The organism is Niallia sp. FSL W8-1348 (genome assembly GCF_038006745.1).
GTDB lineage: Bacteria > Bacillota > Bacilli > Bacillales > Cytobacillaceae > Niallia > Niallia alba.
In genome coordinates, this window is record NZ_JBBOVV010000001.1 from 1441786 (window position 1) to 1672471 (window position 230686).

A 230686-nucleotide genomic window follows, 5' to 3' on the forward strand; every position below is an offset into this window, starting at 1 on the left:
ATTCCTGCTTGAATGGCATCACTCGTGTGTTTAAGCTTTTGCGTCTGCCCATCCAGCAACATTTCCCCTTGAATTTTATACGATTTAGCATTACCAAAAATACTTAATGCGAGTTCTGTTCGTCCTGATCCCATTAGGCCTGCAATTCCAACAATTTCACCTTTCTTTACATGAAGGTTAATATTCTTTACTACTTCCCGCCCTATTTGAGGATCATAAGCACTCCAATTTTTCAACTCTAAAACAGATTCTCCTTTTACCTTCTTATCTCGTTTCGGATAAATATCTTCTATTTCTCTACCAACCATATTTTTTATAATAATATTTTCTGTAATTTCTCCTTGTGCAGCATCTAATGTACAAATTGTTTTCCCATCACGAAGAACAGTTGCTTTGTCTGCTATCGAGATAACTTCCTTTAACTTATGGGAAATCATAATACAGGTAATCCCTTGCTTCTTTAGTTCCTTTAATAATTGGAGTAAGTTGTCACTGTCATCTTCGTTTAATGCTGCTGTCGGTTCATCCAAAATTAGAAGTTTTACATCTTTACTTAATGCTTTTGCAATTTCAATTAGCTGTCTTTTTCCTACACTTAAATCTTTAACAAGCGTGTCTGGAGCGACATCTAATTTCACCTTTTCTAATAATTTCTTTGATTGTACAATTGTTTGATTCCAGTTAATAACTCCACCCTGTTTGACTTCATTGCCGGCAAAAATATTTTCATATACCGTTAAATCTGGAAATAATGCAAGCTCTTGATAAATAATAACAATACCTGTTTTTACACTGTCACTAATTCGATGAAACTGCTGAATTTCATCTTCGAACACAATGTCTCCATCATATGTTCCATAGGGATGTACTCCACTTAAAACTTTCATTAAAGTCGATTTGCCCGCACCATTTTCCCCGATTAAACAATGTATTTCTCCTTTTTCAACTTTGAAATTCACATCACTTAATGCCTTAACTCCTGTAAATTCCTTTGTAATCCCATTCATTTCGAGAATATATTCACTCATTTTCTTCCTCCTTTGCATCTTAATGGGAATGGGTTAAAGGGTCGATCCCCACTTAATCTATCCACTTTATAATTTCCATGGATTACATCAAGTGAGGTCGACTTTTTGGTTAATCCCTTTTAAAAATTACTTTAATCCTGTAAATTCGCTTGCTTCGTAATAATCAGAGTCAATTAATTCTTTTTGGACATTATCTTTATCCACGACGATAACGTCTGTTTGTTTTGCTTTTACATCGATCTCTCCATTATCATAAGAACCTGTAGTTTCTGGTGTTTTTCCATCTAAGATATCAATGGCAATTCCCATTGCATCGGTTACTAATGTGCGAACATCTTTAAATACAGTCATGGATTGCTTTCCATCAATCACATATTGAATAGATGCTTTTTCTGCATCTTGACCTGTTACAAAATAGCTTGAAATATCACCATCTGAAGCAAATACATCTGCGATTGCACGTGCTGTACCATCGTTTGGTGCTAATACAGCGACATCACCCTTCATCTCGGTATCAACTGCAGTTAAATGTGTTTGGGCTTTATTTTTCGCTTCATTTGGATCCCAGTTTGTCGTAACCTGTCCAAGGATTTTACTCATTTCATCGCGGCTAAGCTCCTGCTTATCTTTTACCTTTTCTGCCTCACTTGAGTTAGCGATTTTGAATGTACCATCGGCAATTTTCGGTTGAAGTACACTCCATGCTCCTTCAAAGAATAAGAAGGCATTGTTATCTGATGCCGCTCCCGCATAAAGATACAACGGTACTTCTTTTCCTTCTGAGTGATCAATTAAATACTGCCCTTGAGCTGCACCAACAGCTACACTATCGAAAGTGACATAATAATCAACTGCATCTGTGTCTGTAATCAGACGATCATAGGAGATAACTTTAATATCATCTTTTTTTGCAGCTTCTACTGCAGCTGCTGCCGCTGCCCCGTCTTGCGGTGTAATGATAAGTACATCAATACCTTTATTGATTAATGTTTCCACATTTTCTTTTTCTTTTGCAGAGGAACCTTGGCTGAATAAAATTTCAGTTGTGTATTCAGAATCTTTTAACGCATCTTTAAAGCGCTGTTCATCTTGAACCCAACGTGGCTCATCTTTTGTTGGCAAGACAATACCTACACTGATTTTATTACTGCTACCACCTGTGCTATTGCTACAAGCTCCCATCAGAGCCGCAATTAGCATTACAACAAGTAATAAGGATATGGATTTCCATCTTTTCATTGATTTTTCCCCCTTAATTTGTTCTTCCTTTTGTCTTACAGTTAAAATTGTAGAAGAAAAACCATCTGTTTGTAAGCGTTAACAATAGTATTCTTTTAATATCTTCTGTATTTTTTTAATATCCATTTTCTTTTTCCATTTTTTTATCCATGCAAAATTTGGCGAATCACTATATAATGAATCGATGGATTTACCAATAAGGGTAAAAATACGTTTCGTTATTTAAGAAATACATCTAATAAAAGGAGCAAAGATATATGCAAATAGAACTTTATTATTTAGCAGGTTTAGCTGTTATCCTATTCCTTCTATATATGTCAGCAAAAAAACATCTTTGGTCCAAATACATTCTTTTGTTTTCCTTTATTCTGCTAAATGGAGTCTATTTAATTTGGCGAACTTTCTACACACTTCCAACCGTGGGAATAATAAGTTTTATTTTCGGACTTTTACTTTTATTTACAGAGTGGGCTGGATTCACACAGTCCATTATTTTTACTATCCTGTCATGGAAACCATTTAAAAGAAAAACCATTCCATTACATTCCTTCCGAGAATTACCAACAGTTGATGTATTTATAGCTACTTATAATGAACCAGAAGACTTATTAAAGAGAACCATTACTGGCAGTCTCTTAATGCGTTATCCCGAAGATAAGGTAAAGGTATATGTATGTGACGATGGCAAAAGACCGGAAATTAAGGCATTAACGGAATCGCTTGGAGCATACTATATTTCAAGAGAAGATAATAAACACGCAAAAGCTGGTAATTTAAATCATGCCATGAGTATTACAAATGGGGATATCATTGTCACAATGGATGCTGATATGGTTCCAAAGATCAATTTTCTGGAACGTACAGTTGGTCACTTTCTAGATAAAGACGTTTCCTTTGTACAAGCACCACAAGTTTTTTATAATGCAGACCCTTTTCAATATAATCTTTTCTATGAACAACGATTAACAAATGAACAAGATTTCTTTATGCGTAGATTAGAAGAAGGAAAAGACCGCTTCAACGCCACAATGTATGTGGGAAGCAATGCATTATTTCGAAGATCTTCATTAGAAGATATCGGTGGGTTTGCCACTGGTGTGATAACAGAAGATATGGCTACAGGGATGTTCTTACAGACTGATAATCAAAAAACGGTGTTTGTAAATGAAACGTTAGCTGTTGGATTATCTGCTGAAACATTCCCAGAATTGCTTAAACAAAGAGACAGATGGGCAAGAGGAAATATTCAAGTTGCTCGTAAATGGAATCCTTTAAAAATAAAAGGATTATCGTTTATGCAAAAATTATTATATTTAGATGGAATTCATTATTGGTTCTTCGGAATTTATAAGATGGTCTATTTACTGGCACCACTGTTATTTTTACTATTTTCTATTTACAGTATACAAACAGATTTTAAAACATTGCTTATCTTTTGGTTTCCAGCCTTCTTCTCTTCCATGCTTGCTTTTAAAAGAATGGCTGATAATAAAAGAAGTGTTATATGGAGTCATATTTACGAAGTATCACTAGCTCCATTTATGGCATATTCCGTACTGTCAGAGGTATTCCTCAAAGAGAGAGGTAAATTTAATGTGACAAGTAAAGGAATTCAAAATGACAGTCGAAACTTCCACTGGAAACTTACAATTCCCTACTTTGTTCTATTACTGATGACTGTTGTTTCGTTATGTATGATTGGTATTCATCTGTTTACACCTATTCAGATATATCAAAATACAGAAATGCTAATCATTAATATATTTTGGGTTGTTTATAACGCATTGGCTATTCTTATTGCTTTACTTATTACGGTTGAAAGACCTCGATTTAGAGGAACGGAAAGATTTACCGTCAAACGAAGTGCTACCATCGCAAATAACCACGGCTTAGAAATTCCTTGTACTGTTATGGACCTGAGTGAAACGGGTGGACGGATTAGGTTAAATAAAAAGGAATATGACAGATTACAGTTACAGAAAGAAGATATATATCTGAATGTCGGCAAGGCGAAAGACATCAAAGTAAAGAAACAATGGGTTACAAAAGAAAAAGACTCTTATTTCTTAGGTGTTTCCTTTGTGGATATCAATTCTGACCAATATAAAGGACTGATTTCCTTATTATTCGTTGAATCAAGTGATATTTATTCAAGTAGGGTCTATGCAAAGGCTTCTGTACTTGGCGCACTTATTCAATTTTTCTTTAAGACTGAACACAAACCCAAAAAATTAGTTCGCAAAACAATCAGAGAACAAACAAGTATGGATATCTGTATACATCTAGCTAAAAAAACGATTAATGGAAATATTGTTGATATTAGCAATACTGGTTGTCAAGTTAAGACTAGAAGAAGAATTGATCAAGATACGTTCCTTATCGAGACAGAGGATGGAAAGAAAACATCCGTTCAATTGCATTGGGAAAAGAAAAAAGGAAGACATTATTATTATGGAACGAGCTTCGGATCTAATCACATCAAGAATCGTATTGGAGCATAAATCATTTTTTTATCCGAAAATAAGAGACTGAGACAAAAGAAAATATCTAATGGGTAAAACGAACTATCTCTCATTTATTAGCGAAACCAATAAGTTTCCTAATTCTTTTCAAAAGAAAATATAATTAGTAGGAAAAACGGAGCAGACTGAATACACGTAGACTCCTATGGGAGCTGCGAGAAAGTCCGAGACCCCGCAGGAACGCAGTGACGAGGAGGCTTGGCGCTCGCCCCATGGAAAGCGAAGTGTATTCAGTCTGCGGGTAATAACCACAAATCTTCTTTCTTAAAATTAATAAAAAACCCAAACAATTATACGGAAGTTTTATCAATCAGCATTTACGTATAATTGTTTGGGTTTATATTTAGTTGGAATACTTTTGTTCCAGCCTCTTATAAGTCTTATAAATTATTTTAAGGAAACATCCAGTTGATTATCTCTTGCTCTTTTCTTTTTTGCCATCTTATTCTCATACATATTTTTATCCGCTTGTGTAAATAATGCTGTCATTTTCCCAAGAGAGCTTAGCGTGAATGCGAAGCCAATGGACATCTTCACCGTACTATTTGCTTCCTTTCCGTTTAATTCACTGGACATCCTATTATACAATTCTTCCATTTCTTCCTTTATCATACCTTGAATTAATAAAACAAACTCGTCCCCACCGATTCTTGAGACCGTTATGTACGGAGAAGAAAAAGCGTTTAGTAATTTTCCAGCTTCTTTGATTAGGTCGTCACCTTGTTTATGACCATATTTATCATTTACTTGCTTTAGTTCATCTAAATCACATAAAATAATGGCGATTGCTTCATCTGTTTTTGTATCAAACTCTTCCATCTTCTGTTCAAAGTAAAAACGATTATGTACTTCTGTCAATGCATCATGGATCAGTTGATACTCTAAATTCTGTCGTAGTATAACTTTCTCGTCAATATTTCGAATGATTCCATGAATAGCTATTAATTCGCCATATTCATATATAGGGGTAGCATATTCCTCAAACCATTTATAAGTTCCATCCAAGCATCTCATTCGTTGAATTAAAGGTTTGCTATAATCAATTTTTCCATGAAGTTTTTTATACATAATATCATAGTCATCTGGATGAATAATCTCTAAGGGAACATACGGATTTCGATAGATTTCTTTGACCATGCCATCTCCTAAAATAGAATTGGCAGAAGGACTAATATACGAATGTCGCATTTGCGGCTTTACTTCATATCTGTAAATGATATCTTTCGAGCTTTCCACTAAGCGAAACATAACATCTTCTTTCTCTATTTTCGATTTCCATTTATTATATTTCCGCTTATCATTTAATATCCACAAGAAAATACCACACATTATTCCGCAGCAAAAATAGAATATCCCCATCTTTCTCCTCACCTTATCATTAGTGAGACTATCATCTGCATATTACTGCTATCCTAATAATGGAAAAAGGCTAATCTTCTACCGATTAGCCTTCCGTTTATAAAGATAAATCGGTAACTGGCTGACTTAATCTCCAAGATCTTAGTCCCTATAGCTTTGCGTCTTCACCTTTCGATGAATTTGCCTTTATCATATTATTCTATTTAAATAATGAAATATATGTATTTCCTTTTTCTTCTATTACAAATTTTATAGGAAAATAGTTAGAGAAACAAGAGAGAGAAAGGACTTTTTTCACATTTTTTTTACATAACTAACCTATCCTCTTCTTCAGTTGAATCGAAAAATTCACAAAATCTCCATTTTTCATCCATAATTTCTCGATTTATTTTTGTTATCTTTATAAAAAGCAGTCAAACTTGAAAGGGAGAATGCGATTAAAATGAAGAAAAAGAAACTTATCATTCCGATATTTATTACAATAATATTTGCTGTAACCGTCCTGTTGATCATCAATCAAAATAATCGATATGAAAAAACGGACGGCAAAGAGCTAAAGCAACTGGTCCAAGATTATAGTGCTGGTAAGAAGTCAGCAACCACTGCTTCCATTAGTTCTGATACATTAACAGTAAATACGCTTGAAAACGATGAGCTTATCTATCGCTTACCAAAAGATGAATTTTTCGTTTCATTTGCTCCTTACTTAACTGAAACGCATCCATGTGCAATCCATAATCTAGCAGGTTGCCGCGGGGAATTAGCTAATAAGGAATTTGCTGTATATATTGAAGATCAAGAGGGAAATGTTTATGTAGATGAACTTCTAACGTCTCAACAAAACGGTTTTATTGATGTTTGGCTTCCTCGCAATAAGGATTTTCAAATTACCATCTCCTATGATGGTAAAACAACTAAGACTGAATTTACTACTTTTAAAGATGATAATACTTGTATTACCACTCTTCCTTTAACATAAGAAACTTCTATCGGTGGGGTTTTATTGCCCGATAAGAGTTATATAAATATAGTGTAGGTATCCCAATTTCTTAGGATACCTACATATTAAATTCGTAATAATCTTGAGAATGGTAGCTTTTAAATCCACAAGACTCATAAAGCTTAAGCGCACGAGCATTTTTGGCTTCTACTTCTAAAAAAATCGGCAAACCCTTTGCTTCTTCCATTTTTACCACTTTAGTTAAAGCCCTTCTGCCAATTCCTTGCCCGCGAAGCTCTGGAAATATCACAAAACCATAAATCCAAGCTTCTCCATCTAATTCAGAAACTCTGATTTTTCCGACTGCTTTTCCATCTATCTCAATAATCATTCGCTGATTATCATTTTGTTCTTTTAGTATTTCCACATACTCTCGAGCATCCTCTTCCGCCATACCAAATCCTAAAACATCAAGCTGAATTTCTATTTCTTTGTCTCGAGCATAATCATATGCTCTTAGCGAAATCGTTGTATCCTCCATTAACTCTGTCTGATGCCATTTCATTTGATGTTCAGAAAAAGCATAAGTACATGGAATACTTACTAGAAAATCCTTTCCACTCTGCGATGCAGCAGGGGCATTAAATAAGATGTTCTGTGCGCCTCTCTTTCTTGCCTCTTCCAATCCTTGATTTAACAAATTCGTAAATATCCCTTTTCTTCGATAATTTGGATGGATCATTCCACAGTACTCTACTTTTCTACCAAAGTAGTAACTTCCCAAAAACCCAACTAGTTTACCGTCTTCATAATGGAAAAAATCCTCTTTATTATCCTCATTTCGGTTTTCTAGCATATCGAAGTTAAGCTTTAATTCATAGCCTTCCTTTTTCTCACAAACGTCCTTTAGCTCTTTAATTTCTGAAATTTGTTCTTTTGACAGCATGTTTATTTCCTCCTCTGCTTTGGGGGATCTATCTCTTATTCCGAAAAGAATAAATCTAAAAATAAGCTGCTCTTCGTTGAGGAAGAGTCATTTCACTAAATTGGTCCATAGGTTATCCATATTCTTGTTCCATTCCTGCGATATAATCGTATACTTACAATCACCACTGTTTAAATATTTATAAATAATATAAGCTTCGTCCATTTCTTCTTTTTCCAATGTACTGATATGTTGAATGTCCATCGAAAGGAGTGAGTTTATCTTCCGCACTACATCTTGCCTATCAACATTATTTGCTATATATATTTCCCGGTCGATAATTTCATTTCGTCTAATGAAAAACACCTTTATACGAAAATCATCTAAGTACTCTGCTGCAATTATTAGTTGATTTTTCTTCATAAAATGGATGACTGTTTCTGTTTGTAAAATTGCCTTAATTTTTGCTATCGTATCTCTAATTTCCGCTGCCTTCTCAAACTCAACATTACTGGAAGCCTCAATCATTTTTGTGGACATCTCTTCTAGTACACTATTACTCTTTTTATTCAATAAAGCGATAAGCCGATGAATAATTTGTTGGTGAGCTTCTTTGGCTATTGGGTCAAAACAAATACCCATACACTTTCCGATGGAATAATTCAAGCACGGACCTTGACTCCACTTCTCTTGGGAGCAATCCATTTTATAAAATGCTTTTATTCCATTTATCACATTTTCTACTGTTCCTTTACTAGTGAAAGGGCCAAAGTAATAATGAACGTCGTCCTTATCCATCTCATTAGCAATCTCCATATGGTAGATGCCCTTCTTCCAGCGAAAAACGATGTAATTATAAGCCTTTGTCGTTTTCATCATCCTATTGTACATAGGTTGAATTTCCTTTATTAGTTTACATTCCAGCATCAATGCCTCAAATTCCGTATCTGTTAGGATAAAGTCGAAATCCTTTATATGCTTTACAAGCTTTTCCACTTTACCCAGTCGATTTTTCGAATGCTGAAAATAAGAGGAAACTCTGTTTTTTAATTTTTTTGATTTGCCAACATAAATGATGTGACCAGAGGAGTCTTTCATTAAATACACCCCTGGAGATGTTGGCAGATTTTTTATTTTTTCTTTAAGCTCCAAGTCGATTCCTCCTCTGGATCGTTTAAAAAGTAGTTATCTTCATTCCATGTGTCATCGTATCAATCTCTACTTCTCCTCCAATTGGAAAAGTAAAGAATGGTTGAATATGGCCAAAATCAACATTATATAGAACAGGAATTTTTTTCAAACTAGGATGCTTATCTAGGATGAATAGGAGCTGCTCCTCTGACATTTTTGAAGCTTTTTGAAATCTCCCAATTACTAGCGCTTTTATGGAGCCAGCAGTCTGTAATAAAGAAGTTAAGTCTCTTGCAAACGTTTCTGGAATGGTTAATTCATCATCTTCTACAAATAGGATGCTATCTGCAAGATTCGGCATATATTCTGTTCCCTGCAGCAAATTTAAAGTACAAAGATTTCCACCAAACAATTGCCCTTTCGCTTCCCCCTCTTGATATACCTTCCATCCCCCTGGTTCGAATTGGCGATTCTCTTGATCCAAATACCATGCATCATCTGTCCATACATCAGAAGGCTCTACAATAAATTCCTTTGATTCCATCAAGCATTTCTGGAAATACTCCGTTTGGTATTCCTGTAACTTATCCATTTGAAAGCTAGAAAAGTGCGGTCCTGAATATGTAATAAAATCAGCCTTTGTTGTGATGGCTGTTGCTAAAGCAGTAATATCACTATACCCACAAAGTATCTTTGGATTGGCTTTTATTAAATCATAATCCAAATAAGGCAATAACTCATTGCAGTTAAAACCACCAATTACAGTTAAAATCCCTTTCACCTTTTTATCCCGAAAAGCATCATGAATATCTTCAACCCGATGCTCAATTGTCGCTGAAAACTGTAAATCTGATTCGAAAATATGTTTGCCAAACGTAACCATAAATCCAAGGTCTTCTAATCTTTTCTTTGCTTGCGCTATTCCCTCTTCGGATAAAATTGTCGCACTTCGACTAGGGGCTATTACTCTAATCTCATCACCTTTTTGTAGCTTATCAGGTATTCTCATGTCCATTCCTCCTCTTTATTCTAATTAAAGCATAAATAATCATATATTTCTGTAACTTTTAGGTGGAGGAAACCGTATATTTTGAAAAGAACTGCACTATTTGGAATGGGGGAAAAACATGTTTAACTTTTTTCTGATAGTTGGCATCATTGCTATATTCATTTCTGGTATTTTTATTGGGGCCTGGACAGATGGACGTCAGCATAGAAACCATCATTTTACGGAAACAAAAGAGGACCGTACTTTAAAAGTGAAACTTTCGACGATAACTGGTTTAACTGCTATTGTCTCACTGGCAATAGCAGCGATTATTTATTATTTAACAAATTAAATTCCTATGAACTGTAATTAAGATATACTCCAAAATTTCGTTTTATTGTCCTAACCTCCCCACTCACAATCCATCCTAAATCCAAAAAAAGTGGGACAAGGAGATTTCCTCCTCATCCCACCATAACTAGTCTTTACAACTCCTTTAATTGCCTTGTCAATTCAAGAAACTTTCTATCTAATTCTGCATAGTCTTTATCCTTCGGAGTCATAAAGCTTAATTTTCCTAAAACTTCTTGTCTTTCTGTCTCTAGTTTCAAGCGAAGTTCTTCTTTATTATCTCTTTCCTGTTTTGGAGACTCCGTCCATTGTCTTTGGATTGTACCTTCCGCTATGACTAACTTAGTCGTTGTCGTTTTTTCTAGAAAATAACGGTCATGGGATACAATGATAAGCGTTCCGTTATATTGAGATAATGTTTCTTCTAATTGTTCACGGGATGGTAAATCAAGATGATTGGTTGGCTCATCGAGAATCAGCACATCTTTTTCTTCTAAAATATAAGCCATTAGCTTGCACTTTACCCGTTCCCCCATACTCATATTTTTTATCGGTTCCTTCCATTGAGATGCCATAAACCCTAAATGTTTCATTAGCGTTTGCACTTTTCCTCTTTCTGCAAACGTCTCTTTAAAAAATAGCTGTTCAGGTGTTTGCTCTAATGGGAGATCAAATACTTCCTGTGTTAAATATCCAATATTAGCAGTTGGAGAAATCCATACTTCCCCTTCAGCCTTTTCCTTTCCTAAAATAATGTTTAATAAGGTTGTCTTTCCGCTTCCATTCGGTCCAATAATGGCAACCTTCTCACCATGTTTAATCATGACATTCCCTTTTTCAAACAACACACGTGAGCCAAATGTTTTGGATAAATCCTTTATTTCCAAAAAGCGTTTGCCAACCTTTTTATTTGCTTCAATCGAAAAGATTACCTTATAGTCCTCTTCTATCCGCTCTACTTTGTTTTTTTCCAATTCTTTTTCTAAACGCTTTTGTTTTGATTTTACTTGGGCATCCATTCGTTTTGCCTTTGACCGATAATATTCTTTTGGAAACTCTTGTTTCGTTGATTGTGCATGTGCTTTATGGGACCAAGAAGTAAGCTCCTTCATTTGCCCTTCCACTTGCTTGATTTTCTTCTGCTGTTTGTCATATTCCCGCTGCATCGTTAATCTCTTTTGCTCTCGAACTTCCATATAACTCGTATAATTCCCTTTATGTTCGATAAGCTTTTTATTTTCAATCGACCAAATTTTTGACGTGACCTCATCTAAAAAATAGCGATCATGGGATACAAGAATAACCGTGCCCTTATATGTTTTTATTTGTTCCTGCAGCAGTTTCATACTTTGTTCATCCAAATGATTTGTCGGTTCGTCTAATAACAAGAGATCAGTCTCAAACGCAAACCCTTTAGCAAGACGCGCCTTTAACTTTTCCCCGCCACTCATTTTCTGAAAATCATTTATAGGCACTTGCCATTTTTCCAGTAGTTTCTTTTCCACAGGATTTTCTTCCTTGAAAGCGTAGTTTTCTGTTTCCTGTTCGACCATTTTAGCCACTGTATCGTCCTTCACCCACTTGATGTGTCCTTCAGTCGGAACCATATCTTTATTTATTAATTGCAATAAGGTCGATTTACCTGCACCATTTTTACCAATAATCCCAATAACCTCTCCCTGTTGTACACTGGCATTTATTTTTTCAAAAATAGTTGTATCCAGCACTTCATAACCTACATTTACTAACTTTAAAAGTTCTATCATCGTATCAAATCCCTTCAGAAGGGAGAAAAAAATCCTCCCAATTATCGTTGGAAGGATTAGCCATACCTAATTATTTGCTCGTTCATAATCGCAATCGCATACAAAAAAACTGTGCATATCGATCAATAATTGTGCGCATACCATTAGAGATACACACAGAAAAGCGATTTATGGAAATGGGCAGACTAATCCTATTTTTGTTTAATTTGAAATTTATTTCATTCAAATTTTTGAAAAATAAGATTAGTTCTTCATCGTTCACCCATCATCCCTTTCGTTCTAAGTACCTAAAGTATAACATACTTTCCGTTATGTAATCCACTGCCTCAAGAAAAATTGGTAAATTTTCTCTATATATTCCTATCTGTACAATCTCAAGATTGTTTAGTATTATTTTAATTATGTGTTTGTTAGATTATCTAACATATGAATACGAAGGACTTTATAAATATCAAGAAAAAAGCGAAAAGGAGTTACACGAATGAAGCAAAAGAAAAGGATGTCTAAATTAATTTTATTCTTTATAGTTGTCTTAACTATGTTGAATATTATTTCTCCTATAACAAAAGCAGAAGCTAAGGAGAAAGTTTATCAGATTGCTACAGATATTACATTTGCACCATTTGAATTTCAGGATGTAAGTGGGGATTTCGTTGGAATCGATATGGATTTAATCGCTGCAATTGCAAAAGATCAAGGTTTCAAATATGAAATGAAGCCACTTGGATTTAATGCTGCTGTACAAGCATTGGAATCGAAACAAGTGGACGCGGTTATTGCCGGAATGAGTATTACAGAAGAAAGACAGAAAAAGTTTGATTTCTCAGAACCTTACTTTGATTCTGGTATCATAATGGCAGTGGACAGTGACAATGATACGGTTGCTTCTTATGATGATTTAAAAGGACAAAAGGTTGCTGTTAAAACAGGAACAGAGGGTGCTAGCTTTGCTGCCAGCATCAAAGATGAATACGGATTTTCAATCGTAACTTTTGACGACTCTGCTAATATGTACGAAGAAGTAAGAACAGGAAATTCTGTTGCTGTATTTGATGACTATCCTGTATTAGCTTATGGAATCAAGCAAGGCAATGGCTTGAAAATTGTAACAGACAAAGAAGCGGGAGCATCATATGGTTTTGCTGTTTCTAAAGGTCAAAATACAGAGCTTCTTGAAATGTTTAATGCAGGTCTAGCTAATTTAAAAGCATCTGGTGAATATCAAGAAATATTAGATAAATACTTAGAAACAGGTTCAGAGGCGGAAGAAGGAAACGGCTTTTTCGGTCTATTAAAAGAGAGCTTTCCAAGCTTATTGTCTGGTCTAAAAATGACACTGATTTTAACAGTCGTTTCCCTTTTAATTGCAACAGTACTTGGGATTATCTTCGGCTTATTACGTATTGCAAAAAATAAAGTATTGAGCACTATTGCTGTTATTTATATCGATATCTTCCGAGGAACACCATTAATTGTTCAAGCATTCTTTATTTACTTTGGAATCCCAGCAGCCCTTGATTTCCGAATTTCAGCTGTTGCTGCCGGTCTTATTACCTTAAGCTTAAACGCTGGTGCTTACATGGCGGAGATAGTTCGTGGAGGAATTCAGTCAGTTGATAAAGGTCAAATGGAGGCTGCACGCAGTCTAGGTCTTCCTTATGGAAAAGCAATGAGAAAAGTAGTGCTTCCACAGGCTATTCAATTAATGATTCCAGCATTTATTAACCAATTTGTTATTACATTAAAAGATACGTCTATTCTTTCCATCATCGGTATTAACGAATTGACACAAAGCGGAAAAATTATTATTGCAAGAAACTTAGAATCATTCCAAATGTGGCTAATCGTCGGTATTATGTACTTTATTGTGATCATGATTCTAACAAAAGTATCAAATGTATTAGAAAGAAGGATTAAAAATGGCCAAGCTTAAAGTGACGAATCTGAAAAAATCATATGGTAATCTTGAAGTATTGAAATCAATTGATTTACAGGTAACAGAAGGCGAAGTTGTTTGCTTAATCGGTCCTTCTGGATCCGGAAAAAGTACCCTTCTCCGCTGCTTAAATATGTTAGAAGAAGTTACAAGTGGTGAAGTCGTAGTAAACGATTTTAATTTAACAGATAAGAAAAATGATATTAACAAAATTAGAGAAAATATCGGTATGGTGTTCCAGCACTTTAATCTTTTCCCACACTTAACAGTATTGGAAAATATCACACTTGCACCAGTTGATTTAAAAAAGGCTACACCACAGCAAGCAAAAGAAAAAGCGTTAGAGCTATTAGAACGTGTAGGCTTGAAAGAGAAAGCGAACGAAAATCCGGCTAAATTATCAGGTGGTCAAAAACAAAGGGTAGCAATCGCACGTGCCCTTGCGATGAACCCTGATATTATGCTATTCGATGAACCAACAAGTGCTCTTGACCCAGAAATGGTTGGAGAAGTATTAATTGTTATTAAACAGTTGGCACAAGAAGGAATGACAATGGTTATCGTAACACATGAAATGGGCTTTGCTAGAGAAGTGGCAGACCGCGTTATCTTTATGGATAACGGATATATTGTGGAAGAAGGTACACCACAAGAAATTTTCGGAAATCCACAAAATGAGCGTACAAAAGACTTCTTGAATAAAGTTTTATAAAAAGCTAATGGGGACAATAATTTGTCCCCATTTTTTAATCCTTATAATGCTTCTTCCCCCACTCCCCCATTAAATCAAGAATCGGTATAAAGCTAACTCCTTTTTCTGTTAAAGAATACTCGACCTTAGGCGGCACCTCTTTATATACTTCTCTGTGCACCATTTGATCTGCTTCTAATTCCCTCAACTGTCTTGTTAAAATTCCTTTTGAAATGCCAGGTAAAAGCCTTTGCAGTTCATTAAAACGTTTTGTTCCCTGACTTAAATGCCATAAAATAATAATTTTCCATCTTCCTGCTGTTAAATTTTGCGTATAGGTAACAGGGCAAAGTCCTTCCTCTTCCATCGCTGAAGGCTCCCCTTGCACAAAGAAACGTGCCATCTTAGCCCACTCCTTCCCATGGTACTATTTATGTGACTATGTCATAAAAAAATAACTACTTTTATTTTTGTTACTATAAATATACTATATACCTATAACTAATATACAACAAGTAACCAATCATCCTGTATCAATGAAGAAAGATTGACTTGGTTATAATGTAAATGCAAAACAATTAGGAGGGAATTTAGAATGAAACTATTAGTAACAGGTGCAACTGGCAAACTCGGTTCAAAAATAGTGAATGTTTTATTAAAATCAGTTCCTGCTGACCAGCTTGCTGTTAGTGTCCGTAATCCTGAAAAAGCAGAAAAACTACGTGCACAAGGTGTTGACGTTCGCCAAGGGGATTTCGACCGTCCAGAAACATTAGAGGCAGCCTTTAAAGGAATTGACCGCTTATTATTTATTTCAGCAGATGGCGATACGGAAACAAGAATTCGCCAACATAACAATGCTGTTGAAGCAGCTAAAAACGCTGGTGTTTCCTTTATCGCATATACAAGTATTGCGAACGCCCAAGAAAGCACAAACTTTCTTGCCGAAGTTCACAAAGCAACAGAAGAAGCCATTCTTAAATCTGGTATCGCTTATTCCTTCTTGCGTAATAACTGGTATCTCGAAAATGAACTATCCACTATTCAAGGCGTCCTTGCTGGTGCCCCTTGGGTTACCGCTGCTGGAAATGGAAAAGTTGGCTGGGCTTTACAACAAGACTATGCAGAAGCTGCAGCCGCCGTCCTTACAGGAGACGGACACGAAAATACGATTTATGAGCTTTCTGGTAAACTATTGACTCAGGAAGAAATCGCTGCTGCTGTTAGTCAGGTAATTGGAAAAGAAGTACCTGTCCAACAAGTAGATGACACAACTTATGCAGACATAATAACACAAGCTGGCGTACCAGACTTTCTTGTTCCAATGCTTGTGGCTATCCAAAAGGGTATTCGTGAAGGTTCATTAGAAATTGAAAGCAATGATTTTGAGAAGTTGCTTGGACGTTCTGAAACTCCTATTGTGGATGGGATTAAACAGCTTATTGATTAATTTATACAATAGTCTAGTGGACACAACCAATGGCTGTGTCCCTTATTTGGATGTTTACACTCATTTAATCAAATGCTTAATCTTCTCCTCTGTACCTGTTCCATCAACTGGTGTGTAAATACTACATCTTAAATCATTCGCACCATGAACCTGTAAAGAAGTTAAATTATAAATCATTTTGCCTGCCTTAGAATGACGAAATTCAATTAATACCTCAGGAGCAGAGCTTATTTCACTTTCATTCCACATCTTATTGAAAACAGGATAGTTCTTTTTCATATTTTCAATAAATTCTCCATACCATTCATCTGCCATATATTGACCTAAATACGTACGAAAGATAGAGATAAATCCTTTGACAAAGTCCTCCCAATTGACTGCCAATGCTCGTAGCTCCTTCCTCGAAAAAAGCAATTCAATCAGATTTCTTTTTTCAAGCGGGAGCTTTTCGAAATCCAAGAATACTTGTTTAGCAGCTTCATTCCATCCTACAATAAAAGACCGGCGATCGGTAATAATAGTAGGGCAATAACGAAGTTCTTTTAAAATTCGCTCTAAAGAAGGGGTAATGATGCCTTCTTCCTCTTCCTTAGGAAAAAAGGAATTTCCCTCTTCAAAAGCTAATCCATATACATATTTTCTCTCATCCAAATTTAATTGCAGGGCGTCTGCTACTGCATCGAGAACGGAAATAGACACTTTAATATCTCTTCCCTGCTCTAGCCATGTGTACCAAGTAGTGCTTACTCCCGCTAACTGTGCTACTTCTTCGCGGCGAAGTCCCGCTGTTCTCCTTCTACTCCCAACAGGAAGACCGACCATTTGTGGCTGGATTTTTGAACGCTTTGTTTTTAGAAAATCAGATAGCGCTTCTAATCTTATATCTCTATTCATATGTATTCTCCTTTTTAAGCTAGTACTTTTTATACTAGTATAAACTACAACTTGTAATAGGATAATAAAAGAATACAATAAAGAAAAAAGGAATGGGGGATAAGTGGTGAAAAGAGTTGTGATAACTGGAATGGGGATTATTTCACCGTTAGGAAACAATGTAGGTGATTATTGGCAGTGCCTCCTAAAAGGTGAATCTGGAATCCGTCCTATTGAACATTTAGATGTCTCTAATTCTAAAACTAAAATAGCTGGAATTGTAACAGACTTTCATCCAGAAGATAGATGGGGAGCAAAGGAAGCGAAGAAACTCGATCGGTTTAGCCAGTTTGCTTTAGCTGCAGCTGAAGAAGCGTTAACAGACTCGCAGTTAAATATCGAATTAGTAGATAAAGAACGTCTAGGTGTTTATGTTGGATCAGGAATCGGCGGTTTGACAACCCTTATTGATAACGTCAATACTTTAAATCAAAGAGGACCAAATCGAGTTAGCCCTAACTTAGTGCCCATGATGATTTCTAATGCTGCTGCTGCACAAATTAGCATCAAACTTGGAGCTCAAGGTCCTTCTCTCTCTCCTGTAACTGCCTGTTCAATCGGAAATACATCGATTGGGGAAGCTTTTCATACGATTCGTAATGGCGATGCTGATGTTATGTTTGCTGGCGGTGCAGAAGCTGCTGTTACAAATTTATCTTTAGCGAGTTTTGGAAATGCAAGAGCATTATCTACAAGAAACGAGGAACCTACATCAGCAAGTAGACCTTTTGATATAAATCGTGATGGTTTTGTAATGAGTGAAGGTGCAGCTATTTTAGTAATTGAAGACTTAGAACATGCCATTAAACGCAATGCTCCTATATTAGCTGAAATCATCGGATATGGAGCAAGCTCAGATGCCCATCATATGGTTGCAACCCATCCAGAAGGAAGAGGTGCTTTTCTTGCCATGAAAAATGCTTTAGCAAAAGCAAATATTACTCCTGCTGACGTAGATGTGATTAGCGCCCATGCAACAAGTACACCAGTGGGAGATTTATCGGAAACATTAGCTATTAAGCGATTATTTGAAGAACAAGCCTATAAAATCCCAGTAACCGCAAATAAGTCGATGCTTGGTCATATGCTTGGTGCTGCTGGTGGGGCTGAAGCAATTGCTCTTGTAAAGAGTTTGCGAGAAGGCATTATCCCACCAACAATTAACTTAGAAAACCCAGACCCTGCCTGTGATTTAGATTACATCCCTGAAGGAGCTAGAAAAGCGTCCTTATCCATTGGTCTATCCAATTCCTTTGGCTTTGGTGGTCATAATTCAGCCATTGTATTAAAAAAATATTAATAGAAAAGACTAGGAAAACAACGATAAGTTTTCCTAGTCTTTTCTATCTGAACTTAAGCAGTAAGCTTCTTTTTATGCTCTTTATCAAGAAATGCAAAATATGGAAGCGTTATTCCCAATAAAGAGGTGGTCACAATTACCGCCCCAATGAAAACATATAAAGGTCGAATGCCCCATAGTTCACTTAATGCCCCGCCTATTAATACGCCAAATGGCATCATTGCTCGAATAATGAAGGATCTGACCGAAATAATTTTCCCCATTAAATGATTGGGTACGATTTGCTGACAAATCGTTATATTATGGATGCTAAAAAATGCCATTCCTATACCAGCAATTATTTCTGTAATGATAGCAATAATGATAGAACTTATAATCCCGAGATTAATGTAGGTCAATCCTCCAATAAATAGAGCCCCTAGCATTAATCGCCTCCTCGATTGAAATTTTATTTTTCCAACAAACAATGTCCCTAGCATATAACCTAAAGGAAAACCTGCCATAAAATACCCATACATAGCATTATTTCCGTCTAGTACCGTTTTGATATACGGAATATTGATAACCATGGTAACCCCTACTCCAAATTGAACAAATGCTAGAAAAATACCTAGCCATACAATTGTTCTTTGTTGAAAAAAGTAGCTAATTCCCTCCATAAATTCAGTTGCCCATGCTTTTCTCTCTGCTTTATCTTCTCTTTCCTCATTAATGCCTAGTAAAAGACTTCCACTAATAATTAGCGCAATACAAATAAAAAATAAAGTACTGCCAATACCAATAGATTCAATGACAATCCCTGCTATAACTGGTGCTGTAAACGTCATTAATCTTGTCATTCCTTCAACATAAGCATTTGCAGTGCTTAATTGTTGTTTCGAAACAAGACTAGGCAATATCGCTTGGTTGGCTGGGGAGTATATGGGGGTTATTAACCCAATGATAAGTTGGACAATATAAATATGCCATGGAACTAATGAGTTAGTAATATAGCTGATGAGCGGAAATAGAAATACTAATCCTCTGCTCCAAAGAGCGAAAATCATCATCCATTTTCTACTCCAGCGATCAATGTATGGGCCAATAAAAAGTTGAAGTGTGAGGGATGGTATGAAATATAATAGCCACATACTTCCTAACGCCCAAGAAGAACCGGTGATTTCATAGATTAATAGAGAGTTGCAAAAAGTTCCAAAAGCTCCCGCCAACTCCGACATGCCATTTCCAATCCACATGAAAGTGAATGATTTATTTCGGAAAATATTCAAACGAACACCACTTTCTTTGTTTTGGCTGATATCCTCACTGGTTTGGCTGATATCCCCCTCATTTTGGCTGATTTCCTCCTTGCTTTGGCTGATTTCCTCCTTGCTTTGGCTGATTTCCCCCTCATTTTGGCTGATTTCCTCCTTGCTTTGGCTGATTTCCCCCTCATTTTGGCTGATTTCCTCCTTGTTTTAGCTAATATCTTCCTTGTTTTAGCTAATATCCTCCTTGTTTTAGCTAATATCCTCCTTGTTTTAACTTGTATATGCTAAGTCTTGATCATATCCTAAGTGATTTTACTTCAAAATCTATTATTGCTGAATGTATTGCTCCAATTCTTTTGCTATAGATGTGATAGCACTATTCTTTAACACATATTTTCCATCTTCTATTCCTACTAGCTGTGCAGATCTCAAAATTTTTAAATGATGATGAATCGTGGACTTTCCCATTTCTAATTTTTCCGTTATTTCTTGTAAGGTTCGACTTTTTTCAAACAGTAATTTTACCATTCTTAGACGAAACTCATCCCCTAAGGCTTTATGTTTCAAAACAAGAAAATTACTCGGCATATATTTATCACTTGGAGATATACTTTCATTTGAAACCGGATAATAGTAGACTTTTATTCCTTTTAAATCTGCAGCTATATTCCATGGTCTATATATGTACTGGGGAATGAGCAATACCTTATAAACGCTTGGTTCTGGCAAATAACTTATCCCTCCCGTAGCCCATTCTACAAATTCCTCTGGTTCCATTTTCTGTTTCATCTTTTCTTTTGCTTGGGCATCTGTTTGTAAGATCGATGTTAATTTATTTAATTCAGGTTGTACGACTGATTCAAACCATCCACTCATGACCGTTATTAGATGCTGCTTTAATTGCTTTTCATCCACTTTGCAAATAAAAGAAATATAGCTTGGAAAAAAAGGGTTATCTTTTGTTGCTTCTCTTAACTGCTCTATCGCAGATTCGTTTTTATCAGCAGCCTGCTCTCTAATAGGCTGATAGTTTTCACTTATGAATGGAATACATTGATAGATTAATTCTCTTTCTGTAAGTTTATCGATATATTCGGTAAATACTTCTAGGCTGGAAAAATCCTTTTGATGAAGCAATTGAAGCAGCGCTTTCCATGTATTATTCGTTTCTACGTAGTCTAAGTGTGCTTGTAAATCTTTAGAAAGGCTTAATCTAATATCTTTCCAATAGCTCTCAGGTTTTTCTAATGAATCCAGTAGACGATCATTTGTGATAGCGGCTATCCCTAGAGCACATTCCCATAAAATCGAATGCTTTATTTCAACTTGATACTTCTCTTGTTTCCGACCTGTTGTGCTAAAAACTTTCACTGGAAAACACCTCCATTTATTCACATTTTAAATTATTCGAATTATTTATTCAATAATTTTCGAACTGATAATTCAAAAAACTCGACCAATATAGTCGAGGTCGAGTTTCCGAGGATTAGTTTCGTTCTTTTTCTAAATAATTTTGACGAATAAACAAAGATTTATTTTTATAAATTATCATACTGACAAACGCAAGGAGGAGGCCTGAGAAAATAAAAACTATCCTTACTCCAAATAAATCTGTCAATATTCCCATTAATAAGGAGCCGATTCCGAAAACTCCGGTACTAATTGATCCTAAAGAAGTATATACTGTCGGTAGTTTTTCTTTGTGAACACTTGTCTGAATGACCGTTTGTTGAGGGATATTTTTTACTTGTGTAAAAATACCGACTCCAAATGATATTGCTAAAGCAAGGATGGGAATGCTATTTAAACTAAATAATATCGTGAGAAGAAAACTTAAAAAAGAGCCTACTATTAGAAATGACTCCAATTTTCTTCCTACTAAGGAAGAATACTTCATGCAATAGAGACTTCCCAAAATTAATCCTAAAAAGAATGCTCCATTTATAAATCCCCACCACTGTTGGTCTACCTTTAAAGCATCCTGAATAAATACATATAAAACAGCCGCAATCCATACTGTTCCAGCAAGGCTTTCTAAACATTCAACCAAAGCCAATTTCTGTAAAACAGGCGTATGAAATAATGTCTTCCATCCCTCTTTGATTTGTTCTATCTTCCCTGCTGTACCGATAACTTGGGCAGATACTTTTTCCAACAACCATAGTAAGGTACTTGAAATAAGAAATAATCCGCCAACAAACCAAATTAATTGCTGTGGACTTAAAAAAAGGAGAAACATACTTCCTACAAACCACATTGCTGTTTGGATCAATTGTGTTACTGTTTCTGAGATTCCATTTGCTTTCATTAATTTCTCCGGTTTAACGTAATAAGGTATTAATGTTTGTCTGATTGGATTTGCACACCCATCAAAAAACGCAATGCAAGCTATCACCATAAAGACGACATAATAATTTGATTCCGTTATCCCTGGTAAGAATAGGCCTAAGAGTAAAAGGAATACTGTTTTTCCAATTTGCGAACCTGCTAATAACCGGTTCAATGGAACTTTTCCAACGAAAAGGGGTGTTATAATACTTGATATAAACATACAGGTTGTGATTATAAAAGGAACGAAAGATGCTGCCGTTGCCGATCCCTTTATCTCGTAGATAATACTAATAACACCTACCGTATAGAGGACGTCCCCTATATTTGCAAAAGACTGCCCGATCAGTAACAATGAAAAGTTTTTATTTAGTTTCATGATTTATCCCCCATTAATTAATAAATTCTTTATTAGTTAGTGGGAGACTTTTAAATTGGACAATTCATTCTGTTACCTGCTCCTTATAAGCGGATAAGCCAGGGGGATAGAGGCATATCACAAGATTTTGTTACATTCATCTTATCATAAATGAGTTATTTTCTTGCTTTTAGTTTGAAGGAAGTTATTTTTGTGGAGATGATGTTTTTTCAGATTTCTCTGTTACCTTTTGTTCTTTTGTTTTGCTACAACGGTCACTGATGCGCCTCCTCTGTTACCTTTTCCTCCTTTCCTTTGCTGCAACGGTCACTGAGCAGTTCTCTCTGTTACCTTTTCCTCCTTTCCTTTGCTGCAACGGTCACTGAGCAGTTCTCTCTGTTACCTTTTCCTCTTTTCCCTTGCTGCAACGGTCACTGAGCTGCTCTCTCTGTTACCTTTTCCCCCTTTCTTTTGCTGCAACGGTCACTGATGCGCCTCCTCTGTTACCTTTTCCCCCTTTCCTTTGCTACAACGGTCACTGAGCTGCTCTCTCTGTTACCTTTTCCTCCCTTCTCTTGTCTACAACGGTAACAGACAAAATAACCAAACATCTCCCTCTCTTTATAAAGAACCATCCCCTTGCAACACAAAAAAGGAGCACTTTTTCAAGTGCCCAGTCTCGACTTTTAGACGCATACTTCGTTTTATCTGATAAAAAAAGCGCAATTTCTGCTTTCTCTTAAACCGTCCATTTAATCAATAATCCTGCATGGGCTAGGCCGCCGCCAAATCCATATAATAATACATGGTCACCGAATTTTAATTTCCCTTCTTTTACTCCTATATCTAATGACAATGGGATCGTTCCTGAAGAGGTATTTCCATAATGAACTAAGCTATATAATGTTTGTTCTATTGGAAAATTGCTTTTCTCACAAATTGATTCTAACATTCTTAAATTGGCACTATGGGGTACAAACCAGTCCACCTCATTTAGGTTCATCCTGCCTTTTTCCGCAACAGTTTTCATACCGTTCGTAACCGTTTTAATGGCCCATTTATAGACTTCTCTACCATTTTGGACGATACAGCCATTCCCTAATAAGTCCATGCCGTTCATTTGCGTAGCTAGACTTGTAGAATATAAATGATGCCCGCCTTCTCCTTCCGAACCTATATGAGAAGAGATAAAGCTTGGCTCTGCTTCATCATATTCTAAAAGAACGGCTCCTGCTCCATCACCAAAAAGGATACAAGTCGTACGATCGGTGAAATCCGTAATTTTTGATAATGTTTCCGCTCCTACAACAAGAACTTTTTTATTTAGTCCTGAAGTAATCAATCCATTTTCCACATATAATCCATAAGTAAATCCTGCACAGGCTGCATTTAAATCAATTGCTCCCGTATTCTTTATTCCTAATTTAGCCTGAAGGCTGGAAGCTACACTCGGTGTTTTATATTCAGGAGTCATTGTACAAACAATTATTAAATCAACATCATCAACTGATTTGTCGTATCGTTCCATTAAATTGAGGACTGCTTTATAGCTAAGATCACTGGTAAACTCTTTTTCATTCGCTATTCTTCTTTCCTTGATACCTGTTCGCTTTACAATCCATTCGTCGTTTGTCTCTACCATTTTTTCTAAATCATTATTTGTTAAAATACGTTCAGGAACGTATGAACCTATTGCCTTAATACTTGCTTTGGATGTTGTCATTCACATCACCTCTTCTTTTATTTATATTTTACCACCAATTACTATTACCTGGTACTAATTTTTACTCAAACTATTTCCTCTTTTTTAAAAGCTTTCGTTCCGCTCTCTTTAGAATATGTTTTTTTGTTGCATTTGCTTTACCTATTTTCATCACAAAAAATCCTCACCCAATTTATAAGGTAAGGATTCTTCCATTCCTATATATGACTAACATGATGTTCATTTACTTCTTACTTGATATATCAAGCCAAACGGCAACAATTAAAATCAGTCCTTTTACTATATACTGCCAGAAGGTTTGGATATTCATCATGCTCATTCCATTATCGATACTAGCCATAATTAAAGCACCAATTAGCGCTCCAACAATTTTTCCTTTTCCACCTATCAAACTAGTTCCACCGATAACACATGCTGCAATCGCATCAAGCTCATACATATTACCTGCACTTACAGTTGCTGCATTTAATCTACTTGTTAAAAGAACTCCAGCCACGCCAGCGAGACCGCCCATCGTAATAAAAACCCACAGTGTATTTCGTTTAATATTGATTCCAGACAATGCTGCAGCCTCTTGGTTTCCACCAATTGCATAAACGTACCGCCCAAATGGCGTTTTATTTGAAATAAAGATGAAAATTGCAGCTAATGCTAAAACAATTAAGATTGGAATTGGAATACCTAAATAACGATTTAACATATAGGTTGCTAACAGAATAAAAAAGGAATAGGCAGCAACCTTACCATAATCAACCTTTGCAGCGGGAATCATTAATCCCATATTTTTTCGTTTTGCACGATTTTGAATCGTCCAAAAGACCAATAAAGCAATACTAACTAATGCAAGAATATATCCAGGGATGTATGGAAAATAACTAGTTCCAATTTTTTTAAAACTATCACTCATAGGTGCAACAGTTTGCCCCTTACTTAAACCAATGAGTATACCTCGGAAAATAAGCATTCCTCCAAGTGTAACAATAAAGGCTGGAACGGCTCGGTAAGCAACCCACCATCCTTGCCATAATCCTAAGAGTGCCCCCACAACTACTGCACAAAGGACCACTAAAAGGGTATTCCAATCATACCAAACTTGCAAAATTGCAGCGATTCCTCCTGTTAATCCTACTAATGCTCCAACCGATAAATCAATATGACCTGCTACGATAATTAGCGTCATACCGATAGCAAGGACAGAAATAACGGACATTTGCGTAAATAAGTTAGAGATATTTCGGGAAGAAAGAAATTCACCTCCAGTGAAAAAACCAAATATTAATGCAATTAATACTAAAGCAATGATAAGTGTGTAAGATTGCATATCAAATTTAAAGCTCAATTCTCTTTTCTTGCTCTCTTCAACTGTTTGATGTTGAATATTCATTTTTCTTCCCTCCTGTGGCACATGTCATAATTTTTTCTTGTGTAGCTTCTTCTCGTAAAAATTCGCCGGAAATTTTCCCTTCTGCCATAACAAGCACTCTGTCTGACATCCCTAATACTTCAGGCAATTCTGATGAGATAATAACAATTCCTACCCCTTGTTGGACAAGCTCATTAATAATCTTATAAATTTCATATTTCGCTCCAACATCAATTCCTCTTGTTGGCTCATCAAGAACTAATATTTTAGGATTATTTAACAGCCACTTACTTAAAACTACTTTTTGTTGGTTTCCACCACTTAGTTGCCCAACTTTTGCTTCTAAGCTCGGAGCTTTTAACTTCATTTTTTCCGTTATATCTGTTGCACTTCTCACTTCTAATGCCTGATCAATAATATTTAGCTTAACGACTTTATTTAAAGCAGCTAACGTCGTATTTTTTGTTATGTCCATTCCTAGCACAAGACCGTAGCGCTTACGGTCCTCTGAAACATACGCTAATCCTTCTTTAATTGCATCAGCAGGTTTTTGAATATTTGTTTCTTTTCCATCGATGATGACCGTTCCTTCTTTTTTCCCCTTTAACCCTCCAAAGAGACTAATAAATAATTCTGATCGGCCCGCTCCCATTAATCCGGAAAATCCTAAGATTTCTCCTTTTTTAAGCAAAAAGGATACTTGATCAATGACTTTATTTCCTTGCTCATCATATGCAGTATAATCTTTCACTTCTAGGATAGTTTCTTTACTAATAACATGCTCCTCATATGGAAACAGTTCTGTTAATTCTCTTCCTACCATCTTTGTGACTATTTTATCCTCTGATAATTCTTCAATGGCATTAGTACTAATGGTCTGGCCATCTCTTAATATTGTTACAGAATCAGCAAGTGACATAACTTCTCCTAATTTATGAGAAATATAGATACAGGTAACTCCTTGTGAGCGCAAGTCTTGCAAAAGATTGATTAAAATTTCCACATCACTTTCTGTTAAAGCGGCAGTTGGTTCATCCAAAATGAGTATATTCGTTTTTTTTGTTAAAGCTTTCGCTATTTCCACTAGTTGCTGTTTACCAACTGTTAGATCGGCAACCTTTGTTTGTGGATCAATAGTTAATCCAATATGATCGAGCCACTTTTGAGCCTCTACATAAATTTCATTCCAATTGATTACCCTTTTTCTCATCAGCTCATGACCAAGGAAAAGATTCTCTGCCACTGACATTTCACCTACAAGAGCAAGCTCTTGATAGATAATGCCAACTCCTGCCTCCTGGGATTCTTTAATCGATTTAAATTGTTCGTTTTGTCCATTAATGATGATTTGCCCGCCGTATGTTCCATGTGGATAAACTCCACTTAAGATTTTCATTAATGTTGATTTACCCGCACCATTTTCTCCGCAAAGTGCATGAATCTCTCCCTTTTTTACGGAAAAAGTAACGTTATCTAATGCCTTAACACCTGGGAATTCTTTCACAATCCCTTTCATTTGAAGTGTATATGTATCCATTATTCATTCACCACCTAATAGTCAGGGAAAGCATAAGCTGCTCTCCCTTTGATTAAATATCTTGGAGCTTATGGACGTGCTGGTCGTTCATTTTCTGGAACATTTTTATAGATATCATCATAAGAATGGAATCCATCCTTAATTACAGTGTCAATAATGTTCTCTTTACTTACTTTAATTGGATCCAATTTTATAAATGGCACTTCCATTTTTCCATTATTAACGGTTGAATCAGATGATACTTCTTCTCCTTTTCCTAACTGAACAGCTACTTCAGCACTCTTTGTTGCAATTGCCTTAATTGGTTTATAAACGGTCATTGTTTGAATACCTTCTGCAATACGTTGCACACCTGCTAAGTCAGCATCTTGCCCAGAGATAACTACTTTTCCAGCTAAATCCTGTGCTTCTAGAGCTTGAATCGCTCCTCCAGCAGTACTATCATTAGAGGCAACTACTGCATCAATATCATTTTTATTTGCAGTTAAAGCATTTTCCATGATTTTCAACGCTTCATTTGCATCCCAATCTTTTGCCCATTGATCACCGACGATTTCAATATCACCTTTATCAACTAGTGGCTGAATAATATTCATTTGTCCTTCTCTAAACATCTTGGCATTATTATCAGTTGGGGACCCTCCCATTAAGAAGTACTTTCCGGAAGGTACTTTTTCAACCAGATACTCTGCTTGCATTTCCCCAACACGTACATTATCGAATGAAACATAAGCGTCAATATCAGTTCCATTAATTAATCGGTCATATGCTAAAACAGGAATACCTTCTGCCTTAGCTTGATCGACTACTGTTGACAGGGCATCTGAATTAATAGCGATAATGACTAGTGCATCAATACCTTGTGAAAGCATATTTTGTATTTGGGATAATTGTTTTGCTTCATCACCATTTGCGGATTGTACTAACACATCTGCTCCTAACTCTTCTGCCTTTTCAACAAAAAAATCACGATCATGTTGCCAACGCTCTAACGTTAAATCGGAGACAGAAAGACCAATTGTAATTTTTTCTTTTTCCGTTCCCCCTTCAGCCTTATTTCCTTTTTCATTTGCTGGTGTGCCATTTGCATCCTGCCCACATGCAGCCATTAGGAACATTAGTGATAGAATAAGTACGAAAGAAAGAAACCCCTTACATTTCCTCATAAAAACATCCTCCTAGTTTTAAATAGTTGATAAGATATGATTCCTTGTTTCTTTAAGTAAGACATAAGCTGATTAACCAGTCTGAAGTTGCTAATAGTTTGATAAAACGCATAGTTGAGTAGAAATAACTTCGTCTATTCCCTCCTCTAAACCGTTTGTAAAACGCTTTCATACAAAGGATATATTTTTTCCTACCTATTGGAAATGGAATATATTTTATAATCCTTTAATATTTTTCGAATTTCCTATTTTCTTATAAAGAAAACTTCCATCAGTGGGTTTTTCCTCATCCCCACTGATGGTTAGTTGCACTTATCGGACCTTTACGGGCAGTTATCCTCACCTAGCTTCTTCGTTTTCCGCAGCTTGAGATGGGGGTTTTACTGCCCGCTAAGAGTGGGATAAAGAAAACTTCCATCAGCGGGGGCTTACTGCCGTTATGAGTGGATAAAAAAAACATTCATCATAAATGAATGTTTCAGACTGTAGACAAACTCCTGAATTTTAGAAATAAAAGTTCGTATATAGTATATTTATTGATCCCTTTGAATTGAGATGTTGCTTTCCGCTCCATGGGCTCGCGCTGAGCCCACAGGAGTCTCACCCCTTCCACTCCAAGCAACGCATGAAAATTCCATTTGAATTTTTAAAAATCTTTTTGTCGACAGTCTGAACTATCATCCTAAATGAATGTTTTCTGCAAAGTGTTTGAATAGATTTTTGTTTTTTACTTTTAATCCGACCATCAAGTTTACTCATCCCGATACTGAGTAGGATTAACTCCTGTTACTTTTTTAAATACAGAGCTAAAGTAATAAGCATCTCTATATCCTATCTGTGCGGCGATTTCTTTAATGCGTAAATCTGTATTCTTTAACAACTCTTTGCCCTTCTGGATACGTATATTTGTTAAATAGTCACTGAAATGTTGGGATGTGATTTCTCGAAATAATATACTTAAATAACTAGTACTTATATTAAATTCACGAGATAGGCTAGTTAACGAAATATTTTCGGCATAGTTTTCATTTATGTACGCTTTCATTTCCACAATAAGCCTTTCTATTCGATTCCCACGTTTCGATTCGATGAAAGAACTAATGGTGGAATAAAAAGCATATAAGCGTGCCTCTATTTCCTTATAGGTAAAATTATTATCTTGGTTAAAATAGATGGGGAGGCCCATTTCTTCAAATATCTCGTTCACGTCATACCCTTGTTCATTTATTGTCTTACAGGACATGAATACGATATTGTTAATGGCTGTTGCAACTGCATCATATGGAATATTTGCATTCTTTAGTTCTGCAAGCAGTTCCGCTACATCTTTTTTTACTTCTTCAAAGTCTCCTGATTTTAAATCCTGATAAATTTTATGATCTACTATTTTTTGTAATTGCTTGCTGTAATAAGTATGATCGCTGCTAATATTATGAAAAAAATAAACAGCTCCAGAACCGTGAATCCTGCTTAATGCAGATGCAGAACAAGCTTCTTCATAGGATAAATGTAAATCTAATAATTGATTATATCTATCTCCTATGCCAATTGTTAAAGAGAATCCTTTTTCTTGATCTTCTGTAAGGATAATCTCTTCTAGTTGATGTCTAATACTCTCGATATCTTCGAATACAATCAACACAATTTGATCAATCTTATAATTTAGAATATACCCCTTTTCAATCCGAATATGTTCGAGAGACAGCCCCCATTCTTTTTCCAACAAATAAGCAAGTCGTTTATAGATGGATATATTAAATAAATACTTTTCATTTTCCTCTATTTCGCTTTTAGTTGTTTGGAGCTGTTCAATATTTAGGACAGCTACGAAAAAGGAAGTATTCTTAAGATGTTCCATTCCCATATATTTCAAGTCATTTTCTAGATTTCCTACAAAACAGTTGGTCAGTAGATTTTGGATTAGTTTTTCTCTTAAAGAATTCTTATTTTCTTTCAATTGTTTTTTCATCTTTTCTACATTTTCTTGTTCTCCTTTATCCCGAATCAAATCACTCTTTACATTTAGTACAAGTTTTAATAGCTTTTTAGATTGAAAAGGTTTTAGCATATAATCACAAACCTTTAACGTGATCGACTTTCTTGCAAAGTCAAAGTCTGCATGACCTGAAATAATGATTACTTTTATTTCTGGATAAAACTCTTTCACATGTTTCGTTAATTGGATGCCATCCATTACTGGCATTTTTATATCGGTAATCAGAATATCAATTCGGTTTTTGGCTAATATTCCAACTGCTTCCGAACCATTTTCCGCTTCAAATACTTGTTGGAAACCATGACTTAACCAATTCGTATTATTGATTATTTTGTGACGAATCATATCTTCATCTTCTACAACCAATAAATTAAACATAAGATTCCTCCTCATATTTTTACAATAGGTAAAATGATTGTTACAGATGTTCCCTCATTCGGTTTACTTTTAAAATAAATCCCGTACTCTATTCCATAGGTTAACTTTATTCGTTCATTTACATTTCGAATGCCAAAATATTCATTTTCATCCTCTGTTTTTTCTACTCCTGTTAACACATTATTAATGTGATTCACCTTTTCAGCTGACATCCCCACCCCATTATCAATAACTTCCAGAACCACCACTCCCTCCTTTTCTTTTCCTCTAATTTCAATTAACCCTTTCTTTTTCATTAACCGTACTCCGTGATAAATCGCATTCTCCACCAATGGCTGCAAAATAAGCTTGATCGTTTCATAGTTTAAAATCTCTTCGTCTACTTCTACTTTTGTATCAAATCTATTAAAAAAGCGAAATTTCTGGATGGTAAAATAATTCCGAATATGTTCCACTTCTGCATCAATAAGAATAATATCCTTTCCATGGCTTAATGATGTTCGAAAAAACATGCCAAGCGCTTCTATTAAATCTAATGCTTCTTCAATTCGTTCTTGCTCTAATAATCCAATAATCGAATCTAATGTATTATAAACAAAATGTGGTTTTATTAACTCTTGCAGTGCTTTCATCTCTATTTTGCGGATTTTCACTTGATCATCCATCGTTTTCTGAACAAGCCATTGAATTCGATTCATTAAATCATTGAAACTGCTTGCTAATTGCCCAATTTCATCATTCGTTTTTACTTGTGCTCGAATGGCTAAATTATCATCTGCAAACCTTTTAATTGTTCTGCGCAAATCACGAATTGGATTTGTTAAGATATTCGTTAAATAAACACTTATTAATACAACGACAAGCAGACTACCCACAGCAATTACAAGGGTTAACTGCCGTATTTTATTTATATCTGCATTAAGCTCATCTGCATAAGTAACCCCAATAATATTCCAACCCGTAATCTCAGATCGCTTAAAGTTAACAAGATAATGATTTCCCTCTACCTTTTCTTCAAATGATCCTTTCTCTGCATTTAGTAATCTATCATTGTTCATTAGTTCCTTTATAAATTTAGGATGACTTGTATCTACTGGAAAAAACTTTACCTCTCCTGCTCTATCTGTAAAATAGACATAACCCTTTTCTCCTAGCTTGATATCGTTTACAATTCGATTTAATAGACTAACATCAATATCAATAATTAAATAAGCTGGTTCACTTAAACTCGGAGAGAGAATTTTCTTTCCAATAGAAAAAACATTGCGATTAAACATATCTATATAAGGGGATTTCACCACAAATTCTTCTTCATCTATGTTTCGTATATTCGCAAAAAAAGGGTCATTCCTATCATTCCAATATACACCTTGAGCGCTTATTGTCTCTCCTGTATGGGAAATGATTCTTATATCCACTAAATCAGATTTCATATTCTTAATTAATTGAATCGTTTCCCATAAGCGAACAGTATATTTCTGTATCCCATCTATATCTCCTGCCTCATTTAACCTTAAATACTGAATCGTGTAATAGTCATCATAGATTTCTAGAATATTCTCGATATCCAAAATGTATGTTTCGATATTTTTATCCACGCGTTCAATTACTTCGTTTGTATAAACATTGACACTATTTTGGAGATCATTTATGTAATATTGATAAGAAAGATAACCAAGAATTAATAATGGGATAAGGCTAAGTGCTAAAAAGCAGACAATCATTTTTGTTCGGATACTATAAAGATCGATCCATTTCAGCCATTTCTTCATTTATTTTATCTCCCACGGCTTTTTTCTTTTTAGCAGCTCTTCATAGTTATGCGGACTGCCAAATTCCAATCCCGTATATATCATGGTCTCTTTTACTTCATCTCCATTAATTAATTTATACATATTTTCAACACTAAGACGTCCCATCTCATGAAAGTCTTGTCCGACCAACGCATCTGCTAATCCTTTATTGGCAGCATATACTATCGGATAAAATGTATCGACAATCACCGCTATCCCACCATTTTCTTTCCACCTTTTATACGAGATCATCCCTTCAGGCGGAGAAAATAACGGCCATGCTCCTGCACTAAAAAACAAATCAAAATGAGGATTTTCTTTTACATAATTCTCTAATAGCTCAGAAGCTCTATTAATGTCATCAAAGGATTCTACCATATCAACAATCTCTAAATCTAATTCTTCCGTTGCTTTTTTAAATCCTTCGATTCTCTCTTGCATATTGACACTTTCCTTGACCCCAGTCATAATCAATACTTTTAGGTGACGATGATGCAAGTTTTTTTCTTTTACTATTTTCACCAATGATTCTCCACTTTCTTTTCCTAGTTCATAATTATCAGTCCCGACATAAAACGCCCGATTGCTTGCCGGTGCATCTGAATCAAAAGTCGCCACTTTTATCCCTTTTGATACAGCCTTATTGATGAGTGGCGTCATTTTCTTTGTATCCAATACACTGATAACAATGCCATCTACCTTTCTTTCAATTAAACTTTCCACTATTTTTTCTTGCTCCTGACTATCCACTACCATCGGAGCTAACCATTCCATTTTCACCCCTAACTGAGAACTTACTCGTTCTGCTTCTTCCTTTGCTTCTATAAAAACTGGATTATCAAGGGACTTGGTTACAAAGGAAATAATCTTTTCCTTTTCTTGATTAGGTAATGGCTCTTTATAGATTGCTTGCTCATGAGGTTTATTTTTAGATATACGGATACTAGTTGTTTGTCTATTTTCACAAGCACTAACGAATATAAGCAGAATAATTAACAAAATACAGCCTTTGTTTTTCATACTTTCTTCCCCTAACCTACTTGTTGTTTGCCTAGCTCTTAACAAAAAAATAAAGAAAGGATATTCAATACGTTATGATAACTCCTAAGTTAATAATGATGAAACCGCTACCAAAATATAGTAAGTAAAAAACGGAAGATGCAGACTTAGTTTGATTAGGATGAATTGATTTTAAGGATTCTTTCTACTATTCGTTTCTTTCTCATAAGACGATGAAACAAGATAATTGTTAACAATATTTTCTATTTATTTTTATGCTTTTGTCAATATTAAAGTCACCATTTCTTCTTCTGAAATGGTGACTTTAGTAGAATAAGAACTCCAAACGATTAAGAGATAGAGGTCTATTATCCTATTCTTTTATACATTTCCAATTTTTAGGTTTTATTCCGATATATTTATTGTCCTTCTACCACTGTAGAAATCTGCCATGTAATTCCAAACTTATCTTTAACTTGTCCATAGGATGGACTCCAAGGAGTTTCTTGAAGAGGCATGACTACTTCGCCGCCATCTATTAGTTTCTCAAATACTTCTTTTGATTTTTCTGGATCATTTAAAAGAACTGCTACGTCCACTTGGGAACCAACTTGATAAGGTTGTCCAGGAAAATTATCGGATAACATTAGAAAAGTATTACCAATTCTTAAATTTGCATGCAAAACAAGATTTTTCATTTCCTCAGAAAGCGGGAATTCTGGGTTATCTGGCATATCACCATATGTTTGTACTCCAAGGTTTTCTGCGTCTAATGCATTTTCATAAAATTTGACAGCTTCTTTGCAATTCCCATTCATTCGTAAATATGCATGAACTCCTAAAATCATAAATACACCTCTTCTTCTTTTAAATATGCACGATACCGAACGTACGATCTTATTTTACTACATGTCTTTTTAATTTTAAACACTTTTTATTACATAATTACTATTTAGTTTTTCCAAATTTCTCTACAAAAAATACGCCTTCATTAAGGATGTCCTAAATATTAATAGCTATACCATGTATCTTCCTATTTTCATAATAAGAGCGAAGGCAGCGAATTTTTCATTTTAATAGGAAACCGTGGTTAATCTACTATACAGTGTGTATTATTAAGATAGAGTGACTTTTTAAGCAATCTATTTATCTTCCTATTTTTTTACAATAAAAATTCTTAAGAATATCAATCGAAAGTGAGTGTTTCTTCATGCTGGGATTTGAGGAGAGAGTTCGCGAGTTCGAATACAAGTTGAATGATACAGATGACCAAATTGTTGATTTCATCATAAAAAATAAGAATAAAGCTGCTAATATGGCCATCCAGCAAATTGCTGTTCAACTATTTACTGTACCTAATACTATTACACGATTATCAAAAAAGCTAGGCTATGAAGGTTTTTCACAAATGAAAATGAGCTTGAAAGAAGAACTTCGGATAGAAAAACAACTAACCGAAAACAGTCTTTCTTATAATATACAGAAGACCTTTAGCCTTATTGACCCGGATAAATTATCTATTGTTGCAAAGATGATAAAAAAAGCAAATAGGATTATGTTTCTTGCTGTTGGAGATGCAGCACCTTTATGCGAGATGATGGTCAAAAACTTAAAGGTTATTGGGAAGCATTCCGAATATTATTTGCATCGGCATGATTTACTTTATGAAGTAAAAAGCTTAGAACATACTGATATTCTTTTTGTTATTAGTTTATCCGGTGAAACACTACAGATCTTAGAGATGGCCCAATTAGCAAAGCAAAAAAAAGCAAAATTGATATCTCTTACCCATTTCCAGGAAAATACGCTACAGAAAATGGCTGATGTTAATTTATATTGCTATTCTCCTGCAAACAACCTTAATGGTTTTAACACAACGGATAAAACACCTGCTATGCTTGTTCTCCGAGCAATTGCTGAATATTATTGGGAAGTTGAGCAGGAAAAATAACTTTTGAAATAGCCTTCTACACTCATCATCACCTATTCTAACTAGCCTATTCTTTTTAGTATTTGTGTATAAATACACAACAAAAATAGTTCCTATCTTATCTTTGTAAAATAGTAAGAGAATTTCATTCTCTTACTATTTTTTTTGCTAAGATAGCCCTATAGTCATTCATTCATAAATGAAAGGGGTTCCAATGATGCTATTAAAAACTTTAACCTCACCCAATTTACTTCATATTAAAAAATCATTTAATACCAAAGAGGAAATTATAAAGTACTTAATTCATCAACTAGCAGAAGAGGGAAAAATCCACTCTGAGGCTGAATTTTTAAAAGATGTAATGGAAAGAGAAGCTCTCTCTCCTACTGGATTTGAAGGAGGATTAGCTATTCCTCATGGGAAATCCTCAACTGTTAAGGAAGCGGCTTTTGCTGTGGCTACACTAAGCAAACCAATTTCTACATGGGAAAGTGTGGATCCTGATAATGAAGTAGAGCTAGTATTCTTATTAGCTATTCCAAAAGAAGAAGGAGGTTCTACCCACCTTAGTTTATTATCCGAGTTAATCACTAGGCTGTCCAATGAAGATTACAAAAAACATTTATTGCAATCATTTACAAACGAAGAGCTATATGACCGTCTTGATGATGTATTGCTAAATAAGCAAATTTCTAATACAAGTAACATTCCAGTCCTCGATAAAACTATCCTTGCGATTACCGCTTGTCCTGCAGGTATTGCTCATACCTACATGGCTGCTGAAGCTCTTATAAAAGCAGGAATGGAAATGGGCGTGGAAGTTTTTGTTGAAAAGCAAGGTGCTAACGGAGTGGAAGACCGCCATACAAAGTCACTGATAAAAAAGGCCGATGCCATTATATACGCAGTAGATGTAGCAGTGAAAGAAGAAGAGCGTTTTAAACATTTACCAAAAGTGAAAACCTCAGTAGCTGCACCTCTTCGGAATGCTAAAGATATTTTACAACAAGCGTTACAAAAAGCAGAGGGTTCACCAAAATCAGAATATGTAGAAGCTGATGATAGTCTTGATGATGAAGTAGAAGGAAAGTCATTTAAAACTGAAGTTAAAGACTCCTTATTAACAGGAATTTCTTATATTATTCCGGTTATCGTTGCTGGAGGAATGACACTAGCTGTAGCTGTTTTCCTTTCTCAAGCTTTTGGTCTTCAGGATTTATACAATGAAGAAGGCTCCTGGTTATGGCTGTTAAGACAGCTCGGCGGAGGTCTTTTAGGTCAATTAATGGTGCCAATTTTAGCAGCATATATGGCTTACTCCATCGCAGATAAACCAGCATTAGGGCCTGGCTTTGCAGCAGGTGTTGCCGCCAATTTAATTGGAAGCGGATTCCTAGGTGGCATGCTGGGTGGATTATTGGCAGGCTTTTTCTTAAAATTTTTGAAGAAAAAAGTAAAGCCAACCGGTACATTTGCTGGTTTTGTTAGCTTTTGGTTCTATCCAGTAATAGGTACCTTAGTAGTCGGCTCGATCATGTTATTCGTCATCGGTGAACCGTTGAGATTCCTTAACGAAGGATTGATCAACTGGCTTGATGGAATGACCGGAACAAATGCCATTATTTTAGGAGCGATAATTGGCGCAATGGTATCCTTTGATCTTGGTGGTCCAATTAACAAAGCTGCTTATACATTCTGTATTGGTGCAATGGCAAGTGGAAATATTGTTCCATATGCAGCATTTGCATCAGTTAAAATGGTCTCTGCCTTTTCCGTAACAGGTGCCACAATATTTGGAAAAAAATATTTTACAAAACAAGAACAAGAAGTAGGAAAACAAACATGGTTACTTGGATTAGCTGGTATTACAGAAGGTGCGATTCCGTTCATGATTAATGACCCGCTTCGTGTCATTCCTTCCCTTATCGCGGGTTCAGCTGTTACAGGCGCTATTGTCGCATATTTTGACATCGGACTTAGTGTACCTGGAGCTGGGATTTTTTCACTTGCATTAGTACAAGGACCATCTTTATTAACCGCTGCAAGTATTTGGCTAGGAGCAGCTATTATTGGCGCTGCAATATCCATGCTTCTGTTAATAATGACCCGCAAAAATAAATTAGCGAAAAAAATATAGGCTGTTAGCACAAAAATCAGCCTCGAAATATAAAGTTAAACAAATACCATTTGAAAAACCTACATTGACCATCCTAAAAAATATCAACTTAAGACTGGAGAGAAAAGAATGAAAAATGTTCATATTGTACCACATATGCACTGGGATAGAGAGTGGTATTTTACAACGGAGGAATCGAGAATACTACTTGTTAATAATATGGAAGAAATCATGAAAATGCTAGAAACTAATCCAGACTATCCTTACTACGTGTTAGATGGTCAGACCTCTATTTTAGAAGACTATTTCGCCGTTAAACCAGAAAACGAAGAACGAGTCAAAAAATTAGTACAAGAGGGCCGACTAATCATAGGTCCTTGGTATACACAGACTGACGAGATGGTCGTCGGTGGAGAATCCATTGTACGAAATTTATTATACGGTATTAAAGATTGTGAAAAATTCGGAGATCATATGCAAATTGGCTATCTTCCAGATTCATTTGGTCAATCCGCACAAATGCCGATGATTTTAAATGGATTCGATATTAAATATTCCATTTTTTGGCGTGGTACTTCTGAACGTCATGGCACAGATAAAACCGAATTTTACTGGAAAACAAATGATGGATCAAAAGTACTTGTTCAATTATTTCCACTTGGATACGCGATCGGAAAATACTTACCAGAAGATAATGCTACACTTCAGAACCGAATGGATAAATATTTTACGGTACTCGATGCAGGAGCAAATACGAATCATATTATTCTGCCGAACGGTCATGACCAAATGCCAATCCAGAAGAATATATTTACCATTATAGAAAAACTTCATCAGTTATATCCTGACCGCGAATTTTTCTTAAGCAAATATGAAAATGTCTTTGCCGAACTGGAAAAACATAAAGACTTTCCAACCCTGCAAGGAGAATTCCTAGATGGTAAGTACTCTCGTGTTCATCGAAGTATTTATTCCACACGTATGGATATAAAAGCAGCAAACACAAGAATTGAGAATAAAATTACCAATATTCTCGAGCCACTGGCTTCTCTTGCATACAGCCTAGGCTTTGAATATCATCACGGCTTAATTGAACTCATTTGGAAAGAAATAATGAAGAATCATGCTCATGATAGTATTGGCTGCTGCTGTTCAGACAAAGTCCATCGGGAAATCAGCAACCGCTTCTTTCTAGCTGAAGAAAGAGTCGACCAGCTTATTCAATTCTATAAAAGAAAAATCGTGGATTCCATGGATACGGAAAAGCAATATGACCGCTTAACTGCCTTTAACTTACTGCCATATGAGCGAAAAGAAACAGTAACAACAAGTGTGATCACCAAATTAAAATCATTCAAACTTTTGGATATAAATGGAAAGAAATTAGATTATGAAATTATCCGAAGTGAAATTATTGATCCTGGCTTAATCGATCGTCAAATTGTTCATTATGGAAATTATGATCCCTTTTTTAAGTACATGATTCAATTTCAAGACACTCTACCTGCAATGGGATATAAAACATTTTTTGTTGTTGAAAGCCAAGAAACTGTTCAGGATACTCTGTTGTCAACATATAAAGTGGATACAGAATTCTACGAAATTATGGTAAACGAAAATGGAACCTTAAATATTTTTGATAAAAAATCAAATCAGCATTTTGATCAAGTTTTACTCTTAGAAAATGGTGGAGATGACGGGGATGAATATGATTTCTCTCCATTAAAAGATGAAACGCTCCTCTATAGTAAGGATGTAAAAGCAATAACAGAAATCAAACAGAACAAGTATGGTTCCTCCATTGACATACAGTACACAATGGCTGTTCCAGAAAACTTAGAAAATCGTAAAGTCCAAGCTCTTAATAGTACAATCGATGTTCATATTACTGCAACCATTTCTAACACTAAGCCAGTAATAGAATTAAGGTTTGAAATAAATAACCATGCAAAAGATCATCGATTACGTGCTTTGATTCCAACAAATATTGCATCAGCTTTTTCATTTGCCGATAATCAATTTGGTACGATTAACCGGGAAGTTTTTGATCCAGCGATGCATTTATGGAAAAAAGAAAATTGGGATGAGCGCCCAGATTCTATCTTTCCATTTCTAAGTTTCGTAAGCCTTAAGGATAGAGATTATAGTGTCAGTGTTCTTACTAATAGCACTAGAGAATACGAAATAATTGGAGATCAATATAACACCATTGCTATTACTCTGTTTAGAAGTATCGGATTTCTTGGGAAAGAGGAAATGTTACGCAGACCGGGGCGCCCATCTGGTATTAAACTACCGACGCCGGATTCACAAATGCTTGGTGTACTAACTTTAGATTTCGCTATTGCAACTCATTCAGTATTATCAAATGCTGCTCGTATTGCAAAAGAATATTTAACGCCAATTACAACCTATAATAAAATTCCATATGATGCTATGAAACTTAATAAGTCAGATAAAAAGGTACCATTAGAGTTCAGTCTCTTTAAAGAAGTAAAACCAAACATGGTCCTCAGTACTTTAAAAAAAGCAGAAAAAGAAAACAGCTTCATATTAAGAATGTACAATCCAACAGAAGCAGACGAAACAGCAATAGTTAACTTCAACTCAAAAGTTAGCCATGCTTATTTAACAAACCTAAACGAGAAGACCATAGAGGATCTTCCAGTAAAACAAAGTCAAGTAGAAGTAAATATCCAATCGAATCAAGTGAAGACAATTTCCTTTAGCAAAGAATGATTCAAAAATTGGATAAATAATATGCATACAGAAATTAAAGGCTCGGACATAAGTATTCCAGCCAAGGATAAGCCCAAACAATTATACGTAGATGTTGATAAAACTTCCGTTATAATTGTTTGGGTTTTTTATTAATTTCAAGAAAGAAAATTTGTGGTTATTACCCGCAGACTGAATACACTTCGCTTTCCATGGGGCGAGCGCCAATCCTCCTCGCTTCTTAAGTTCCTGCGGGGTCTTGGACTTGCTCGCAGCTCCCATAGGAGTCTACGTGTATTCAGTCTGCTCCGTTTTTCCTACTAATTTTATTTTCTTTTGAAAAGAATTAGGAAACTTATTGGTTTCGCTACTAAATGAGAGATTGTTCGTCTTTACCTACTATATATTTTGTTTTGTCCCAGCCTTGCTAACAATAAATATGTCGATACAGTTATTTATTTCACACATAGTATCCTGTCCTAAAGCAATAAATCAACAAACCTTTTGAGCTTTATACTTTATACTTTGAACCTTGTTTACAATCTCGGATATGATCCTATATCTTACTTTATTTAAAGATTTATCAAAGAGTTTCTATTAGGAATTAAAATCATAAATCTTCCCTTTAATCAAATACCCTGTGCTTTCCGCCATATTGGTTATATGGTCTGCTGTTCTTTCCAAATAACGATTGATAAATAATAATTGAACAAGTTGATTTGTTTCTTCTGGATGCTCACTTAAGTATGCTGTAAGTTTCTTATATGTTTCCAAATAATAATCATCCACTTGATCTTCTAACTTACTTATTTCTTTTGCAAGTACGATATCTTCCTCTATGAAAGATTTTATTGCTTTTTTCAACATTTCGATGGATAGTTCCTTCATTCTTTCTAGTTGTGTAATATCTAAAAGAGAAGGCGTTTTTCCGATCTTAATCGTTGCCTTTGCAATGTTTACAGCAAAATCTGCAACTCGTTCGATTTCTGAAGAGATTTTAATTACACCAATTACTACGCGTAAATCTCTTGCAACTGGTTGCTCTTTTGCCATTAACCAAATTGCAAAATGATTAATTTCCGATTCGAGATTGTCAATGTCTGTATCTTCCTCTATTACATTTAAAGCAATTTCTACATCTTGTGTTTTTAATGCATCAAAAGCCTCTTCCAAAGAAGCTATCGACATTTCACCCATTTCTGAAATTTTTCCTTTTAACTCTTCTAGTTTCTTCTCAAAGTTTTCACGAATGACCATTTGCTCCTCCTATTATCCAAAGCGACCTGTTACATAATCTTCTGTGCGCTGATCTCTTGGTGTAGAAAAAATCTTATTCGTTTCATCGTATTCAACCACTTCTCCGTTTAAGAAAAAGGCTGTCTTATCGGAGATTCTTGCTGCTTGTTGCATGTTATGTGTAACAATAACAATCGTATAATCTTTTTTCATTTTTGTAATAAGCTCTTCTACTTTCAAAGTAGAAATGGGATCTAATGCAGAAGTGGGCTCATCCATTAAAATAACATCTGGTTTCATTGCAATAGCGCGAGCAATACAAACACGTTGCTGCTGTCCACCTGATAAACCAAGTGCAGATGTTTTTAAACGGTCTTTTACTTCCTCCCAAATAGCTGCGCCACGTAAGCTTTCTTCTACAATTTTGTTTAATTCCTTTTTATTTTTGATTCCTTGCATTCTAGGTCCATAAGCAACATTATCAAAAATACTCATCGGGAATAAATTAGGCTTTTGAAAAACCATTCCTACTCTTGTGCGTAACTTTATAACATCATTTGATGCATATATATTTTCCCCATCAATGACGATATCTCCTGCAATTTTTACGCCATCAATTAAATCATTCATACGGTTTAGCGTTCTTAGAAAGGTTGATTTACCGCAACCAGACGGTCCAATTAAAGCCGTTACTTTTTTTTCTTCAATATCAAGTGATACTCCAAACAACGCTTGTTTTTCTCCGTAAAATAAATTTAAATCAGTAACACTAATTTTTGATGTTCCAGGTGTACCTTCTTGACCTACCTGTAAAAATGCTTTCCCTGTTTTCTTTTGACTTTTTTGCTTTACTGTTGTAGTCATAAACATACCCCTTATAAATTAGTAGTCTGCCTTGTTTAATTTTTTTGAAATATATGTTGCAATAAGGTTTATAGCAAGAATTATTACAATCAAGACAATACCGACTGCAGCAGCTAGTTCAATATCTCCAGACTCTTGCGTTACTAAAAAGGAATGAACAGTTAATGTTCGAGCAGATGACAGCAAGCCCTCTGGCATTGCAGCAACTGTACCTGCAGTTAAGAAAATCGCAGCAGACTCTCCAACAATTCTTCCGATTGAAAGGATAATTCCTGATAATATCCCAGGCATCGCACTAGGTAAAATAACTTTATATAATGTTTGTAGTCTCGTTGTACCGAGGGCTAAAGATCCCTCTCGATAGGTTGGAGGAACTGTTTTTAAAGATTCCTCTGTTGTTCGAATAATAACAGGTAGTACGATAATCGTTAACGTTAAAGAAGCTGCCAAAATAGACATGCCCAATTTTAATGTTGTTACAAAGAATACTGCCCCAAATAAACCGTAAATAATCGAGGGAATACCTGTTAAGCTTTCTGTTGCAAATCGTATCACTCTAACTAGTCGGCCTTGTTTCGCATACTCTTGTAAATAAACAGCCGCTAATATTCCAATTGGAGTTGCAATGATTAAGGAAATTACAATTGTATAGATAGTTGTAACAATCATTGGCCAAATTCCGCCGCCACCCGTTGGGGAATAATCTCCAAAAATAAAATCAAAGTTAATTAAGCGAAATCCTTTATAAAAAATATAACCAACAATCATAACAAGGACGGCAACTGATAAGAAAGCAGAAAACCAAAGAAGTCCACGTAACAAGTTATCTTTCCATTGTCTCATCTTATTTGCCACCCTTCGAACTAATTTTCGCTAAAACAAAATTCAATATTAAAATGAATGAGAATAAGACAATACCCGTTGCAAATAGCATTTCTTGATGTGTTCCGGCAGCGTAACCCATTTCTAAGGCAATGTTTGTCGTTAGCGGACGAACACTATCTGTTAAGCTTGTAGGCACGATTAAACTGTTACCTGCAACTAAAATAACTGCCATTGTTTCTCCGATTGCCCGCCCTAATCCTAATACAATTGCTGTCATAATACCTGATTTTGCTGCAGGGACAACAACTTTAAAAATAGTTCCGATTTCCGATACTCCTAGGGCAAGTGATCCTTCTCTATACGTTCTTGGTACAGCGCGAATCGCTGTCTCTGCTACTGTTACAATTGTTGGTAACATCATAATTGCTAACACTAGAATAACTGCGAATAAACTTTGACCTTTTACTAAACCAAATGTATTTTGCAAAAATGGAACGATAATTGCTAGACCAAACACACCATATAAAACAGATGGAATCCCTGCTAAAAGCTGAATCGCTGGTGAAACAATTTTTGCGATTCTTTTTGATGCTATTTCTGCCAAAAAGATTGCGGTAAATAGTCCAATTGGAACGCCAATAACTAGTGCTCCAATGGTTGCATAAAGGGATGCGACAATCATCGGCCAAATCCCAAATTCCCCTTCGCTCGGTACCCAGTCTACTCCAAAGATAAAATCAAAAAAACTATACCCCTCAGCCACAAAAGGATGTGTCCCTTTATAAAATACGAATCCAATAATTAATACTAAGCTTATTACGGAAAGAAGGGCACATAGCATGAAAACTCTTGCTGAGACCTTCTCAAACATATACTTCCTCTTATTTGCCTTGCCCATTTCTGAGGCTTGCTTTTCGGTTGTTTGAATAGACACTCTATTTTCCTCCAAGATTACTTCTAAAGATTTTGGTTTTACTTAATAGGAATTGCTCCTGCTTCTGCGGCAATCTTTTGCCCCTCATCACTTAGAATAAAATCGATGAATTTCTGGCCATTCGCCGTTAAATTCCCATCTTTATATACAAACAGAAACGGTCTTGATAACTTATATTTTTGCTCTAATACATTTTCAGCAGTAGCCTCAACACCATCAATATTGATTGTCGAGATAGCATCATCGATGTATTCAAAGGAAATGAATCCTACTGCATGTTTATTATTTGCAACTGTCGTTTTAATATTTCCGTTCCCACTTGCTATAATTGCATTTCTAATTAATTCTCCGGATCCGTAGCCTACAATCTCTTGGAAAGCATCACGTGATCCAGATCCATCCTCACGAGAGACAACAACAATTTCCATGTCATCTCCTCCAAGTTGTTTCCAATTCGTTATTTCACCAGTGAATATTTGTTTGACCTGCTCTAAGGTTAACTCTTTCACTTTATTGCTTGGATGTGTCACTACTACAATTCCATCATAAGCAATGACTACTTCCTTTAAATTCCCTTGTTCTTCTTCTTTTAAGTCACGTGAAGACATCCCGAGTTCGGAAACTCCACTCATCGCATTTGCAATACCTGCGGAAGAACCAATTTGATTTATTTCAATTTTTATATTATCGTGTTCATGATATTTTGCTGCTAATTTCTCAGCAAGTGGTCCGACAGAAGTAGATCCTGAAATTGATATCGGTGATTTACTGTCATTTATTTGTTCCGATTCTGAATTACTTGCACATGCTGATAATAGTGCGAGTATAGACAGAAACATGAGTACCATTTTTATTTTTTTTATTATGACCATGTTTTACCTCCAAAAAAAATAGCAACTTGTCTATGTCGTATCTTGTCTAATTAGTATGATAAATCCCAAGTGTAAATATTCTATTGTCTCTTTGTAAAGGTTTTGTAAATATCATTAAAATCAATATCTTTCGTGTTATTTTTTGTAAAAATAAATTACTAGAAGCGGAAAATGAAGAAAAATACATTCCAAAAAAAGATAGCAGGGGGATATTCCCCTGCTATCTTTTTTTCACTAAATTATTTTATTTAAACTGGTATAACTTACTATTTTTTACTTTTTTGTATTTAGCTTTTTCTCTTTGCTAAAAGATTGGTGTTTTTCAATAAGGTAATAATTTTAAAAAAATACTGAGTAGCCTGAATACAAGTAGACACCATCGAGGATAAGTGAGAAAGATAAGACCTGTCCGGAGGCTGTGTCCCCCCTCCTACTCAATTTGTCCAATTGCACTTATTTACTATAGAGTACCTTTTAAATTTATTTTCCTGGTTACCAACTTCATGCAGCATCGTTTTCCAGAAAAAGGTTTCAACAACATATATATTATTTAACACTTCTTGTATTCTAATTATATATGTCTTTTCCTTTTTTATAGATTCTAGATAAAATAACCTTGCCAACTTTTTATACAATGAAATTAATTCTACACATTTTTCAATTAATGTATCTAATTACTTTTGTTGTGTTTGATAAGTCTAAGAAAAATTTTTATTACGAAACAGATCCTTCTTATATAAAGTTATAACAGTATTGCTGTAACTCGCTATCTGTTGAGTAACATCAACTAAATTGATTTCATGAGGTGGAGATTTTACTGTCCATTAAGAGTGAGATAAAAAATAACAAAGATTATATGTAAATACCCCTTTTGGGATTATAATAAGCAGAGATACATACATTAGGAGGCCAAATAATGGACAAGCAAGGACAAGAAAAATTTTTATCTTTCATTTTGCAAAGAGTGCAAGAGGGAAAAGAAGAAGAAGCGAAAGAGATACTCATGGAAAACTTCCGAAAACAAAATGAAGGTACTTTTTCTCAAAGTGATATTGAACAATTTCTTCCTAAAATGATTAGTCTAATAAAACCAGAAAAATTAGAGGAAATTCAAGCGGTTGTGAAGCAGTTTTCTGGCAGTTTCGGCAGTAAATAAGGATTTCTCAAATAACTTGGAAAATTTCCAAGTTATTTTTTATTTTTGTTTATAAATAAGCCACTATATTCCCCTTCTACCCTTCTTTTTTTGTCCCGAATAAAATAATTTTGAATAGGATATATCGTGCAAAATGATGGGTGGTTGATGAAAAGTGAGTGGACATTTTAAAGAAATTTTCGGAACAGCTATTAGCACGATCGGTACTATCCTATCGGAAATACTCCTTCCTTCCATTTATCGAATGAAACGAATTATCAACTTCGTTTAGTTGGTAATGTATTACAAGGAACAGGCAGCGCCTTATCTGCTGACGGACAAGGAACAATCTCATTAGAAAAACTAGGAGATGAGATTCAAGCTATCGGAAATTCAACTGTTGTAACCGGATTAGTGCTTTATAAAACAAGTAATACCCCAGCCGAGCAAAAATTAATTATTACAGGTAGCTGGCTGCAAGCTCTAGGAAGTTTTGTTGGACTTACAGATGAATTTTTCGATAGCACAGCAGATGGAAGAATCGAAAATATAATTGGCGGTTTATTACAAGGGATTGGGAATTCTTTGCAGGCGATTGGTGGAACGGAACAATTAAAAGGAATAAATAACGATGGCCAACAGAATATTGGTACATTAGGCAGTTGGATTCAAGCGACAGGAGCTGTCATTTCGCTTATTGGTCAAGTAAAAGAAGAATTAGAGGAAATTGCAATGAATATTAATGAATAATGAAGTTTAGTGGGCAAAGATTAATAAGCGAGGGAAAGAAAAATCTTCCCCTCGTTTATTGAATGAGAAATGTTATATTTTGATATCCTAGACCTCCATATTTAACTTTGAACATCAAAGGACTTAAAACTATGCTTTTCTCTTTTTGGGCCAAATAAAATTCGTTATCGCAATAATCAAGTCGATCCCTAATACTAGCGTCCATAGTTTTAATATACCATCTAGTGCTTCTGTACGAGCTGAATCATTTATGGAAAATATTAAAATGAATAATATCCCTGCTCCAATTGCATAAGCTAACACATGTTTTCCCCAGCTTTTCAGATATTGTCTTGCATAGTCCATCCCAAACAATTGAATCGGCTTTGATCCTTGCTTTGCGATGTAATAACGAAATCTTACATCCGCCCATTTAATCATATCTCTTCCAAAGGCAATCGAAATGCCGATATATACAGCAGCAATAGCATGTGCAGTAGTTGCTGTTGCTCCTCGATACATATCGATACTTGTAGTAACCAACAATAATAAATCAATTACAGGTGTTAATGCTAGAAAGAAGAAACCTAGTTTTTCCTTCTTAAAAATATATCTAGTTATTAATCCTAAAATAATCACAATCCAAAAACCTATTTCACTTGCAACTATCATCCATGCAACAAAGTTCAAAAGATCCCTCCTCTCCCGCATTAACAGGGATGAAAAACTTCCACCGCTTCATGTATTACTTATTTCGAATAACAAAACGATTTTCCCACATGTTTTTTTACGATTAATAGTTAGAAAAAGTTTCATAGTGGAATACTTTATTTTTAAATGGTTATTGTATATTTAGTTCATAAGGTAGCAACCAATTTTTAAGGAACTAGGCTTTCGCTAATTTCAATGCCTGTTTGGCCATTTGCATAGATTCGTCCACACCGGACAAAAGGGCAAATTCGGCTATACCAGCTGGATATGCTGCCTCTAATTCGATGATATGACTTTCATTTTAGGCTTGTCCAAGAGTGAAATGAAAATAGCGCCAGATAGTCGACATACGACTACTAGACGCTACTTTTTTAATATATGGGGTCCAAATTTAATACTCGAGCTTAAGAATATTTTATAACTGCCAACTCTCCTATACAGTCATTTTCCAGCTCGACAAAGCTAACCACTTCTCTTTCTCTTTGTAATCAGGCATTAGCTTTCCAACAAGACGCCAAAAGGAGCGGTCATGATTAAGATGAACCATATGACACATTTCATGAACAACAACATAATCAATTACCTCGAGAGGAGCCATTGCTAACCTCCAGTTAAAGGTTAATTGGAAATTTGAATCACAGGTTCCCCATGTAGTTTTACTGTCAGTAATTCGAATCGAGCGAGGTTTTGTTTTGAAATTATTTTGATAGTGAAAGACTCGTTCTTCTACTAAAGCCTTACACCTCTGATAATAATACCTTTTCAATAATTGCTTTATTTTGTTCTTATCAAGATGCTTTATATAAACATGCAGTATTTCTTTTTCGAACTCCACACGTTCTTGTATAACAGCTATATCTTGGACGATTTTAATAGGATAAGTATTACCTAAATACAGAAAACTTTCATTATTTTCATATACCTTTTCCTGTGGACCTTCCATTCTTTTCTTCATTTCTTTTATTTTGTTGAGAATTTGATCCCAGTTTCCCTCTAGCACATGAATTACACATTCATCAGGCGTCTTTTTTGGTGCCAAAACTACTATATTTCCATAGCCATCTATGGAAAGCCCGATGGAAGTACGATTTTTATATTTTATATCAAAACGTATTGTTTCTCCTAAATAAGTATGTAGCATATTTTCACCTGACTAGTCCTTTACTGCTTATCCTCTATATTTAAGCGCTAATCCTTTTAAGAAGTTCCTGGCGAAATTATCTAAGCACACTTTATAATTTTTATGCCCTTCTTTTCTGAAGAAGGCTCCTAGCTCTCCTTTTGATACATTTAATCCAGCTTTTTTAAATATGTCTATCATATCCTCTGTAGTTAATGCCAGTGCGATTTTAACTTTCTTTAAAAGGATATTGTTTACATTCGAATTGTTTTTTATCGACGATTCTGGTTTATTTGGTTGTCCCGGTTTAGGCTCTTGCCTTCCTCTTTTATAAATAATAAAGCCATTAAGAAATGAATCTAACATACTATTCGTTAATTTTATTTGATCGTCATTCTCTGCTTCATCATCTGACTTTTTAAGTATTTTCACCACCTCTGGTACAGATACCTCCAATCCTCCAAGCTTAAATATTTCTGCCATTTCACTATTTTTTATTTCTAACGCGTATCTTAAACGAATTAATATATCATTATTTTCCATTTTATTGACCTCCTATTTTAAAACAACTACAGTCTTAATACTTTATCATAAATAAATATTCTAAAAAAGTATAGTAACCGCCTATCCTCTTTGCATCGTCACAGCATCTAGTGAGTCTACCTATTATATAGAAGTTCCTCCTTTTAATCGTTAAGTCTGTCCACGATTCGCTCGCTAAAATCGATCGTAAAAAAAGAAGAAGATAAAATAGACTGATAGATCTTATTCCTTGCAGCTTACTTCTGTAAGTTCCTTTTGTACTTTGCCTTTGCTCGATTGCAGTATGGAAAGCGAACTAAAGTAGTTGTTCCATGATCCTTTAAGCTTTTGAATTCAATTCTACCATTGTATTTTTCGACAATATTAAAGCAAATCATCAATCCAAGACCTGTTCCTTTGCTCTTTAATGAATAAAAAGGGGTACCTAGAGACTTCACTTCTTCTTCTGACATTCCTCTTCCATGGTCGATTACTTTAATGACAACAAAACCTTTTTCCCTTTCAGCTTTTACAATTAGCCTCCAAATTGGTAGTATCCTTATCCAAAGTGATTCAAGAAGAGTGTTTGTTAATGATGAAGAAAAAATGTTTACTGCCAAGGAATTCGATTTACTAAAATTCTTAGTTGAAAATCCAAATATCGCTTTTACGAAAGAACATTTAATGGAGCGAATCTGGGGATATGATTCATTGGGAGATGTGAACACAGTTACCGTTCATATTAGAAAGATAAGAGAAAAAATCGAAAAGGACCCCTCAAATCCGCAATTTATTGAAACGATTTGGGGTGTCGGTTATCGTTTTATGAAAAAGGACAGTTTCCAATAAGATTTTATGCTACTTCCAAATAGTTAGAGAGAAATCTGACTTTTGGGACTAATATATGGAAAGGTATGCGTTTGAAAAAGAGAAATTGAGCGTACTCAATTTCTCTTCTTTTCATTATGTCGCAGTTTCTTTATTTCTTTACTACTTAATAATTTGTTTTACCATTTCTTCTCTTAACAAAGTATAAACCAACTCCAACTACTATTAACATAAATCCTGCAAGTAAAATGTTAAAGCTGTTTGTCGCTGTATTAGGAAGCTCATTAACTTGAGTTGGAACCTTAGAAGAATCTGGTTGACCTTCAAATACACCATACGTACTGAAGTGATCTGTATAAACTGACACAGCACCATTTTTGTATTCTCCACCAACTAATTCCCATTTACCTTCCTTTTCATTCCAATAATAAACTTTTACATTTTTAGGATTTTTGACTTGCTTTGAATCAACTTTGAATGTAAGTTTAACTTTTTCATTGAATTTATGGTATGTTTTCCCTTCAGCCTCAATTGTGAAGTCATATGCTACCATTGAACCTTTCACTTTCATTTTCTTCACTTTAATTTCTACATGATCAGCTAAAGGAAGAATAGAAGCAGGGATTTGAATCTCAACATTTCCGTTACTTACCACGATTGTTGCATCAGCCTCTTGTAAAGCCTGAATTTGTTCTTTCGTTAGTGTAATGGTTGCATTGATTTTGTTATCAACACTGATATAAACTACAGCATTATCTGCAAGATTGGCAAGTGCAGAATCACTAATTTTATATTTGTTTCCATCTTTAATTACTTTTAGTTTAACTTCTTTTACAGGATTTGGATTACCAGGGTTTTCTCCTGGATTATTGCCTGGATTTTCTCCTGGTTCTTGACCTGGCTCTTCTCCTGGCTCTTGACCTGGTTCTTCTCCTGGTTCTTCTCCTGGTTCTTCTCCTGGTTCTTCTCCTGGCTCTTCTCCTGGTTCTTCTCCTGGTTCTTCTCCTGGTTCTTCTCCTGGTTCTTCTCCTGGTTCTTCTCCTGGTTCTTCTCCTGGTTCTTCTCCTGGTTCTTCTCCTGGTTCTTGACTCACATCAACAATTCTTCCTTCCACTTCAGTAGGAATACCGTCACTTCCAAGACTTACTAAATGATCTCGGAAGTTTTCCCAATCAGATAAACCTAAGTCCGTTACACGACCTTCTGCATATGCTTTGGCAAACACACCGTAACCGTCGCCACCTTTAGCAGTAAACGCGTTTGTTGCAATTGTGTACATTACATCGTCTTTCACTTCTACGTATTTACCATCTTCATTTAGATAAGAAACAGATACAATGCGCTCTCCTGCTTGTTTTTTCGCATCATATACTATCTTCCCACCTGCTACATGTAAGAAGCCACCGTTTTCTGTTGGGTATTGACCTAGAGAAATTTCAAATGCTTCTTTGAGCTCAGCACCCGTTACGTCCATGGTTGCTAAAGTATTGTTAAATGGCAGAACAGTGATTATTTCTCCAACAGTGATTGGTCCTTTATCGATTGATGCTCGGATACCACCACCGTTTTGTAGTGCCATGATAACATTTTTACCAGTAAATGTTCTTGATTTCTCAAGCATTCCATCTGTAATTAAATTCCCAAGAACTGTTTCATTTTTACGAACACTTGGTTGTGTATCATCACCGTTCGTACGTGGGCTTTCTAATGCGATTGGTGTAGACACACCAATTTCTGCTTGTGCCACCTTATTCACTTGTGCTTTGAATGGTGCCAATACTTCTGTTGCTTCAGTATCAGGTGTTTGGGAGCCAATTGCAATCAAACGTCCACTATTGTCTGTTACAACCCCATTTTTATTGAAAGTTACATCCAACACACCTAAATTACTATTAGCATTACCAGTCTGCACAATGACAGTAGGTGTTTCATCCTTGTCTACAATAACTGGTTTTTCTAATGTTGTATGGCTATGACCGCCAACGATTACATCAATGCCCTCGACTTTTTCAGCAAGAATTAAATCATTATCAATCGCAGCGTTGTCGTCATATCCGATATGAGTTAATGCAATAATCTTATTAATCCCTTGTTCTTCAAAGGATGCAACAGCTTTTTCTGCTTCTTTCAGATAGTTTTCAAAAGTAATAGATCCTGGACTAGAAATATCAGCCGTCTCCTCTGTCGTTAAACCGAAGATACCAACTTTTTCTCCATTTACATCTTTAATAATGCCATTGTAAATCTCACCATTTTCAACATTCGATTCGATTGAATCGTTTTGAAGTCCAGCAAATTTAGCATCTTTTGAGAAATCAACGTTTGCACTTACAAATGGGAAGTTTGCTCCTTTAATAAAGTCAGCCAATGCCTGATGCCCTTCCGCTGAAGAACCTAAATCAAATTCATGGTTCCCAAAAGTCATTGCATCAATGCCAAGCAAGTTCAGCATCGCTAAATCTGCTTTCCCTTGGAATTCATTAAAATATAATGTACCTGTAAATTGGTCACCTGCATGAAGAAGAAGTGAATTTGGATTTTCTGCTCGCACCTCTTTTACAGCAGTAACGGTCTTCGGCATGTTATCCAAAGCAGAGTGGATATCATTAGTATGCATTACAGATAAGTTAAACTCATCTGCTACATCAACAATTCTTCCTTCCACTTCAGTAGGAATACCTTCACTTCCAAGACTTACTAAATGATCTCGGAAATTTTCCCAATCAGATAGCCCTAAATCTGTTACACGGCCTTCTGCATATGCGTTGGCAAATACTCCATAACCGTCGCCACCTTTAGCAGTGAATGCATTTGTTGCAATTGTGTACATTGTATCATCTTGAACTTCTACATATTTACCATCTTCATTTAAATATGAAACTGATACAATTCGCTCTCCAGCTGGTTTTGCTGCATCATACACAACTTTCCCACCTGCTACATGTAAGAAACCACCATTTTCTGTTGGATATTGACCTAGAGAAATTTCAAATGCTTCTTTGAGCTCAGCACCCGTTACATCCATGGTTGCTAGCGTATTGTTAAATGGTAATACAGTGATTACTTCGCCAACTGTAATTGGTCCTTCACCGATTGATGCACGGATACCACCACCATTTTGTAATGCCATAATGACATTTTTACCAGTAAATGTTCTTGATTTCTCAAGCATTCCATCGGTAATCAAGTTTCCTAAAATGGTTTCATTTTTACGGACACTTGGTTTTGTATCATCGCCATTCGTACGTGGACTTTCCAATGCAATTGGTGTAGATACACCGATTTCAGTTTGAGCCACTTTATTAACCTGTGCTTTAAATGGTGCTAAGACTTCAACAGCTTCTTTATCTTCTGTTTGAGCACCAATAGCTACTAAGTGACCATCATAAGTTTTCACTACATCATTTTCATCAAAGTTTACATTTAAAACGCCAAGATTTCCATTTGAGTTTCCGGTTTGAACAATTACTGTAGGTGTTTCATCCTTGTCTACAATAACTGGTTTTTCTAATGTTGTATGGCTATGACCGCCAACAATTACATCAATACCTTCGACTTTTTCAGCAAGAATTAGATCGTTATCAATTGCTGCGTTATCGTCATATCCAATATGTGTCAATGCAACAATTCGGTTGACACCTGCTTTTTCAAAAGCTTCGACTGCTTTTTCCGCTTCTTTTAGATAGTTTTCAAAAACAATCGATCCTGGGCTAGAAATATCTGCTGTTTCCTCTGTCGTTAAACCGAAGATACCAACTTTTTCACCGTTTACTTCTTTAACAATTCCACTGTAAATCTCACCATTTTCAAATTTTGATTCGATTGATTTGTTTTGAAGTCCAGCAAATTTAATATCTTTCGAGAAATCAACATTTGCACGTACAAACGGGAAATTTGCTCCCTTAATAAAGTCAACCAATGCTTGATGGCCTTCTGCTGAAGAACCTAAATCAAATTCGTGGTTTCCAAAGGTCATTGCATCAATACCAAGTAAGTTTAGCATCGCCAAATCTGCTTTCCCTTGGAATTCATTAAAATATAATGTACCCGTAAATTGGTCTCCTGCATGAAGGAGAAGTGCATTTGGATTGGCTGCTCGTATTTCTTTTACAGCAGTAACAGTCTTCGGCATGTTATCCAAAGCAGAGTGAATGTCATTAGTATGGATGAGCGTTAAATCAGGTACTTCTGGTAATTTAGGTAAATCAAGTTGAATCAATACTGGGTCATGATCAGATGCTTGTCCAGTTGCTTCCGTAAAGTTTGCGTTAATATGAATCATATCAGCTGTTGTTACATCAGCTAATTTATTTGTTACTAAAATATGATCTAGTACTTGGTTGTTTCCTTGGAAGAAGTAAGAAAAGCGATCTTCTGCAGGAACCTTTTCTACCATATTTGTTAAAATATCACCTTTTAAGGTTTCAAGAACTGGCGTGAATTCGAAATCATTCATGTCTCCAGCTACAACCACATTTAAGTTAGGATTTTTTGCAAGACCATCCTTAATGAAGTTATTTACTTCTTTTGCTAGTTTTAGGCGCTCTGTTTCGGAAGACAATATAGGTGGCTGATTAGCTCCCCATAAAGATTGATCTCCGCCTTTAGAATTCAAGTGATTTCCGATCACAACAACACGTTGACCCTCGAATTCAAATTCTGCAGCAAGTGGTTTTCGTGTGTTAGTAAATGCTTCTGGGTTAATAACACCTGGATTTAATGTCAGGTTACCCGTTTCCGTCCATCCATTTGCCTCCGTTGCTGCTCCCTTTGTTCCTTCAACTAATGTTACTCGTTCAGGATTGTAAAGATAGCCAACACGGATATTTCCACCAGGCGCTCCACCGTTCGCATTGTTCACAGGCGCTACATCTGTCCATTTATAGGTTGGACCACCAGCAACAGTGATCGCATCGATTAAACGTTGATAGCTTTCTGATGCATCTGTATTTCCAGAATTCGTTTCTCCATCATTATCCTGTACCTCTATTAAAGTAATGATATCAGGAGACTTCATATTTTCCACGAATGACTTGGCAATTCTTGCTACTTTGTCATCTGGAGTGTTTGATTTGTTATTTGAGAAGTTCTCAACATTATAAGAAGCAACAGTTAATTTATCTTTTGCAGGTGCAATATGAGTAACTTCTTGTGTTAAGTTTGCCTTTGTTACAGTAGGTAATTCGTTCTTATTGACTGATAATTGATAGCCATTGCTTGAATAAGTAACGACCCCTACTACATCGCCATTAAATTTATCACCTGGTTGGAAGTTACTGCCTACATTATCCAAAAAGATTTTTTCAGGGTTATAATCGTCTTTTGCGATATTTAGTCCACCCTGATTATTTAACGTATTATTTGTCGTGCTTTCCACAATAATAGGCACATCATTAGAATATGGAGGTCCAACTACAAGAGCATCTGGAAATGAAACACGCATATATTCAACAGATTCCCAAAAGTCGATACCATCTTCTTCTGGATCAAAGGATTTCATTTCATCATTGTCAATTACTTTATTTGGAGGGAAAATATCTTTCCCAATGACAAGTGGAGCAGGTAATTCAGCTGTACCATTTTTAGTAACTGCCGTTGCAGTAATTTGTGTTTTCGATAGGTTAGCTCCTCCGCCATATTCCGTAACTGTTCCAGTAACAGATACTTTATCACCAACAGAAACACCATGAGATGATTTATATACTTCAATTGCTTCGGAAGTGGTTTTGTCAGTATCCGCACCATCAACATCCTGCATAACAAAACTGCTTGTACCAAATACATAGGTCACAACACCAGTTATGTCCGTAACAGAAGAGCCATTATATTCAGAAATATGTCCTTTTCCTTGAATATCATGGATGCGGATATTTTCAGTATTTAGAATTTTAAAAGTAAAGCTAAATACATCACTTACTGTGCCATTATTAACAGCAATTGCTTTAATCGTAGTTTCACCTGTTTCTAAAGCGATTGCTTCCGAGTACTTTGTGCTAGTTTCAGTTGGCGCGGAACCGTCTGTTGTGTAGTAGATAGCCGCATTATCAATACCAGAATTTAATTCGACCTTTGTACCAGCTGGAACTACACCTTGTGTTTGGGTTGTATAAACGGCTGGCTTGTTTACTAAATCATAGCTATTAAGACCAGTAGTTTTCAGATGGAATCCAGTTTCATCAACAGATCCGATTCCTGTAAGATGAACTTTATCTCCTTCTTTATAATGCTTAATTAATTCATCGTAAGTAGAGCCGGTACGATTATCGTGAATAACTCTTACTTTTTCTCCACTTTCAAATACAGCTTGGAACGTAGCAGTGCCATAGCTATCTTTCGTCATTTCAGATATTGTCACATTTTGTAATTTAAGCAATTCACCTTGTGTAGATCCAGTTACTTCAGCAACAGACTGTGCAGCTGGTAGTTCATTGTCTGAAGAAATAATATCGAGGCTTGCTGGTTCCATTTCCAGCTCGTTTTTATATGTCTTTAATACTCCCGTTATTTTTACTTTATCTCCTGACTTAACCGATTTAGGGCTAGCATATACAAACATCCCTGCAGATGTATCTTGCATATAGAAGGTTTCGCTTCCCCATAGTCCTGAATTAGTTGTCGCAATTCCTTCTATAGTAACTGTATTCCCCGCACCAAGCTGACGAGCATCTGCGATAGAAATAGCAGGAACTGGTTCTGTAGGTTCTTCCGGAATTACTGTACCTATAGTATGGGTTCCGAGATCATCAAAGAAATTAATCCCTTTATTTGTCCATTCTACATTTCTATCAAAAATATCTTTACTATTTTTATCACCTGTTAGAACATCACTATTTCTAACTAAAGTAACGTCTTTAGCAAAATCAGCAGATGAGCCAACTTGCCCAATTGAATCAATGATAGAGTCTCCTTTTAATAGAACAAGAGGATCGTTACCATTAAAGTTAATTACCGTTGAATTTTCAAGATTCCCTTTTGCTTTAATTTTTTCATCGGCTTGACCATGATAGAGTACATAAGTTTCACCATTTTTTAATGTGCCAGATAGCGTAAGTTTTTGTGAAACTTCCTCTGCCCCATTTGTATGAATACCTAGACTATACTGACTTAAATCAAGGTCAGAGCCTGTTCCGTTGTATAATTCGATAGCCTTGTTAAAACCCGATCCCTCAATATATTCGGAGATAAGCAGATCTGTAGCTACAACCGTTTCAGCCTTTACATTTAAATTAGCTACTGGTGAGAATAAACTAAAAAGTATAGCAATTACCGTGATAATACTAAGATTCCTCTTATTTCTTCTTTTCATGTTTTCTCTCCTCTTATTTTAGATTAGCTTCATGTTTCGGACGTCTCGAAATGAGACTATCTTGTTTGATAGTGACCTACACAAGTACTGCAAGTAAACACTTATATTCCAAAACGAGATGACTACTACTAAGGAACTTTTCTGTTAGAAATTATCCTAATTGAATAGTAGTTTTTATATATGTAGCTTCCCACACATGACTTTTACACAATCCACTATAAATCTCCAAAATTAGCTATTTTCTTTGTCACATCCTTTGCAAGACAATATTGTTGTAGCCGAAAAGCAGTTATAGGCCTATTCACCTATGTTATTAATATAGGTAGACTAATTTGTATTATTACTATCAAAATATAACAAACCTACCCGAGAATAATTGTATAATGATATAAATCTCTTAACAAGCTTCATTTACAAAAATATAAAGAATTTACAAAAAAAAATAGAATTTTATTATTTTTTGTCACAATATGGATATTGTTCGGTGTAATATAAAACTCTTTTTCTACTTAAAATTAATTGATTCACGGTATAATTTTTTAACCGCAAGGACCTACTTTCAAAATATTTTATGCGTAACTTAAATTTAACAGAGGGTTTGTTTTTGAAAAAAATAATCAAAGAGGATGGGACATAACTAAATAGATACTCTGTAAAGACGAACAATTTCTAATATAGCTAGTAAATAGCGGCTGCTTTCGCATACTTTTTACAAGAGGAAATATAATTAGTTGGAAAAACAGAGCAGCCGGAATACACGAAGACTCCTATGGGATTAGCGAGACAGTCTGAGACCCTGCAGGCCACAGGCCGAAGCGGCTCAGCGCGAGCCCCATGGAAAGCGAAGTGTATTCCGGCTGCGGGGAATCGCACCAAACTTCATGGAAACATCCTTTGAAAAACAAATAAAAGCCCGAACAATTATACGGAACATTCATTAGCATCTTCGTATAATTGTTCGGAATTATCCTTGGCTGGAATACTTATGTCCCAGCCTCTTTTTGTTATAGAGGAGGTTTTTGCCCCATCATCCGTTTTTTATGTCATTAAAGACACAATTTCAAGATACTGAAACATCAGATTTCAATCACTTTATATCTCAGAACAGTCTTTAATTTTTCTGGTGACGTTTTTCTTATATCTGAAATGTAGATTTCTTTATGTGTTTTTTCTGCCCTTTTTAAGTTGTTTTGCAAACAAAATTGTTCCATTAATTCAAATGTTTTGGGTTCATCATCATAACTTCCGACATGCATTGCTTGAACACATATGCCTTCCGTTATGAATTCAAATTGAACATTATCTAACTGAATATTTGTCTTTTTTTGCTTAACGGTATTTACTGCATATTGAAATAATTGCTCTGTCACAAAATCGGGTTGTCTTATCATTAACTTGTACACTAAATGATCTTTATTTAAATAATCTAATTTCCTGCCTTCTTCATCTAAATCCCAATGGCCTTCTAAGGGGAAAACGGTATATTCAAAATATCCCTCTGGAGTTATTCCTTTTTTAGGCATCATTCTTATTGCATATGACAAAGCATAAAGAATTTCAAGATTATCTTTAAATTCTTTACCGTTTGGATTTCCACTTCCCTCTATTGTGAAAAATTTCATTTCTGGAACTTCTATTTTTACAGGTTGTTTTTTGGGCAAGTAGAGGTCCTTCCATTGGAGAAGGATTAGAGAATGTATTGCTTGATTTTGATAATGATCCTTTAGTTTCCGCAATCCTTGGTCCTGTTATGTCTTTTGATCTTACTGGAGCTATTGTTTGGCGTGGCACTTCTCAAATCGCATTAACATTAGGACTCGGTAGCCTTTTTACTTTAATTCGCCACACCCGTGTAGATGAAGAAACAGGGAGAAGTGAATTAATACGATCCTATGTTACAGGAACCTATGCTAGCTTAACTGCCGCCTTAACTCTTACCATAATCGGAAATTTGATTGCAGGGATACTTATAGCTATAACGATCATTTTCCTAGGAGGTTCTATAACGAGCTCCCTTCTTTATGCAATAACGATTGTCACTATTGGATGCTTTTTCGCAGGAATCAGTGGGGTAGCTGTCCAACTTCGAGAAAGCAGTGGAAGTGATCGAGGAATTAGTATAACCGTTTTAGGTTTAGGAATACTATTGTCTATTCTCAACAATACCGTAGGGGCGGATTCCTTCTTAAATTGGATTACCCCCATGGCATGGCAACGATTAACACAACCTTTTGCAGGTGATAATTGGATCTATCTTATATATTTTATTATTATTTGTGCATTACCAATGATTATTTCCTATGTACTTACTGCACGCAGAGATTTAGGAGAAGGAATTTTCATCCCACGTTCTGGACCAAAAGAAGCAAGTCCACGCTTTTCTAGCCCTTTAGCATTGGCTTGGCGATTACAAAAAAAGAACTTTTTTGGTTGGATTATCGCAACAGTGCTATATATTGTAGTATTTGCAGCCTTCTCTCCGAGTTTATCTTGAACGGAAGGAATGAGTGGCTGGTTATCCAACTTGGGAGGTACAAATTGGGTTGAAGACATGGAATTAGGTTATGTCTTTATCAGTATTGGGATCTATCTGATGGCATTGTTTGTTGGAATTTATGCCATCACTACTGTATTTCGTCTAAAAAAAGAAGAAAATGAAGGCAGAATAGAAATGCTGTTGGATAAGCAAGTTAGTCGGACCAAGTTGATGAGAAGCCACTTAATTGTTGCCTACTTATTTTCTGCTACTTTATTACTGGTGATGGGCATCGCTGGAGGATTAGCTTATGGTATTGCATCAGGAGATTTAGGAGGGAATTTTGGAGTCATTTTTAGCATGAGTGTTTCAAAAATTCCTCCTGTTTGGATATTTGTAGGTTTATCAGCCTTATTATACGGATTATTCCCTAGAATTTCTGAGTTTTCCTGGGTTATTTGGATTTCCTGTAGCATATTAGAGCTTACTTGGGAAGCTAAGCTTATTGATTGGTCTTTAATGAGTATATCCCCATACGCTTATGCTCATTATACTATTCAAATTACAGAGCTTCCTTATCTTTCATTATTTTTGCTGATTGTTATTTCTCTTCTATTCACTACTATTGGATTACTTGGTTTTAAGAATCGAAACATACAAACAAAAGCGTAAATTATTTGGAGGTTGCTGATAAGGGTAACCTCCTTTTAAATCGAACGAAAAATGTAAGATCCATTCTTCATTCAAGTATTTTTTACTCCGCTGCTTTCCATTCACAAATAATAATCAATTGCGCTTCATTTAAATGTCCTGTAACCTTCCCACTCATTTTTTCCATAAAACTCTTTACAATGGACAAGCCTAATCCGGTGCTTTTTCCAGAACGAGATCTGTCGGCTTTATAAAATCGGTCAAAAATAAGGCGGGCATCTTCATCAGTCAAGGAATAGGCGTCATTTCTCACACTTAGTTTAACCGTTGAACCCTGTTCCTCAAGGCTTATGATGATATTTCCATCTGAATGCACAATTGCATTGGAAAGTAAATTTTCAATAACCCGAGTTACAGCTGATTCATCCGCAATAATGAACACATCCTTTTCAGGTATATGAATGGTTGGTTCCATATTTATCTCCTGAAAACGATCATAAAAACTTATTAAGACATCTATTGTTAAATTCCTTAGATTGATTTGTTCAGATTTTAAATGATGATCTGTAGACTCGATAATACTCAACTCAAAGAAGTCTTTTAACAACGTCTCCAGCCTTTTTGCTCGTTTGTTTGCAATAGATAATAATTCTTTTCTTTCATCCGCTGTAACATCCTCTTCCTCAGCCATCTGAATATATCCTAAAATAGAAGTTAATGGCGTTCTCAAGTCATGAGACATATTGGCAATTGCTTGCTTTTGTTCATTTTCGTATCTGATTCTCTTTCTATTTTCGGCCACGTACAGATCAATAAGTTTATTAATTTCCAATCCTAGTTTTTCCATATTCTTATCAAAAAGGGCCATTTCTATTTTTTTGTTCGTTTTTCGATCGTTATATTTTTCCAATTGCTTGCTTATCTTTTTCACTTCTTTTTTTAAAGCAAATAAGCGAGTGAGCAAAAGGACCGCTATTATAAATATGAATATGGAAACATACAACACTACGCTCACCCGCTTACCTCAAATTATTTAATTTCTTTTCTATTAAAGATGAATACTCCGCATAAGGGAAAGAAAACGATTGTTACTCCTCCAATAAGCAAGGACTTTAAGATTTCGCCGTTTGTCAGTGTATATTTAAACACTTCGCTAAATTGAGAAGTAATCGTGTTCTCATAAATAGTCGCAATGAAGGATGATGAACTAGAAAATATTCTAACTAAATCCATTATGAGGGAAAATATAATAGAAAATATAATGGTCTTTCCACTGTCTTCCGTAACGATAGCAATCAACATGATGATAGCTGTATATCCTAAAAATTGCAGTGTGAATAAACTAAATCCTCTTCCCAGGTATATCAGATTAGATAGATTAAATATTTCTCCTTGCCCTAATAGAATGACTGAGATAATTGCTGTTAATAGTGGAATCACAATCGTAACAAGAATGGATCCAAATGAAAATACGAGAAACTTCGCTATAAAAATACGTGTTCTTTTATTACCACTTATTAGTTGATTTTTGATAACACCACTTTGTGAAAATTCAGTAGAAATATAAAAACCAGCTAACGTACAAACGATTAAGTTAAAAAATAATGGAACTGTAAACGTTGCTAACGCATTTAATTCACTTAAACCGATAGTGTCAAAAGGAGTACCATCCATCATCCACCAATCCGTTATGATTAGAAAATGTAACAATGTACTTAATCCTGTTATCGTTCCTATTAATACCCAAAATGTCTTATTTCGTTGTAATTTATACATTTCTGCTCTAATAAGATTAGTCATGCTCTGCTCCCCCTACTAGATTCGTGAAATAGCTTTCAAGACTGTCACCATTTTGTGAGAGATGTTCGATCACAAGTCCATTGTTTGTTAATGCACGTGAAACGGCTCGGACATTATCCAAGTAATGATAAAGTTTCATCGTGCCATCTGGCATAACTTCAAAATCAGTCGTGGATAAAGTATCTTCTAAAACGATTGCACCCTTTGATGGCTGATCAACTTTTATCCGCAAATGTTGTCGACATTTCTCATCCAGCTCTTTTGCTGTCAGTTCCTCTAACAGCTTCCCCTTGTGGATAATTCCAAAACTTGTTGCGACCTGATGAAGTTCACTTAATATATGGCTCGATATTAAGACAGTTAGTCCTTTTTCACGGTTTAACTTTTTTATCAATTCCCTCAGCTCCACAATTCCCATTGGATCCAATCCATTTGTTGGCTCATCAAGAATTAACAATTCTGGATCACTTAATAATGCGATCCCTAGTCCAAGTCTTTGCTTCATTCCAAGGGAAAAGTTTTTCGCTTTTTTCTTTCCAGTATCAGCTAGTCCAACAAGCTCTAGTGTTTTGGGGATACACTCATTACCGGGAAGGCCTTTTTGCAATCGATGGACTTCTAAATTTTCATAAGCACTCATATTCAAAAAAAGGGCAGGATTCTCAATAATAGCACCCATTCTTTTTTGTGCATCTGTTAACTCATTTAAATTAGCATTTCCAAATAGCTCTATTGACCCGCTTGAAGGGAAGGAAAGTCCTGTTACTAAACGTAGCAGCGTTGATTTACCTGCGCCATTTTGACCAATAAAACCATAAATCTCCCCTTTTTTAATGGATACATTAACATTTTTCAGGGCAAAGTCATCTTTATATTTTTTTGTTAGTTTATTTGTTCTTAGAATATATTCGCTCATCTGTTATTAGCCTCCCTCCATTACTTATATCATTAGTATGATCTGTAAATCGTAAGAAAGGCTTAAGGCAAACCTTAAGAAAACCTTAAGATTTGAGACGATAGCCCATTCCCCATATTGTTTCGATATATTCTTCACTTGGATTTGCCTTACTGAGTTTATTCCGTAAGTTACTCATATGAACATTAACCGTGTTGTCATCCCCATGAAAAGGCTCGTTCCATACACTCTCGAATACATTCGATTTGGAAAAGACCTTTTTCGGTGAAGTCATTAAAAGTTTTAAAATCTTATATTCCCGAACTGTTAACGTGATTTCTGCGCCTTCTACATAAACAGTCTTTGTATCCAAATCAAGGTGAATATCTTTATGAGTTAATAGTTGTTTAGGGGTTTCATTCGTATGTTTGTATCTACGAAGCAGAGAATCAATGCGAGCAGACACTTCATCAACATCAAAAGGCTTAGAAATAAAATCATCTGCCCCTGAGCGTAAGCTATTAATTTTGGTTTCCTTTTCACTTTTTGCTGAAATAATAATAACTGGCATAGAACCTTTTGCCGTTATTTTTTCAAGAATTTGTTCACCAGCCATACCTGGAAGCATTAAATCAAGTAAAACTAAATCCCATCTCTGCTTATCTAAATAAATCAGTGCCTCTGTACCCGAATAGGCAGGTTGTGGATAGTATTGGCTCTTTTTTATAATCCGGCATAATAATTGATTAATATCATTGTCATCTTCAACAACTAAAATGTTTATCGTCTGATTCACTTTAAATTCTTCCCTTTTCGTTTAATATATTGGCAAGAGCATGGAGAAATGTGGATCACAATTCGATGGGGATGTACGGAATAGGAACACACAATTCATTTGATTCCCCTTTATTAGGATAAGCCTTTAGCTTTCCTTCATACACTAGTTTCAATTCTGATACTTCCTGTAAATCATTTGGTGTAATAAGTGATAATGGCTTCTCAAAATCAATAATATTACATTCCTTTAGCACGGAGGCAACAAACTGAGAGCAGAATAACGCCTTTTCTCTCTTTATTGGCTTATTTACTATAAATCCGAATAAGCCTAAGAAATTATAACGATAGTATTCCTTTTGTTCTTCCATTTTCTTTATATAGCGTTTTATGTTATCTAGTTGAACTTCTGTTACTGTAAGGGAATAAACGGCACAATCTGCTTGTTTAAATAAGCCTTGCTTGACATCTTCTTTTACAAATCCCCCGATGAAGGGATTTCTAACCTTTTTTCTTCCAAAACTATATACCTCTGATAATTCAGAGTCAAAGGATATGGACGCATGGTTATAAGGCTTTTTTGTATATAGTTTTATCAACTTTGTAAAAAATGTACCAGTATCTGTTAAAAGAAGATATACCTTTTTTTCTGTCATGATTATCCTCCTCTTCTGTTATCAAAAATAATTTCTATCATCAACTTTACATCTAAAAGTATAAGAAGAAGTTAATAAATTCCTTAAGAAAATCTTAAGTTTTTGAGAATAAGCCTTTGGAGGAAGAAAAAATAGCTGGTCCACTATTTGGACCAGCCTGGATTTTTATTGTATGGGATTGAGATAACGAACTACTTAGCAGTAGTACCGATTTTTAAAATGGGATAATACTTGCTATTTTTCACCTTTCTTCTTCACAGCGAACCAAATTTCACTATAAACATTATTTCTGTCGGATAAATCTCCTGTAAATGAAATGTTTGGGGCATCTACTAATTCATAATCTGAAGCAGGAAGCCACTCTGAAGCAATTTTTGCCCAGGTTTCTTGCATAATCTTTGGAAATTCCCCTTTAGATGAAAATATTGCCCAAGTTAGGGCTGGGACTTCTACTACCTCAAATCCATCAAAATCTAACTCTTTTGTGGTTAAGAAGCCAATCATATGATCAAGACTTCCTTTTTCCTCCATACATCCTTCCTCTAAATTATAGGAAGCATTCACAACTTGATTTGGCTTCATATTTGCATAACTGTGCAGTTTTTTTCTTTGTTCTGGTGTAATGCTTTTTGCTAGCTTGATTATTTCTTGATTTTCTCCTTCAAATTGAATGGGAACTCTCTTTTTTACACCGACAATCTTATAAGCTTCTTTTTTCTCGATTCTGTAATCCATATTTATTCCTCCTTGAATCGTTAATTGGAAGGAGAGTTTAGGAAATGCTTTAAGCATGTTTTTCTTTTTGACCTCTGAAGGATTGATTCCCGACCATTCCCGAAAGGCACGTGAAAATCCATCAACAGATTCATAACCATATTTGAATGCTGTTTCAGTAACACTCATTCCTTCATGTAGCAAATCAAAAGTAGCGTTAGATAATCTCCTATTACGGACATATTCTCCTAACGTCATGCCAGAAAGGAATGAGAACATTCTTCGAAAATGATAAACAGAAGTTCCTGTGATTCGCTCCAATTCGTTATAATCAATCTCATCGTACAAATGTGATTCAATATAATCCATTGCCTCGTTCATACTTTTTAGCACGCCGCTTCCTCCTTCATGTGTTCATTATATTTTCGATCGTAAAACAAAACCCGATGAAAAAGAAACGGATATTATCGGATGAAGATTCCTATAAAGAAAAATTCCATTAGTAGGGTTTTTTCCTCATCTCCCGTGATAGATAATTGCACTTATCGTACCTTTTAATGAGCTGTACAAACACAAAGAGCTATGGAAGTATTCAATAAACCATTCATAAATTTATTTAAATAAATACTGATTTCATTTATCCTTACACACTTTTTATAACATTTCTCTTAAATTAATTTTCATTTCTTATATCTTTTAACAGTCCTTCAAACCATTGAATATTTACTAAATGATGAGAACGTGAATTTCCCAACATTTTTTTAAAATAAGTAGGGATAGTTTCGTTATGCTGTAGTGTTTGATCTAATAAAAAGATTTTCTTTTCCGTTTGTTCGATTTGTATTTTTATTAGCTTTATTAGTTCCTCCCTTTTATATTCGTTAGCAAATAACATGGCTGCATAAAAAGATAAGTTTATATAATCGGTCTTAGCCCCATACTTATACATCAATTTTTCGAATTCTTTGTCTCCTAGTTCCGTGATAATATAATTATGCTTCTCTCTAGTATTGTCTACTTGGTCAATTTTTTTAATATATTGCTTTTCTTCTAATTGTTGAAGATTATAATAGAAGGAACCTTTCGTAAAATTCACTATATATTTATAGTGACGCTCCTCCATTAATGCTAATAATTCGTAACCGTAAGAACCTGGTTTTTGTTTTAATAAACCTAAAATTAGTAGTGGGATCAAAAAAACACCTTCTTTATACTCTTCATTAAAATTATGCGAATAGGTATTCCGCGATGATAAAGTTTACCCCTTGTAGATTTGCTTAAGTTGAGATTCAAATTCACGATATGAAATTTTTCCTAACGCCAAATCTAGGCTTTTCCTATATATGTTTTCTGTTTGCGTATAATTACCATTCATACTATCGCTTTCTCCTTGATGCCATAGAATTCCTATTAATTCACTATTCTCCATAGCAAATTTCGCTTCTGTTATAGCATGTCTAAAAAGAGTCTGATCTACATGCCATTCATCAAGTGTGCTTCCTCCTTCCGCACAAGGAATTAAGCCAATCATATCTTCTTGATTTATATTGCACCATGCATCTGCAAAGGAACCAGCTAGACTGATTCCAGAAACAGGGCGATCATAATTAATGGGCTCCGTCATCATTTGCCATCTCCCATTACGTAACATTTGAATTCTTTCATTATAAATCGGGGGCACATCATCGATAAACCCTCGTCCTGCCATATTCGACTGTCCTATCATTAAAAATGATTTAATCATTTGCTTCATCCTTTCTTCTTATTTATTATTTATATAAAATCTGACCAATTCCTAAATATATTATTGGTAGACTATCCTAAAAGTAGAACACCAAATTCGTTGTTGGTCTAATTAGACTAACAGCACTTACTTATTATAGTCTAATTAGACCATATGTCAATTATATAAGAGTAAATTTACTATCTGTTCCTATAGCACTATAAGTAATTTAGCACCCTCACAATATAGCACCATCTAATCTACCAACCCTTGTTTAACACTACCTCTTACTACTACTTTTAAATAAGGTTCCCCTTTTGAGTATTCAAAGAGACCAATGTAATCTATCCCATTATAATTCAAATATACAATTTCTGTATTTCCCGTCTTTTTTATTTTTGTCCCTGATAGATGCTTTTCATGGGGACCTGACATTAGTTCTACTCTTCCATTAACTGCAACATCATTATCTATAAGAATATAAGAAAGGAGCATGAAATAGGGAATATCTAAATCTCTATCTACAAATTTTTTAATATTTAATTGCATTTCTTCTGTTTCTAAGAATGTTTTAACATACTCTACTTCATTAAATTTCTCCACAACTTCATACATCTCAGTAGATTCAGTGATGTAGCCTAACGGTATGGGAGGAGTAAAATAATGAAGCACGATGTTAGTTAGAATTCCATAAATTACTGAGAGAAGCACTATTTTTTTATCCTTCTTTACTTGGAATAGAAATATTAGTCCAAATATTATTCCTATTGGTATAGTAAAAGAATCTGTTTTAAACGAAACAAATGTCAAAATGTATATAAATGTTAGCTTCACAAAAAGAATGAAATTTCTTTCCTTATGAAAAAGCAAGACAGAAGTACATAGTAGAAAATAGATGGAGCTGGCTATAATTAAATGCATAAATCCTCCTTTCCGATTAACGATTAACGATTAACGACTTTTATTATTGCTCAATTATAACCTCTAATCAGGTGTCAGGCACCCTAAAAAGACAAAAATAAAAATTTGACTCTCAGAGATAGATAAAGAGAAAAGGAGCTAGCAATTCCCTACTTATCACTCACCAGAAGGAATGGTAATCGGTGCTGATGTACATAATGGAATTCCAAAATTAGGGGAACTATCGGCATTCCAATTGAATTTTTGTATTCGGGTACTTCGTTGCTGGCTTCCTCCTTCTGATTCGGAGATAGCATGATAAACAATCCAATCTTCTGTCCCATCAGGAGATTGTGTAAAACTATTATGGCCAGGAGCAAATACTTTATTTTCGATACTTTTCTTAAATACAGGCTCAGTAGATTTAACCCAAACTTCGGGATTCATGACGTCCTTATTCTCTGAGGTTGTTAACATCCCCAAACTATAATCATCAGACCAAGTGGTACTAGCAGAATAGACTAGAAACAACTTATTATTCCTCTTTAACATTACAGGTCTCTCATTAATCGCCATTCCACCTTGCTTTTCCCAATCATACTCAGGTTTTGACAATAATACATTCGGACCAGTAAGCGTCCACGGATTTTCCATCTCAGCTATATATAGAGCTGATCCATACTCAGGAAAGTTCCCATATCCAGCATATACAAAATAAAGTCGACCTTTATGTTCAAAAATCGTTCCATCTAAACCAGGATATTCTGTATTTACATATCCTCTTTCTACCCAATCCCCGTTAAACGGATCTTCCGCCGAATTCTCTAGCACAAAAATCTTCCTTGATTGATCATCGCCTATCCCGTCATTTGCCGTGAAATATATATACCATTTCCCATTTATCCGATGAATTTCTGGAGCCCAAATATTAGCACAATTGATTCCTTCACTCGGAGCAGTCCAAATCGTTTTACAAGTACCTTGTGCCATTCCACTTAATGTAGGTGACTTCCATAAATCGAGTCTTGTCCTTTTTGTTACCATAAAATAGTAAGTATCTTTATCTTTATACACCCAAGGATCTGCCCCAGGATCTAGAATCGGGTTATGAAAAGTTAATTTCCCCATAGTTTCCTCCTCCTACCACGTTTTTAAATTATGAAAACTACATTACAAATAATCTTTTAATAAGGCATTTGAGCTAAAGTTCTAATCATAAGTTCTTTAGTGTGTATAGGTGCATAAGAAAATGCCCCTAAATTAAGGAAAGACTTAAGTTATTCCTCGAATTCCATAACATATCCCTACTCTCCCTTTTACTTATCCAATATATTTATCCTCTGTCAACGCTCTCATTTCCTTTTAAAATTAATAGAGAGTATGGATGGTCTACACTTTTTTTAGGTCAAATAGTTTATTTCGGGAGACTCTACTTGACTATAAGTGAACGCCGAACATGTACTGAAGGTAAATCATGCTAATTCCCACTATTTTACCTGAAGGATATTCGGATAAAGTTTGGGACGCTCTCTCTTTGCGCCTTACCAATGGAATGTACTCCCTAAGATTTTAGTTTAGGACTCAACCAATTATTTCATCTTTTATTCAACAATTCCCATATAGGAAAACCTCCTATCATATTGTATAATAGACTTTTATCCTACTTGTGAGATGACCAAGTAAGTATAATTCCAAAATCGAATTTCACTTTACACAAATAATAATTTCAAGTTAGAAAATCTAATATAAATCTAGTATGATATCTACATGTGATATAAAAGAAGGGGTTAAAAAAATGAGTGTATTAAACGTAAAAGGTTTAAGTCACGGTTTCGGTGATCGTGCGATTTTTAATGATGTGTCTTTTCGACTTTTAAAAGGGGAACACGTTGGTCTAGTAGGGGCAAATGGTGAAGGTAAATCTACTTTTATGAATATTGTTACTGGGAAGCTGCAACCTGACGAAGGGAAAGTTGAGTGGTCACGAAAAGTTCGTGTTGGTTATTTAGATCAGCATGCTGTACTTCAAAAAGGCACGACGATGCGCGAGGCTTTGAGCACTGCTTTTCAATATCTTTTTGATGCTGAAGCAGAGATTAATGACCTTTATGCAAAAATGGGTGATGAGGGTGCTGATATCGATGCATTACTTGCAGAAGTTGGGGAGCTACAAGAAACATTAGATAGTAATGATTTCTATCAAATTAATTCAAAAGTGGAGGAAGTTGCTCGTGGTCTAGGATTAGACGATGTTGGACTCGATCGAGATGTAGCTGATCTTAGCGGTGGGCAACGTACAAAAGTTTTGCTAGCTAAGCTATTGCTAGAAAAGCCTGAAATCTTATTACTAGATGAGCCTACAAACTATTTGGATGAACAGCATATCGAATGGTTGAAGCGCTATTTACAGGAATATGAAAATGCATTTATCTTAATTTCACATGATATTCCATTCTTGAACAGTGTTGTTAACTTAATCTATCATATGGAAAACCAAGAGTTGAATCGCTATGCTGGTGACTATGATAACTTCGTAAAAATACACGAAATGAAGAAGCAGCAGTTAGAGTCTGCTTACAAGCGTCAACAACAAGAAATTGCTAATTTGAAAGATTTCGTCGCTCGTAACAAGGCAAGTGTTGCGACTCGTAATATGGCGATGTCTCGTCAAAAGAAGCTCGACAAAATGGACATTATCGAATTAGGGAAAGAGAAGCCAAAACCAGAGTTTAAATTCAAAGAAGCTCGTGCTGCTAGTCGTTGGATTTTCACGGCTGAAGATCTTGTTATTGGTTATAACGAACCACTTTCTCGCCCACTCAATTTGAAAATGGAACGAGGACAAAAAATCGCCTTTGTTGGTGCAAACGGTATTGGTAAGTCTACGCTCTTAAAAAGTATACTTGGATTAATCAATCCAATTTCTGGTACAGTGGAACGCGGTGATTATCAACACATTGGCTACTTCGAACAGGAAGTTAAAGAGTCCAACTACAACACTTGTATCGAAGAAATTTGGAGCGAATTCCCAAGTATGAATCAGGCAGAAGTCCGTGCTGCTCTTGCAAAATGCGGCTTAACGACGAAACATATTGAAAGTAAAATCGAAGTGCTTTCTGGTGGCGAAAAAGCCAAAGTTCGCTTATGTAAAATTTTAAACACAGAAACAAATTTATTAATTCTCGACGAGCCTACCAATCACTTGGACGTAGATGCTAAAGAAGAACTGAAACGTGCATTAAAGGAATATCGCGGAAGCATCTTAATGGTATCCCATGAACCTGATTTCTATCGCGAAATTGCGACCGATATTTGGAATTGTGAGGATTGGACTACGAAAGTGTTTTAAATAATGATTGAGGGGTACCAAAGTGATCTTTTGTACCCCTTTTTATTTGATAAAGTATATCTTTTGTGGCGTGTTTCGGTTACTAAAAAACTATCTTTATCCCAAACTTGTCAACAAAACCATCATTCCATTCGTAATACCATGAATCATTACAGATGGCCATATCGAATTCGTTCGCTCATACGCTAGCGCAAAAATGATACCGCTGAAAAAATTAACTGGCATTGCATTATAGGTAGGGATATGGATAATAGTAAAAATAGCTGAACTAATTAGAATCGCTCCAAAAATCCCCATACGAGTGCGTAACCAGCGATATAAAAATCCACGATAAAAAATTTCCTCATATATTGGTGAAATCACTGCCGCTGATACAAAGGCAATAAAAACTGTAAAGAAATCTACGTTTTGTTTTAGTGATTCTGTCTTACCATTTTCCCACGAAATTCCTATAAAACTAGTAAGTACAACAATGATTATAGCGCCAATAAGTAAAATAACAGAAAATACAACAATTATCTTCCAATCTTTCTTAAAAAACCTCTTTATTCCTACTTCACGCCAAGAAAGTGCTTTTGGACGGAGGGCAATAAAATAGACACCTGTTAGTAAAACACTCGCTATTGTTAACCCCATAAGTGTACCTGCATATAAATCATTATTAAAAAATTGTGCATACATCGATGAAACAATGAACTTTAAACAGCCAAGGACAAAAATAAACTCCAGTATCATTAATAAAATAAATTCTTTACTCCCCCATGGATCCTGTTCTTTCCAATTAGTCTGATTGTTCTCCATCCTCATCCCTCTTCCTATATATGGTATAATGCAACTATATTAGATTACGCAACGTAACCTGCAAGCTTTTTTTAGGGGGGATACCATGAAACGATGGTCTATTGGAGAAGTTAGTAGACAGAGAAATTTATCCAAACGAACACTTCGCTATTACGATCAAATCAAACTTCTTACACCTAGTTTTAAAGATGAGTACGGAAGACGATTCTATTCAGAAGAGGATTTATTTAAATTAGAGAAAATTATTATTCTAAAGTCCCTTTCACTATCATTAGAGGATATTCACCATTTATTAGATAAGCTCTCTTATAAACAAATACTCATTTCACACTTCAATTACTTACAAGAACAGCTTTCAAAACTTCAAACAAGCATAGCTAACACCACTTCATTAATCAATATGATAGATTTAAAAAAAGACCTATCTTGGGAACACATCACCGAACTTGTTCAACTTTCACAAAGCAAACCAAAAAAGTGGATTGACTATTTTCAAGATGATGAACAATTTTTTTTAGAACAAACGATTCCAAGCCTTAGTCATAATGATGAAATAACTCATCAATATATTCTGTTATTGAAACAAATTGAATATTATATAAACCAAGGTATACAGGCAGAATCAATACAAGGAATTCAAATTGCTAGAAAGTTAATAGAGCTATCGGAAGTGACGTTTCAGGGGGACGATGATTTAATCGAAAAATTTTGGGAAGTAAGAAAACTACCTGCTCAGGAAACTGGACTATTTCCGATTTCCAAAGATGTATTGGAGTTCGTGGAACGTTGTATTAGTTATACAACATCTGAACAATTGGGAAATTAAATGAAGCAAACAAAGTAACCAAACTATTAAATCAGAGAAAAGATAAACCAAAAAATGCTTTAAATTCAACTTTTTGTTGTTTTTTGTTTGGGTAAAACCGTTCCTAAAATAGGCTTTTTTACAGCCACTTATTTATTAATCAATATTCTAAGTGTTGGACGTTATGGACTGTGTAACATCTATGTGAAACAAGATTTTTCGAGGCGTCACTGTGACTGAGAAATGATCTATATCTATATTATTTAGCCTATCCTTAATCGAGGTAACAAGCTCAGGGTCAACAATATCATTTAAATAAACAATTCTTACTTTCTGCTTTACACGTTCACCTAGTTCTATTTCATCACTTACTAAATTAGGATTAGAAATATTATGCTTAATACTTTAATATTTGTGGATAATGATTCCGTAAAAGATATTTTAGGACCATAAACAAGAGATTCAGTTTCCGCTTTTCCAAGTGACCTTTCAACAGGATCACCAACACCAGCGAATAGTCCTTTTTTTTTCAAAAGGGAAATAAATAAAAGTGAAACCATCCAATATATACTTTGAAATATCATTTGTTTCAACTAGTTCTTTAACTTCGGTAATTGGTAAATGTTCAAACAAGTAATTTAGATTAATTTCTTCAGATGTAGAATTATTTAAGAAAGAAATAATATTTTTTTCTATTGATATACGGTTAACAAGAATCTTTAAAAAGTACAATTCAATTGTTGTTTTATTTCCGACTGTTACGGTTCTATTAACTAAATCAGGAGAGTTAGATAATTGTTTTTTAATACTTTCAACATCAATTTGCTTAGCCTGTTTTTTAAAAAAATTCACATAAATCCCCCTTATACTCCAAATTTAACCATTAATATTTTTCACAATATAAAATTTCTTATATACATAACTTTCCTTGTATATTTTTTAATTCTAAGAAGAAAATATATGTGATAAAAAAACAAGGAGTGATTAGTATGTCATTAATACCGTATGATCCATTTAGACAACTAGCAAATATGAGAAGAAATTTTGACCGTTTTTTCTCTGACTTCCCTCTAGATCTTGGGATGGAAAACAATAATTTTGGTAATATCAGAGTTGATGTGCATGAAACTGAAAATGAAGTAATTGCTTCATGTGATATTCCAGGTCTTGAGAAAAAGGAAGATGTAAATATTGATATTGAAAATAATATGTTAAGCATCAACGGTACCATCAATAAAACAAATGAGATTAAAGAAGAAAATATGTATAGAAAAGAACGCTATACAGGTAGCTTTCATAGGACTGTATCCTTGCCAAGCCCTGTATCTAATGAAGGAGTAAAAGCTACCTATAAAAACGGTGTTCTTGAAGTCAGAATGCCAAAGAAAACAAATGATAACAAAAAGAAAATTGATGTGGACTTTCACTAAATGAGTAAACTATTACCTGTTATGAAAGAGTTCGGCAAAGATTACTTGCAAGAAATAGCTAATGAACAACCAGATTTAGTTGATTTACTTATTTTAACTGTACATTTACCCTCTCATAAGAAAAAATTTATATTAAAGCAGTTAAACGATGATATTAAGAAATCTTTTCTCATACAATAATGTATTACATTTGAGGCTGGGACAAAACCCACCTCTGAAATGAAAAAGCCGGTGAAATTTTACGATAAGTAAAATTTCACCGGCTTTGATTATTTTAAATAAAAAATAAGGACCACTTCTGATAAAATTAAGTCACCACAACAAAATTATACAGAAAGAAGGATCCTTATGTTTAAAGATTATAACATGAATCAACTCGTTTTGCCTTTAGATTTAGAAGTAAAATTACAAAATAATGATATTGCTTTCCATATCCATCATCTAGTTGAAAGTATCCCTCATGAAGCGTTCGAACCATTTCTACGAAATGAGGGGTGTCCTGCCTATCATCCACGTATGATGCTTAAAATTATCTTATGTGCCTATACACAATCTATCTTCTCAGGACGGAAAATTGAAGCCCTATTAAAAGACAGTATCCGAATGATGTGGCTAGCCCAAGGATATGAACCAAGCTACCGTACAATCAACCGATTCCGTATTCAACCAGAAGTGAAAGATTTAATTCGTCAATGTTTCGTTCAATTCCGTTGCCAATTGATTGAAGAAAAGCTTATTGATCAAGAAGCGATTTTTATCGATGGTACAAAAATTGAAGCAAATGCGAATAAATTTACGTTTGTTTGGAAGAAAACCATTGAAAAATATCACCAAAATTTAATTGAAAAGTCAAACCAGCTATACAATGAGCTACTAGAGAGTGAAATCATACCTGAAATTCAACGTGAAAGCGATAAACAGTTATCATTGGAAGAACTCGCTCAATTAGTTCAAAAAGTGGACGATGTCGTAACTGAATATGATAAACAAATTGAAACATCATCAGATGTTCTAGAACGAAAAGCCTTAAGAAATAAACGTAAATACCCGAAACAATTACGCAAGCAGTTGATTGATTTTGTCCTACGTAAACAAAAATACGAAAGAGACTTTGAAATCTTTGGTACACGCAATAGCTATTCTAAGACAGATTCAGATGCGACGTTTATGCGAATGAAAGATGATTATATGCAAAACGGACAATTAAAAGCTGGATATAATGTACAAATCGCAACGGAAGGTCAATATACGCTTGCCTATAGTATATATACAAATCCAACAGATACACGTACGTTAATTCCATTTCTAGATGAGATTGAGCAGCATTATTTTGAGTTACCAAAACACATTGTTGCAGATGCAGGTTACGGTAGTGAACAAAACTTTCATGATATCCTTTCGAATAGAAAACGAGAAGCACTTATTACGTATAGTATGTATTTGAAAGAACAAAAGAAAAAGTATAAACAAAACATATTTAATCCCGATAACTGGACGTATGATGAAGAAACCGATACATATACATGTCCTAATCAAAAACGTCTTGAATTTCAATATTATTCTGTCCGTAATGACCACACAGGCTTCCAACGGAAGCTCAAAATTTACGAGTGTGAAGACTGTTCGGGATGCCCATTCCGTTCATCGTGTACCAAAGCTAAAGAAGGCAACAATCGAAAATTAATGGTAAATGAAAAATGGGAACAGCAAAAAGAATATGTAAGAGCGAAGCTTTCAGAAGAGAAAACAAGTGCCATTTATCGAAGACGCAAAATCGATGTGGAACCAGTTTTTGGATTCTTGAAGGCTAATTTGCGTTTCACTCGATTTTCTGTACGAGGAAAATCGAAGGTAGAAAACGAAATGGGCCTCGCGTTAATGGCTGTGAATTTAAGAAAATTCACGGCCATTAACTAAAAAAAAAGAATTTACACACCAAAATAGAGAAAGGTGAATTTGAGTTTCCTCAAATTCACCTTTCTCACTATTTGAAGCTAGTTATGTCCCAGCCTCTTTTATGTTTATAAAAGGGAGGGAAATTCACCTTCGCAGTCATAAAAGCTACTGAAGAAGACGTTAAACTATTAGCACGTTTAATTCGTGCAGAAGCTGAAGGAGAAGGAAAGTTAGGTATGTTAATGGTTGGAAATGTAGCTGTAAACCGAGTGCGCTCAAGATACTTTGACTTTGAAGATATTAACTCAATTAGAAGAATGGTTTTCAGGTACTTCCTTGGTCAAATAGTCTTTCAATTCGCTGTCTTATTCAACATGATAAATAGATTATAAGTCAGTCCCCATCTTTTTTAATAGGTGGGGACTGTTTGACGCTTACTTTCCTACAAAAAATCCATTATAAATTTTCCATTAGACGTTTTTTGATTAATTCATAATCGTCCCTAGTAATACCAGGAGCAAATTCTTCAGGTAACTCCTCTAAGTTTGGAATTGGTCCGCCTTCAGGAGTACCAATTTTCACTTCAAGCGGTTGCCCATTTTCCGGATTTGTTCCTTTCCAAATCATTCCGATATCCCTGTATTCTGTTTCGCTCCATGTGTATAGCACATTGCTTAAGCCTTTTTCTATGAACGGTCTGGCATAATCAAATTTTGAGTTATCAAGATTTGGAACTGGAAGCATTTTCGTCAAGTCTATCCCTGTAGCAATTTCGATTGCTTTCGCATAGGCGAGGATATGTGTTCCTCCACGAACAAGTAAATACCCAATCATGGTTCTAGCAACTGGGTTATCAGTCATCTCATAAACTCTCATTTTATGTGTACGTGCACCAATCTCTAGAAAAAAGTTATGTGTTAAATCTAAAACCAGATTTCCACTATTAAAAACATTATCACCAGTCCAAGGTCTTCCCATTGAATCACCTGGTATAGCCGTTTGAGCTGTAGAAATAAAATGGTAGGTGTTTCTCGCATCCTTTCCATTTTGAAGTGGAGTGATATCCGGATTCCCTGGAAAAGTATTACCTACCGATAACAAATTAATCGTATTAGAAACAAGTTCTACATGACCAAATTCTTCTGCTGTAATGCTTGCCACTAACTCATAGAATGGTTTTAGCTTTTTTTTATTTCTGAAGTTAAAAGACTGAAACATATAGTTATTTAAGGTAGACATCTCCCCAAACTTGCCACCCAAGAGTTCTTGTACTGCTGCTGCAGCATTCATATCGCCGTGTGCGGGTATAGGAAGTTCAATTGCCAATTTATTTATTCTTTTAAACATTATTTCCCCTCCACTTTCTTTTTGTTAACCAGGAAAAACCCAAATAATTTGCTGGGTACGAATAAAAAAGGGAGTTCCGTTAGATTCGACAACAATGTGATCTGGCAATACATTTTTCAATGAGCCACGAACGCTACCTCTTATGGTTTGGACAGTAACCAATTTACCAACAATGGTTTTTAATGTCTGATAAACATATGGATCATAAAAGCTTAACAGGTTGTTGTTGTTTGTCATTTATATCCTCCTATTCTAAAGTCATTCTTACTGAGTATATGTTTCTCGATATGAAAAAAGACTGAAAAACAACTGTTCAATTTGACTCTTGTTGTTAAATACTATCCTGAAAATAATAAACGGCAATAGCACATTTTTTGCAATACGAAACTAGGCCTAGCAATACCCAATTTTTTAAACTGGACCTAGGCATGACTAATCTAATCCTTTTATGTACGAATTTACACTATGGCTCGCATACGCCGATGTAATTGACAATAAAATTGAAAAGATAAAGCAAGGGCTTGTAGAGTTCCAGAATAAACTTTATGGCACAGGTAATGCCATTCAAAGTATAACGAAAACTCTTGACAAACTATTTCAACGTCAGGACGAACTGTTTCAACGTCAAGACAATATTATCAAGCTACTGGAAGTTGTGTATAACAATTTATAATTGTATGGAACACCAGTAAATCTCGTGCCTATTTCAAAAATTAGAAGTCATTAAGCCGCACTCGAAAGATGGACAAAGATATATTGAAGTTGTATTTATTTATCGCTTTGAAAAATCTGTTGAAACATGTGCCGATATGATTAATTGCGACAGGAGCACCTAATTGGTATGTAAATAAATTAGCAGCAGAGTTAAGCAACAAAGGTGATGACAAACTATTCAAAACCTTATCATTACTTATTCCAGAGGAAGAATTAAAACCAGAATTAAAGAGTATAAAGGGTTATTGATGTGGTCACTGTTTCCGAACAACTAAATCAAAAAGGGATACTGGAGGATGTGGGCGGCGTAACACCTAAAATTTCGCCCACATCTCGATTTCAGACATATAAATAACCCTCAAAAATGCCGTCAAACAAGCATTCTCGAGGGTTTCAATTATTATTTTTGTCCATTTAAAAAAAACTCACCACATCTTTACCCCACGCAAACCCGCATTCCACCGTTGGCGTTTAAAATAAAGTCACGCTATCTTCCCCTCATTTTCACACATTTCCGATCTCGTTTTGACCGTTTTTCCACCCTTTTTTCACGCTTTTTGTTCACGTTTTTTTCGATTTAAAAAGAAGTAGAGTAGAAATAAGGATGCCAGGAACCGAGTAATGACAAGGGTTTCAGGGATTTTTGATACAGAACTTTATTTTAAACATGAAATAAAAGATGTTGCGACTTTTTTATAAAGTACAGGACTTTATTTTGGGGTTACAACACCTGTACAACCATAATAATGTACTGCTAAAAAATCCCATTCAAACCCGCATTCCTACGTTACGAGTTAAAATAAAGTATTGCACGAAACCATCATTTTCTCAATTTTCTTCTCACTTTTTTCTGCCACGACTTTATTTTTTTGATAATAAAGTCGTGGTATTTCTTGCTTTTCTTCCTGTCTTTTTCTCTTGCTTTTTCTCACTCTTTTTCATGCTTTTGGGGTTCTTACGAACCCCTCACACTTTCTATCCAACCCTGAAACCGTAAGGTTTCCACCCTACTTTCTCCCGCTTTTTCATTCATGCAAAAAAGGATGGGATTCCTGTTCCCACCCTCTTTCATCCTGCTTTTTATTCACATCTTTATCCACACGTTTTCCACAGAAGTATCAGAACTTTGTTTTTATTTTGCTACAAGTTTGTTATGAATGTCAGGAGTTTATTATTGGGTTACAACACCCTTGACATCAACACCACACACTCCACATGCGCCGTATGCGGAAACATATCCACTGGCTGTAAATACTCCACTTTATAATCCTTAGACAAATAATCAATATCCTTTGCTAATGTGGAGGGATTACAAGAGACATACACAAACTTCTTCGGCTTTACCTTTTTAATCGCGTCTAATAATTTACGATCACAACCTGTTCGCGGCGGATCGACTACAACTACATCTGGACGCCAGCCTTCTTCTACCCACTGTGGCAGCCAATGTTCCGCAGTTCCTGCTACATAGGTTGCATTTTTGATACCGTGTCTATCTGCATTTTTTTGCGCATCTGTGATCGCTGCTTCGATGGTATCCATGCCTCGTACTTCGTTTGCTCCATCTGCTAGCCATAAGCCAATTGTTCCAACCCCACAGTATGCATCAGCTATTTTTTCTTTTCCTGTTAAAGCAGCTGCTTTTTTCACTTCATCATACAGCTTTACTGTTTGCACAGGATTCAATTGGAAGAACGCTCTTGCAGACAGCTCGAAGTTTAAATCTCCTAATGTTTCTTGGATAACTTCTTCCCCACTTAAGTGGATTGTTTTTTCTCCAAAAATAAGAGACGTTTTGTTGCCGTTTATGTTTTGGACTAATGATTTCACTTCTGGTAATCTTTTTTGGATTTCTGCCATCACTAGTTTTTTTCTTGGCATTTCTTTTTGGGTAGTGATAAGCACGACTTGAACTTCGCCTGAATTAAATCCTGCTCTAGTTACAATCGTACGGACGATCCCTTTTTGTTTACGTTCGTCATAGATTGGGATTTGGAATTCTTCTAAGATTTTTCGAACCTCTTCTGATACCTTGTTCGTTAACGGATGCTGCACCATACAATTTTGGATAGGAATGAGGCGGTGGGAATCAAGTCCGTATAGACCTGCAATAATTGCACCACTTTTTTGCTGTCCCACTTGAAACTGGCTTTTATTGCGATAATTCCATGGATCTTCCATACCTATAGTTGGACGAATATCCAATTTATCGACTTTCAGCTTTGTATGGCGTTCTAATGATTGGATAACAATATCTCTTTTTTCCTGTAATTGCTGATCATAGGCTAAATGCTGAAGCTGGCATCCCCCGCATTGTTCATAAATAGGGCATGGTGCTTGTACACGAAAAGGAGAGGATTTTCTTATCTTCTTTACCTTTCCTTCCGAAAACTTAGGCTGAACCTTAGTTGCTTCCACTACCACTTCTTCTCCAGGAAGAGCACCTGGTACAAAAACAACCTGTCTTTTAAAATAACCGACGCCCTCTCCATTTATCCCTAAACGCTTTATCGTCAATGGAAAGGTTTGCCCAACCTTCAACTTCGCGATCGTATTTTGCTGTTTATCTTTCATTTATATTAACTCCTATTTTCTCTCTATTAAAAATACTACTTCTATTTTTCCTCAGTCTGCCTTCTTCATATACTATAGCTTCTGCGCTAAAATATCCAGTTCTTCTCATCCGCTAACTACAGAAAATATTCCCACCTAAAAGATAACAAAAAACACCCTCCCTTTTAAGGGATGAGTGCTGCACCCAAATTCTATTTAAATCATCCTTTTACTCGAAGTTTCCTTTTTAACCTTGTCGCAAAGACTTCAAGGAGAATGGCTACTGCTAAAATAAAGAAAGTAATGGTTCCAATTTCTCTAATATCTAAATAGAAATTGCTTGCCATGAACATATCAAAGCCGATTCCGCCTGCACCGGCAGCTGCTCCCATCGCAACAGCGACTGCGAAGTTAATTTCGAAGCGTAAAAATGTCCAAGAAATCATATAGGTGAGGGAAGATGGAATAACCGCCTGAAAAATGATTTGCCAAAAGTTTGCTCCACTTGCTTGAAGTGCTTCAATCACACCATTATCTAGTTCCTCAAAAGACTCAGAGTAGGCCTTCACTAAATAACTGACAGAATGAAACGTCATCCCAATAACAGCGGCAACACTACCAAGACCTGCTGCGACAGCAAAAATCAACACCCATAAAACGGTCGGCACCGCTCTTATAAAAGCAACCATTCCTTTAATAATGACAGACACTCGTTTCGATGTTAAGTTTTCCGCTGCTAATAAACCTAAGACGACCGCAATAATTGCACCAAATATCGTGGTTAAAAAAGCAAGACCTAACGTTACTAAAACTTGGTAAAGAGCATGCGTAAATGTAAAATGCTGAAAATGTGCTTCAAAAAACATAGCTTTTAAGTTTGCAAAGGTCGCGAACATTGCTTCTCCAAAATCAATCTCTTTATAGTCAAAGCTATAAAAAGCATAAATCGTGAGAATCGCTAATGCTAAAAGAGTGATTCTGATCATAACGGTTGATTTCGTTAACGTTTTAATTTTTATGCGTTTTGATGGTTCTTGCTTATCTAGCTGTTCTTCTACAGCCACTTGCTTATTAACTACCATTATAGAATCACCCTCCTTACATAGTTAGATATAGATTCTATTAAAAGAATAGAGACAACAATTGTAATAACTACTAGTGAAGCAATATCGTAGTTTAAGCTTTTATAATAGAGATTAAATGTAAAGCCAATTCCCGATCCAGTAAGCAAACCTATTAATGTGGCACTGCGGATATTTGTTTCAATCATAAAGAGTACCCAGCTAATCATTTGGGGAAGACTAGACGGAATTACAGATTGAAAAATGATTGAAAAATAGTTAGCGCCTGTTGCTCTTAGTGCCTCGACCGATCCTTCACTTACTTCATCTATCGTCTCTACGAAAGCTCTTGTTAAAAATCCAAATGAACCGAAAAACAACGCAAAATAGCCTGTTAAGGAACTTTGTCCAAAAGAAAAAAGGAGAATCATTGCCCAGGCAGCGACATCAATATTTCGAAAAATCGTTGCAATGCCACGACTAATACTTCCAAAGAAGCCATTGATTTTCGTCGTATTGGAACCCATAATGGCAAACAATATTGCAAATACTGCTCCAATGGTCGTTGCCGCAATGGAAACTAATAAGGTTTCCACCAAGCTTTTTAATATATTGGGAAGCTTTACTAAAGACTCCTGTGTTGGATAAAAATTCCCCAAAGCCCATGTAACAGCCCGTGGGAGAGACTCAAAACCTTTGACTACATTGTATTCTGTCATGATAATGGCACATATTGTAATAGCAGCTAAAACAACAAAAAAACGAAGGGAACTTTTTCTCTTTTTTGCAAAGAAATCAGCTTGCATAGATGCCTCCTACATCAAAAATGAGATCTTCCGCTTCCGAACCGTATATACGTTGAATATCCTCTTTGGTGATATTGTTTGGAGAGCCGTTATACACGACTTGGCCACTGTTAATCCCAATGATTTTATCAGAGTATTTTAGTGCTACGTCCACTTGGTGGAGGTTGACTAATACGGTAATGCCCATTTTCGATGAAATATTCTGAAGAAGATCCATAATGACCTTAGCGGAGTTGGGATCAAGTGAGGCAATTGGCTCATCACATAGCATCATTCGCGGATTCTGAATAAGGGCGCGTGCAATACCAACACGCTGCTTTTGTCCTCCACTTAATTGATCCGCTCGCTTATACATATGTTCTTGTAGCCCTAGCACGGATAAAATCTCCACCGCTTGTTCCTTCTCTTCTTGACTATAAAGACCTAAGACTCCGGCAAGTGTTGATTTTTTGCCTAGATTTCCATGCAAGGTGTTCTCGATTACACTCAAACGATTCACTAAATTATAGTGTTGAAAGATCATCCCAATTTTGGTACGAACCATTTTTAATTGCTTCTTTTTTAAATTCAGGACGTTGCTGTTATCAAAGATAATCTCTCCGTTTGATGCATCAATCATTCGATTGATACAGCGAAGGAGAGTTGATTTCCCCGCTCCAGATGGACCGATGATGGAAACAAACTCCCCTTCGTTTACAGAGAAGCTAATATCTGATAACGCCTTTGTATCATTTCCAAATTGCTTGGACACATGATTGATTTCTAGTAAGGTTGTCATCGATTAACTCTCCTTATATCCATTTATTTTGAAAGCTCGCGAATCGGATTAAACCATTCATCTTTTACTTCAACTAAACGCTCGTCCGCCGTTTTCTTAAATAATCCTGAGAACTCAGAGTCTTCCGGAACAAAAACTTTTTCGTTGTTTGTAATCTCATCTGAGGTCATAACTTCTAGAAGCTGTGCTTGAAGATCTTCACTAATATTGTCTGTGTTTACGACAAATGGCGCATTCAATACTGGTGTAACGGAAATAAGTTGAAATTCTTTCCCTGTAACAGTATTAAAAGGCTCAGCAGCATCTGTTTTAACTTTATAAATCGCACCTGGTCTGTTCTCTTCTCCATCTTCTAATTCTACATAATTATTTACACATGTATCACAGAATGCTGCTACGTCTGCTTTCCCTGATAATAGGTTGACTGCAGAACCTTGGTGGGAACCGCCGTATAGTACTTCACTAAAGAAATTACCGTCTCCGCCTTCAAGTAAATCTTCTGCCGTTAAATCTTTGAATTCAGCTTTTTCACTGAAATAATCAACAATACCTGTGGAAGGAACTTTAAATCCTGACGTTGAACTATTGGATACAAATGAAAATTTCTTCCCTTGAATATTGTCAATTGCAAATCCATCGCCTTCTTTATATTGATCCGCATTATCCTTTTCAGCTGCTAACCAGCTGTAGTATACAGCATCATCTAAAGTCCCTGAAGCACCAGTTGGTACAACAAGTGGGAGTACTTTATCGTTTTTGTTATGTGCTTCTATGTAACCTTGTGCACCTAAGAACGCCATGTCGGCATTTCCATTTGCAACTGCTTCGATTGCAACGATATAATCCGTTGTTGTTTGATGCTTTACTTTTTTCCCGGTCTTTTCTTCAATAATTTTTCCAATTTCATCACGTGCTTCTGTAAGATCAGCCCCTGATTCATTAGGGAGCCAGGCAATTGTAAGTGTATCTTTATCACCTGATGCGCCTCCTGAACTAGAAGACGAACATCCAGCAACAAATAACATAAGTAAAGATAACAAAAATAATAAAGATCTCTTCATTAGTATGAATCTCCTCACCTTTTAAAATTATTTACCTTCGTTTACTCACTAGTGTTGCGTAAATAGTGTCATAATTTTCAGTTTAATTGTTTACTCTACTTAGAGCCAAAAAAGTAATTACCTTTCTAAAGGCGGCTCCTGTCCATTTGGAAATTTATTTACAATTAGACCTGTGCAACGACAACAATTTGTTGATTAAGGGATGGCTTTTCCTTCAATTTTGCGAAGCCAGACATGTGCTGGTTTCCACAATGCTGCCCTTAAATAACGGCTAATTTGCAAGGTTTTCCGCTTACTTTTTGTTTCGAGTTGTACCAGAACATGAAGACAAAAAACAATAAGTGCGATAAACACTTGATTTTGAATCGCCCATTCACTTTGACCGTAGAATTTCTTGATATTGAGATGTTGTTTAATCCATTTAAAAAACAGCTCAATTGCCCATCGTGATTTATACATTTCCGATATTTCTTCGGCGCTTAAGTCAAAACGATTTGTGATTAAATGAAGTTCATTACCTTTTGAATCTATTATTTTTAGAAGTCGAAAATAGTTTTCAGCTCGGTTTTGAGTTGTACCAATCAACACCATTTGATCCGACAAAACAGATGAATCCTTGGGTAGTTTAAAATCATAAACCTCCCGTACGACTGCGTTTTTTCGTAGCCTAGAAAGAAAAAAGTAGCCTTCATCGGTCATGCGATCAAAACGCTCGTAGTCTAGATAACCTCGGTCAAACACATACATGCATTCTTTATCGTCAACCATAATCTCAAGTTGACCACGATCGTGTTCGCTTGCCGTTGTCATCACGGCTTTTTCGGGATAGGATTCTCCCTTTTCCATAAATACAAGGCGTAAGTGTAACTTTACGCCTGCCTTAGTTTTGCGGAACTTCGCCCATTTATGATTGGTCAAATTTAGTGGCAAAGTACTTGAATCAATAATTTTTAACGGCATGACAAGTTTTGTGTAGTGTGTTTTGGCGTGAATTTGTCCGACTAAATCAAGGAAAAGTCTTTGAAACAAATCTGGATTTAGACCATTTAAACGGCGCGAGAGCTGAGAAATGCTTATAGAATCAAGGTCGATTTCCTTTTGAAGATGATCATCAAAAAGGCAATCACTTAACGCATGAAGACTTTCAACTTCTTCTAATTGTGCAAAAAGTAATAGTTTTAGGAATGATTCTGTCGTTAACTTTTTCGTATAGCAATCTAATTTCAATGTTTTCACCTGTTCTTCAAATAATTGAAGATTAATTGGCGAAAACCATTGTCCAAATGAAGTTTTTCGTGTAATCTTGTCCATGAGATTGGTCCTTTTTTAGTGGATTTGGACGGGTTACCACCTGACTTATCCATTATAAAGGACTTTTTCTATGCATAAAATAATAAAAGTGAACATTTCGAGTATTTTTAATAGTGAAATTAAATTAATGCAACACTAGTGTCGTTTACTATATCTATTAATTATCAATCTATTATTAACCCAATATTATGAATTATTAATATTCTTTAAGGTTTCGTTAAAAAGGTAAATTAGGAGAAGACGCCATTTTGCATGTTATATTCTCGATTACATAAATGATTCATAAACTCTAAGTCATGGAAGATTCCAACCATTGTCGTTCCTTCCTTCATGAGCTGTTCTATTAAGAGCCTTACCTTCCTTTTCGAGTCATGGTCAAGGCTTGCAGTTGGCTCATCTAGTAGGAGCAAGCGAGGTTTTTTCACCATCGCTCGTGCAATATTAAGCCTTAGCTTTTCCCCTCCAGAAAAGGTGGTTGGGTAGCTGTCCCATAATTCCTTGTCTAATTCAAAATGGGCAAGAATCATTTCTGTCTCCTGTTTTGCGAAGCTCTGATCTTTACCCATTTCAAGAATTGCCTGCTGCACTAGCTGTCTCGCCGTCGTTCTAGGCATCACATTTAAAAATTGTGATACATAGCCAATTTCATGTTTCCTTAAATAAAGCATTTGCCGTTCTGTAGCTTGTGCTAAGTTAATAGGTCCGAATTTTTTAGAATCGTACCAAATGCTTCCTTTCTGAATTCGGTATGTTCCATAGATACATTTTAAAATGGTAGACTTCCCACTTCCGCTTTTGCCAGTTATTCCAGTAAATTCACCCTCTTTTAATTCGATATTGACATGACTGACTGCACGAATATATTTACCGAGATTATGGAGATCAAACGATTTAGATAAATCTTTAATTTCTAAAAGATTTTCCATCTGTTCACCTGCTTTCTTATTTGCTTATTCGTTAAAGTCGATAGTTTGTTTTTTGAATAAGCTTCCCATCGACAAATACACCTGTAATTACTGGGAAGTCATCACTTATATTTTCAATAATGAGCATATCTGCTTTCTTTCCTTCACGAATGGAACCAATTTCATGATCCATTTTTACCGCTTTAGCAGGGTTAAGCGTAACTAGCTTCATCATATCTGCTAGATCCATATCGTATTCATTCACTAAAGTAAAGATGGCATGAAGCATGGCTGCCGGATAATAGTCGCTGCACAAAATATCAATAGCTTGATTTTGGATTGCTTCAGCAGCCCCTAAGTTCCCACTGTGAGAACCTCCTAAAAGGACATTCGGCGCCCCAGCAGTCGTAAACATCCCAAGATTTCTAGCCCTGTTAGCAACCTCTAACGTAATCGGAAATTCACTAATAGTCGTACCAAAGCTATGAACAAGCTCCAATTTTTCAAGCGTATCATCATCATGAGAGGCGATAGCAATCTGATACTCTTGGGCTAACGCAGCAATTTCCTTCATATCTTCTATAGATAATTTTTCTTTCGTTTGATGATTGCGAATCAATACATCAATCGATGCATCGCTAATATTGTTATAGCTTTTCACCGTTTTTCGATAAACTTCTAAATGACGATACTGTCCTTGCCCTGGTGTATGGTCCATAAAGGAAACTAAATGAACTTTATTTTCTCTTATATAATTTTTTAGATTATCGATTTCTTCTACATTATCAATTTCAAATCTAGCATGGAATCTGTGACGAACTAGATGCTTCCTTCTATGACTTTGTCCAATCAAATCAATAAATTTCCGGACATTCTCTGGTTCTCTTATTGGCTTATAGTCATATTCGGTTTCTTTAAAAAGAGAGAGAGAATGAAACATCGTTGTAATTCCGTGAGCAATCAGCTGTTTCTCCGTTTCTCTTAAACTCAAATCAAAATTCATTAATGAGGTTGGTCTTGGTGCTGCCATATGTTCAATATAATCAGAATGAATATCAATAAATCCCGGTGAAACATAGCCTCCTTCCGCATTAATAATCTCCATTCCTTCTTCAAACTTTATCTCGCCTTTTGGTGCCATTTTTGTGATTCTATCTTCTTCTATTAAAAGATCATAACCGTGTAAAACGGTATCTTCGGTAATCAATCTTCCATTTGTAATGACGTACAAAGTATTTCCCCCTAAAATTTATAATTTGGGTACCTTTTAAAGCAGAGAATGAACCAATTGCTGTGTATATGGATGTTGCGGATCTTCTAATATTTGATCTGTTAATCCTTCTTCAATCACTTTGCCCTCCAACATTACAAGTGTTCGATCTGCAAGCATGCGAATCACTCCTAAATCATGTGAAACGAGGACAATGCTAATGCTTAGTTCACGCTGCAGGCCCTTAATCAAATCTAGAACACTTGCTTGGACAGAAAGATCAAGCCCTGTCGTCACTTCATCTAACAGCAGAATGGGTGGATTATTGGAAAGAGCCTTTGCAATTTGTACACGTTGCTGCATGCCGCCAGAAAAATTTTTCGGCGCTTCTTTTCGGCGATGGACGGGAATATTCACTTTATTCAAAAGATCTGTCCCTCTATCCTCCATCACACCAACATGGTTACTTCCTGCTGCTATCAGCTTTTCGGCGATGTTGCCTATCGATGAGAAGTTCATTCTTAACCCTAAAAGCGGATTTTGATAAACTTTTCCCATGATGTGGTTGCGGATATAACGTTGCTGTTGAGAGGACTCTTGAAAAAGATTTTTCTCGCCATTTTCATAACTACTGACAAATGCACCGCCGCTGTCACTTCTTGGTCAAAATAAAGACATTGCATTAACGTTGACTTCCCGCTTCCACTTTCGCCAACAATCCCGAGCACTTCACCTGGAAAGACCTCAAAGGAAACATCACGGCATGCATAAACCGTTCCACACACCTGGCAATAGTTTTTCCCTAATGAATCACTTGATTTATCCTTACAATGTAAGCAGCCAGGACCATACTGTTTATTAAGATTTTTTACGGATAAAACCGGAACTTCAAATCCTGTCATTTATTTCACTCCAACCGTATTTAATTTTTCAAGACAATAGCTTGTATCATTGCATTGATATACTGTTTCATCTGTTAATTCATCGACAAGCTCATCTAGAAATACCCCAGTCGACCCGCATAAACGACATTGCTTGTCCTCAAAGGGCTCTGGCTCAAACGGAAAATCTTCAAAGTCTAGTGAGACTACCTTTGTATAGGGAGGAACTGCATATACTTTCTTTTCACGACCAGCCCCTAATAGTATCAGTGCCTCACTATCATTCATTTTTGAATTATCAAAACGTGGGATAGGGCTTGGCGCCATCACATAGCGATCATAAACGAGAACGGGATGATCAGCACCTGTTGTCATGCTGCCATATTTCATAATCTGCTCGAACAACATCAGCCACGCACCGCTATACTCTTTTTCCGCATGTAGTTTCTTCGTTTCACTTTCACTTGGCTCATAATAGCGAAGTGGTTCCGGTAAAGGCACTTGTAAAACTAGAATCTGGTCTTTTGTGAGCGGTACTTCCGGTATTCTGTGTCTTGATTGGATCAACGTTGCCTCTGCTGTGTAATCTGTAGTGATAATGCCTGTCGTGTCAGAAACAAGCTTTTTAATATTCACTGCGTTTACCGATTCATCAGAACCTTGATCGATTACCTTTAACACATCCCTTTTCCCAATGAGCGAGAGGGTTAACTGCAATCCACCTGTTCCCCATCCCCGGCCAATCGGCATTTCCCTCGATGCAAACGGTACTTGATACCCTGGAATAGCAATAGCCTTTAAGGTTGCTCTCCGAATTTCACGTTTGGATCCTTCATCAAAAAAAGCAAAATTATAAGCCGTGTTCATTAGCTTTTCACCTCTTGTCTTTTGTCCTTTTTTGTCTTTCGTACACTATCTAGTTTCGATTGGAAAGTGACATAATGAGGCATTTTTAAATGTGAAATAAAACCTGATGATTCTACAGAATCAATATGATATAGAACAAATTCCTCATTATGACTAGGAAATTCTTTATTTGGATGTTCTAAACAGTAATCTAAAATCCCCATTGCAATTGCCTTTGTTTCATTTTGACCGAAACATAATCCATAACCGATTTCAAATTCCATTTCCTTTTTGCCATATTCTTTTTCCACTAACACAGGCATAAGCATTTCCACTTCTGTTACTTTGACTTCTCCAATATAATAGGCATCATTTTCGTCTTGCCCATCAGATAGTGGATGATTTATTGTCACTGGCAATTTACCGACACGAAGTTCGCCGACAGTCGGATGCAAATCCCCATAGCCACGAATAACCGCATAAGCAAAGGAAGTGACTGCACCAGTTTGCCCCCTTGTTAAAATTTGCAGCCTTTGACTTCTTGTCGATGGGAATGCAAGACTTTGTCTAGTTACATCATCTGGTTCCTGATCATTATTCTCACAAGTGGAAATTAAGCCTTCTTTCCTTAAGTAATCAAGAACTTTTGGGAGGGTAAGCTTACTAGCTTGCTCTCCTATCTCCAAGCTTTCCTTTAAATAATCCTTCACCCACGCTTGAACACTTTGATCGGTTTCTTCCTTTAAGTAAATATCAAGGAGCCGATGTGTATAATCTGTTGTTGAGCCAAGAATTTGTCCTCCTGGAATATCTTTAAAGCTAGCTGAAATACGACGTTCTATCTGCATATCATTTGATTCTATTACTCTTCCATAATGTTTTCGCGGAACGGTTGAGCGGAAGGCTCTTAGTAAGAATACAGCTTCTTCTGGATTTCCCTCTGCTTGCTTAATCGCTAAAGCTGCTAAAGTCTCGTCATAGAGACTACTTTCCGACATGACTTGATCGATGAGTCCTCTCATTCCCCCCTGTATCTTTTCCACTTCAATGGTTCTTCCCTGTTTCACTCTTTCCAATTTCAGACACTTAATCGACTCTTCAATTGCAAGCGTTCCGCCCTTTACAGCAACGTATCCCATTAGACCATCACCCTATTTTCACTAATTTGAGTTGTGCGCGGCACTGACAATAGCTGATCCTGTTGATCAACAAACATAAGATCGACCCCAAGGGGGAATTCCTTATTTTTTGATTGCCTAGACTCTATCCAATTCTCTGCTAACTCCACTTGCACATATTCAACTGTTTTAATTCCTGGTCCTTTAAGCTCAAGGGCAGGTTCAGCCGTTATTTCCGTTACTTCGATAATAATCGTTGCAGATGAATGAGGATTTTTTAAAGTTCCAGATTTTGCTTTTTCTATTGCCTTATTAAGCGCTCCTGTTTCTGCATCTTGAAGAACTAAAATGTAATCAGCTTCCTCTATCTCTCCCTGCTTTGCATAAGTTAATTGATTAATTGTTTTCGTAATCATTCCTGCTTTTTCAGAAAGGACTTTAAAGGTCACTTCCTGATCAAATAAAGTTAAGGCTATCAATAAGATAGGCGTAGGACATTCTTCATTTCCATCTTCCCTGACTATAGCTGCTTCTTTCCTTAAATTTGCCAACTGGCCTGGTCTCGAATAAGCATGGACTAATTTTCGGTAAAATGATTGTAAGTCATGAACAATATCTAACTTCACCTTTCATACCTCCTCAAGAAACATCCATCGTTTCAAAATTGACTTTTGTTTTTAATATGGCTTTATTCTCCGTCGCTTTCTTTATTAAAATGGCTTGCTCCTCTTGTTCGAGCAACTCTATCCATCCATTTGTTTCAGGCAGTTCTGCTTGGAATGCTGCATCGATAATCGCAAGATGGTGCGCTAACGTCGGTTGATCACCTGCCACAATGCCAATTCCGATGCTTTCGTGGACCTTGACTTTACATTCTGTGACAAACACTTCTCCTGGATAAAACAGCGTCTTTTTTGATGTCTCTCGAACTTTCATCATTACTAGACCATTTTCCGGTTCTTGTATGACCACCACCTCATAATATTCATGAATCATTTTAGCCATCTTTTCCGCTAGAGCTAGTGAGCCATTTATCAAAATTTCCGTTCTGCGTCTTCTTTTCATTTAAAGACCTCCATGCTTGTCTTTTGTTTTAACCTTTTTTCTAAAAAGAGTGAAAGTGAAGTGTATGTTAGAATGCTGGCCCTTTTACGAAATAGGTTTTATTTCACCCTTCTACTGTATCTTGTTGCCAAGTGAGTGAATGTTAAAGAACGATAAAGTTTGTTTGGATTTTGTAAATCCATTTTTACAAAAAAAGCCACCAATAATGGTGACAATTTACATAAGATAAGTGAAACAATCGCTCCGGTAAATATTCCGTGAATATTCTAGAACTTTACCAGATTTTCGATCAACACAACCAGATTCTAATTGGATTAACGGAACAAGACTTGGACATTTTAATAATTCCCTTTCCTGCTTATTCGGAAAAACAACAACTAGCTGGCTTTGCATCGATTCAAAGTCTATGTATCCTTGCTCTTGATAATATTGAAAGATAGAAGTAATCTCCTGTCCTTCCCTCTCAATATTCCTAAAAGTGGATTGAGATAAATACGATGTATGAATTGCAATTGGGCAGTCCTCAACTACACGTAAACGGCTAATTTTATAAATCCTCTCATTAGGTTCTGCTTTAAGTGCATGATAAATTGAAGTATCATGGGAAATGATTTCACTCGTTATATTTATCGTTTCAAAGTTGTAATTTAACTCACTCATTTTTTCGCTAAAGCTTACATCTCCTGTTAAAATAAGTGGAATTTGCAGTTTTTGATTTTGAACATAGCTTCCTTTCCCTTGTTTAGAAAAAATATAGCCTAGCTCCTGTAGGCGTTCATATGCCTTTCGAACAATTATTCTTGGAACTTGATAGTAACAAGCAAGCTCGTTTTCTGATGGCAACTTGTCATTAGGCTTGTAATTTCCTGCGTGTATATCAGAAATCAGTCTATCCACCAACAATGCTTGTTCAGACATCTCGCCTTTTTCCCCCTTTAAACCAAATTTATCCCCCACTTAGCAGGCAGTAAGCCCCTTACTGATAAATGCAAGTATTATCTATTAAGCATTTTCTTCCGAGATTTCAGCTCATGAACAGCCTCGATACCTGGGCTTTTACTTCCTAATAAGACAAGTTTTTCTCCGTAAGCTCCATGAAAATCTGCCCCACCTGTCATAACTAAATGAAATTTATTTGCTATCATTTTTGCTTGATTTTCATGCATTTTATTATGCAAAGGATGCCAGACTTCAATCCCCTGTAATCCTGCCTTTACCAAACCTGGAACCATTTCAAAATTACCATATTGTCCTGGGTGGGCAAGAACGGGGACGCCTCCAGCTTCAAGGATAGTCTTTACTGCCGTTTTAGCATCGATATATTTCATTGGGATAAATGCAATTCCAGGCTGTTCCCCATTTTGTCCTCGATTAAAAATTTTCTTATAAAGAGAACCATAAATCGAATCAGTATAATTTGCTTCAATAAGTGCCTGCATAATATGTTGCTTGTACACTCCCGTTCCTCCGTCTGCTATGTCTAAGCAACGTTGCCAATTAATGTTGTAACCAGCAGAAATCAAACGCTCGACCATTTCCTTTGACGCTTGATGCCTTTGTTCCACAAGTGGCTGACAAACCGCTTCAATGGCATGATGTCCTGGTTCAATAAAATAGCCCAAAATATGCACTCTTCTATTTCTTTCAAAATCATAACCAGATATCTCAATTCCAGGAATGACCTCAATACCAAGTTGCTCTCCCAGTTTAATTGCTTCTTTTAGGCCCTTTGTTGTATCGTGATTGGTAACAGCAAGATGGCTCACATCTTGCGCAAATGCTAATGATAAAACTTCTTCTATTGATAACGGACAATCAGAAATATTAGTATGACAATGAAGCTCCACTTTCATGAAAAACCCCTCCTTTTTCTCTTTAGTTTCAGCATAACTTGATACCACGTTTAAAAGGTTAATGAGAAGTGAATTTCTCTTAAAGAATTGTTAAAACTATTAAGAGTGCGATTTTATATAAAACTAGATTTTTTACAGTTCATGAGTTAGAAGTAATAGATAAAATAGTAGATTTTTAGGAATAAAGACCTGAGAATGATTAACATATTTTAGTAGTAGCTTAATAGTAAATTAAAAAAGTTTCTATACACTAGGGTAGTACCAAAAATTACTTTGTTGAGGTGATTCTTTTGAATTTCAAAAAGTTAACATTAGGAATGATGACTGCTCTACTATTCACTGGAATGTTAGTTGGTTGTTCTGACCAAAATGATGACCAAACGGAAGATACTGAAACAGAAACACCTGCAGAGAATGAAACAAATGAATAAGTAATGGGATAAAGTGAAACTTCCATCCGTGGGGGGTTTTCCTCATCCTCCACGGATGGTTAGTTGAACCAATCGGACCTTTACGGGCAGCTGACCTCCCACCTACCTTCCTCGTATATTCATAAGCTTCTTACTGTCCGTTAAGAGTGGGATAAATAAAACAAGCTCAGACATTGTCTGAGCTTGTTTTACTTTTTTGAGCAAAATAGTCTTTTAGCATAACCTTATTTTCTACGATATCTGCAAGTGTATACTGGTCTAATACTTTAAAAAACTGTTCCAATGCATTATTTAAGACATGCTTTAAAGAACAAACTGGGGTAATCACACATGCATTCTTATCCTCAAAACATTCTACCAAGTAGAAGTTCTCTTCCGTTTGCCGGATAAGAACGCCAATATTGATATCTGCTGGATCCTTTGCTAAACGGAATCCTCCATTTCTCCCTCTAATCGTCTCGATATATCCCAATTTCCCCAAATTATAAATAATTTTCATAAGGTGATTTTTGGATATACTATAAACCTCGGATATTTCTTTAATATTTGTAAGTTTTTCCGTACCCTCCGTTGCCAAATAAATTAACACTCTCAAAGAGTAGTCGGAATAATTAGTTAACCGCATAACCCTATCTCCTTTTGTTATTTTTACGGTTCTTATAGTGAAAATGTGAACATTTTGTTAAACATGTTAAAAACAGTGGAAAAGATGTATTTAAAATATTGCTTTTATACAGACAGACTTTTATCATAAAAGATGTATTTAAAATATTACTTTAAAAGAAGGTTATAAAAATGCTATCACAAAAAACAATTGACATTATTAAATCAACTGTACCAGTATTACAAGTCCATGGTACACAAATAACTACTGTTTTCTACAAAAATATGTTTGCTGCACATCCTGAACTGCTTAATATTTTTAACCATGCTAATCAAGCAAAAGGACGTCAACAAACTGCTCTCGCTAATACTGTATTAGCAGCAGCACAAAATATTGATCGACTTGAGACTATTATACCAGTTGTAAAGCAAATCGCCCACAAACACCGCAGTTTAATGATAAAAGCAGAACATTATCCAATCGTTGGTGAATTTCTTTTAAAAGCGATTAAAGAAGTTCTTGGAGACGCTGCTACTGATGATATTATCCAAGCATGGGCAGATGCTTATGGGGTAATTGCTCAAGTATTTATTGACATTGAAAAAGAAATGTATGAAGAAAGTGCTGCTAAAAGTGGCGGTTGGTCCGATTATAAGGAATTTAAAATTATCAAAAAGGTTAAGGAAAGTGATGTAATTACATCCTTCTATTTAGCACCTGTTGATGGAAGTTCTCTACCAGTATATGATGCTGGCCAATATATTACGATCCGCTTATCGATTCCTGGAGAAAAGTTCTTATTTAATCGTCAATATAGCTTATCTAGTGCTAGCAATAAAGAATATTTCCGAATTTCAGTGAAAAAAGAAGCTTCAGCAGAAAACCCTGATGGAAGAGTATCTAATTATCTTCATAGCGATAAAAACGTTGGGGATACGGTAGAAGTTACTGTTCCTGCTGGCGATTTCACCCTAATTAAAGAAGCAAGCCCTATTGTTTTTATTAGTGGTGGAGTTGGTATTACACCATTTATGAGTATGGTAGAAACAATTGCTGAAGAACAGCCAAACAGAGAGGTCATTTTTATCCATTCAGCAAGAAGCGGTTCTGTCCAAGCATTTAACGAAGAGTTAAGTCGAATAAAAGAAAAAATCGCTAACCTCCAACTTTCCTATATATACGAAAATCCTTCTGAGGAAGATAAAGTAAATCCTTTCTTCCAGAAGGCTGGCTATATTGATACAGAATGGCTAAAAGAACATGCTATTGTTGCAGAAGGACATTATTATGTTTGTGGACCAGTTCCATTTTTACAGACAGTTGTAAAAGGCTTAAAAGACAATGGTATCAATGATACTCATATCCATTATGAATTCTTCGGTCCTTCCATGAAGCTATAATTTATATTCTTTAACTTGTACAGGCTGTATATTTTTTCACCATACAGCCTGTGCATTATATTATATCTCTAAACCGTGACTTCTTTTCTCTGCATCACCCTAAACATAATAGCAATTAAAAGAATACTGACAAGTAGCGAAAAAATACAGATAAAGATCGGATATATAATAGGGGTTCCGAAAACATTCACAAATTTTAAATCAACAAATAAATAGTCTGCTTTCATCATATATAACCTTTTGCAAAACAAAAGAAAACCTAGTTGCTTTGTTACTAAACAACTAGGTTTTCCTTTAATTAAATGGGATTCATTAATGAATGTCTCGTTTCTTAAAATTACCGCCTTTTACTTCGGAGACATCGTAAATGGCAATAAATGCTGTTGGATCTAATTCATGAATAATTTCTTTCATTTTTCTTTCTTCCATTCGGCTGACTACACACGTAATTTCTTTAAATTGTTCATTGGAGTATCCTCCAACTGCAAATGTATAGGTGGCACTGCGGCCTAAACGATCTCGTATCGTTTCTACCATCAATTCAGGTTCTGTTGTAATAATGTTAAAGGTTTTTGATCCACTTAAACCTTCTTCTACAATGTGGATTACTTTAGAGGCAATAAAGTAAGCGATAGCGGATAAAATGGCTCCTTGGAGTCCAAATACGGTAGATACAAAAATAAATACAAACATATTTAGAAACAAAATTAAATCACTTGTTCCAAATGGTAATTTTCTTGAAAGTAAGACCGCTAACATATCAATTCCATCTAATGCTCCTCCGTTACGTAAAGCTAAACCCATTCCAAAACCGATGATAATCCCTCCAACAACCGTTATAAGCAGTGTGTCTCCTTCAATAATTGTTGGGACATGGTGCATTAAGCTTGTACTAACAGCTAAAGATATGATGCCGATAACGGAATATACAGCAAAGCTTTTACCTATCTGTTTATATCCTAAAAATACGAAGGGAATATTTAATATTCCAATCAAAATCCCAAGGGGAAATCCTGTTAACTGAGAACCAACGATACTTAGACCAGTAACGCCTCCATCAGAGACCGCGTTTGGAATAAGCACAGCTTCTAGTCCATACCCTGTAATAAATCCTCCAATAATAACTAATAATGCTCGCGAAGCCATAAGAAGCCTCTTTTGTTTTTGTTGTGTCTTTTTCTGCATTTACTTTCCTCGTTTCAAACTATTTTCAACTTATTTATCTATATTTTACCACAGTTATTCTTTAGACAAAAAAAGATAAGGACAAAGGTCTACTCCATACTTCTCCATAAGTAAAGAGAGGCATAGCTTAAATATGGTTGCCATTCTGGCATCATTATCTCCATTTCTTCTTTTGAAGGTTTTTGTTCTAATTCCAAGAGCTTTTTAATCGCATTTTGAATTCCGATGTCTGCGATTGGAAAAAGATTATTTCTCCCTAAACCGAATAGCAATACATTCTGAATGGTCCATTGTCCTATTCCTCGCAAGCGAATAAGCTCCTCCATAATCTGTTCATCAGACTTCTCATATAAGCTGTCTATATCTAAATGGCCATTTATTATTTCTTTCGATAAATCTATAATGTACTCTGCTTTTCTCGTACTAAATTGCAGTTCCCGCAATTCTGCCACTGTTAACTTTGCTACTGTTTCTGGCAATGGATAAAACCAGACGCCACCTTTTTGAAAACCATATGTAGTCACAAAACGCTGCGTTAATGTAAAAGCAAATTTAAGATTTAACTGTTGATGAATAATGCATTTTATTAGACTATTATACGGGTGAAAATCTAACACAATCGGTGTACCATAATGTTCATCGAAAAGTGACTTTAACTTTGTTTTTTGAAAATGCTCATGAATGGCAAGCAAGGATACATCCCACCTGAAAATTCTGCTGATTTCTTTATAGATGAGGTTATGTAAAGAAGAAGAATCTATCTCATCCACCTCTAAATAAAAAGTTGGATTATCAGTTGTGCCAGTTGCTTGAACTTTTACAACTATATGTTTGTTCTTTATACGAAGTGGTACTTTTACCCAGCGCTCTTCTTTATGGAGGTTATGTAGTGGGTCTAATGCTAAGCGACTTAATACTAAATCAAAGTTATACGGTCCTTGAATGTATATTGTTTGCAAGAAATATCACCTATCACTGTTTTTCTTATTTATTATAGCACACACTTCTTATATAGAATGGCTTGCTGTTATATTAATTAGTACTGCTATAACAGGAAAAATCCTAAATAGACTCATGTTCCAATCTATTTAGGATAGTATGTTGTATTTAGTTGATAACGCCTTCACCAATTTCCCTTTTTATCGTTAAATCGTCTAAACTTTTAAAGGAGTAACCTCTTTTTTTCAAATCAATAATTGCTTGTTCTAATGCTTCTGCATTATCTTTTGAAACGGTGTGCAACAAAAGGATACAGCCAGGATGAACCTGTTGCATTATATTGTCATAGCTATATTTCCATCCTTTTTGCTGATCCGTTTTCCAATCTACGAAGGCAAGTGACCAAAATACTTGTGTATATCCTAATTCTTTCGCAACTTTTAAAGTCCGTTCACTGAAAATGCCTCGCGGCGGACGTAAATAGGTCATGCCTTTTTTACCTGTTAGAGCTTCCGTTTCTGTAACCACTGTTTCTAATTCTTGTTTCAGCTTTTCATCACTGATTTGGGTAAAATCTGGATGATGATAAGAGTGATTGCCAATAATATGGCCTTCTGCTGCCATTCTTTTCACTAGGTCAGGTGCACTCTTTAAATAGTGGCCTGTTACAAAAAAAGTCGCAGGCACTTTTTCCTTTTTTAGAACATCCAGTATTTTGCCTGTATAACCATTTTCGTAGCCATTATCAAAGGTTAGATACAATACCTTTTTATCACTCTCATCTTTATAATAAGCGCCATACTTTTCAAGCAAGTCATCCAAGTCTTTGCCTGCTTCTGCCGGCTGCTCATTCACAGCCTTTTTGAATCCCCAATGTAATGGCTGATTCGAAACATTTGCCCATACTTCATTTGTCATTATAGAAAGTAAAAATATTACGCAGAAAATAACCTTATACATTCTCTCCACTTTTTTTCCTCCTAACAGATTAACTATCTGTTAGTTTTAGTTAAACTCGAGGAATAATGCTTGGAAAAATACAGCAGATTATGTCGGTATTTCTTTTCCCTTCCATACTTCTATTAAAACACTCTATCCTTAAACATTGCCAACTTCTCTAAGGAGGATAGTTCAATATCTTGATGAAGAGAGTTACCATGCGAGTCCATTGTAACAACCGCTTTAAATCCTTCTACCTTCAAATGCCACATTGCTTCTGGGATACCGAACTGCATAAGATCTACCCCTTCTACCGACTTCATGCAATCTGCATAGTACTGGGCTGCTCCTCCAATTGCATTTAAATATACTCCGCCATGCTCTTCCAATGCCTTCAATGTTCTGGCACCCATACCACCTTTTCCGATTACTGCACGTATGCCAAATTTTTTCATAATGTCTCCCTGATAAGGCTCCTCGCGAATGCTTGTTGTTGGTCCAGCCGCTTTAACTTGCCAATTTCCATGCTCATCTTTCAGCATAACTGGTCCACAGTGATAAATGATCTGCCCATTTAAATCAATTGGTGCATCATTTGTACTTAAATACTTATGGATTGCATCCCTACCTGTATACATCATGCCGTTAATTTGCACCACATCGCCAACTTTTAATTGACGAATATCTTCTTCACTGATTGGTGCCTGTAGTATAATAACTTCCTCTGCTGTACCCGCTTCATTTTCCTTACTAGCCTCTGCTTTAAAGTCAATTTTATCTCCTTCTTGATATTGCCATTCCTTGATTTCTCCCGTATCAGGAATTATCGAAATAGCTAGTCTGCGGAATGCCCAGCAATTATACGCAACAGATACGAAGAAGCTTGCAGGGATACGGTTCATCACGCCAATCTTACAGCCTAATAGTGTTGTTTCACCACCAAATCCCATCGTGCCAATTCCTAATTTATTGGCATTTTCCATTATATAATCTTCGAGAACTGCTAATTCTGGAATGGCATTTGTATCATCTACAGAGCGGAAAAGCTGTTCTTTTGCCAAATCATAGCCCGCAGATCGATCCCCTCCAATTCCGACGCCAATAAACCCGGCACTACATCCCTGTCCCTGTGCTTGATAAACAGAGTGTAAGATGCACTTACGAATACCGTCTAAATCGCGTCCAGCTCTGCCTAGTCCTTCTAATTCACAAGGAAGACTATATTGAATATTTTTATTTTCACAGCCGCCACCTTTTAAAATTAACCGAATATCGATGTAGTCTTTTTCCCACTGTTCAAACTTAATGACAGGTGTCCCTGCCCCTAAATTATTTCCACTGTTTTCCCCTGTAAGAGAATCAACAGAGTTCGGTCTAAGCTTACCATTCTTCGTTGCAAGCTCCATACTTTCGTAAATAGCTGCTTTTATTTCTAGCTGGTTAACAGCAACAGGTGTTTTAATTTTAAAAGTCGGCAGCCCTGTATCTTGGCAAATAGGTGAGACTTCCTTATCTGCCATTCCAATGTTCTGCGTAATTGTCGCTAAACTCATCGCAGAACGCGTTCCAGCATTTTCTGACGCTGTTGCCTTCGCAATCGCACGTCTCACATCTTTTGGAAGATTGGTCGATGTTTCTACAATTAAATCGTAAATACTCTTCTTCAGATTTTCAAAATACATGCTTCTCCCCCTCATTGAAAAGCGCAAGCAAACCTTGCAATTTTTTGTTACACTCAAATAACTCCCTATAAAAAATTATACTCTTCTCTTCTACGATAGAGAAGTAATTTGCAATCGTTTACAGAAATATTCTGGAAATCCTTATATAAATAAAAAAGCTTGGATGATTTCACCCAAGCATTACACTTTTACAAATCTCTATGTTTAAACTCATTACATTTCGATTCTATTTCATCTATCATTTGAATTAAACGATCGATATCCTCTAACTCCGCTTCTTCTGGATCAATCGCATCTAGTACATCCATAAACATATTTAATCTTGTTTTTAGAAAAGTAACTTGCTCATTTTTATCTGTAATTGAACTACCCAACATACTCTCTCCTTTCAAAACTACCCTTTAATCGTAACGAATTTTCCTTCTTTCAGCAACCTTCCTTTTTATCTTTGCACATGTTTTATCTTTTTACACCTTTGAAAGAAAGGAATCTGCGTTTTCCATGGATTACACAGAGTTCTTAGTTATTTATTCAACTCTGTATAACTAGTTTTTGTTCTTTTTATAATTTTTTTAGCATGCATAGATAAAAGAAACATCTAGCCAAAATACTAGATGCTCCTTTCTTTTCTACTATTTGTTCAAGTTGTTAGTACTGTCTCATTACTTTTCATTACTTCCCTATCTCCTGTTTCAACTGGAAGCTGTGGCTTTTCTTCTAAATCGGATGATTCAATAATTTGATCTTTTGTGGTAGTAATTTTCTTTGTGATCTGTTTACATTGTCGTTTTGTTTGAAAATAGAGTTGTTTAAAATCCTCTGTAATTTCTTTTAAATCTTTAGAACGCTCTAATACGGTAGATTGAATCTGCTTGTACAATCCTTGGGTGTCATTAGCAATGTCCCTCATCGCATCAGAAGAATTATGGAATCTTTCTTTCCAATCCTGCTTAAATTCATCAGGGTTTTCTTTATAACTCTGAACGAAACGAGTGCTTGCATCTTTTATACTTTCGAATTTCTGCACCGTTCTTTTTCTTGTAGCTGGGTCAATTAGAGAAATTGTGACACCAATGACACTTCCAATTACTAAGCCTGTTACAATTTTATTCCCTTGCTTTGTTGCATTAGACATATCATTCATCTCCCTTCTTCTCGTTAAAGTTTCTTTTCCCGCCAAAGAATTATTTAAAACAAAAACGTTTGACAGATAGGATTTTTCCTTTAATAATGACAAGGGGACTTTATCCCCTCAAAGATAAAAATTGCATTCTATGCCTTATTTACACATAGATATAGTTTAACTATTCTTTTTATAAAAGGAGCTTATCATGATTACAGAAAAAAATAGGATTACCCCAAGTATAGATCCTTGGGAAGCTTATATGGATATGGAGCAGCATGGAAAATTAACCTTATCCAATATTGAATTTACGACTACTACTTTATGTAATATGCGCTGTGAGCATTGTGCTGTTGGTTATACACTTCAGCCAAAAGACCCAAACGCATTGCCCATTGATTTATTACTGAAAAAACTAGATGAAATCCCTCATCTTCGGTCTCTAAGCATTACTGGCGGAGAACCAATGATGAGTAGAAGATCTGTAGAAAATTATGTTGTTCCTCTTTTTAAATATGCACACAGTCGTGGTGTAAAAACACAATTAAATTCAAATTTAACACTAGGGATCGATCGTTATGAAGCCGTTATTCCTTATCTAGATGTGCTACATATCTCCCATAACTGGGGCACAGAAGAGGAATTTGCGGAACGTGGTTTTGCGATGATGACAAGAAAGCCGACTTACGAACAAAGAGCCAAACTATTTCAGAACATCATTACGAATAGTAGAGCACTAGTCGAAGCTGGAGTTGTAGTCTCTGCAGAAACAATGCTGAATAAACGTACACTTCCCTATTTAGAACATATCCACCGACAAATTGTCGATGAAATGAAATGTCAAAGGCATGAAATTCACCCTATGTATCCATCTGACTTTGCTTCTACTTTAGAAACTTTATCATTAGATGAAATCCGAGACAGCATTAACCATCTTTTAGATATTCGTGATAAAAATGTATGGATGTTATTTGGTACACTTCCATTCTATCCTTGTAACAGCAAAGAAGAAGACCTACAGTTACTAAGTCGCCTTTACTCTAGCAAAAATGTAACGGTTCGTAACGATCCTGATGGCCGTTCTCGTTTAAACGTAAATATTTTTACTGGTGATGTAATCGTTACTGATTTCGGCGATACACCAGCACTTGGAAATATTCAAACAGATCATTTAGAGGATATTTTCCAAAAGTGGCTTTCCACTGATTTAGCTCGTTCATTAAACTGCCATTGCCCAGCTGTCAAATGCCTTGGACCAAATGTTCTTGTAAAAAATAGTTACTATCAAGATATTGATTTTACAACAAAAAAAGCATTGATTAGTCGTTAATTGAAATGGTGTCCATTGGAAAATGGGCACTTTTTTATTTTGGGTTTGAGGTTAGCTTGCTTGATGAATGACATTTTTCTTGATGCTGCTTTTTGGGCGTTCATCTCCTTGATGAACACCACTTTTCTCTTTCCCTCCTGCAATTTCTGCGTTCATCCCCTTGATGAACGCCACTTTTTCCTTTCCCTCCTACAATTTCCGCTTTCATCCCCTTGATGAACACCACTTTTTCCTTTCCCTCCTGCAATTTCTGCGTTCATCCCCTTGATGAACACCACTTTTCTCTTTCCCTCCTGCAATTTCCGCTTTCATCCCCTTGATGAACGCCACTTTTTCCTTTCCCTCCTACAATTTCTGCGTTCATCCCCTTGATGAACACCACTTTTTCCTTTCCCTCCTGCAATTTCTGCGTTCATCCCCCAACGAACCACATTCCTTCCCCCCAAAACCGACAAAAAAGACTGACATCCAAAGTCAGTCTTTCCACATCTATTTATCTCGGTCTTTCACTTGCCATAAATCCAAAAGAAACATGATCTTGAACAGGTATCCAAGCGCCAATTCCTTGTGAAGTTACATTTTTCACGACAATTGATTTTTTGCTTCCTTTTAGCATCATATATACTTCGCCATACGTCACTTTTCCTTTTTCGTTGACAGCAGGAGCGTAGCCATATAAATACCCTAGTCTTTTAGGGGGAATATTGTACAGTTGATCTTTCTTTGTTCCTGTTCCAATCACTGTTTCAAATGCGAGAGATAACCCTGAATTTTGGGTTGCTTTTACGAGCATCATTTTTTTTACTTGCTCTGCATTTGGAACCTTTGCCGTTAAACCGCCTCTTACCGTTTTCTGTGATTCTTGAACATAATGGATTTGATATGGTAATTTCCCACCACGGTTATCATAGAAATTCGTATTTACTTTCTGATACTCCCAATTCGGTGCTGTTTCTGTTGATTCGTAGTTAAGCGGCCATTGTCCTAAATAAACAATTGCTTTGTATCCAAGTGCAAATGGGGTACTATTCACTGTGGATTCGTTCAGCATACGAATTAAATCCGGATTATCAATTTTCACCTTTGAAGAATTAATAAGCTGTTGTGTTAATTCACTAGGCTGCAGTTTAGGTACATCTTGTGTTGGATTTGGATACGTATTTTCCTTCGTTATATTCATAACGGAATTAGGTATGGTAATAATCTTGGATTTCGGTACATTTTCTTCCTTTTCTTTCTCTTTTGCTTTTTCCGCATAAGTTAACATTGGAAGCATTAAGAAAAAAGATAAAAGCACAATCGTTATTTTCTTATACATAGCAAGTTTGAACTCCCTTCAAATAATCATCCATAACTATGGTTATTTTTTTCGGAGTTCGCTTAGATTATCCATTATTAAAAGAATTTTTTTCTTTCCTCCTATTTCATTACAAATTTCCCCGTTAACTTAGAACAGTACGGATGGAAAAATTGGATAGCAGGACCAAGCCCAAAAGCGATAATTAATGTACCAAGTCCAATGGGACCATTTACTAAAAAAGCAAACAATAAAGCAAGTATTTCTCCAATTAACTTGGCAATCATAAGATTAACGCCATATCTTTCCTGAATAGTAACCATAAAATCATCAATTGGATTTAAAGGAAATTCAGATTGCAAATAGAGGGCAATGCCTAGACCAATAATGATTAATCCAGTAATTAGTAAAATTAATTGGCTCATAAACATAAAATAATGGAAACGATTTACTAAATGAGCCATCCAAAAGTCAACAAAAAATCCTAGAATAAACACTGTGGCAAGGGACAATAAGTTTGGCTTTTTGCGTAAAAGCAAAGCATTGACGAATATAAGAATGATACCTACTATAACAATCCAGCTTCCTATTGTTAATCCAACTAAATGAGATAGGCCTACATTGAGAGCATCCCAAGGGCCGGCTCCTAAATTTGCCTTAATAGTTAACGTAGCCCCAAATGCTAATATAAAAAGCCCACCAACATAGAAAAGGCATCGATAAAACAGTGACATACCTTTATATCTCCTTTCTCCATACATCCTTTTTCCACTTCTTTCATTCATATGCCTCAGGCACTTAAAACTTGTCCATTATTAACAAAAATAAATAATCAGAATATTTACATTTATCCGATATTATTGTATAATAAGGTCATCAAATAAAAGGAGGGTAGCTATTTTAGATCGCTTATATTTTGTAAAGGAGGAAAATATAAACCTTTGAATATTCATCAATCAGAGCTTTATCCAAACTATAAAAGGAAAAGAGGTTGGTGATCCGATGGAAGCGACATGATAGATTCCCTATACAACATATCTAAATCAACGAATACTTAAAAAGACTTATTTTATATAAAAGAAAGGTGAATTCACGCAAAAAAAGCCTAGCCGTTGTAAAGAAAACGGCTAGGCCTTGCTATTTCTCCATATTCTACTTTCTTAAAGCAAGTAAAATCCAATTCCCATTATTGCATAAGCAGCTAATAAGGTTGCTCCCTCAAACCAGTTTGTCTCTCCGTCATTTGAAATACTTACCATTAACAACACGGCTGTTACCATACTAATAAGTTCTGGCAGTGTGAAGACTAATGACATTCCACTCGGGAAAAGCAAAGACACTAAAACTAGTAATGGTGCGACAAACATGGCAATTTGCAAGGTTGATCCGATAGCAATTTCAACCGCAATATCCATCTTGTTCTTATATGCCATTACAACAGCTGAAGCATGCTCTGCTGCATTTCCAACGATAGCCACAATGATAATCCCAATAAACAGCTCAGACCATCCAAAAGATTCTGCTACTACTTCAAATGTATGTACTAAGTTTTCAGATACATAAGCAACAGCCAGTGTTGCAATCGCCAAAATAGTGATACTTTTTTTCACTGACCATTCTGGAGTTTCCTCATGAGCATGACCATGCTCTCCGTTTTTTTCTACTTGATAAACACCACGATGAGTCACTAGTTTGAAAAACAATGCTGCTAAATACAATACAATCAAAATAATAGCGATTCCGATACTTAAAGAAAGTGTTTTTTCTGCATTCATATTCATCGTAAATACTTCAGGAATCACAAATGCAACAATGACTGCAAATATTAATAATCCTGAATTATGACGAGCATCATAAACATTAAATTGCTGTCTCTTATACTTTAATCCACCAATAAAAAAGGACAAGCCTGCCACAAGCAATAAGTTCCCTAACACAGAACCAGTTAAGGATGCCAATACTACCTCTGTTAACCCTTCTCGTAAAGCAAATATAGCAATGATCAATTCTACCGCATTACCAAAAGTAGCATTTAATAACCCACCAATTCTGGGACCAGCAACAATCGCTAAGCTCTCTGTCGCTCTGCCCATAAAACTAGATAACGAAATGATGGTAAGACAGTAAATAACGAACATAAGAATACTTGACCAATGTAATAAGGAACCTATTATCGATAAGGGAACCCCAATAAATGCTGCAATCGTAAATATTTTATTAACCATTTTTTCTCGCTTCCTTTCTCCTATCACCCTCATATAATTTCCCATCCAACTGCAGGCTAAACTTATTATACTGCTACTCCGCCCAAATATAACCAATTTCTTAAAAATGTTTTTCTCTTTTGATAGGAAAATTAGTAGTTTTATTTCAAAAAAAATCTATTGCAATACTGTTCATTCCCCTTTAACATCATTTAGGGAGACTAAATATAGACAACAGTGTAAGAAACAAGGGAGTATAATTATGAACAGTAAAAAATTCGCCGTACTAATAAGCATCGTCAGTATTTCTGGATTTAGTCAAGGAATGCTGCTGCCATTAATAGCAGTCATTTTTGAAAATGATGGCCTATCTTCTAGTTTAAATGGATTAAACGCAGTAGGACTCTATATGGGGATTCTTCTTATTTCTCCTTTTATGGAATATCCTTTGCGTAAATATGGATATAAACCCGTTATCGTATTTGGCGGTCTTGTTGTTATTCTGTCACTAGCACTTTTTCCACTTTGGAAGTCTTTTTGGTTTTGGTTTCTTCTTCGTTTGTTTATTGGAATAGGCGATCATTCACTCCATTTTGCTACACAAACTTGGATAACCACTGCATCACCTATAGAAAAACGGGGAAGAAACATTTCTCTATACGGTGTATTCTTTGGGATTGGGTTCGCAGTTGGACCATTATTAACTCCTTTAGTAAAAGTAAATGAATCACTGCCTTTTATTCTTTCATCTATTATGTGCTTTATCGCTTGGATTTTTATACTATGGATTAAAAATGACTTTCCAGAACAAACAGTAGAAACAAATTCCTTTTTGGATACAATGAAGCGTTTCTCTAGTGCCATGAAATATGCGTGGATTGCTTTTCTTCCCCCGCTCGCCTATGGTTTCTTAGAATCAAGCTTAAACTCAAGTTTTCCTGTGTACGGATTAAGAATCGATTTAAGTGTTGTCCAGATTTCTCTTTTACTTACTGCCTTTTCGATAGGAGCCATTGTGTTTCAGCTTCCATTAGGGATGATCAGCGATAAATTTGGCAGAAGACGGACACTTGTAACGATTCTGATTATTGGTACTACCTGCTTTTCTTTCGCCAGTATACTTGAGGCTTATTTAATCGGCTTAATTATCTGTCTTTTCCTTGCTGGAATGGCAGTTGGTTCTACCTTTTCTTTAGGGATTAGCTATATGACTGATTTAGTGCCAACCAATCTTCTTCCTACCGGAAACCTTCTATGTGGAATGGCCTTTAGTGTTGGCAGTTTAATTGGTCCTTATCTGGGAGGAGTATTTATTCAATATTTCCAGCATATTAGCTATTTTATAGTAATTGCGGCAATTTTATTTGTTGTTTGTTCCATCATTTTTATCTTTGGGAAAAAAGAATCGAGAAATCATTACTTAACAGAGGCAAAATGATATTCAGCACATACAATATGTGGTAAGCTTATCTTATAAAATTAAATAAAAAACTATTTCTATTCGTTATTTTGTGCTGTCACCTTCTTAGGTGGCAGCTTTCGTGTTTTTTAAGGGTAGTGAACTTGATTCTCTCTCTCAATAAGAACAGATAATCATTTAAAAGGAGGAAAAAACAAATGTCCACAGAAACGGAATTCAAAACCTATGTACAACCAAAGGTAGAAATGAAGCCATCTTTATTTGCAAAGCTATCTCCTCATCTCGAACTAATTGCTGCTGGAATAAGCGGAATTTTAATTGTGATTGGATGGATTTTACACCATTTCGATTATTCATCTATTTCTATCGCTGCCTACTTGCTTGCTTTTGTGATTGGTGGATATGCAAAGGCAAAAGAGGGAATCACCGAAACCATTGATAATAAAGAATTAAATGTCGAAATGCTAATGATTTTTGCTGCAATTGGTTCTGCTATTATCGGATATTGGGCTGAAGGTGCGATATTAATATTTATCTTTGCTGTAAGCGGCGCGTTAGAGACATATACAATGAATAAGAGTAATAAGGAAATATCTGCCCTTATGAAGTTACAACCAGAAGAAGCAATTAAAATACTTCCAGATGGTCGTGAACAAGCAGTTCCAGTATCTTCTCTTACTATCTCTGACATCATCTTAATTAAGCCCGGGGAAAGAGTCCCCGTAGATGGAAAAATTATCAAAGGGACAACGGCGATTGATGAAGCCGCTATTACAGGTGAATCCATTCCATTAACCAAAGAAATAAATGATGAAGTATTTGCTGGAACAGTAAATATAAGTGGCTCAATTACTGTTACCCTTACAAAGCATGCAGACGAAACACTTTTTCAAAAGATTATTACCTTGATTCAATCGGCACAAAGTGAGAAATCACCTTCTCAAGCTTTTATCGAAAAATTTGAAGGATCCTATGTCAAAATAGTCTTATCTATCGTTGGCCTATTACTGATCCTTCCGCATTTTCTGTTGGGTTGGTCTTGGAATGAAACATTCTATCGAGCAATGATTTTTTTAGTAGTCGCATCTCCTTGTGCATTGGTAGCTAGTATAATGCCAGCTACCTTATCAGCAATCTCAAATGGAGCAAGGGCTGGCATCCTTTTTAAAGGTGGCGTCCATCTAGAAAATCTCGCCCATGTAAGCGCAATTGCTTTTGACAAAACAGGAACGTTAACGAAAGGAAAGCCTGTGGTAACAGATGTATTTATCGATAATAAATTTACGGAGAAAGAAATTGTTCAATTAACGGCTAGCATTGAAAGTCATTCAAACCATCCCCTCGCAAAAGCAATCGTTCGATATGCTGAGCAGAAATACAATGAACCGTTAACACAACCAGAAAGCATTCAAGATAATTCAGGTTGGGGCGTTACAGCAAAAATTAATAATACGGAATGGCGAATCGGGAAAGCCGCTTTTGTGGGAGAAAAAGAAGCAATTGCTTTCCAAAACAAAATATATGAACAAATATCAAATGAAGGAAAAACAGCTGTATTTGTCAAAAAGGACACAGAAATAATCGCCCTGATTGCTCTAAAGGATGTTGTACGAGAAGAATCAAAAGAAGCAATTGATCGTTTAAAGCAGAACGGCATTTATACGGTTATGATTACAGGAGATAGTGAAAAAACAGCTAATGCTATTTCCAAAGAAAGCCATGTTGATGAATATATTGCTGAATGCTTACCGGAGAAGAAAGTAGCTTCCGTTAAAGAGCTAAAAGAGAAATATGGAATCGTCGCAATGGTTGGAGATGGAATTAATGACGCACCTGCTCTTGCTACTGCAAATGTAGGTATTGCAATGGGAGAAGGGACCGATGTTGCGTTAGAGACAGCAGATGTCGTATTAATGAAAAACGATTTGCCACGTATAGCAGAGGCCATTCAACTATCTAAGCGGATGAATCGTATTATTAAACAAAATATTATCTTTTCCATTTCTGTTATTATGTTGCTTATCATTTCGAACTTCTTACAAGCAGTTGCCCTCCCTTTTGGTGTAATTGGGCATGAAGGCAGTACAATCTTGGTGATTTTGAATAGCTTGCGGTTATTAAAAAGTTAAAAGACCATATTGTTTGGCGGGTTGATTGATGATGACATTCGCTTTGGCTATTTTGACTGATACGCCTGCTTTGGCTGATATCCAGCTTTTTTGGCTGATATTCCGGCTGCTTTGGCTGATATCCAGCTGCTTTGGCTGATATTCCGGCTGCTTTGACTGATATCCAGCTTTTTTGGCTGATATCCGGCTGCTTTGGCTGATATCCAGCTTTTTTGGCTGATATCACGACTGCTTTGGCTGATATCCAGCTTTTTTGGCTGATATTCCGGCTGCTTTGGCTGATATCCAGCTTTTTTGGCTGATATTAAGGCTGCTTTGGCTGATATTCCGGCTGCTTTGGCTGATTTCCAGCTATTTTGGCTGATATCTCGACTGCTTTGGCTGATTTCCAGCTTTTTTGGCTGATATTCCGGCTGCTTTGGCTGATTTCCAGCTGCTTTGGCTGATATTCCGGCTGCTTTGGCTGATTTCCAGCTGCTTTGGCTGATATCTCGACCACTTTAGCTGATTTCTCATCCGATTTGGCTGATTTCCCCGCCATAACATATTTAAAAAGCCTCCAAAGACTAAATCTTTGAAGGCTTTCTATTAATAAGGTTATACACTTCTATTAGTGGTAGCCGTTTTGTCCGTTAGCAGAACTAGATGTTTTATGTTTTGGCTTACTTTTCCCTTTTTGTTTTGTGCCGCCATCTTTTTTTGTATGTTTTGTCATTCTAAATCCCCCCTATTAATTGTTTTCCCCACTATTAGTTTGTTCTATTAGTGTTCTTTTATAGAGGTAAATTACGGATACTGGTTAACAAGGTTCTTTTCTCTTTTCCGTAAAGTAAGCATTGATCTCTCCACCCAAGATGATAATTATGCCAGTAATATAGAACCAAATCATTAAAACGATAATGGTCCCAATACTTCCATAAGTTGCGGAATAGTTACTGAAATTCCCAACATAATAGGAGAAAGCCAAGGAGGCAAGAACCCAGCCAATCGCAGCGAAAATTGCTCCGGGAATGGCAGAAATACATTTCAGTTTTTTATTTGGAGCAACCCAATAAAGGGCAAGAAACACAATAAATAAAATAATTGGCGATGCAAGAAATCTTAACGTATTCCATATAGATAAAAACTCATCTGTTAAGTCAAATTGTGAAAATAAAAACATCCCTATTTGCTCTCCAAATACTGGTAATAACAGCGCCACTACTACTACCGCAATCATGCCAAGTGTCAGCAAAATAGACATCCCTCTTGCAACAATAAATGATCTGGTTTCTTCCACATTATAGGCTTTATTTAAAGCCTTTATGATAGCATTTAAGCCATTTGAAGCAGACCATATTGTCGCGATGATCCCGAATGATAAAAGACTCACGTTTCTGTTTAGCACCTGATCGATATTTGATTCAATCGTATTCATAATATCTCCAGGAGCAAATCCCTCCACTATGCCTAGCAAGTCTTCTTTTGTAATAGGAAGATATGGAAGGAGTGTCATTACGAAAATGAGTAGTGGGAAAATAGACAATAAAAAATAGTAGGCTAACTGTGCTGCCAAATCAAATACATCATCTTGTTGAATATTTTTGATGAGAACCTTAAAAAAATGAATGACCTTTCCCATACAAAATCACCGCCCTAACAGTTCATTTATGTATGTACCTTTGCCCGTTATCGTGTAAATAAAAACATGTCCCTAATAAGAGCTTGTATTATGTACTATAAAAAGATGTAGCCTGAATGATACCTCCATCTCTAAATATACATATACCCAAGCAAAGCTGGGCTGATTTTTTTATAGATATTGGTATCATTTAAGCTACTAGACATTCTAAAAAGCATTCATACAGCTATTCCGTCTTAGGTAAATATTGTATGCTAGAGACTAGCTTTCTTTCCTGATTGATCGTGTTCCCTTTCGAAAATGCTTCTTTAGTATCTCGAATAATGCCTGCAACTACTGGCGTTATTCCTTTTAATTCCTCAAGTTGCTTCTTAACAAAAGCTGCATCATCGGAAATTTTCGTAGCTGAGTTCTTTATTTTTTCTGAAGTTAGATTCAAACTTGACGTCATTTGGTCTAAATCTGTTACAGTATCTTTCGCATGCTGTATAGTCGTTACAGCCTGTTGTCTTGTATGCCTGTCCAACAGGCTTATCGCCGTTCCAATAAGACTGCCTATAAAAAAACCTTTTGTTATACTCATTTTCATAGTCCCTGCCACCTCTCCAAAATTGTTGTTTGGTTCATTGTTAAGCCACATTTATATACAACTATTTCTTGAAGGATGACAACAGGCTACCTTATAAGGAATACACTTGTTTTATCTCCCTTAGCAAACCTTCACAGCCATCCTTCACTAATGCAAAAACTTCTTCAAAATTACCGGTATAATATGGGTCTGGTACTTCTATTCCCGCAGCATCGTCTGTATAATCCATTAAAAGGCGGACTTTTGTGCCATCTAACATGTCATTCAGATTTTTAATATTCGCTATATTACTGTTATCCATTGCAATCAGATAATCAAATTCTTCTAAATCCTTATTCGCCAATTGACGGGCAAAAATACCTGCATCCTTAATATTATTCACTTTAAGAATATCTCTTGTTCCCTGATGAGGAGGATTTCCACTATGCCATCCACCTGTTCCTGCTGAATCGCAAACAATCTTATCTTGCAATCCTTCTTTATTAACTAAATCACGGAATATCGCCTCCGCCATTGGTGAACGACAAATATTCCCTAAGCAAATAAATAAAACACGTACTTTCATTTTTATATCCATTCCTTTCGCTTCGCTCAAGGCACAAAACGTAATGAAACAAGTTTGCACTGAGCGTTATTTTGGCAAATCTATAGCCATAGGGATACCAATCAACTACAAATCACGCGGAGGTGAGTGGGCTGCTCCAGTTGTGGAGTGACCGCATTTTTATATGTGTAGATTGCCTTTCCAAGCACAAATAAGTGTGACTTCGAGCACGCAGACTTATCTTTGTATAAACATTACTCGTTTATTGCTGGGCAATCAGTCAATGTTGTCTATCCCTATAAATCTTATAAAGGAGTTTTCCCTATGGCTTTAAAAATTGTTTATCCCATTTGTTGTGGAATTGATGTCCACAAATCCTTTGTTGTGGCTTGTATTGCCTCCACTTCCAAAGGAGTAACCACTTACAAACGCCATCGCTTTTCAACCTATACAAAAGGATTGCTTGAGCTGTCACAATGGCTTTGTGAAAATGATTGTCAGGATGTTTGTATGGAATCTACCGGGAAATACTGGATTCCTGTGTTCAATGTACTAGAAGATTCCTGTAACATCACCTTGGCGCATCCTAAGTATGTCAAGGCAATCCGCGGTAAAAAAACCGATAAAAAAGATGCTAAATGGATTGCTGATTTATTTAAACATGATCTTGTAGCCGGAAGCTTTATGCCTCCACTTGAGATTAGGCAGCTTCGTGACCTTATGCGTTATCGCTTCAAGCTGACTAACTTTATGTCGAGTGAGAAAAACCGTCTTCAAAACAGTTTAACTGTGTCTAATATTCAGCTTGGAAATATTGTTTCGGATACCTTCGGCAAAAGCTCCATGAACATTATTGAGAAGCTACTAAAGGATCCATTAGACACCTCATTTGATTTAGAACCTTTAATTCATGGCTCCATGAAGCATAAACTTCCTGAACTCGAGCTCGCTATTGATGGATACATTACATCTGAACAGGCTGAAAAATTAAAGGTTATTAAACAACATTATGAAGACCTTGGAGCCCGTAAAGCAGATCTTGAAAAAATTATTCTTTCACTTGCCGCGTCCTACCATGATGAAATCAACTTAATCTTAACTGTTCCGTCTTTTAAAAACATTTTTTCCGCCATTGCCGTGGTTTCCGAAATAGGTGTTGATATGGACGTGTTTCCGACAGCTAAGCATTTATGCTCCTGGGCAGGACTTACACCCACAAATAACGAGAGTGCCGGCAAGAAAAAGTCAGTAAGAATTTCAAGAGCTGGATGTTACATAAAACCACTTTTGGTGCAATGTGCAACCGCAGTGGTTAAAAGTGAAAAACATCCCGAAATTCGAAACCGTTACCTACGGCTAAGAAAACGCCGTGGTCACAAACGAGCAATTATTGCGATTGCACGAATGCTTTTAACAGCTATCTACAATATTCTCAAAAAGAAAGAAGCCTATAACGCTGAATTATATTTAAAATCGGATGTTCTTCCAGTAAACCGTGAAATCACGGTAGAACAAGCGATTTTATTAGCTAAAAACCATGGTTATCATGTGTTAGAAGCATCTTGATTTTGTCGTATAAATTTTAAAAAAATCATCCAATGATGGTTTATTTGTCATGCATTCTTTTTGAGATAGTGATTTCAATAATTATTTCAGACTTATTTTCCTCCATTTTCTTATTTACATACTTATTTTACTTTGTAAGTAATGGCAACAACTTATGAATGATTCTCTATATTGACATTTCTATGTTTGCATGAAAAGATGAATAGAACAACTTTATTGTCCAAGAAAGGGGAAAGGCATGAATTTAGATATTAAAACAACAGAAAACGTAAATTTCATGATTGAAAAAATAAAAGAAAAGTTAAAAGTATTAAACATAGGTGCGATTAAATCCACGCATTTTGATGAAGATCTCTATGATGACATTAAAGAAATTTACGAACATGTGATGAAAAAAGATTCCTTTAGCCCAAATGAAATGCAAGCAATCGCTGAAGAACTTGGGAACTTGCGTAAACAATAACAACTCATAAAAAAGATAATCAGTGGCGCACATCCCCACTGATTATTTATTTAAAAATCGTTTTGTTTTTAAATTGCATAAGCTTACTACAGGAAAACAGATCATTCCTAGCTTGCTTCATTCTTCTATGTACCTTTTACAGATCAAGCCTCTTGATCTGTAAGGATTATTGCTCCTTCTTTCGTAATAGCAATAGTATGTTCATATTGTGCAGAGTGTTTACCATCTACTGTTCTTGCTGTCCATCCGTTATTATCCATTTTCATTTTATAATCGCCAACATTAACCATTGGTTCAATCGTAAATACCATTCCCTCTTTTATGCGAGGTCCCTTACCAGCTAAACCAAAATGAGGTACTTCTGGTTTTTCATGAATTACTTTCCCAATACCATGGCCAATAAAATCTCTCACAACAGAAAAGCCCTGTTCTTCCACATATTGCTGAATAGCGAATCCAATGTCGCCGATTCGATTTCCAACCTTCGCCTGTTCGATTCCCGCATAGAGAGCTTTTTTTGTGACATCCATTAATTTCTCTAATTCTGTAGCTATTTCACCAACCGCATAGGTCCATGCAGAATCAGCCAAAGCACCATTATAATTAACAACCATGTCGATTGTTACAATATCCCCTTTTTTTAAAGGCTCTTTCCTTGGAAAACCGTGACAAATTTCATCATTAATGCTGGCACAAGTTGCATATGGATAATCACGATACCCTTTTTGTTCGGGAGTCGCTCCCATTTCCGCTAAATATGCTTCAACCTTCTGATCAATTTCCAAAGTAGTGATTCCTGGTCTTATCATCTTGGCAATCATCTTATGACAACCAACTAGAATTTCACCAGCCTTCCTCATTTGCTCAATTTCCCGTGTGGATTTTAATACAATCATTTACAATCCTTCTTTCTATCTATTCTCTTGCATGGAATCGTTCATTATTATTCGTTTCCCTCATCCAGATTATATTCATTTGGCACTTTTTTTGCTGTTTTTTATCATTGCTGCTTCTGCGGAATATTTTGCAGCGAATCTTTTGAATGTCGCTTTTCTCTTCTTAAAGATAACACAAAAAAGAGACCGATACCTACTCCAACTCATGATAAAAAGATTATATTCTTCTTACCATAAATCGGTGTACGTACAGCCCCTTCTAGTTTGATATTTCCTTTATTTATTTAAAAGCTTTAACGACTCTCTATTAAATGCAGGAATATCCTCTGGCGTTCTGCTTGTCACCAATTGGTCCCCACATACAACTACTTCCTCATCTTTGAAAGTAACACCAGCATACTCCATGTCCACTTTAATTGATTTATAACCAGTAGCACTTCTACCCTCTAGCGCTTTCGCAGTGATAAGTAGCTGTGGTCCATGACAAATTGCAAAAACTGGCTTCTTTGCATCCATAAATGCCTTAGTAAAGACAACTACTCGATCATCTACACGAAGCTGATCTGGAGAAAATCCCCCTGGAATGAATAAAGCATCAAATTCATTAGGAGAAACCTCATCTATTCCTTTATCAATACTTACTGTTGCCTCTTTTTGTTTTCCTTGTACTGTTTTACCAGCTTCTAACTCAATTGTTACTACCTCGTGTCCAGCTTCTTTATACGCTTTAGCCGGCTCTGTGTACTCAGAATCCTCAAACATATCAGTAATTAATGTAGCAATCTTCTTACTCATATCTAGCATCTCCTTTTCCTATTTTCTATAAGTAACGTTCCCCATAGAAAGAAAATAAAACATGCTATCATTATTTTTTAAGCTTCGTTTCTCCTTGCAAAATCAACAAATCGGAACTTATCTGGGCGATGTCGAGATTCTGTATATTGAAATAACGTGGCATTTTCAAAATAGATATAGTTTTTAACAACAACAATTGAATGAAATCCCTCTAAATCAAGTAAGTTATAATCTTCTTCAGTAGGCTCTTCTACCGTAAATTCTTTTTTCGCAAAACTAATTTTTAAGTTTAACTGCTTCTCAATATAGTCAAAAATAGAACTTCTACATATTTCTTCTGTTAATCCAGGCACATATTTTTCAACAATATAGTCTTTATCCAAAATAATGCGTTCCCCATTAATTTCTCTTACACGAAAAACTTCCCAAATAGAATCTTCTTTACTTAGCTGCATTTCTTTTTGTAAAAGAGAAGATGGTTGTTTATTCGTAAAGCTTTCAATAATGGTCACAGAGGAATGTCCCATTTTATCTGCTAATTCCTTAAAACTAACCAATCCAGAAATCGGGAATTGCAGTTTTTCCAGATCAAGTACTAAGGAACCCTTCCCTCTGAGCTTTTGGATATATCCTTTTTGGGATAAAATATTTAAAGCTTTACGGATCGTTTCTCTAGATGTGTTATATTGCTCTGCTAATTCATTTTCAGATGGCAAAATAGTGTCCGGTGGATACTTCCCATTTCTAATTGCCGCTTCAAGTTCTTCGAATATCACATAATATTTATTCAACATGAAATTCACCAACATTTTCAAATTATTCGTTACCATTCTACCCTTTTTCAGACAAATTGTCTAAAAAGGATTGAAAAACAAATAAAAAAATGTTTCATTTTATTTAACAAAGGGTAAATACTATTGGATATATTTCAATATTGTGAACAAAATTTAAAAATAATTATTTACATCATTGATTTATAAGCATAGTGGATAGAACAATTTGTTCTTTATATGGAACTTTTTATCTATAAATGCTATGATAAATATACATATTGTTAAGAGTGAAAGTGAGTGAGCGTATGATTGGGGATCGTGTAAAGCAGCTACGTTTGGAGAAAAGAATGTCCTTGTCAGAATTAGCTGAACAGGCAGGAGTGGCGAAGTCTTATTTAAGTTCCTTAGAAAGAAATTTACAATCCAATCCATCGATTCAATTTTTAGAGAAAATTGCCGCTGTTTTTAATATACCAGTTGATCATTTAATAAATGATCAGCAAAATAAAGATGATTTAGATTCTGAGTGGTTAAAAATTGTGAAAGAAGCAATGGATTCTGGAGTATCTAAAAAAGAATTTCGCGAATTTTTGGAATTTAATAGATGGAGATTGCAACAAAAAAAATAATATTTTTTCCAACTTATATATCTTAAATAAGTTATGATAACTCTAAAAAATTTTTTCTACGTATAATTTCTCACAATGCAATTTTTTCTATTGTGAGAAATTATACGTAGATGTTTTTTACTTTTGTGTTCAAAAGGTACTATATTTAAATGTTTACTTCGTATTTTCTTGAATTAAGTAATCCTTCTCGCTTCGTAAAAACTCTCTTACTTCTTGCAAATTCATTCCAATATCTTTGGCTTCATTAATTAATTGAATCCATTCTGAATCCAATTCTTCGGTAAAAAGTTGACTATTAATCACTTAATTCTTCCCTCCAAAAATACATTTGTATTTTGGCAGTCCGGCCATCATTGTTTCGCACATTAGATCCGTGACTTTGCGTCCCAAACTTTCGTATTGGTTTGCCTTTTACATTTAATTATTCCCTTATCCTTTTACTGTTTTCTCATTATAACGCTTTTATTGTTAGAATATTGCAGTAATTTGTCATAAAATTAGGACAAATTACTAAAAGATTTCTTGTTGTTTCTACAAAATATGTTGAATCCCTCGAATCCAATCGAAAGAATCCTACTTAAGCATTATTTACATTTTACTAGTAAGCCAGCAGTACTATTTAGATTGACTTCTATCATAATATTGCGTTTGATAGCTTTTTAGCACTTTTTTAAAAGAATAATTTATATATATTTGTTCAAATGTAATCGCATCAAAAAAAGGATAATCAGTCAAATCATTTTGGCATATAGGACAAATCCATTTTCCTATTTCGCTACTACTATACGACGGTCTTAGGCATCTATCACAGTTTTTTCTATACATTTTTCTCCCCTTTATTTTCCATTAAGCTTACTTGAATTTGAATAAATAATAATTGATAGGAGTAAAAGTTCATCACAGTATGTAGATATGTTCTAAAATTTCCAATTCGTTCTTTTTTAAGAACTTATTAGTTAGTATAGTGCAAATCTATCATTTTCGAAAATTCCAAAATCAGCCGTTTTTTCTTTTTAAAGAACGAATTTCGTTCGCTTTCTTGAATATCCTCTCGTTTTCTAGCTTTTCTGTATTTTTTATTGAACAGTTCGTTCGTTATAATGAAATTATACTTCTATATGTGGTAAGGAGAATATTGTCATGTTGGTTGGAGCAAAAATAAAGAAATTAAGATTAAAAAGAGGTTTTTCTATCAATGAACTTTCCGACAAATCCGGTGTTTCTAAATCTTACTTAAGCTATATTGAAAGAGGGATTCAAAAAAATCCCTCTCTTCAAGTACTAACGAAACTTGCATACACCCTTGATACCAATGTAGAAGAACTACTAGACAATCACCATTCAGCAATAGACGGGATAGACGAAGACTGGATTAGTTTAGTTGAAGAAGCCATAGAGGATGGTATTACAAAAGAAGATTTTGCCGGTATTCTTGAATATGTAAAGTTCAAAAAAAGACAAGAAAACTAGAAAAGTGGGAGCTCCTTCTATTGTTAAAATATCCTTGAGAAGTGGGTTCCACTCTTACTAGTAAGAAAAAAGACCATTCAAAGAGAATACCGCTTCTGTCATGAAGCATTATTCCACTTTCAATAGTCTTTGATTACTTATTTATTTAACTCCACTGCCATTCTTGAGCCTACTTCTGCATTGTTTTTAACTAATGCAATATTAGCAACTAGGCTTGTCCCTTCCGTTAACTCTTTTACTCTACTTAATAAGAACGGAGTTACCTTTTTCCCAGTGATATTATTTTCTTTTGCTTCTTGTAATGCCTTTTCAATAATTTCCGTAATGTATTTTTCCTCTAGGGCATCTTTTTCTGGAATTGGATTGGCAATAACGACCCCACCCTCTAGTCCTAGTGCCCATTTTGTTTGAATCATCGCTGCTGCTTCTTTTGGTGTTTCTACAGAGAAATTCACTTCAAATGGACTTGTTCTCGTATAAAAGGCTGGTAGAGATTTTGTTCCATATCCAACCACTGGGACGCCATATGTTTCTAGATACTCTAACGTTAAGCCAATATCTAAAATTGATTTAGCACCAGCACATACGACTGCTACACTGGTTTTAGCCAGCTCTTGTAAGTCTGCCGAAATATCCATGGTCTGCTCTGCTTCTCTATGAACACCACCAATTCCGCCAGTTACAAACACCTTAATCCCTGCTAGTTCCGCACAAATCATGGTAGCAGCCACAGTTGTAGCGCCATTTTTTTTGCCTGCAATTAGATAAGGTAAATCACGTCTACTTGCTTTTTCAATATTATCGCTCTTAGCTAAAAATTCAATTTCATCGTCCGAAAGACCAATCTTAATTTTCCCGTCAATAATCGCAATGGTTGCAGGGACTGCTCCATTTTTACGGATAATATCCTCTACCTCTTTAGCTGTTTCAACATTTTGCGGATAAGGCATACCATGGGATATAATTGTTGATTCTAATGCTACAATTGGGAGATCGTTTTTCTTTGCCTCTAATACTTCTTTAGAGAATTCCAACCATTCTGTTTTCATGTTATTTGCTCCTTTTAACGAAAGTATTTTCCAAATATTTCTTGCAGTTTTTTATTATTTAATAATGGATTTACTGTCTGATAAGATTGCAGCGTAATAATTGAGCACGCGATTCCAATTTTGCAAGCATTTTCCGTGCTTAAGCCTTTAATATGTGAATACATAATACCCGAAACTAATGAATCACCGGCTCCTGTTACATCGACCACTTCTGCTTCAGGAGGTAAAATAACACCAGCTTCACCTAATTTAGTAAAATAGATTAGTCCTTTATCGCCTCGGGTAATAACAACTTTTTCTACACCCTTTGCAAGAATGATTTCCGCTGCTTTAAAGAAATCGCCTTCTTCTTTTATTTCCATTCCAGCTAGTACCTCAGCCTCTTCACTGTTTGCAATAAGCCATGTAACTCCCTGTAAATTTTCTGGCAATTTCCTTACTTTTGGTGCAGAAACAGGCGTAATACATAATGCCATTTTTTCTTGCCTGCATCTAGCAATAATATACTCTAAAACATCGGCAGAAAAATTAGTGTCTAGTATCACTAATTCTGATGTTGCTAGATAGCCCCATTTTTTATCAATTGTCTCTACATCAATGCTGTCATAGATAGACATATCTGCTAAAGCAACGGCAAGCTCACCATCTGAATCTAACAGAGCTGTATACGTACCTGTTCGATGCAAATTAGACAAGAGAGAAGGAGTGATATCTGCATAAATTTTCGTATTATCTAATAACCATTCTCCTTCATGGTCATCTCCTACGATTGTAAATAAAGAGGTCTCAAGTCCCAGTCTTCCTAAGTTCTCTGCAATATTTCTTGCAACTCCTCCAGGTGATTGACTTGAAGAAGCTGGGTTGGACGTTCCATACTGGATTGTTTCCTCTGCTTGAACTTTTCGATCAACATTGGCTCCACCAATACAAATAACTTCTTTCTTTTTCGGTAACACATAGGCTCTTCCTAATAGTTTTCCTTCTTTTGTCAAAGAAGAAATATATCCTGCTACTGCAGAACGGGACAATCCCATTTTCTCAGCCAGTTCATTTTGAGTAACAAAGGGATTTTCTTTAATTAGCTGAAGAATATAGATCTCTTTATCATTCACTTCCATCTCCCCTTCAAATAAAGTGAAACTACCAACTAGACGTAGAAAAGAAGAGACTTCTCCGCCTATTGAAACTTTTGTTTATATTATAAACTTTTGTTTATATTATAAACTTTTGTTTATTAAACAACAAGATTTTCTTCCCTTTTGTGAAAATTTTTTATAAGTTCGAGCATTTCATGTATACAAAAAAAGAAGACTAACATTCCTTAGTCTTCTGTTGCTACTCTTGGTTGAATTAAAATATCAACTCTTCTATTTTTTGCTCTTCCTTCAGAGGTATCATTACTTGCAATAGGTTGGAACTCCCCATACCCCTTGGCACTAAATGATTTAGGATCAAGTTTTTTATTTTCAAGAAGTAATTTCATAAAATTTAATGCTCTTGTTACACTTAGCTCCCAGTTGGAGTCATAGCGAGAATTACTGATGGGAACATTATCTGTATGTCCGCTAATTATAATGCTCCTTGGTGGATCCATCACAAGTAAATTGGCTATTTCAGAAACAATTTTTCTATCCTTACTTCGAACTTCAGCACTTCCTGATGCAAACAGGACATTATCTCTTATCGACACATGCAATCCTTCACCAGTAAGCTCTGTATCAAGCTTGTTTCCTAATTTATTTTCTTTAATATAAGCATTCACTTTCTGTTGAATACCTGCCAATTCCTTTTGGTCTTGCTGCTTTTGTAATTCTTTCAAATCTTCCTCAGCGACATCTTTTGTTTCTTTTTTATCTACTTTTTCCTCTTGATCGACTAAATCAGCCTCTGTATTTTCACCTTTCATCGATGGCGCAGGACTAGGATATTCAAATATCCCTGTCCCTCCTTGTAATTCTCTGTTAAAAGCTTGTGCAATTTCCGAGAACTTTTTTGCATCGACAGAACTCATGCCGTATAAAACGATAAACAAAGCTAACAATAAAGTAAGAATATCTGCGTAAGGAACTAACCATGATTCATCTACATGTTCATCATGATGGACCTTCTTTTTTCTTTTTTTACTCATTCGCATTCACACTACTTTCGTTTTCCTCCAGAAATTGTCTTCTTTCTGAAACTGGTAAATACGATGCTAGTTTTTGTTCAATGACTCTAGGTGCCTCCCCTTCTAAAATGGATAGGACTCCTTCAATCATTAAATATTTTTGACTTGCTTCCATTTGTGATTTTCTTTTCAGTTTATTTGCAAATGGATGCCATAAAACATAGCCTGTGAAAATCCCCATTAGCGTTGCGACAAATGCAGCACTAATAGCATGTCCAAGCGCTTCAGCATCTGACATATTGCCCAATGCCGCGATAAGTCCGATTACGGCTCCAAGCACCCCTAATGTAGGAGCATAAGTACCTGCTTGTGTAAAAATAAGTGCTCCTGAACGATGTCTTTCTTCCATTGCCTCAATTTCTTCCGTTAATACATCTCTAATATACTCGGCACTTTGACCATCAACTGACAAGGATAAGCCATTTTTCAAGAACGGATCTTCGACTTCATCTGTTTTTGCTTCTAAAGCAAGTAGACCTTCTTTTCTAGCTAATTGTGCCCACTCTGAAAACAGTCGGATTAACTCTTTCGTATCCTGTATTCTCTGTTCCTTAAACAGAATACCGAATAACTTTGGAACTCGTTTAATCTCTGAAGTAGGAAAGGCAATGACCACTGCTGCAACTGTACCTACTAAAATAATTAGAATAGCCGCTGGGTTTATTAATACCGCAGGGCTAACTCCTTTAAATACCATCCCTACTCCAACAGCAATAATGGCAAGTATAATTCCTATCAAGGACGTTTTATCCATCTTATTCACCTATCTTATTCCAAAATTTCGATTCTAAGTCTTACCCTTTTTTTCGACATTTCTCTTCATTTTTTTAGTTTTATTTTATGTAAATTTTGTTAACTTCATGATTCATGACGATAGTCCCGCTTTTTTCAAAAAAAAAGGGCGATGTCATCATCACCTTTTATTAATAAGTCTATCTTATTATGAAATAAAGATCGAATAATTTACTTATGATCAAAAAAACTACATATACCAGCCAAACCTAAAAAGCTTACTTAAGAAATAACCGATCCTCCACTTTCTTCTGATACTCTGAAAAATGTTTCGAATGACTAGTTCCTGTTCGCTCTCTAACCATTTTATTAAATCTCCATAATTTCTCATTATATTTCTTTTGTAAATCCATTTTTTCTTCTTCCGTTTTACAGGATCGAATTAAATCTTCCATGGACAATAACTCTTGCCTAATCCTATCCTCTTCTAAAGAATAGCCAGCATTCTTCAATACCCGATAAGCCATTCGCAATTCTTCTGGGACAGACGCCAAGCTGTCCTTTGGAAGTGGTTTTCCGAATCCCGGAAGATTGCTAAATTCCCCGTTTTGATACGCTTTTTTTATTTTGTCCTCTGAAACAAGAAACGAAAAATCCATTAACCTAACCCCTCCTGTCGAATGAAGCTATTTCCATTATACAATTTCCTCTTCTCATCCGTATAGGATAGGACGTTTTTATGAAAAATAGAAAGGTAAGAAAGGGGTGTTATTATTGGCACGTGGAGAACATTTTAATCATAAGAAGAAAAACCATCCAGGTCCTCTTCCAAAGGATACAAAAAAACATACGCATACGGAGGATGCTCCTGGCGATGAAGAATTTATCGTAACACAAGAAGCATTTAAAAACCGAGTAGAAGAAACTGAGTAAAATACTGTAAAGTACGGCGTTCTAACAAGATTAAAGGACGCCGTTCCTTTTTCCTCCAATTAATCTCCCATTACATACTAACCCCCATGCCAATCGTTCCCTCATGTTATAATAGAAGGTATGTATAATTCTCAAAGGCTTTATCTTATACAACTATATATGAAAGAATACTGTTGGCTTTAATTTATGGATATCCAGAAATCAACCTACTTCATATAGGAACAATATGAATCAGCCAAAATTTTCTATTGGAAGGTGTTTAAATGAAATCTCTTGTGTTATGTGAAAAACCAAGTGTGGCGAGAGAAATTGCAAGAGTGCTTGGTTGCAATAAATCAAATAAAAATTATTTAGAATCAGATAAATACATTGTTACATGGGCTTTAGGCCACTTAATTGAATTAAAAATGCCCGAACATTATGATCCTAAATATAAAAATTGGAATCTAGATGATTTACCTATTATTCCAAATAAAATGGAATTAAAAGTGATGAAACAAACAAGTCATCAATACAAGGCAATTGATCAGCTCGCAAAAAGGAAAGATATTACAGACTGTATCATTGCAACAGATGCAGGGCGAGAAGGTGAATTAGTCGCAAGATGGATTCTCGAGAAAATTCGCTTTAATAAACCAACGAAACGATTATGGATATCCTCTCAGACAGACCGTGCAATAAAAGATGGATTTAAGCAGTTAAAGCCAGGTAAAGAGTTTGATCGCCTGTATCAATCGGCAGTGTGTAGAGCTCAGGCTGATTGGTTAATTGGGTTAAATGTCTCAAGAGCCTTAACAACAAAATTCAATGATCCCTTGTCAGCAGGACGTGTACAAACTCCAACTCTATCCATGGTTCTAGAGAGAGAAAAAGAAATTCAAGCCTTTGTGCCAAAAGAATATTGGACCATTACAGCAAACGTAGACTCCCTACAAGCTAAATATGAAAAGAATCATGAGCGAAGAATCTTCTCAAAAGAAAAAGCAGAAGAGATTGTTGCCAATACTAAAGGAAAGCCTGCAGTTGTAGAGGCTCTTACCATAAAAGAAAAAACAGAACATCAGCCAATGCCTTATGATTTAACAGAACTCCAGCGAGATGCTAACCGACGATTCGGCTTTTCTGCCAAAAAGACGTTAAATGTACTTCAGAAGCTATACGAGCAACATAAACTAGTCACTTATCCAAGAACTGACTCTCGTTACTTAACAACAGATATGAAGGCAACCATGCTTGATCGATTAGAAAGCATTTCCGGGGCATTTAAAGAAGAAGTTCAACCTATCATTCGCAACAAAGGCAAGGTCGAAGCAAATAATGTCTTTAATAACAACAAAGTATCTGACCATCATGCAATTATTCCAACCGAACAACCAGTCTTTTTAAATCGGTTAGATAATGATGAAGTAAAAATTTATGATTTAATTGTAAAAAGATTTTTGGCACTATTTTATCCAAAATATAAGTACGAAACCATTTCCACCACATTAAACATCAACGGAGAATCATTTGTAGCTCAGGAGACAAATGTTGTAGACCTCGGTTTTAAGGCTTTAGATGCTCGCAAAGCAGATTCCTCTAAAAGCATACAGCTGCAAAAAGGGAAACAATTAAAAGTCCAATCGGTGAATATGGAGCAAAAATTCACGGAAGCTCCATCACGATTTACAGAAGCTGACATTCTTGGAAAAATGGAAAAGTTTGGACTTGGAACCCCAGCAACTCGTGCTGAAATTATTGAAAGATTGCTTTCTTCTGAAGTATTAGAAAGACAAAACGGGAAATTGCATTCTACCTCCAAAGGGAAACAACTTATCAATCTCGTTAATGATGATTTGACTACTCCTGATTTAACTGCAAAATGGGAGCAAGAATTAGAGGATATTGCCAAAGGAAAAGCTAATGCTAAACAGTTTATGGAACAGATAAAAGAGCAAACAAAACGATTTGTCCGTGAAATTAAGCACAGTGAGAAATCGTATAAAATGCAAAATTTAACTGGATCAAAATGTCCAGAGTGCGGATCTTTCTTAAAAGAAAAAAATACGAAAAACGGAAAAGTCCTTGTATGTTCCAGTATGGATTGCTCCTTCAGTAAAAGAAAGGATCCAAAACTATCCAATAAACGTTGTCCACAATGTCATAAAAAAATGGAAATTCATAACGGAGTGGCAGGAACCTACTTCCAATGCAGAAACTGTAACGTAGTGGAAAAAGCTACTGACCGTAAGAAAACAATTAATAAAAGAGAAGAACGGAAACTAGTCCAGCAATACAGTAAGGACGAAAGCTTTGGAAACAGTTTGGGTGATTTATTAAAAGCGGCGATGAAAAAAGAAGAATAAAAAAAGGTAAAGAGACTGTGGCATAACTAAATAGATACTCTGTAATGACGAACAATCTCTCATTTAGCTCTTAAATAAAGGTTACTTTCCTATACTGATTATTTATGTTTTTACATATAGTCAAGTGTAAAAATTAATTCGTTCCATTGCGCTACAGACACTCGCTTTCCGCGGGGAGCAGCCTGAATACACGTAGACTTCTGTGGGATTAGCGATACAGTCTGAGACCTGCTGGCAAAGGCCGAAGCGGCTCAGCGCGAGCCCCACGGAAAGCGAAGTGTATTCCGGCTGCGGGTAACAGCAACAAACTTCATAGAGCATCCTTTTTAACAATGAAAAAAAGTCTGAACAATTATACGTTTCCATTAGCATTTCTTTGTTCGGGTTTAACCTTAGCTGGAATACTTATGTTCCAGCCTTTTTCATCTATTATTAAATTTCTCTAATAAAGTTTTAGCTTTTAATTCTAATGTAGAAGAAACTTGCCAATCTGCTTTTTCAAAAACTTTCCCTTCCCCTATGCCAACAGAAAACATAGGTGTTTGTAAAATTCCACTCAACCCGGCTTGTCCATCTTCTATAGCTGCACAATGGAGATAATCAATGCCTAAGCAGTCGGCTGCTGTTAAGAATATTTCTGGATCTGGTTTTCCCTTTTTTAAAGAATGAGGATCTACAATACAGTCAAACCAGTCTCTTATTCCAAAACGCTCCAAAAGATAAGGCGCGTTTGAACTAGAGGACGCAATACCAAATTTGATACCAGCCTCCCGCAATTCTTTCAAAAATCCATACATTCCCGGCAACATATTGTCTACCGTAAATTCGGCAATTAAGTTCTTATAATAATCACTTTTCCGATTTCCAAGCCTCTCTTTTTCTATATCAGAAACCACTTTATCTGTTCGTGCGACTAAATCGTCAATCAGAACCTTTCGCGGAACGCCCTGATATCTTACATTGTCCTCTCTTGTAAAGGGGGCACCAATTTCTACGGCCATTTTTTTCGTTGCTTCGTAATATAAAGGAACAGTATCTGCAATAACACCATCGAAATCAAAGATAACTGCTTGTAAGCTATTAGACATAAAAACCTCCCAAAATAAAAAATCCAATATCTCTATTCTACCAAAAATACTTATTATTTGTTTGCAACCCTAAACAAGAGATTGAGTCAAGTTTTTGTGGGAGTTTTTTTTGGATAGAAAAACTCCCCTCTTATTTAGTTATATTTCCCACCTAAATGAAAGCGTTATCTAAACAATTTAGTTTTGTTTTTGTTCATTTCCTTCATTTTTTAAAAACCTCGTAAGGCTTGTAAAGCATGGTATATCGGCTTTCCTTTTTGCCGATTTAAATATGATAAATTATTTCTTGTTAGCTCTCCGACTGAACTCTTTAACTTTTCCACATAATATTTTGGCTGAGAAACAGAAGCGGTTTGATCGTTAGGGTTAATTCGTCCTAAAATCGTCTTGATTTCTAATTCATCCTTCATACCAACCATAAAGTCAATAAATGCTTGTATTCCTTTATCGCACCAGCTGCGGCCGTTTTTAAGCCGTTTAGCGAATACACTCATCGTTCCTTCCGCACTTCCCATTGGACGATAGTGGCTTGTGTCTATGTCTTTTTCCTTCAACCATTCGCGATAATCTCCAAGGGCCTGAGGATATTTTGACAGCTGTTGTATGAACTCTTCTAACCGTTCTTCTTTCTTTTCGTTTTCAAGAGTACCAACTGCACTATTAAGTTCCACTAGGAATCCTTTCGCATCATATTGAGCCAGTTTCTTACGAATGACTCTATATCTCTTATGGCCTTTGAAAAGCGTTTTAACCTCACGAGCTACATGGAATCGGTCGATGACAAAGAATGCATTCTTATAGTGATCCTGACAAGCCGTAATCCACTGGGCTCCATCCCCATTAATTACGAGGTGATGTTCACTCGGATTGTAGTTGTAATTATCTATTAAGAACTGCTCAAATCCTTCCCAGAACGCTTCTTTACCTTTGTGGACATAGTGACGTTTTGCGATTAAGGATGTTCGTTTCCCGTTGACTATCCAGCCCTCATGTACGGAAGCAATCTTTTCTTCCCGCCCACGTCGTTTTCCACGTTGCCTTTTCACATATAGTCCGTCTACTTCTACAAAGAGCACTTTCCTCAATTGGTCGGTCGGCTTGACGAAAGTAACTTCTGTTTGTAGAAGGTGTTGACGAATAGTCTCATGGCTGATTACTTTGTAACCTAGTAGTTTCTCAATCATGGAGGAAGCATGACGATAGGATGTACCTTGAACTGCCATTTCCATTGCCATCGTTTCAACTAGGGGACTGAAACCTTTTGACCCCTCAAACTCTAAATAGTGATCAAGGAGATAAACGTATCCACCCTTTTCCCTGTCCCTATAGTAATTCCGATTGATGATAATAGAACCGAATGAAGTATCCATCTCTACGGCTCGCTTATCCTGAAGGTAAAATCTCTTTTTATCTCTATTTTCTGCAATCTGTTGATCCATTTCTTCGAGTTGCTTCGTGAGAACTTCACCAAATGTCTTTTGAAGCATAACAAATAAATCTTTTTCCAGTTCTTTTAATGTGGGTAATTGTATGGTATCTTTTTTCATAGGACTCCTCTTCCTTGTATTTGTGGTTTTCGCAGACTTTACTATACAAGAAGAGAGTCCTTTTTTCATTTGATTTTATTTTCCATCTACCGCACTTCCGTTTGGTGACCTGTTTCTCAATGGATGGATCTACGCCCCATCCATTGAGAAACAGGGTACAACATCTCCCACAAACATTTTACTCATACCTAAACAAGACCAATTATTATCCTAATGTTACGATGAATCAGTTTATTTCTTTTTCTAAAAAAGCTACAATAGAAGCAGCATCCATTCCATCTTTGGGATTCATGTTTATACATAGAGCTTATAGCTTAAAGAAAAGGAGAATGAAAATGAGTACATTTCAAGAAAATCTGCAAAAATATGCAGAACTTGCAGTAAAAGTCGGTGTTAACATTCAAAAGGGACAAACACTTGTTATCAATACATCCATTGAATCTGCTGAATTTGTTCGTTTAGTAGTGAAAGAAGCATACCAAATTGGGGCAAATAACGTTGTTGTCAACTGGGGAGATGATACAGTTACTCGAACAAAATATGAATTAGCGCCAGATGAAGCATTTAGGGAGTATCCTGAATGGAGAGCAAAAGAGACAATTGCACTTGCAGAAGAAGGGGCAGCTTTCATGTCTGTTGTATCCTCAAGCCCTGATCTTTTAAAAGGGATTGCCTCTGAAAGAATTAGCAATTTCCAAAAAGCTTCTGGTACAGCTTTAAGCCAGTTCCGAAAATATGTCCAATCAGATAAAGTAAGCTGGACAGTCATTGCTGTTCCATCAACTGCTTGGGCAAACCTTGTCTTCCCTGATGCTCCTGAAGAAAGCAAAGTTGAATTACTTTGGGATGCTATTTTCAAAGCAATTAGAGTCGATCAAGAAGATCCAATCCAAGCTTGGAAAGAGCATGATAAAACACTTCATACAAAAGTAGATTATTTAAATGGGAAAGCATATAAAAAGCTTCATTATACGGCTCCAGGTACAGATTTAACCATCGAACTACCTGAAGGACATCTATGGTGCGGGGCAGGCTCTATCAATGAAAAAGGCTTTGAATTCATGGCAAATATGCCAACAGAAGAAGTCTTCACTGTTCCTCACAAAACAGGCGTAAATGGAACTGTTTCAAGCACAAAACCATTAAGCTATGGTGGAAATATTATTAATAATTTCTCTGTTACATTTAAAGATGGACGTATTGTGGAAGTGAAGGCAGAAGAAGGAGAAGAAATTCTTCGTCAATTAGTAGAAACAGATGAAGGTTCCCATTACCTTGGTGAGGTAGCATTAGTACCACATCGTTCTCCTATTTCTCAATCAAATATTCTATACTACAATACTTTATTTGATGAAAATGCATCAAATCACTTAGCAATCGGTAGCGCCTATGCATTCTGTATAGAAGGTGGAAAAAAGATGTCTAGTGAAGAATTAGCCGAAAAAGGATTAAACGACAGTATTACACATGTTGACTTTATGATTGGTTCAGACAAAATGAACATTGACGGTATTACTGCTGATGGTACAGTAGAACCTGTATTCCGTAATGGTGATTGGGCTTTTTAAGGATTAAGTAAAGGATGTTTCATGGAATGTTTGCGACTGAATATTCCATGAGACATCCTTTTTTGATAGGATAAAGTGAAACTTCCATCAGTGGGGGTTTTCCTTCCTCCCCCACTGATGGTTAGTTGAACCAATCGGACCTTTACGGACAGTTAATCTCCCACCTATCTTCCTCGTATTCTCATAAGCTTACAGTTGAGTCTTACTGTCCGTTAAGAGTGGGATAAACGATTTCTATTTCACCAATCTAATCGTTTTAATTCGTTGAGATAAGTCTAATTGGATAATTAACTTATAATTCCCTGCTGAATAGGTTGCTACATACCCATCCTCTTTTGTAACATAATCCTCTGGCTTCCCTATCGTGTCTTGAATAGACTGTACCGATTCTTTTAAACGAACTCCTGGTATAGAAATCGAAGTAACCAGCTCCGTACTCTTGTCATAGTAATAAGTAACCTCAGGAAAATTTAATTGATTGTATTTCTGATTATACTCTTCCTCCATATAATTGGAGTTTATTTTCTTTATCTCTTTAATATTTGTACCAATTGGATATTGAGCCCCTATTAACATCCCTTGCTCTGCTAAATTCATTAAACTAGAGGTAACGGATAAATTCTTATAAGGATAATAAAATTCTTCCTCATCGAGCCAATTTTTAATAATTTCCTTATTATCAACAGAAGTTGCATCTACTTTTAATAATTTACCGTTATTTTGCTCGAGCATCCATGTATCAAATTCCATTATTTCTTTATCCTTTTTTCTTAACGTCTGTATATAGTTTTGTTGAATATTCTTAATGTCTTTACTGAATATTCGCATACCATAATCAGTCAATGTAACTAATTCTCCGTTATGGATCGTATAGAAATAAGCCATTACTTCATTAGCCTCTTCTCCTTGAAAAACAGCAGCAATATTTTGCTGATTAACAAGAAACGTTCCAATATTTTTTTGTGACAAATTAAAGGTCATTGGGTTGGGCAATTCAAGCTCTTGTTTAGCTGCCTCATGTCCGTACTCTTCAGTCCATAAGAAAAAGGAAAAATCTCCCGTCACAATCGTATCATCTTTTTTTCCTAACTCACTATCTTCTACTTGCTGATATTTCCTTTCTCCTTCACCTACAATATACAATTCATACTCTTTCTCTTTCACTTTCATATCCATTTCAAAATAAGCATTTTCTTTTACCCATTGTAAATCCTTCTTAATAACAGTATGATTTATGTCAATTTCATTCTTATGTTTCTCTATCAAATAGGAATTTACTATAGAAGCTATTAAAATTCCTGCAATTATAATTACTCCGACCCATAATAGCCAGATATATTTATTTCTTTTCATTATCTTTCTCCTATTTTTCAAACGAATCTAAACTCCACTATTGGGAAACTAGATAATTCGATTTACGGTTAATGGTAGCCCAGATTAGTAAATAAGGGACATACTCACTACAAGTTATTTTATTAAAGCCTCTCAAAAAAAGTACCTAATATTTTTCAGAGCATGATACATACCTACTTATAGTACCAAATTGCTCTCCAATCTACAAATCTAGCTTTTTCCAGCTAATTTCCCCTTTTGCTCCCAACGCCATTCACTCACACCAATTGAACTATTTGCTGATCTATTTATCTATACCTTATGGTATGAGTAAAATGTTTGTGGGAGAATAAATATCCTTTTTGTCTAGTTGGGGGACGAGTCCCCCAACTAGACAAAAAGGCCACCAAGCGAAAGCGCGGTAGCTGGAAAAAATTAAGTATTAAAAAAGAGAGCTTCCTTTTGTAAAGTAGAGTTTGACTAGAATACTACGAAAAGGAGAGGCTCTCATGAATCAATGTAACACAAAAATGCCATCATTAAAAGAATTGGAAAAAACTTTATTTCGAACACTACAAATGACCTTTCAAGAAATCCTTGTTCAAACATTAGAAAATTGGGATCTAGAGATTGCTCAGCAACGAGACAAAAGAAGATTTGCTTTACGAGATAAACGAGAAATACGAGTAGATACAGCGTTTGGAGCAGTGGAGCTGAAGCGTAATTATTATTTCGATCGTGTAACCAAAAAATATATTTGTCTGTTAGATCATTATTTACAGTTTCAAGGGAATAAAGGGTTTAGTCCACTATTAGAAGAATGGGGGCTAGAATTAGCGACAAATGGTTCCTCCTATCGAAAGGCGGTGGAAACGTTCGAACAATTTTTAGGCTATTCGGCGATGAGCCACGAAGCATTACGGCAACATCTTCTTCATACAAGCGTACTTCCCGCTAAGGAAAAACGTCCTTTTCAAAAGGTGTTGTTTGTCGAAGTAGATGGATTATATGTGAAGAGTCAAGAAAAGAAAAAGCGTGGATGGGAGTTGAAATTCGCCGCTGTACATGAGGGATGGAAAGAAAACGGAAAGCGAGTCAGGCTCCGAAATAAAAGGCATTTTCTCTATGAAGAAAAAGAACCCTTTTGGGAAGCTTTTGAAACATTCTTACAGAATCATTATGCGTATGATCCAACCCAAACCTTGCTTATTATTAATGGCGATGGAGCAGGCTGGATAACGGCATGTCGGGAGTATTTTCGGGAACGCGCCTTTTTCACCATGGACCGTTTTCATGTCGCTCGTTCGATGAAGCAACTAATGAAGAGCCATCCTCGATACCGCTACATGAAAAGAGCGTTAAAAAACTACCAGGTAGAAACATTACTTCTAGAGTTGAATAGCGCAGTAGGAACAATGGATACACCAGAAGAAGAAGAAAAACTAGCGCATTTCCTCGGCTTTTTAACGCATCATCAGGAAACCATAAAAGATTACCGTAGTTGGTTACAGGAGAAAGGCGTGGACACGACAGCGTATCGTCCAATGGGAAGTGCAGAAGCAATGATGAATCAATTAGCCAAACGATTAAAAAATGGAAGAGCATGGAGCAAAAAAGGCGTCATGAGCATGGCACGTTTGTGGATTGGGTTGAAGGATGATCTATCTATCCAAACGATATATGGAAAATGGGAAAAAGCCACGGAAAAATCAAAGAAAGAGCATCGACCGAAAAGAAAAATACCCACAAAATTAGTAACAGAAACCGTGCGTCAGAACATGCCATACTTAAATCAAGCGATTGGAAAACCCGTTCACTTTGCCTTACAGGGATTAAAAGGTTTTTAAAAAATGAGAGAATCAACAGTTGGAAGAACAAAACCAATTGGAAAGCGGATACAAACTTAGAGGTTTTACTTTATAAAAAAGGGAGCTAAAAAAACTCCCACAAAAACTTGACTCAATCTACCTTATGACTCAACTTGCGACAGTACAAATAAATATGAGATGATTGATTGAAAAAGGAAATAAATCGCTATAACTATAGAAGGTACCTTGATAAAAAAACATCCAAACAGGAGGTAAGATATGAAACAATTTCATCTTATTTTTAAGGGAAAGGTTCAAGGTGTTGGCTTTCGATACTTCGTCCAAACATTAGCTTTAGAAAATAATGTGACCGGCTGGGTCCGAAATAAAGCAGATGGAACAGTGGAATGTATTGCCGTTGCTTCTACTGAATCTCTACATACTTTTTTAGAAAAAATAAAAAAAGGAAATCGCTTCGCAAAAGTTCAATATATAGAAATAACCGAAAGCGAGCCAAAAGAACTATTTTCGAATTTCAAGGTAATGTACTAAAACTGCTTGTTTATTCTAAGCTCTGTTTAATAAATCCTATCTATACCAAAGGCTTGAAATTAATTATTTTTCATGTAAGAATAATAATATTTTAATGAACAAAATAAGATGAAGAATTATTAGGAGGATCATATGTGGAAAGAATTTAGAGCATTTGCAATAAAAGGAAACGTAATGGATTTAGCAATTGGGGTGGTTATCGGCACCGCATTCAGCAAAATCGTTAGCTCACTAGTTGAGGATTTAATTATGCCTCTCTTCGCCTACTTTGTTGTCGGAGTAGATTTCTCCTCATGGTCTTATGCAAGTATTAAATATGGCAGTTTCCTACAAACTATCGTTGACTTTTTTATCATTTCATTCTCTATCTTTTTAGTAATCCGCTTCCTAAATAAATTTAAAAAGAAAGAAGAAGTCAAAGAAGAGACTGTAGCAGTAGATACAAAAGAAGAATTATTAAAGGAAATCCGTGATTTATTAAAAGCAGAAGCTATCCGCGAAAAAGAATAATAGTTGAAACTTTTTAGAGTAATGTTTCGTAATATCTTATAAACAAACTCAATAATGGAGTGAAGAATAATGTATGCATATAATCCGAGTAATGAATATATGCCCTCAGTGTTAAGAACTTTTGCTCTTTCGCTTGGAATAGCCTTTATCGGCACCATGATCGGTAATTTCGTCCCGACCTATTTATTCTTACCGTTATCTATTTTAGAAGTCGTTCTTTTGTTAATTGCTATTTTTGCAAGAAAAGGAAAATCATTATCGTATGGATTCTTATTCACCTTTACGTTTATTTCAGGTATTACCACATTTCCAATCGTATCTTATTATGTATCAGCAGTCGGAGGAAATGTTGTTATCAATGCCTTAGGTACTACAACGATTGTGTTTGCTGGAGTAGCTATCTATGCGACAAAAACAAAGCGTAACTTCTCTTTCTTAAGAGGCATGTTGCTTGCTTCCTTAATAGCCCTAATTACTATTGGGATTTTTAATATCTTCTGGCCCCTCGGATCAAACGGAATGCTGGCATACTCCTTTATTGGTGTTCTTGTATTTAGCGGCTATGTTCTTTACGATTTCAATCGAATGAAGCATTATGGCGTAACAGCAGATCAAGTTCCTTTAATGGCTTTAAATTTATATCTTGATTTCCTAAACTTATTTATTAGTATCTTACGTATATTCGGCATTCTATCTGAAAAAGATTAAAAAAGGTTTGAGTAAAGAGGCCAATAACCTCCTTGCTCAAACCTTTTTGATTAAACAATGCTTCCTATTGATAATCCTTTATTCGACTTTTGATTAACCGAATCATTTCCTCAGGATTATCTTTAACAACAAAGGAGAATACTCCACGATTTGTATGCAAGTAAAGCATTTTATACTGATTTCTTGATGGTTTAAAAGAAATGTCATGTATCGCCTTTAAAAGAAATGTTTGCTCCTCGCTAGTAACTTTATCACTCCATAGAATAAGGTTCTTTTCTTCTTCAATAATTTGCATATTTAAATCAATTTTCCTTGTGATCACAAAATACGATAGGGAAAATAATTTCATTTTTGCCCCCTTGTATGTATCCCTTGTAATAGAATGATTCATGGGAAAGAAAAAGAAAGTATTCCTGCAAAATCAGACAATGTAATTAGACAAGATATCGGAAATTCTCATCATTTCCTGGAAAATAATTTGTTATTTCGACAGCATTTCAAATTGATTTTTACCAATAATGAAAATCTTATCTGAATAGCTGAATATCCTTCGACAAACCCGTTTCTTGCTTAGCAAACGGTCCTACTGCTGCCCAATAGGTATGCGAGAAAATGACAGAAAGTAATGTCATTTCCCGACATTCCCCTTACCATTTATCCTAAATTTCTATATTTCTTAGCAAGTTCTTCTGTTTCCTTCTTCCGTTTCTTTCGCGCTTCTGCACGTTCTTTCGCAGATTCATACAGACTCTTTTCTTCTTCTGTCTGTGGAATAACCTTCGGAACTTTAGTTGGTTTTCCATGTTCATCAATGGCAACCATTGTTAGAAAACTAAGTGCACATAAATGACGTTCGCCAGTAATTAAGTCTTCTGCATTTACTTTTACAAAAACCTCCATAGAAGAAGTTCCTGTATAGGTGACAAAAGCTTCTAAACAAACAGCATTACCTTCATGAATCGGATACAAAAAATCGACAGAATCAGTCGAAGCAGTTACGATCCCTCTTCTTGCATGACGCATCGCTGCAATAGCAGCTGTATCGTCAATATAGGCCATTAATTTTCCGCCAAATAACGTCCCATACGTATTAGTATCTGTTGGAAAAACAATACTTGTTTTTACGACCAATGACTCACTACAAAATTTTGACTCTTCCATAAATCCTCCTTGTATACCTTTGGGAGTTTTTCTTCATCATTAACATGTTTACCACATTATTATATGCTAATTTATATGAGAGAGTCTAATTTTGATTGGAAAAAGCATTAGCGAAAAAATGAATTTTTCTTACGTGCCTTTAGTAAATCTCCCATCCATCCTCTTGATTTAAGATAGAAAAATACAATGATAGTTGACACAATAATAATTGCTAAAGAAATAACATATCCAAATTTCCATTCTAGCTCTGGCATTATTTTAAAGTTCATCCCCCATAATGCTCCCCAAGCCATAATCGGTGTGCACAACGTAGTAAATACTGTAAGAGTTTTCATAATTTCATTCCCTCTATGTTGTGACACAACCTCTTCAAAATCGACTAAATTATTTAATTCTTTTTGGTATTCTTCCACCAAGGTTAATCCTCTTTCAATTCTCTTACTAATACGCGCGTATTCTTTTCCTTTTGTAATCTCATTTCCAAACGCTTCCTCTAACGAGTATCTGATCTCAAGAAAAGGAATCATGACATTCTTCCAAATAAGTAATTCATGTCTTGATTGGTATACTTTATCTAACGTTTTTATGCTGTTCTTTTGTTTTACATCCCAAATCAATTCATCTAACTGTTGTTCATATGAATCAATATGATACAAAATTTCTGTCATTATCTTTCCTAAAATAACCATAAACCCTTCAATTGGATTTTGAGCTCGCTTTATTTCTTTAAATAAATTATTTCTATCTATATGTAAGCTATTATCTTTATAGTCGAAGGTGATTAACGTATCATTAGATAAATAGAAATGAAAAATTTCATAATCTTCTTTTTCATTAATCTCCCTGTGGTATATAAGGGATCCACTCAAGGTTTCCTGTTCTTCTATGGACGTATCTATATGAAGATAATTATTTCGATTATCTTTTATTTCCCGAAACCATGTATTAATTACTGGTCCCTTTTCAAGAGAAACTTCTTGTATATCCGCTTCTTCCAATAACTGATACCAATCCCAGTTCTCTAAACGGTATTTTTTCACTTAAATCCCCCTTACTAGCTTTTCTATTATTATTCCCGGAACAAAGTTTGTAAAACTTAAAAATAGGGTAAATAAAAAATAGAATGAAACGAGAAGGAATAAATAGGAGGGATTCTCTCATGTTTGGAAAAAATTCAATGCGTACCTTTGCAATTGTTGGAGCAGGAGTGGGAAGCTTTTTCCTTTTTACATCTAAAGGAAAAGAGATGTTTAATCGCGTTAAAGATAAATTCAATTCTACGCAAAAAGAAGATTTACTTTCTAAAGCAGGAAATCCCGCTCCAGATGATATAGGCGACAACAATATGGTAAATGAAGGCGCCATGTATTCAGTGAATTACTATAACAAACAGAGAAATAGCTAGTAAGAAACATAAGTCTATTACTATCAGTTGAGGAAACTTACCTAGTGACTAATAAAGCAATATCAAATCAGTGGGGATGAAAAATATCTCCACTGATTAAAGTTTTTTGCTTATAAATAAGCAATTTTTTTATTCATGACCTTTGGCTTCAATTGATCCTTCGCCCGTTTCATTCTTGTTTTTACTGTGGATAATGGGGTTTTTGTATGATTACTAATTTCTACTAATGTTTGATTATGATAATAGAAAAGTAGTAAAGGCTCTTTATACATGTTTGGTAACTCTTCTAATGTATCAATCATTTCTTCTTTCTCACATTTACTTAATAGCGTTTCCTCTGGTTCCAAAGCAACAGAAGTATCTCTTGCGTATGTATAGACAGATTCTTCCCAAAATTTCTTAGATGTTTTCTCTTTTCTCCAATAGTCTCTACATTTATTAAGGGCAATTTTATATAACCAGCTTTTCACTTTTTGAAAATCCTCAAAACTTCCAAAAGAGGTGTAAGCTGAAATCAGTACTTCTTGATACAAATCCTCTGCAAGTTCTTTGTGTTTAACTAGTGATAATATATAAATATAGATTGATTTTCCGTATTCTTTCACTACTTCTTCAAATAACGCCTCTTGATTTTCCTCTAAATATTTTTTATCTATTAGGGATTCCATTTTCTTTCTTTTCCCCTTCCCGGTTTTACCATTCTACTTAATAAACGTTTGAGAACGTCTGAATCCCTACACTTTTTTTAAAATTTTTTAATGAAATTTATTTACTGGTGTCAACCAGATTGAAATCCCTATCTTTTTACATATCGTTAAATAATGCAGCGATGCTAAAATAACTGCTCCTAAATTCATCCCAATTGCAATTCCACTCATTTGCAGCTGACTTAAAGATCCTAAATAGTAAATGGCTGCGTAAGAGAAAGTCGTTGACCAAACACTGTGAAAAACCGCATCCTTTAACAAGCCTAAGCCAATTAAGTACGCTTGCATTGGGATCGTGAAGTAATGCAATAAAAAATAGGGCCATAAAAGCTGAACAATTATCGCAGCCTGGCTAGAATGAAAAAAGGTCATCGTAAGTGTATCTGCGTAAAAATAGAAAATTCCTACAGCTATGGTTCCATAAATTGCAGTTATAATCATCACTTGCTGCAGTAATTTTTGTAGTTTTGTATAATCCCTTTGTACATATGCCTTAGAAACGGTCGGTATTAGCATCGTCATAAAGCTATGGGATATAAAAGCTGGGAAAAAACCAATTGTCATCGCTATTCCGGCGAGCATTCCATACTGTTCCGTTGCATTCGCAGCTGTAATTCCTGACGCTACAAGTGCCCCTTTAATTAAGAAGGGATGAACGGCATGGGTTAGAGCATGAAATATTCGAAGGCCTGTTGTCGGAATAGATACAGATAACAAATCCTTCCAAATAACCTTGCCACTCATGCTTTCATTTTTTCCTTTTTTAATCCGCTGATATTGCACGAAAAACATATGCAATAAGTACAATAATACGACTGTATCACTTCCGACAATGGTAAAAAAGGCAATCAATACAGAGGTATTTAAATCAAATGAAAACCACTGAAACAAAAAGACTAATAATCCTAACTGGACAATTTTTTTGAGAAAGTTAGAAGCTGCAATTTTCCCCATCTGCTGTTTTCCCATGAAATAACCTCTTGCAATAGAAGTAAAGGAAATAATCGGCAATAGGAGAATGACTAACCACTTTAAAAGTGGATGATAGGAATTAAAAATAGGGATAAAAGGTATGATGATAGATGCGATGATTGTTAGAAAAATAGTAAAGATGATGGTCCACTTTAAAACTTGTTGCAGCATCGACAAATGATGCTTTGAATCTTTCTCCGCAATAAATTTCGAAATAGATGTTGGCAATTCGAAGGTAGCAAGCAGCACAATGAGAAAGATAGTAGGCAATACGGTCATAAATAAACCTAGCCCGTGTTCTCCAAGTTCCCTTGCCATTATCATATTAATAATGAATTCAATACATTCGCCAAAAAACGCTGTGATAATTAATAAGAAGGTCCCTTTATAAAATGAACTCATGAATCTCTCCCTCAATCTATCTTCCACAAGCATGTAAGTAAAAGATGTGTGTTTATTTTTCTCTTCTTTATCATCATATGAGACAAGTCCGAAAAATATTTTCCTTGATTGTCTTTTTCTCTATAGAAGAGAGAGAAATGTCTTAATTAAACGTTTGATTAAGGGATTTATTCACGTATATAAGGGATTTACTAGTCTTTATTATTCTACAAGAGAATGCTTAAATGCATAGATAACAGCTTGGGTACGATCCTGCACTTGCAATTTACTTAGTATATTGCTGACATGCGTTTTTACTGTTTTTAGGGCAATAAATAATTGGTCTGCAATTTCCTGATTGCTTTTCCCCTCTGCCATTAATAACAGAATCTCCATTTCTCTTGCAGTTAACTCCTCATGTAGAGGGGTAGATTTCTTTTCTCTCATTTTGGACATCATTTTATCGGTTACTTCTGGTTCTAACACTATTTGCCCTTGAAATGTTTCTCGTACAGCTCTTGCTATTTCACTTGCTTTCGATGTTTTCAGCATATAGCTTGTAGCACCAGCCTGTAAAGCAGGATAGACCTTCTCATCATCAAGAAAACTAGTAACAATTATAATTTTTGCTTCATCCCATGCTTCTACAATTTTCTGTGTTGCTTCTATTCCATCCATTTCGTCCATAACTAAATCCATCAAAATCACATCTGGTTTTAATTCGAGAGCAAGCTCCACTGCCCTGCTGCCATTTTCTGCTTCTCCGACCACTTCGATATCTGTTTGTGCGGATAAATAAGACGAAACCCCTATTCGTACCATTTCATGATCATCAACTAGTAATACCCTAATCATTTGTATCCTCCTCTCTTTCCAAAATTGGAACTTTCACTTCTAATCGTGTACCTTTATTTTCCAAGCTAATTAATTTTAATACTCCACCAATCTCAGCTGCTCTTTCGTGCATATTTTGCAGACCGTAAGACCCCGCTTTTCTTTTGTCTACATTAAAGCCGACACCATCATCGATAATTCGTAAGATGACAAATGCCTCTCGCTGAATAAGCTGGATTTCTAAAGAATTTGCTTTCGCATGCCTTAATGTGTTGGATACTGATTCCTGCAGAATCCGAAAAAGGTGATCTTCAATCCCTTTATCCAAATCAATATCTTCTAATTTCATTTCTATTTCCAAGGATACTTTTTGCTGCAATTCATGTAATAATTCAATTATCCCTGTTTTTAAAGATTTTCCTTTTAATGCGGCTGGCCGTAAATGAAGCAATAACGCCCTCATTTCTAATTGAGACTGTTGGATGGTTTCCTCCACTAGCTGTAATTGCTTGGACTCTTGATCATTCGTTTTCGGCCTTGTTTCATTAATTGCTGATAATAACATGGAGGCAGCAAATAATTGTTGACTAACGGAATCATGTAGTTCTCTTGCTAAACGATTACGCTCTGCAATAATAATACTTTGAACCTTCACTTCTTGATCCTCTGCTTTCTCATTGACGAGTTTTTGAGAGAGTTTGGTTTGTTCTACTAACTGATTTTGTAGTTGAATAATTCGATAGCTTAATGATTGGAGCTCCTCTGTTGAGCCAATTGGTTGGACTGGATAATACTCCATTTTATCCATTGTATGTAATGTTTTTTCAATGGAACGAATTTGTTTTTTCCAGGAAACCCCTGATAAATAACCAATTAAGATACCTAGTGTAATATCGACACTTATTAAAAATAAACCAAACGGAACATCCATTACTTCTTTTTTCCATAAAGCACTCCAGTTTGCAGGCGGAAAAACAACTAAATAGCTAATGGAAAAGAATACAAGTAAAAAAAGGGATGTACAGACTCCCCACAAAATTTGTCTCGTGATAATACTCATATTCTTTTCACCTCTAAGTTACCAGCTATAAAAGAGGTAAAAATCTTCACTCTTGTTTCCGCCTGATCAAAATCAGCAGTCCGAATGCTTACATTTTGATTCCATACATTCTCTTCTGCTTCTCCAAATATATGATAGGAACCAAATAAAATAGAGTGATTGATGCTGACTTCCATATCATAGGGAATATATACCTTTACATCGCCTACAATATTCTTTATCATAATGACTGTTTCTCCCTCTGGTAAAACAGTATAGCTAAGATCTACCGTTGTATTCGTTATTCCACACTGAATGTTTATATCATTCCACTCATATACATGATCTGGTGTGACATTACGATTATAAAAGGAATTAGTAAATATTTCCTTTTTCTTTAAGATTGGTTCTTCTGTATGTGTTACTGTTTCCTTATCCCGTATGATTGGCTTGATAATATCGGTCGTATTCTTTTTTTGAAATAATTGAAAAATATAATAGGCAAGGATTGATAATAATATAATCTTCACTGTAACCATATTTAGAACACTAACGATTAAAAGCAGGAGACCAATCCAGAAAAGGATTTTTCCGGCTCCGCCTTTCAATGATTTCTTAGCTATATAGATCATGCCAATTGAAACAAGAAGGGAAAAGATTAGTCCTGGATTAAAGACGAAGATTTCTAATAGCAAAAATCCCCCAACAACATAAACCCAATTTGCATAATTATCTTTTAATTGTTTAAACATTGGCTATTCTCTCCCTTCTTTTCTAGTTGGTGGTAAGGATTAACCTCATTGTTACAGATTGATTGGAGTGCAAGATCTCTGCTCACCGCAAGTCCCGCGAGTCGTGCATCCTGAAGTCGAAATCAACCTATCTATAACTAGTTCAACGAGTTTTTATATTTTTGTTAGTATCATCAGTAAAAAGGGCTGACCTTTACTTGTTTACAGCCCCTTTTAGAATACCATTTTTTTATAAGGAAATGGAGTCATCTTCTTTTTTTAACTGATTTTTCTCTAATGCTGCTAGTTTTTCATCCATTGTTTGTTTAAAGTATTCTGTATTTATTTTTTCTTCTAACTTATCTATATATTGTTCCATTTCGTTAAAGCGTGCTTGATTTGTTGGATTTACTTGTTTTTCTTCTAAAACTTTATTCATCGTATGGTGTGCTTTTGTTATATTTTCTTTTGCCATTAGCTCCATTTGACGTATTTTCATATCTTTTAATTTATGCTTCATGTCCATATATTTTGTTTCTATTTCACGCAATTGCTGCTCTGTATTTTTTAGTGATTCTGCTAAACGTACTACTCTTTCTTCAAAATGAGCTTGTTCCTGTTGGGCATATGCAGAAAGTTCCTCTTCACCAGCTTTGCTTGCAACCTCAGCCTGTCTTTTTCTTTTCTCTGCCATTTCTTCAGCTTGGTGTAATTCTTTAGAAAATTCTTCTTTTAATTTATATTGTCTTTCCAACAGTTTTTTTACTTTATCTGTTTCTTTTTCACATTCTCTTACGTATTGATTCAAAAGAGCAAGTGGATTTTTGTCTTCCTTCTTATCTAATAAATGATTAATGTCTGCCATTACTGTATTTTTTATTCTTTCTAATAAATTTGTCATGTTACCCTCTCCTTATTTATTTAGTTCTGACCATTGCTTTTCAAAGTTTTGAAAAGGGTCATCAGATGATTTTTTTGTAATAATAGTTTGTTTGTTGTTCCATTTTTTATAAACAAGATACAATACATATGCTGCTGCTAATCCAATAATGGCTGGCAGGTTACTTGCAGTTATGATCAGCATGATAACTCCTGCTGTCCCCCATCCTATCTTACCTGATGTGCTTGTTGCTTTTGTGTATTGCTTAAAGGCAAAATAGAGAATCGCTGCACTAATAACTAAACCTAACATTGGACCTATCTGTGATAAAAGGATGATAGAGGCTGTTGCCCCGATAAGAAATAAACCAAATTTTTTCATTTTGTGTTTCGCTCCTTTCTTATCTACTATGTTACCTTCTTGACGTTTTTTTCATAACATGCCTTAGCTTGATTTTCCTCTACAACTTTAGTCTTAGTAAGGACTAATCCTAAAAATACAAGGCTGTTTTCTAAAGGATTGTTATTTTTTCAATAGAAAAAAAGAATTAGTTGGAAAAATGGAGCAACAAACTTTACGAAAACAGCCAAATACAAAGAAAAAACCGTTCAAGTTGAACAGTTTTTTCTTTGCTTTATTTTTCTGTTTCCGTCAAGAAGCTTTTAGAACGTATACCAGACCTTCTTAGAACAAAATCTACATCTACTTTTACATCTGCATTCGAAAATTCTTCTCCCCAATTATCCTTTACTTTCATAAATGAATGGTAATCCTGTCTTCTCATCACTTCTCCAAAACCAAAGATATCGGCTTGATATTGTTTCTGTACATTTGAAATCGTATCCTTAATTTTTTGAGAAAAAGTATCATTTACTAATTTTTCATATTTCTCAATTGTTCCTAGCTTATCTACACTTTTATAACATTGTGTTCCTTCAAGATACCCTTCTGCCTTTATTTTCACATGAATATCAGGTTTATTATTTTTCCATTTAGAAGTGACTTCTGTTTTTGATTCGGTAACACGAACGGAACTATAGTCTCCTTTTTGGCATTCAACAGACAAAGATGTAGTCTTTAAATCATTTCGAATCCATAAATAGTTTCTTGAATCCTCCATGCTAAGAAATCCAACCAATTTCCCATCTTTAAATATCGCTAATGAATCTACAACTACAATTGCATCAGGAGTAACCTGCATGATATTTTCCATACTCTTTCCCTTTTCCTTATCTCCTTTTAAGCGGACAGCCGCTAAAACTGGCTCTTTCCCTTCTAGGGTAAGTTCTGAGATAAAATTAATGATGCTCATCTTAGGATCTCCCCCCCAATCCTCCAATAAATGATCTAATTGAGGAGATATCTTTAGAGAAGAGGCTTTTCGATAATGGGCAGATATTTTTAAAATATCTTCTGCTTTTCCATCTTTTGCAATGATAATGTTAAAATCATCCCGTATTTCTCTATTTCTTTCCAGAAAATCAATAAAATCAAGCATACCTGCACTTGCTACTTCTTCACTGATTACTAGCAGTTTCATATGGGAATAAATTAAAAACTCGGCAAAGTATTCATTAAAAAGGTGCGTTATCTCTGAAATAGAGTTTCCCTCAATTCCTTCTACTATTGTAGCCGCATTTCCAGATGCATACTGGGTATTTAATTCCTTCTCATTCAACGCCTCTACTGTCACTTTGTATTTGGCATCTTCTCCTTTATCAATGGCCATCCCTGCTACTAATTTAATTTCTGCCAATTCCTTTCTATCCCAACAGCCAGTTAGTAAAAATAAACAATTTAGTATACATAGAAAGACGCCAATTTTTTTCACTGTTTCTTCCCACTTTCTGGTTTAGGAGGAGATGGTGATCCTTGCGGCTTTTGCTTATTCTTTATATTTGGGCTTAAATAAGATGGACGCTTACTAATGGACCATAGTGGAAAGCGGACAAATACATCTTTTTGATCTTCTATGATAAATGGAGCTACTGGTGCTAAATAAGGAACTCCGAAGGAACGCAATGAACTTAAGTGTGCAACCATGAATACTAGTATTAAAAGTACACCGTATAGACCTAATATAGAAGCTACAATGATCAGCACAAATCGAATGAGTCTCGATGCGTTTGCGAAATTATAATTGGGAAAAACAAAATTAGCAATCGCAGTAATCGCAACAATGATAACCATAATATTGGAAATAATCCCCGCTTCAGCCGCTGCCTGTCCTATAACCAATGCTCCAACAATAGAAACCGTTTGACCAACAGCCCGTGGCATCCTTACCCCTGCTTCTCTTAGAATTTCAAAGGTTATCTCCATAATAAAGACTTCGACTACGGCGGGAAAAGGAACATTCTCCCGTTGTGCAATAACACTTAATAACAAAGTAGTTGGTAAAAGCTCTGGATGAAAAGTTAAAACACCAACATACGCAGAAGGCATGATTAACCCAATCATAAAAGATATATATCGAATTAAACGAACAAAACTGCTCATAAAATAGTTTTGATAGTTATCTTCCGGAGAAGTAAAGAAATCAGTAAGTACTGCTGGAACAACTAATACAAACGGCGATCCATCAATGATAATGGCAATCTTTGCGTCCATTAAATAAGTCGCTACTGCATCTGGACGCTCTGTATTCATGGCTAGTGGAAAAACAGTAAAACTTTTATCAACAATCAGTTCCTCGATATTTGCAGACTCAAACACAGCAGAAATGTCAATTTTATTTAATCGCGCTCGAACTTCCGCTACTATTTTTTCATTTGCAATGGAATACATATAGCCCATGTATACATTTGTCCGTGTTTCGTTTCCTATCATAAATTTTTCAAAACGCAAGTGATGATTTTTTATTCTTTTTCTTATTAAGTTTATATTTGTCGACGCATCCTCTACAAAAGAGTCCTTTGGTCCCCTTACTACTGTTTGTGTAGTAGGCTCAGCTACTGCTCTTCCTTCACTGTTGATATAATTTAAACTAAGCGCCTGCCCAACCCCTCTAAAAACAATAACAATGCGACCTTCCAAAATAGATGAAACGATATGATTAACTGTCTTCAATAATTTATAACCAGAAACACCAAAACTTTTTTTACTTAACTCCTGCAAATCGTCCACTGTAGCGATAACAATATCTTTATCTGCTGAATTCTCTAATGTATTTCCTAACATTTCTTTTAACATTTCTGTATTCACTACTGTTTCTAAATAATAAATACACCCTTCACTTTTCCCTACTCGAATCACATCAGACTGCAAATCAGTAGTATTGCCAAAGTTTTCATTGATTATCTCTTTTAATGCTTCAAAGGTCAGATGATCTATGCCTATTTCCTTTGCTTTGGTCGGAACGACATTGGAGGGAATTTCTTTTTTGCTATTAATAGACATTAATTTTTTAAAATAATTCATACCTTTAGCCCCCTTTCTTCATTCCTTTGTTTTTTCCATTTTTTCACTAGTACTATAGACGTGATTGAAATAGGAATCATAAATTCAAGCGGAACATGTAAAATGAATAAATCGACATTTAGTCCTTCTACAAGGTGATCGGAAAAATCTAGTGTAATAAAGATAGAAAACATCGCTACAATACAGGAAACTGGCATCGCAAAATAGCGATAAGGAATTTTAAAAATATACTCAATTCCTTTTAAGCCACCATATAAAAACACAGAACTTTTAATTAGTATCCCTAACATCATAATAAACACAACTAACACGTCTATTCTTTCAAGAAATTCTCCAATACTAACAAGCCTTGCAGCAATCAATAATGGAAAATTGGCGCGAGCTGCTGTATTTTCTCCTAAAGTAGCAATGATGAGAAATACAGAAGACAATAAGATTAAGCTTGCTACAAATACACTGATTAAACATACCCTCCTAGTTATCTTAAAGTCCCCTATGTGGGCAAAAATAACAGTAAATGCGATTAGCTCACCATAAGGGAAGGCAATGATAGACGGAATAGCCGATTTAAGGATTGGTTTAATTCCACTGCTAAGAATTGGTTGTACATTAGTAAGATTAATTTTCTCTCCTGCGTATAAAAAGATGAACAGTAATAATATAAATACAAACATATAAGGGCTAAATATTTCCGCTGTCCTCCCCAGCACCTCTATGCCTAGATATAAAATATAGCCAATAACTAACATTAGCATTAAAATGGTGAATTCTATAGGTGTTGCTGGAAGAATAGCTGAAGTAATTAATTCCCCAAAGTCTCTAATTACTCTTGAAGAAATATAGATAAAATAGCTTAAATAAACGAGCGCAAATAAAACAGCGACCTTTCTAGAAAAACAATATTCAATTATCTGATATATATTTTTTCCAGGTAGCAATGACATTAAATAAAGATAAAAACTCATAATAATTAAGCCGATAAACATTCCGATTAAGACAACGAGCCACGCATCCCTTTTAGCATCAATTCCCACACCGACTACGATTGAACTTCCAAGAAGGAAATTTATAATCATCGTAAATATTTGGGTTAAAGATAGTTTTTCTGTCAACATAATCATTTCAGCACCTTATCGGATTAATTTACATATAACTTTAAGTTATCTTGTTTACCTGCTATTTTAATTGGAGGAAGATAAACATTCCTTCACTCTGAGATTATCTTTTATCTTTCATTACATAACTTTTTAAGAACCTTGTTCGGTATACTTACTAGTCATCTTTTTCTTAGAGCTAGTCTTGTTCCGATGTTTTATTAACATAATAAATACCATCATTACTGGTAATCCGAACTGCAAAGGAATATGTAATAGGAAAGGATTAGACTGCAGCCCTTCATTCAGATGATCTGTATAATTCCGTGCAATTAATGTTGTAAAAACGCCTACAATACAAACCATCGGAATCGCAAAATATCGAAACGTCTGATTAAAAACATATTCTAAAGCTTTTAATCCCCCATAAATATAAATACAGCTTTTTACGAGAGTTCCTAACATCATACAGAAAACGACAATTGCATCAATTCTTTGTAGGAAATTACCGATTGAAACGAGCCGGGCTGCACTTAATAAAGGAAAATTGGAGCGCAAACCAATATCATGTCCTAAAGACAAAATAATCATTAACGATGAAAGCAGCAATAAAAGGCTTGAAATAAGCACACTATAAATAATTATTCTTTTGCTATATTTAGCATTAGATACACTGCTAACTATGTAGGTCAAAACCAGCAATTGTCCATATGGCCGGACAATTTCATATGGAAAAATAGCACTCCATATAGGCTTGAATCCCCCTGCTAACACTGGCCGGATATTAGAGAAATCAAGATTTCCGCCAGCATACAAGAAAATAAATAAAAGCATGATAAACACAAATGCATACGGAGTGAAGATTTCAGCTGTTCTCGCAAGAACCTCCAATCCCATATACAATATATAGCCCATTACTAACACTAGTATTATTGTTGAAACTTCAATTGGTGTTAAAGGTAGAACAGTACTGGCAATTAATTCTCCAAAGTCCCGAATGATTCGACAGCCATAATAAAAAAAATAAACAGCATAAACGATGCTAAGCCCCTTCGCAATCGGTCGATTAAAGCAATACTCAAACATTTCAAATAAATTTTTCCCAGGTGCTAAAGCTATCATAAAAATAAAAAACATAGTGATAATGATTCCTAGCCCTAAAGCAATTAGTAGAGCAATCCATGCATCCTCTTTTGCTTTTAAACCAAGGCCTATTACAATCGTACTTCCAATATGGAAATTAAAAACAACTGCCGCCAATTGAGTTAACGAAATGTTTTCCTTTAACATGCTGTCATACCTTCCTTTTAGAAAAGCGCAAACGCCTTGGTTCCTTTGTCTACAAACTAAATACCATCTTGATATGTATACCTTCATCCCATGAAAGAAACTTTTTTCTGCTTGCTTTCAAGACTGTTCAAGATCGGTTAAACTAGAATGACTTATTAGTATACAATGGGTTTAAATCATAAAGTGAAACTTCCATCAGTGGGGGTTCTCCTTCCCCCACTGATGGTTAGTTCAACCAATCGGACCTATACAGGCAGAGTGGATCTCCCACTTATCTTCCTCGTATTCTTCTCATAAGCTTAAGGGAGGAGTCTTACTGTCCGTTAAGAGTGGGATAAACTTTATCCTTGGGTCTTCTGCTTACCCTGTTTTTTATTTTTCCATAATCGAAAATCGACAATGACAGACCACACAAAGCCAAATATTGCGGTAAATACAATTGTTATTGCACCTGCACCAACTTCCGCTTCATATATTCTTTTTATACATTTCATAATCCCTTCATGAAACACAAATATATCTAATCCAACAGTTAAAACACCCATAGATGTAAATATTAATAGATAAGCAAAAGTTACCATTTAACCCTTCCTTTAAGTGCTTTGTTTATTTATGGTATTATCTTGTGAAATTTCTCCATTTTTATGCCTATATTTTCATTTTTATCTTTGTTTTCATTTTCACCTGTTATTCTTTTGGCTATTTTCGTAAAGTTTGTTGCTGTTACCAGCAGTTTTCTTTTTACGGTGCTTTTTTCCATCCAAAATAAAAAAGCTGTCGTCTAACCTACTCTCTAAGGTTGATGACAGCTTAAAACAATTGGCTTATTATTTTTTTGTTCTAATTTTATAATCCACCATTTCTCCTTGGTAAAAGTTTTTTCGTGATAAATTTAGATTTAGCTTTTTAGCCATCTGTTTCAATTCTCTTTCTTCTCTTTCCGTCACTAAACTAACAACTACTCCGGATGCACCAAATCTACCCGTTCTACCGGAACGGTGTATATACTGTGTTTGATCTGTTGCTAAATCATAATGAACAACATGTGTGATATGTTGAATATCAAGTCCTCTTGCTGCCACATCTGTTGCTAGTAGCATATTTCTCTTTCCTTCTCGGAAATCATTTAATGACTTTTGACGCTCCATTTTATTCAAATCAGAGTGCAAAATGCTTGTTTGAATTTTTTTATAGGTTAATTTTTCATGAATAACACTTAAATTACCAATATCTTTTACGAACACAAGAATCTTTGCGTTTTTCAAACGAGAGATTGGCTCTAATAGTTTTACTTTATTGCGATATTCTGCTTGAAAATAAATATGCTCTACTTCTGCTGCTTCAATTACTTTATCTTTCTTTATGCGAATAATTTCCGCATCTTGAACAAGCTCATTTGCAATAAGCTCTGTCTGTTTCGGTAATGTCGCAGAAAACAAGACAACTTGTCTTTCCTTTAAAGTGGCTTTAATTATTTGTCGAACGGATTCTATATGCTCCGCTACCAATAATTGATCCGCTTCATCTAAAACAACGGTTTTTACTTCATGCATTTTCAATTTTTTCTGCTTAATTAACTCCAGTGCTCTCCCTGGTGTACAAATTACAAGATGCGGATGTTTTTTAAGCTTCTCCAACTGTCTTTTTACATTTGCGCCTCCAATAAAAGAGGCAGCTCGAATTCCACTACCCTCTCCCCATTTCTGCACTTCCGCTAAAATTTGCATGACAAGCTCTTGAGAGGAAGCAAGACAAATCGCTTGAATATTCTTTGATTCTGCATCCATTTTATTTAAAACCGGTAATAAATACGCCAGTGTTTTCCCCGTTCCTGTTGGGGATTCAGCAATAACATCTTTCCCCTCTAATATAAGTGGAATCGATTGTTCTTGGATAGATGTTGCTTGTTTAAAATCTGCTTTCCCCCAGTTTTGTTGTATAAATGGTTTAAATGTATTCCAAAATAGCTGATCTTTCATTTCGTTCTCCTTTTTAAGCAAAAGTTAGACGAATTACATCTAACCTTAAAATATGTCCTTTTATTATAAATTATTTACTGAAAAATTGATATGAAACCTTATTTATTGGGAATGATTATATTTTTGATAGCTCCAGAGTCAGTAATGATTGAATAATATTTAATGATTTTAGCTCTATTTTGCTCAAAAAAAAGGAGCCCCTCTCACAACGAAGCCCCTACCAATTATATTAACGTCTGATTTTTCCCTATTGTTTGGAATATATCGACACTATCTTTAATTTTCTTCATTTTCACATCTAATTCATGGGCTGCATCAGCAGCATCTTTTAATTCACTAAGTAAATGTGCGGGCACAGATTTATCAAATTTATAATATATTTTATGTTCTAAGCTTGCCCAAAAATCCATCGCAATCGTTCTGATTTGAATTTCTACTAATACTTCTTGCATGCCTGTGCTTAAGAAGACAGGAATACTTATGATCAAATGTAAACTTTTGTATCCGTTTGGTTTTGGATTTTGAATATAATCCTTTACTTGTATTACCTTAATATCATCTTGTTTCTCAATTATATTATAAATTTCATAAATATCCGAAATAAAGGAACAAGTAATACGGACACCCGCAATATCATGTATATATTTCTTCGCATTTTCGATTGTAATAGGATGCCCTTTCCGATGAAGTTTTTGCATGATGCCTTTTGGATCCTTAATTCGTGATTTAATGTGTTCAATCGGATGATGGTTATGAATAAACTGAAATTCTTCATTTAAAATCTTTAATTTTGTATTGATCTCGTCTAAAGCAAAGTTATATATGATTAAGCTATTTTTCCATTCATTCAATTCATTAGATATTTCATGTAAGTTAAAGTTATTATTTTCTATATATGTTTTAAGTTGTTTTACACTTTCCATAAACTAGTATGTCTCCTTTGGATTCCTATAAACCTTTTCTGCGTCTACTCCGATACTCTTTAAAAATTCAATAATTTGGTCAATTGTTTTCATTCTCAACATCCACCTTTGCATAAATCGGGCTATTTTCGGATTGTTGACATACACCGAATCTATCTTTATTGTAAACAAAAATGACCGGTCAGTCAAATATCATTTTTATCCAATACTTTTTGTCAAAAAATGAACAGTTCTCCTTCAAACCCTACTATAACAGTTAAAAGGGTGGAACTGTTCTTCTCAGACTAAAATATATTATTGACCAACTGGTGCAGTGTTGTTTCATTTGTTAGGATTTATTCGCTCGCTTCGGAAAATTGATTTTGATGTAATTCATAATAAAAACCTTGTTTCTTCAATAATTCTTCATGCGATCCTTTTTCAACAATCATCCCCTTATCCAAAACAAGAATCACATCTGCATGTTTAATCGTATTTAGTCGATGGGCAACAACAAAACTTGTTTTCCCTTTCATCAAGCGCTTTAAAGCATCTTGAATTTTCACCTCGGTAATTGTATCAATACTACTTGTTGCTTCATCTAGTATAAGAATGGACGGATCGGCTAGAATGGCTCGGGAGATGGATAACAGCTGTTTCTGCCCTTGACTTATTCCATTTCCATTTGCAGAAAGAATCGTGTCATAGCCTTCCGAAAGATGTTCAATGAAGCCATGAGCGTTGGCCATCTTTGCAGCATTCTCGACTTCCTTATCGGTGGCATTCAATCTGCCATAGCGAATATTTTCCTTGATTGTTCCTTCAAATAGGTAACTATCCTGAAGGACAAATCCCATATGCGAGCGAAGACTTTCTCTTTTTATTTTTGTAATTTTTTGGCCGTCCACCAATATGTTCCCTGTCGTTGCATCATAGAATCTCGTTATTAGCTGGATGATGGTTGTTTTTCCAGCTCCAGTTGGTCCAACCAGCGCAATTGTTTCACCTGGTTTTACTTTAAAGTGAATATCCCTTAATATTTCCTTATCTGACTCATAAGAAAAAGAAACATGACTAAATTGAACCTCTCCTTTAATCTCTTTCATTACAATTGCTGTCTTTTCATCTACTTCTTCTCTTTCTTCATCTAATACTTCAAATACTCTTTCTGCACCTGCAATCGCAGATAACAATGTATTAAATTGGTTTGATAAGTCATTCAATGGTCTAGTGAATTGTCTCGAATATTCTACAAAAATAACAATAACCCCGATAGACACAGCATCTGATTTCAATGCTAATAGCCCACCAACTCCAACAATTATGGCATAGCTAGCATTGTTTAACATATTCATTAGTTTCGGAATAAATCCTGAGTATACTTGTGCCCAATAAGCGGAATTCTTTAGCTCGTCGCTCTTTTCTTTCATATCATTAATCATTTTTTCCTCTAAAGAAAAAGTTTTAACGATTTTTTGACCAGAAATGGATTCCTCAATAAACCCATTTAGATCTCCTAGGTTTTTTTGCTGCTCCTTAAATAACACGCCTGTTCTACTTGTAATCCATTTCATTCCCATAAACATAACTGGGACAATTGTTAAAGTAAGAAACGTTAATAACGGACTAAGCAAAAACATAACGACTACTGTCCCAATCAATGTGATAATACTAGAAAAAATCTGGATAACCGAGCTATTTAAGGTGGAGCTTACATTTTCAATATCATTGGTTACACGACTCATTAATTCACCATGCTGTTTTTTGTCAAAATAACTTATCGGTAATTCATGAAATTGATGAAATAAGTCTGCTCTCAATTGGAAAACAGTCGTTTGTGAAATACCAATCATCCAATAATTTTGCAAAAATAACGCCACTGAATGGAGAAAATAAATACAACCAAGCGCTACAAGCATTCCTGTAAAGCCATCTAAACTTCTATTTACAATAAAACGGTCAATAGACATTCCTAAAACATATGGTCCTAATAAACCTAATGCACAGCTTAAGGCAACCATCACTAATACAAGAAATAATAATCTCTTTTTTTGTGCAAGATAGCGCCATAACCTGTATAAGGTCTTTCCCATATTCTTTGGTTTTTTCCCTTTTTTAACTACTGAAGCATCTGGCTTTAAGTTAGGTTTAGGATAGCGAAATGGATCGGTTAGTTCCCTTTGCATTGTCCCACTCTCCTTCCCCTAGTTGGGATTCTACTATTTTTTGATAAAGGCTGTTTGTTTTCCATAATTGATCATGAGAGGCAAAACTTACAATTTTTCCGTTTTCTATAAGCATCACTCGATCTGCCTTCATAGCTGTAGATACTTTTTGAGTAATTAGTAGAAGCGTACATTGATAAGATGCGACTGCATCGAGAAGCTTCTTCTCTGTCTTCAAATCTAATGCACTTGTACTATCATCTAAAAGGAGAATACTTGGTTTTCTAACAAGTGCCCTTGCAATGGAAAGGCGTTGCTTTTGTCCTCCCGATAAATTAACCCCCTTTTGCCCAATTCTTGTATCGTATGTATTAGGCATTAACATAATAGTATCGTGGATTTGGGCATCTTTTGCAGCCTTCACTACTTCTTCAAAGGTAGCATTTGGATTTCCCCACATAATATTTTCTTTAATTGTGCCGGTAAAAAGCATCGATTCCTGTGGTACATACCCAATTTGTTTTCTTAAAGCATTTAAAGAGTATGAATCAATACGTTTGTCATCTATTAGAATAGTTCCTTCTGTTGGTTCATAAAGTCGCGGAATCAATTGAAAAAGTGTCGTTTTTCCTGATCCAGTTGCTCCTAATATAGCAATCCTTTCTTTTTGCTTAATTGTAAATTGTAGATTTTCAATCGTATTTCTTCTATTAGAAGGATAACGAAAGGATACATGCTGAAAATTAATTTTTCCTTTAATTTTTGATTTCGCACTTCCGTCGAAATTATCCGCATCCTTTTCTTCGATATCAATAATCTCTTGAATCCGATCAGCTGATGCTTTTGAACGAGAGATAACCATTACTAACATACTTACTACAGAAATGGACGAAGTAATTCTTAGTGTGTAATTAATAACGGCTACTACCTCTCCAATCTGCGCCTCTCCTGTATTTATTTGTCCGGAACCAACCCAAAGTATCCCAATAATACATAGATTCATGGCAAATAATAAGAGTGGTACAGTAGTTTCCATAATTCGTAATGCTTTTTGGGTAAGATCTTTTAAGTCCTCACTCGTATGCATAAAACGATTTCTTTCAAATTGCTTACGGATATATGCACGGATAAGTCTGACTGCTGTTAAATTCTCAAGCATCACACTGTTAACATGATCCAGTTTCTTTTGTACAGATTGAAAAAGGGTTCTTCCTATTTTGATAACCCAAATAAACATAACAACAATTAATGGAATCGTAATCGCCAATATGAGCGCTAATTTCACATTAACTAAAAAGGACATAACGATTCCTCCAACGATTAAAAGAGGTGCTCTTAATAAAAATCGCAATCCCATAAATATCGTGTTTTGGAGTTGTGTAATATCATTGGTTAATCTGGTAATCAATGAGGAACTTGCAAACACATTGCTGCTCGAATAGGTAAAATATTGAATGATTTGATATAACTCATTGCGAAGACTATAGCCAAAATTCTGACAAACATGGGAAGAATAAAATGTATTGATGATCCCAGCAGCAAAAGCTACAAGCGAAAATAAAATGAGCATTCCTCCCCAAATGAGCACAATTTTTGTGTCTTGGTGAGCCAAACCATCATCAATGATTTTAGCCATAATTAGCGGTTGAACTAATTCGACTGCGAGCTCTGTTAACATAAGAATAAGAGCAATCGTTACACTTAGTTTATATTCTCGAAGTCTACCAAATATTTTTGCCATTTTTCCCTCCAGCCTAATTCTGTTGGTAAATATTCATTTCCAACCATCGATGGAATTTATTTAGGTTTGCTAAATTATTTTTATCATACCTCTTTTTAGCAAGATAGAAAACCATAATTTTCATATTTAATAAAATGATAAAGGTGTAATAGAAGTGATTTTTCTTTTAATTTTATTTTATTGCAAAAACTCAAAAAGAAAGAATTCAGCTTCCAAAAGGGAACACTTCTCTGTTACCTTTTTCTACCTTTCCTCTAGTTCTCGGGCACAGAAAATACTTCTCTGTTACCTTTTCCCGCCTTTCCTCTTGTTCTCGGGCACAGGGAACACTTCTCTGTTACCATCGCACCCTTAACTGCTTAAATTTTTCAGTCCCCACCGTCCTTCTACTAACCTCTAACAAAAAAAGAACGACTAAGCCCAGATTAGTGGGCTTAGTCGCTCGTCTTATTTCTTTAATTGGCACCGGCCAACGACCATTTATATAATTCATTATGGAAACCAAATACCTTTGGTGCTCCGAATGCTACATCTTTAGATACTGCCGCAAAGTCATAGTCGGAATATAATGTAAAGATTGGCATCTCTTCACTCCAAATTGCTTGAAGTTCGTTGTAAATCTGTTTCCGTTTTTCCGTATCTGGTTCTTGTTTCCCTTTCTCCAGCAACTCGTCTACCTTTGGGTTGTTATACTTTGTATAGTTACTTGACCCGCTAGATCCATAAATCGTTGTTAAATCTGGATCAATTGTATTAGTAAAGCCAATTAGCATCAAGTCATAATCACCAGCTTTTGCTTTTGACATGATGGTAGGGAAGTCATACGTAGTCGTATTTAGTTTTAATCCAACTGCTTTGAGATTTTCCGCAATAATATTGGCTGATTGCTCACGTACTTTGTTACCGATTGGAACAACAAATTCAATTGTCTTGTTAAAATCCCAGCCCGCTTCTTCTAACAATTGTTTTGATTTCTCTGGATCATACGTATATGTCTCTAACTCTGTATCAAGATAAGGGCTTATAGACGTATACGGTCCGTCCACAATTTCTCCTTCTCCTTTAAGTAACTGATCGACAATTTTTTGACGATCGATTGCATAGGCAATTGCCTGTCTTACTTTCTTATCTGTTATTGTTTCCATATTAAAACTCATATTTTGATACCCATATGTTTTATCTGTTGTTGTTGTTACATTATCGAATCCTTTTACAGTCTCAAAATCTTGAACAGCAATTTTCCCGATACCACCAGCAGCGTTCATATTAATTTCGCCTGTCTGCAACTGTGCAACAAGGTTCGCAGCTGGCATGATCTTCACAAATAATTTATCTAGTTCTACATCACCTAAATAGTAATCATCATTTTTGGCATATTCTACATATTGGTCTTTTGCATATTTAACAAACTTGAATGGTCCATTTGTTACTGTTGGATTCATCATGAAAGGATCTTTTTGCAGATTTTCTGGAGCAATATCCTTTAATTTATGTTCTGGTAGAATCATAAATTTCGAACCAAGTTGTTCTTTCACCATATTCGGGTCAACTGGTGCCTTTGTTTTAAATTGAATTGTCTTCTCGTCAACAATAGTTAGAGATGGTATTTCTGTTACACCGTCCGGAAATTTCCCATTTTCTGTCAAACCGTCTAATACGGTCAAATACGCTCCCACTGCTGTTTCTGTCTTTGGATTAGCAACTAAATTTAAAGTAAAAGCAACATCCGCAGAAGTAACCGGTGTTCCATCTGTCCAATTTGCATCCTTGTTAATCTTGATTGTAAATAGTTGATTATCTTCCGTTTCAAAGGATTCCGCCAGCTTTGGTGTAAATTCTAATGGTCCAGTCATCTCCAAAAAGGTATCAAACATAAACTTTTCTAACCAAGATGCCGCAATATCAGAAGAGTTAATAGGATTAAAACTAACTGGGGCATTTACAAGTCCGAGATACATCGTATTTTCTTTTGCCCCACTACCAGAAGATGCTGGATTATTTACACCCGAGCATGCTGAAAGTAATAATAAAACCCCAATGGAAACTATGCTAAAAATTGTCTTAAATTTCTTCATCAAATTTCCCCCATCTATTTTTTCTATTGAAAAACAAGAATCTTTTAGACAACTGCCTTCTTATTTAAAGCTCTTTGGATCCATTGCATCCCTTAAACCGTCTCCCATAAAATTAATGGATAAGACAGCAAGTAATATCATGACTCCAGGCGGAATCCATAACCAAGGCTGTGTTGCTAGTACAGTAATAGATTGAGCTTCGTTAAGCATATTGCCCCAGCTCGCTGTTGGAGGCTGAACCCCCATCCCTAGAAAGCTTAGAGATGCTTCCATAATAATGGCAGAAGCGATACCAAATGTAGCATTTACAAGAATTGGTGCAATACAATTAGGCAAAATATGCTGGAAGACAATTTTAGGTGTAGAATAACCTAAAGCGACACCAGCTTTCACGTAATCCATTTCTTTAATTGTTAATACACACCCTCTTACTAGTCTGGCAATCGACGGCCACCCAAGTAAACCTAATACTAAAATAACGTTAAATAGACTAGGTCCCATTATACTTACAAGCACTAAAATAACCATTAAATAAGGGAATGACATGAATACATCCGTAATACGCATGATTACCATGTCTACCCATTTTCCAAAGTATCCAGCAATTGCTCCGAGAATTGTACCGATGGCAACATAGATTGCTACTGCACCAACTCCTACCGACAAAGAAACTCTAGCAGCATATAATAATCGGCTAAACAAGTCTCTTCCCACTTCATCTGTACCAAGGATATTCTCTGCAGAAGGAGCAGCAGCAAATTCGCCATCAACAGAATACGGATTATGTGGCGCAATAACTGGAGCAAAGATTGCAATCAGAACCATTAATGAAAAAATAATCAGTCCAACGACGGCTAGCTTATGTTTAAAAAAGCGTTTTGTTATTAATTTTAGGTAGCTCTCTTCATTCCCTAGCTGCTCTTGAACAGGAATCACCACATTATTAACTGGCAGTTCCGTATCCATTTTCACATTAGGAATACTCATATTCACTCCTCCTTAGTTATACTTTATTCGTGGATCCACAACGGCATATAAAATATCAGTAAGCAAGTTAGAGAATAATACTGCAAGTGCAGCGATAAAATTTATAGCCATTAAAGTAGGATAGTCACGTGATGAAATGGACTGAATCGTTAATTGCCCTAAACCAGGCCATTGAAAAATTTGTTCCGTTACGACGGCTCCTCCTATTAATACCGGAATCTCCATCCCGATAATTGTAATAATAGGAATAAGTGCATTTTTTAATCCGTGTTTATTCGTAACAATAAATTCCCTTAATCCTTTTGCTCTAGCAGTACGTAAATAATCCTGTCCAAGTACTTCTAGCATGCTGCTTCTAACATAACGCACGGTGCTTCCCGCAATCCCAGTCCCTAATATTGCTGCTGGCATGATGAGATGAAAGAATGTATCCATAAATCCACCATTGCTTCCTAATGTAAACATCCCACCTGTTGGTAAAATATTTAAAACGAGTGCAAATACGTAAATACTTCCTAATCCTAAGAAAAAATTAGGAATGGATACGCCTAAAAATGAAAAAGTGGTTGTTAAATAATCGATCCAAGAATATTGTTTAGTTGCACTTAAAATTCCAATTGGAATGGCAATAATATAAGCAATAATTAAGGCAGTGCTCATGAGGAGCAGCGTTGGTCCAACTCGATTTAACACTAAATCCAACACTGGTTCATACGTTGTATAGGAAAATCCAAAATCTCCTTGCAGAAGATTTCCAAGCCATCTAAAATACTGAATAAAGATAGGATCATTAAGCCCTAGCGCTTCCTTCTTTGCATCAATATCCGCCTGAGTAGTATCTGGATTAATGTACATATCCACAGGGTTACCAGGAGCTAGGTTAATAATTAAAAAATTAAATATAGTTACCCCTAACAACACTGGAATAGCAATTAATAGTCTCCTGATAATATATTGGAACAAGTGAATCTCCCTCCTTTAATTTAGTGGAAAATGACAGGCAACTGAATGATCTGTTGCAACTAATAGCGGCTCATTCTCCTTACAAATAGCTTGAACCATTGGACATCTAGTATGGAATCTACAGCCCTTTGGTGGATTTGCAGGACTTGGAACATCTCCTTCCACCACAATCCTCTCTCGATTGCGAAGATGAGGATTAGGAATTGGATAAGCACTTAATAACACTTTCGTGTAGGGATGTTTAGGATTTTTAAAAATTTCTTCAGTCTTTCCAATTTCCACAATTTTCCCTAAATACATAACAGCAATGCGATCACTAATATACTTAACCGCACCTAACCCATGGGCGATAAATAAATAGGTTAAATTAAATTCTTTTTGTAAATCCCTCAACAGATTTAATACTTGCGCTTGAATAGACACATCTAACGCTGATACTGGTTCATCACAAACAATTAATTTTGGATTTAGCATAAGGGCTCTTGCAATACCAACCCTTTGTCTTTGACCTCCAGAGAATTCATGAGGGTATCTACTTTTATGAAATTTAGTCAATCCTACTATTTCTAGCATTCGATCTACCTTTTTACTTGCTTCTTCTTTTGTAGCAAGTTGGTGAGCAATTAATGGTTCCGCCAATAAATCGCCGATTCGCTTTCGTGGATTAAGTGAAGAATAAGGATCTTGAAAGATGATTTGCATATCTGTCCGAATTTTTCTTAACTCCTTATTCTGAATCGTCGCCATATCTTTTCCTTCAAATAACACTTTCCCCTCTGTCGGTGGATCTAGTTTCACGATTGCTCTTCCTGTCGTAGACTTTCCACACCCTGACTCTCCAACAAGAGAAATCGTTTCGCCAGGATAAATCGAAAAATTCAGACCGTCTACCGCTTTTACATGGCCAACTGTTTTCGATAATATCCCTTTCTTAATCGGATAATATTTCTTTAAATTTTGAATTTCGACTAACGGGTTTAACTCTTTGAATATTCCGTCTTTTTTAACCGACATTTCTACACTCATACATGAACCTCCCTTTCTTCTTTGTATATGCCCTCTTGCTGATTTGTCTCATATAACCAACAACGAACCTTATGATCTGGTTTGTTGTCTAAACTAATATGGGGAGGCTTGTCAGAAATGCATTTTTCGGTGACATGGGGACAGCGAGTGTGAAATCTACAGCCTTTTGGCATTTGCTGCAAGGTTGGAACAGAGCCTGGAATGGAATATAATTTTTCTTGGGAATCATACTCTAAATGCGGGATAGAGTCGATTAGACCTTTCGTGTAGGGATGCTTGGGCTCATCAAAAAGAGTAAAGACATCTGCCTCTTCTACTACTTGTCCCGCATACATGACAATAACTTTATCCGCCATTTCTGCAATTACTCCTAAGTCATGAGTAATCATCATAATAGCTGTCTCGGACTCACTTTTTAAACTTTTCATTAATTCCAGAATTTGCGCTTGAATTGTTACATCTAATGCAGTTGTTGGCTCATCTGCAATTAACAGCTTAGGTTTACAAGAAAGAGCCATCGCTATCATTACTCTTTGACGCATTCCTCCAGAAAGCGCATGTGGATATTCATCAATAATCACTTCAGCTCTTGGAATCCCTACTTTTTTCAGCATTTCTACTGCATAGCTTTTGGCTTTCTTTGCACTTAAACCCATATGTAAACGAATTAATTCCACCATTTGATTACCAATAGTAAAAACAGGGTTTAAAGAAGTCATCGGTTCTTGAAAAATCATTGATATTTCATTCCCTCTAACTTTGCGCATTTCAGCTTCCGTGAGTTTCGTTAATTCTTTTCCACTTAAATTAATCGATCCTTTTTTTATATAACCATGTTTTCCTAGTAATCTCATAATTGATAAGGAAGTAACACTCTTCCCACAGCCAGATTCCCCAACAATACCAATCGTTTCACCTGGCTGAAGATGAAAGGTAACCTCTTCTACCGAAACAACCTCCCCCTTATCAGTCCGAAAAGCCGTTTGCAATTTATCTACTTCTAAAATATACTGACCCATACTTCCCCTCCTATATGAAAAGCGTAAGCGCCTTGCTTATCAGCGTACAAACTGGTCGACTAACTACGCAAAAGAGGTGATTGAAAGTTTGCTAGCTGAAAGGCGCTTATCACCAGTATGAACACACTAGATTTTTTCGAGTTATATAGTAGAACTATTCACTAAAGCTGCTTTCTTTTCTGCATTCGTATAGTAATCTACCAAACTTAAAAATATTTTAGCTGTGTGCAGCATTGCTCTTTCATCAAAGGTAAATTTCGGATGATGATGAGGGTAAATCGCATCAATCTCTTCGTTTCTAGCCCCTACGGAAAAGAAACAGCCAGGGCGATTTTGGAGATAATAAGCAAAGTCTTCGCCACCCAATCCTGGCTTGTCTATTTTTTCAAGCTTACTTTCCGGCAGAACATCTATTAAACACTTTTCTAATATATTCGTTTCATCTGCAGTGTTTACTGTAGATGGATATCCTTTTAAATAACTAAATTCATAAGTTGCTTGGAATGCTTTACACACCCCACTGATTAGCTGCTCCATTTCCTCTTCTATCAATAAGCGAACATCTTCGTCGAATGTGCGGACTGTTCCAGTTAATTCAGCCGTATCTGCAATAACATTCCCTGCATTTCCTGCATGGAAGGAACCAATCGAAATAACTGCAGGCTTCTGTGGATTAATCCTTCTACTTACAATATGTTTTAATTGATTAGCAATTTGTGCACCCACTGCAACAGCATCAATCGTTTGATGAGGGGAAGCACCGTGCCCGCCTTTTCCTTGGATTTTCAAGTCAAAGGAGTCACTCGCAGCCGAAACAGGCCCTATCCCGTACAGAACGCTCCCCAACTCAGTGCCCGAAGCCAAATGTGCTCCATATACGACATCGACTCCGTCTAAACAACCGTCTTCAATCATTGCAATGGCTCCACCTGGCGGCAGTTCTTCAGCATGTTGATGTAACAGCACCACATTCCCAGCTAAATTCTCCGCATTCTCTTGGAGCACCTTTGCGACTGCTAATAAAGTAGCTGTATGTCCATCATGTCCACATGCATGCATAACGCCTGGCACTTTCGATTTAAATGCGACATCTTTTTCATCCTGAATAGGCAGTGCATCAAAGTCAGCTCGTAAAGCAACTGTTTTACCTGGCTTGGCACCGTAGATTTTGCCGACTACTCCATTTCCACCGACATTTCTTCTTACTTCGACTCCAAAGCTTTCTAATAAATCACCAATCATTTTACTTGTGTTTATTTCTTGAAAAGATAGCTCAGGATTTTCGTGTAAATATCGTCTCCACTCTACCATTTGGTCATACATTGACTCGATTTCTTTGTACCATTTTTCTAACATATTATTCGCTCCCATCCCATTAATTTTGAAAATGCCATTTTTCTTACAAAACTGGTTCAGCAAGATTTTCTTTTACTTGTAGCGATACATAATTATCGACAATGCTCAAGAATGCTTTTCCCGCATAAATCATTGCTCTTTCATCAAAATCGAACATTGGATGATGGTGAGGATAAGCTTTTCCCTGTGCTACCTTTGCTCCTGTATGAAAAAACATTCCAGGCTTTTCAAGTAAATAATAGGAGAAATCCTCCGCTCCCATAATTGGCACGGAACGAACTAACATATCCTTATCTAGTGAATCTTCAATTACCTTTTCAAAAACCTCTACTTCTTCCTCATGGTTATAAACAGCAGGGTAACCCTTAATATAATTAATCTCACATGTAGCTTGCATACTTTCACAAATTTCGGTGGCCATTAATTTTATTTCTTCTTCCATAAATAAACGTAAATCTTTATCCAGCGTTCTTACAGTTCCAGTCATCACCGCTGTACCGGCTATAACGTTTTTAGCATTTCCACCATGGAAGGATCCAACAGACAATACAACTGGGTTTAATGGGTCCACACGTCTGCTAGCGATATATTGCAACTGGCTAACTAACGCAGTACCAATAGCTATCGCATCTACTGTTTCATGAGGAGCGGAGCCATGTCCACCCTTTCCTTTAATCGTAATTTCAAAAGCATCTGCTGCTGCTTGAGAATATCCTGGTTTATAATAATATTTCCCTAATTCATTTAGAGAAGAAAGATGAGCACCATAAACGACATCTACATCTTTTAAACAGTCATCTTCAATCATCGCTTTTGCTCCACCTGGAGACAACTCTTCAGCATGCTGATGGAGTAAGACAATATTCCCTGCAATACTTTCCCTATTATCTTGAAGGACTTTAGCCACTGCTAATAAAGTAGCTGTATGCCCATCATGCCCACATGCATGCATCACACCTGGTACCTTCGATTTATACGGTGCATCCTTTCCATCCTGGATTGGCAATGCATCAAAATCAGCTCTTAATGCAATTGTTTTACCAGGTTTTCCACCATAAATCTTCCCAACAACTCCTCTACCACCAACATTTCTCCTTACCTCAATACCGAATCCTTCTAAAATTTCAGCAATCATCCTTGGTGTTTCCACCTCTTGGAAAGATAGTTCCGGATACTGATGAAAATGTCTTCTCCATTCAACCATTTGATCAAACATCTCGGCTAATTCACTATGCCATTTTTTTAACATACTACCCCTCCTAATAAATTTGCATATAAATAAGGAATACTTCTTGGGAAGTTAAGAAAAAAAGCTGCTTTCACTATATCCCTTAGTTGTAATTTCTTTTATAGTAACGGTAATTTTCAGCAATGTATAATAAGTATTTTTAATCATCAAAATATTCAGAATAAATTACGTTGCTAATACTTTTTCGATAAATCAAGATATATATTGATTGTTATCGTTTACAAATCTATTTTTCCTGTCTTCAAAAATGCTTCCTTCTTCCTACTAAAAAAACGTGAAACTCCTCTAACAAGTGGAGTTTCACGTTTTTGCAGTTTGTCGACAAAAAGATTTTTAGAAACTTACATTGAATTTTCATGCGTTGCTTGGAGTGGAAGGGGTGAGACTCCTGTGGGATTAGCGAGACAGTCTGAGACCCTGCAGGCTAAAAGCCGAAGCGGCTCAGCGCGAGCCCCACGGAAAGCGAACCCCTGGAGCGGAAAGTCAACATCCCTATTCAAAGGGACTAATAAATATACTATAGACAAACCTCTATATCTAAAATTCAGGAGTTTGTCTACAGTCTGAAAAAACATGAAACTCCTCTAACAAGTGGAGTTTCACGTTTTTGTTGGTATATTCTATAAGACCTTACCTAAAAAGGAGATTGTTCGCTCCTCCTTAGGACTTATAAATAACTCTATTGGCGCATTTTCTTCGACAATATATCCTCCATCCATGAAAATAACACGGTCGCCAACCTCTCTTGCAAACCCCATTTCATGGGTTACAACAATCATTGTCATTCCTTCCTTTGCAAGATTCTTCATAACCTCTAATACCTCTCCTACCATTTCTGGATCAAGCGCAGATGTTGGCTCATCAAATAACATAATACTTGGTTCCATAGCGAGAGCTCTCGCTATAGCAACACGCTGTTTTTGCCCACCAGAAAGCGAATCTGGATATACATTTGCTTTATCCTCTAATCCTACTTTCTTCAATAATTCTAATGCTTTTTTCTGAGCGTTTTCTTTCGAAATTTTCTTCACCTTCATTGGTGAAAGCATAATATTTTGAAGAACTGTTTTATGTGGAAATAAATTAAACTGCTGAAAAACCATCCCCACATCTTTTCGTACTTCATTAATATTTGTGGACTTATCAATGATATTCTTTCCTTTAATATGAATCGTCCCGTCTGTAATACTTTCTAATAAATTGATGCATCGCAAAAAGGTAGACTTACCTGACCCAGAAGGACCAATAATCACGACTACTTCCTGTGGATGAATAGTTACACTAATATCTTTTAAGACTTCATTAGAACCAAAAGACTTTTTTAATTTATCAACAACAATCATTCTGTTTTCAACCTTCTTTCCAAACGAGTTAAGAAGAAGCTTAATGTTAATGTTAACACGAGATAGATTACAGCTACCGTTAAATAAGGCTCCCAAACTCGGTTATATTGCCCCATCATTAGTCTTGCATAATACATCAATTCTGGAGCAGCAATAACAGCTGCTAAAGAAGAATCTTTAATTAACACGACAAATTCATTACCAAGGGGCGGAATCATTCGTTTAAAGGACTGTGGTAGAATAATATACCGCATGGACTGTACATGTGTCATTCCTAAAGATCTTCCAGCTTCCATCTGACCACGGTCAATAGACTCTATCCCCGCTCGGAAAATCTCTGCAATATACGCAGCAGCATTTAGCGATAATGCAACAATGGCGGCTATCATCGCATTTGTTGTATTTAAAAATAACGGGATAAAGCCAAAGTGAATAATTAAGATTTGTACAAAAAGAGGAGTACCACGAAAAACAGCAATGTAGCAGTGAAAAGGAAAAGCAATCCATTGATTTTTTGCTATTTTTCCAAGACCAATTAATAATCCTAAAATCGTCCCAAACACAATCGCATATAAGGATAATTGAATGGTTACTAATATACCTTTTTTAAATAAGTCTGCATATTCCAAAATAATCGTAAAATTAAAATCCATAACCTCGCCTCCAAACAACAATATGACTGACACTTGTTAGAAAACTGCCTCTTTTCTCGAAAAAAGAGCACCCAGAAGGGACATTCCCTCACTAAGATACAATCTGGAAGAAAAATTGTGCTCCCTCATTGTCAAAGCGGGTAATGCCCATTTGAGTACCCTTCCTCATATGCGATATTCTCTATTGTTGTGCTTTTAAATTATCAATGTCAGGCTCTTGGCCAAACCATTTTTGATAAATTTCTGTATATTTTCCATTATCTAAAATAGCATTAAGACCTTTGCTTAAATCGTCTACAATGTCACTATCTTTTGGAAACATGAAGCCATAGTATTCTGATTCAAATCCTTCTTTATCCTCAATTACCGTAAAGTTATCTTGCGGATTATTTTTAGCATAAGCCTCTAGTACTGCATTATCTGCCACTACAGCATCTGCGCCTTTGTTTTTCATTTCTAAAATAGCCAAATTATTATTTTCGAACTTTTTTACTTGTTTATTGCCATTTCCTAAAAGTGCATCGACTGCATCTGCACCTGTTGTCCCAGATTGAACTGCAACTGTCTTATCAGCTAAATCAGCAGCTTTTTCAATATCTGTACCTTCTGGCGCTAAAATTTTATTGGTGCTTTCAAAATACGGAACAGAGAAATCATAGGACTTAAGACGGTCATCATTTATCGTAATCGCTGATAAACCAACATCTGCTGTGTCATTTTCTAATTCTGCAAATACTGGATCCCAACCAACATTGACAATTTCAAAATCATAGCCAGCTTCTTCCGCTGCTGCAGTAAAAACATCTACATCAAAGCCGATAATCTTGTCTTTATCCATGTATTCAAATGGTGCATAAGCCGCGTCTGTAACTACTCTCAGTTTCTTTTTGCCATCTCCATCACTATTTGCTTTTTCAGAACTTGTCCCACAAGCTGCTAAAACAAGAAAAATGGACATAAATAAAGCAAATAACATTCCTTTTTTCTTCAAATTTAAATCCCCCTCTTTTGATGTAAAATTCTACATTTATACAATATAGAATTTTCTAACAATATAAGATAAAAAAAAATTTCTGCTTACTATCTTCTATTAAAGCTTCTAACTTTTGTAATGCATTTATTATAACTTTTTGTTTATTTATATACAAGAAAACTTTTTAAAATTTCTTAACATTCTAATTATTGACACAAACCATAAAAAAAGAAGTTTATTTTCCTAACTCTTATTAGAAAATGAACTTCTCTTTTATTTATAAATTGTTGAAATAATTCTTACTGAAAAAACTCTTCATAAAGTGCTTTAACTGCTTTTTTAACAACCGTTTCTTTTACACCAAACATCATGCTTACTTCAGATGATCCTTGATTAATCATTTCGATATTTACACCTGCTTCGGCAAGTGCTTTGGATGCTCGGGCATTTGTGCCAATATTACGTCGCATTCCTTCTCCTACGAGCATTATAAGTGCCAAATCATGTTCAACTTTTATTTCTTCTACCTGCAGTTCTTCTGAAATTCTTGCCAAAATCTCTTGTTCACTTTTTCCTGTCAATTGATGTTGACGGAAAACGATTGTTAAATCATCAATTCCAGACGGCATATGTTCATAAGAAATATGATATTCCTCTAAAATCGAGAGAACTTTCCTAGCAAAGCCTACTTCTCGATTCATTAAGTATTTACTAATATAAATGGAACAAAATCCTTTATCGTTGGCAATACCAATTACCGGTCCATTGGTATTATTTCTAGAAGCAACAATTCTTGTTCCTGGTGCAGAGGGATTATTTGTGTTTCTTACTTGAACAGGAATCCCTGCACGGTATGCTGGAATTAAGGCTTCGGCATGGAATACAGAGAATCCAGCATAAGATAATTCACGCATCTCGCGATAAGTTAACTCCTTAATTTCCTTTGGCTGCTTAACAACGGAAGGATTAACGGAGTAAACAGCATCTACATCAGTAAAGTTTTCATATAAATCTGCTTTTACACCATTAGCGAGAATCGCTCCAGTAATATCTGATCCACTTCTGGAAAAAGTAACTACATCGCCCGCTTCGCTGTACCCAAAAAACCCTGGAAATACAATTATTCGCTTCTCTTCTCTTAAGGAATATAATCGGTCATAGGATCCAGGAAGCACTTGAGCATTTCCAGGATCATCACTTACTATTAAACCTGCCTCTTTGGGACTAACGTATATTGCCTCCAATCCTCTAGCTTTAAAAAAATGCGCGACTAATTTAGCATTATTATCTTCTCCACTTGCCTTCATTGCTTCCATAAATGCATCTTTATTAGAAGAAGTAGTTATTAAATCTAATAAGTCGTTTTTAATATTTGTTATTATATCACTCGATAAGTCCAATTCTTTGGCTATACTAGCATACCGTTCTAATACTTCCTCTAAATAAGGAGAAGGTCCGCTTCCTTCTAATACCGCTTTCGCACATTGTATTAATAAATCAGTAACCTTCGTATCAGAATCATACCTTTTTCCAGGGGCAGATACGACGACTACCCTTCTTTCCTTATCTGCCTTTACTATTTGCAACACTTTTTCCAATTGATTTCCTGTAGCTAAAGAACTACCCCCAAATTTGACAACCTTCATTTCGACAACTCCCACTAATCATTAAATAGTATTAATTTTCAAAATTGTTCACTATTGTTATTATCACTATTCCATAATAAATAATCAAGTGCTTTCCTCTCTAAAAATACATTTGTTTTCTCAGAAAGAACAACATACGATTTGTTTTGATAAAAGTAACTTTATCTTCATGTGGTAATTAATGTTAATCTAACTTTCTATAAATAGCTACGAACGTTTAGAATAAAGACTTTTATAGAAAAATCAACACCTATTTAGATTTGACTGTTAGAAAAGAACACTCCAAAATGCTTTCTTTTATGTAAATTTTACGTTAAACTAATATTTAGTTAATCGAAACTTATTGTGTAATCTCTAACAATCTCCTCATCCCTCCTTTTGCCTTCTCTATCCATACTAGATGGAGGAGACCTTAAACAATTTCTACTATATTAGAAAGAAGTGTTTTACAAAATGGAAAACCAAAAATATTCAAAACGAAATTTAGGAATCATGTGGTTTGCCAACTTTTTTATAAGTGCCTGCATGACCATGGTTCTCCCCTTTTTATCGCTTTATATTGATTCATTTGGTCAATATTCATCAGAATTTGTGCAACATTGGTCAGGGCTTTGTTTTTCTGTCACCTTTGTAGCAGCTTTCTTATTTTCACCCATATGGGGAAAAATTGGCGATAAATTTGGCAGAAAAACGATCCTGATTATTTTAGCAATCGGTTTAGGTATTTCGATATTTCTTATGAGCTTTGCCAATTCCGTATGGGAAGTCTTTATTCTTCGCTTTTTCACTGGATTTTTCACAGGATTTATTCCCATGTCACAAGCGTTTATTTCCACTCAAACTCCCAAAAAAGTTGCTGGTAAAGTATTAGGAACATTACAGACAGGAAGTATTACGGGAGCATTGATTGGCCCATTACTTGGAGGAGTTTTAGCAGATAGCTTTGGCTATGCAGCGACTTTCCGATTTACTTCTCTTGCAATCTTTATATCTGCAATTCTAGTATTTACTACAAAAGAGTTTGTTCTACCTGTTCAAAAGGGTACAAAAAGCAGCTATACAAGTAAAGAAGTATTGGCCTATATTCTTAAAAATCCCGTATTCATTACCGTGCTTCTTATCTCAGCCTTTATTCAAATTGCCCATTTCAGCATCCAGCCTATTCTGTCTTTATATGTCAGTGAACTGCATGGTCCCGAGAATATCGCGTTTTTCGCCGGCTTAGCTTTCTCAGCTGCAGGGTTAGGTAACTTACTTATGGCAAGAAAATGGGGAGAAATGGGGGATCGGTCTGGTCACCTGAAAGTACTTGTTATTCTCCTATTTATTGCTGGGATTATTTATTTCCCTGGTGGTTTTGTTAACCAATACTGGCAGCTATTGATTATCCGCTTTATTCTCGGTGTAGCAATTGGGGGAATGGTCCCTGTACGGGTTGCCTATATACGGCAAGAAGTTCCCATTGCCATGCAAGGAGAAGTAATGGGATATGAAACAAGCCTTCGTTTTCTCGGTAATATTATTGGTCCTGCCCTTGGTGGAGTAATCGCAGGTAACTTCGGTTTCTCTATGGTATTCTTTTCAACCAGTATTCTCTTATTAGCAAGTGGTATCTTCCTATTTTCAATGATGCACCGTCATCCTAAATTATCTAAACAATCGATTTCTTAACGAGAAATTATAGTGTAAATCGTAACATCTCCCTCCTTTATGATGTATAATTAAAGAGTAAAAATGATTGTCATCAAAAGGAGGCTAACTATGGCTAAATCAACGGCAAGAAAGAAACGAGAAAAAGTATTGCGAGAAAATGGGTTCGATACAACCATGCGAAGAGGAACGTGGGGAACCATCGTCCCAATTACGAAAAAAACAAAAACAAAGCAGGAAAGATTAACACGAAAAGAAAAAAAATATAAACAAAACCATTCTTCTGGATATGATGAGAATGGTTTTTATTTTTGGCTGTTTGTATGAAAACTCTTTAGGTAAAAGGCAACACTAAGCTGAACCTTCTAAATTTGAACTTTTTTAAAAGGCTAGGAATGATTAAATATAGTGCTTTTGTTATTCATTAAGCAATTTGTTCATTAGTGGGTTCAATACGATACCCTTTCCTTTTTAAGTATTGAATCATTTTTTGTTCTTTACTTTGTTCGAGATCAACATAATCAGGGCCTAGTTCCTGATATGGTTGCCTTGTTTTTAAAATATTGTAAGCAATTGTTAGGATTAAATGAGCGGAAGCGATCCGTGCTTTCGATTTTCCTTGTCGTTTCATAATTCTTTTTCTATGTGCAGATATGCGATTATACTGTCTATCTGTAGCCATGGAACATTCAACAGCGGTGGTTCTTAATGATTTGTTTCCGTACTGAGTTTTACCTGTTTTGTATGAAAACTCTTTAGGTAAAAGGCAACACTAAGCTGAACCTTCTAAATTTGAACTTTTTTAAAAGGCTAGGAATGATTAAATATAGTGCTTTTGTTATTCATTAAGCAATTTGTTCATTAGTGGGTTCAATACGATACCCTTTCCTTTTTAAGTATTGAATCATTTTTTGTTCTTTACTTTGTTCGAGATCAACATAATCAGGGCCTAGTTCCTGATATGGTTGCCTTGTTTTTAAAATATTGTAAGCAATTGTTAGGATTAAATGAGCGGAAGCGATCCGTGCTTTCGATTTTCCTTGTCGTTTCATAATTCTTTTTCTATGTGCAGATATGCGATTATACTGTCTATCTGTAGCCATGGAACATTCAACAGCGGTGGTTCTTAATGATTTGTTTCCGTACTGAGTTTTACCTGTTTTTTTTTTACCGGCACTCTCATAATTTCCTGGACTCACTCCAGCCCATGAGGCTAGATGTTTAGAACTTTTAAATACTGACATGTCTACACCCATTTCAGCTATAAAGATTGCGGATGCATTTTTATCCACACCCGGTATGGTATCTAGTAGTTCGCACTCCTCTTGATAAGGAATAAGCGCTTGGTCTATGCGTTCAACTACTTTTTCGATTGTTTTGTATGAAAACTCTTTAGGTAAAAGGCAACACTAAGCTGAACCTTCTAAATTTGAACTTTTTTAAAAGGCTAGGAATGATTAAATATAGTGCTTTTGTTATTCATTAAGCAATTTGTTCATTAGTGGGTTCAATACGATACCCTTTCCTTTTTAAGTATTGAATCATTTTTTGTTCTTTACTTTGTTCGAGATCAACATAATCAGGGCCTAGTTCCTGATATGGTTGCCTTGTTTTTAAAATATTGTAAGCAATTGTTAGGATTAAATGAGCGGAAGCGATCCGTGCTTTCGATTTTCCTTGTCGTTTCATAATTCTTTTTCTATGTGCAGATATGCGATTATACTGTCTATCTGTAGCCATGGAACATTCAACAGCGGTGGTTCTTAATGATTTGTTTCCGTACTGAGTTTTACCTGTTTTTTTTTTACCGGCACTCTCATAATTTCCTGGACTCACTCCAGCCCATGAGGCTAGATGTTTAGAACTTTTAAATACTGACATGTCTACACCCATTTCAGCTATAAAGATTGCGGATGCATTTTTATCCACACCCGGTATGGTATCTAGTAGTTCGCACTCCTCTTGATAAGGAATAAGCGCTTGGTCTATGCGTTCAACTACTTTTTCGATTGTTTCATCGATGTGATTGATATGGTCCCAATGGAAACGTAACATATCAATATGATGTTTACGTATTCCACCGTTAAGGGCTTCTGCAATATCTGTTGTGCTCGCCTTAACTCTTGAATCAACCATTTGTTGAAGTTCAAACACACCTATTTTTTCGCCGTTTATTAGGGCTTCAATAATGCGACAACCAGTGACACCAAAAATGTCAGATAAAACAGAAGTTAGTTTAATATTTGCATCCTGTAGAATTTTGTGGATTCGATTGCGCTCAGAAGTTCGTGTATGGATGAGTTTTTTACGATACCGGGTTAAATCTCGCAAATCACGAATTTCTTTGGGCGGTACAAAATTTTTTTCAATTAGTCCAGAACGCAAAAGTTTAGCTAACCACTCCGCATCTTTTACGTCTGTTTTCCTTCCGGGAACATTTTTAACATGTTGGGCATTGGCGAGGATTAATTGGAAGTCACATTCTATAACATTCCAAACGGGCTTCCAATATACACCGGTACTTTCCATTACAGCATCCGTTATTTTGTGTGAGGATAGCCAGTCGCTAAGTGCCAAAAGGCCACTTGTGGTTGTTGGAAAGGTTTGAATCTCTTTATTTGGTTTTTTATCTAATGAACCAAATAAAACACAAGCAACTACTGTTTCTTGGTGTACATCTAGGCCTGCACACCGTTCAATCATAGCTTCCATATAATCACCTCAAAGATTTTTAATACAATACAAGCGACAGAAGTCATCATACAAAATTTTTGTATTCGTGTTTATAAACACATTAGACGGTTCTTTTAAACTGTCACAACCAGTTTTTCTAACGGGGTATCAACTTGTATTGATCCACCAAACAGTCTTCGGACTGGTCGTATTGTACTATTAATTATGGTCAGGTGTTAAGTGGTTTAGACTTTCTATCATGGGATAGGAGCAAGTTTTCATGATAGACGGTGGCGGCGGGTAACGCCGCCATGAGAGTTTTTCTAAAAGATTGTTGTTTTTTCAATAGGAGAAAAGAATAAGTTGGAAAAATGGAGCAGCTGATGGTTAGTTGAACAATCGAACCTTTCCGGACAGTAAGACTCCCACCTATCTTCTTCTTGAGGAGGGAGTCTTACTGTCCGTTAAAAGTGGAATAATCAGAAATATCCCTCCCTACTATCCTCATAGTAAGACATTGCCTAAACTTTTACGTCCTTATATAATATAGGCAATTACTAATTTGCGATAAAGGGGATTGACCGTGGAAAGTATTAAAGTAGAAGAACAAGAAGAGCTGCACACCCTCTCCTATTTAGATGGAGTGAAAGACTGTATTCCAACATTGCTTGGCTATATTAGCATTGGTCTCGCAATGGGAGTAGTCGGCGTATCATCCGGTTTATCTATCCTGCATGTTTTCCTGCTTGCCACATTTGTTTATGCAGGGGCTTCCCAGTTTATTATTTGTGCGATGATTGCAACATCAAGTCCAATTAGCGCTATTATTCTTACAACATTTATTGTAAATTTGCGCCACTTGTTGTTAAGCTCAGCACTAGCACCTAAATTCACACAATATTCTATACAGAAAAACATTGGCATTGGAAGTCTTGTAACAGATGAATCATTTGGAGTAGCTATTACCAAAATAGCCAGAAAAGAGCCAATTAATGATCGATGGATGAACGGCCTAAATCTTACTGCCTACCTTGTTTGGATTGCAGCTTGTACAGTCGGAGGGTATATTGGAGGCTGGTTCCCCGATCCTGAACAATTCGGATTGGATTATGCTTTGCCAGCTATGTTTATTGCTTTATTGATTTTGCAATTACAAACAATTGAACCTACTAAACTGAAACACTATTTATTGTTAATCACGTTGATGATTATCTGCATGCTTACTTTCTCTACTTTTTTATCAAGCAGCTTAAGTGTCATTCTTTCAACAATCATTGTTGCTACAATTGGGGTGGTGACAGATAAATGATTAGCAATACTAGTTTTTTTCTTTTATTGATTGGTTGTACACTTGTAACGTTTATTCCGAGAGTAATCCCATTTTTAGTTGCACGCAATTTTACTATTTCCGCATCTGTGGAAAAGTGGCTTTCCTATCTTCCTGTATGCATTTTTACCGGTTTAATCGTAGAAAGTCTTTTAGAAACTGGCGGAAGCAATAGTATTAGCATTAATTGGGAAGCACTTCTTGCAACGATTCCTACGATTATTGTCGCTTTTCTTAGTAAAAGTTTATTAACTACTGTATTATTCGGAGTTGTATGTATGGCTGTTGTGAGATTGGTATTGTAGCTATTTTGTAAAATGAGGCTGGGACATAAGTATTCCAGCCAAGGATAATTCCGAACAATTATACGAAGATGCTAATGAATGTTCCGTATAATTGTTCGGGCTTTTATTTGTTTTTCAAAGGATGTTTCCATGAAGTTTGGTGCGATTCCCCGCAGCCGGAATACACTTCGCTTTCCATGGGGCTCGCGCTGAGCCGCTTCGGCCTGTGGCCTGCAGGGTCTCAGACTGTCTCGCTAATCCCATAGGAGTCTTCGTGTATTCCGGCTGCTCTGTTTTTCCAACTAATTATATTTCCTCTTGTAAAAAGTATGCGAAAGCAGCCGCTATTTACTAGCTATATTAGAAATTGTTCGTCTTTACAGAGTATCTATTTAGTTATGTCCCATCCTCTTTTTATTTTGATGAACGCTCTTTTTTTTTTTTCTGGCTCCTTCCTTATCAACTTTCATCTTGTTTATGAACACCACTTTTCTCTCTTGCTCCTCCTTTTTCGGCTTTCATCCACCTTATGAACACCACTTTTCTCTCTTGCTCCTCCTTTTTTGGCTTTCATCCACCTTATGAACTCCACTTTTCTCTCTTGCTCCCCCTTTTTCGGCTTTCATCCACCTTATGAACACCACTTTTCTCTCTTGCACCTCCTTTTTCGGTTTTCATCCACCTTATGAACACCACTTTTCTCTCTTCCCCCTCCTTTTTCGGTTTTCATCCACCTTATGAACACCACTTTTCTTTCTTCCCCCTCCTTTTTTGGCTTTCATCCACCATATGAACAATCTTCACCACCTAATAAAATGGATAACTTTAACAAAAACCTCCATAACCTGACAAGAAACCATCCAAATCAATAAAAATTAACAAATTAATTGTACTTTCGTTTCCTTTCTATGAAGTTTATAATAAAATATTGGTTATATTATTGATATAATCATACTAAGATCGTTTGGATATTTTCCTTATAGACGAATGGCTAGGCTTAATACTAAATTCTAAAAGTATTCATACATATTAGAAAGGTGGCTATAATCTTGGAGATTGGCTCTAATTTTATAAAAAACATCATGAAAGAAGATCTAGAAACAGGAAAGCATGATACCGTCATTACCCGCTTTCCTCCAGAACCAAATGGATATTTGCACATTGGTCACGCTAAGTCGATTTTTATTAATTTTGGACTAGCAGATGAATTTGGAGGTAAAACTAACTTACGCTTTGACGATACAAATCCTTTAAAAGAGGACATTGAATATGTAAACTCTATTAAAGAAGATGTTGAATGGCTCGGATACGAATGGGAAAATCTTCTTTTTGCTTCTGACTATTTTGAAGAAATGTACAACCGTGCAGTTCTGTTAATAAAAAAAGGACTAGCTTATGTAGATGATTTATCTGCTGATGAAATTCGCGAATACCGTGGCACATTAACAGAGCCTGGAAAAGAAAGCCCTTATCGCACTCGTTCGATTGAAGAAAATCTTCAATTATTTGAAGCAATGCGCAATGGCGAATTCGGAAATGGGGAAAAGGTTCTTCGTGCAAAAATTGATATGGCTTCTCCTAATATTAACTTAAGAGATCCCGTTATCTACCGTATTGCACATGCAACTCATCATAATACAGGAGATCAATGGTGTATTTATCCAATGTACGCATTTGCTCATCCATTAGAGGATGCAATGGAAGGAGTAACACATTCTCTTTGTACAACAGAGTTTGAAGACCAACGTCCACTCTATGATTGGGTTGTACGTGAATGTGAGATGGAAAGCACCCCACAACAAATCGAATTTGGCCGTTTAAATATTACCAATACCGTAATGAGTAAACGTAAATTAAAGCTCCTTGTAGATGAAAAATATGTAGATGGTTGGGATGATCCACGTATGCCTACTATCTCTGGTTTAAGAAGAAAAGGGGTAACACCTGAAGCTATCCGTAATTTCTGTATGGAATTAGGAATCTCAAAAGGCTCTGGAGCAGTTGACTCTGCAATGCTTGATCACTTTGTTCGTGAAGATTTAAAGTTAAAGGCTCCTCGTACAATGGGTGTTCTAAATCCGTTAAAAGTAGTCATTACTAACTATCCAGAAGGTCAAGTGGAAATGTTAGATGCTGAAATCAATCCAGAAAACCCAGAGATGGGTATTAGACAAATTCCATTCTCTCGTGAGATTTATATTGAACAAGAAGACTTTATGGAGAATCCTCCGAAAAAGTACTTCCGCCTATTTCCTGGTAATGAAGTACGTTTAAAGCATGCTTACTTTATTAAGTGTGAAGAAATTATAAAAGATGAAGAAGGAAATGTAATCGAGTTACACTGTACGTATGATAAAGAAACGAAAAGTGGATCTGGATTTACAGGCAGAAAAGTAAAAGGAACATTGCACTGGGTAGAAGCATCTCAAGCGATACCTGCCGAGTTCCGCTTATTCGAACCACTTATTACAGACGAAAATGAAGAAATGGAAGAAGGTAAAACTTTCTTGGATTATGTAAATCCAAATTCTCTTGAAGTGATTCAAGGCTTCATTGAGCCAAATATGAAGGATGTTAAACCACAAGATAAATTCCAATTCTTCCGTCATGGATATTTTAATGTGGATCCAAAATATACAACTCCTGAAAAGCCAGTATTTAACCGCATCGTTTCCTTGAAAAGTTCATTTAAACTGTAATAATTTACACCAGTAGGACAACAAGAAAGGGAGCAGAGTAATCGATATATCGACTATTCTGCTCCCTTTTTTTATTGCCTTACATCCATGTCGTCACTGGCTTTGATGTATTGGCAAGCCAATCGTACTGTAGTAAGCGTAATTCAAATAATTTCAATGGGTCATGGAACATTTCTGGGTTATTCTTTAATCGTTCTAATAAATCCTTGTATTCTTCAATATCCTTTGTTTTTTCTTCTGCAAATTGCTCTAGTGTTACTTTTGGACGGATAAAGAACATTCTAATATCATTTTCCAATCCTTTTTCATAGAAATCAAAATGCTGTAAAACAGCTGTCGAAACAGATGATGCTACTTCAGAAAAATCCTCTGTTTCAAGGTATTTTTGATATCTAGACTGAAGCATTTTATTATTTTGTTGAATCGCACCAAGCAGCTTTCCAGCACTCTTTAAAAATACTTGTGATGCATTAAAACGATTGAAAATATTTAATGGCTCGATCCGAAGTCCGCTTGATAATCGGCGTGCATCTCTTTTCCAATCTTCTATAATCACAAAGTCACAGGATAGCTCTAAAGGATGCTCTTTGTAAATTCCATTAAATCCTTCACTTAGCTCATGAAGAAATAGTTGGCCATCTTCTAATTGTTTATGAGAGGCTTGAATCCACTCCTCAATGCTACGATGAATGCGTGGTGATAATGTATCATTAATATACTGATTTACACGTTTATTCATCTCTTCATTAAGAGAAACATGCATCTTACTATAATCACTATCTTCTTTTACAAAGTCTTTGCAGCCTTTTAAAATAGCTGGAATCTCGTTCTTAATGGCCTCTTGTGTTTCCGTTTTAATTTCATCAAACTGCTTTGTAATTAATTCATTTTTAGCAGCTTCCATATCGATCAGTTGATTTTTAGCTCCAGTCAGCTTACTAACCATTTCCTCGTATATTCGAAGAGACGCTTTTAAACTATCTTCCATATCCAAGCGTTTATCCAATAGATTGGTAATTAAATCTTGAATAATAGAAATACAGCTTTGCAGTCGTTCTTCGTTCATATTTCTGCCTGTAAAATGGTTTTGATAGTAACGACTAACTTCATCTAATTGAACTTCTCTATCCTCTTGCTTGGAATAAATAAAGATTTTGCTATCTGGAAAATAATGCTGAATAGCAGACGTTGCCTTCTGCAAACGTTTTGCTGCTACTTTTTCATTATCGAGATCATCGATATAAATTAAAAATTGAAGCGTTAAAAATGGTGATTTTTCCTTCCATTGCTTTAACTGTTCATATTCATTATAAGAAAAAACGGATCGTTCATTAATAACAAATAAGAGACTATCAGCAAGCATTGCATAATCTGCATAAGACGCATTTTCAACAAAAGGAGCAGTTGTCACTGTCCATCTATTTTGGTTTAAATAATGTGAAGGAGTGTCTAATTGAAATACTCTCGGACTTTCTTGTTGAACTAGTAGTTCCTTATAGAAATTTGTGAGTGTATCAATTGATTTTAAACCAGAATTAGTTACTTCGTTAATTTCAAGATAATCGTTATCTTTTACCGTTAGAATTGCATTTGCATCTTCCGCTAGAATGGTTTCGCCTACAAGCTCATTAATATATGCATTCACTCCACTGCCAGCTGAGCCCACCATTAATAATTGATAATGATCCGTTGGCAGAAAATCTTGTACCTTTTGAGTAAACTTTTTATCAAGTGGAATATCATGTTTCTCAGCCCACGTGATAATAGATTCAAATAAATTCATAAATTGCTGGAATGATACATTCGTTTCAGTTGTTTCATTAATTACCATCTCTGCTTTCGCTACAACAGAATGTTCAATCGACTGTTTAAACATTTCATTCCAAGCTAAAACTGCAGATCCTGCTTCTACAACCTGTTGTCCAGTTGAAGATAAGAAATAATTAGCTAAAAGCGCTGGAACGATTTCTTGCACTTCTTTAATAGAATAACTGCCACTAATTAAATAAGCATACGCTCTTTGCAAAATATGCGCTAATCCTTCTTCCGCTTCACTAGGCACTGGTTCATAGATGCTATTGAATACAGTTACCCATGTTAGATAGTGGGGAGTATCTTGATAGTTTTTCCATAATGATATGGCTAATCTTTCAAAAGTAGCAAAATCTATCTCTTGCAGATTTTTCAAACTTTCCATAAAGTACGCAGGCTCAAACTGCTGGATAACACCTAAATTGCTATAATGAATCAAGGCATCATACCATTTCAATCCATCTGTTCTTTTTCCTTCGTTAACAGCAAGTTCGACTGCCTTTTCCCAATTTTGCTGCTCCTCATAATAGGATTTTGCAATAGTTGGTATATTGGCATAATCCGGATTAGTAGCAACTAGATTATTGATAATTCCTAAAGCCATTTCATGATTCCCTTTTTGGAAATATAAAGAAAACAGCTGAAGAGATATTTCTGTTTGTAAAAGCTCTGAATCTGTTACGATTGATTTATAAAAGCTTTCAGCAGTAGAATATTCCTCTAATTCCAAATAAGCATCTGCAAGATTTTTTTTTGCCCATGGTTCTAATTCATTACTAATGTTTTCCCATTTAAAAATAGCTGCTTCATAGTCATGGTATTGAAAATATAATTCGCCTTGTGCAAAGCGGATGGAAGTTAAATCAGGAACATTCTTTCTTTGTTCTGCTATATATAATTGTCCTAAAACCTCAATTGGCGACTCATCTCTATCTTTTAAATATCCTTCATAATACGTCTTTTCAATTAATTTTTTTTCTAATGTCATAACTTCCCCCTGCTATTCATTTAGAGTGTTTTTTTACCATTTCTAAATAATATATTTATGCTCAACTATCATCATTATGTCTTATGTAGGGCTATCCTTCATTGTAGCAAACTAGATTATTTCATGGATTTCGAAACTGATTCAATCTCTTTACAATATAATAACAGTCAAGTGATCCTTCTAAAATGTTAGGTATTCCTACCTGTTTTTCTTGTTTGAGTTAAGTTTTCACAATAGGAATGCAGAATGTTCACTCTTGTATAATGACACTATTATCTTTAGATTACTGATTATTATTCCCTTCCTCTAGTGCCAATCGTACCTTTCTTCCCTGTTTTTTCCGCTTCTTTATTTATCCGAAAAAAAAAGTTTCTTGCATCTTAAGACCTATCTCAAAATCTTTTTCTGGATCTTTATTGGATATAAACGGAATATGAAAAAAAGAAAATGATCAACCATTGGAGAGCTGGTGACCATTTTCTTATTAAACTTATGGAGTTGTACCATTCACAGCATTTGAATCAGGATGGATAATGTCACCAAGCCCATTATCATCTCCGCTTCCGTCCCATCCCCCAGGATCAGGAGTCGGATTAACTGTAACAGATGTAGACACCGCTTCACTAGAACCTATTTCATTTGTGGCAGTTACCGTAATAATATACGTTTGTCCAGGCTGAGGCCCCATCAATGTGGCTTGTAGTTCTGACGTCGGTGCTAAGGTTTGCAGGATTCCATTAACCGTAAAAGAAACAATGTATTGGATATTTTCACCTTCCTTACTAGGTTGCCAATGAATCAAAATGCTATTTGATGCTTGATCATAAGTTGCTTGTAGATTACTTGGACTGTTTGGTGCTTTAGCTTGTTCCTCAACTGTGATGGAAGTTGAAGCTATATCACTTTTTACACCTTCTACAATTGCCACAACTGTAAAGGCATATTCTTTTCCCTTTTCAGGATTTGGAAGGACGACGCTTTTATCCTTTGTAGATGTTAAGTTTGTTGTTTTTCCATCTACTGTATAAGAAACTTCAAAGCTTGTTTCAAAACCACTAAAAGGAGAGTGATTCCATGATAATTGAATTTGATTTGCTTCTTCATCATAAATGGCGCCAAAATCGGTTGGTGTCGCAGGTTTTGGTGGTTGTGGTTTCTCTCCACCCTTTACGTAATACTCCATTCCCAATTTCCCAACACTGTCCGGTTGCTTAAATCGATCTTGACTTGTCGCCGCCTTCGACATTATCGCTTTGAAAACGAGTAAGGACAGGTCGTCCGTTGTGCTATTTAAATAGTCACTCGAAGATGTCGTTTTATCAAACCCAGTCCATACGGCTCCAGTATATTGTGGAGTATACCCTACAAACCACGCATCCCTTACAGCATTTTTTGGTAAGCTATATTTTGTAACGGTTTGTTCATCAAAGTTCGTCGTTCCGGTTTTTCCAGCAAGGTCTATACTAGAAATATTCGCTTTCGCTCCTGTACCTGAATGGACTACTGACCGTAACATATCGGTTACTAAGAAAGCTGTATAATCTGCCATTACTTTTTTCTCAGCCGGTGTTAATTTCTCAACACGCCCATCTGAATAGACAATTTTTGTTACGGTATGGGGTTCCCTATAGTAACCACCATTACCGAAAGCAGAGTAGGCACCGGCCATCACAAGTGGAGAAGCCGCATCTATTCCACCAATGGAGTTTGCCTCATTTCCTTTTTGTTCATCTGAAATCGGGAAGCCTAGACTTCTAGCAAATTCAGTTGCAGCATCTACGCCAACTTCTTGAAACGTTTTTAATGCTGGTATATTACGTGACCAAACAAGGTGATCTCGAATCGTCTTACTTCCTGCATAGGTACGACTTGCATTTCGTATCAGCGTCCCATCGCTGTAATGATATTCTTCATCTTTTATCATGTGCCCTGTTGACCATTTGAATTTTTCAATGGCAGGTCCATAGTCAAGTATCGGTTTAATCGTCGAACCAGGCTGACGTTTCATCATAGTGGCATAATTATAGGAATTAATTTGAAAATTTCTCCCACCACCAATGGCTTTAATTTCTCCTGTTTGTGTATCGGTAATTACTACAGCTGTTTGAAGCTTCTCATTATCTGGAAAGCTTACATAATCACTGGTTGACAGTACATCTTCTGTTAATTGTTGTATGTCCGGATCGATAGTTGTATAAATTTCTAATCCATCTTCAAAAATATTCGCATTTGTCTTTTCTTGTACCTCCTTTAAAACACTATTCACAAATGCCTCATATTTATTTGCTTTCGGCTTCTGAATGTTTAACGTCTCTTCGATGGGGATACTTTGTGCTTCTGTCATTTCTGATTTGGAAATATAACCATGTCTATTCATATAGTTAAGAACCATATTTCTTCGTGTTTCTGCCCGTTCAAGATTGTCTTCAACGGTTGGCATGTATCGATTCGGACTTTGTGGAATTCCCGCTAATAGCGCAGCTTGTTCAAGTGTTAATTGATCTAATTCGTCCAAATTCAGCCCAAAGAAACGCTCAGATGCTTTTGCTACTCCATATACATCTCCACCGTATAGGTTTTTGTTGAAATACATTTCTAGAATTTGTTCTTTAGTGAAGCGGCGTTCTAATTGAATTGCCATGTACCATTCCTGGATTTTTCTTGTTGGTGTTTGCTCAATCGATAGAAAGGAATTTTTCACCAGCTGCTGGGTAATAGTACTTCCACCACCACTTTCTAGCGATCTTGTCGTAATGACTTTAAAGATTGCAACCAATGTTCGTTTTACATCGATTCCATGATGCTTGTAGAAACGAGCATCCTCGGTTGCTAAAACAGCATCCTTTAATACCTCTGGAATTTGTTCAATTCCGATATCATCACGTTTTTCTGCCCCTACCTCGGCGATGACTGTTTTTCCATCACTAGCAAATAAGCTAGAGGATAAAGGGTTTTTTAATAATGTTTCATCAAACTTCGGAGCATCTTTAATAATCAAGATAATTGCTCCCACTCCAATCAAAAAGAGCACAATCCCAACGATAAGGCTAAAATATAAGAACTTTTTCCAAAATCTTTTCTTTGGTTTCTGATTCTTTGATGAACGTTGTTCTTCTTGTATTTTTTTCCTTCGCTCAACGCGAGAATGATTATTTTCAGTCATTCGAGTAACTGCTAATGAAATATAAAGTGAAACTTCCATCAGTGGGTTTTTCCTTCATCCCCCACTGATGGTTAGTTGAACCAATCGGACCTTTACGGACAGTTGATTTCCCCCCTATCTTCCTCGTATACTCATATGCTTGAGTGGGAGACTTACTGTCCGTTAAGAGTGGGATAAACTAATCGATTTTGTCTATATTCACTTTCTTAATAGCAGGTTTTTCACCTCATTTTCCAATTTTTTTATGATTTAGTAGCGAGAATAGGCTCCATTCTAATTTATTTGTCTTTTGTTTCTCTGTCTTAGTGTTATAGATTATTGCTTTAAAAATTCGTTTAAAATGAGATTTTTCCGATTTGTAAATCATACCCACCAACCAGTTTTTTTGATATGATAAAAGAGAAGAATTCTTTTTGAAGTTTACATAATAATATAATGATTAATCAATAGATATTGAATGATACATTTATGATAATTCGTTTATAGGAGTAAAAATATGAAGGAGTCAATATTCTTAATTGTCGAACAGGGGGCGCCATTTGAGGCGGGAGACTTTATCCCACTGAATAACTCGATTTTGATTGCAGGTAGAAAAGGGACAAACTGGGATCCTGATCTTTTGTTTCGCAATATTTTTGTATCACGAAAGCACTTTGCGATTTATTATAAAGATCATCAATGTTACATCAAGGATTTGAATAGTAAGCACGGAACTTTTTTAAATCATAGACGCTTAAATGCACACGAAGAGACCATCCTCAAAGCTTCTGATAAAATTTCACTAGCAAATGATTTAATTAAACTTTCTGTTGCTTCTATTGTGGATGATACTTCCGATATTATACCGATTATTGACGGGATAGAGAAACGGTTATCAAAGGAATTTTATCTCGATCCACTCAAACAAGAATTGTCCTGGTATAATCAAACGTGGAAATTTTCGGAGAAAGAGTTTAAATGCATCGATTTTCTTATCAAAAATAAGGATCAATTTGTCTCAAAAGAAGACCTGATTCAATGTGTATGGTCAGAGCGAAGCCAAAATTATGGAGGCACGTTTGATGTAAGTAATGAAGAAATCAATTCCATCATTTATCGAATACGCAAAAAAACGAAGCTTATCATTAGCATTGAAAACATAAGAGGAAAAGGATATATTCTTTCTTTTATTAATGAAAAAAATAGCGTGATTTAAAATGATTTGGCAAAAAAAAGCGACAAACGCTAGAGAGTTTGTCGCCTTTTTTAGGCTCTTCCTTATTTTTTCTTTTCATCCTCTTTTTCAATTTTCTCTACAGGGGAATGCCCCATCCAATCTTCTTGTTTCATTTTCTTTTTTCTTCTTCTTTGTGATACAACAATGACAAGAATAATAAGAACGATTAAAAGGAGAGGCACTCCAAAAGCTCCATAAAGAATATTAAAAAGACCATTGATAAATTCTGACATGGTGAACCTCCTTGTAAGTGCCGTGGCGGCAATCCATTCGTACTTTTCCACTTCTATATATACCTTTCCCATTTCCTTCTTTTCTAAACGCTAAAATTTAGGAGAAATCATCTATGATTACAGCAACATGCCTCTTAAGACGTAAAGAGGCCAGGACAAAACAAAATGTATAATGAATAAAGACGAACAATCTCTAATTTAGTAGTGAAACCAATTCGTTCCATCATTTTTTAAAGGAAATATAATTAGTAGGAAATACAAAGCAGCCGGAATACACGTAGACTCCCTCCGAAAAAGTTGATATACCAACGTTTGTAGTTGATTATTAGTGAAATAAAAAAATTTTTTTAAACTTATTTCAGACTTATCACAGGTGGTTTTACCCATTATTTTAAATAACTGGAAAATAAGAGGACGCTCCTGTGGGATTAGCGAGACAGTCTGAGACTCCTGGGGCGAAGTGTAGGAGTCTCACCCCCTTTCCTCTCCAAACAACACATGAAAATTCAATGTAAGTTTCTAAAAATCTTTTTGTCGACAAACTGAATCTCCTTAAATAAATGAAGGAGATTCTAACTAAGCAATTTTTATCATTTAAATGGTCTTTAAAAGCAGGCGGTGCTCACACTAAAGATTATTTCTTTTCAGGAAGCTTTTCCAAATACTGAACTGCCTCTTTTAATGTGCTAACTGGGACAATCTTAATATCTTTATATCCTTCTTCTTTCACTTGTTCTTTAATTTCCTTTTCATTTGTGTCATATTCCATGATATCTCGTGGATAAAAGAATATATCTACATCTTCTTTATGTGCTGCGACAATTTTATGCTGAATTCCGCCAATTTGGCCAACATTGCCTTCTGCATCCATTGTTCCGGTGCCTGCAATTTTGTACCCTTTTGTTAAATCTTCTTCTACAATCTGATTATACACTTCTAATGAAAACATCAATCCAGCTGAGGGACCACCAATATTTTCACTATTAATCGCAACGTCAATAGACGGCTTGATTGTCATATTATCTTCAGGAGCGATACCAATTCCAACTTGACCTGTCTTTTTATCTAATTCAATTACTTCAACAGTTGCTTCCTTCTTTTCCTTCCCATGCATAAATTCTAGCTGAACTTTGTCTCCTGCCTGCTTCTCTCTTAAATAAGCAATTAACTCTGTACTTTTCGTAAATTCTTTGCCATCTACCTTTTGGATAATATCTCCAACTTCGATAATAGACTTTGCTTTAGAGTTTTCTAATACTTGGGCAACGAAAATCCCGTTATAGTCAAACTCGACTTTCTTTCCTGCTTCATGAAGGCTAGCAATAATAGCATTTTGCTTGGAAGTATCCATCATGTGGAGCAATAGCTTATTGTACTCTGCATCACTAAGATTTCCTTTTACTTCTTCTTCTTTGCGGATTTCTGTATGTGGTGCGACTAATCCGTACAAATATATATAGGGATTATTAGCTTTAATCGAATAAACAGTTGTTAAATTAAGACTTCCCTTTTCTGATTTTGTTCCATCTTCTACTGTCACTTTAGGTGCAAGTGCTTCAATAGAACCTGGCTGATTTAAATAATAAGGCGTTGGGATAAATAAGAGAACAATGAGTACCCCAAAAAGTATGGTTAACCACTTTTTTGAAAAGATGCTTTTTCTTGATTTATTCATATTTACATACTCCTTAGGATAATAATTTACATATATAATTATATTTACATACATCGCATTAAAAAAGAATGAATTTTAGATAGTTTTTCCATTAAAAAAGGCTTTTCCATTCTCCTCTAGCATTCTTCGTAATAAGTGGACCCCCTTTTCCATTTCCTCTAACGATAATCCTCCATATCCCATTACGATTCTTTCCTTATGCTTTCCTTTTTCTAAACTATATTGTTCAATTGGATATACCTTCACGCCAAATTGTTCCATTTTATGTATTAATGCTGAATGAAAGTCTATACCTGGAATCTCCACAACTAGATGCATGCCTGCTGATTTACCAATAATTGTAGCATTGTGAAAATTTTGCTGAATAGCTGCAACTAATCGTTCTCTTTTCTCTTTATAGATTTTTTTCATTTTACGTACATGGCGATCTAAATATCCTTCCCTGATAAAATGCGCTAATACTAATTGTTCCAGCGAGGAAGTATGGCGATCGGAAAACCATTTAATTTTCTCAAAGGAATCGACTAGTTCCTCTGGTAATATAACATAACCAATCCGCAAACCAGGTGATAGTATTTTGCTAAAAGTCCCCACGTAAATAACATGGTTCGGTGCTATTCCTTGAATAGATGGAACAGGTGCCCCTTCATAGGTAAATTCACTATCATAATCATCTTCTACAATATAGCAATTCATCTTTTGAGCGTATTCTATTAGTTGAAGCCTTCTTTGAATAGAGAGTATACCGCCTAACGGAAATTGATGGGAAGGGATAACAAAAACAAAGCTAGGTGCCTGTTTTGGCAAGCCGTTTGGGTCGATGCCATTCTCATCCACTGGCACAGGAATAATATCCGCATTAGCAAAGGTAAATATATTCCTCATTTCATCTGTTACTGGATCTTCCACAGCAATGGCTTTGTTCTCTTTACCAAGCATTTCCGTAATAAGTTTAAGACCTTGAGTAGCACCAGATGTGATAAAAATCTGCTCTGCTCTGCATTGTACTCCTCTGACTCTTTTTAAATAAACAACAAGCGCATCCTTTAATTCTTTCATTCCTGATGCATCTCCATATCCAAAGACGGCTTCAGTAGAATGTAAACAAATTTCCTTTGTTAATTGTGCCCATTTTTTTCTTGGAAAATAATCTATTGCTGGATTGCCAGCTTTAAAATCTATATACGCCTGGTTTTCGGCCATTTTTTTAGGAGTATCTTTCCTCTTTGTTCTTTCTATAAAAGAAAGAGAGGTGCCTTGCGCTACAAAGGTCCCTGACTTTGGCCTAACTTCCAAATACCCTTCTGCAATTAAGCGCTCGTAAGCCTCAAGAACAATATTTCGAGATACGCCAATAGAACCTGCTAATTCTCTAGAAGAGGGCAACTTCTCTCCTTCTTTTAATTGTTTTTCCAATATGCCATTACGAACTTGATCATAAATTTGCTGAGTTAATGAAATTGATTTGGATCGGTCAATCGTGATAAAGATCATGAGAAATCCTCCAATAAAGTGAAACTTCCATCAGTGGGGGTTTTTCCTTCCTCCCCACTAACGGTTAGTTGAACCAATCGGCCCTTTAAGCTCCCACCTATCTTCCTTGTATTCTCATAAGCTTGAGGGAGGAGTCTTACTTTCCGTAAAGGGGGGGATAAAGACTAACTGGTACTATAAAAGCATTTAATTTCTGGCTCTACTCTATACCAGTATACCATGATATCATGGGGAAAATGCTCGAAAGGAGTTTTACCATGAAAACAATTGGACTTATTGGCGGTTTGAGCTGGGAGTCAACTACTGATTACTATCGATATATAAATACATTCGTAAAAGAACAGATGGGAGGATTACACTCCGCAAAATGTCTTCTTTATTCCTTTGACTTTGAAGAAATCGTCGCCCTTCAAAAAGCTGGTCATTGGGAAAAGGCTACTGAATTAATGATAAATGCTGCAAAAACATTAGAAGCAGAGGAGCAGATATCGTCTTAATCTGTACAAATACTATGCATAAGATGGCAAAAGAAGTACAAGCATCCTTATCTATTCCTTTGCTTCACATTGCAGAGGTTACAGGCAACAAAGCGAAAGAAGCTGGTTTGAAAAAAGTTGGTTTATTAGGAACCATGTTTACAATGGAGCATGCCTTTTATAAAGAGGCTCTTTTAGATCAAGGGATAGAAACGATTGTCCCTGAAAAAGAAGATAGAGAATCTGTTCATCACATCATATTTGATGAATTATGCAAAGGAATCATTCTTCCTGAATCGAAGAAAACATATATGCGAATCATTGAAGAGCTTATCGATCAAGGGGCGGAAGGCGTTATATTAGGATGTACAGAGATTCCTTTACTTATTAAACAAGAAGATAGTTCTATTCCGTTATTTGATACAACGTTTTTACATGCAAAAGCTGCTGTTTCCTTTGCTCTTACGAAAGAATTAACTTTAAGATAAAGAAGCTTAAAATCCTTCCCATTCCTATATCGAAGGAAACAAATTTAAATTAATATTTGTTAACTAGGGTACCTTCACCCTAGTTTTTTACATTTATCTAAATTCTATATAATACAGCTTAACTTCTTTCGGTGAAAAGGAAGCGAGACAATGAAATGATTACTTTGGAATAATATTTATATAGAAGAACTTAATGAGGTATTAAATCGAGATGAGGCAATGTAGGTTTCTCTGTGGAAAATGTCACTATTAGCACAAGTGATGTTTATAACGCGCAAGAACGGCTGATAGATGAAGCAGAAATGCTAGATTTCAACTTTAATAACAGCTGAAAAATAGATTAACTACTGTTAAATCGATGAAAGAGAACAAGTACGGCAGGCAAACCCTTTTACAGTGAACTGTAAGATTGTGTGAGCCAACAAGGTACTCCTGTCGCAAAATTTTCCGTACTAAAATACAAATAAGTAACAATTTACTTGTCCCTTATCCACCTATATGCATAATAGTCGATAAATTTTTGCACACAGAAATTGGGCGCACTTCAAAAATAGCACTCGTTCCTTTCACTGATTTCTAATAATGAAAATAAACTTATTTTTTTAAGTTACCATCTTGCTCAATTGCTTTAGAAAGAGTGGAAGCAATTGAAATATCTGTAAAAGATAATCCTAATTGTATAGCTGTTGTTGCTATTTCAGGTCGAATACCTGATAACGTCGTTTTCACACCAATTAGGCTTAAACCATTAATCAGTTGAAATATTTGATGGGCAACCATTGTATCAATAATGACTACACCTGATAGATCAATGAATAATCGGGATACTTTCTTCTCTGCACATTGTTTAATCGTATTTTCTAATATAGAAGCAGCACGGGCTGTATCAATATCTCCAACAAGCGGCAACAGCGCTCTTGAGTTGCTTAAAGAAATGACTGGAGAACTTAGTTCGTTGATCATTTCCTGTTGTGCTACTAGTTGCCTATTTGAATAATTGTGATGTTCCTCTGTGTATTTCAAAATAATTTCATCTAGAACCTTTACAACGCCATGACTCCATTCAATGACGCGCTCCTGCCCAACATGATGTTTTGTTGCATATTCTTTAATCAATTGAAAATATTGCTCTCTCGTTCGAATAAATTCACGAATAATAAAATGAATAGGTGTATCTAAGTGTGCTTGATCGGTCGCAATTTTAAAAATCCAGTCCTTTATATCTTCAAGGAATTCTTCCTTGTCCTTAATAAATAGACCAGCAAGCCGATGATGAAAATCATTATTCTGCTTCTTTATTGTTTCAATTGTATATGAATCAGTTGATGCATATACACCTTTAGGGTCATTTTTTGTTAGATTTTTATACCATTCTTCTGTTAGTCTTTCTGTATTGTCGATGAAATATTGATAGACGCCCTCATTATTGTGCAACTAATTCCTCACCCCTATTAAATGTTGATTAATACTTAAACTGAAATTTTTGTATAATCTAATTAAAAGTTTAATAAGAAAAGAGAAATTAAGCAATTCTTTTATACGTTCAAATGACAGTTAAGTGAATAGTATTTCCGGAAGGATCCGATGTGTACCATTTACCCTCTTTTTGCATAATTAATGCACCTAACTGTGTAAGTCTTTGTTTTATTTCTTCTAGTTTTTCTTGGCTAGGTATTTTCAAATCATAGTAAGCTAAACCGACCTGATTCGTTTTTGGAGCTGGAGCACCAATTCCATTCCAAACATTTAAACCGATGTGATGATGATATCCTCCTGTTGAAAGGAAAAACGCTTGTGAACCATATTTTTGAACGATATCATAACCTAATCCTTTCACATAAAAATCAACAGTCTCTGTTAACTCCGCTACATGTAAGTGGATATGGCCTAGAATAGTTCCTTCAGGAAGCCCTCCCCATTGACCATTTCTAGCAGACTTAAGAACCGCTTTTGTATCCATATAGGTTGTATCCATCTTAACGAGGCCGCCATCCCACTCCCATTCTATTGCCTTTCTGTCACGATAGACTTCAATCCCATTCCCGTCTGGATCTGCTAAATAGATTGCTTCACTGACAAAATGATCTGAGGCCCCTTGCAATGGATATCCTGTATCTAGTAAATGGTTTAATACTAAACCGAGATCCTCTCTTGATGGAACTAATATAGCAAAATGATATAGTCCTGTTGTGCGTATCGTTTTTGGCTCGACCTCTTCTAACTCTTCTAAGAACAGAAAGGGTTCCCCTGCTCCAGCACACAGAGCTGCTTTCTTCTTCTCTTTGCTTGCAACAGAAAACCCCATTATATCTGTATAAAATAAAAGGGAGTTTTCAAGATTAGATACTTTTAATGTTACTGTTCTCGCATAAATAGTTGAATCGTCATGAAATGCCATTTATTCTTCCTCCTAAGTTACTTACTTTATGTAAGTAATTTTAATTTAATAAATAACAATTGTAAAGTAATCTAATTACGATTCATAATATTTTTACTTAAAATAATAATTATTGTATACTTATTAAGAGGGGGGGATGTAAAATGAACCATTCGTCAATTTGTCCACGGTTTGAAAAAGCAATGAGTATTTTAAGCCAACGCTGGACTGGTTTAATTATTTATCAGCTGTTAAACGGTCCTCAACGTTTCTGTTCTATAGAATCCTCCATTGGCATAAGCGGAAGACTTTTATCGGAGAGATTAAAGGATTTAGAGCAAGCAGGTATTGTGGTAAGAGAAGTGTACCCTGAAACTCCTGTTAGAATTGAATACTCGCTAACAGAAAAAGGGCGTTCATTAAAACCAATTATGAAAGAAATCGAAAATTGGTCTCATTCGTGGCTAGAAGTATAAACATAATATAAGGGTATATCTCCATTAAGCCAAGCGTTTAATAAAGATATATCCTATTTACTTATAAAAAATTAATCCTCATCTTTAATATCCAAATCTTCGGGAATTGGTTCATTTAATACTTCTTCTACGAACTTTTTATATGTTTCTACTTGTTTAAAGTGGGTGTTAAATTGCTCCTTGTTAATAAGATAATCTGTTCCATCATAGATGGCCCGGATTTGGTTTTGTAAAATTAAGTTTTTTACTTTTATTTCTGAAATGGAAAGCAGATCTGCGGTTTCCTTCACTGATAAATACATAAAAACACCTCTTTATTATCGATTTGCTAATCTTCTTTACACTGACTCCACTTAAACTTAACTCTTTCTTTATACTACCTTCATTAATAAACGGTATAGTTACATTATCGGCACAATCAAAGGAGGATGAATAAATGAGTTTCGTTCTGAACAGCTTATTTTTAGTAATGATCTTTTGTTGTTTCTCTTTCATATTTTATCAGTCTTTCTTCGCTAAAACTAGAAAAGTAAGTGCTCCGAGTTCAGCATCTATCCAATTAGATAACACTTCCTGTGATACAAAAAGTACAGGGGTATTCTCTAAAGATATTAACCTATCTACAGAATAACAGTCATAGCTCACCACAGACTGCGATTAATCCCCAATCATACTATTTTTATCTAGAATTTTTTTACTATAAGAAAAGGATCATCCTTTCTTTTTTTATCGAAGCGGATGATCCTTATTCTCTATTTATTGATATTGTCCTTTAAACGAAAAACCCACTCTTCTAAAGCAACGATATTCATTGGTTTAGCATAATAATAGCCTTGGATAATTGGCAACTCATTAATAGCAGATAAATATTCAATCTGTTCTTCTCTTTCTACCCCTTCTATCACAATGCTCAAATGCAGAGAACTCCCTAGGGCAATAATAGCCTTAATAATTTCTCCATCCTTTTGCGATTCAGGTACTCCATCAATAAATGACTTATCTATTTTTAATGTATTGACTGGAATTCTTTTTAAATAAGATAGGGAAGATACCCCTGTACCAAAATCATCAAGAGCAACTGAAAAGCCTGCACTTCTAAAAGCTTGTACGGATTGAATTGCCCCTTCAATATTACCAACAGCACTAGTTTCTGTTATTTCAAGCTCTATTAGTGACGGACTTAGCTCATATTTGTCTACATTGGTTGTCAAGCTTCTTATTAATCTTGGAGAGGTCACATATGGACCTGGAATGTTAATAGCTATAGGGATGCTTCTACCTTGCTGCTCCCATAAGGCAAGTTGCTTACATACCTCTTCAATGATCCAATCGGTAACCTCCCACATTTTATCAGACGCCTCTAAAATCGGAATAAACACAGCTGGTGAAAGCTCTCCATATATAGGATGCTTCCACCTCAACAAGGCTTCCACTCCAGCTACTTCCTTTGAATTTAGGAATACTTTAGGCTGATAGACTAAGTATAGCTGTTTTTTTATGAGAGCATCCTCTATCTCATTCACAAGATGATTAGCGAAAGTCCGTTTATGTTTATCTGAATCATACTTTATAATTTCATTATCATAGCGAATCGAATAATGGGTTAAAACGGCAACAGCATTTTTATATATTTGTTTGGAAGAAATTTTTTTCTCATTAACAGATAGAGCAATAGCTGTTTCTATCTTGATGATTTGATCATCAATTGTCACTGGACTAGATAAAATAGTTGTTAAATGATTAAGTCCTGCAAGCAATTTCTCTAAGTCTTCATTAGTCATACTTAAGAATGCGAAACGGTTGCCTTCTATTCGAAACAATTCTACATTAGGGGGCATTAATTTCGTACATAATTCTTCAATATAAGTGATAATTTTATCACCAAAGTAATAGCCATACTTACTATTCCATTTATTTAAATCGTGAATATGAAGAATAGCCATTCCAGTTAAATAAGTGGAAGATTCAATTAACCTTTCAAATTGTCTACGATTTGGAAGCTTCGTTAAGGCGTCAAAATAGTTTAGGCGATAATCCACATAGCGATCCAGTAGACTTGATAAAATGGACAATAATAGAATAATAACAATACCGATTGTTACACCAAGAATAATTGATTTTATACTCATGTGATGCATATGGGAGTGAATAAGTTCCAAATCCGAATCCACATAATACTTGACAGCATGCATTCCTGTATAATGCATACTCGATATCGCGATCCCCATCAAAAGAGAGGTAATACCTTTCACGATAAAGTTATTCATATATGGCTGTAGCTTCAAAAAAATAAATAACGAAAAAAATGAAACAAGAATTGCAATGAAAACAGATAAAATAAAATACCCTAAATGATAAGCATAATCAGCCTCTAAAATCATTGCTTTCATCCCAATGTAGTGCATAGCGCTGATGCCAATCCCCATAAACATTCCAGCGAATACAATTAATCTAGTAGAATTCCTTGCCTTACTTGATAGGATGAAAGCTAAAAAGGTTGCTAGAATAGCTGGCACTATCGAAAGAATCGTTAATGGGACATTAAAACTCATTTCTACTGGGAGTCTCGATGCACTCATTCCAATAAAGTGCATAGACCAAATTCCAAATCCCATCGTAATGGATGCTAACCCTAACCATACGTATCGGTGGAAAAAGCTACTATAAACAATCCTTTCATTCATAGAAAGTGATGTATAAGATGCTAAACATGCAATAACAACTGATAATAGGATAATAGGAATGGAATATTCCACTGGTAAATAAGTTACGGTATCAACGCTTGGCAATGTAAAAATAGTAATTTCCCCTCTAAAAAATACGGTCATGAGGGACAGTTCATTGAATCAGTTGTTCTTCTCATTTACGTATTTTACAATTTTAAAAGACTTTTCACCTATGTCTTTTTACTTATATAACTGAATATAAAGGATAAATCAACTTTAGACAATCCTTTCATTCCTAGCATTATTTTCCAAACGCTAAAATGAAAGAAAACAGAAAAACCCATTTTCTCTAGAACGAAAACGGGCAGAAAGCCAGTAAATTAATAGATTGATTTATAAATAACAAAATGGTCTTTATCTGTCTTATTCCCTACATGTACATCTGCCTCTTTTTCAAAAAACGCATGATTATCCATAAAAAATAGATATTCATTTGAGGGAAAATAGAGGATAATTTTCACTATACGGCTTTTTTCCTCTAGCGAATATAACAAATTACTGATAATCTTTTGAAAGATTGGCAAGGAAAAAGGGTTGAAGAAATAGAAATAATTATCTTCTGGTTGTATAGCATAACCTTCTGCTTTTCCTAAATGAAAATTTATCTTCCTTTCTCTTACCTTCCTATTTTTCCTGTATTTTTCTAGATTGTATAACGCATCCTGGTAAAATTCCTCATTCATTTCAATACCCGTTACGGTAGATTGAAATAAGTAATGAATGAAAAAGTTTAAGCGGCCTTTCCCACAGCCAAAATCGACTACATAGTCTGTCTTATGAAGAGGAAATTCATGAAATAACTTTTCTAAATGCTCATATGGAGTTGGTTCATACCGATGATAATGGTAAGATTTATTGAATCCAAATTGTATCTCTTCCGTTTCGATATGTAGTAATTTATCATAGTTCAATTTATACACCCATTTTCTCTATTTCCTTAAAGCAAGTGGAAGACAAGCTAATGCTAGAATTTCACTTTATATCCTCTAGCTTCTTTTCACGATATTCATTTGGTGATACACCTACTATTTTTTTAAATACTTTGCGAAAATATTTATCGTCTTGGTATCCAATCATATTGGCAATATCATATACCTTTAGATTACTGCTTTTCAATAGTTCCTGTGCTTTTTTCATTCGGATGGACACTACATACTCGGAAATATTTATGTTGTATTCCTGTTTGAATTTTCTTGAAATATATTCTCTGCTAATATAAAAATGATTGGATATTTCTTGGAGTTTAATCTCTCGATGAAAGTTTGCCTTTACATACTTTTCAATCTCATGAATAACATTTTGAGACTTTCTTGTATTTTGTCTTTTCACGCGGCGAAGAAACAAAGCAATTTCTTTTTTCTTCCTTGTTTTATAAGCTTCTAACTGAAAATGATCATTTTTGTCTATAAACCGATTAATTTGTTCCTCTATGTTGGTCGAAATATTCATTGGGAGATTAAATTCCTTATGCCATCTTGTACTAATCATTTGATATTCATTTTCCAAATGGATAAGTTGCCTCCATGACAGTTGGTTATTACTAGTTAGATCTTTTTGAATTTGACCAATGAGCGAATGAAAAGCATTTAACTCGCCTGCCTGAACAGCCATTTTAATGGAACTAGCATACCCCATTAAGCTTTTTATCTCTTTTTCCTTTTTATCCGTTATTATTTTATCTTGTTGATTTCCCGATACATCTCTATTCATCATAATAGATTTAGCATATTGATAAGAAAGGTTCAATTGTGTAATGGACGTTACTTCTAAACCAATCGTTATCGTACAAGATAGTCCTAGTAGCTCTTTAAGCGTATTATGTACCCCTCGTATTAGAATAACTGCTTCTTCTTTTCTTCTTTTGATAAGAAGAACAATTTCTCCTTTAGCAGTTACATAATGAAAGGCAATTCCACTATTATGCCTGCTAAGCTCCTCATTTATTACATTTAATAAAGTAAATAGTGTTAGGTCTCGATCCCCTTTGAATTGCTCAATAGCTCCATTACTTAGTTGCATGAGGGCAATTGTATATGCCTTTGCTTCTATTAAAAGAAATTCTTCCAAAACATTCTTATCTATTGGATCATTATTTATCATGTGCGTTAGTTGCTGATCTCGGTACGCGGGCTTCATTTTATTAATAAGTTGGTTTTTATCCTGTTTATTTTTTCTTTCCACTTCCTCTTGTTTCCATTCTTGCACTACCCTCATTAATGTATCATTCAACATTTTAGGATCAATAGGTTTCAACAAGTAGTCTGAGCTACCATAATGCATGGCTTTTCTCATATAATGATAGTCGTCATACCCCGTCACGACAATTGTTTTCCCCTCAGCATAATGTTCATCCATCCATTTTAAGAGCTGTGTTCCATCTATTTTAGGCATTTTCATGTCAGAAAAGATAATTTCCGGATGGACCGATTCAATAATTTGAATGGCGTCTTCTCCATTACTTGCTTCATAAATTTCCGTAATCTCATTACCTGCCCAGTCAGCAAGAAGCTTAATTCCTTCACGAACATGTCTTTCATCATCAACGATAAGTGCCTTCATGCCCTTCCACTCCCTCTTGTAAAGATACAGGAATATGAATCATTACAGTAAATTCGTTATTCTCTATACTTTCAATTTCTAACATCGCTTGTCCTCCATAATACAGCTGCAAACGATCATAAATATTTTTTAACCCAATGGACTCTCCTTCTTTGCCAGCCTTTCTTCCTTTGTTGTGATACAATCGATTACGTATTCTCTCAAGCCTTTCTCTACTAATACCTTTCCCATTATCTTGAACAATAAGGACTAAATAATCATCCTCTCGATACGAACGGATCGATATCTTTGCGTCCTCCATATTATCGCTAAACCCATGTTTAAAACAGTTTTCAATGATTGGCTGCAGAATCATTTTAGGAACGAGAATCTCATACGTATTTGGATCAAGTGTTAATGTTACGTCTAACTCATCCTCAAATCTTTGTTTCTGTAATGCTAGATAAGATTGTGAATGGTTTATTTCCTTAGAGAACGGTACCATTTCCTCTCTCATATCCATGCTGTATCGCATCATAGCCGATAGAGACGTTAATAAGGTATAAACCGGAACAGCATTCATTTTCAGAGCAAGTGTACCGATAGACTGAAAGCTATTGTACAGAAAATGAGGATTTATCTGTGATTGCAAAACCTTTAATTGGGATGATTTATTTTCTAACTGCAATTTATATTCTTTATCTATCAGTCTATTTATTTGCAAAACCATTGATTTAAAATGTCTGCCTAGCATCCCAATCTCATCCTGTCCTACGATCTCAAAATCTGTCTCAAAGATACCCTGTTCTGCTTTTTTCATCTTTTCAATTAATACTTTAATAGGTGCTGTAATTTTAAAAGAAATAATTATCGTTATAATCAAGACAACAATTAAAGCCAATAAGGCAATGATCGTATTCATAAATGCGGTTTCCTTTGCACTTTTATAAAGGCTGGCATAAGGAATGCTTTTTATCATATACAAATGATTATCTTGCACTGTAATATTTTCATAAAAAATGACACCAGAAAAATCTTTTCTTTCCCAATTTAATTTGTTTTGCTGTGGATTATTTCGCAATTCATAAAACCATTTATCCCTGCTTTTCTTTCCGATTAACGTTTCATCAGAAGAATAGATAACGGTTCCATTTTCATTTATAATAGAAAGATTTTCTGTATCTTTATATAGCCTATTCACTATCCCTTCAATTTTAGAAAGGTTTATATCAATAGATACGAATCCCAAAATATCATTAGATGGTACATTTCTAATTTTATTGTGAAAAGATAATACTGTAGTCTTCTCTGAGTTTGGAATAATGGATAAACCATTATAACTGTATATCGTATGAGGTGGTTCTATTACAGAATAGTTTGTTTCACTTTCCTCTAATTTTCGATAATAAGGGTGAAAATAGATATTCTGATTTTTCCCTCTTCCGCTTATTCGAGAGTGATAGTTCGTAAAGGAATCTCTCCCTTCGTTTATGTATAAATGCATTTGTTCTATTTCTGATCGAGAATTATAGACATATGCTAATACTCTGCGTACTTCCTCCATATTCTCCTTGCTATTTTCTCCAACTCCTTGGGTCAGTACATTCATGAACGGTGTATACCGATATAAAAGAGTGGACATTAAGGCAATATCCTCCAAGTAAGTGGTGAGTTCCTCGTTTCCTTTCTTCATTAACTCTGTATTATATGCTACCGATTCCTTGTTAATATTATGGATCGTTTGAAAATAAGTAAGAATTATACTGCCTCCAAACGGGAGAATCGTAGCAAGAAGTAAGAAAATCATTAATTTTTTTCGAATACCCCATCTCATAAGGTCGAGAAACTTAAAACAACTTCTTCTTTTCCGATATACAAGAACGAGAAAGGATGTCATTTTTAAACTTCTCTCTCCTCCTTTCCAATAATTATTTACAGAAGGCTAGTCGTAATATAGCAATAAGCTTATCAGAAAAATCCTTATAGAAAAATAATACACAGGGAATGGTCAATATATTACACCTTACCCGTCAATGTAAGCGGTTACCCAAAAGATACAACCATTATATTATAAAAACAGGAGGTGCAGAAAGTGAATAATCAAAATAATATTGAAAAAATAGAAATTCCCTCTATACACCAGACAAATATAGGTAGAAAGAAATCACTCTCTACAAAAAAGAAGAAAAACTGGAAGGAGGCAGGATTATTTTCTTTATTTGTAGGTCCTGTCTTTATTGCATTTACAATTGTCGTTCTCATTCCATTTTTTTCTGGTATCTATTACTCTTTTACCGATTGGAATGGCATCACTGGAGAAATTAAATGGGTCGGCTTTGAAAACTTCAAGTATATATTCACCGAAGATAAACAGTTTCTCCAATCTTTTAAATTAACTGCTATTTACACCATCGTAGCCATTATTTTAACGAACACGATTGGATTCGGCTTAGCATTGTTAGTAACACAAAAGCTAAAATCTAGTAATCTATTACGTACAGTGTTTTTTATGCCAAATCTGCTTGGCGGTCTCTTACTCGGTTTTATCTGGCAATTTATCTTTATTAGAGGGTTTGCTTCTATTGGCGAACTAACAGGAATCCCACTATTCGAATTGGCATGGCTAGGAGATCAAAACACTGCCTTTTGGGGAATCGTGATTGTTAGCGTTTGGCAAGGTGCAGGATATATTATGCTCATTTACATTGCAGCTTTACAAAACATTCCGAAAGAGCTAATCGAGGCGGCAAAAATTGATGGTGCCAGCCGTTTTCAAGTCTTGCGAAACATTAAAATTCCGCTTGTGGCTCCTGCTGTTACGATCTGTTTATTCTTAACAACCGCATCTTCCTTTAAAATATTTGATGCCAACCTTTCTTTAACAAATGGAGGACCGTTCAAATCAACGGAGATGCTCGCACTTAATATTTATACCGAGGCATTTGTAAATAATCGCTATGGAATCGGGGAAGCAAAAGCGCTTATCTTCTTTATTGTTGTAGCAACCATCTCCATTTTGCAGGTCACGATTACTAAGAAAAAAGAGGTGGAATCTTGATGGAGAATAAATATACAAGCAAAACATTCATAATGGAAGTATTCGGTATTATTTTAGGCTTATTATTTTTGATTCCCTTTTACTATGTTATCTCTAATTCACTTAAGCCTTTTTCTGAAATACTAACAAATACATCTGCTTTACCAAGTTCTCTTCAATTTGGGAATTATGTAAACGCTTTTGAAAAGTTAAATTTTCTAAAGGTATTTAGCAATTCGCTTCTTGTGACCATTGCAAGTAATATTGTTTTAGTTGTATTCTGTTCGATGGCTGCGTATATGCTAGTCCGCACAAAAAAGAAAATAAGCAATATAATCTTTATGGCGTTTGTCGCTGCTATGATTATCCCATTCCAATCAATTATGATTCCACTTATTAAAACAGCCTCGAGCTTACACTTGCTTAACAGTATTTGGGGTCTAGTATTCATGTATTTAGGTTTTGGCTCTGGGATAACGATCTTTTTATACCATGGTTTTATTAAAGGAATTCCAGTGGAATTAGAAGAAGCTGCTATTATAGATGGCTGCTCTCGTTTTGGAGTGTTCTGGAGAATCGTTTTTCCATTATTAAAGCCCATTACCGTAACAATCATTATCTTAAATAGCCTATGGATATGGAATGACTACTTATTACCATCGCTAGTCTTACAAAATCCAGAGTTGCGGACAATTCCACTTGCTACTTTCTTCTTCTTTGGCCAGTACACAAAGCAATGGGATCTTGCACTAGCAGCGCTTATGATTGGAATTATCCCACTATTAATCTTCTTCTTTTCGATGCAAAAACATATTATACAAGGGATTACTAGTGGATCTATTAAATAGGGAGCTAAGAGGCTGTGTTCACAAAGCCACCTCTTCCATATAAATAAGATATTTTCTATAAACAGGAGGAAATCAAATGAAGTTTAACAAAATGAAAAAGTATTCCTTATTAACCGGTATCTTATCTGCTTCTCTTCTCTTTGCAAGTGCTTGTTCAAATGAGGGAGCGTCCAGTAATAACGGTTCAAGTAAAAGTGATAAAGTAGTGGTTGACTTGTTTAACGGAAAAGTAGAAATAGCAGATCAGTTAAAAGCATTAACAGACCAATACTCAAAAGAACATCCAGATGTAACCTTTAATATTGAAACAGTCGGTGGTGGAGCAGATGGAACAGCCGCTTTAAAGGCGAAATTCGCCTCCAATACAGCTCCTGACATTTTCGGAAATGGTGGATATCAAGAGGCATTAACTTGGCTTGATAAATTAGAGGATTTGTCGGATCAGCCATGGGTAAAAGATGCCTATGAAAGTGCCTTAGTTCCTATGACAGTGGATGGAAAAATTTATGGTCAGCCAGTTAACCTTGAGGGGTATGGATTTGCCTATAATAAAGCATTATTTGAAAAAGCAGGTATTACGGAATTGCCAACGACATTTTCTGAATTAGAAGCAGCTGCCGAAAAATTAAAAGCTGCTGGAATTACTCCTTTTTCTATCGGTTATGGTGAATGGTGGGTTTTAGCTAACCACGGACTGAATGTACCATTTGCTTATCAAGAGGATGCGGATGCATTTATTAAAGGATTAAATGACGGATCAGCAAAAATCGAAGGTAATGAGCATTTTGACAAGTACTTTGATCTACTGGATTTAACAATTGATTATGGTAATAAAAATTCATTAACAACAGACTATAATACACAAGTAACTTTATTTGCAACTGGTGAGGCCGCAATGATTCAACAAGGTAACTGGATTCAGCCGATGATAGATAAAATTTCTCCTAATTTGGAAGTAGGCTTTATCCCTATGCCATTAAGTGATGATGAAGCACAATCAGATAAACTAATGGTCGACGTACCTACAAACTGGGTTGTTCATAAAGATGCTCCTGAAAAAGATAAAGAAGCAGCACTAGATTTCTTAAACTGGATGGTCACTTCTGATTTTGCAAAAGAATCGATTGTAAAAGAATTTAAATATGTTCCAGCATTTGAAACGATTACTGCAACAGCAGATGATATTGGTCCATTAGGGGCAGAAATTCAAAAATACTCACAGGAAGGCAAAACATACACATGGCAATTTATGAAGTATCCTGATGGGGCTGGTCAAGAGTTCGGCGCAAGTCTTCAAGCATATGTAGGAAAGCAAAAATCACGTGAGGAAACAATGAAAGCATTGGATGAAACATGGGCTAAATTAAAAAAATAATTACTATTCTCGTAAAGGTTGCTATATCCGCAGCCTAAATACTAGACATACACTAATAGATTTTTTATAACGCTCATTCATTTACTAATCTTAACAATTCTTTCAAGATTTATTGATAGTTTTGTCATATATTATTCATAATCTATGGTTATGATATAGATATAGTCATTAAACAGCTTTTTCAAGTCCCCCCTTGAAAATAGACAGTGTTAGGAGTTGCCTAAATAGAAGGCACTCCTCTTTTTTTTCAAAAAAAATAAGACTCTTCACACTAGAGAGTCTAACTAACAAGAAGAAAAGTATCTATTAAATTAATCCAATATCTTAATTTTCACTGTCTTGCGTCCCCAAGCCTTCGCTTTGCTCGTTGATGGCATTAAGACGTCTATTTTATGTCCTTTAATCGCCCCGCCAGTATCTCCTGCAATAGCTTCTCCATAGCCTTCTACCCAAACCTTTGAACCTAATGGAATAACTGCTGGATCGACTGCAATTAATTTCATGTTCTTATTCTTTTTAATATTATATCCAAGTGCTGTAATATCTGATTTTGTATCTTGATGACTATATGCAGTGGCACTTACATAGATAACATCTTTGCTGCTTGAAGATTTATTAGAACTTGGTTTACTAGAAGTTTGTTTGTTGGAAGTTGTTTTATTCGATACACTCGCCACTTTATTGGACGTGTTTACCTTTACAACCTCTCTCTTCTTCGCTTCTTCTTGCTCTTTCTTCAATGTGGATTCTGCTTGGCTTATTTGGGCAAGCACTGCACTTTTTTGACTTTCAGCTAATTCTACTTCTTTTGAAACAGAAGCAAATTTTTTCTGTACAGCCGAAACAGCTTCTTGTCTTTTAGCAAGATTTTGTTGCAATTCGTTTTGAGTAACAGCTAATTGATCATACTGTCCTGTTAATTCTTCTTCTTGCTGATCAATCGCTAGCTTCTCTTCTTCAATTTTTTGAAGATCTGCTTGCTGCTGCTCTAATATATCTTTATCACCATCAAAAATCAGGGAAATAGCTGTTGCTCTGCTAATAAAGTCAGCGAAGTCTTTTGCATTCAACAGTACTTCTAAAACGACATTCGTTTGGTCTGTATTCTGCAAGGAAACTAGACGATCTTTCATAACGTCTTTACGTGCTAATACTTTATCTTCTAAAACAACAATTTCTTCTTTCTTTTTCTCTATTTGTTGTTGCGTTACTTCAATTTCCGCTTGCAGGTTAGCTATTTTTTCTTTATTTTGTTGCATTACTGTTTCAACAGATTTTAACTCATCTTGAACAGCTTCCAACTCTTTTAAAGTTTTTTGCTTTTCTGCTTCTTTTTCATTAATCAATTGCTGATTTTGATTCAATTGATTTTTTGCTTTGTTAAGTGTTTCTTGACTCGTTTCTGCTTGTACCACAATCGCCGATGTCAAAAAGATGACACTACTTAGCGAAATGGCCATTAGTTTTTTTAAGGAACGCATCTAAAAACCCCTTTCTCTATTGTTATAACACATGAAAGAGGTTTCTAAATTACAATTCTATTAAAATAATAAGTCATTCACTTTAAAATTAGTTTACAAGCAACCTAGCAAATATCGTACATTTACTAGAATTCCGTAGGGTTCGAAGGGAAAATCACACTTTGTTACCTTTGTAATAAATCTGTTAATTACTAATATTTATCTTTTTCTAAAATGGATTATATATCCTGTGTGAGCCTAATCATATCGATACACTGAATACCATTTTCATAGATTTCTTCTTCATAGTGTTTGAGAAAAAAATCTTTATCAATTCGATTCATCCGAAACCCGCATTTTTGATAGAGAGCAAGCTGAGAAATGCTGCTATTTCCAGTCCCTACTTCTATTCTTTTATATCTTAGGTTTCTTGCCTCCTCAATCGCATGCATAACTAACATTTTCCCTAAGCCTTTTCCTTGATAGATTTCGGCAACTGCTAGATTGATCAATTCTATTGTTTCTTCCCTAATTGGCAATAAAACATATACACCACTGATTCGATCTCCATCTTCTGCAATATAGCAAAGGCCCTTTTTAAGATATTCTTTTATTAAATTCTCAGATGGATCTGCTAATAATAATGGGTATTCGGATTATCGTGTGGAAAACCCCAAATAAATAGATAATGTTTATCTTATCGTAAATCGGATAATAGTGTGGAATTCTTATAAACCCTCATAATTGCTCACAAAAAAGCTCTTCATTTAAAAATAAGTATTTCAATACAAAATCCCTTTTCATAAAGTATCTTCTTTCTATTGACTCTAACGTAACGTAATACTCTATAGTGGTAATTGAAGGAGGTGCAAAGTGATGGATATGAAGGTAAAAGAAGTGGCAGAATTGGTTGGTGTTAGTATTCGTACACTTCATCATTATGATCAGATTGGATTGTTGACCCCAAAAGAAATCACTGATTCTGGTTATCGACTCTATTCAGAAGAAAACCTTGAAACATTACAACAAATTTTATTTTTCAAGGAACTTGGATTCACCTTAAAGGAAATTAAAAAGATTATTAACAGCCCTTTATTTAACCGACAAGAAGCATTGATTTTACAACGAAAAATGTTGATTGAGAAACGAAAAAAAGTCGATAAAATGATTGAAACCATTGATAAGACGATTAAACATATGGCGGGAGAAATACAAATGACGAATGAAGAGAGGTTTGAGGGAATTAACGTTGGATTCAACCAATTTGAAGAAGAGGCTCGTCGCCGTTGGGGAAATCAATCTATTGATGAGATAAACGCAAAACTAAAGGGAATGTCCAAAGATGAACAAAATGATTTATCTGATAGATGGGATATGATCTTCAATAAACTTGCATGCCTTCGTGATCAATCCCCCGAATCCCAAGAGGTACAAGCAACAATTAAACAATGGTATGACTTTTTAAATGAAAATTTTAGTAAGTACTCTCTTGATGCCTTTTATGGATTAGGTCAACTTTATATTAATGATGAACGTTTCACAAAAAATATAGATCAGTATGGTGAGGGTTTAGCAAAACTCATGAGTGAGGCGATGGAGGTCTTTACGAATAATCAAATAAGAGGTGGTAGCAATGAAAATAATAATTGAGGATACAATTGAACAATACGATAAATTGTTTTCAATGGAAGAAGATAAAGAAAATTTTTATCGGTACTCAATGATGAAGCCTTTTGAAAAGATGTGGAATATGATTAATGTTCCATTAAAGGCTAAGCAACCTAATGGGTATGATGTAATAATGGCTACAAATATGCTTGGCTATCTTAATGTATCAGATACTCAAACTGGAAGACAAGCATTAGAAAGTTTAAAAGAAATTCAGGCTCTTCAAACAGCACATAGCACTTTGAATCATTGTATTGATTTTATTGAAAAAAATAATATAAATATTAATGCTGATGAATTGAGATTTGGTATGTATATAGCTGACCCGAAGAAGCTCGAATTACAAAAAGGTTATTGTGGTTTTGGAGGAATTCCAGGGTTTATTCAAGTATCTATTTACCCAAACTCCTATAATATTCCAAGGATTCCTGCTGTAATTGCACATGAATTCCATCATAATATCCGTTTTTCATATTTTGATTGGGATCATGGAGACGTTACCGTTGGTGATTACTTAATTATAGAGGGTTTAGCTGAGTCATTTGCAAAAGAACTTTATGGAGAAGATCTTTTAGGACCTTGGGTTACTTCTTTTGATAAAGAGGACTTAGAATATTCAAAAGAAGTTATAAAGGATGCTTTAGATATTAAAGGGTTTGCTGAGGTCAGCAGTTATATGTTTGGTGATACCATTGCAAAGGAACAAGGCTATCAACCTGTTGGCTTATCACCATTTGCTGGTTATGCAGTAGGCTACCATGCAGTGCAGTCTTTCATGGAAACCAATAATGTGGGGATAGAAGAAGCTACCTTACTTGGCTCAGATGAAATACTAAGCAATTGTGGACTGTTTTCTAAATAAGCTGTTTGTACTAATGAAGGCATTACTGTGATAGCTAAGTAATGCCTTTCTTATTTAACTGCAATTCATATGATTTTCTTATTAAATGCTCAATAAAACAAAGGGAAATGAAATAATGACAACTAATATGCTCAATCTACCAAGTTTTAAGATTCTTGATATGAAGGAGAGTGAATATGATTATAGGTTCTTAGTTGAGACTACATTGCCACCTCCTTCTTATTGCCCAAAATGTGGTACGGTTGCTAATCTATATAAGCATGGTAAAAAGGAACAATTATTCTTTGATTTGCCGATGCACGCTAAACGAGTTGGCATCTTCGTTAAAAGACAACGTTACAAATGTAATGAGTGTGGGGCTACATTCTTTGAAAGTCTTCCAGATATAGATGAAGGCCGTTCTGTTACCAATAGGCTAATTAATTGGATTCAAGAAGCAAGCCTTGTAAAAACGTTTACCAGTGTTGCAGAAGAGATTGGCGTTGACGAAAAGACTGTACGAAACATCTTTAATGACTACGTTGATGAGCTTGAAGCTCAAACTGATTTTAGAACTCCTAAATGGCTTGGTATTGATGAAGTCCATTTACTTAAAAACTATCGTTGTGTCATCACAGATGTTGAAAACAAGTCAGTAATTGACATCTTACGCAAACGCAATAAAGATAATGTTATCAGTTATCTTTCAAAGCTCCAAGACATTGATAAAATTGAACTTGTAGCAATGGATATGTGGAATCCTTATAAGAGTGCTGTTAACACAGTGATACCACATGCCAAAATCGTAATTGACAAATTCCATGTCGTTAAATTAGCCAATGAAGCCTTAGAGAAAATCCGAAAAGCTAACCGTAAAAATATTACAGCCAAAGAACGTAGACAACTTATGAGAGATCGTTATGTGCTTCTTACAAGGAGTAAAGACTTAACAGACTTTGATGACCAGATAAAGCTACAGGTATGGACTCAGAACTTTCCATTACTCGGACAGGCTTATGAACTCAAAGAGCAATTCTTTGACATCTATGAAGCTGAATCAATCAACGATGCCTATATACTCTATCAAAATTGGGTTTCAAATGTACCTAAAGAATTAATGACTTATTTTGAAGATCTGATTAGGGCTATGAATAATTGGGAAGAAGAAATATTCAACTATTTCAATTCTCCTATTACAAACGCTTATACGGAATCCCTCAATCGTTTAATTAAGACAATGAACCATGTTGGTCGTGGTTATTCTTTTGAAGCCCTTAGAGCAAAGATTTTGTTTACTCAAGGCTATCGTAAAGTTAAAAAGAAAAAGAAATTCAAAGAAGTTGAAGTTACTTTTGGAAAAATGTTACCCGATCAATTCCCAAGTTGGTCACAAACTGGTTATGAATGGGTGTATGAAGAAATTTATGGTGCTGATTTTTCCACACTGTCTAAGGCTATGGAAGAGGGTACTTTTTAACCCTCTTTCCACACTATTTTCCGATTACCCATAATAATAAATCAAAAGGAGGATTCTCCTCTTCTCTTAGCTTGCGAATTTTCATCATCCGCTCATCCTTTCTGCAAACAATGCATCATTTCCTCTGCTTCCTCCCATGGAACCGTATATCCTGCACCTTTTGCACAGAAAATCGATGAGGATGTATACGCTGGATCCGCATTTTTATCATAGCCTAGTCTATCGATTACTTCTTGTTCGTTATGACAAGGAAAATAACCCGCAAATGTTAAGGAAAGCTGTCCTTTTCCTTGTGTAAAAGAAGCAAGGATTGTGCTATATTCCATAAATGTAGCAACTGGGACCTTTCCAGTAATCATTGCTTTGTTATCTACTGTTTCGGGCGTGTCAAATGTTCCATGAGCCATTTGTACATCTGCCAAAACCTTGCCCATTTGTTCGATATCCACCTTTATTTTAAAAAAATAGTAAGGCTCTAATAAACGATTCTGTGCTTTTTCCAATCCTTGACGCAATGCACGAAAAGTCGCTTCCCGAAAATCACCGCCATGTGTATGTTTATTATGGGCTCTCCCAGTCAAAAGAGTCACCTTTACGTCTGTTAAAGTAGACCCTGTTAAAAGCCCATGATGATCACGCTCAAACAGATGCTGACGTATAAGATTTTGGTTAGCTATTGATAAATCATCGCTATGACATGCACTCTCAAAAGTAATACCTTCATTTCTTTTTCCTGGCTCTAACTGAAGATGTACTTCAGCATAATGGCGTAATGGTTCAAAGTGTCCGTACCCAATAGTTTTTGTTTCTATCGTTTCTTTATACAATATTTCAGGTTGATCAAAGTTCACCTGTAAAGAAAATCTTTCTAATACAATTTCCTGAAGAACCTCTAACTGTATTTTTCCCATCACGTGTAAGTGAATATTTTGCTGTTTTTCTTCCCATGTTACTTGAAGAGATGGATCCTCTGCTTCTAATATCCGAAAAAACTTAAGTGCGTCCTTTTTATTTATTCCCGCTTCAAATACTACTTTTGAACGAAGAGTTGGCACCAATTCACACACTGCCTTTTCCTGCATCTCTCCGACTCCATCTCCTACAACTGCATTTGTAAGACCTGTTACCGCAAACAACTCTCCAGCCAAGCCTTCGTTTACTTGTTGAAATTGATTACCGTTATATTTACGTATTTGTGTGATTTTCTCTACCTCACCATTTCCATACGTAAGTTCCTCTCTCACATGCAGCGTACCGCTAATTGCTTTTAAAAAGGTAATTCTCGTTCCTGCCTCATCATAACGAATTTTATAAACCATTCCTGCAAAAGGTTCATCCTTTGTGTAAGTCGTCTTTGTTAATTGATCAAAACGATCGAAAAATTGTTTTATACCATTATCCTGTAAGGCTGAACCATAAGCATAAGGATAAAGGCGGGAAGAAACAATCATTTCTTGCATCTTTTCCATCCACAATGCTGATTGATAGCCTTTATCCATATAGTAATCAAGGAGCTCCTCATCTCGTTCTGCAATAAATTCGATGAGTTCTTCTGACATTCCACTGTCATTAAACGAGGAAATATCACATGCATCTATAGTGAATTGAGAACGAATTTCTTCCAGGACATGCTGTACAGCTGCTCCAATCCGATCCATTTTATTGATAAAGAAAAAAGTGGGAATCTGATGTTTTTTTAATAAATTCCACACCGTTTCGGTATGTCCTTCGATTCCTTCTACTGCACTAATAATAATAATGGCAAAGTCCATTACTTGAATCGCTCTTTCCATTTCTGGAGAAAAATCTACATGCCCAGGAGTATCAATTAAATAATAGGTAGAATCGCCATATTCAATAATGCCTTGGTCAGCAAATACAGTAATCCCTCGTTGTTTTTCAATTAGATGGCTATCTAAAAAGGCATTTTGATGATCTACACGACCACGTTTTTTTATACTATTTGTATGATAAAGAAGCTGTTCGGAAAAAGTGGTTTTTCCTGCATCAACATGTGCTAATATTCCCATTGTCTTATTCATTTTGAAAGCGACTCCTATTTTTTATATCTATTATAAAGTAAATGAAGAATATTATAGTGAATTTGCAAGAAATAACAAAAAAATAGTCTGTTATGGAATGAGGGCACTGAAAAACTGGCTAGTTAATGATGATGGACAATAGCCACTTTTTAAACATAAGATGATAGATTTGTTTTCCGAGACGTCCGCTCGCTTTCCATGGGACGAGCGGACGCCTCTCCAAACCACCCTTATTTTCACTTTCAAATATGCTTGCTCTTCATTTCACACGAAAAAAAAAAGACTTTTTTAGTGTTCTCTTATGGAATTACCATGTTTTTTCAAAAGCAAAAATTTGTCTAATAGTCCAGCTAATAATATCCCTAATAAATAGCGGATTAGATCGATTAGAAGGAATCCCCTTCCTAAAATTAACGCACCAATTGTTGTATTACGAAGATCATTTATCCAATCCGCTTGATACAATTGACTGCATTCGATTCCAAAACTAAATAGGAGACTCATTATTCCGGCAAAAAGGAGACTTTTTCTTATCAAAAGAAACCGAAAACCAAAATATACCATCATCACCCAAAGCATATCCCCCGAATTCTCTGCGATAAAAGTAGGAAGATGATTACTGAATCTTCTGGAGGAAAGTCCTAACAATACCATAAGCAAGGCAGAAACTATATAAATTAATCGATGTATTTTTCTACTAATTTCTTTTAAAGGCTTCATTTTTGTCACTCGCAAATTTAGATTTTATTTAATGGCTGTTTTCGTAAAGTTTGTTGCGATTACCCGCAGCCTGAATAATTTTTCCTATTGAAAAAACATAATCTTTTAGAAACCAGCTAAAATAAAGAGACCCCTTCAAATATGATTGGTCTCCCGGATGGAATTATTTAAATAACTCTCTATTCGTAATTAGTCTCGTGTTCACTTACCCTAAAAATAAATCTAAAATATTGGACCCTTTTGATGTTTGTTTGTTATAAAACTCTGAGTATCCACATTTCTTGCAAAAGACAACCGTAAATGTATTATGCTGAATATCCATTAGCTTTGATAAACCTGTTCCTGTCATTGCTACATCTTTTGTTCCTACATCTGTTCCACCGCATTTTATACAGCCTTTACTTTCCATCCTTAACACTCCTTTTTCTTTGGAATATTTACTTCTTCGTATTATTTTTTTCGTTTTATATCTTCCTTTATTATTACGAATTAAACTGGATTTAGTTTCATTTCTATTTTTTCAAATAGTGATTAATCATATTCAAAAGTTTGCCTAGCTTTTCCCAGAAATCGATTTTCGAGAAAAGCACTAATTTATCTTTCCATTTAACTACATACACTGAGTAGAATTATTTACATTTTTAGAGGATTTTCGCGCGCAAAATGGAACTTTATAATGATGAAAAAACAAATTAGGGGTGATTGTTTGGAATTAAAAGATGTTATCCACGGGCATAGATCGATTCGGAAATATGAAGATAAGGAGGTAAGTCAAGAGTTGCTGGAGGAAATATTAGATGCAGGCATTCGTGCTTCATCCAGTGGCAATATGCAGTCTTATTCGATTGTCGTTACCAAAGATAAAGAACGGAAGAACAAATTGTACAGCGCCCATATGGACCAATCCATGGTTGTTGATGCACCTATCCTACTAACATTTTGTGCTGATTTTAATCGAATGAGGAAATGGCTTTCCCTTAATGAGGCTCCTGTACATTTTGATAATTTTATGAGCTTTATGATAGGAGCCATTGATGCAACCTTAGTATCACAAAACTGTGCATTAGCAGCGGAAAATGCGGGACTTGGTATTTGCTATATGGGCTCCACCCTTGCCAATTGCGATCAAATTGGCAAACTATTAAATTTACCTGCAAATGTTGTACCTGTTGTTGGTTATTCTTTAGGATATCCAGCAGAAAATCCAGCCCCACGTGATCGACTGCCAAGAAATGGACTTGTTCACTATGATACCTATCAAGACTATTCCGACCAAGAAATACTGGAAATCTATAAAGAACGAGACGAAAAAGGCTGGAATCGCTATATGGACGTCCCTCACCTTAAAGAAATGACAGAACGATTAGGACTGAAAAACCTTGCTCAAATCTATACGATTGCTAAATATACGAAAGAATCTCATCACGAATTTTCACAGACGGTGCTGAATTACTTGAAAGAACAAAACTTTATGGATAATGGGGAAAGATGAACAATCTCTTATTTAGTAGCGAAACCAATTTGTTCCATCGCACTACAGACAATCGCTTTCCACAGGGAGCAACCTAAGCCTCCGCCTGTGGGGTCTTAGGTTTTGCTCTACTTTCCACAGGAGCGAAGTGACGAACCCCATGGAAAGCGAAGTGTATTCAGTCTACTGGTGATACCCACAAATCTTCTTTCTTAAAATGAATAAAAAATCCAAACAATTATACGGAAGTTTTATTTTCATCTACGTATAATTGTTCGAGTTTATATTTGGTTGGAATACTAATGTCCCTCGTTCGTAAAATATAAAGACCCTATTCGCAGTATTTTCATACGAAATAGGGTCTCTATATTTTTTAGTATTACTTTTTATTCATTTGACTTAAGCGCATCAATCATATTGATATGTTTTAACTTAAAGTGTGCAATGCCAATTACTAAGAAATTAAAAAACAGTGTAATTAGCCCGGCATAAACGAAACTAGACCAATGAATAGTTAACGGAAAAACAATGTTCCCACTCTCGGCAGTAGTTAAAATAAACCTGTGTAAGTACGTTCCCACCATGAAACCTAATAATATTCCTAATAATGAAAGAACCATACTTTCTCTCATCACATAAGATGTTACTTCTTTATTATAGAAACCTAACACCTTAATAGTCGATAATTCTCGAATACGTTCTGAAATATTAATATTAGTAAGATTATATAATACTACCAGTGCCAGAGCCCCAGATAATATAATCATGATCATTACCACCGAATTTAAGGAACCAAATTGCTGAATTCCGCCACTTTCTTTAAAGAAACTAACATTTTTCACATCTGAATTTTCAAGCAAGCTCGTTGTCAGGTTTTTTTGTTCAGATGCTGATAACTTTTTCGTTTTTATTAAAACAGATGTTGGCTCGTAGTCTCCAAAAAGTTCTTCATAATAAGTTGGAGCAATATACATAAAATGTCCTGCATAATTTTTTACAATGCCCACTACTCTTATTTTGACTGTTTTACTATCTTTATTAATAGATAATGTATCACCATTTTCGACATTCATATCCTTCGCCAGCTTCTGCGTAATTAGAGCTCCAACTTCCGGCAAAACAGTTACCCTATTTTTATTTACATCATGTAATGATACATAATTGTTGAATTTCTCCGTACGGCTAGGTGAAATCATACTTACTGTCTGTGAGCTACGCGTTTTATTTTTTACACTTACTGATTCCACAACCGCATTCATTTCCTCAGTAATGAGGGAAGAATGTGTAAGTGCTGTCGGACGATCCATCGTAACGATACCCTGATAGTGAAGAATTTCACTAAACTGCTTAGGCTGCAAATCTTCAATTGAGTTCTTAATACCATAGCCAGCAAGAATCAACCCAGTACACCCAGAGATCCCGACAATTGCCATAATCATTCGCGATTTATACCGAAACAGATTACGATAACTTACTTTTTGATTAAAGTTTAGTCTGTTCCATAGAGGAGTAATTCGTTCAAGCAAGATTCGCTTACCAGATTTAGACGCTCTTGGTCTCATAAGTGTTGACGGTTTCTCTCTAAGATCTTTCCATAATACATAGAGTGCTGATCCTAATGTAGCAAATAATCCTGCAATAAGGGCTTGAACTATATAATTCCAGTGATATTGGCCAACAAAGGTTGGAATATTATACTCTTCAAAAAGATGAAAGATAAAAGGGGGAAGCGTTTTTGTACCAATAACTGTACCTAACCCCACACCAAGAACTCCTGCTAAGAGTGTATAAATAATATATTTCTGGGCTATTTCTATTTTCTTATATCCTAGAGCCTTCAGAGTACCGATTTCTCCGCGGTTTTCTTCTACCATTCGCGACATCGTTGTAAAAGTAACGAGCACTGCGATAAATAAGAAGAATGCTGGGAAAATACCTGCGATAGCGGTAATGCTTGTCGCACTATCGAAATAGTCCTGATACCCAGGATTGGAAGATCGAGTCTGGAAGTAATATACTGGCTCTTCCATTGTCTCCACTTCTGCTATTTTTTCGTCAATGTCATTTTCCAGTTTATTTAATTTCTCACTCTCAGCATCTAGTGAAGAAAGATCCGCACCGCTTTGCATTTTTGCTAATTCTACCTGTTCTTTTCCCTGCTCGATTTCTTGTAAATTAGCATATAGAGTTTCTTTTGCTTTTGTTTGAATTTCCTCTAATCGTTTTTCCGGTCTGTCAGCGTAAAGCTGCTCTACCTTTGAAACATTTTCATCTAAAACGCTAGTATATTCACTACTATCAGCAACTAGGTTCTCTGTATCTAAAAACTTAATGAATAACTGACTGTATACATCTTGCGAAAATGCAGCTTCTGGAATATAAGCAAAATAATCAATATTCCCATTTCCACTATCAGTGGTTCCCCGATCAGAAGTACTTAAATAAAGCGGAGAGTTCACGAATCCAACAATAGTGAAAGTTTTATTTTCAATTTCTGGAGAATTGATTTTATACTCTTCTCCCAACTTAAAACCGAATTCTTTGGCTTTATAATCTAACACTATTTCTTGATTAGATTTTGGTAAATCCCCTTCTATGACTTTCCATTTATTCAGGTTGGCATCATTTGAATAAGAAAGAATTTGTACCAATTCTTCTTTATTTTTTTCATAGGTGGCTGAAAATCCTGCCTCTACAACCAGATTTTCTTCCTTTTGAAGTATCTGCACATCCTCTTCTGTTAACCCCATGGTCGAGATAATTTGTAAATCTGCTAAATGATAGTTATTTACATAAGAACTTGCAGAATTACTTAAATCTGGACCAGTTGATCGAACTCCCACAAAAAGCATCGTACCAAGGAGAATAATTAAAATGATTGAAATAAATTTCCCTTTCGAACTGCTTATTTCTTTAAATGATGATTTAAGATAAACATTTTTCATTTTTCACACCTACTTACCATTCGATTGAATCAACAGATACGGGGTTAGGGTTTAGTTCGATGGACCGAACTTTGGCATCATTGATTTTAATGACTTTATCTGCCATTGGTGCTAATGCAGAATTATGGGTGATAATAATAACAGTAGTTCCAGTACGGCGTGAAGTTTCTTGCAGTAGTTTTAATACTTGTTTTCCCGTTGTATAATCCAATGCTCCTGTAGGTTCATCACATAGTAAAAGTTTAGGATTTTTCGCCAAGGCCCTTGCAATAGCCACTCTTTGCTGTTCTCCGCCAGATAATTGTGCCGGAAAATTGTCCAAACGATTACCCAGTCCCACCTGTTCGAGTGTTGTAACCACATCTAAAGAATGAGGAGAAACTTGTGAAGCTAATTCAACATTTTCCTTAGCCGTTAAGTTAGGCACTAAATTATAGAACTGAAAAACAAAACCAACTTCCGTTCTTCGATACTCCGTTAATTGGCGCTCACTATAGTTAGCAATATCTTGTCCCTCAATTAAAATTTGTCCCTCATCGGGTTGATCCATGCCTCCTAAAATGTTTAATACAGTAGATTTTCCTGCCCCACTTGGACCAAGAATAACAACCAATTCACCTTTTTCAATTTCAAAGCTAATATCATCATTAGCAACGATAACATTATCGCCTAAATGATACCGTTTCGATTCGTTTTTAACTTTTAAAAATGCCATAGGACAATCCCTTTCTATCTTTATATGACCAACGATGTAAAGCTTTCTAGTACTATAGGTTAAAACTAGAAACTAAATATGCCTTTTTTCCTATATCATCATAAGAATATTATATCATCCGCATGTATCTAATCAAACAAAGCAAATAAAGTGAAACTTCCATCAGTGGGTTTTTCCTTCCTCCCCCACTGATCGTTAGTTGAATCAATCGGACCTTTACGGACAGTTGATCTCCCACCTATCTTCCTCGTATTCTCATAAGCTTACAGTTGAGTCTTACTGTCCGTTAAGAGTGGGATAAACACGCAATACTTCTAGATAGCTTCTTCTAAGAGAAGCGTAAAACATAAGAAAACTTCCATCCGTTTTTCTTTCTCATCCCCACTATTACTGAACTCTTTTTATATAAAATAGTAATACTTCTTAAAAAGAATTAAATCTGCCTTCCGGATGAAATTCACTAATTATTTATAAACTTCAATTCCATATAAAATCAAAGCCACCCATGCTGCGGAATGTATGAGTGGCTTTGATTTAAACATGTTAGATTCTATAATTAGTTATCTATCTTACTTTTTTTCTACTGATTTCAGAGATTACCCTAAAGTAGAAATCCCCCAGATAAATTTATGATTCTTCCTTTGAAAAACCCTTTACTTTCTCTACACCTTCTAATAACTTTTTGCCAACAACATCGGCATCATCAATGTGCTGAATAATAACTTGTTTTATTTCATCAAATAGATTAGTAGTTTGACTAAACTTTTCTATTACTTCTTCGTTAGAGTTTTTTTGGTGTTCAATTTCTTCCAGTAACTTCTTCATATCTAATTGAACCTGCGTAATTATTTCCATTAATCGATTGATATGTTTTTTTGTTAGAGAACTTAACTGAATTCCTTCATCTACTAAACTGGCATTTTTTTCATTATTTTTAAAAGCATCTGTCATTTCAGTTTGAATTTGCTTAATTAAGCTTGAAATAATGCTTGTACTTTGATTAGTAGTTTCGGCAAGCTTTCTTACTTCATTTGCTACCACTACAAACCCTTTGCCATTTTCCCCTGCTCTTGCTGCTTCAATGGAAGCATTTAATGCAAGCAGATTTGTTTGTTGAGAAATTTGCTCAATCACAGACACAATATGTTCAATTTCTTTAGAACTTTCACTTAGTTTCTTCATACTTATAAACGTATTTTGAGATTGTTTCCCTAAATCATTAATTAATGTTAAAACATCCTCTACTGCCTTTTCCCCATCTGTGGATAAGCCCACCATTTCTTCGGTTGAATTCATTAGATGGTTACCATTATTTAAAATAATGTTAGAAACGTCATTTGACTGCTTGGTGCTTTTCTCCACTTTCGTAAACTCTTTTAATAACGCTTGTACCATCTCATCTAGAACATTATGCTGATCATTAACAATTTCATGTTGCTCAATGGTATTTAGTAATTCTATATGCAAATGATTTAAAAAGAGCTGAAATTTATTTTCTCTTTCATCTAATTTATTATTTAACTCTTCTATTTTCTTTTTTAAGAGATCTATTTCTTCTGTTCTTCTTGTAAGTAACTGAAACACTCGCTACACCTCATCTTTATATACTAGTGGCGATTAGCTTATCATTTCGCATCCCCACATCTTCAAATTGAATTTTGCCTCAAACAATCGTACTTCTAATCTATTTAAACATCACATTGTGCAATTTTACACAAACTATAATTTTATAGTACCAATTAATTATATAAAATACTATTATTTAGTAATAATTTCACAATGAGTATGGAGTAATTACTAGGCATTTGTTCACAAATTATTCATATAGTGAGAAATAACTATGATGATATTGACTCCCATCGAAAATGTGTATTTTCCCTATAAAAATTGGCTGGCATAAATCCGGTTCCATACCGCATTCATGCCAGCCAACTACTGTTAATTATTATTCTCCTGTCCCCATCGTATCCATGTTTTTTGACTCAAAGTCATCAAGCATTGCACGTACCTCATCTGATGACTGTGTACTCATCAATTGATTTCTCAATTCACTCGCCCCTCTAAAGCCTTTGACATAGATCTTAAAAAAGCGATGAAGAGCTTTGAAGGAACGTGTCTCTAATTCCTTTGAATATTTATCATGGAGATCAAGATGCAATCTTAAAAGATCAAGCAATTCTTTACTGCTATGATCTTTTGGTTCTTTTTCAAAGGCAAATGGATTTTTAAAAATACCGCGTCCAATCATAACTCCATCCACACCATATTGTTCAGCGAGCTTCAAGCCAGTTTGACGATCAGGAATATCCCCATTAATCGTTAAAAGTGTATCTGGTGCAATACGATCACGAAGTTTTTTAATCTCTGGAATCAATTCCCAATGCGCATCTACTTGACTCATTTCCTTTCTTGTTCGCAAATGAATAGAAAGATTAGCAATTCCCTGTTCCAATATATGTGTTAGCCAGTCCCGCCACTCTTCTATCTCTGTATAACCAAGCCTTGTTTTCACACTTACAGGTAGCCCACCCGCTTTTGCAGCTTGTACTATTTCTGCAGCCACTTCGGGACGGAGGATAAGCCCGCTTCCCTTCCCCTTGGATGCCACATTCGGTACTGGACAGCCCATATTGATATCGATGCCTTTAAACCCAAGCTCTGCCATACCAATACTCATTTGCCGAAAATATTCTGGCTTGTCTCCCCATATATGTGCAACGATTGGTTGTTCATCTTCTGTAAAAGTTAAACGTCCACGCACACTTTGGGTTCCCTCTGGATGACAATAACTTTCCGTATTTGTAAATTCGGTAAAATATACATCCGGTCTAGCTGCTTCACTGACTACATGGCGAAAAACTACATCGGTCACTTCTTCCATTGGTGCTAGTACAAAAAATGGTCGTGGCAAATCACGCCAAAAATTATCTATCATATTCAAACTCAAATCCTCTCATTATGGATATAAGGTCAACCTTCTTGATATTTAACACTTATATCATGATTAAAAGTTATATCAAGCTATCGTATACTTTGACCATTTATAAGGTGAAACTTACATCTTAGCCAAAATAGTTTAGCAATACTTCAACATCTGAATCCCATGAAATTCTCTTCAAATCAATTCCGTCTTCTATATTAAAAGGCTTTATTTCCTCTGTCAAATCAGCAAATACCTATTTTGATGATCTTAAAATAGTATAATGCTGAAAAAGGCTTTAGTGATTACATGTACATGCTTACGATTGATAGTTAAAAGCCCTTCTCAAAAGCTGAGAGGGCTTTATCTTATACCGTTATATTAATCCCAAAATTGTAGGTCTTGAATATCTAATATTAATCTTCTGACCGTATCTCGCTAATTAAACGGTAGTGAAATGGAAGAACAAAATAATAAATAACAAAGTATACCGGAACACTAAATAGTAAATTCCATTTTTTATATTCCATAAAACCAGAAGCATGGCATGTCCACTCGATGAATAAAGATATTATTAAGAAAATTACTGTTAATATAATCTTTTTTTCTCTACTAAACATATTCAAAAATAGAACTGCTAATGATGAGGGAATAAAAGTATACGTTAACATTTCTGCAAAACCAGTTACTGACGCATCTCCAAAATCCACTAAATCTAAAAACACTCCAAAAATGCTATTCGAAATCCAAGTAAGCAATCCTATTACACCGTAAGTATAATATATCTGTAACCAGTTGAGTTTTTGTTTTGGTATTAATAATACTACCAAGACTAAGATTACTGTCCATGCAATAGGACACCAAATTCCTTTGGCATGTATATCTAAATTTTTTATTATTTCATCCATAATCACACCTCTTTTTTCATAGTATTAGTTGTGTTTTACAACTCTATTCCTACGGATAAAAACCCCACTCCGAAGAGCAGGGCTTGTAAGGTAAACATCCTGATTTTTTATATTTTTCCCAATTGATTTAAGTATTTAATATAGTCTCTTCCTTTGTCATACAATGATTTAGACATAACTCTGCACATTTTTATTCAGCTGTTCTCACAAACGTTTTATAATACTTTAACAATATAAAAAGCAGTATTGGATCTACTAATATTGATAATCCTAAATTCCACCACCCGTAATTAAAGTATCCCCACGGTTCCGGCAGAAGTGTTATTACTTCATAAGCCACAATAAAAATCTCCCAATAAAGAAAATAAAATACTTTCTCTTTAATCGAGTTGTTATATGGGTACCAATTTAAAAACAAAATATTCACAGGAGGTACTAATAATGCTAAAGGAAGAAACGCGTACACATCCACGTTTGGAGTAAAATACCAATACGCTCTATATTTCAAATTAATATAAAGTTCAGACATTGTTTGAAAAGCGACGGTAAACATCCAAATATGGGCAATTTGATTTTTATTCAGTAATTTATTTACTTTAAAACATGCTATATTAAACACGAAAATTGCAAGCAATAGACCAAACATAAAAAATCCTTTTTGTTTTATCATGCGATATGTTCTTTAAAATATTCCTTGAATTCCATTGGGATTACCAAAATGGATTATTTAAAAACGCCCCTACATTTTAGTAGAGACGTAATTTAGGTATGAATTTGAACTAAGGCAGATCTACTTACAATGTCAGGAATTGGGATTGATTTTGATATTAAAACAAATTGAATGACGCTTGATTAACCACCTAGATACTACACTCAATTAATTATCTTATTTTCACTTGGGGCAGATGATATTGTAAATGGTTTAGTAGGATTTTTCACTTTTTTATGAGTAATACTAAACAAACCATGCTGACCTGCTTTCCAGGTTAAATCTTTCTCTTTTTCAAACACAAAGGTATATACATATTCTGATTCTTTGTAGCTTTCTATAAATACTAATTCTCTCTTTTTAAATACCGCAATCATATCTTGGAAAAAACTCATTTCACTATCTCCTTTAAGTCTCACAGAATCCCTCATACACGTCCTAAGGGCTACCCTATGTTTTTCTATTTCCTCCAGAAAGTTGTACAGTTTGCCTTATCTTTCATATTAAAATCAATCATTTTCTCAAGTAGTGTGTAGTCTACCGGACTTTTCCACGGAATACGTATTATCTCCTTTGTGTATTCATAGCCCGCCTTTACGATATCATCCTCTACATGAGTAATTGTTACACTTTCCGGAGCGGCGGCTAAATGCTTTTTAGATACGCTAAAGCCAATAATGTATGTGCCATGATCCGTAAACATGGGTTGATTCCATTTAATTTCTGTCTTTAAATTTGGATATTTATCTATTATCCAAGTAAGTACTTCTTCCGTTCTTTCTCTGTGGAAAGGATCATCAATCCCCGCTAAAAATTCAGCAAAAACTTCCATGTTATTCCCTCCTAAAATTAAAATTATATCGTTCAAAAGTTTGGTCTTACATTTCCTCTAACACTTTTTTAAGCTCTTCAATCTTAAATGCCCAACCATACTTCGCACCATTAAATGCCTGAACATCTTCTGTTTCAAATCCAGTTTGCTCAAGATGTAAGTAGGTAGTTCCATTCTCTTCTTTCAATGTCCATGTGACGATAGTGTCTATCGGCCCACCTACCCATGTGTAAGATAGCTTATAAGGCTTGTCTACTACCAATACTTCACTATCCACAATTAAGTCTATTTCCACATTTCGAAACTGACACTTATATCCTACAATTGGTTTAAAATTATTTACCATGACCCATTGTGCAAGTGTATCGGAATTTGTTAAAGCGTCCCATACCTTATTGATTGGACTCTTAAATTGAAAATCTAATAATAAATCTGCCATTATCTATTCCTCCAATAAATTCTTTAATAATAGCGCTCTTTCATTCCAAAACTTTTCATAAAAAGATAACCAATCTTTCACTTCCTGTAAGGGAGCTGGATTTAGTCGGTACTTTGTTTCTCTACCAATTTTACGGTTAGTAACTAAATCTGCTTCTTTAAGGATAGTCAAATGTTTCGATACAGCAGTGCGACCCATTTGAAAATGAGGAGTTAATTCGTGAAGAGGTAACTCTTCAGCACCTGCCAACAAACGTATTAATTTACGTCTTGTAGGATCTGCAATAGCTACAAAAACATCATGCTTTTGGTAAGTATTATTCAAAATCCTCCCCCCCTTATATATATCAGACACTATTTGGTGTCCTAATTATATGACACTAAATAGTGTCTAGTCAATTTTTTTATTATTGGGGTCCTACCAACAAAAAGCGCAAAACATACGCTAAGCAAATTTCGACATAAATAAAGCCGAGTTTTCCTACGCTAAGAAAATTCGGCTTATTATTTATTGAATAAGAGGGCGCAGCGAATGTAAGCTTGCTATTTTCTTCATATCAAAGGTGTATTCCCCAAGAAAATTGATATGTTCCCATCCTAATGGCGAAATATGTTTTAGTAGATCTTCTTGAAAATCCCCTTTTTCCTTCAACAATTTTGTTGCTTCGGTAAGATATACGGTGTTCCATACACTAATAGCGTTAATTATAATATTTAAAGCGCTTGCACGTTGAAGTTGATCTTGCAGTCCTCGTTCCCGTAACTCCCCTCGTTTTCCAAAGAATAATGATCTTGCCAAGCCATTCATAGCTTCTCCTTTATTCAATCCTCGTTGAATACGCCTACGTAGAGCTTCATTAGATATGTAATCTAAAATAAAAATAGTTTTTTCGATTCTTCCCATTTCTCGTAATGCAGCAGCTAACTTGTTTTGCCTTGCATATGATCCCAATTTCCCCATAATAAGCGAACCAGACACTTTTCCTTCTCGAATCGAATGGGCTAAACGGAGCACGTCATCAAAGTTTTCCTGAATAATCTTTGTGTTAATCCGTCCACGAAGTAATTTTTCTAGGTCAGGAAAATCACTTGGCTTTTGAATTGTGTATAGTTTGGAATCAGCTAAGTCACGAAGCCTTGGCGCAAAACGAAAACCTAACAAATGACTTAATCCGAATACAGAATCTGTATAGCCGGCCGTGTCTGTGAAATGCTCTTCAATATTTAATTCTGTTTCATGATGAAGCAACCCATCGATGACATGGACAGCATCTCTTGCATTGGTATTAATGACTTTCGTATAAAACGAGGAAAATTGATCACTTGTAAACCTATAAATGGTTGCCCCTTTTCCTGTGCCGTAGTGGGGATTTGCTTCGGCATGCAACGATGAAACACCAACCTGTACTCGCATTCCGTCGGATGAAGATGTGGTGCCATCTCCCCAATAAGAAGCTAGAGCAAGTTTGTGTTGAAAATTTACCAAAGTTGCCTGTGCTCGATTTATAGCATCATCATATAATCTCCATTGTGCGGCATTGGCCATCTGATGATAAGTAACTCCAGGTGTAGCATCTGCCATTTTAGTCAATCCAATATTCGTTCCCATTGCCATAAGCGCAGCCATCAAAATGACCTTTTCTTCTCCATTTGGAGGGCGATTAGTGGAAGCATGTATTAACATTTCGTCAAAACCTGTCCAGTGCGCTACCTCCATTAAAAGATCAGTAAGCTTAATTCTCGGAAGCATATTATATAAGGATAAACTGAAAGTTCGTGCATCTTCTGGGGTATTCTTTTCCAAACGATCCACTCTAAGTTTTGCTTTTTCTATATTTATTCCTTCAAGACTATCAAGGTTATTTGAAACCCATGTAAGGCGTTCAGCTAGAGCTTTCTTTCTTTCCTCAAGGTATTCCTCTGCTGATGAACGAACTGCCAGTCTAGTTTCTTTAAGATTGGTTGTTGTCCATTCATCTTTGGGAACAAGGTACTCCTCAAAGTCTTTATGAAGCCTACTGCCGACTACAGATACGTCTCCTGAACGAATATGATTTTTTAATTCCGTAAGGGCAGCCATTTCATAATAATGTCGATTAATTGTTCCTTCCTCATCGTATACATGCTTTTGCCATCGTTTTGGGACGAAATCTAATGGAGCTCCATCTGGTACTTTTCTTTTTCCGGATTCATTCATCACGTTCAATGTTTTTAATGCACGTAATAATGGTTCTGCTGCTTTTGTAGAATGAAATTCTAATGATTTCAAAAGAGTAGAGGTATACTTTCTCAGATAAGTAAATCGATTCTCTAGCAAATCAAGGTAATCATAATCCATTGGTCGAGCTAATTTTTTCGCTTCTTCAACAGAAGTAACGATTTTATCCCAAGGCATTATCTTTTCAATGGTCCTAAATGGATCAAGCCCTTCATCTCGTGCTTGAATAAGTGCAGCCCCAATATCTGCAAAATGAACAACTTTTTCGTTAACTGCTTTTCCATTTTCTTTTTGCATTTCCTCTTGTGTTTTACGACCTTTCGATTGTAAAATCATCATTTGCCGATCATGAATTTCAATTGCTTGGTCAATTAAATCCTGACTTAGAGTTACTAGGTATGCGACAAGAATGGTATATTTCTTATTTTCTTTAAATCTGCGAAACGAATGGGGTTCATAACGTGCCCCAATGCGAGATAATTGTAGTAACCGATTAGGATGAACTTCATTTATGTTTAATGGAAGTTTCAACTCCCGAATATATTCTAAACGCTCTATTACTTTTAGAAAGGCATCCGGTGATGACTGACCCGGAAGTTCTCTCAACCATGCCAATGGGGTTTTCCTGCTTTCCGCAAAGGGATCTATAAGTTTATCCAATTTGTGTCTTTGCCACGGTGAAAGAGTAGCAGTTAAAGAGTTAAAAATCCTTTCCTCTGCTCTCCGACGGGTATCCCACACAAGTCGCTCTATTGTAGTCATTCCAGGAAGGATTATTTTTCGATTCCTAAGTTCTTCTTGAACAGTTCGAAGTAGATACATAGAATTGCCATTTTGAAGTGCATGTTTCAAAAGATACTGAGCTAACTCCCGATATGTACTTACAGAAAAATTCTGGTATCCATATACCTGTCGAATTTCTTCCATATGTTCATGCTTGGTTGGGTCACGTTGGGCATATAAAGAAAATGAATCGGGATTAGCATTTATTTGTTTTGCTATATAGTGGAGTACATAGTCTGGTATAGGTTCAACATCTGTGAGAGACCACCCTGGATAGCGCAATACACATAATTGGACAGCAAACCCTAAGCGATTATGATCTCTTCTGTGTCGTTTTATAATTTCCATATCAAATTGCGAAAAAGTATAATAGGTTTCTAGTTCTTGTTTACTCATTTCATCCGGTATTTTTACAAATTCTGCTCTTTGATCTGCTGTAAGTAATTCTTTCCCTCTTGATGCCATTTCCTCCCCATCCTTTCGTAAGCAAAGACTTACTTCTTTTCTAAATATCGATAAACAGTTGTTCGGGAAACTCCCCACATTTGAGCAATATCAGTAACGGGTGTCCCATTTGCTACCAATGTCTTCAACATTTCTAATTCCTTTTTATCTAACTTCTCCGGTCTTCCTCCTAAACGCCCTCTGGCTCTTGCAGCAGCACGACCAGCTGCTGAACGTTCTTGAATAAGATTACGTTCGAACTCAGCAAAGGCCGCAAATAGATGAAACATAAGCTGCCCTGTTGCACTAGCCTTGTCCATCGTAATGTTTTCCTGCAAGCTGTGGAAACTAATACCTCGGTCATTAAGGTCATTCACAATTTTAATTAAATGCTGCATATTTCTCCCTAATCGATCTAAGCGCCAAACTACTATCGTATCACCAGAGCGTACAAATCGAAGGGCTTCTTCCAATCCTTGTCTTTTATCTTTGGCGCCACTAATTTTATCTGTAAATATTTCTTCGCAACCATGTTCTTTAAGAGCATCCAATTGTAAATCAAGATTTTGAATGCCTGTTGAAACACGAGCATATCCTACCTTCATTAATTTCTCCCCTTATTTTTAAATTTCTCTGTTTTATCGTAACATAACTTAATGTTAGGGGTAATATCTGAACATAGATTTCTTTACAGAGTTTATGAACACATATAGTAGATAGAAAGCTATAAAACTATTTAAATTTCCCTGCGTTCAGAAATTGATGAGTTTTGGAACAAATAATAAAATGTGTGCTTTTTTAACGTTGCTCAGCAATTGGGTAAGGGAGGTAATCAGATGGTTCATCTCGAAATTGTAAGTTATGCCAGAACAACATGCCGCAAATGAATATTGACCAAAGGGATTATCTATTAAAAGGGATAAGATTGGAGGGAATAGAAAATGGATGTAAGGACACTTTTGTTACAACAATGGGCAAGCTGCTTAGATAAAGAAGACTGGTTTCCACCACTTGAAAAAGTACTAGAGAATATTACTTTGGAACAGGCAATTTGGAAACCAGTTGAAGGGGCACATTCCATTTGGGAATTAGTTTGTCATTTACTTTTCTATGAAAAGAGAATTCTGTTACGCTTTCTAGGTGAAACAGCAAATGAACCAAAGGCAGAAAATAATGACGCTGCATATCGATTACCAACTGAGACCTTTCAAAATTGGAAGGAAACAAAACAAGAATACTTTTCTGTTCATCGTGAACTTGAAAAAATACTAGCAAAATCAGAACTAGAAGATTTGTATTCGTTATATATTTGCTGAATCAGCTTATGATCAGTATGAATTATTAAAAATAAGAGATGGAGTTTATGAATACATAAAAACCTATCGATCGATTGGTAAAAGAACAACATTGGTTATCTTTTTTAAACCTTCAGAAAATGAACTTCAAGCAGAGGAATACAAAAAACGATTTTGGAATGTCGTTAAATTCTTAAATGAAAACGATCCAGAACCATGGCCTCCTAATGTGCCAGAGGATCCGAATCATCCAGAATGGGAGTTTTGTTTTGGGGGAGAACCTATTTTCTTAGTTTGCCGGGCACCTTTTTATTCGGATAGGAAAAGTAGATTTACTTCTCATGGTCTTGAAATAACGATGCAGCCTCGTGGCACACTAGACGACATTACAGCAGATACGAAAAAAGGGCAACAAGTAAGGAAAATCATTCGTGAGCGATTAAAAAATTATGATATGATAGATTCACATCCTGATATTGGGGATTATGGAGACCCAACAAACAGAGAATGGAGACAATACTTACTACCTGAAACAAATGAAGAAAGCGTAGTAAGATGTCCAATTACAGGGAGAACGGTTAAATTATGAATGTTTTAAGTTATATTGTTTTAGGCCTTTCACTTTCTATACCAGTCGGACCGATTAATATAGAAATGATAAAGAGAGGAATAAAGAACGGATTCTGGCATTCATGGGCCGTTGGCTTAGGTGGGATGTCAGCTGACATTGTTTTAATGCTTTTAATATATTTTGGTGTATCTACTTATTTGACCACGCCAATGGCTCAATTGATTATGTGGATTTTTGGATTTCTAATATTAGTATACTTAGGATATGAAAGCATAAGGGATGCTTTTAAGGAAGTGACTATTTCCGATGAAGTTGAAAAAGAGACTAAATCGAAATCATTTATATCGGGATTTTTGATCGCTATATCCAATCCGTTAAATATTATTTTTTGGATTGGTATTTATGGCTCAGTTCTTACAACAACTTTAAATACCATAGGTACAGGACAAGCTTTACTTTATAGCAGTGCTATTTTTGTTGGAATTGCTGCTTGGGATTTAACTGTTGCAACATCAGTTAACTTTGGACGGAAATTTGCTAATCAGCGATTTTTAAAATGGTTATCAGTTATTGCTGGCCTAGTTTTAATAGGGTTTGGTGTAAGCTTTGGCTATAGGGCAATTAAAAGTTTACTACTTATTATGAATTAGGTACTTATTAAAATTAGAAACCACCTGATTTTTCTGAACTGCACCCCAATTGTTAGACACAAACTAACAGTTGGAGGTGCAGTTTTTATATGTCTAAATTTAATATAGAGGAAAAAATAGAAGCAGTTATTCGTTATCTACAGGGAACGGAGGGGGTAAAATTTATTGCGAAATCCATAGGGGTACATCATACAGTCTTATTAAATTGGATAAAACAATATGAATATCATGGTGCCGATGCTTTAATAAAACCCTATACATCTTATACAACACAGTTTAAACTAGACGTACTGAATTATATGAGAGAGACAGGGACGTCTATAAGGGAAACTGCTGCAATATTTAACATTGCAACACATAGTACCATTCTAAAATGGCAAAAAGGTTTTGAATTACATGGAATTGACGCCCTGAAACCAACACAAAAGGGGCGCCCACCAATGAAAAAGGAAACAAATAAACCTCAACCAGTAGAAGGGTCTGAAGAGGCATTACGAGCTGAAAATGAACGTTTACGGATGGAGAATGCTTACTTAAAAAAGTTACATGCCTTAATTCAAGAAAAGGAAAAACTACAGAACAGGACAAAGCGCAAATAATTTATGAATTAAGGCAAGAATTTAAAGTGATTGATCTAGTAAAGGTCGCTGGTATTGCGCGTAGTACGTATTACTATTGGGTAAAACAAATGGATCGCCCAGATAAATATAAGGAAGTTAAAGAGTTAATTCAGGAGATTTTTGATGAACATCAGGGACGATATGGATATCGTCGGATCACATTAGAATTACATAACCGAGGCATCAAAATAAATCATAAAACAGTCCGCCGTCTTATGAATGAGATGGGATTAAAGTGTCTTGTGCGTATGAAAAAATATCGTTCCTACCGTGGGCAAGTAGGGAAAATAGCCCCAAATATTTTGGAACGTGATTTTAAAGCATCGAAACCAAACGAAAAGTGGGTAACGGATGTAACAGAATTCCATCTACACGGGGAGAAGCTATATTTGTCCCCCGTTCTAGATTTATTCAACGGAGAAATCATCGCTTATAACATAGAAAAGCGTCCTGTTTATCTACTTGTTTCGAAAATGCTGGACAAAGCTTTTGAGCATTTGAAAGAGGGTGACACCCCTATCCTCCATTCGGATCAAGGTTGGCATTATCAAATGAAGAAGTACCAACATGCTTTAAAGAAACATGAGATTACTCAAAGTATGTCACGTAAGGGGAATTGTTTAGATAACGCAGTCATGGAGAATTTCTTTGGCTTATTAAAGTCTGAATTACTCTATTTAAAAGAATTTGAGAGTATGGAGCATTTTAAAGAAGAATTAGAGAATTACATTCACTACTATAACCACAAACGGATTAAGACAAAATTAAAAGGCATGAGTCCGGTGCAATATCGAACTCATGCCCTAGTAGCTGCCTAAATCCCGTGTCTAACTTTTTGGGTTCAGATCACTTCTGGGTGGTTTTCTTCTGTATCCATTAAAGTTTATAATATCAGCAAATGTTTATTACGGGATTTGGTTACATTGCTACATAGACCCCAATTTCTCCCCTTATTATTTACCAATAATAACCATATACTTTGCGGGTGGTGTCAGCTACGCTGGTACTACCCCTACCCCTACCCTTAAAACTAAAGCCCATACTTTTGTATAAGGGTTCACCATCTTTAGAAGCATGTAACCAAATTCTTTTTACATCTCTGTTCTTACATTCTTCAATGCATTTCTCAAGTAATTGTTTAGCCAATCCTTGTTTTCTATAAGTGGGTAAGGTATACATGTTAAGTATATAAGCTTCTACACCTTGTAAATTCTCTAAATACGGAGGTCTTTTAAAAAAGGATACTCCATTTACACTTACAACTTCCTTATCATTTTTTGCTATGTAAGAAACAAAATTATGATTGGAGATTTCAGTTTTTAAATAGTTTTTGGTAGCATGTATGATCTGATTTTCTTCTTCCTCTGTTT

201 protein-coding genes, 10 pseudogenes and 2 riboswitches (2 of these 213 running past the window's edge) are annotated in these 230686 nt (G+C 35.5%); of the genes and pseudogenes, 58 read left to right on the forward strand and 153 right to left on the reverse strand.

Going from position 1 to position 230686, the window contains the following annotated elements:
• Window positions 1-1028, reverse strand: the 5' portion of a protein-coding gene (locus NST60_RS06825) for a sugar ABC transporter ATP-binding protein (protein ID WP_016202707.1). The gene continues 493 nt to the left of window position 1, outside the view; only the first 1028 of its 1521 coding nucleotides appear in the window; it begins with the start codon at window positions 1026-1028; the stop codon falls past the left edge of the window.
• Window positions 1029-1154: 126 nt separating this feature from the next.
• Window positions 1155-2267 carry a sugar ABC transporter substrate-binding protein gene (locus tag NST60_RS06830; RefSeq protein WP_169187945.1) on the reverse strand — a complete coding sequence of 371 codons (1113 nt, stop codon included), beginning with the start codon at window positions 2265-2267 and terminating at the stop codon, window positions 1155-1157.
• A 257-nt stretch (window positions 2268-2524) separates the two neighbouring features.
• On the opposite strand from NST60_RS06830, the gene NST60_RS06835 reads away from it, so the two are divergent.
• Window positions 2525-4768, forward strand: a complete 2244-nt coding sequence (locus NST60_RS06835) for a glycosyltransferase (protein ID WP_169187944.1) — start codon at window positions 2525-2527, stop codon at window positions 4766-4768.
• 408 nt (window positions 4769-5176) lie between these two features.
• Here the strand turns inward: NST60_RS06835 and NST60_RS06840 are convergent, their stop codons facing one another.
• Entirely contained in the window at window positions 5177-6148 is a 972-nt protein-coding gene (locus NST60_RS06840; protein WP_169187943.1) for a sensor domain-containing diguanylate cyclase, read from the reverse strand.
• A 109-nt stretch (window positions 6149-6257) separates the two neighbouring features.
• Window positions 6258-6343, reverse strand: a riboswitch (cyclic di-GMP riboswitch).
• 247 nt (window positions 6344-6590) lie between these two features.
• On the opposite strand from NST60_RS06840, the gene NST60_RS06845 reads away from it, so the two are divergent.
• Window positions 6591-7127 carry a CueP family metal-binding protein gene (locus NST60_RS06845; protein ID WP_169187942.1) on the forward strand — a complete coding sequence of 179 codons (537 nt, stop codon included), beginning with the start codon at window positions 6591-6593 and terminating at the stop codon, window positions 7125-7127.
• A gap of 79 nt (window positions 7128-7206) precedes the next feature.
• Here NST60_RS06845 and NST60_RS06850 read toward each other — a convergent pair whose 3' ends face one another.
• The 3 genes from NST60_RS06850 to NST60_RS06860 form a co-directional block, all read right to left on the reverse strand.
• Window positions 7207-8034: a GNAT family N-acetyltransferase gene (locus tag NST60_RS06850; protein ID WP_016202701.1), complete on the reverse strand. Its 828-nt coding sequence runs from the start codon at window positions 8032-8034 to the stop codon at window positions 7207-7209.
• A gap of 87 nt (window positions 8035-8121) precedes the next feature.
• A complete protein-coding gene (locus NST60_RS06855; protein ID WP_341098447.1) occupies window positions 8122-9165 on the reverse strand; it encodes a UvrB/UvrC motif-containing protein in 1044 nt (347 codons plus the stop codon).
• Window positions 9166-9187: 22 nt separating this feature from the next.
• Window positions 9188-10153 (reverse strand): S66 family peptidase, encoded by a 966-nt coding sequence (locus tag NST60_RS06860; RefSeq protein ID WP_224427656.1) that lies wholly within the window; start codon window positions 10151-10153, stop codon window positions 9188-9190.
• Between the two features lie 118 nt (window positions 10154-10271).
• Here NST60_RS06860 and NST60_RS06865 point away from each other — a divergent pair, with 118 nt between their 5' ends.
• A complete protein-coding gene (locus tag NST60_RS06865; RefSeq protein WP_169187938.1) occupies window positions 10272-10484 on the forward strand; it encodes a DUF5316 family protein in 213 nt (70 codons plus the stop codon).
• Between the two features lie 133 nt (window positions 10485-10617).
• On the opposite strand, the gene abc-f is transcribed toward NST60_RS06865, so the two are convergent.
• Complete coding sequence (gene abc-f / locus NST60_RS06870) at window positions 10618-12249, reverse strand: ribosomal protection-like ABC-F family protein (protein ID WP_341098449.1); 1632 nt, start codon at window positions 12247-12249, stop codon at window positions 10618-10620.
• A gap of 481 nt (window positions 12250-12730) precedes the next feature.
• On the opposite strand from abc-f, the gene NST60_RS06875 reads away from it, so the two are divergent.
• The gene (locus tag NST60_RS06875; protein ID WP_016202696.1) at window positions 12731-14182 is read left to right on the forward strand and encodes an amino acid ABC transporter substrate-binding protein/permease; all 1452 of its coding nucleotides are present in this window, start codon (window positions 12731-12733) and stop codon (window positions 14180-14182) included.
• Entirely contained in the window at window positions 14169-14897 is a 729-nt protein-coding gene (locus NST60_RS06880; protein ID WP_341098450.1) for an amino acid ABC transporter ATP-binding protein, read from the forward strand. Before NST60_RS06875 ends, NST60_RS06880 begins: the two co-directional genes overlap by 14 nt.
• 34 nt (window positions 14898-14931) lie before the next feature.
• Here the strand turns inward: NST60_RS06880 and NST60_RS06885 are convergent, their stop codons facing one another.
• Window positions 14932-15279, reverse strand: a complete 348-nt coding sequence (locus tag NST60_RS06885; RefSeq protein WP_016202694.1) for a winged helix-turn-helix transcriptional regulator — start codon at window positions 15277-15279, stop codon at window positions 14932-14934.
• A 192-nt stretch (window positions 15280-15471) separates the two neighbouring features.
• Between NST60_RS06885 and NST60_RS06890 the strand changes: the two genes are divergently transcribed.
• The gene (locus NST60_RS06890) at window positions 15472-16326 is read left to right on the forward strand and encodes an SDR family oxidoreductase (protein ID WP_341098451.1); all 855 of its coding nucleotides are present in this window, start codon (window positions 15472-15474) and stop codon (window positions 16324-16326) included.
• A 60-nt stretch (window positions 16327-16386) separates the two neighbouring features.
• Here NST60_RS06890 and NST60_RS06895 read toward each other — a convergent pair whose 3' ends face one another.
• On the reverse strand, window positions 16387-17220 hold the full coding sequence (locus NST60_RS06895) for a helix-turn-helix transcriptional regulator (RefSeq protein WP_016202692.1): 834 nt from the start codon (window positions 17218-17220) through the stop codon (window positions 16387-16389).
• A 106-nt stretch (window positions 17221-17326) separates the two neighbouring features.
• On the opposite strand from NST60_RS06895, the gene fabF reads away from it, so the two are divergent.
• Window positions 17327-18559: a beta-ketoacyl-ACP synthase II gene (fabF, locus tag NST60_RS06900; protein WP_212119964.1), complete on the forward strand. Its 1233-nt coding sequence runs from the start codon at window positions 17327-17329 to the stop codon at window positions 18557-18559.
• A 53-nt stretch (window positions 18560-18612) separates the two neighbouring features.
• Here fabF and NST60_RS06905 read toward each other — a convergent pair whose 3' ends face one another.
• The 12 genes from NST60_RS06905 to NST60_RS06960 form a co-directional block, all read right to left on the reverse strand.
• On the reverse strand, window positions 18613-19827 hold the full coding sequence (locus NST60_RS06905) for an MFS transporter (RefSeq protein ID WP_341098456.1): 1215 nt from the start codon (window positions 19825-19827) through the stop codon (window positions 18613-18615).
• A complete protein-coding gene (locus tag NST60_RS06910) occupies window positions 19824-19994 on the reverse strand; it encodes a hypothetical protein (protein WP_341098457.1) in 171 nt (56 codons plus the stop codon). Before NST60_RS06910 ends, NST60_RS06905 begins: the two co-directional genes overlap by 4 nt.
• 142 nt (window positions 19995-20136) lie before the next feature.
• Complete coding sequence (locus tag NST60_RS06915) at window positions 20137-21180, reverse strand: ArsR/SmtB family transcription factor (protein WP_169187933.1); 1044 nt, start codon at window positions 21178-21180, stop codon at window positions 20137-20139.
• Between the two features lie 115 nt (window positions 21181-21295).
• Window positions 21296-22516, reverse strand: a complete 1221-nt coding sequence (locus NST60_RS06920) for an MFS transporter (protein WP_341098459.1) — start codon at window positions 22514-22516, stop codon at window positions 21296-21298.
• A gap of 718 nt (window positions 22517-23234) precedes the next feature.
• On the reverse strand, window positions 23235-24218 hold the full coding sequence (locus NST60_RS06925; protein ID WP_341098460.1) for a ketoacyl-ACP synthase III: 984 nt from the start codon (window positions 24216-24218) through the stop codon (window positions 23235-23237).
• Between the two features lie 223 nt (window positions 24219-24441).
• A complete protein-coding gene (locus tag NST60_RS06930; protein WP_212119670.1) occupies window positions 24442-25602 on the reverse strand; it encodes a sugar ABC transporter permease in 1161 nt (386 codons plus the stop codon).
• Window positions 25577-27118, reverse strand: coding sequence for a xylose ABC transporter ATP-binding protein (locus NST60_RS06935; protein WP_341098462.1), 1542 nt, complete (start codon window positions 27116-27118; stop codon window positions 25577-25579). Before NST60_RS06935 ends, NST60_RS06930 begins: the two co-directional genes overlap by 26 nt.
• A gap of 68 nt (window positions 27119-27186) precedes the next feature.
• Window positions 27187-28284 carry a D-xylose ABC transporter substrate-binding protein gene (gene xylF / locus NST60_RS06940; RefSeq protein ID WP_341098463.1) on the reverse strand — a complete coding sequence of 366 codons (1098 nt, stop codon included), beginning with the start codon at window positions 28282-28284 and terminating at the stop codon, window positions 27187-27189.
• Between the two features lie 751 nt (window positions 28285-29035).
• On the reverse strand, window positions 29036-30658 hold the full coding sequence (locus NST60_RS06945; RefSeq protein WP_341098465.1) for a response regulator: 1623 nt from the start codon (window positions 30656-30658) through the stop codon (window positions 29036-29038).
• A gap of 11 nt (window positions 30659-30669) precedes the next feature.
• Window positions 30670-32430, reverse strand: a complete 1761-nt coding sequence (locus NST60_RS06950; protein ID WP_341098466.1) for a sensor histidine kinase — start codon at window positions 32428-32430, stop codon at window positions 30670-30672.
• Complete coding sequence (locus tag NST60_RS06955; RefSeq protein WP_212119680.1) at window positions 32431-33471, reverse strand: substrate-binding domain-containing protein; 1041 nt, start codon at window positions 33469-33471, stop codon at window positions 32431-32433. It lies immediately after the preceding gene.
• A gap of 398 nt (window positions 33472-33869) precedes the next feature.
• The gene (locus NST60_RS06960) at window positions 33870-34298 is read right to left on the reverse strand and encodes a VOC family protein (protein ID WP_328020573.1); all 429 of its coding nucleotides are present in this window, start codon (window positions 34296-34298) and stop codon (window positions 33870-33872) included.
• Window positions 34299-34660: 362 nt separating this feature from the next.
• Here NST60_RS06960 and NST60_RS06965 point away from each other — a divergent pair, with 362 nt between their 5' ends.
• The 3 genes from NST60_RS06965 (at window position 34661) to mngB (ending at window position 40235) form a co-directional block, all read left to right on the forward strand.
• A complete protein-coding gene (locus NST60_RS06965; protein ID WP_341098470.1) occupies window positions 34661-35401 on the forward strand; it encodes a MurR/RpiR family transcriptional regulator in 741 nt (246 codons plus the stop codon).
• 193 nt (window positions 35402-35594) lie between these two features.
• Complete coding sequence (gene mngA / locus NST60_RS06970) at window positions 35595-37517, forward strand: PTS 2-O-a-mannosyl-D-glycerate transporter subunit IIABC (protein ID WP_341098471.1); 1923 nt, start codon at window positions 35595-35597, stop codon at window positions 37515-37517.
• Window positions 37518-37625: 108 nt separating this feature from the next.
• On the forward strand, window positions 37626-40235 hold the full coding sequence (mngB, locus tag NST60_RS06975; RefSeq protein ID WP_341098472.1) for a mannosylglycerate hydrolase: 2610 nt from the start codon (window positions 37626-37628) through the stop codon (window positions 40233-40235).
• 576 nt (window positions 40236-40811) lie between these two features.
• Here the strand turns inward: mngB and phoU are convergent.
• The 5 genes from phoU to NST60_RS07000 are packed head-to-tail and all read right to left on the reverse strand — an operon-like array spanning window position 40812 to window position 44945.
• Window positions 40812-41471: a phosphate signaling complex protein PhoU gene (phoU, locus tag NST60_RS06980; protein ID WP_016202682.1), complete on the reverse strand. Its 660-nt coding sequence runs from the start codon at window positions 41469-41471 to the stop codon at window positions 40812-40814.
• Between the two features lie 12 nt (window positions 41472-41483).
• Window positions 41484-42314, reverse strand: a complete 831-nt coding sequence (gene pstB / locus NST60_RS06985) for a phosphate ABC transporter ATP-binding protein PstB (RefSeq protein WP_016202681.1) — start codon at window positions 42312-42314, stop codon at window positions 41484-41486.
• A gap of 18 nt (window positions 42315-42332) precedes the next feature.
• Window positions 42333-43157, reverse strand: a complete 825-nt coding sequence (gene pstA / locus NST60_RS06990) for a phosphate ABC transporter permease PstA (protein WP_016202680.1) — start codon at window positions 43155-43157, stop codon at window positions 42333-42335.
• 1 nt (window position 43158) lies between these two features.
• Window positions 43159-44073, reverse strand: coding sequence for a phosphate ABC transporter permease subunit PstC (gene pstC / locus NST60_RS06995; protein ID WP_016202679.1), 915 nt, complete (start codon window positions 44071-44073; stop codon window positions 43159-43161).
• Window positions 44074-44111: 38 nt separating this feature from the next.
• On the reverse strand, window positions 44112-44945 hold the full coding sequence (locus NST60_RS07000; RefSeq protein WP_341098474.1) for a phosphate ABC transporter substrate-binding protein: 834 nt from the start codon (window positions 44943-44945) through the stop codon (window positions 44112-44114).
• A gap of 916 nt (window positions 44946-45861) precedes the next feature.
• On the opposite strand from NST60_RS07000, the gene NST60_RS07005 reads away from it, so the two are divergent.
• Window positions 45862-46101, forward strand: coding sequence for a hypothetical protein (locus NST60_RS07005; protein ID WP_224427670.1), 240 nt, complete (start codon window positions 45862-45864; stop codon window positions 46099-46101).
• A 213-nt stretch (window positions 46102-46314) separates the two neighbouring features.
• Entirely contained in the window at window positions 46315-46830 is a 516-nt protein-coding gene (locus tag NST60_RS07010; protein ID WP_445304406.1) for a DUF6944 family repetitive protein, read from the forward strand.
• 129 nt (window positions 46831-46959) lie between these two features.
• On the opposite strand, the gene NST60_RS07015 is transcribed toward NST60_RS07010, so the two are convergent.
• The 5 genes and pseudogenes from NST60_RS07015 to NST60_RS07035 form a co-directional block, all read right to left on the reverse strand.
• Window positions 46960-47499, reverse strand: coding sequence for a hypothetical protein (locus tag NST60_RS07015; RefSeq protein WP_016202673.1), 540 nt, complete (start codon window positions 47497-47499; stop codon window positions 46960-46962).
• Window positions 47500-47695: 196 nt separating this feature from the next.
• Window positions 47696-47818 (reverse strand): annotated as a pseudogene (locus NST60_RS07020) (macrolide 2'-phosphotransferase); the annotation flags it as partial.
• A gap of 135 nt (window positions 47819-47953) precedes the next feature.
• Window positions 47954-48661: a M48 family metallopeptidase gene (locus NST60_RS07025; RefSeq protein WP_016202671.1), complete on the reverse strand. Its 708-nt coding sequence runs from the start codon at window positions 48659-48661 to the stop codon at window positions 47954-47956.
• A 27-nt stretch (window positions 48662-48688) separates the two neighbouring features.
• Window positions 48689-49183, reverse strand: a complete 495-nt coding sequence (locus NST60_RS07030; RefSeq protein WP_101729642.1) for a YehS family protein — start codon at window positions 49181-49183, stop codon at window positions 48689-48691.
• A gap of 236 nt (window positions 49184-49419) precedes the next feature.
• Complete coding sequence (locus NST60_RS07035; RefSeq protein ID WP_341098478.1) at window positions 49420-49635, reverse strand: ATP-binding protein; 216 nt, start codon at window positions 49633-49635, stop codon at window positions 49420-49422.
• A gap of 94 nt (window positions 49636-49729) precedes the next feature.
• Here NST60_RS07035 and NST60_RS07040 point away from each other — a divergent pair.
• A pseudogene (locus tag NST60_RS07040) lies at window positions 49730-50011 on the forward strand (winged helix-turn-helix domain-containing protein); the annotation flags it as partial.
• 145 nt (window positions 50012-50156) lie between these two features.
• Here the strand turns inward: NST60_RS07040 and NST60_RS07045 are convergent.
• Together NST60_RS07045 and NST60_RS07050 are read right to left on the reverse strand one after the other, a co-directional pair.
• Window positions 50157-57296 carry a 5'-nucleotidase C-terminal domain-containing protein gene (locus tag NST60_RS07045; RefSeq protein WP_341098479.1) on the reverse strand — a complete coding sequence of 2380 codons (7140 nt, stop codon included), beginning with the start codon at window positions 57294-57296 and terminating at the stop codon, window positions 50157-50159.
• A gap of 1076 nt (window positions 57297-58372) precedes the next feature.
• Window positions 58373-58957 carry a GyrI-like domain-containing protein gene (locus tag NST60_RS07050; RefSeq protein ID WP_341098481.1) on the reverse strand — a complete coding sequence of 195 codons (585 nt, stop codon included), beginning with the start codon at window positions 58955-58957 and terminating at the stop codon, window positions 58373-58375.
• A gap of 38 nt (window positions 58958-58995) precedes the next feature.
• Here NST60_RS07050 and NST60_RS07055 point away from each other — a divergent pair, with 38 nt between their 5' ends.
• On the forward strand, window positions 58996-59790 hold the full coding sequence (locus NST60_RS07055) for a hypothetical protein (RefSeq protein WP_341098483.1): 795 nt from the start codon (window positions 58996-58998) through the stop codon (window positions 59788-59790).
• Window positions 59791-59799: 9 nt separating this feature from the next.
• Window positions 59800-60444, forward strand: coding sequence for a hypothetical protein (locus NST60_RS07060; RefSeq protein WP_341098484.1), 645 nt, complete (start codon window positions 59800-59802; stop codon window positions 60442-60444).
• A gap of 82 nt (window positions 60445-60526) precedes the next feature.
• On the opposite strand, the gene NST60_RS07065 is transcribed toward NST60_RS07060, so the two are convergent.
• The 10 genes and pseudogenes from NST60_RS07065 to NST60_RS07110 form a co-directional block, all read right to left on the reverse strand.
• Window positions 60527-61438, reverse strand: a complete 912-nt coding sequence (locus tag NST60_RS07065; protein WP_341098486.1) for a sensor histidine kinase — start codon at window positions 61436-61438, stop codon at window positions 60527-60529.
• A gap of 14 nt (window positions 61439-61452) precedes the next feature.
• On the reverse strand, window positions 61453-62223 hold the full coding sequence (locus NST60_RS07070; protein WP_341098487.1) for an ABC transporter permease: 771 nt from the start codon (window positions 62221-62223) through the stop codon (window positions 61453-61455).
• Window positions 62216-63139, reverse strand: coding sequence for an ATP-binding cassette domain-containing protein (locus NST60_RS07075; protein ID WP_341098489.1), 924 nt, complete (start codon window positions 63137-63139; stop codon window positions 62216-62218). Before NST60_RS07075 ends, NST60_RS07070 begins: the two co-directional genes overlap by 8 nt.
• A gap of 85 nt (window positions 63140-63224) precedes the next feature.
• Window positions 63225-63914 carry a response regulator transcription factor gene (locus NST60_RS07080; RefSeq protein WP_016202657.1) on the reverse strand — a complete coding sequence of 230 codons (690 nt, stop codon included), beginning with the start codon at window positions 63912-63914 and terminating at the stop codon, window positions 63225-63227.
• 55 nt (window positions 63915-63969) lie between these two features.
• The gene (locus NST60_RS07085) at window positions 63970-64548 is read right to left on the reverse strand and encodes a hypothetical protein (protein WP_016202656.1); all 579 of its coding nucleotides are present in this window, start codon (window positions 64546-64548) and stop codon (window positions 63970-63972) included.
• Window positions 64549-64782: 234 nt separating this feature from the next.
• Window positions 64783-65655, reverse strand: coding sequence for an AraC family transcriptional regulator (locus NST60_RS07090; protein ID WP_341098490.1), 873 nt, complete (start codon window positions 65653-65655; stop codon window positions 64783-64785).
• Between the two features lie 280 nt (window positions 65656-65935).
• Window positions 65936-66457, reverse strand: a complete 522-nt coding sequence (locus NST60_RS07095; RefSeq protein ID WP_169187927.1) for a PadR family transcriptional regulator — start codon at window positions 66455-66457, stop codon at window positions 65936-65938.
• Window positions 66458-66568: 111 nt separating this feature from the next.
• Window positions 66569-67006, reverse strand: a pseudogene (locus tag NST60_RS07100) (sialate O-acetylesterase); the annotation flags it as partial.
• A gap of 234 nt (window positions 67007-67240) precedes the next feature.
• Window positions 67241-67906: a hypothetical protein gene (locus tag NST60_RS07105; protein WP_169187925.1), complete on the reverse strand. Its 666-nt coding sequence runs from the start codon at window positions 67904-67906 to the stop codon at window positions 67241-67243.
• Window positions 67907-68062: 156 nt separating this feature from the next.
• Window positions 68063-69013 (reverse strand): glycoside hydrolase family 43 protein, encoded by a 951-nt coding sequence (locus NST60_RS07110; RefSeq protein ID WP_254416185.1) that lies wholly within the window; start codon window positions 69011-69013, stop codon window positions 68063-68065.
• 667 nt (window positions 69014-69680) lie between these two features.
• On the opposite strand from NST60_RS07110, the gene NST60_RS07115 reads away from it, so the two are divergent.
• Window positions 69681-71234: an ABC-F family ATP-binding cassette domain-containing protein gene (locus tag NST60_RS07115; RefSeq protein ID WP_254416184.1), complete on the forward strand. Its 1554-nt coding sequence runs from the start codon at window positions 69681-69683 to the stop codon at window positions 71232-71234.
• A gap of 96 nt (window positions 71235-71330) precedes the next feature.
• On the opposite strand, the gene NST60_RS07120 is transcribed toward NST60_RS07115, so the two are convergent.
• Window positions 71331-72035, reverse strand: coding sequence for a type II CAAX endopeptidase family protein (locus NST60_RS07120; protein WP_016202642.1), 705 nt, complete (start codon window positions 72033-72035; stop codon window positions 71331-71333).
• A gap of 85 nt (window positions 72036-72120) precedes the next feature.
• Between NST60_RS07120 and NST60_RS07125 the strand changes: the two genes are divergently transcribed.
• The gene (locus NST60_RS07125; protein WP_169187923.1) at window positions 72121-72861 is read left to right on the forward strand and encodes a MerR family transcriptional regulator; all 741 of its coding nucleotides are present in this window, start codon (window positions 72121-72123) and stop codon (window positions 72859-72861) included.
• Window positions 72862-73008: 147 nt separating this feature from the next.
• Here NST60_RS07125 and NST60_RS07130 read toward each other — a convergent pair.
• A pseudogene (locus NST60_RS07130) lies at window positions 73009-73692 on the reverse strand (spore germination protein).
• 137 nt (window positions 73693-73829) lie between these two features.
• On the opposite strand from NST60_RS07130, the gene NST60_RS07135 reads away from it, so the two are divergent.
• The 4 genes and pseudogenes from NST60_RS07135 to NST60_RS07150 all read left to right on the forward strand — a co-directional run.
• Window positions 73830-74270: an Hsp20/alpha crystallin family protein gene (locus tag NST60_RS07135; protein ID WP_169187920.1), complete on the forward strand. Its 441-nt coding sequence runs from the start codon at window positions 73830-73832 to the stop codon at window positions 74268-74270.
• Entirely contained in the window at window positions 74271-74450 is a 180-nt protein-coding gene (locus tag NST60_RS07140) for a hypothetical protein (RefSeq protein WP_169187919.1), read from the forward strand.
• Between the two features lie 168 nt (window positions 74451-74618).
• The gene (locus tag NST60_RS07145) at window positions 74619-76187 is read left to right on the forward strand and encodes an IS1182 family transposase (RefSeq protein WP_169187918.1); all 1569 of its coding nucleotides are present in this window, start codon (window positions 74619-74621) and stop codon (window positions 76185-76187) included.
• A gap of 137 nt (window positions 76188-76324) precedes the next feature.
• A pseudogene (locus NST60_RS07150) lies at window positions 76325-76495 on the forward strand (cell wall hydrolase); the annotation flags it as partial.
• Between the two features lie 127 nt (window positions 76496-76622).
• Here NST60_RS07150 and NST60_RS07155 read toward each other — a convergent pair.
• From NST60_RS07155 to NST60_RS07235, 17 genes and pseudogenes are all read right to left on the reverse strand, one after another.
• Window positions 76623-77513, reverse strand: coding sequence for a manganese catalase family protein (locus NST60_RS07155; RefSeq protein WP_169187917.1), 891 nt, complete (start codon window positions 77511-77513; stop codon window positions 76623-76625).
• A 24-nt stretch (window positions 77514-77537) separates the two neighbouring features.
• Window positions 77538-77750, reverse strand: coding sequence for a YuzF family protein (locus NST60_RS07160; protein ID WP_169187916.1), 213 nt, complete (start codon window positions 77748-77750; stop codon window positions 77538-77540).
• Between the two features lie 1656 nt (window positions 77751-79406).
• Window positions 79407-80801, reverse strand: coding sequence for a 23S rRNA (uracil(1939)-C(5))-methyltransferase RlmD (gene rlmD, locus NST60_RS07165; RefSeq protein WP_254416182.1), 1395 nt, complete (start codon window positions 80799-80801; stop codon window positions 79407-79409).
• A 200-nt stretch (window positions 80802-81001) separates the two neighbouring features.
• Window positions 81002-81862 carry a PhnE/PtxC family ABC transporter permease gene (locus NST60_RS07170; protein ID WP_016202331.1) on the reverse strand — a complete coding sequence of 287 codons (861 nt, stop codon included), beginning with the start codon at window positions 81860-81862 and terminating at the stop codon, window positions 81002-81004.
• Window positions 81862-82647, reverse strand: coding sequence for a PhnE/PtxC family ABC transporter permease (locus tag NST60_RS07175; protein ID WP_169187884.1), 786 nt, complete (start codon window positions 82645-82647; stop codon window positions 81862-81864). Before NST60_RS07175 ends, NST60_RS07170 begins: the two co-directional genes overlap by 1 nt.
• Complete coding sequence (gene phnC, locus NST60_RS07180) at window positions 82637-83425, reverse strand: phosphonate ABC transporter ATP-binding protein (RefSeq protein ID WP_212119763.1); 789 nt, start codon at window positions 83423-83425, stop codon at window positions 82637-82639. Before phnC ends, NST60_RS07175 begins: the two co-directional genes overlap by 11 nt.
• 23 nt (window positions 83426-83448) lie before the next feature.
• Entirely contained in the window at window positions 83449-84486 is a 1038-nt protein-coding gene (gene phnD / locus NST60_RS07185) for a phosphate/phosphite/phosphonate ABC transporter substrate-binding protein (protein ID WP_016202328.1), read from the reverse strand.
• 195 nt (window positions 84487-84681) lie between these two features.
• Window positions 84682-85797 (reverse strand): IS4 family transposase, encoded by a 1116-nt coding sequence (locus NST60_RS07190; protein WP_169188410.1) that lies wholly within the window; start codon window positions 85795-85797, stop codon window positions 84682-84684.
• A 230-nt stretch (window positions 85798-86027) separates the two neighbouring features.
• Complete coding sequence (locus NST60_RS07195) at window positions 86028-86723, reverse strand: phosphonate C-P lyase system protein PhnL (RefSeq protein WP_016202327.1); 696 nt, start codon at window positions 86721-86723, stop codon at window positions 86028-86030.
• A 31-nt stretch (window positions 86724-86754) separates the two neighbouring features.
• Window positions 86755-87933, reverse strand: coding sequence for a phosphonate metabolism protein PhnM (gene phnM, locus NST60_RS07200; RefSeq protein ID WP_341098500.1), 1179 nt, complete (start codon window positions 87931-87933; stop codon window positions 86755-86757).
• Window positions 87934-87969: 36 nt separating this feature from the next.
• A pseudogene (locus NST60_RS07205) lies at window positions 87970-88814 on the reverse strand (ATP-binding cassette domain-containing protein).
• A complete protein-coding gene (locus tag NST60_RS07210; protein ID WP_169187881.1) occupies window positions 88815-89660 on the reverse strand; it encodes an alpha-D-ribose 1-methylphosphonate 5-phosphate C-P-lyase PhnJ in 846 nt (281 codons plus the stop codon). It abuts the pseudogene before it with no gap.
• Window positions 89660-90778 carry a carbon-phosphorus lyase complex subunit PhnI gene (locus NST60_RS07215; protein WP_169187880.1) on the reverse strand — a complete coding sequence of 373 codons (1119 nt, stop codon included), beginning with the start codon at window positions 90776-90778 and terminating at the stop codon, window positions 89660-89662. The genes NST60_RS07210 and NST60_RS07215 overlap by 1 nt, the downstream gene beginning before the upstream one ends.
• Window positions 90778-91383 (reverse strand): phosphonate C-P lyase system protein PhnH, encoded by a 606-nt coding sequence (phnH, locus tag NST60_RS07220; protein WP_169187879.1) that lies wholly within the window; start codon window positions 91381-91383, stop codon window positions 90778-90780. The genes NST60_RS07215 and phnH overlap by 1 nt, the downstream gene beginning before the upstream one ends.
• A 13-nt stretch (window positions 91384-91396) precedes the next feature.
• Window positions 91397-91822: a phosphonate C-P lyase system protein PhnG gene (gene phnG, locus NST60_RS07225; protein WP_016202321.1), complete on the reverse strand. Its 426-nt coding sequence runs from the start codon at window positions 91820-91822 to the stop codon at window positions 91397-91399.
• A gap of 216 nt (window positions 91823-92038) precedes the next feature.
• Window positions 92039-92740, reverse strand: a complete 702-nt coding sequence (locus NST60_RS07230) for a GntR family transcriptional regulator (RefSeq protein ID WP_040343012.1) — start codon at window positions 92738-92740, stop codon at window positions 92039-92041.
• A 77-nt stretch (window positions 92741-92817) separates the two neighbouring features.
• Window positions 92818-93675 carry a PHP domain-containing protein gene (locus NST60_RS07235; RefSeq protein WP_016202319.1) on the reverse strand — a complete coding sequence of 286 codons (858 nt, stop codon included), beginning with the start codon at window positions 93673-93675 and terminating at the stop codon, window positions 92818-92820.
• 290 nt (window positions 93676-93965) lie between these two features.
• Between NST60_RS07235 and NST60_RS07240 the strand changes: the two genes are divergently transcribed.
• Window positions 93966-94106, forward strand: coding sequence for a hypothetical protein (locus NST60_RS07240; RefSeq protein WP_156827767.1), 141 nt, complete (start codon window positions 93966-93968; stop codon window positions 94104-94106).
• Between the two features lie 166 nt (window positions 94107-94272).
• Here NST60_RS07240 and NST60_RS07245 read toward each other — a convergent pair whose 3' ends face one another.
• Window positions 94273-94731: an RrF2 family transcriptional regulator gene (locus NST60_RS07245; RefSeq protein WP_016202318.1), complete on the reverse strand. Its 459-nt coding sequence runs from the start codon at window positions 94729-94731 to the stop codon at window positions 94273-94275.
• 170 nt (window positions 94732-94901) lie between these two features.
• Between NST60_RS07245 and hmpA the strand changes: the two genes are divergently transcribed.
• Window positions 94902-96110, forward strand: coding sequence for an NO-inducible flavohemoprotein (hmpA, locus tag NST60_RS07250; RefSeq protein WP_016202317.1), 1209 nt, complete (start codon window positions 94902-94904; stop codon window positions 96108-96110).
• Window positions 96111-96422: 312 nt separating this feature from the next.
• Here the strand turns inward: hmpA and NST60_RS07255 are convergent, their stop codons facing one another.
• The 6 genes from NST60_RS07255 to NST60_RS07280 form a co-directional block, all read right to left on the reverse strand.
• Window positions 96423-97295 (reverse strand): YitT family protein, encoded by an 873-nt coding sequence (locus NST60_RS07255; protein ID WP_341098509.1) that lies wholly within the window; start codon window positions 97293-97295, stop codon window positions 96423-96425.
• Between the two features lie 89 nt (window positions 97296-97384).
• The gene (locus tag NST60_RS07260; protein ID WP_169187878.1) at window positions 97385-98254 is read right to left on the reverse strand and encodes a DNA-3-methyladenine glycosylase family protein; all 870 of its coding nucleotides are present in this window, start codon (window positions 98252-98254) and stop codon (window positions 97385-97387) included.
• Between the two features lie 148 nt (window positions 98255-98402).
• Window positions 98403-99152, reverse strand: coding sequence for a delta-lactam-biosynthetic de-N-acetylase (gene pdaA / locus NST60_RS07265; RefSeq protein ID WP_051993898.1), 750 nt, complete (start codon window positions 99150-99152; stop codon window positions 98403-98405).
• Between the two features lie 164 nt (window positions 99153-99316).
• Window positions 99317-100855 (reverse strand): fumarate hydratase, encoded by a 1539-nt coding sequence (locus NST60_RS07270; RefSeq protein ID WP_169187877.1) that lies wholly within the window; start codon window positions 100853-100855, stop codon window positions 99317-99319.
• Between the two features lie 188 nt (window positions 100856-101043).
• On the reverse strand, window positions 101044-101229 hold the full coding sequence (locus NST60_RS07275) for an SE1561 family protein (RefSeq protein ID WP_016202312.1): 186 nt from the start codon (window positions 101227-101229) through the stop codon (window positions 101044-101046).
• Window positions 101230-101495: 266 nt separating this feature from the next.
• The gene (locus NST60_RS07280) at window positions 101496-101990 is read right to left on the reverse strand and encodes a YtxH domain-containing protein (protein ID WP_169187876.1); all 495 of its coding nucleotides are present in this window, start codon (window positions 101988-101990) and stop codon (window positions 101496-101498) included.
• 196 nt (window positions 101991-102186) lie between these two features.
• Here NST60_RS07280 and yfkAB point away from each other — a divergent pair, with 196 nt between their 5' ends.
• Complete coding sequence (gene yfkAB, locus NST60_RS07285) at window positions 102187-103308, forward strand: radical SAM/CxCxxxxC motif protein YfkAB (protein ID WP_169187875.1); 1122 nt, start codon at window positions 102187-102189, stop codon at window positions 103306-103308.
• Between the two features lie 51 nt (window positions 103309-103359).
• Here yfkAB and NST60_RS07290 read toward each other — a convergent pair whose 3' ends face one another.
• The 5 genes from NST60_RS07290 to cax form a co-directional block, all read right to left on the reverse strand.
• Window positions 103360-103482 carry a hypothetical protein gene (locus NST60_RS07290; protein ID WP_263479806.1) on the reverse strand — a complete coding sequence of 41 codons (123 nt, stop codon included), beginning with the start codon at window positions 103480-103482 and terminating at the stop codon, window positions 103360-103362.
• Between the two features lie 30 nt (window positions 103483-103512).
• A complete protein-coding gene (locus NST60_RS07295; RefSeq protein ID WP_263479807.1) occupies window positions 103513-103638 on the reverse strand; it encodes a hypothetical protein in 126 nt (41 codons plus the stop codon).
• 163 nt (window positions 103639-103801) lie between these two features.
• A complete protein-coding gene (locus NST60_RS07300; RefSeq protein WP_169187874.1) occupies window positions 103802-104626 on the reverse strand; it encodes a YfkD famly protein in 825 nt (274 codons plus the stop codon).
• Window positions 104627-104727: 101 nt separating this feature from the next.
• Window positions 104728-105339, reverse strand: a complete 612-nt coding sequence (locus tag NST60_RS07305; protein WP_101729659.1) for a YczE/YyaS/YitT family protein — start codon at window positions 105337-105339, stop codon at window positions 104728-104730.
• A gap of 426 nt (window positions 105340-105765) precedes the next feature.
• A complete protein-coding gene (cax, locus tag NST60_RS07310; protein ID WP_016202307.1) occupies window positions 105766-106830 on the reverse strand; it encodes a calcium/proton exchanger in 1065 nt (354 codons plus the stop codon).
• 106 nt (window positions 106831-106936) lie between these two features.
• On the opposite strand from cax, the gene NST60_RS07315 reads away from it, so the two are divergent.
• Both NST60_RS07315 and NST60_RS07320 read left to right on the forward strand, forming a co-directional pair.
• Complete coding sequence (locus tag NST60_RS07315) at window positions 106937-108247, forward strand: MFS transporter (protein ID WP_169187873.1); 1311 nt, start codon at window positions 106937-106939, stop codon at window positions 108245-108247.
• Window positions 108248-108426: 179 nt separating this feature from the next.
• Window positions 108427-110358, forward strand: a complete 1932-nt coding sequence (locus tag NST60_RS07320; RefSeq protein ID WP_302183225.1) for a heavy metal translocating P-type ATPase — start codon at window positions 108427-108429, stop codon at window positions 110356-110358.
• Between the two features lie 304 nt (window positions 110359-110662).
• Here the strand turns inward: NST60_RS07320 and NST60_RS07325 are convergent, their stop codons facing one another.
• The 4 genes from NST60_RS07325 to NST60_RS07340 form a co-directional block, all read right to left on the reverse strand.
• Window positions 110663-110899: a hypothetical protein gene (locus NST60_RS07325; RefSeq protein ID WP_341098516.1), complete on the reverse strand. Its 237-nt coding sequence runs from the start codon at window positions 110897-110899 to the stop codon at window positions 110663-110665.
• Window positions 110900-111157: 258 nt separating this feature from the next.
• A complete protein-coding gene (locus NST60_RS07330) occupies window positions 111158-111979 on the reverse strand; it encodes a YihY/virulence factor BrkB family protein (protein WP_016202304.1) in 822 nt (273 codons plus the stop codon).
• A 226-nt stretch (window positions 111980-112205) separates the two neighbouring features.
• The gene (locus NST60_RS07335; RefSeq protein WP_016202303.1) at window positions 112206-112568 is read right to left on the reverse strand and encodes a YtxH domain-containing protein; all 363 of its coding nucleotides are present in this window, start codon (window positions 112566-112568) and stop codon (window positions 112206-112208) included.
• 91 nt (window positions 112569-112659) lie between these two features.
• Window positions 112660-113133 (reverse strand): low molecular weight protein-tyrosine-phosphatase, encoded by a 474-nt coding sequence (locus NST60_RS07340; protein ID WP_016202302.1) that lies wholly within the window; start codon window positions 113131-113133, stop codon window positions 112660-112662.
• A gap of 303 nt (window positions 113134-113436) precedes the next feature.
• On the opposite strand from NST60_RS07340, the gene NST60_RS07345 reads away from it, so the two are divergent.
• Together NST60_RS07345 and NST60_RS07350 are read left to right on the forward strand one after the other, a co-directional pair.
• A complete protein-coding gene (locus NST60_RS07345) occupies window positions 113437-114678 on the forward strand; it encodes an IS110 family transposase (protein WP_016205480.1) in 1242 nt (413 codons plus the stop codon).
• 238 nt (window positions 114679-114916) lie between these two features.
• Complete coding sequence (locus NST60_RS07350; protein ID WP_016202301.1) at window positions 114917-115141, forward strand: DUF1128 domain-containing protein; 225 nt, start codon at window positions 114917-114919, stop codon at window positions 115139-115141.
• Between the two features lie 143 nt (window positions 115142-115284).
• Here NST60_RS07350 and map read toward each other — a convergent pair whose 3' ends face one another.
• The 3 genes from map to treR all read right to left on the reverse strand — a co-directional run bounded on the left by map (window position 115285) and on the right by treR (window position 117626).
• Window positions 115285-116037, reverse strand: a complete 753-nt coding sequence (gene map, locus NST60_RS07355) for a type I methionyl aminopeptidase (RefSeq protein WP_328020615.1) — start codon at window positions 116035-116037, stop codon at window positions 115285-115287.
• Between the two features lie 276 nt (window positions 116038-116313).
• Window positions 116314-116832, reverse strand: a complete 519-nt coding sequence (locus tag NST60_RS07360; protein ID WP_341098518.1) for a type 1 glutamine amidotransferase domain-containing protein — start codon at window positions 116830-116832, stop codon at window positions 116314-116316.
• Window positions 116833-116909: 77 nt separating this feature from the next.
• Window positions 116910-117626, reverse strand: coding sequence for a trehalose operon repressor (gene treR / locus NST60_RS07365; protein WP_040343000.1), 717 nt, complete (start codon window positions 117624-117626; stop codon window positions 116910-116912).
• A gap of 284 nt (window positions 117627-117910) precedes the next feature.
• Here treR and NST60_RS07370 point away from each other — a divergent pair, with 284 nt between their 5' ends.
• Window positions 117911-118234 (forward strand): helix-turn-helix domain-containing protein, encoded by a 324-nt coding sequence (locus NST60_RS07370; protein WP_016202297.1) that lies wholly within the window; start codon window positions 117911-117913, stop codon window positions 118232-118234.
• 153 nt (window positions 118235-118387) lie between these two features.
• On the opposite strand, the gene NST60_RS07375 is transcribed toward NST60_RS07370, so the two are convergent.
• Entirely contained in the window at window positions 118388-118537 is a 150-nt protein-coding gene (locus NST60_RS07375) for an anti-repressor SinI family protein (protein ID WP_016202296.1), read from the reverse strand.
• Window positions 118538-118568: 31 nt separating this feature from the next.
• Window positions 118569-118653: riboswitch (cyclic di-GMP riboswitch) on the reverse strand.
• Window positions 118654-119374: 721 nt separating this feature from the next.
• On the opposite strand from NST60_RS07375, the gene NST60_RS07380 reads away from it, so the two are divergent.
• A complete protein-coding gene (locus NST60_RS07380) occupies window positions 119375-119704 on the forward strand; it encodes a helix-turn-helix domain-containing protein (RefSeq protein WP_016202294.1) in 330 nt (109 codons plus the stop codon).
• 137 nt (window positions 119705-119841) lie between these two features.
• On the opposite strand, the gene NST60_RS07385 is transcribed toward NST60_RS07380, so the two are convergent.
• From NST60_RS07385 to NST60_RS07405, 5 genes are all read right to left on the reverse strand, one after another.
• Window positions 119842-120753, reverse strand: coding sequence for a pseudouridine-5'-phosphate glycosidase (locus NST60_RS07385; RefSeq protein ID WP_016202293.1), 912 nt, complete (start codon window positions 120751-120753; stop codon window positions 119842-119844).
• 14 nt (window positions 120754-120767) lie between these two features.
• The gene (locus NST60_RS07390; RefSeq protein ID WP_016202292.1) at window positions 120768-121871 is read right to left on the reverse strand and encodes a carbohydrate kinase; all 1104 of its coding nucleotides are present in this window, start codon (window positions 121869-121871) and stop codon (window positions 120768-120770) included.
• Between the two features lie 203 nt (window positions 121872-122074).
• Window positions 122075-122881 (reverse strand): flagellar motor protein MotB, encoded by an 807-nt coding sequence (gene motB, locus NST60_RS07395; protein ID WP_169187868.1) that lies wholly within the window; start codon window positions 122879-122881, stop codon window positions 122075-122077.
• Window positions 122874-123674, reverse strand: coding sequence for a flagellar motor stator protein MotA (motA, locus tag NST60_RS07400; protein WP_016202290.1), 801 nt, complete (start codon window positions 123672-123674; stop codon window positions 122874-122876). The genes motB and motA overlap by 8 nt, the downstream gene beginning before the upstream one ends.
• A gap of 256 nt (window positions 123675-123930) precedes the next feature.
• The gene (locus NST60_RS07405) at window positions 123931-124311 is read right to left on the reverse strand and encodes a DnaJ family domain-containing protein (RefSeq protein WP_016202289.1); all 381 of its coding nucleotides are present in this window, start codon (window positions 124309-124311) and stop codon (window positions 123931-123933) included.
• Window positions 124312-124426: 115 nt separating this feature from the next.
• Between NST60_RS07405 and NST60_RS07410 the strand changes: the two genes are divergently transcribed.
• Both NST60_RS07410 and NST60_RS07415 read left to right on the forward strand, forming a co-directional pair.
• A complete protein-coding gene (locus tag NST60_RS07410; protein WP_016202288.1) occupies window positions 124427-124585 on the forward strand; it encodes a hypothetical protein in 159 nt (52 codons plus the stop codon).
• A gap of 263 nt (window positions 124586-124848) precedes the next feature.
• A complete protein-coding gene (locus NST60_RS07415) occupies window positions 124849-126930 on the forward strand; it encodes a DNA topoisomerase III (RefSeq protein WP_341098521.1) in 2082 nt (693 codons plus the stop codon).
• Between the two features lie 422 nt (window positions 126931-127352).
• Here NST60_RS07415 and pgmB read toward each other — a convergent pair whose 3' ends face one another.
• Complete coding sequence (pgmB, locus tag NST60_RS07420) at window positions 127353-128018, reverse strand: beta-phosphoglucomutase (protein WP_341098522.1); 666 nt, start codon at window positions 128016-128018, stop codon at window positions 127353-127355.
• Between the two features lie 209 nt (window positions 128019-128227).
• Entirely contained in the window at window positions 128228-129565 is a 1338-nt protein-coding gene (locus NST60_RS07425; protein ID WP_169187606.1) for an ISLre2 family transposase, read from the reverse strand.
• A 335-nt stretch (window positions 129566-129900) separates the two neighbouring features.
• Between NST60_RS07425 and NST60_RS07430 the strand changes: the two genes are divergently transcribed.
• Window positions 129901-131133, forward strand: a complete 1233-nt coding sequence (locus NST60_RS07430; RefSeq protein WP_169187865.1) for an aminopeptidase — start codon at window positions 129901-129903, stop codon at window positions 131131-131133.
• A 234-nt stretch (window positions 131134-131367) separates the two neighbouring features.
• Here the strand turns inward: NST60_RS07430 and NST60_RS07435 are convergent, their stop codons facing one another.
• Window positions 131368-132486, reverse strand: a complete 1119-nt coding sequence (locus NST60_RS07435) for a hypothetical protein (protein ID WP_254416171.1) — start codon at window positions 132484-132486, stop codon at window positions 131368-131370.
• A 488-nt stretch (window positions 132487-132974) separates the two neighbouring features.
• On the opposite strand from NST60_RS07435, the gene NST60_RS07440 reads away from it, so the two are divergent.
• The 4 genes from NST60_RS07440 (at window position 132975) to NST60_RS07455 (ending at window position 136043) form a co-directional block, all read left to right on the forward strand.
• Window positions 132975-134312, forward strand: coding sequence for an ISLre2 family transposase (locus tag NST60_RS07440; RefSeq protein ID WP_100525934.1), 1338 nt, complete (start codon window positions 132975-132977; stop codon window positions 134310-134312).
• 240 nt (window positions 134313-134552) lie between these two features.
• Entirely contained in the window at window positions 134553-134825 is a 273-nt protein-coding gene (locus NST60_RS07445; protein WP_254416170.1) for an acylphosphatase, read from the forward strand.
• Window positions 134826-134957: 132 nt separating this feature from the next.
• Entirely contained in the window at window positions 134958-135335 is a 378-nt protein-coding gene (mscL, locus tag NST60_RS07450; protein ID WP_016202280.1) for a large conductance mechanosensitive channel protein MscL, read from the forward strand.
• Between the two features lie 69 nt (window positions 135336-135404).
• Window positions 135405-136043, forward strand: coding sequence for a Bax inhibitor-1/YccA family protein (locus tag NST60_RS07455; protein WP_254416169.1), 639 nt, complete (start codon window positions 135405-135407; stop codon window positions 136041-136043).
• 64 nt (window positions 136044-136107) lie between these two features.
• Here the strand turns inward: NST60_RS07455 and NST60_RS07460 are convergent, their stop codons facing one another.
• The 3 genes from NST60_RS07460 to NST60_RS07470 all read right to left on the reverse strand — a co-directional run bounded on the left by NST60_RS07460 (window position 136108) and on the right by NST60_RS07470 (window position 138244).
• Window positions 136108-136392, reverse strand: coding sequence for a hypothetical protein (locus tag NST60_RS07460; RefSeq protein WP_016202278.1), 285 nt, complete (start codon window positions 136390-136392; stop codon window positions 136108-136110).
• A 305-nt stretch (window positions 136393-136697) separates the two neighbouring features.
• Window positions 136698-137204 (reverse strand): acyl-CoA thioesterase, encoded by a 507-nt coding sequence (locus NST60_RS07465; RefSeq protein ID WP_101729673.1) that lies wholly within the window; start codon window positions 137202-137204, stop codon window positions 136698-136700.
• Between the two features lie 107 nt (window positions 137205-137311).
• Entirely contained in the window at window positions 137312-138244 is a 933-nt protein-coding gene (locus tag NST60_RS07470) for a magnesium transporter CorA family protein (protein ID WP_169187859.1), read from the reverse strand.
• A 119-nt stretch (window positions 138245-138363) separates the two neighbouring features.
• Between NST60_RS07470 and NST60_RS07475 the strand changes: the two genes are divergently transcribed.
• Window positions 138364-138609 (forward strand): hypothetical protein, encoded by a 246-nt coding sequence (locus NST60_RS07475; RefSeq protein WP_254416168.1) that lies wholly within the window; start codon window positions 138364-138366, stop codon window positions 138607-138609.
• Window positions 138610-138719: 110 nt separating this feature from the next.
• Here the strand turns inward: NST60_RS07475 and NST60_RS07480 are convergent, their stop codons facing one another.
• The 27 genes from NST60_RS07480 to NST60_RS07610 form a co-directional block, all read right to left on the reverse strand.
• The gene (locus NST60_RS07480; RefSeq protein WP_169187858.1) at window positions 138720-139277 is read right to left on the reverse strand and encodes an RNA polymerase sigma factor; all 558 of its coding nucleotides are present in this window, start codon (window positions 139275-139277) and stop codon (window positions 138720-138722) included.
• Between the two features lie 87 nt (window positions 139278-139364).
• Entirely contained in the window at window positions 139365-140690 is a 1326-nt protein-coding gene (locus NST60_RS07485; RefSeq protein WP_224427911.1) for an oligosaccharide flippase family protein, read from the reverse strand.
• A 201-nt stretch (window positions 140691-140891) separates the two neighbouring features.
• The gene (locus tag NST60_RS07490) at window positions 140892-141524 is read right to left on the reverse strand and encodes a response regulator (RefSeq protein ID WP_016202272.1); all 633 of its coding nucleotides are present in this window, start codon (window positions 141522-141524) and stop codon (window positions 140892-140894) included.
• Window positions 141517-142563, reverse strand: a complete 1047-nt coding sequence (locus NST60_RS07495; RefSeq protein WP_169187856.1) for a sensor histidine kinase — start codon at window positions 142561-142563, stop codon at window positions 141517-141519. Before NST60_RS07495 ends, NST60_RS07490 begins: the two co-directional genes overlap by 8 nt.
• Entirely contained in the window at window positions 142560-143294 is a 735-nt protein-coding gene (liaF, locus tag NST60_RS07500; RefSeq protein ID WP_169187855.1) for a cell wall-active antibiotics response protein LiaF, read from the reverse strand. The genes NST60_RS07495 and liaF overlap by 4 nt, the downstream gene beginning before the upstream one ends.
• A 229-nt stretch (window positions 143295-143523) precedes the next feature.
• Window positions 143524-144174: a PspA/IM30 family protein gene (locus NST60_RS07505; protein ID WP_016202269.1), complete on the reverse strand. Its 651-nt coding sequence runs from the start codon at window positions 144172-144174 to the stop codon at window positions 143524-143526.
• A 12-nt stretch (window positions 144175-144186) separates the two neighbouring features.
• On the reverse strand, window positions 144187-144534 hold the full coding sequence (locus tag NST60_RS07510; RefSeq protein WP_101729681.1) for a lmo0954 family membrane protein: 348 nt from the start codon (window positions 144532-144534) through the stop codon (window positions 144187-144189).
• 253 nt (window positions 144535-144787) lie between these two features.
• The gene (locus NST60_RS07515) at window positions 144788-145984 is read right to left on the reverse strand and encodes a Ger(x)C family spore germination protein (protein ID WP_169187854.1); all 1197 of its coding nucleotides are present in this window, start codon (window positions 145982-145984) and stop codon (window positions 144788-144790) included.
• Window positions 145981-147573, reverse strand: a complete 1593-nt coding sequence (locus NST60_RS07520; RefSeq protein ID WP_169187853.1) for a spore germination protein — start codon at window positions 147571-147573, stop codon at window positions 145981-145983. The genes NST60_RS07515 and NST60_RS07520 overlap by 4 nt, the downstream gene beginning before the upstream one ends.
• Complete coding sequence (locus NST60_RS07525; RefSeq protein ID WP_224428034.1) at window positions 147570-148694, reverse strand: GerAB/ArcD/ProY family transporter; 1125 nt, start codon at window positions 148692-148694, stop codon at window positions 147570-147572. The genes NST60_RS07520 and NST60_RS07525 overlap by 4 nt, the downstream gene beginning before the upstream one ends.
• Window positions 148695-148820: 126 nt before the next feature.
• Window positions 148821-149957, reverse strand: a complete 1137-nt coding sequence (locus NST60_RS07530; protein WP_224428035.1) for a GerAB/ArcD/ProY family transporter — start codon at window positions 149955-149957, stop codon at window positions 148821-148823.
• Window positions 149958-150298: 341 nt separating this feature from the next.
• Complete coding sequence (locus NST60_RS07535) at window positions 150299-150538, reverse strand: hypothetical protein (RefSeq protein WP_016202264.1); 240 nt, start codon at window positions 150536-150538, stop codon at window positions 150299-150301.
• A gap of 246 nt (window positions 150539-150784) precedes the next feature.
• On the reverse strand, window positions 150785-151936 hold the full coding sequence (locus NST60_RS07540) for a DEAD/DEAH box helicase (RefSeq protein ID WP_224428036.1): 1152 nt from the start codon (window positions 151934-151936) through the stop codon (window positions 150785-150787).
• 224 nt (window positions 151937-152160) lie between these two features.
• Window positions 152161-152859: a GTP pyrophosphokinase gene (locus tag NST60_RS07545; protein WP_263479828.1), complete on the reverse strand. Its 699-nt coding sequence runs from the start codon at window positions 152857-152859 to the stop codon at window positions 152161-152163.
• A gap of 335 nt (window positions 152860-153194) precedes the next feature.
• Window positions 153195-155024 (reverse strand): ABC transporter ATP-binding protein, encoded by a 1830-nt coding sequence (locus NST60_RS07550; RefSeq protein WP_224428037.1) that lies wholly within the window; start codon window positions 155022-155024, stop codon window positions 153195-153197.
• The gene (locus NST60_RS07555; protein ID WP_341098537.1) at window positions 154987-156744 is read right to left on the reverse strand and encodes an ABC transporter ATP-binding protein; all 1758 of its coding nucleotides are present in this window, start codon (window positions 156742-156744) and stop codon (window positions 154987-154989) included. Before NST60_RS07555 ends, NST60_RS07550 begins: the two co-directional genes overlap by 38 nt.
• A 455-nt stretch (window positions 156745-157199) precedes the next feature.
• A complete protein-coding gene (locus tag NST60_RS07560; protein ID WP_101729690.1) occupies window positions 157200-158819 on the reverse strand; it encodes an ABC transporter substrate-binding protein in 1620 nt (539 codons plus the stop codon).
• A 60-nt stretch (window positions 158820-158879) separates the two neighbouring features.
• Complete coding sequence (gene opp4C, locus NST60_RS07565; protein ID WP_224428039.1) at window positions 158880-159806, reverse strand: oligopeptide ABC transporter permease; 927 nt, start codon at window positions 159804-159806, stop codon at window positions 158880-158882.
• 12 nt (window positions 159807-159818) lie between these two features.
• Window positions 159819-160769 (reverse strand): ABC transporter permease, encoded by a 951-nt coding sequence (locus NST60_RS07570; protein ID WP_016202258.1) that lies wholly within the window; start codon window positions 160767-160769, stop codon window positions 159819-159821.
• A gap of 15 nt (window positions 160770-160784) precedes the next feature.
• Complete coding sequence (locus NST60_RS07575; RefSeq protein ID WP_205835569.1) at window positions 160785-161795, reverse strand: ABC transporter ATP-binding protein; 1011 nt, start codon at window positions 161793-161795, stop codon at window positions 160785-160787.
• Window positions 161792-162814 carry an ABC transporter ATP-binding protein gene (locus NST60_RS07580; RefSeq protein ID WP_212121199.1) on the reverse strand — a complete coding sequence of 341 codons (1023 nt, stop codon included), beginning with the start codon at window positions 162812-162814 and terminating at the stop codon, window positions 161792-161794. The genes NST60_RS07575 and NST60_RS07580 overlap by 4 nt, the downstream gene beginning before the upstream one ends.
• A gap of 141 nt (window positions 162815-162955) precedes the next feature.
• Complete coding sequence (locus NST60_RS07585) at window positions 162956-164170, reverse strand: M20 family metallopeptidase (RefSeq protein WP_318010513.1); 1215 nt, start codon at window positions 164168-164170, stop codon at window positions 162956-162958.
• Between the two features lie 43 nt (window positions 164171-164213).
• The gene (locus NST60_RS07590; protein WP_224428040.1) at window positions 164214-165419 is read right to left on the reverse strand and encodes an amidohydrolase; all 1206 of its coding nucleotides are present in this window, start codon (window positions 165417-165419) and stop codon (window positions 164214-164216) included.
• A gap of 620 nt (window positions 165420-166039) precedes the next feature.
• On the reverse strand, window positions 166040-166762 hold the full coding sequence (locus tag NST60_RS07595; RefSeq protein ID WP_169187845.1) for an amino acid ABC transporter ATP-binding protein: 723 nt from the start codon (window positions 166760-166762) through the stop codon (window positions 166040-166042).
• Window positions 166759-167415 (reverse strand): amino acid ABC transporter permease, encoded by a 657-nt coding sequence (locus tag NST60_RS07600; RefSeq protein WP_169187844.1) that lies wholly within the window; start codon window positions 167413-167415, stop codon window positions 166759-166761. The genes NST60_RS07595 and NST60_RS07600 overlap by 4 nt, the downstream gene beginning before the upstream one ends.
• A 181-nt stretch (window positions 167416-167596) precedes the next feature.
• Window positions 167597-168406 (reverse strand): basic amino acid ABC transporter substrate-binding protein, encoded by an 810-nt coding sequence (locus NST60_RS07605; protein ID WP_224428041.1) that lies wholly within the window; start codon window positions 168404-168406, stop codon window positions 167597-167599.
• A gap of 281 nt (window positions 168407-168687) precedes the next feature.
• On the reverse strand, window positions 168688-170034 hold the full coding sequence (locus tag NST60_RS07610; RefSeq protein WP_224428042.1) for an aspartate kinase: 1347 nt from the start codon (window positions 170032-170034) through the stop codon (window positions 168688-168690).
• Window positions 170035-170487: 453 nt separating this feature from the next.
• Here NST60_RS07610 and NST60_RS07615 point away from each other — a divergent pair, with 453 nt between their 5' ends.
• Complete coding sequence (locus NST60_RS07615; protein WP_016202249.1) at window positions 170488-171705, forward strand: MFS transporter; 1218 nt, start codon at window positions 170488-170490, stop codon at window positions 171703-171705.
• A gap of 90 nt (window positions 171706-171795) precedes the next feature.
• Window positions 171796-172011 (forward strand): hypothetical protein, encoded by a 216-nt coding sequence (locus tag NST60_RS07620; RefSeq protein ID WP_101729695.1) that lies wholly within the window; start codon window positions 171796-171798, stop codon window positions 172009-172011.
• A 97-nt stretch (window positions 172012-172108) separates the two neighbouring features.
• Here the strand turns inward: NST60_RS07620 and NST60_RS07625 are convergent, their stop codons facing one another.
• The 3 genes from NST60_RS07625 to NST60_RS07635 all read right to left on the reverse strand — a co-directional run bounded on the left by NST60_RS07625 (window position 172109) and on the right by NST60_RS07635 (window position 174396).
• Window positions 172109-172366 carry a hypothetical protein gene (locus NST60_RS07625; protein ID WP_040343490.1) on the reverse strand — a complete coding sequence of 86 codons (258 nt, stop codon included), beginning with the start codon at window positions 172364-172366 and terminating at the stop codon, window positions 172109-172111.
• A 163-nt stretch (window positions 172367-172529) separates the two neighbouring features.
• Window positions 172530-172976, reverse strand: a complete 447-nt coding sequence (locus NST60_RS07630; RefSeq protein ID WP_445304391.1) for a transposase — start codon at window positions 172974-172976, stop codon at window positions 172530-172532.
• Window positions 172977-173166: 190 nt separating this feature from the next.
• Window positions 173167-174396, reverse strand: coding sequence for an IS110 family transposase (locus tag NST60_RS07635; RefSeq protein WP_100525939.1), 1230 nt, complete (start codon window positions 174394-174396; stop codon window positions 173167-173169).
• 544 nt (window positions 174397-174940) lie between these two features.
• Here NST60_RS07635 and NST60_RS07640 point away from each other — a divergent pair.
• From NST60_RS07640 to NST60_RS07650, 3 genes are all read left to right on the forward strand, one after another.
• The gene (locus NST60_RS07640) at window positions 174941-175666 is read left to right on the forward strand and encodes an AzlC family ABC transporter permease (protein WP_016202247.1); all 726 of its coding nucleotides are present in this window, start codon (window positions 174941-174943) and stop codon (window positions 175664-175666) included.
• Complete coding sequence (locus NST60_RS07645) at window positions 175663-175989, forward strand: AzlD domain-containing protein (protein ID WP_016202246.1); 327 nt, start codon at window positions 175663-175665, stop codon at window positions 175987-175989. Before NST60_RS07640 ends, NST60_RS07645 begins: the two co-directional genes overlap by 4 nt.
• Before the next feature lie 1028 nt (window positions 175990-177017).
• A complete protein-coding gene (locus NST60_RS07650; RefSeq protein ID WP_169187842.1) occupies window positions 177018-178667 on the forward strand; it encodes a glutamine--tRNA ligase/YqeY domain fusion protein in 1650 nt (549 codons plus the stop codon).
• Between the two features lie 79 nt (window positions 178668-178746).
• Here NST60_RS07650 and NST60_RS07655 read toward each other — a convergent pair whose 3' ends face one another.
• Both NST60_RS07655 and NST60_RS07660 read right to left on the reverse strand, forming a co-directional pair.
• Window positions 178747-181467: a tetratricopeptide repeat protein gene (locus tag NST60_RS07655; protein ID WP_224428322.1), complete on the reverse strand. Its 2721-nt coding sequence runs from the start codon at window positions 181465-181467 to the stop codon at window positions 178747-178749.
• A 490-nt stretch (window positions 181468-181957) separates the two neighbouring features.
• On the reverse strand, window positions 181958-184669 hold the full coding sequence (locus NST60_RS07660; RefSeq protein WP_224428321.1) for a PBP1A family penicillin-binding protein: 2712 nt from the start codon (window positions 184667-184669) through the stop codon (window positions 181958-181960).
• A 457-nt stretch (window positions 184670-185126) separates the two neighbouring features.
• Between NST60_RS07660 and NST60_RS07665 the strand changes: the two genes are divergently transcribed.
• On the forward strand, window positions 185127-185825 hold the full coding sequence (locus NST60_RS07665; protein WP_224428320.1) for an FHA domain-containing protein: 699 nt from the start codon (window positions 185127-185129) through the stop codon (window positions 185823-185825).
• A gap of 62 nt (window positions 185826-185887) precedes the next feature.
• On the opposite strand, the gene NST60_RS07670 is transcribed toward NST60_RS07665, so the two are convergent.
• From NST60_RS07670 to pdxR, 3 genes are all read right to left on the reverse strand, one after another.
• On the reverse strand, window positions 185888-186079 hold the full coding sequence (locus NST60_RS07670) for a hypothetical protein (RefSeq protein WP_016202241.1): 192 nt from the start codon (window positions 186077-186079) through the stop codon (window positions 185888-185890).
• A gap of 634 nt (window positions 186080-186713) precedes the next feature.
• Entirely contained in the window at window positions 186714-187754 is a 1041-nt protein-coding gene (locus tag NST60_RS07675) for a SepM family pheromone-processing serine protease (protein ID WP_224428319.1), read from the reverse strand.
• A gap of 75 nt (window positions 187755-187829) precedes the next feature.
• Window positions 187830-189248, reverse strand: coding sequence for a MocR-like pyridoxine biosynthesis transcription factor PdxR (pdxR, locus tag NST60_RS07680; protein WP_341098550.1), 1419 nt, complete (start codon window positions 189246-189248; stop codon window positions 187830-187832).
• Window positions 189249-189505: 257 nt separating this feature from the next.
• Here pdxR and NST60_RS07685 point away from each other — a divergent pair.
• Window positions 189506-190212 (forward strand): annotated as a pseudogene (locus NST60_RS07685) (aspartate/glutamate racemase family protein).
• Window positions 190213-190806: 594 nt separating this feature from the next.
• On the opposite strand, the gene NST60_RS07690 reads toward NST60_RS07685, so the two are convergent.
• Window positions 190807-191646 carry an STAS domain-containing protein gene (locus NST60_RS07690; RefSeq protein WP_169187835.1) on the reverse strand — a complete coding sequence of 280 codons (840 nt, stop codon included), beginning with the start codon at window positions 191644-191646 and terminating at the stop codon, window positions 190807-190809.
• Window positions 191647-191755: 109 nt separating this feature from the next.
• Window positions 191756-192610, reverse strand: a complete 855-nt coding sequence (locus NST60_RS07695) for a VOC family protein (RefSeq protein ID WP_169187834.1) — start codon at window positions 192608-192610, stop codon at window positions 191756-191758.
• Between the two features lie 143 nt (window positions 192611-192753).
• Between NST60_RS07695 and NST60_RS07700 the strand changes: the two genes are divergently transcribed.
• Complete coding sequence (locus NST60_RS07700; protein ID WP_169187833.1) at window positions 192754-193065, forward strand: winged helix-turn-helix transcriptional regulator; 312 nt, start codon at window positions 192754-192756, stop codon at window positions 193063-193065.
• A 71-nt stretch (window positions 193066-193136) separates the two neighbouring features.
• Here the strand turns inward: NST60_RS07700 and NST60_RS07705 are convergent, their stop codons facing one another.
• Window positions 193137-193367 (reverse strand): excisionase family DNA-binding protein, encoded by a 231-nt coding sequence (locus NST60_RS07705; RefSeq protein WP_212121049.1) that lies wholly within the window; start codon window positions 193365-193367, stop codon window positions 193137-193139.
• Window positions 193368-193501: 134 nt separating this feature from the next.
• Here NST60_RS07705 and NST60_RS07710 point away from each other — a divergent pair, with 134 nt between their 5' ends.
• Window positions 193502-193696: a hypothetical protein gene (locus NST60_RS07710; protein ID WP_212121051.1), complete on the forward strand. Its 195-nt coding sequence runs from the start codon at window positions 193502-193504 to the stop codon at window positions 193694-193696.
• Between the two features lie 121 nt (window positions 193697-193817).
• Here NST60_RS07710 and NST60_RS07715 read toward each other — a convergent pair whose 3' ends face one another.
• From NST60_RS07715 to NST60_RS07730, 4 genes are all read right to left on the reverse strand, one after another.
• Window positions 193818-195893 carry a bifunctional diguanylate cyclase/phosphodiesterase gene (locus tag NST60_RS07715; protein WP_224427696.1) on the reverse strand — a complete coding sequence of 692 codons (2076 nt, stop codon included), beginning with the start codon at window positions 195891-195893 and terminating at the stop codon, window positions 193818-193820.
• Window positions 195894-196111: 218 nt separating this feature from the next.
• Complete coding sequence (locus tag NST60_RS07720; RefSeq protein ID WP_212121055.1) at window positions 196112-196711, reverse strand: methyltransferase; 600 nt, start codon at window positions 196709-196711, stop codon at window positions 196112-196114.
• A gap of 52 nt (window positions 196712-196763) precedes the next feature.
• Entirely contained in the window at window positions 196764-198350 is a 1587-nt protein-coding gene (locus tag NST60_RS07725) for a response regulator transcription factor (protein WP_224427697.1), read from the reverse strand.
• Entirely contained in the window at window positions 198331-200163 is a 1833-nt protein-coding gene (locus NST60_RS07730) for a cache domain-containing sensor histidine kinase (protein ID WP_341098557.1), read from the reverse strand. The genes NST60_RS07725 and NST60_RS07730 overlap by 20 nt, the downstream gene beginning before the upstream one ends.
• A gap of 315 nt (window positions 200164-200478) precedes the next feature.
• Between NST60_RS07730 and NST60_RS07735 the strand changes: the two genes are divergently transcribed.
• From NST60_RS07735 to NST60_RS07745, 3 genes are all read left to right on the forward strand, one after another.
• Window positions 200479-201387, forward strand: a complete 909-nt coding sequence (locus NST60_RS07735; protein WP_407939857.1) for a carbohydrate ABC transporter permease — start codon at window positions 200479-200481, stop codon at window positions 201385-201387.
• Window positions 201387-202214, forward strand: a complete 828-nt coding sequence (locus tag NST60_RS07740) for a carbohydrate ABC transporter permease (RefSeq protein ID WP_016202227.1) — start codon at window positions 201387-201389, stop codon at window positions 202212-202214. The genes NST60_RS07735 and NST60_RS07740 overlap by 1 nt, the downstream gene beginning before the upstream one ends.
• Window positions 202215-202290: 76 nt before the next feature.
• Complete coding sequence (locus NST60_RS07745; RefSeq protein ID WP_212121063.1) at window positions 202291-203589, forward strand: ABC transporter substrate-binding protein; 1299 nt, start codon at window positions 202291-202293, stop codon at window positions 203587-203589.
• Between the two features lie 311 nt (window positions 203590-203900).
• Here NST60_RS07745 and NST60_RS07750 read toward each other — a convergent pair whose 3' ends face one another.
• A complete protein-coding gene (locus NST60_RS07750) occupies window positions 203901-205070 on the reverse strand; it encodes a 3D domain-containing protein (protein WP_016202215.1) in 1170 nt (389 codons plus the stop codon).
• Window positions 205071-205288: 218 nt separating this feature from the next.
• Window positions 205289-205693: pseudogene (locus NST60_RS07755) on the reverse strand (GNAT family N-acetyltransferase); the annotation flags it as partial.
• A 232-nt stretch (window positions 205694-205925) separates the two neighbouring features.
• On the opposite strand from NST60_RS07755, the gene NST60_RS07760 reads away from it, so the two are divergent.
• The 3 genes from NST60_RS07760 (at window position 205926) to NST60_RS07770 (ending at window position 209035) form a co-directional block, all read left to right on the forward strand.
• Window positions 205926-206699 carry a MerR family transcriptional regulator gene (locus NST60_RS07760; protein ID WP_144928813.1) on the forward strand — a complete coding sequence of 258 codons (774 nt, stop codon included), beginning with the start codon at window positions 205926-205928 and terminating at the stop codon, window positions 206697-206699.
• Window positions 206683-207579, forward strand: a complete 897-nt coding sequence (locus NST60_RS07765; RefSeq protein WP_341098567.1) for a DUF2268 domain-containing protein — start codon at window positions 206683-206685, stop codon at window positions 207577-207579. Before NST60_RS07760 ends, NST60_RS07765 begins: the two co-directional genes overlap by 17 nt.
• 115 nt (window positions 207580-207694) lie before the next feature.
• On the forward strand, window positions 207695-209035 hold the full coding sequence (locus NST60_RS07770; RefSeq protein ID WP_120070480.1) for an ISL3 family transposase: 1341 nt from the start codon (window positions 207695-207697) through the stop codon (window positions 209033-209035).
• A 92-nt stretch (window positions 209036-209127) separates the two neighbouring features.
• Here NST60_RS07770 and NST60_RS07775 read toward each other — a convergent pair whose 3' ends face one another.
• The 3 genes from NST60_RS07775 to NST60_RS07785 all read right to left on the reverse strand — a co-directional run bounded on the left by NST60_RS07775 (window position 209128) and on the right by NST60_RS07785 (window position 212206).
• Window positions 209128-211077 carry a GTP-binding protein gene (locus NST60_RS07775; protein WP_169187824.1) on the reverse strand — a complete coding sequence of 650 codons (1950 nt, stop codon included), beginning with the start codon at window positions 211075-211077 and terminating at the stop codon, window positions 209128-209130.
• A 288-nt stretch (window positions 211078-211365) separates the two neighbouring features.
• Complete coding sequence (locus NST60_RS07780) at window positions 211366-211797, reverse strand: ribosomal maturation YjgA family protein (RefSeq protein ID WP_016202212.1); 432 nt, start codon at window positions 211795-211797, stop codon at window positions 211366-211368.
• A 205-nt stretch (window positions 211798-212002) separates the two neighbouring features.
• The gene (locus tag NST60_RS07785) at window positions 212003-212206 is read right to left on the reverse strand and encodes a zinc ribbon domain-containing protein (protein ID WP_016202211.1); all 204 of its coding nucleotides are present in this window, start codon (window positions 212204-212206) and stop codon (window positions 212003-212005) included.
• A 297-nt stretch (window positions 212207-212503) separates the two neighbouring features.
• Here NST60_RS07785 and NST60_RS07790 point away from each other — a divergent pair, with 297 nt between their 5' ends.
• Window positions 212504-213289: a nitroreductase family protein gene (locus NST60_RS07790; RefSeq protein WP_169187823.1), complete on the forward strand. Its 786-nt coding sequence runs from the start codon at window positions 212504-212506 to the stop codon at window positions 213287-213289.
• A 365-nt stretch (window positions 213290-213654) separates the two neighbouring features.
• Here the strand turns inward: NST60_RS07790 and NST60_RS07795 are convergent, their stop codons facing one another.
• The 12 genes and pseudogenes from NST60_RS07795 to NST60_RS07850 form a co-directional block, all read right to left on the reverse strand.
• Entirely contained in the window at window positions 213655-216213 is a 2559-nt protein-coding gene (locus NST60_RS07795; RefSeq protein WP_224427700.1) for an ABC transporter permease, read from the reverse strand.
• Window positions 216214-216226: 13 nt separating this feature from the next.
• Window positions 216227-216928 carry an ABC transporter ATP-binding protein gene (locus NST60_RS07800; protein WP_016202208.1) on the reverse strand — a complete coding sequence of 234 codons (702 nt, stop codon included), beginning with the start codon at window positions 216926-216928 and terminating at the stop codon, window positions 216227-216229.
• A gap of 627 nt (window positions 216929-217555) precedes the next feature.
• A complete protein-coding gene (locus NST60_RS07805) occupies window positions 217556-218512 on the reverse strand; it encodes a methyl-accepting chemotaxis protein (protein ID WP_169187821.1) in 957 nt (318 codons plus the stop codon).
• A 361-nt stretch (window positions 218513-218873) separates the two neighbouring features.
• Window positions 218874-219863 (reverse strand): tRNA dihydrouridine synthase, encoded by a 990-nt coding sequence (locus NST60_RS07810; RefSeq protein ID WP_016202206.1) that lies wholly within the window; start codon window positions 219861-219863, stop codon window positions 218874-218876.
• 401 nt (window positions 219864-220264) lie between these two features.
• The gene (locus NST60_RS07815; protein ID WP_169187820.1) at window positions 220265-220756 is read right to left on the reverse strand and encodes a hypothetical protein; all 492 of its coding nucleotides are present in this window, start codon (window positions 220754-220756) and stop codon (window positions 220265-220267) included.
• Window positions 220757-220946: 190 nt separating this feature from the next.
• Window positions 220947-221426: a hypothetical protein gene (locus NST60_RS07820; protein ID WP_169187819.1), complete on the reverse strand. Its 480-nt coding sequence runs from the start codon at window positions 221424-221426 to the stop codon at window positions 220947-220949.
• Between the two features lie 212 nt (window positions 221427-221638).
• Window positions 221639-221860: pseudogene (locus NST60_RS07825) on the reverse strand (FAD-dependent oxidoreductase); the annotation flags it as partial.
• 65 nt (window positions 221861-221925) lie between these two features.
• On the reverse strand, window positions 221926-222297 hold the full coding sequence (locus tag NST60_RS07830; RefSeq protein ID WP_169187817.1) for an iron chaperone: 372 nt from the start codon (window positions 222295-222297) through the stop codon (window positions 221926-221928).
• A 46-nt stretch (window positions 222298-222343) separates the two neighbouring features.
• A complete protein-coding gene (locus NST60_RS07835; protein ID WP_205835567.1) occupies window positions 222344-222736 on the reverse strand; it encodes an SRPBCC family protein in 393 nt (130 codons plus the stop codon).
• A 3-nt stretch (window positions 222737-222739) separates the two neighbouring features.
• Window positions 222740-223060: an ArsR/SmtB family transcription factor gene (locus NST60_RS07840; RefSeq protein ID WP_016202199.1), complete on the reverse strand. Its 321-nt coding sequence runs from the start codon at window positions 223058-223060 to the stop codon at window positions 222740-222742.
• A 183-nt stretch (window positions 223061-223243) separates the two neighbouring features.
• Window positions 223244-226201 (reverse strand): Tn3 family transposase, encoded by a 2958-nt coding sequence (locus NST60_RS07845; RefSeq protein ID WP_169187816.1) that lies wholly within the window; start codon window positions 226199-226201, stop codon window positions 223244-223246.
• Between the two features lie 29 nt (window positions 226202-226230).
• The gene (locus tag NST60_RS07850; protein WP_108072856.1) at window positions 226231-226785 is read right to left on the reverse strand and encodes a recombinase family protein; all 555 of its coding nucleotides are present in this window, start codon (window positions 226783-226785) and stop codon (window positions 226231-226233) included.
• Window positions 226786-227121: 336 nt separating this feature from the next.
• Between NST60_RS07850 and NST60_RS07855 the strand changes: the two genes are divergently transcribed.
• From NST60_RS07855 to NST60_RS07870, 4 genes and pseudogenes are all read left to right on the forward strand, one after another.
• Entirely contained in the window at window positions 227122-227496 is a 375-nt protein-coding gene (locus tag NST60_RS07855; protein WP_341098580.1) for a DinB family protein, read from the forward strand.
• Window positions 227480-228064 (forward strand): annotated as a pseudogene (locus NST60_RS07860) (YqcI/YcgG family protein); the annotation flags it as partial. The gene NST60_RS07855 and the pseudogene NST60_RS07860, both read left to right, overlap by 17 nt.
• Window positions 228061-228696 (forward strand): LysE family translocator, encoded by a 636-nt coding sequence (locus NST60_RS07865; protein WP_066235756.1) that lies wholly within the window; start codon window positions 228061-228063, stop codon window positions 228694-228696. The pseudogene NST60_RS07860 and the gene NST60_RS07865, both read left to right, overlap by 4 nt.
• An 89-nt stretch (window positions 228697-228785) precedes the next feature.
• A protein-coding gene (locus NST60_RS07870) for an IS3 family transposase (protein WP_095259293.1) occupies window positions 228786-230134 on the forward strand; the annotation gives its coding sequence in 2 pieces (ribosomal slippage) (window positions 228786-229242 and window positions 229242-230134; 1350 coding nt in all).
• 139 nt (window positions 230135-230273) lie between these two features.
• Here NST60_RS07870 and NST60_RS07875 read toward each other — a convergent pair.
• Window positions 230274-230686, reverse strand: the 3' portion of a protein-coding gene (locus tag NST60_RS07875; RefSeq protein WP_169187814.1) for a GNAT family N-acetyltransferase. It continues 97 nt past the right edge of the window; only the last 413 of its 510 coding nucleotides appear in the window; its start codon lies beyond the right edge, outside the window; it ends in the stop codon at window positions 230274-230276.

Bases quoted from the DNA above. Each gene is read 5' to 3' on its own strand.
- NST60_RS06830 (WP_169187945.1), bottom strand. From the start codon at position 2,267: ATGAAAAGATGGAAATCCATATCCTTATTACTTGTTGTAATGCTAATT.
- NST60_RS06835 (WP_169187944.1), top strand. From the start codon at position 2,525: ATGCAAATAGAACTTTATTATTTAGCAGGTTTAGCTGTTATCCTATTC.
- NST60_RS06840 (WP_169187943.1), bottom strand. From the start codon at position 6,148: ATGGGGATATTCTATTTTTGCTGCGGAATAATGTGTGGTATTTTCTTG.
- NST60_RS06845 (WP_169187942.1), top strand. From the start codon at position 6,591: ATGAAGAAAAAGAAACTTATCATTCCGATATTTATTACAATAATATTT.
- NST60_RS06850 (WP_016202701.1), bottom strand. From the start codon at position 8,034: ATGCTGTCAAAAGAACAAATTTCAGAAATTAAAGAGCTAAAGGACGTT.
- NST60_RS06860 (WP_224427656.1), bottom strand. From the start codon at position 10,153: ATGAGAATACCTGATAAGCTACAAAAAGGTGATGAGATTAGAGTAATA.
- NST60_RS06865 (WP_169187938.1), top strand. From the start codon at position 10,272: ATGTTTAACTTTTTTCTGATAGTTGGCATCATTGCTATATTCATTTCT.
- abc-f (WP_341098449.1), bottom strand. From the start codon at position 12,249: ATGATAGAACTTTTAAAGTTAGTAAATGTAGGTTATGAAGTGCTGGAT.
- NST60_RS06875 (WP_016202696.1), top strand. From the start codon at position 12,731: ATGAAGCAAAAGAAAAGGATGTCTAAATTAATTTTATTCTTTATAGTT.
- NST60_RS06880 (WP_341098450.1), top strand. From the start codon at position 14,169: ATGGCCAAGCTTAAAGTGACGAATCTGAAAAAATCATATGGTAATCTT.
- NST60_RS06885 (WP_016202694.1), bottom strand. From the start codon at position 15,279: ATGGCACGTTTCTTTGTGCAAGGGGAGCCTTCAGCGATGGAAGAGGAA.
- NST60_RS06890 (WP_341098451.1), top strand. From the start codon at position 15,472: ATGAAACTATTAGTAACAGGTGCAACTGGCAAACTCGGTTCAAAAATA.
- NST60_RS06895 (WP_016202692.1), bottom strand. From the start codon at position 17,220: ATGAATAGAGATATAAGATTAGAAGCGCTATCTGATTTTCTAAAAACA.
- NST60_RS06910 (WP_341098457.1), bottom strand. From the start codon at position 19,994: ATGAGGGGGAAATCAGCCAAAGCAAGGAGGAAATCAGCCAAAATGAGG.
- NST60_RS06920 (WP_341098459.1), bottom strand. From the start codon at position 22,516: ATGAAACTAAATAAAAACTTTTCATTGTTACTGATCGGGCAGTCTTTT.
- NST60_RS06925 (WP_341098460.1), bottom strand. From the start codon at position 24,218: ATGACAACATCCAAAGCAAGTATTAAGGCAATAGGTTCATACGTTCCT.
- NST60_RS06930 (WP_212119670.1), bottom strand. From the start codon at position 25,602: ATGAATATTCAACATCAAACAGTTGAAGAGAGCAAGAAAAGAGAATTG.
- NST60_RS06935 (WP_341098462.1), bottom strand. From the start codon at position 27,118: ATGGATACATATACACTTCAAATGAAAGGGATTGTGAAAGAATTCCCA.
- xylF (WP_341098463.1), bottom strand. From the start codon at position 28,284: ATGAGGAAATGTAAGGGGTTTCTTTCTTTCGTACTTATTCTATCACTA.
- NST60_RS06945 (WP_341098465.1), bottom strand. From the start codon at position 30,658: ATGTTTAATTTATTGGTTGTAGAAGATGAAGATATGATTCGTCACAAA.
- NST60_RS06950 (WP_341098466.1), bottom strand. From the start codon at position 32,430: ATGAAGAAATGGCTGAAATGGATCGATCTTTATAGTATCCGAACAAAA.
- NST60_RS06955 (WP_212119680.1), bottom strand. From the start codon at position 33,471: ATGAAAAACAAAGGCTGTATTTTGTTAATTATTCTGCTTATATTCGTT.
- NST60_RS06960 (WP_328020573.1), bottom strand. From the start codon at position 34,298: ATGATTTTAGGAGTTCATGCATATTTACGAATGAATGGGAATTGCAAA.
- NST60_RS06965 (WP_341098470.1), top strand. From the start codon at position 34,661: ATGCTGGGATTTGAGGAGAGAGTTCGCGAGTTCGAATACAAGTTGAAT.
- mngA (WP_341098471.1), top strand. From the start codon at position 35,595: ATGATGCTATTAAAAACTTTAACCTCACCCAATTTACTTCATATTAAA.
- mngB (WP_341098472.1), top strand. From the start codon at position 37,626: ATGAAAAATGTTCATATTGTACCACATATGCACTGGGATAGAGAGTGG.
- phoU (WP_016202682.1), bottom strand. From the start codon at position 41,471: ATGGTCATTCGTGAAAACTTTGAGAAGAAACTAGAAGAGTTAAAAGGA.
- pstB (WP_016202681.1), bottom strand. From the start codon at position 42,314: ATGACTACAACAGTAAAGCAAAAAAGTCAAAAGAAAACAGGGAAAGCA.
- pstA (WP_016202680.1), bottom strand. From the start codon at position 43,157: ATGAGACAATGGAAAGATAACTTGTTACGTGGACTTCTTTGGTTTTCT.
- NST60_RS07000 (WP_341098474.1), bottom strand. From the start codon at position 44,945: ATGGTCATAATAAAAAAAATAAAAATGGTACTCATGTTTCTGTCTATA.
- NST60_RS07005 (WP_224427670.1), top strand. From the start codon at position 45,862: ATGGACAAGCAAGGACAAGAAAAATTTTTATCTTTCATTTTGCAAAGA.
- NST60_RS07025 (WP_016202671.1), bottom strand. From the start codon at position 48,661: ATGCTACATACTTATTTAGGAGAAACAATACGTTTTGATATAAAATAT.
- NST60_RS07030 (WP_101729642.1), bottom strand. From the start codon at position 49,183: ATGGAAAATAATGATATATTAATTCGTTTAAGATACGCGTTAGAAATA.
- NST60_RS07035 (WP_341098478.1), bottom strand. From the start codon at position 49,635: ATGTCAGAAGAAGAAGTGAAGTCTCTAGGTACCCCTTTTTATTCATTA.
- NST60_RS07045 (WP_341098479.1), bottom strand. From the start codon at position 57,296: ATGAAAAGAAGAAATAAGAGGAATCTTAGTATTATCACGGTAATTGCT.
- NST60_RS07060 (WP_341098484.1), top strand. From the start codon at position 59,800: ATGAGTGGCTGGTTATCCAACTTGGGAGGTACAAATTGGGTTGAAGAC.
- NST60_RS07070 (WP_341098487.1), bottom strand. From the start codon at position 62,223: ATGACTAATCTTATTAGAGCAGAAATGTATAAATTACAACGAAATAAG.
- NST60_RS07075 (WP_341098489.1), bottom strand. From the start codon at position 63,139: ATGAGCGAATATATTCTAAGAACAAATAAACTAACAAAAAAATATAAA.
- NST60_RS07085 (WP_016202656.1), bottom strand. From the start codon at position 64,548: ATGACAGAAAAAAAGGTATATCTTCTTTTAACAGATACTGGTACATTT.
- NST60_RS07105 (WP_169187925.1), bottom strand. From the start codon at position 67,906: ATGCATTTAATTATAGCCAGCTCCATCTATTTTCTACTATGTACTTCT.
- NST60_RS07110 (WP_254416185.1), bottom strand. From the start codon at position 69,013: ATGGGGAAATTAACTTTTCATAACCCGATTCTAGATCCTGGGGCAGAT.
- NST60_RS07115 (WP_254416184.1), top strand. From the start codon at position 69,681: ATGAGTGTATTAAACGTAAAAGGTTTAAGTCACGGTTTCGGTGATCGT.
- NST60_RS07120 (WP_016202642.1), bottom strand. From the start codon at position 72,035: ATGGAGAACAATCAGACTAATTGGAAAGAACAGGATCCATGGGGGAGT.
- NST60_RS07125 (WP_169187923.1), top strand. From the start codon at position 72,121: ATGAAACGATGGTCTATTGGAGAAGTTAGTAGACAGAGAAATTTATCC.
- NST60_RS07135 (WP_169187920.1), top strand. From the start codon at position 73,830: ATGTCATTAATACCGTATGATCCATTTAGACAACTAGCAAATATGAGA.
- NST60_RS07140 (WP_169187919.1), top strand. From the start codon at position 74,271: ATGAGTAAACTATTACCTGTTATGAAAGAGTTCGGCAAAGATTACTTG.
- NST60_RS07145 (WP_169187918.1), top strand. From the start codon at position 74,619: ATGTTTAAAGATTATAACATGAATCAACTCGTTTTGCCTTTAGATTTA.
- NST60_RS07155 (WP_169187917.1), bottom strand. From the start codon at position 77,513: ATGTTTAAAAGAATAAATAAATTGGCAATTGAACTTCCTATACCCGCA.
- NST60_RS07160 (WP_169187916.1), bottom strand. From the start codon at position 77,750: ATGACAAACAACAACAACCTGTTAAGCTTTTATGATCCATATGTTTAT.
- rlmD (WP_254416182.1), bottom strand. From the start codon at position 80,801: ATGAAAGATAAACAGCAAAATACGATCGCGAAGTTGAAGGTTGGGCAA.
- NST60_RS07170 (WP_016202331.1), bottom strand. From the start codon at position 81,862: ATGGTAGTTAATAAGCAAGTGGCTGTAGAAGAACAGCTAGATAAGCAA.
- NST60_RS07175 (WP_169187884.1), bottom strand. From the start codon at position 82,647: ATGCAAGCTGATTTCTTTGCAAAAAAGAGAAAAAGTTCCCTTCGTTTT.
- phnC (WP_212119763.1), bottom strand. From the start codon at position 83,425: ATGACAACCTTACTAGAAATCAATCATGTGTCCAAGCAATTTGGAAAT.
- phnD (WP_016202328.1), bottom strand. From the start codon at position 84,486: ATGAAGAGATCTTTATTATTTTTGTTATCTTTACTTATGTTATTTGTT.
- NST60_RS07190 (WP_169188410.1), bottom strand. From the start codon at position 85,797: ATGGACAAGATTACACGAAAAACTTCATTTGGACAATGGTTTTCGCCA.
- NST60_RS07195 (WP_016202327.1), bottom strand. From the start codon at position 86,723: ATGGAAAATCTTTTAGAAATTAAAGATTTATCTAAATCGTTTGATCTC.
- NST60_RS07210 (WP_169187881.1), bottom strand. From the start codon at position 89,660: ATGAACACGGCTTATAATTTTGCTTTTTTTGATGAAGGATCCAAACGT.
- NST60_RS07215 (WP_169187880.1), bottom strand. From the start codon at position 90,778: ATGGGATACGTTGCTGTAAAGGGCGGAACGCTTGCAATTGAAGAGTCG.
- phnG (WP_016202321.1), bottom strand. From the start codon at position 91,822: ATGAAAAGAAGACGCAGAACGGAAATTTTGATAAATGGCTCACTAGCT.
- NST60_RS07230 (WP_040343012.1), bottom strand. From the start codon at position 92,740: ATGTCTGAACAAGCATTGTTGGTGGATAGACTGATTTCTGATATACAC.
- NST60_RS07235 (WP_016202319.1), bottom strand. From the start codon at position 93,675: ATGAAAGTGGAGCTTCATTGTCATACTAATATTTCTGATTGTCCGTTA.
- NST60_RS07245 (WP_016202318.1), bottom strand. From the start codon at position 94,731: ATGCGGTTAACTAATTATTCCGACTACTCTTTGAGAGTGTTAATTTAT.
- hmpA (WP_016202317.1), top strand. From the start codon at position 94,902: ATGCTATCACAAAAAACAATTGACATTATTAAATCAACTGTACCAGTA.
- NST60_RS07255 (WP_341098509.1), bottom strand. From the start codon at position 97,295: ATGCAGAAAAAGACACAACAAAAACAAAAGAGGCTTCTTATGGCTTCG.
- pdaA (WP_051993898.1), bottom strand. From the start codon at position 99,152: ATGACAAATGAAGTATGGGCAAATGTTTCGAATCAGCCATTACATTGG.
- NST60_RS07270 (WP_169187877.1), bottom strand. From the start codon at position 100,855: ATGTATTTTGAAAATCTGAAGAAGAGTATTTACGATTTAATTGTAGAA.
- NST60_RS07280 (WP_169187876.1), bottom strand. From the start codon at position 101,990: ATGTCTAATGCAACAAAGCAAGGGAATAAAATTGTAACAGGCTTAGTA.
- yfkAB (WP_169187875.1), top strand. From the start codon at position 102,187: ATGATTACAGAAAAAAATAGGATTACCCCAAGTATAGATCCTTGGGAA.
- NST60_RS07300 (WP_169187874.1), bottom strand. From the start codon at position 104,626: ATGTATAAGAAAATAACGATTGTGCTTTTATCTTTTTTCTTAATGCTT.
- NST60_RS07305 (WP_101729659.1), bottom strand. From the start codon at position 105,339: ATGTCACTGTTTTATCGATGCCTTTTCTATGTTGGTGGGCTTTTTATA.
- cax (WP_016202307.1), bottom strand. From the start codon at position 106,830: ATGGTTAATAAAATATTTACGATTGCAGCATTTATTGGGGTTCCCTTA.
- NST60_RS07315 (WP_169187873.1), top strand. From the start codon at position 106,937: ATGTTTTTCTCTTTTGATAGGAAAATTAGTAGTTTTATTTCAAAAAAA.
- NST60_RS07320 (WP_302183225.1), top strand. From the start codon at position 108,427: ATGTCCACAGAAACGGAATTCAAAACCTATGTACAACCAAAGGTAGAA.
- NST60_RS07325 (WP_341098516.1), bottom strand. From the start codon at position 110,899: ATGGCGGGGAAATCAGCCAAATCGGATGAGAAATCAGCTAAAGTGGTC.
- NST60_RS07330 (WP_016202304.1), bottom strand. From the start codon at position 111,979: ATGGGAAAGGTCATTCATTTTTTTAAGGTTCTCATCAAAAATATTCAA.
- NST60_RS07335 (WP_016202303.1), bottom strand. From the start codon at position 112,568: ATGAAAATGAGTATAACAAAAGGTTTTTTTATAGGCAGTCTTATTGGA.
- NST60_RS07340 (WP_016202302.1), bottom strand. From the start codon at position 113,133: ATGAAAGTACGTGTTTTATTTATTTGCTTAGGGAATATTTGTCGTTCA.
- NST60_RS07345 (WP_016205480.1), top strand. From the start codon at position 113,437: ATGGCTTTAAAAATTGTTTATCCCATTTGTTGTGGAATTGATGTCCAC.
- NST60_RS07350 (WP_016202301.1), top strand. From the start codon at position 114,917: ATGAATTTAGATATTAAAACAACAGAAAACGTAAATTTCATGATTGAA.
- map (WP_328020615.1), bottom strand. From the start codon at position 116,037: ATGATTGTATTAAAATCCACACGGGAAATTGAGCAAATGAGGAAGGCT.
- NST60_RS07360 (WP_341098518.1), bottom strand. From the start codon at position 116,832: ATGAGTAAGAAGATTGCTACATTAATTACTGATATGTTTGAGGATTCT.
- treR (WP_040343000.1), bottom strand. From the start codon at position 117,626: ATGTTGAATAAATATTATGTGATATTCGAAGAACTTGAAGCGGCAATT.
- NST60_RS07370 (WP_016202297.1), top strand. From the start codon at position 117,911: ATGATTGGGGATCGTGTAAAGCAGCTACGTTTGGAGAAAAGAATGTCC.
- NST60_RS07380 (WP_016202294.1), top strand. From the start codon at position 119,375: ATGTTGGTTGGAGCAAAAATAAAGAAATTAAGATTAAAAAGAGGTTTT.
- NST60_RS07385 (WP_016202293.1), bottom strand. From the start codon at position 120,753: ATGAAAACAGAATGGTTGGAATTCTCTAAAGAAGTATTAGAGGCAAAG.
- NST60_RS07390 (WP_016202292.1), bottom strand. From the start codon at position 121,871: ATGGAAGTGAATGATAAAGAGATCTATATTCTTCAGCTAATTAAAGAA.
- motB (WP_169187868.1), bottom strand. From the start codon at position 122,881: ATGAGTAAAAAAAGAAAAAAGAAGGTCCATCATGATGAACATGTAGAT.
- motA (WP_016202290.1), bottom strand. From the start codon at position 123,674: ATGGATAAAACGTCCTTGATAGGAATTATACTTGCCATTATTGCTGTT.
- NST60_RS07405 (WP_016202289.1), bottom strand. From the start codon at position 124,311: ATGGATTTTTCGTTTCTTGTTTCAGAGGACAAAATAAAAAAAGCGTAT.
- NST60_RS07415 (WP_341098521.1), top strand. From the start codon at position 124,849: ATGAAATCTCTTGTGTTATGTGAAAAACCAAGTGTGGCGAGAGAAATT.
- pgmB (WP_341098522.1), bottom strand. From the start codon at position 128,018: ATGTCTAATAGCTTACAAGCAGTTATCTTTGATTTCGATGGTGTTATT.
- NST60_RS07425 (WP_169187606.1), bottom strand. From the start codon at position 129,565: ATGAAAAAAGATACCATACAATTACCCACATTAAAAGAACTGGAAAAA.
- NST60_RS07430 (WP_169187865.1), top strand. From the start codon at position 129,901: ATGAGTACATTTCAAGAAAATCTGCAAAAATATGCAGAACTTGCAGTA.
- NST60_RS07435 (WP_254416171.1), bottom strand. From the start codon at position 132,486: ATGAAAAGAAATAAATATATCTGGCTATTATGGGTCGGAGTAATTATA.
- NST60_RS07440 (WP_100525934.1), top strand. From the start codon at position 132,975: ATGAATCAATGTAACACAAAAATGCCATCATTAAAAGAATTGGAAAAA.
- NST60_RS07445 (WP_254416170.1), top strand. From the start codon at position 134,553: ATGAAACAATTTCATCTTATTTTTAAGGGAAAGGTTCAAGGTGTTGGC.
- mscL (WP_016202280.1), top strand. From the start codon at position 134,958: ATGTGGAAAGAATTTAGAGCATTTGCAATAAAAGGAAACGTAATGGAT.
- NST60_RS07455 (WP_254416169.1), top strand. From the start codon at position 135,405: ATGTATGCATATAATCCGAGTAATGAATATATGCCCTCAGTGTTAAGA.
- NST60_RS07460 (WP_016202278.1), bottom strand. From the start codon at position 136,392: ATGAAATTATTTTCCCTATCGTATTTTGTGATCACAAGGAAAATTGAT.
- NST60_RS07465 (WP_101729673.1), bottom strand. From the start codon at position 137,204: ATGGAAGAGTCAAAATTTTGTAGTGAGTCATTGGTCGTAAAAACAAGT.
- NST60_RS07475 (WP_254416168.1), top strand. From the start codon at position 138,364: ATGTTTGGAAAAAATTCAATGCGTACCTTTGCAATTGTTGGAGCAGGA.
- NST60_RS07480 (WP_169187858.1), bottom strand. From the start codon at position 139,277: ATGGAATCCCTAATAGATAAAAAATATTTAGAGGAAAATCAAGAGGCG.
- NST60_RS07485 (WP_224427911.1), bottom strand. From the start codon at position 140,690: ATGAGTTCATTTTATAAAGGGACCTTCTTATTAATTATCACAGCGTTT.
- NST60_RS07490 (WP_016202272.1), bottom strand. From the start codon at position 141,524: ATGATTAGGGTATTACTAGTTGATGATCATGAAATGGTACGAATAGGG.
- NST60_RS07495 (WP_169187856.1), bottom strand. From the start codon at position 142,563: ATGAGTATTATCACGAGACAAATTTTGTGGGGAGTCTGTACATCCCTT.
- liaF (WP_169187855.1), bottom strand. From the start codon at position 143,294: ATGTTTAAACAATTAAAAGATAATTATGCAAATTGGGTTTATGTTGTT.
- NST60_RS07505 (WP_016202269.1), bottom strand. From the start codon at position 144,174: ATGACAAATTTATTAGAAAGAATAAAAAATACAGTAATGGCAGACATT.
- NST60_RS07510 (WP_101729681.1), bottom strand. From the start codon at position 144,534: ATGAAAAAATTTGGTTTATTTCTTATCGGGGCAACAGCCTCTATCATC.
- NST60_RS07520 (WP_169187853.1), bottom strand. From the start codon at position 147,573: ATGAATTATTTTAAAAAATTAATGTCTATTAATAGCAAAAAAGAAATT.
- NST60_RS07525 (WP_224428034.1), bottom strand. From the start codon at position 148,694: ATGATTATGTTGACAGAAAAACTATCTTTAACCCAAATATTTACGATG.
- NST60_RS07530 (WP_224428035.1), bottom strand. From the start codon at position 149,957: ATGTTAAAGGAAAACATTTCGTTAACTCAATTGGCGGCAGTTGTTTTT.
- NST60_RS07535 (WP_016202264.1), bottom strand. From the start codon at position 150,538: ATGGTAACTTTTGCTTATCTATTAATATTTACATCTATGGGTGTTTTA.
- NST60_RS07540 (WP_224428036.1), bottom strand. From the start codon at position 151,936: ATGAAAGATCAGCTATTTTGGAATACATTTAAACCATTTATACAACAA.
- NST60_RS07545 (WP_263479828.1), bottom strand. From the start codon at position 152,859: ATGGAAAGTGTAAAACAACTTAAAACATATATAGAAAATAATAACTTT.
- NST60_RS07550 (WP_224428037.1), bottom strand. From the start codon at position 155,024: ATGCAAAGGGAACTAACCGATCCATTTCGCTATCCTAAACCTAACTTA.
- NST60_RS07555 (WP_341098537.1), bottom strand. From the start codon at position 156,744: ATGGCAAAAATATTTGGTAGACTTCGAGAATATAAACTAAGTGTAACG.
- NST60_RS07560 (WP_101729690.1), bottom strand. From the start codon at position 158,819: ATGAAGAAATTTAAGACAATTTTTAGCATAGTTTCCATTGGGGTTTTA.
- opp4C (WP_224428039.1), bottom strand. From the start codon at position 159,806: ATGAGTATTCCTAATGTGAAAATGGATACGGAACTGCCAGTTAATAAT.
- NST60_RS07575 (WP_205835569.1), bottom strand. From the start codon at position 161,795: ATGAGTGTAGAAATGTCGGTTAAAAAAGACGGAATATTCAAAGAGTTA.
- NST60_RS07580 (WP_212121199.1), bottom strand. From the start codon at position 162,814: ATGGGTCAGTATATTTTAGAAGTAGATAAATTGCAAACGGCTTTTCGG.
- NST60_RS07585 (WP_318010513.1), bottom strand. From the start codon at position 164,170: ATGTTAGAAAAATGGTACAAAGAAATCGAGTCAATGTATGACCAAATG.
- NST60_RS07590 (WP_224428040.1), bottom strand. From the start codon at position 165,419: ATGTTAAAAAAATGGCATAGTGAATTAGCCGAGATGTTTGATCAAATG.
- NST60_RS07595 (WP_169187845.1), bottom strand. From the start codon at position 166,762: ATGATTGTTGTTGATAAATTAAAAAAGTCTTTTGGTTCTAATGAAGTC.
- NST60_RS07600 (WP_169187844.1), bottom strand. From the start codon at position 167,415: ATGGATTTTAATTTTACGATTATTTTGGAATATGCAGACTTATTTAAA.
- NST60_RS07610 (WP_224428042.1), bottom strand. From the start codon at position 170,034: ATGAAGGTTGTCAAATTTGGGGGTAGTTCTTTAGCTACAGGAAATCAA.
- NST60_RS07615 (WP_016202249.1), top strand. From the start codon at position 170,488: ATGGAAAACCAAAAATATTCAAAACGAAATTTAGGAATCATGTGGTTT.
- NST60_RS07620 (WP_101729695.1), top strand. From the start codon at position 171,796: ATGGCTAAATCAACGGCAAGAAAGAAACGAGAAAAAGTATTGCGAGAA.
- NST60_RS07625 (WP_040343490.1), bottom strand. From the start codon at position 172,366: ATGGCTACAGATAGACAGTATAATCGCATATCTGCACATAGAAAAAGA.
- NST60_RS07635 (WP_100525939.1), bottom strand. From the start codon at position 174,396: ATGGAAGCTATGATTGAACGGTGTGCAGGCCTAGATGTACACCAAGAA.
- NST60_RS07645 (WP_016202246.1), top strand. From the start codon at position 175,663: ATGATTAGCAATACTAGTTTTTTTCTTTTATTGATTGGTTGTACACTT.
- NST60_RS07655 (WP_224428322.1), bottom strand. From the start codon at position 181,467: ATGACATTAGAAAAAAAATTAATTGAAAAGACGTATTATGAAGGATAT.
- NST60_RS07660 (WP_224428321.1), bottom strand. From the start codon at position 184,669: ATGGAAGTTTCACTTTATATTTCATTAGCAGTTACTCGAATGACTGAA.
- NST60_RS07665 (WP_224428320.1), top strand. From the start codon at position 185,127: ATGAAGGAGTCAATATTCTTAATTGTCGAACAGGGGGCGCCATTTGAG.
- NST60_RS07670 (WP_016202241.1), bottom strand. From the start codon at position 186,079: ATGTCAGAATTTATCAATGGTCTTTTTAATATTCTTTATGGAGCTTTT.
- NST60_RS07675 (WP_224428319.1), bottom strand. From the start codon at position 187,754: ATGAATAAATCAAGAAAAAGCATCTTTTCAAAAAAGTGGTTAACCATA.
- pdxR (WP_341098550.1), bottom strand. From the start codon at position 189,248: ATGATCTTTATCACGATTGACCGATCCAAATCAATTTCATTAACTCAG.
- NST60_RS07695 (WP_169187834.1), bottom strand. From the start codon at position 192,610: ATGGCATTTCATGACGATTCAACTATTTATGCGAGAACAGTAACATTA.
- NST60_RS07700 (WP_169187833.1), top strand. From the start codon at position 192,754: ATGAACCATTCGTCAATTTGTCCACGGTTTGAAAAAGCAATGAGTATT.
- NST60_RS07705 (WP_212121049.1), bottom strand. From the start codon at position 193,367: ATGTATTTATCAGTGAAGGAAACCGCAGATCTGCTTTCCATTTCAGAA.
- NST60_RS07710 (WP_212121051.1), top strand. From the start codon at position 193,502: ATGAGTTTCGTTCTGAACAGCTTATTTTTAGTAATGATCTTTTGTTGT.
- NST60_RS07715 (WP_224427696.1), bottom strand. From the start codon at position 195,893: ATGACCGTATTTTTTAGAGGGGAAATTACTATTTTTACATTGCCAAGC.
- NST60_RS07725 (WP_224427697.1), bottom strand. From the start codon at position 198,350: ATGAAGGCACTTATCGTTGATGATGAAAGACATGTTCGTGAAGGAATT.
- NST60_RS07730 (WP_341098557.1), bottom strand. From the start codon at position 200,163: ATGAGATGGGGTATTCGAAAAAAATTAATGATTTTCTTACTTCTTGCT.
- NST60_RS07740 (WP_016202227.1), top strand. From the start codon at position 201,387: ATGGAGAATAAATATACAAGCAAAACATTCATAATGGAAGTATTCGGT.
- NST60_RS07745 (WP_212121063.1), top strand. From the start codon at position 202,291: ATGAAGTTTAACAAAATGAAAAAGTATTCCTTATTAACCGGTATCTTA.
- NST60_RS07750 (WP_016202215.1), bottom strand. From the start codon at position 205,070: ATGCGTTCCTTAAAAAAACTAATGGCCATTTCGCTAAGTAGTGTCATC.
- NST60_RS07760 (WP_144928813.1), top strand. From the start codon at position 205,926: ATGGATATGAAGGTAAAAGAAGTGGCAGAATTGGTTGGTGTTAGTATT.
- NST60_RS07765 (WP_341098567.1), top strand. From the start codon at position 206,683: ATGAAAATAATAATTGAGGATACAATTGAACAATACGATAAATTGTTT.
- NST60_RS07770 (WP_120070480.1), top strand. From the start codon at position 207,695: ATGACAACTAATATGCTCAATCTACCAAGTTTTAAGATTCTTGATATG.
- NST60_RS07775 (WP_169187824.1), bottom strand. From the start codon at position 211,077: ATGAATAAGACAATGGGAATATTAGCACATGTTGATGCAGGAAAAACC.
- NST60_RS07780 (WP_016202212.1), bottom strand. From the start codon at position 211,797: ATGAAGCCTTTAAAAGAAATTAGTAGAAAAATACATCGATTAATTTAT.
- NST60_RS07785 (WP_016202211.1), bottom strand. From the start codon at position 212,206: ATGGAAAGTAAAGGCTGTATAAAATGCGGTGGAACAGATGTAGGAACA.
- NST60_RS07795 (WP_224427700.1), bottom strand. From the start codon at position 216,213: ATGAAAAATGTTTATCTTAAATCATCATTTAAAGAAATAAGCAGTTCG.
- NST60_RS07800 (WP_016202208.1), bottom strand. From the start codon at position 216,928: ATGGCATTTTTAAAAGTTAAAAACGAATCGAAACGGTATCATTTAGGC.
- NST60_RS07810 (WP_016202206.1), bottom strand. From the start codon at position 219,863: ATGATAGATAATTTTTGGCGTGATTTGCCACGACCATTTTTTGTACTA.
- NST60_RS07815 (WP_169187820.1), bottom strand. From the start codon at position 220,756: ATGGATGAAATAATAAAAAATTTAGATATACATGCCAAAGGAATTTGG.
- NST60_RS07820 (WP_169187819.1), bottom strand. From the start codon at position 221,426: ATGATAAAACAAAAAGGATTTTTTATGTTTGGTCTATTGCTTGCAATT.
- NST60_RS07830 (WP_169187817.1), bottom strand. From the start codon at position 222,297: ATGGAAGTTTTTGCTGAATTTTTAGCGGGGATTGATGATCCTTTCCAC.
- NST60_RS07835 (WP_205835567.1), bottom strand. From the start codon at position 222,736: ATGGCAGATTTATTATTAGATTTTCAATTTAAGAGTCCAATCAATAAG.
- NST60_RS07845 (WP_169187816.1), bottom strand. From the start codon at position 226,201: ATGGCATCAAGAGGGAAAGAATTACTTACAGCAGATCAAAGAGCAGAA.
- NST60_RS07850 (WP_108072856.1), bottom strand. From the start codon at position 226,785: ATGAAGGTAGGATATGCTCGTGTTTCAACAGGCATTCAAAATCTTGAT.
- NST60_RS07855 (WP_341098580.1), top strand. From the start codon at position 227,122: ATGGATGTAAGGACACTTTTGTTACAACAATGGGCAAGCTGCTTAGAT.
- NST60_RS07865 (WP_066235756.1), top strand. From the start codon at position 228,061: ATGAATGTTTTAAGTTATATTGTTTTAGGCCTTTCACTTTCTATACCA.